Here is a 220,849-nt window from a genome sequence, read left to right as displayed (position 1 = left end):
GGCGCGTTCCATCTCGGCGCCGGTCTGGAAGGCCTCGCTGAGTTCCTTGGCGCGCGTGTTGTCGAACTCCGCCTGCATCTTGGCGCGCTCAGCCCTGAGAGTGGCGGCGAGGCGGGCTCGCTCAACGGCCATCTCCCGCCGGTTGCGGCCCAGCTCGTTGGTGTGAGCAGCCTGCGCCGCGATGTAGCGAGTCCGCTCGGACTGCGCCTCTCGCTGCGCCGCGGCGAGGATGCGCCGTTCCTCGTTGGTGTTGCAGATCCAGATGCGCACGAGGATCAGAATGACGAGGGACAGGCCCACCATGACCAGGCAGGCCCCACCAATGGAGCCTGCCACGTTGTTGTGCGAGGCGTGTTGAATGATCACGGCGAATCCTGCGATGAGGATTCCTACGGCTGTTGCGACCGCGGCTTTGGTGCGAGCCGTGAGATCCATGCACACTCCCGGGGTTACGCCTGTGCTGTCGCATCTCCGGGGGTGGCATCGTCGGCATCGTCGCGGTTCGTGAGCTTGTCGACCACGGCGTAGAAGGTGAACTTGCCTACGTCGTCATGGATGCCCAGTTGCTCCGCCGCCTCCTCCGGAGTGATAGATCCCGACCCTACCTGTGACCGATCCGTTTCGGACAGTGTCTGTTGAGACTCCAGGTACTCGGGAGGCACGATCTCGGCTGCGACGAGTAGCTCGACGGGGTCCAGCCCGAGGGCTCTGGCCAGGGCGGGGAAAGACTTGACGTGCGGGATCGTCTCGCCACGGAGGAGACGAGAGACCGTCGTCTTGTTCATGCCGGTATCGGCCACGAGCTTGGCCTGCGCGCCGTAGGCGGTGTATCCGGCCCTCTCGAGGGCGGGGAGGACGAGCGCGAAGAACCGCTCTTCGCGACCGGTGGGGGCATCCGTCATGTCCCCAGACTCTACTTCCCTGGAGAGGGAATAGTCGACGCTTCCCTATCGCGGGAAAGCGGCGATTCGGCCACTGACCTGCATAGACGCAGGTCGCCAATCAATCGAACGCACGTACGGTTTCAGATTCACCCTTCCCGCCCTCGCGCATTCCCTTGCCAGAGAGGGAATGTGTGTGGTCTAGTTTCCCTCGACAGGGAAACCATCCCACTGCCTGCGAAGGGAGGGACATCCACGTGTACCGACTCAACGTCGCCCGCATCCTCGAAGCCGCACAGAAGCGCGGCGACCGCACCGCCTACGCCATCGCGAAGCGTGCCGGCGTGAGCATCTCGTCTGCTTATCGATACGTCGATGGGTCCGCACAACCTGACCTGAACTCGGCGCTTCGCCTCGCCGAGGCATATGACCTGGACATTCGCACCTTCATGCAGCGCGTCGAGGACGAGGACGAAGAGCCCGCCGGAGTCGCCGCATGACCCGCGAAGAGCGCCACGCGCTCCTCGGCGAAGAGGTCCTGGCAGAAATCCGCGAGCGCGTCGCGCAGGCCCCGGAGCCGACCGACGAGCTGGTGGAGAAGCTCCGCCGGATCATGACGCGCCCAGCCGGCCTCGTGCCGCAAGCCGCGCCCGCGGGGGAAACCCCGCCGGCTGCTCAGGCCGCCTGACCCCATCAACGCCGAAGGCCCGCCCGCTGCTTACCCGGCCACGGACGGACCCCGACTCGGCGACCTCACACCAGAACGAAAGAGAGGCCCCCGTGGCCACATCATTCCAGACCCCGCGAGTGGAGCACCTGTCGCTGCTCGACAGGCAGGCCGCCCGCGAGCGGAACGAGAGCAACTACGACACCACCGTCGCCTACCACGGCCTCCCCGCCTCCCAGCACATCGCGGTGCAGGCGACGACGGACGCGGTGCTGGTGACCGCCACGGACATCGACGTGATCGGCGAGTGGCTGTTCGTGCAGGGCGGCACCGTGTCGAAGGTGGACCTGCCGTCGGGCCAGACGGTGTGGACGCTGCACACCAAGACGTGGACGGACTCCCCGGTGAGGTTCCCGGAGATCCCGGTGCACGTGACCGTGGTGCTGCCGTCGACCGAGTCCGTGATCCACGAGATCGCTGCGGCGGTGGCGGCATGAGCGCCCCTTCGACGGTCGCGGCCGCTCTCGCGTCCCTGCTCGACACGGCGCCGTCCTGGCTGCCGCAGGTGGACCACTGGGAGATCGCCGAGGACACGGACACGTGGATCCTCAGCGGCCAGCTCGCCGGCGACCCGCGCGAGGCCGAGGCGTTCCGACTCCTCGCGCCGGTGATGGAGCGTGCGACGACCCCGCACTCGGATGACGGCCGCTTGGTGAAGGTGCCGTTCGAGTGGGACGGCGTGACGGGGCAGGTCTGGTACCTGCGGCCGGTGGAGCGGTACGTCGTGCCGGAGCGGTGCGCGTCGTGCCCGACGCTGCTGGCCGACGCGGGGAACCAGTTCGTGCGGCTGGGCGGTCGCGGGGCTCCGGTGATCTGTGTGCCGTGCCGGGACCGGATGCATGAGGCGTGGGTGCGTGAGGCTGCGGTTCGTGAGCTGGGCGCCCTGCCGATGCCGGTGGGCCCGGAGCCGCAGGAGTTCCGCGAGGACGGCGTCTACCCGCAGGGCACGGCGCAGCGCGTACAGCAGCGCGCCCTCGCCTTCGAGTACCTGGCCAGCGCGAAGCCTGCGAGCACGGAGCTGGTGGCTGGCCTCGCCAAGACCGTCCGTGACGTTCGGGACCACCAGCACCCGGCGTGGGAGGACCTGTACTGCCTCAACCTTCTCTCGTACATGGGTGAGCGGATGGGGCCGGTGCTGCGCCGTCTGCTGGACGCCGAGGCCCGCGTCGCCGAGCTGGAGGCCGCGCCGCGCACGGTCTACCGCGCGTCGCACGACTCGATCCCGATGGGCCTGTACCGCACGGCCGCCGAGGCGCGGAAGCACTGCGAGACCGAGCTGCTCCGCAAGTACCCGGAAACCGCCAAGGTCGAGCACTGGTGGAGCGAGGACGAGGACACGGTCGACCAGCCGGAAGACGGTGAGGCCGAGCTGTTCGCGCACGTCACGCCCCGCGGCATGGAGCCCGGCCGTACCTGGCTCACTGGCTACGTGGTGACGCCGCTGGAGGTCGCCTCCGAGTACGACGCGGAGGCCGACGAGTGAACGTCCTCGAGTGGCTGATCTGGGCCACCGTCGTCGGGCTCGTCTGGGTCGCGTTCTGCGCGAGCGACGTCCCCGCCTACCTCTCCCACCTGCTCAACCGCCACTCCGGAGGCACCCGATGACCGGTCCCGAGCACTACCGCGAAGCCGAGCGCCTCCTCCAGGGGCTCATGACCGAGCGCGGCAACGTCTACGTCGAAGAGGGCAACGAGCAGGTCATCGGGATCGCTCAGGCGCACGCCACCCTCGCGCTGGCCGCTGCGACCGCCCTCGGTACTCCCGACCGCTCCGTCCCGGTCCGCGAGGCCGTCCACGGGTGGGCCGAGTGGCAGCGAGCCGCCGGCGTCTCGATCCCGGAGGAGGACGACGAGTGATGAACCGCCTTCGTCTCATCCTCCACCGCCTCCTTCGGCGGCCTGCCGTCACCGGCCCTGCCCGGATCTACGTCCGCCGGATTCCGACCGGCGTGATGCTCGACCTGGAGCACCCCATCAGCCGCGCCATCACGGCGATCGCGGACGACGAGGAGCTGCTCGGCCTGTTCCTCGAGTACGCGGCCGACCGTGCCGCGGCCTCGGGGCACGACGGGCACGCTCCGGAGGCCCTGCGTCTGGAGCAGATCCTTCGGGGGGTTGGCTTCGAGGCTCCGGTGTATGGGGAGCAGGTGGCCGCGCTGGCCGAGCGTCTGCGGGCGTTGGCCCCGGCTCCGGCCGTGGTGATCCCGGCGCAGCGCCGCGAGGGTGGTGCTGCCGCATGAGCGCCGCCATGGAACTGCATGTGGCCCTGTCCCTGCGGCTCGATGCGATCGAGGCGTACCGGCTGGCTCACGCCTACCGCGCCGAAGTCATCACGGCCGTGGCCGAGGAAGCCGAACGACGCCTCCAGGTCGGGGCCTCCCGCACTGTCCGTAAGGACGCCGTCCTCCGCTTCCTGCGCCTGGAGGCGTCCGTGGCCCGCGCCGCCGCCACTGAGGAGAAGAGCAGCCGTACCACGGCCGACGCCACTCCCGAGGCCTACGACGGCGAACTGGCCATGCTCCGCGGCCTCGTCCGCACCCTGCGAGTGGTCGTCCGTCCCGACGACGCCGACGTGAACGAGGTGCGGCGGCTGCTGCACCAGCACGTCGCCGACGAGACGGCGGCCCGCCAGGAGGTGCGCCGTGGCTGACCTCACCACCCGCCGCCAGTACCTCTACGCCGCCGTCCGCGAGCACGGCCGGCCGGTCACCACGGGCCTGGCCGAGCAGCTCATGACCGACAGCCCCTGGCCGACCGCGAAGCGCAACACGACCCGCAAGGACTTGCGGGCCCTCGCCGGGCGCGGGCTCCTCATCGTCGGCCAGGACCCCGACGGCCGCCACGTCTACCACCTGATCAGCACCACCGGAGAGGACAGCAAGTGAGCACGACCGCGCAGGCTGGGGCCATCACGGCCCCGGCCGCCGGCCGCCGGGTCACCCCCACCGGCCGCCTCATCCTCCCCGCCGACGCCGACCGCGCCGACTGGCTCACCGCCCGCCGCTCCGGCATCGGCTCCTCCGACATCGCCGCCATCCTCGGCATCAGCCGCTACGGCAACGCCCTGTCCGTCTGGCACGACAAGACGGGCGGGTTGCCGCTGGAGTCCGACGACTCCGAACCCGCCCTGTGGGGTCGCGCGTTCGAGGAGACCGTCGCCCGCGAATGGGCCCGCCGCAACCGCTCAATGGTCCGCCGCGTCGGCCTCGTCCAGAACATCGACCGGCCCTGGCAGATGTGCACCCTCGACCGCCGCGTCCTCAAGTGCCCCCTCGCCGACGGCGAAGAGAAGTGCGCCGTCGAGATCAAGTGCCGCGACAAGATGAAGGCCAGCCAGTTCCGCGCCGGAGTCGCCGACGACGTGCTGGTGCAGACCCTGCACCAGGCCGACACCTGCGGCTACGACCACATGCACGCCGCAGTCCTGATCGGCGGCAACGACTACCGGCAGTACGTCATCCGCGTCCGTGACCACGCCCAGCTGGTCGCCGACCTCCGCGCGGCCGGTGAGCGTGCGTGGCAGCAGATCACCGAACGCCGCCAGCCGGTCCTCGCCCACGACGCCGACCCCGACGTCCTCCTCGACCTGTACGGCCGACTCCACCCGGAGCGGGAGGGGACGGTCGACATCACCCGGGACGTGGACACGCAGACCGCCATCGAGGAGTACCTCGACGCGCACGCCGACTACGCGGCCGCCGAGAAGCGGAAGAAGGCTGCGAAGGCCCGGATCCTCGCCGGGCTCGGCGGCGCCGAGGCGGCCACGGTCCTGGACCGGCCGTACGTGTCGCTCGACGAGCGCTCCAAGGAGTGGACCGACACCAAGCGCCTCGCCGAGCGCTGGCCCGAGGCCTACGCGGACTGCGTCGAGGACCGCGCCTACCGCCAGATCAACATCCCCCGCTCTGTCCGTGAGGAGCACGCCGTATGACCACGATCGCTGAGCGGGCCGCCGCAGCCGCCGGCCGCACCGACACGGCCGCAGGCCCGGCCGCGGACGCGCCGCCCGCCGACGACTACACCCCGATGCCGGACCCGATGGCCGACTACGAGCCCGGCGAAGACGACCCCGAGATGGTGCCCATCCATATCGCGTGGCTCCGCGTCCGCCGCGAGATTCGCTCCATCGCCAAGGGCCAGAAGTACGAGGAGGGCCGCACCAAGTACAACTTCCGCGGTGCCGACGTCGTCGTCCAGCACTTCGGCCCGGTCACCCTCAAGCACGGCGTGCACGTCCTGCCGGTCAACGTGGCGACGTCATACGGCGGCAAGCAGACCAAGAGCGGCAGCATGATGCGCGAGTGCACCGTCACGGTCACCTGGCAGATCATGGGGCCCCTCGGCGACACCCTCACCCTGCAGACGGCGGGCGAGGCGCTGGACACCTCCGACAAGTCCACCACCAAGGCACAGACGGTGGCTCTGCGGACGCTGCTCCTGACCGCCGGGCTCGTCCCCACCGGGGACCGCGATCCGGACGCCGACCGCATCGAGCGTGGTATCGACGCCCCCGCCCGGTCCGCCGAGTCGTACCGCGACGAGCTCCTCGACCCGAAGACGTCCCCGGGCCGTATCCAGCAGATCGGCTACGAGGTGTCCAACGCCCGGATGCTCGGCTCCCGCGTGCAGAACGAGACGGGTGAGTGGGAGACGCTCGGCGACCTCGGCCGACGGATCCACGGCGAGCGCACCGGCGGTGGCCAGTGAGTACCTTCGCCGACGCCTGGAAAGCGGCCTGGGACACGGAGACAACCGGCATCGACCCGGCCAACGACCGCATCGTCACCGCCGCCTTCATCGTCCGCGCCCCCGGCATGGACGACCGGTCCTTCACCTACCTCATCAACCCCGGAGTGCCGATCCCGCCCGCCACCACCGAAGTCCACGGCATCACGGACGCCAAGGCCCAGGCTGAGGGCAGCGACCCGAAGGCCACGCTGGAGGAGATCGCGGGACACCTGGCTGCAGCCATCAGTCGTGGGATGCCGGTCGTCGCGTTCAACCAGTCCTTCGACTGGTCGATCCTCCACTACGAACTCCAGCGGCACGGTCTCCCGACCATGGCGGAGCTCGTCGGGCCCGGCCCACTGCCCCTCGTCGACCCCCACGTGATCGACAAGGAGTTCTACCGCGGCGTACGGGGCAGCGGCCAGCGGAAGCTCAAGCCCACCGCCGACCGGTACGGCGTCGCGCTCAACGACTGGCACGAGGCAAAGGCAGACGCACTGGCCGCACTGCTGATCGCCGAGGCGCAGTTCGCCCGATACCCGCAGCTCGACCGGTATGAACCGCAGGAGCTGTTCGCTGCTCAGCAGAAGTGGCGCGCGGACCAACAGGCCGGCCTCCAGAAGTGGTTCCGCACGAAGGCCACGCCGGAGCAGGGCGGCGACCCGAACAAGACGATCGACGGCTCCTGGCCGCTGATCCCGGCCCAGCGATCGGAGACCTCGTGATGTTCGGACTCATCACCCGCCGCCGCCACGAGCGGGAGACCACCGCGCTGCGGGCCCGACTCACCCAGGCCATCGAGCAGCGCGACGACGCCCGCACCGAGCGGAACGCGTTCCGTACCGCAGCGCAGACCAGCGCCAGCCAGTTCGCCGAGGCCGACGCCACCAACCGACGTCTGTCCGGTCGAGTCGAGGAACTGAGCAAGCGGAACGCTGCCCTGGCGGAGTCGGACCCGGACTACCTGGCCGAGCTGGAGAAGCAGCTCGCCGCCGTCCGCGAGCAGATGGCCGCGGAGAAGAAGCGCGCTGACCACCTCCAGGCCCGCCTCGACGACGCGCTCTGCATGCCTCACGGCGGGCACATCGAGGACAGCGGGCCGTGGCAGCCCGGCTTCCAGAAGCCGAAGCCGGAGGCCCTGTCGTGAGCCAGTTCGCCGCCGCCCTCGGCGCAGCCATCACCACCGCCGGAGTCGGCGCCGTCATCATCGCCCGCTCCTGGCCCGTCCCGACCGGCCGGCACCGCTCCACCCGCGAGACCGCCGACGCCGCACTGCTCCGCCCCGTCGAGGCCCTCGACCAGGTCGAGGCGCGGTGCGTGGTGCAGGACCGGGACACGCTCCAGCTTCGGCTGGCCACGGGCGGCACGTGCTGCACCGAATGCCGCCACACCACACCGACCACCACGGGGGACTGAACATGAGCACCCTCTTCGATGTCACCACCGAGGCACCGGCCGCCCCCGCGGCGGCCGGGCCGAGGCCCCTCACCATCCCCACCGTCTACGGCCTCGACCTCTCCCTCACCAGCACCGGCATCAGCGACGGCACCACCGCCGACGCCCTCATCCCCGGCACCCGCACCGGACACGACCGGCTGGAGTTCCACCGCCGCACCATCCGCGACCGCGTACCCGACACCACAGACCTCGTCGTCATCGAAGGCGTCGCCATGTCCGTCGGCTACCGGCCCGGCGTCGAGGAGATGACCTACCTCCGCGGCCTCATCCGCCACGACCTGTGGCGCCGCCGGATCCCCTTCGCGATCTGCCCGCCGCAGCACCGCATCATCTACGCCTGCGGCGTCGCCAACCCCGCCAAGGACCACCCGGCGAACAAGCGGAAGACGATCGCCAAGGCCATGGTCCGCGACGCTGTGGTCGACCGATACGGCGTGCCGTGCGAGGGCCGCGGACGCTACGACCAGGCAGACGCGACGATCCTCGCCGCGATGGGCCTGCACTGGCTCGGCTACCCCCTCGTCGTCCTCCCGGACACCCACCGCCGGGCGCTGGACGGCGTGACGTGGCCGCTGAACATGCCGGCGGTGGCCCGGTGACGCAGAAGGCCCGCACCGCCACCCACCGGCCGGCCACCCGGCGCCGCCGCTTCCGCCACGACGAGTACACCGCAGTCGATCTGTTCTCCGGCTTCGGTGGCCTCACCGAGGGCATCCGGCGCGCCGGATTCACCACGATCATGGCGGCGAACCACAACCCGTACAAGGTGCAGGTCCACGAGGCCAACCATCCGGACGCTGAACACTGGATCGCCGACCTGGTCGACCCCGAGGCCGCGGACTACCACTCCGCCCGCGACCTCCCCCGGGCCGACCTCCTCGCCGCCGGCGTGAGCTGCGTCAACCACTCGCAGGCCAACACGATCAAGGCGTACTTGCAGGGCGGGACGCTCTTCGAGCTGGAGGACCCCGACTACGAAGCCCGCGTCACCCGCTCCGAGCGCGACCGGGCCACGGCCAACTGCGTCCTGCACTACGCGGCCAAGCACCACCCGTGGCTGATCCTCATCGAGTGCACGACCGGCCTCCAGTCGTGGGGGCCGGCCATCCCCGGCCGCCCGAAGATCGGCGATGGCAGCACCTACAGGTGGTGGCTCAAGCAGTTCGACCTGCTCGGCTACGACGGCGCGGTGTGCTTCTTCAACTCCCAGTTCTTCGGCGTCCCGCAGTCGAGGAACCGCGGCTACTGGGTGTTCTGGAAGAAGTCCCTGCCCGCCCCGGACCTGGAGCACCGCCCGGTCTCCCGCTGCCACCGCTGCGACAAGGACGTCGAAGCCGTGTGGACCTGGCGCACCGGCGTCCCAGCGTCCGGGTTGGTGGAGTACGGCAAGCAGTACGACTACCGCTGCCCGATCTGCCGCCGCGAGGTCGTGCCGCCGATGACGCCGTCCCTGGCAGCGCTGGACCTGACCGACCTCGGCGTCCGCATCGGCGACAAGCCGGTCAAGACGTTCAAGGACGGGTTCGTCGGTCCGCTTGCCCGGTCGACGATGGCTCGCGCCGAGCGGTGCCGCCAGCGGTTCGCGGACTTCCCCGCCGTGTTCATGCCCGCGAAGGGCGTGCACGGGATCGAGAAGCACCCGTTGCAGCCGCTGGCGACGCAGACCAGCCAGCAGGAGACGTCGATCCTGTCGACCGGGCCCCTCGCGGAGCCGCTGTGGGCTGAGACCGCATCGGGCCTGGCGCTGGCCGTGGACAACTACCAGGGTGCCCCGCGCAGCGGCCACGAGCCGCTGCCCACCCAGGTCGGATCGGAGACCCTCGCCGTCGTGTCGTCCGGCGTCGTGCCGTACCGGAAGCACACCGTGCCCACGATGCACGCCGAGGCGATGCCCGCCTTCACCTCGGACCAGATCCCCGGCCTGCTCACGGCCGCCGGCTGGTACAAGCAGAACGGCACCAGCCCCGGCCACGGGACCGCGCCGCATCCGCTGACCGACCCGCTCGGCACCATCACTGCCGCCGACACCACGGCGCTGCTCACCGCGCAGTGGCGGGCCGCGCTCGCCGATCTCCCGCTGGAGGACTGCCACTTCCGCATGATGCGGGAGTACGAGATCGGCCGCGGCTGCGGCTTCGACGTGAACTTCGGCGACTACCGCGGCAGCTTCAAGGTCTGGGGCACCGCCCGCAACCAGGTCGACGGGTTCGGCAACGCCGTCTCCCCGCAGGTCGGGGAGTGGATCGGCGAGCGGCTCCGCGCGAGCCTCCACCGGGCGGAGGTGGCGGCATGAGCAGCCTCGACTGGATGGCCCGCGCCGCCTGCATCGGGGTCGACCCCCGCGCCTTCTACGCCAACGGTCTGCACGCCCGCGAGCAGGTCAACGCCGCCAAGAAGGTCTGCAACACCTGCCCCGTCGCCGCCCAGTGCGCCGCCTGGGCCATCCAGACCGGCGAGAAGTGGGGCGTCTGGGGCGGCATGAGCCAACAGCAGCTCCGCCAGCGCCGCCGCCGCTCGCGCCCCGGCACCCGCGGAAAGGCGGCGGCATGAGCGCCCGCACCCCGGAACCCTGCGACATCCCCGCGACCAACCACGACGGCGAGACCCACTTCTACGTCAACGGCTGGAAGTGCGACCGCCACTCGCCATGGGCCGCCAAGGGACGCCCCAAGCCGCAACCCGGCCCCGGACTCCCCGCCGGCGCCTGGACCACTCCCTCGCCGCTGAGTGACTCCCGCGTCCACGACGACCGCGCCATCGCCTCCGGCAAGCGCCGCTCCAGCCCCCAGACCTACCGCGCCGCGCAGGCCGCGGTCGACCACACGACCACCTGACCCACCGCACCACCAACCCAGAAAGGCACCCCATGCCCGACGTAAAGATCGACAGCAAGGTCCTGGAAGACGTCAAGGACGCCCTCGCCGACCACGCCCTCGACATGTTCCGCCAGCGCAAGGGTCGTTGGATGGCCGTCGTCGAGCTGGCCCACGCCGAGCGCGTCGAGCCCGGCCCAGACGAGGACAAGTTCCCCTCCGTGAAGGTCCGCATCGTCGGCATCGAGGTCGCCCCCGACGACTTCTCCGACGAGCGGCTCCGCGAACTCCAGCGGGGCCTGTACCGGCTGCGCACCAAGGGCGGCACCCTCGACGCCGAACTCGACCCCGACGTCAACCGTGCGCAGGACGTTCTGAAGCACGGCTCGGGGCTCCTCGTCGGCGCAACGAGCGAGGCGTGATGGCCGCCCGGCCGCGGGGCGGAGGCGTCGACTCCCGCCGCTGCCCCGCGTGCCGGGCACCCCTCCTCGTCCAGTGGGTCGGCACCACCGCAGCCCTCAAGGCCACCGTCGACCTCCCACCGGCCGACGAAGCCAGGCCCTGGCCCGCCGCGAAGGCCCGCTCCACCGACATGGACCTCGTCTGGTGCCTGCCCCGCCAGCAGTACGGGCCCCTCCGCCTCCGCTGGGCCCACACCCGCCACCCACCCGACTGCCCCCACCAGCACCTCACATCGCACCGCTGCTCCACCGAACCAACCACGCTCTTCTGAGGAGACCGCCACCGTGGAGGACAACGTCCGCCCCTTCCCGCGCGCCACGGCGGACGAGGACGTCCCGAACCGGACACCCCCGCGGGACCAAGCGGCAGAGCACGCCGTACTCGGCAGCATGGTGCTCTCCGCGAACGTGATCCCCGACGTCGTCGAGATCCTCGAAGGCCGCGAGTTCTACTGGCCGATCCACGAGACGATCTACAAGGCCATCGTCGGCCTTGCCACCAGCGGCCAACCTGTCGACCCCATCACCCTCGCCGACGACCTGCGCCGCACTGGCGACCTCACCCGCATCGGTGGCCCCGCCTACCTGCACGACCTCCTGAACGCCGTCCCCAGCGCGGCCAACGGCCCCTACTACGCCGAGAAGATCCGCGACGCCTACATCCGCCGCGAAGTCCTCCGCGCCACCGCCGACGCCGAGACCAAGCTCCGCTCCGGCGAAGGCGAACTCGCCGACGTCCTCGACTTCGTCCAAGAGAAGATCAACCGGGCCGTCGAAGGCACCGGCCCCCGCACCAGCAGCGACACCGCCACCGGCTGGACGTTCTCCGACCTCACACCCGTCCTCGACGGCACCCACAAGCCCCAGCAGCCCACCATCGGCGCCCGCGACGACGGCATCGGCCTCTTCTACCCGGGCCGCGTCAACGGCATCCAGGGCGAGTCCGAGGCCGGGAAGTCATGGGTCGCCCTCGTCTCCTGCCTCGTCGAGATGAACCGCGGCAACCACGTCGCCTACCTCGACTTCGAGGACTCCGAGGCCGGCGTCGTCTCCCGGCTCCTCCTCATCGGCGCCAACCCCGACGACATCGCCCGCCTGTTCCACTACGTCCGCCCCGGCAGCACCCCCACCCCCGTGCAGCTGCGCCAGTTCATCGCCCGCATCGGCGACCTCGGCCCGTCCCTGATCATCGTCGACGGCGTCACCGAGGCCATGGTGATGATGGGCCTGGAGCTGAAAGAGAACACGGAAATCGCCAAGTTCGGCCGGATGCTCCTCCGCCCCCTGGCCGACACCGGCGCCGCAGTCGTCCCCCTCGACCACGTCGTCAAGTCCACCGAGTCACGCGGCCGCTACGCCCTCGGCGGCGTCCACAAGCTCAACGCCGTCGACGGCGTCCAGTACATGCTCGAAGCCGTCCGCCCCTTCGGCATCAACACCGAAGGCCGCAGCCGCCTGCGGGTCGCCAAGGACCGACCCGCACAGATCCGCCGCCACGCCCTCCCCGGCGGCCGCAACCCCATGCACTGGTTCGCCGACCTCGTCATCCGCTCCGAGGGCGAGGAGTTCGCTGCCGCCCACCTGTACCCGCCCGTCCAGCACAACGACGACCCGCAGGAGACCGCGGCCGTCAAGGACAAGGCCGCCCAGGAGGAGGCCGACATCAAGGACCGGGAGGCCGCCGTCCTCGACGTCCTCGCCAAGGCGACCGAGCCGATGAGCAAGAACGCCCTCGAGGAACTCATCCCGGGCCGCGCCTCCGTCACCCGCCGCGCGCTGACCCGACTCGTCCACGCCGGCCGTGTCGTCACCGAGCAGGGCCCCCGCAAGGCGACCCTCCATCGGCTCCCCCCGACAGGCGGTGAGAAGGCGTGAGCGACCTCGTCCCCACCTCGTCCCGCACCGTCGGACGACTTCGTCCCGACCTCGTCCCGATCATGAACCGGCCCGGACGGCGAAACACGAAACCCGCAGGTCACAGCCCTAACGACCTCGTCCCGATCTTGAAAGCCACCTCGTCCCGACCTGACGAACCGTCACGGGACGAAGTCACACCCCACCTGACCAGCACGCCCCTTGATCGCTTGACCTCGTCCCACCTCGTCCCGGACGAAGTCGGGACGACGTGCCAGCGACCTCGTCCCTCGTCCCACTCCTTTAGGTGGGACGAGGACGAGCGTCGCGCCACCACCCACCACACCCACATCAGCAGCACCCACCGAGAGGCCCGCCACATGACCCCCGTCGAAAAGGAACGCGAAGCCCGCACCACCGCCATCGCCCAACTCCTCGGCTCCGCAGAAACCGCGACCGAGGTGAACGCCCTCACACGCGTCGGAATCCGCGCCGGATTCCTCTGGCGCTGCTCGACCTGCAAAGACCCGAAGTACGCCAACCAGGAAACCTGCTGCGGCAAGCCCCGGCCCGCCTGAGCGCAGCCATCCGGTTACAGCCAGCCACGCGCAATCCAGCCAACGATCACTACCGCACGAGACCAAGGAGCACACCGTGACCGACCAGCCCACGACCACCTACCACCTCACCCCGCGCACCCTCGACCTGTTCGTCCGCGCCCTCGTCAACGAGGTCGACTACGACATCCACAAGGGCTACGAGTGCGGCGAGGAAGACGGCCTCGACCACTACCCCGAGTTGGTCGCTGAGGCCGCCAAGATGCTCGACGCGATCACCGCCGGGCAGCCCGCCGCCGAGATCCCCATGGAGACCGCCGCGCACGTCCTGTGGCAGGACCGCCTCGGCGGATGGCCGCCGAGCACCTTCGCCACCAAGCTCCTCAGCCTCTGGACGTCGGCCGACACCGACAACGCCGCCCGGCTCGCCGTCGCCTTCCCCGACTACGCCGCGGCGATCGCCCTCGTGAACAGCGGCCAGGACGGCATCCAGCAGCTCCGCGCCATCGCTGGCGACTCCTGACCCGCACGCCCTACACCACCGAACCCGGAAGGACCGTCATGACCGACCACAGCACCAGCTACTTCATCCAGTCCCGCCCCGTCCCCGGCCAGCCCTGGGCGCAGCATGGCGTCCGCTGGTCGTGGCAGTCGAAGCCGAAGGCCCTGGAGAAGCTCGCCGCGCGTCGGGAGATGAAGCCGGGCTGGGAGCACCGGCTGATGGAGCGGATCACGACCGTTGTCGAGCGGCCCGCCACGGAGGACGCCACGCCGGAGGAGACCGCCGAGGCGTGCGGGAAGTGCCAGCGCCCGTTCAATCCGGACGACCCCCGATGGGACGGCAGCGCCCGGTACGCCAGCACGCCGTACTGCCGCGGCTGCATCGACCGCTGCCACGACAGCACGGACGCTTTCCACGTCTGCGTCATCTGCCGCTGAACGACAGGCCGGCCGCCCGCGCAGGCGAAGTGCGCGGGCGGCCGGTGACCGAACCCTACCCACCCAAGGAGAGCCCCCGATGCGCAGCAACCGCACCACCACCAGCCAGACCACCTGCGACGACGAGAACTGCACTAACTACGCCATCACCGCCGCCTACCAGACCACCACCCCCGCCGATCAGGCCGCACGACACAACGCCGCCCTGGCCGTCGACGGGTGGGCGGACATCGAGGGCCGGGACTACTGCCCCGAGCACAACCCGGCCCAGGGCGCCTGATCGCAGACCGGCCGCCCCTGAAGCAAGCAGGGGCGGCCGGTACCCCCGAGTCCACCACACCCACCAGGAGAAGACCATGACCGGACCCGCCACCGTGCCCGCCCGCATCAGCCTCAGCCGCGACCAGCTCGCCGCTCTCCTCGCCCACCACGCCGACGTCCTCGCCTCCAACCTTCAGACCGACGCGACCACCGGACTCCCCGAGCGTGCTGCCGGGCTCGGGCGCGCCGCCGAGCTGCTGGGCCTGCACGCCGAGCACCTGACCGCCGAGAAGGAGTGTCCGCCGGTGGCTGAGCTGCTCGACTCGATGCTGTCCTTCCGCGCTCCGTCCGGGCCCGCCGTGCTGCCCGCGCCCGTCGACCAGACAGCCGAGATCACCCGCCTTCGTATCGAGCTGGGCAAGACCCTGGCGAAGGCCGCCGCCGACCGCTGCGCCGACTACGCCGCCGGACTCCGCGACGCCGCCGACATCGCCGAGCAACAGCGCCAGTTCGAGCCCGCCTTCGGAGCCCGGAAGTCCGCGCAGGTCTCCGAGAACGTCGGCATCCTCCGCGTCGCCGAGGAGCTGCGCCGCAGGGCCGACGAGGTCCAACCCACCGAGCGGCCCGCCGTCGACCTCCCGACCTTGGCTGCCGCTCTCGACGGCTTCGCTACGCTCCTCGCCACCAGCAGCCGCGACTGGGGCGTCTACCGCGTGGATGCCTGGCTGTACGCCGTCATCTGCGGCTGGGACTGCGAGCAGACCGAGCACGACAAGACGTGCGTCCACGGCGCGCTGGAGGAGATGCAAGAGCAGCACGGCTGGGACGACGACACCGTGGCCAAGGCCCGCCGCTACCGGGCCGCTGTCCGGACGCTCATCGAAGCGCACCAGGACGGGGCACAGCAGTGATCACCGAAGCCTGGAACACCCTCTACACCCTCGGCTGGGCCTTCCTCGCCTGGCTAACCATCGTGGCCGCCGTCGTCACCCTCGCCCTCTACGCGGTAATCGCCATCGTCTGGGGCACGGCCCGACTCGCCTGGCACGCCATCCGCCGCACCGCCGGCGCCCAACGCGAGCCCGACTACGAGGAAGCCGCCTGATGGCCCGCCTCCTCGGCGTCACCGTCGCCGCCCTCCCGCTCATCAGCCTCGCCCTGCTCGGCCTCGGCCGGGCCGGGCGGGCCCTCACCCGCCACACCCGGAAGGACACCTGACATGGGCTGGAACAGCGCCAACCGCATCTTCGCCCCCGTCGCCCGCGCCCTCGTGGACACCGGCGCCGACGACACCACCAAGCGCAAGGTCCTCGGCGACCTCATCGGCGAACTCCAGGAAGGCGACTGGGACACCGAGGACGAATCCCTGGAGGACTTCCTCGACGACCCCGCCATCGTCAAGGCGTTCGCAGACAAGGGCGTCCACCTCTCCGACCGGCGCTGCTGCCGCGCCGAGCACGCCAAGGACCCCGCCGCGTACCTGCTGGCGTTGCGGCACGAGGACGTCAGCGAGGACGAGATGGCGCAGGCCATCGACGCGTACGCCCACCACCTCGCCACTCGGATCCGGAGCACCCGAGACGAGACGCGCGGCGCCACGCAGGCGTCGAAGGTCACGGACTACGCGGCCGACCTCATCGATCCGAAGGTCCAATCGTGAGCCGCCGGTGCACCCGCGGGCACTTCATCCCCGCCACAGCACCCACCCCCGCCTGCCACTGCCGCCTCACCCGCCGGCCGAAGCGCAGCCACGACGCCCGCCGCCCCCTCGAATCCGACCTGTGGGGCCAAGGCCTCACCGCCTTACAGCGCCACTCCATCCGCACCGTGCCCATCGTCGGGAGCTACCTGTGACCCACGCCCAGCGCACCGCCGCCGCCTGCAAGCTCACGGCGTTCCTCGCCGCGGTCGTGGCCGGCATCTCTGCGACCTACCACCCGTACTACGTCGTCCCCGGCCTGCTCGCCGCCGCGTTCTTCCTCGGGGTCGCCGCGTCCTTCCGCCGAGACGAGGCGCGGCAGCGGGCCCGGCACGCCGCGCTGGACGCTGCGGCCGCCGCCGACGAGCATCTGCTCGGCACCAACCACGACCAGGCGAGCGCAGCGTGAGCGGCCCGTCGTCGGCACCCCGGGGCGAGCACACGCCCGCCCCGGGCGTCACCTGGCAGACCGAGCTGGTGCGTACGGAGCAGCTGGTCGACGACGACGCACCCGACCCCCGACCGAACCGGAAGACCCGGCGCGCGATGAAGCGCGCAGCACGGAGGACCAAGTGACCGCCGAGACCCGCCTTCGCCTCGCCCACCAAGCCCGCCGCGCGAAGGAGCACCAGCTCGACGACATCCGCCGCGCCCTGTGCGACATCGGGTTCATGGACGACGACGACCCGTACTCGCACGCCGACCTCGCCGAGGTGATCCGGCAGAACGGGCGCGCGCTGGAGGTCAACGAAGCGAACGAAGCCGACACCGATGACCTCACGGCGCCCGCCCCGGCAGCGACCGAAGCGACCAAGCCCGCCACCACCACGGCCGTCGCCGCACTCGCCAACCTGTACGGGCCCATGGCCGACCTCAACCACCCGCAGCACCCGGTCAACGCGACACCGTCCACCACGTCACCGCTGCTCAAGCAGATCGCCGACGCCATCGGCCGCACCAACCTGCCCGCATGGCACAAGGCCGCCCGCTACGAAGCCGCCGAAGCCGCCCTGTCCGTCGTCCTCCCGCACGGCAAGTTCCTCGGCGACCAACTCCGCGATGCCGAGCAGCGCCTCACGGCCATCGCCTCCCTGCACGAGCCCCAGCCCGACGACACCGGCTTCCCCGACAGCAAGCAGTGCCGGACGTGCAGCCGCGACGGAGGCGACGGCTACCAGTACCTCGTGCCGTGGCCGTGCCCGACAGCCCAAGCCATCGTCACGCCAGCCGACCACACCACGGAGAAGTGACCACGTGAAGCTCAAGCACAAGATCAACCATGGATGGCAGCGCCCGCCCGAGCCCATCAGCGAGGCGTACCAACGCCAGGTCGACCGCAGCACCGAGAAGGCCGAGACCCGCCACCGGCAAGCACAGAAGGCCGTCGAGCGTGCGCAGAGGGCAGCCCAGCGCGCCGACAAGCAGGCCGCACGGAAGCCGACCGCCCGGACGCTCGCTGCCCGAGACGAAGCGCAACGGCTGGTGGCTCAGCGGCTGGAAGAGCTGCGGAAGATCGAGGCGCTCATGCACGCGCCGCAGCGGGCGCAGCCGGAAGCCGTCCACCGGACCGGCCGCCAGGAGCGGCTAGAGGTCGGCGAGTACCAAAAGCCGCGCCGCAGGAAGACCCCCAAGTCACCCGTGACCACCAGGAGGAACCCGTGAGGGGAAAGCACGCCAACGCCGCCAGGAACCGCCGCGAGCGGGAGGAACTGGAGCAGCGCGCCGCGACGGCCGAGCAGAAGGTTGAGCGGTTGGAGAGGGAACTGACAGACACCCGCGAGGAGCTGGCCCGTCGTGTCGCCTCGCTCCAGCAGGAGATCAGGGGCCTGGCGCGCGACCGCGAGCGCGCAGTCTCCCCTCAAGCCACCAAGGACCACAAGATGACGCACGACCTTCGTAGGACTGTTGAGTCGATGCGGGCGACGGTCAGGAAACACAACGAGTTGTGTGCGAAGTTGACGACGACTCTTGTCGCTCGGTTGAAGAACGAAGGCCTCTCGGAGCAACAGATCCGCCGTGCGTTTGCCGGGATCGTCATGGAGATGAAGCGAGACAGGTATGTAGCGCAGACCCGTCCGTGAGTACACGGCAGGGGCGTGCCGCTTGTCTCCCCAGACCCGGCACGCCCCCTGGTGCTGATCACCGTACCCGCCCCACCAGCACCACGGAGCCCGCGATGACCACCACCTCCACCCACCTCCGTACGATCGCCCTCCACTGGACCGACCTCCGCGAAGCCGCCGGCGCCCCCGCCCAGTACGGTGCCTTCGGTCTCGGCCTCCGCGGCTACCTCGCCCGCCTCGACCAGGCCGACGCCGAGCAGCTGGAGTACGAACGCCACCAGGCCGCCCACCTCCGCAGCCTGGAGCGGGACCCGATCCAGATCGGCGAACGCCCCGTCCCCGTCCGCCTCCACATCCTCGACACCATGCGCGCCGTCGAAGCCGCCCTCATCGCCTGCGCCGACGACATCGCCCACGCTGCCCAGCGCACCCCCATCGCCGGACCGACCGCACGCCGGACCGCGACGCACCCGTACCTCACCCAGCGCGAAGCCGACATCGCCGCCGCCGACCGGGCCCGCCGCGCGCAGCTGGCCCGCGCCGACCTGGTGGACCCGCGGCGCTGGCGGTGGACCGGCCGACGCACCGCACCCCACGCCGCGCTGTGGCTCCTCGCCCGCATCAAGCGCGCCCCGGGCCCGTGCCGACGGATCACCGACGAGGAGGAGCAGCGGATCGGGACCGTCGCGGCCGGCGCCGCGGCCCGGGTCGAGCGGGCGCTGGACATTGCGGCTCAGCAGCGGACCCTGGAGGCCCCGTGCGCGTGCGGCGGGCAGATCGACGTCCACGGCGGCGAAGGCAAGGTGCCCGTCGCGCACTGCACCGGGTGCGGACGGATCTGGACCGAGGGCGGAGTGATCGCGGCATGAGCCGGGAGCAGCGGCGCCTGTTGGGTCGGTGCCTGATCGTGGCGGCACTCGCTGTCGTCCTGTGGGTGGCCGTGGCATCCTGAGCCTGGCGGTCCGGAAGCTGATGCAGTGTCCGGACAGCGCGGGACTACGCACCCCGCACCGGACCGCCGCCGAACATGACGCGGCCCTCCGACCCCAGGGGTGCAGGGGCCGGAGGGCCGCAACCGCGAGCGGGCGCCCCCCTCTCGGTGGTGCCAAGACCGTACGCCCGGCCCGGTCAGTGCGTCCAGACTTCCGGGCCGCCTCCACGCCACTCGATCAGGCCGGACCGCACGACGTCCATGTCGTCGAACTCCTGGAGCCCGGCCTCCTGCAAGAACGCGGTGACATCCCGGATGCCGTACGCCAGGCCGAGGATCGTTCCGTCGACCCGCACACGCCGGCCGCCCTGCTCGTCGGGCGGGTACACGATCACAGGCGGCGGGCTCATGCTCTCCACCCTGCGCGCGGGCCCGGGCGGGCGCACGCTGGGATAGCCCGGACACGGCGAAGCCCCGCCTCGGATGAGACGGGGCTGTCGTACGGCGGCCTCTACCGTCGGCGCCGCCACGCCCGCCACAGCCGGTACGCCCGGTAGGCCAGCAGGGGCAGGACGACGGCGGCGACCAGGATCCCCACCCACGGCGGGAGACTCCCCGACTCCGGCAGGTAGATCGCCGTCACGGCCGCCACTCCTTGCGGTAGCCGGGCCGGTCGGCGTAGGGCAGGGCGAGTAGGCGCAACAGGTCGCCGTGGATCTCGTCCCGCCCCATCAGGTTCGCGTGGTTCACGACACGGGCGAGCATCTGCCGCTTGGCGTCGATCTCGCGCAGCACCCGCGCCGGATCATGCTCCGCGATGTGTGGAGCGATGCGCGTCCCGCCCGGCGAGATGGTCTGGCCGCGCCAGTGGTCCGAAACGACGGGCAGCCCCTTCTCGCGCTCCTTCTCCGCGATGTGAGGCTCGGGCGGCCACCACAAGACCGTCTCGCCGTCCTCATCCAGCCGCCACTCGGCCTCGGCGTACTCGCACGCAGTCCGGGCGGTCCGCTCGTCCTCGTCGAGCTGCGAGCGCAGCCACTGCACCAGGTCATCCATCCTGCGCCTCCGGCTTCTCGTCGGCCATGCGGCGCAGCTCCTCGGCCGCGAGGAGGTGATCGTCCTCCGCCAGCTCGTCAGCAGCGGTCCGCAGGACGGCCGCCCGGTAGGCGTCGAGCAGCTTCTCCGCCTCGCCCCACGGGACGCAGCGCTTCTCCGCCGTCTCGTTGTACGGCGGGTCGTTCAGGCTGGACAGGATCGCGATCCGGGGATCGGTCGTCGTGGTCACTGGCGCTCCTTGCTGCTCGGGTTGGGGCCTGCGCTTCTTACGCGGCTGCTTGGGGTTCGCCTCGAAGAACGCGTCGACTTGGTCCTCACGGAACCGGGGCCGCGTACTGCCCTCGCCCTCGACCGGAGCGGGGAAGATGCCGGTCCGCCGATACGTGTGGATCGTCTGACGGCTGACCCCGTGCTCCTTCGCGATCTCGGTGGTGGTCATCAAGCGCGCGCTCCCCTCTGGTTCAGGGCTCTTGGGCACGGCAACATCCTCCCTGTTCTGCTTGACGTTGTAAAGCAGAACGTGCACTCTGGAACGGCAGCAACGAGAACGGCCCGGGCGGGAGTTCGCACCTCCCGTCCGGGCCAGCCATCCACCTGCATCACCAGGAGGAATGACCGTGGACCACGGTACCGACCAGGAACCCCAGCAGCCCAGCCCGGCGCAGCACCTCACCCAGGCCGCCCTCATGCACCAGCGGGCCGCCAGCTTGTACGTCGAGGCCGCGGCCGACGCCCGCAAGGCCGGCGACCACGACCGCGCCGCCGGCTACGAGCAGCGCGCCGCGCAAAACCGCACCCAGGCCGCCCAGTGCCTCGCGCCAGCGGTGACCGGCTACGTCTGCTGCAACCAGCCCATGCGGCGCGACGGCAACCAGCTCGTCTGCGGCAAGTGCGGTGCCTGGACCGACCCCGGCACCGCGCCCCAGCCCCGCCTGGCAGTGACCGCATGACCTACCAGGGCCCCACCTGCCAGAACTGCGGCGGCAAGGGCGGATTCCCCGAGACCACGCCCAAGCCCAGCGGCGGCCAGACCACCGTGTGGCGCACCTGCACCGGCTGCAACGGACGAGGGACCACCTGATGGGCCTCTTCCGCAGCTCGAAGTCCAGCCGGGACTATCCCGCCGCCGGCGTCACGGTCACCGGCGACGCCAGCCGCTTCCGCCGCCACAAGACCAGCGTCGCCCGCCGCGCCGCCCGCGAAGGCCAGGCGTGGGAAGACCGCGACCGCGCCCGCGACCGCAAGGGCGGCTGGTACCGCTCCAGCCGCTGACCCCACCCGAGACCGGCCGCCTCCGCTACGTCCCCCGTCGTGGAGGCGGCCACCCAGGAGGACCCCGATGGACCGCATCCGCTCCGCCGCTGCCCGCCTCGACTTGTTCGCCGTCGTCGAGAAGCTCCTCACCCTCGCCGCACTCGCCCTCGTCGCCATCACCGTCGGCGGCCAGCTCGGCCCCATGCTCGGCCTCGACGGCCTCCTCGGCCTGATCGCCGGATGGTCCATCGCCCTCGTCTACGACGCCCTCTGGATCGGCGCCCTCCGCATGAGCGAGATTGCGATCCGGCAGCGCTCCCGCCTCGGCATCGCCGTCATGCTCGGCCTGTCCCTGGCCGCGCTCGGCGTCTCCACCGGCACCCTGCTGATCCTGGGCCACGCCAAGGTGTTCGCCTTCGTGCCCCTGGCCGCCGCCGCGTTCATGGCCCTGCGGCTGTTCGCCGGGAACGTCCTCGCCGACCACACCACCGCCGCCCAGATCGCCGACCAGTCCGCCGCCGACCGCAACGCCCGCGCCCTCGCCGCCGCCGACGCCCGGCACCTGCGGTCGGCCGCCGTCACCGACGTCGTCACCGAGACCGCCAGCCACCTCGGGGAGATGGAGCGGCAGATCGCCCGCGCGCAGACGCTGACGGTCGCGGAGGCCCGCATCGCGAAGGCCCGCGCGAAGGCAGAGGAGCGCCTCCGGAAGACCGACAAGAAGCACGGGCAAAAGGCCGCGGCGTTCGCGGCGCGCACCCTGACGCTGGCCGTGTCGACCCCCGACACAGCCGCATCGGTCGCCGTCACGGCACCCGACACAGACCGTCCCGGCCTCGCCCCGGCCACGACTCCCGAGACCACTCCCGACACGGCCGCCCCGCACCCCGTGACGCCCACCGACACGCAGGTCAACACCGCAGCGGACGCGACCACCGACACGGCCGACACACCCCCGGCGCAGCCCGTCACGCTCGCTGAGCTGGGTGCCGTCGCGGGCGTGTCAACCCCCGTGTCGGGCGAGCCCCTCAGCGACGCGCAGCTGTGCGTGGTCCTGCGGCACCTGCGCTACACCGACGACCCGCCCCGCTCCTACCGACACGCTCAGAAGGAGTTCCGCGACCGCGGGTTCGTCGGCAGCGATGAACGCCTGCGCCGCGCGTGGGGCGCCCTGCTCACGCATGAGGAGACCGCCCCTGCCAGCGAGTAGCCCGGCGTCCGGCACCACCAGTGACGGCCAGCACCGCCCGGTTCTGGCCCTCGCTGCGACTGCCGGAAGCAGTCGGCCCTGGGACGGCGAGTGACCCGGCGAGCAGACCCCGTGCAGACCCGGCGAGCAGACCCCGACCTGCCTCCCCGACCCGTGAGGACCGTCGCATGACCGACCAGGGCGCCGATGAGCAGCGCGTCCGCGTGTTCCTCCGCGCCCTGAGCGCTCGCCCCTTCGGCCACCAGGAGCCCCCCATGCCCGAGCCCCGCCCCGTCACACCCACCCGGATCATCCCCGCCGGCGCCCCGCTTCCCGCCCGCGCCCCCGAGCCCCACGAACTCCCGCCGTGGTGGGAGAAACCCGCACCACCACCCCCCGCGCCCCCGCCCACGCCAGTCCGGAACGATCCGGACCCGGGCCCAGTCGAGATCCGCCACACCCACGACGTGATCCTGACCTGGGCGGACCCGGATCCGGACCCGGATCCGCCACTGTGGGCGCGCGCCTGGGACTGGCTGTGGGAGCACCTCGTCACCTGGCGGATGCTCCTCGCGATCCTCGCCGCCCTCACCCCCTGGCTCGGCGGGCACAGCCCCGTCAGCCTCTGGTCCGACACCGTCCACCAGGCCCGCACCGAGGCCGGCATCCTCGCCGCCTACGTCATCACCGCCGTCGCCCTGACCACCGCGTGGGCCCTCGACCGGCACACCGGCCGCGCCGTCCCCCGCTTCCTCCTCGTCACCGCCAGCCTGGGCGCGTTCGGCGTCTTCGACTGGTGGGACCCGATCCTCGCCCTCACCGGAGTGCACAAGTGACCGCCACCTCCACCCTCACCCTCGGCGGGCTCCTCGCCGCCCTGATCATCCTGACCTGCAACCTCTACCCGTGGTGGACCGGCGGCCGAGAATTCAAGATGCTCGCCTCCTTCGGCAAGGGCTTCGGGGGTGCAGCCTGCGCCGCGGCCTGCCCCGGCGGCATCCTCGGCTGGGCCCACTCCCGCACCGGAGGCGTCGGCAACAGCGCAGGCGAGGCCGCGGGCCAGGGGCTCACCGGCGCCCGCGTCGGCCAAGGCCTCACCACCGGACAGCTCACCGGCCTCACCGCCACCGGCGCTGTGGTCGTCGTCATCGCCGTGACCCTCGTCGTCCTCGCCTACAAGGCCGCGGGCAAGAAGGAGAAGCGGCGCATCATCGGCGGCGCGTTCGTCGGCGCCGTCCTGCTGCTCACCGCCGGCGTGGCCGGGGCCCTGTCCTTTCTGCCCGCCGCTCTGAACGGCGTGGGCGACGGCATCGTGTCCGTGGTGCAAGGGGCGGGCCTGCTGTGAGCCGCCTCTCCCGCCCCGCCGGCCGTATCGCGTCCGGGTCCGCCGTGCTCGCCCGCCGCCTGGGCGCGCGGGCCGCCGCGTGGGTACGCCGTGGCCGCCGTGACGATCTCACCGGAGTGAAGGCCGCGCTCGGCTGCTGGGCGCGCCTGGTCCTCCTCGCCCTCGGCGGCTACCTGCTGTGGCGCCTGGTGCGGGCCTTCCCCAACCTCCTGTGGCTGCTGTCCGCCGGGTGGCTGGTCGCCTCCTGGCGAGCGGGCCGTGAGGCCTGCGCTCCGGCCGTCGAGGAGGTCCCCGCCTGCCCCGACGTGGACGCTGTCCGGGCGCTCCTTCTGGAGGCGATGGGAGAGGCCGACGCGGTGCACCTCCGTACGGTCCTCGCCCACCTCCAGGAGAGGGGCCACGGGGAGGGCTGGACGGTGGGTGATCTGCGGGCCCGTCTGGAGGCCCTGCATATCCCCGTCCAGCTCAAGGTGAAGGTGCCCGGCAGTAAGAGCCCCACGAGGGGTGTCCGGCGCGTCGATCTGGCCCCTTCCCCGGCTGTCGCCGAGGAGGCGTCTACCGCCCCGTCTACCGCTGCCTGACCTGCACGTCTACCGGCGTATCTACCGCGATCTACCGCCCGTCTACGGGCCCATCTACCCCGGAGCGTGGCCGCTCCCAACTGCCAGGAAGAGCGCGGCCACGCCCCGGTCCCCATCCCGATCACACGAGACAGGACCGCCATCATGGCACTCGGATTCAGCAAGCCCATTCGGCAGGACGACCCCCGGCTGAAGGACCACGAGACGACGTACCAGGCGAGCCGTGGCGGCTCGTTCCCGCCCGAGAAGAAGCCCGTGCCCGGCACGCCGAAGAAGCGGAAGAAGTAGCCGCCCTCCTGTCACACTGGAGGCTGCGCGCCGGGTAACGCCCGGCAACTGAGGCCCCGCCAGGCCCCCCGTCCTGGCGGGGCTTCTCTCTGCCCGCCATTCATCACGTGTTGAATTCCGCGAGCTGATCATGCACACTGAGCCGCAGATCTGGCATGCCCGGAACCAGAAGCCCCAGACGCGGCATCATGACCCCCGTATCTCACATCCGTTCCTGGGGGGAACATGAACCAGCCGCCGCAGCCGCCGAGATGGCAGCCGCCACAACAGCCGATCACCTGGGGAACGTCCCAGCCCGGCCCGCAACAGCCACAGCAGCCGCCCCAGTGGGGCCCGACGCCGCCCCCGCCTCGCAGGCAGAAGCCGAAGAACAAGGCCGGGAAAATCCTCGGCATCATCGCCGCCTGCATCGTCGGGTTCTTCGTCGTCGCACTCGCCATCGGCGCCGCCGTCGAGGAAGACAAACCCGCCGACAACAAGCCGGCCGCGAAGCAGCCCGCCTACACCGTGGTCGAGCAGGACGACGAGGGGAACAAGCGCCTCGTCGTCGTCGAGGTCGACACCACGAAGGATCTCCGCACCGTATTCAACGCTGTCACCGACAGCCTCGACGACGAGGCCGGCTACTTCGTGCAGATCAACTGCTCAACCGGCGGCACCGACAAGGTCGACAACCGGCTCGCCAATGGCAGGTACGCCGCCGGCCACATGGGCTCCGTCGTGACCGGCCTGGACGAGGGCGCCACCGACTTCGAGACGAACGAGGGCCGGAGCTGCCCAGCGAAGTAGTCCCACATCCACTGACTGGCCCGGCCGCACCGTCCCGCGGTCGGGCCTTCGCACGCCTGGAGGAGGTGACCGTGGCCACGTCCAAGGGCTCAGCCCCGATCCCGTTCAACGACGAGGAGATCGAAGAACTCAAGCGGCTCCACACCGAGGGCCTCGGCCGGAACGCCATCGCCCGCGAGATGGGCCGCAGCCTTCGCGGCGTCAGCGTCCACGCCGAACGCCTCGGCCTCACCTTCGACCGCACCATGACCGCCGTCGCCACCCAAGCCAAGGTCACCGACGCCAAGGCCCGCCGCGCTGCCATCGTGCAGCGCCTGTACGCGCGCACCGAACGCCTCCTCGACCAACTCGAAGGCGCCGACGACGGCCGCTTCAAATTCACCACCAGCACCGTCAACGGCATCGAGACCGAAAGCCTCGACCACGTACCGGGCCAAGAGGAGAAAGCCCTCTCTGGGGCGATCACGCAATACATGAACCAGGCCGTCAAGCTCGAACAGCTTGACGGCGACCCCGGAGTGGAAGCCGCCCGCTCGATGCTCGGCTCCCTCGCCGAGGGCCTCAACAAGCTGGCCGGCCTCGACGGCGGAGGGGACGACAGCGAGGAGGGCTGATGCTCGACTCGCTGCCCCTGTCCCGAAAGCAGATCCGCTCGATCGCCGAGGCCACGGCCCGTATCTGCGTCTGGCACGGGGCCATCCGGTCAGGGAAGACGATCGCCTCGCTGGTCGCGTTTCTCATCGCCGTGGCCGCGGCACCGACGTCCGGGCTGATCGTCATCGTGGGCCGGTCCTTGCAGACGATCGAACGGAACGTCTTGGAGCCGCTTCAGGACGAAGCGCTATTCGGGTCCGTTGCAAAGCTCGTCGTCCACACCCGCGGAGCCACCACGGCAACGGTCCTCGGTCGCACGATCCACTTGATCGGTGCGGCGGACTCCCGCGCGGAGGGCCGCCTTCGAGGACTGACCGCGTGCCTGGCGCTGGTAGATGAGGCCACGCTGATCCCGCGCGGCTTCTGGAACCAGCTCCTCGGCCGCCTCTCAGTGCCGGGCGCGCGGCTGCTGGCCACGACCAACCCCGACAACCCCGGACACTGGCTGAAGAAGGACTTCCTCGACCGCGCTGGGCAGCTCGATCTCCGCGAGTGGCACTTCACCCTCGACGACAACCCGGCCCTCGACCCCGCGTACGTCGCCTCGCTGAAAGCCGAGTACGTGGGCCTCTGGTACCGGCGCTTCATCTCCGGTCACTGGGTCCAGAGCGAGGGCGCAATCTACGAGATGTTCGACACCGAGCGGCACGTCGTCCGGACGCTGCCCCGGATCGACCGCTGGCTGTGCGACGCAATCGACTACGGCACGACCAACCCGTACGCCGACCTCGTGATCGGTGTCGGCACGGACCGGAAGCTGTACGTCGTCAACGAGTACCGGCACGACTCACGTACGTCCCGCCGGCAGATGACCGACAGCGAGTACTCGAAGGCGCGCCGGGCGTGGCTGGCCCGGGTGCCGCAGCCGGAGACCAACGTCGTGGGCGTCGCCCCGGAGTGGACCATCGTGGACCCGTCGGCGGCCTCGTACATCGAGCAGCTGCACCGCGATGGGGTGTCTGGTGTGACGGCTGCGGACAACACCGTGCTGGACGGGATCCGCACGGTGTCGTCGCTGTTCTCGACCGGCGACCTGCTGGTGCACGAGTCCGCGCAGGGGCTGATCGACGAACTCCCGGGTTACTCCTGGGACGACAAGGCGGCTGAGAAGGGCGAGGACAAGCCCATCAAGGAGAACGACCACAGCTGTGACGCCTTGCGCTACGGCGTCCGTACGACCGAGGCCCTGTGGCGGCCTTACCTACCTACGCGACTGGAGGTGGCTGCCTGATGGCCGCAGAGGTCAAGATGCCTGTCCGTCTCCAGATGGGTGACCTGCCGCCGTACGAGGTCGGGACGCTGACCTTCGATCTCTCCGACGGGCCGGACAGCTTCACCACGAACCTCGCCGCTGCCCTCCGTGTAGCGGCCAACGAGATCGAACGCCCGACGGGCAACGACGAGGGGGAGGTGCCGGATGCCGCTGCCCACGGGTGACACCGCCTGGCCGCCCCCGTACCTCGGCCCCGCCCTCGACGCCATGCACACCTGGGACACATGGTGGTCCGGCGACCCCGACCGGCTGGAGTCCCTCTACGGCGGCAGCACCGGCGGCGGCCCCGACCCCAAGCGACTCCAGTACGCCGGCGGAGTCGTCGGCCGGATGGCCCGCTGGTGGTGGGGTACACCGACCGCCCCGGGCGAGCGGCGCACGAAGATGCACGTGCCGATCGCCGGCGACCTCTGCGGCGGCAGCGCCGACCTCCTGTTCTCCGAGCCGCCGCGGTTCACCGTCGACGACGACACGACCCAAACCCGCCTCGACGTCCTCGCCGACGACGGCCTCCTCGCTACCCTGCAGACCGCGGCAGAGGTCGGGGCCGCGCTCGGCGGGATCTACCTGCGGCCGGTGTACGACAAGGACGTCGCCGACCGGGCCTGGGTCACTGCGGAGCACGCCGACAGGGCGCTGCCGGAATTCACGTGGGGCCGCCTCTCCGCGGTCACCTTCTGGAAAGTGGTCAGGGAAGAAGACGGCCAGGTCTGGCGATCCCTTCAGCGGCACGAGCCGGGCGTCATCCTGCACGGCCTCTATCAGGGGACGAAGGACAAGCTCGGCCGGCCTGTCCCGCTGGAGGACTCGGACGCAACCGCCGGGTTCGCCACGGTGGTGAACGACGAGGGCGCGGTCGAGACCGGGTACGCCGGCCTCGACGTGGTGTACATCCCCAACCAGAACAGCCGCCGGTGGCGCTGCCACCAGAAGCTGAAGGACTGGGGCCGCTCGGACCTGGACGGCGTCGAGCCGCTCATGGACGCCCTGGACGAGACCTACTCGTCGTGGATGCGGGACATCCGCCTCGGCAAGGGCCGCATCGTCGTCCCCGAGACGTACCTCCAGTCCACCGGACCGGGGCGCGGCGCGAGCTGGAACCCGGATCAGGAGGCGTTCGCCGGGGTCGGAATGCTCGACCGTGGAGCCAGTGGCGGTATGCAACTCACGGTCGCCCAGTTCGCGATCCGCGTGCAGGAGCATCACGACACGGCGGAAGACCTCGTCAACCAGATCCTCCGTTCCGCCGGGTACAGCGGGCAGACGTTCGGGATCGGTGGTGACGTCGCTGTCACCGCGACGGAGGTCACCGCGCGGGAGCGGCGGTCGATGACGACCCGCGGGAAGAAGGTGCTGCGCTGGCGGCCTGCGCTGGCGCATCTGGTGGAGGCGCTTCTGGCCGTCGACCAGTACGCGTTCGGCGGGGGCATCACGCCGCAGCGGCCGACGGTCGAGTTCGAGGACTCGGTGCAGGAGGATCCGCTGTCGCTGGCGAACACGGCGGACGTTCTGCGGCGGGCGCAGGCGGCGAGCACGGACACGTTGGTGCGGATGGCCCACCCGGAGTGGGACGACGACCAGGTGACCGGAGAAGTGCGGCGGATTCAGGTCGAGGCGGGCACGGCGGTCCCGGACCCGATGCAGGCCGGGGACATCCCGTAGAAGGTGGTGATCGGTCATGCCCGTATCCCCAGCCATGGCCGAAGACCTCGCGGCTGCCGTCGCTGACCTGTACGAGGCCGCCGAGGGCGTACTCATCGAGAAGATCCGGCGGGCCCTCGCCGAGGGCATCAACTCCCCAGTGTGGGCGCAGATGAAGCTCGCGGCCGTCGGCAACCTCCAGTCGGCGATCGACGAGGTGATCGCCGCCCTGCAGCTCGACGCGAACGGGGCGATCCACCAGGCGCTCGCCGAGGCGTACGACCGCGGGCAGCAGGCGGCCGTCGCCGAGCTGGGGGCACTCGGCGTCGGTCAGGCTGCGGCTGCTGCGGCAGCCGTACCAACTGCCCCGGTGGTGGATCGCCTCGCGCGCGCGGTCATCGACGAGACCGGGCCCGTCTACCTCCGTATCCTGCGGGTGTCGATGGACGCCTACCGCGACGTCATCTCAGCCGCAGCCGCAGCCCCCGCTCTTGGCGCGCAGACCCGTAGGCAGGCCGCACAGGCCGCCCTCGATCGGTTCGCCGATCGTGGCGTTACCGGATTCGTGGACGCGCGTGGCCGCTCGTGGGACATGCGGTCGTACGCCGAGATGGCAATGCGGTCCGCACTCGGCCGGGCCGCCGTGGAGGCGCACACGGATCGGCTCGGCGCGGCCGGTGTGGAGCTGGTGATCGTGTCGCAGGCGCCGGAGAAGTGCGAGCTGTGCAGGCCGTGGGAGCGGAAGATCCTCACCCGCACCGGCCAGCCCGGTGCACGCGAGATCCAGGTGCAGCACGCGACCGAGGACGGCGAGATGGTCACCGTCAGGGTGGCTGGTTCGCTGCCGGAAGCGCGGGCTGCTCGGCTGATGCATCCGAACTGCCGACACACGGTCTCCGCCTTCCTCCCGGGCGTCTCCCGGGTACCGAAGCCGCAGCCGTCACGGGGCACCTACGAGGATAGCCAGCACCAACGGTATCTGGAGCGGCAGGTCCGGCGGTGGAAGCGGCGCGCCGAGGCAGCGATGGACGAGCAGGCACGCCGCAAGGCGAACGCGAGCGTCCGTGCGTATCAGGCCCGCATCCGTGAACTGATCGCTGAGACCGGGCTGCCCCGCAAGTCGCACCGCGAGCAGCTCACCACGGCCCGCTGACCGGGCCCACAGTCTTCCGCCCGCCAGGCGTGGGCCGGATCGCACAACCCCCGCCAGGCGCGGGGCCGAACTATCCCGACGCGCACCAGGAGTGCACGCATGCAGAAGCGAACCCTTCCCAGGCTGGCCGGTGCTGGCTGGGCACACCCCTACGGCCACGGCCCTTTCGCGCCGTACCTGTACGCCGACGGCGGGGACGGAGACGACTCCGGATCCGACAGCGGCGACAACGGTGACGACACGAGCACGGACGACGACCAGGACGACGACGCTGGCGGGACCGGCGACGACGACCAGGACGACGACGCGGCCAAGGGCGACAAGCCCAAGCCGAAGGCACCCGCCAAGAAGACCGAGGACCCGGCGGCCGAGCTGGAGCGGCTCCGCAAGGAGCTGCGGCAGGCCAACTCTGAGGCGGCCAAGGCCCGCACCGGGGCCAAGAAGCAGGCGGCCGAGGAGGCCAAGGCGCAGCTCGTCCAGGAGATGGGCAAGGCGCTCGGCCTGGTCAAGGACGACAAGGACGAGGCCCCGGACCCGGCGAAGCTCACCGCCGAGATCGAGCGGACGCAGAAGGCGCACCGCGAGACCGCGATCGAGCTGGCCGTGTTCCGCGGGGCCGGGAAGCACGGCGCGGACGCGTCGGCGCTCACCGACAGCAGGTCCTTCCTGAAGTCGATCGCCGACCTCGACCCGTCCAGTGAAGGGTTCGACAAGGCCGTGTCTGCCGCCATCAAGGCCGCGGTCGCGGACAACCCCAAGCTCAAGGCCGCGAGCCAGGCGCCCGCGCGCACATCCGGCGACTTCTCCGGAAGTTCGGAGAAGCCCAAGAACGGCAACAGCATCGAGGCCCAGCGCGAAGCCCGCCGCAAGGCACGCCAGGGCTGAGCCTCCCCACGGATAGGAGGCCCTTGTGGCCAACACGTTCCTGACCCCTGACCTGATCGCCACGAGGGCACTCGCCACGCTGTACGAGTCCACGCACATGGCGCAGCTCGTCTACCGCGACTACGAGTCGGACTTCGCCGGACGGCAGGGCGACACCATCACGGTGCGCAAGCCCGCAACGTTCGTCGCCAACGAGTTCAGTCGGGCGACCGGCATCGTGCCGCAGAACGCCACCGAGTCCGGCTTCCCGGTGGTCCTCAACCACCTGCCTGACGTCAGCTTCACCGTGACGACCGAGCAGCTCAACCTGGAGATCAACGACTTCGGCGAGCAGCTCCTCGACCCGGCCATGGAAGCCATCGCCCAGAAGATCGACCGCGACCTCCTGGCCCTGCGCGACGACGTCACGCAGACCGTCGGCGCGGTCGCCGAGGACCCGCTCGGCGAAGACCACAACTACGCGAACGGCAAGTACCCGTGGTCCGACTCGCGTGTCCTCATCGAGGCCGGCGCGGTCCTGGACACGAAGAACGTTCCGGCGTCGGACCGTAACGTCGTCGTCGGCCCGCGCACGAAGGCCCGGTGGGTCGCGGAGAAGATCTGGCGCGCGGCCAACGAGCGCGGTTCCACGGTCGGTCTGACCGAGGCCCAGTTCGGCGCGCGCGCGTCCGGGTTCAACCCGTACATGACGCAGAACATCGCGGGCCCGGCCGAGACCCCGACAACGGGCCAGCCGACCACCGAGGTCGACGTCGCGTTCCACAAGACGGCGTTCGCGCTGGTGACCCGCACGCTGGAGGTTCCTCCGGGCGCGCAGGACGCCACGATCATGAACTACAAGGGGTTCGCGCTGCGCGTGGTCTACGACTACGACATCAAGTACAAGCAGACCGTCGTCTCGGTGGACTGCCTGTACGGGACGAAGACCCTCGACGCCAACCGTGCCGTGCTCATCCAGGGGGCTGCTGCCGTATGATCCGCTACCACAACACCAACACGGGTGACGTCGTCGAGCGCGAGCACGCGGACACCCGCCTCGACATGCTCCCCAACTGGGAGCGCCTGGACGCCGACGAGACCCCGGAGGCGCCCACCCCGGACAGCGTCCTCCAGCGGCCGCAGACCTCCCCGGGCGTCGCGCTCACCTCCACCGAGGGACCGCGCGCGGCAGCCGAGGAGGAGCACCGCGAGCAGCAGGAGGACGCCGGGGACCCGCCGGACCGCTCCGCGTCCAAGGAGACGTGGGTGGAGTACGCGCAGAAGCGTGCCGTCTCGGACGAGGAGCGGGCCGAGATCCCGTCCCTGACCAAGGCCGTGCTCATCGCGAAGTACGGGGAGAACCCGGTCACCTGATCGGTTCGTCGCGAGCGAGGGAGGTCCACTGTGGCCTCCCTCTCGCCTCACGATTTGCGGCGGGCGCAGGAGAGCGAGCAGAAGCGGCCACGCCCAGGCTTCTGAGCGCCCCAGGTGACGAACGACTGGCCGCATCGCTCGCAGCTCCGTCGCTCGCCGCGCAACTTGGTGCCGTTCTTCCGGAGCCGGAACGTCTCACCCACCGCGACTGGGCGGTCCGAGTTCAGGTTGTTGCAACGCTGGCAGGACGGCACCAGATTTTCAGGAGACTGGTTCTCGGGGTCCCGGTCGCGGTGTTCAGCGATGAGGGAGCCGGGCCGCGTCCGGTTGCCTGGCGTCCAGGTGACGCTCTCTCCGCAGTGGAAACACGGATGTGAGCCGGGGCCGATCCTCTCGTACAGGATGACGCGCTGCTCATGAACAAGGCCCGACTTCAAGGCGAGCGGGTGCCCGGGCACACGCAGATTTCGACGGTGCGCGCGGTCCGTCTTCCTTGACGCCGCAGCTCGGCACTCCGGCGAACAGTACTTGCCGCGTTGAGTCGGAGGACGTCGGTACTCGCTGTCGCACTGCTGGCAGTTGGCGGGTTCTGACCGCCGCATGCTGTCGGCTGAACAAGTAGGTGAGCAGAACTTGGGGCTGAGCGCCGGGCGGTGGGTGAAGGTCCGATTGCACTGCTTGCAAACGGACTCCACGATGCGGACTTTGCTCCGCTGGTAGCAGGCCCGGGAGCAGTACCTGCCCGCATCGCTGGGCTTCCGGGAGAACTCGCTGCCACATTGATCGCACATCCGCGTCACTGACGACATGCCCCTAATTCTAATCAAGACTGGAGTCACCCAATGGGCAATTACGTGACCAACATCGCGAAGGGTGAACATCTCTGGTTCGCCCGTACCGCCCAGGCGGGCACCGGTGGCGCAGCGCTCGTAGCCGTCGTCCTGGAAGCCACGGGTCTGGAATCCGATGACGCGCTCCAGGACTACGACACTCTGGCCGCCCTCCTCGCCGGGGCCTCCAACGAACAGACGACCATGGGGCGCAAGACACTCACGGGCGTCACGAAGACGGTCGACGACACCACCAATGAGGCCAGCTTCACGGCCGATGCGCTGGTGTGGGCGGATGCGACAGGAAACCCGACTGGAAAGATCGTCATCTGCTTCGACCCCGACGGTACGAACACCGACGCCGCGATGATCCCGCTGACCGTGCATGACTTCGCGGTCACCCCAGACGGCACGTCGATCACCGCGAGCGTGGGTGCGGGCGGCATCGCCGTCTCGGAGAACGCCGCATAGCGCGGGAGAGGGGGCGGTGCCGTGAGGCTGTGGAGTGAAACCTTCGACACGCAGTCGGCGGCCGGGTGGGACGTCACCAACGGCACCGTCACCTTCGACACGACCACGCCCCGTCAGGGCGCGGCATCACTGTCCTGCACCACGGCCACCGCAGTGCAGGCCAGCATCACCAAGCAGATCTACCCGACGGACACCCCTACGGCGCGCGTGCACCTGCGCGCATGGGTGCGGGTGAACACGGCACCCGACCAGACCACCGCGATCATGGCGTGGTCGTTCAATCCCACCACCGTCTCCGGGTTCTACTGCCTCAAGCTCCAGCCCAACCTGACGCTCATCCCGACCCTGTCCGGTGGCACCACCGGCACCGCCTCCGCGCCGCTCACCCTCGGCCAGTGGCACTACGTCGAGATGTACTACGACGACACGGCAGGCATCATCAAGGCCCGCCTCGACGGCGTCCTGTGGGCCACCCGCACCAGCTCGGTCCTCGGCGGTGGTCGGTACGCCCGCTTCGGCATCATCAACCCGGCCATCGCGGACATCGACTTCGATGACGTCGTGGTCGACGACCGCACCCTCGGCCCCGCCCGCGCGCGGGACACGGCCGGCCCCCTGGCCGGACGTATCGCCACGCCTACGAGCGAGCTGGTCGACGACTTCGACGACGGCATCGTCGACCCGGTCCTGTGGCCCGACTCGTACGGCGGCGTCACCGAGGCCGGCGGCCGCGCTCAGGTCCCGTGCGGCCTGGACTACGCGGCGTACGCCTCCGCGAAGATCTACACCCTGCGGAACTCGCAGGTGTCCTGCCGCATGTATCCGGCGCCCCTCGGTGACTCGCTGGTGGCGTGCTGGTCGCAGGTCCTCATCCAGACCACGACCCCGGGCACGGACGTCGTCATCGAGCACAACGCCGTCGCTGACACCCTCGGCATGGCCCTCCGCGCCGGATACGCCGACCCCGAATACACGGCGATCCCGTACGACCCCGTCGCCCACGCCTACCTCCGCATCCGGCAGACCGGAGCGGATCTGCTGTGGGAGACCAGCCCAGACGGTGCTGCGTGGACGACCCGCCGCACGGTGGCCGCGCCCGCGTGGGTGTCCGACCCGAACCTTCAGGTTCAGCTCATCGCCCACCGAGACGACGGCACGCTCAACGTCGCGGAGTTCGACGACGTCAACGTGGCTCCGGCCGCCGTGGTGGTGCCGCTCGGCACAGCCTCCGAGCAGACCGGAGCCACCCCGTACGGCGCTTCGAAGGCCAGGGCGCTGACGGACGCCACCGACACCCAGGCGGCCGTGCCGCTGACCGGAACCAAGGCCCGCACACTGGCCGACGCCCGAACGACGGACACGGCCCACGGGCTCACGGTCACCAGGCGTTCCGAGCTCGGCGCAGCCACCGAGCAGTCGTCGGCCGGGCCCGTGGGGCACGCTCGTACGGCCGTGGTCGGCCAGGCCTTGGAGGTCACGGCGGCCGGAACCGTCGGGTACGCGAGCGCTCTGGTGCTCGGCGCCGCGTGGGAGCATGCGACGGCCGCATCGGCCACTGTGGCCAAGTCCGGGCCGGCCGGTGTGGCCAGCACCAGCGACACGGCCCTGGCCCTGACCGCGACGAAGCGGGCCGTACTCGGCACGGCGGGCGCCGCCGAGGAGGCCCGCCCGTTCACGACCGCCGGGGAGACCCGGCTCGAAGACGCCCGCGCCACGGAGCGCGGGCTCCCGGTGACCGGCAGCAAGACGGCTCCCTGGCTCCTGGCGGCGGCCGGGGACACCGCGCTGCCGGTCACCGCGGCCAAGGACCAGCCCACCGGTGCGGCCGCCACGGCGGACTCCGCTGCCCCGCTGGCCGCCGGCCGCCGGGTCCCGCTCGCCGAGGCTCACGGCCAAGAGCACGCCGGCCGGATGACGGCGGGCAAGCATCTGACGCTGGGCACGGCCACGGACGACAGCCGGGCCCGAATGCTGCACCTGCGGTCGTCCGGTGACCTCGGCGCCGCCTGGGGGATGGAGAACGCGGGCAGGCTGCGGGCCGCGAAGCAGCTACTCCTCGGCACCGCTGGCACGGCGGAGACCGGGGGTGGGCTTGCTGCGGACCGTGTGGTGCCGCTCGGCGCCGCGTCGGCCACGGATCGGGCCGTCGAGGTGCCGCGAGGCAAGGAGCACCGGCTCGGCGTGGCCCGCTGCACCGACCGGGCAACCGCCGCCACCAGCAGCAAGCACCACACCTTGGGCGCAGCGTCGGCCGCCGAGCGCGCCGGCACCATCCGGCAGCCGTTCCAGACCCGGCGCCTGCGCCCCGCCCGCGCGCACGACATCGCGGCCCCGATCGAGGGCCGCAAGCAGCAGCCCGCGGAAACGCTCACCCCGTCGGTGACCGGGCCGACGCTGACCCCGTCGACGGCCGACCCACATCTGGCCGCGTCCGTATCCGGGCCGTCCCTGACGCCCTCGACCTCTGGAGGTGGCTGATGCCCGACGTGGGAGACGTGGTCACCGCGCAGCTGCTGGTGGCCCCGTACGACGCGACGACCACGGCCACGCTGGCCGTCACGGCACCGGACGGCACAGTGTCCACACCGGTCACGTCGACTGTGGATAGCGGGCAGACGTGGACGGCGCCGCTCACGTACACGGCGGCCGGGGTGTGGCTGCTGCGGTGGACGGTGACGGGCACGGGCGCCTCGGTGGAGATCGAGCAGGTCTCCGTGGCCCCTACCCCAGGTGCTGGGCTGACCGGCCGGTCCTACGCGACCACGACGCAGCTCGCCAACCAGCTGCAGGCAGCGCCGCCCCTGGACGCGGTCCGTCAACTCGCCGATGCTTCCAAGTCCCTCGACGACGCCCTGCTGACTGCCGTGTATGACACCGACAGCGCGGGCATGCCCACCGACCCGGACGTGCAGGCAGCGTTCGCTGAGGCGGTGTGTGCCATCGTCGACTGGTGGGACGAGACGGGCGACGAACTGGGCGCTGACGGGGACTGGCAGTCCGTCAGCGCCGGGCCGGTGTCCATGTCGCGGGGCTCGAACTCGATCTCGGCGCAGCCGGTGGCCAACGGGTACCTGCCACCGCGTGCAGCGTCTGCACTCCGACGTCTGCCGTCGGAGAAGCTGCGGCTCGGGGTGGTGGCGACGCCGTGGTGAGGCGAGTCCCCAGGAAGGTGCTGCGGCACCGCCTGACGGTGGAGCCGTACCAGGGGTCATCCAGTGTCGGTGACGTATACCGCCCCGCAGAGATTGTGCGCTGCCTGCTGGACGAGTCGACACAGCAGGTGACGACACCAGGCGGGGAGAACGTGACGTCGTCCTCCTCGTACATCGCCTGGCCTGACCATCAGCCGCCGCTCAACTCGCGGGTGACGCTGCCGGACGGCCGCAAAACAAAGGTCATCAAGGTCGGTCGGGTCAACGCGGTCGGGCTGCCTGTACCCAACAACACGCAGGTGTTCTTGCAGTAGGGAGGCCGCTGTGGCCCAGCGATTCCGACTCGACTTCAACGGCGCGGCGGTCGAGCGGGAACTCCGCGCCGCCGCCGCCCGCGGCCTGCTCCTCGCCGCCGAGTACGTACTCGCCGAGGCACAGGACGTCGTCCCGCTCGACGAGGGCTACCTCCAGTCCACCGGCACCGCCTCCGTCGACGACGGCGACCTCACCGCCGCCGTGTCCTTCGACGGCCCGTACGCCGTCCGCCAGCACGAAGAGCTGGACTGGCGGCACGCACCCGGCAGGCAGGCCAAGTACCTGGAGCAGCCCCTCAACGCCAACCGCGGCCCCGTGCAGCGGATCATCGCGGCCGAGGTGAGGCGGGCATTGCGGTGAGCCACGACGCCGACCTGTTCACGGGCGTCGCCGAGCTCCTCGACGCCGAGGGCGTCGGCGCCTACGATCCGGGCGCGGTTCTGCCGGCCGATGTCACCGGCATCCGCCTCGGCAAGGTCCCCGACGAGCCTGACCGCGTGCTTGGCCTCACGCCGTATCCGGTGGCCGACGACGACTCCACCGACTCCGTCACCGGCATCCAGGCCCGCATGCGCTGGGGCACGGACGCGGCCGGGCTGGTGCAGCTCGCTGACGACGTCTTCAACGTCCTCCACAACCGCCGCTCCTACCGGCTGCGCGGGGTGTGGGTGGAGATCTCCTGGCGGAACTCTCAGGCGTGGATCGGCCAGGACACGCGCGGCCGCATGGAGCTGGTCGGCAACTACTACTTCCGGACGGTCAGGTCCGGGCCCCATCTGATCGACTGAGGAGAGGCATCCCCATGACGACACCCGTCGAGACCACCGAAACCGAGCTGGCCCGCGAGTGGCGCCTCGAAGTGAACATCGGCACGGCCGAACTGCCGGACTGGCAGCTCTGCCCCGGCGTCAGGGAATTCCAGCCGTCCGCCGAACCCAACATCGAGGACTCCTCGGACTACGACTCGGACGGCTGGGCCGGGAACACGAAGACGGCACAGGCCTGGGAGCTGGCGGTCACGATCCGCCGCAAGGCGAACAAGACCTCGAAGGTGTACAACGACGTCCACGAGGCCATCCGCCTCGCCTCCGACGCCTACGGTGAAGCCAACCTGGTGCACCTGCGGTGGATGAACCGCAACGGCCTCCCGGAGGCGTACGAGGGCAAGGCCATCCCCACGTGGGCACCGGCCGGCGGCGAGTACTCCGCACTGGGCGAGGTCGAGATCACCTTCACTGGCGACGGCCCGCGCACGGCCATCGAGAACCCGCTCGTGGTGACCCCCTGATATGGCCGCACAGTTCGAAGCGCTCGAGGACTTCCTCGACGACTACCTGAAGCTGCCCGTCCTCTGCAAGGACGGGCAGACCCGCGTCTTCAGCATCCCGTCACCGCCCGCGGAGGACGGCCTACGCGTCGACACGATCACCAAGGCCGCCGCGAAGCTCTTCCTGGACGGCACCGAACCGGATCAGGAAGTCCTCGACGACGCGGAAGAACGGGACCTCTTCCGCCTGGTCCTCGGCGACGTTCACGACGACATGCTCGCCCAGGTGAAGTGGTCCCGTTTCCGGCACGCCGCGATGACCGCGATGGTGTGGGTCCTCAACGACCGCGACACCGCCGCCAAGTTCTGGGGCTCCGGTGGCGACCCTTCTCTCCTCGCCCCGAACCGGGCGGGCCGTCGGCAGCAGAGGTCAGCGCCCTCGGCGTCGGCCGCGGCGAATACGACCCGGTCACGGGGCTCTACGAGTGGTACGAGGGCGGGCTCCCGCCAGCGTCGCAGGCGCGGCAACGGGGCAAGCGGGTAACCCGCGCCGACCTGCTCGAGCAATGGCCGCTTGTCGAGGCGGACTTCCAGGACACCTACGGCCTCGACCTCGACACTCCCGGCCTGCTCCGGGAGAGGTCATGGCGCTGGCTCTGCACCCGCCTCTACGGGCTCCTCTCCGCCGACTCCCGCATCAGCAGGCACTTCGCACCTCCACCCCCCAAGCAACCCCGTAGGAGGTAGCAGTGGCGCTCACCGTCGGCGAACTCACCGGCCTCATCACCCTCGACGCCGACGGCGTACCCACAGCCCTACGCCAAGCCGAGACCGCCCTCCGGCAGTCCGGCCAGCGCATGGAAGGCGACGCCGAACGCGCCGGACGGCAAGCCGGAGAGAACCTCGGCGACGGCATCGTCCGCGGCGCCGACGGCCGCCTCCGCGACATGCGCGGCCGCTTCGTCACGGCGGGCCGGGAAGCGGGCGAGGGACTCGGCGACGGGCTCAGCGACACGGGCAACGCAGGCGCGGACGAGGCCGTCAGCGGCATGGGCGAGAAACTCGGCGCGCTGAAGATGGCCGCCGCTGGCGTGGGCGCGGCGGCCGGCGCTCTCCTCATGCAGGCCTTCGGCGAGGCCATGGACCAGTCCCGGATCGTCGGACGGCTCGGTGCGCAGCTCGGTGCGACGCCGGCGGAGGCGAAGAAGTACGGCGAGCTTGCCGGGCGCCTGTACTCGAACGCGGTCACCGAGGATTTCCAGACCGCTGCGGACGCGATCAGCGCCATCATGCGGGCGGGTATCGCTCCGCCCGGGGCGACTGAGGCCCAGTTGGAGTCGATCGCGACGAAGGTCTCCGACCTGGCGTCCACGTTCGAGCTGGACTTGGGTCAGACCGCGAACGCCGTCGGCCAGATGATCAAAACGGGGCTGGCCAAGGACGGCACCGAGGCCCTCGACGCCCTCACCGCAGGCCTGCAGAAGATGGGGCCACGCGCCGACGACATCGCGGACACCTTCAACGAGTACTCCACGATCTTCCGTCAGATGGGCCTGGACGCCAGCACGGCGACGGGCCTCCTCTCGCAGGGCATGAAGGCTGGCGCCCGCGACACGGATGTGGTCGCCGACGCGCTCAAAGAATTCGTGCTGATCACGCAGGGCGGCGGCAAGGAGGTGGAAGCTGCTTTCGCCGCGATCGGCATGTCGGGCAAGGACATGCAGGAGGTCATTTCTGAGGGTGGCCCTCCAGCCGAGGCCGCGTTGGACATGATGTTCGACCGGCTCCGCAAGATCGAGGACCCGGCGAAGCGCGCAGAGGTGGCGCTGGCTCTGTTCGGGACGAAGGCCGAGGACACGCAGAAAGCCCTCTTCGCCCTGGATCCGTCGGAGGCCACGGCTGCGCTCGGGGACGTCGGCGGTGCTGCGGAGGAGATGGGCGACACTCTCCGCGACAACGCAGGCACCCGCCTGGAGCAGTTCAAACGGAAGATGCAACAGAACCTCGTCGACTTCCTCGGCGGCACCGTGGTCCCCGCGTTCACCAACGTCCGGGACGTGGCGGGTAAGGCGCTGGGCGGCATGTGGGCACAGGCCGGGAAGGAAGCCGACAGTGCCGCGTTCGCCGACCGAATCGTGGCGTTCTTCCCGATCCTGGGGCAGCGGCTCGCAGCCAAGGCCCGCGAACTCGCACCGAAGATGATCGAGGGGATCGCGGGGGCGGGGCAGTCGGTAGCCGAGTGGATCATGCAGAATCCGACGAAGGTCCTGAAAGTCGCCGCGATCGCCGGGGCCATCACCCTGGCCTTGGTAGCCCTGCCTGCACTCGCCGCCGCCGCGATCAGCGTCGCCGCGATCAGCCTGATGGTGGGCTTCGTCGGCCGCCTCATCACGGCCCTCATCGAGAACGTACCGCGCTGGTGGGCCAGCTTCACGGGCTGGATCACCGCGAAGGCGGGCCAGGCCGGTGCCGTGATGTCTGTCCTCGGCGCGGCGATCGGGCGCTGGTTCTCGGGCCTGTGGTCGCGGTACGTGTCCGGGCCCGTCGGCTCGGCCTGGGCGTCGTTCATCGCGTCGGTGCAGGCCCTGCCCGGGCGGGCGAGCGGCGCCCTGTCTGGGCTGGGCTCGGCGATCAGGGCCCGGGCGGTCGGCGCCTGGCAATCCTTCCGTGACTCGACAGTGAATCGGGCTCTCGGAGTCGTTTCGTGGGTACGCGGGCTGCCCCGCAGGATCGCAGGCGCCTTCGGCAACGTGGCAGGCCTGCTGTACGGCAAGGGCCAGGACGTCGTACGCGGCCTGCTCAACGGCGTCCGGTCCATGGGCGGCTACCTGCGGAGCCAGCTCATGAGCTTCGCCCGGTCCATGATCCCCGGCCCGATCGCCAAGGCCCTCGGCATCGCCAGCCCGTCCAAGGTCATGGCCAAGAGCGTCGGCCGGTGGATCCCGCGCGGCATCGTCGCCGGTATCGAGTCCTCGTCCGGGGAGCTCGACCGGACGATGGCGGGCCTGGTGAACACGCCGACGCCGTCCGCGTCGTACGCCGGCGCCGTCGGATCCGCGATGAACGCAAGCGGCAGCGGTGGCGGATCTGTACGGACGGCGACGCTCAGGGCTGGCGACGCTCTCACTGACCAGCTCCTCACCATCATCCGCAACCAGGTCGGCATCGCCGGTGGCGACGTCCAGGTCGTTCTGGGCAACAACAGGAGGTAGCAGTGGCGTTCCCGGAGACTCCGCTCGGGCTGCGGATCGAGTTGCTGATCGACGGAGTCTGGACCGACATCACTGCGGACGTCTACACCAGGTCTCCGATCACCCATCAGCGGGGCATCCGCAACGAGGGGGCGGTCGCGGACCCGGCATCCGTGCCGATCACCCTGAACAACAAGTCCGGCAAGTACAGCAACCGCAACCCGATGAGCCCGTACTACGGGAAGATCGGCCGCAACACACGCGTACGCCTGTCCCTGCCCGGCGACGAGTCCTACCTCCAGCTCGACGGCGCCACGGAGAGCTTCGCCTCCACCCCCCACCACGCCACTCTGGACATCACCAACGCGATCGATCTGCGCTGGGAGGGAGAGGCCGCCTGGTACGCACCCACCGCACAAATCCTCATCGGCCGGTGGTCGCAAGAGACCGGCAACCGGTCCTGGCATCTGCGGATCCAGGACGGCTCCCTTCACATCATCACCACCACCAACGGCAGCACCGGCCCGACCGGCCACTGGACGCTGCCCAGCCTGCCGCGCCGCGCGGCCCTGCGCGGAACCGTCGACAGCAGCGACGGCACGAACTGGATGATCCGCCTGTACTGGGCGGAGTCCATCGCCGGGCCGTGGACGCAGATCGGGGACGACATCCCCGTGACGGTGGCCAGCCCCTCCAGCATCTACGCCGGACCAGCCCCCCTGCTAATCGCCCCGGCGCAGGACAACGCGACCCCGCCGAGGATCGCCGTAGCCGGTCGCGTCTACCATGCGGAGGTCCGCAACGGCATCGACGGACCCGTCGTCGCTAACCCAGACTTCACCGCCCAGACCGCAGGCACCACCGCATTCACGGACGGCGCCGGCCGACCCTGGACGCTCTCCGACGCGGCAGAGATCCGGGACCGCGTGGACCGGTTCATCGGCGAGATCAGCGAGTGGCCGCAAAAATGGGTCCCCAGCGAGGCAGACGCGTGGGTACCCGTGCAGGCGGCCGGGATCCTGCGCCGCCTCGGACGCGGCACCAAGGCCGTGGACTCCTCCCTGCGACACCGCATCCCGAGCTTCAAGCCGATGGCGTACTGGCCGATGGAAGAAGGCCAGCACGCCGACCGCGCCTACTCGCCGGTGGCAGGCATCGACCCCCTCCGCTTCACCCAGGCCCAGTGGGCCGCCGACAACAGCCTCCCCTCGTCCAGACCACTGCCCACCGTCAACTCCCAGCCCGGGAACCTCTCCCACCTCAACGGCATGGTCCGCAACTACTCGTGGGCAAGCCTGCCGGGCTGGTCCGTGAACTTCATGTACCGCATGCCGCAGGTACCGCCAACCCGGCGCACATTCATGCTGATCCACTCCACCGGCACCATCCGGGACTGGTACATCCAGATGGGCCCCGACACCTCCCGCCTCCTCGGCCTCGGCTACGAAGGCGAACCGATTGTCGACCGCATCATCGACACCGGCGTCGACATCTTCGGCCAATGGGTCAAGTGCCGATTCGCCGTAGAACAGCAGGGCAGCAACATCCACTACGCCCTCGTCTGGTCCGACATCACCGGCGACGCCGGCTTCTACCAGAACACCGTGGCAGGTATCACCGGCCGCCCGACCGGTGTCCACTCACCGCCCGGCGGCTACTCCGCCGACATCAACGGACTGGCCATCGGCCACATCTCCGTGTGGGACGTCTTCTTCACCACCGCCTACGACAACGCGATGAACGCCTGGTCCGGGGAGACCGCGGGCGCTCGAATGCTGCGGCTGTCCGACGAGGAGGGCCTCCCGGTCACGCTGACCGCACCGCCAGCCTCGACGGAGCCGGTGGGCTATCAGGACATCGCACCCGTCCTCAGCCTGGTCCGTACGGCGGCGGACGCGGACGCCGGTCTACTCACCGAGGACCAGACCGCACTGCGGCTGCTGTACCGGCCTCGGTCGACGCTGTACTCGCAGGACCCGGCACTCATCTTGGACTACGCGCAGGGGCAGATCGCCGGGCCACTGGAGCCGGTCGACGACGACACGGCCATCCGCAATGACGTCACCGTGACGCGCGAGGCTGGCTCGTCCACACGCGTGGTGCTGGCCTCCGGCCCCCTGTCGGTGCAGGACCCGCCGGACGGCGTCGGCGTCTACGACACCTCCATCCCGCTGTCTCTGGCGACCGACGCCCAGACCGAACCGAGAGCATTCTGGGAGCTGCATCTGGGCACGTGGGACGCCCCCCGCTACCCGGCCGTCACCATCAACCTCCACCGGCACCCGGAGCTGATCCCCGCGGTGCTCGCCCTTCGCGAGGGCGACGTGATCCGGCTGACGAACATGCCGCGCTGGGTGGCGCCGGACGACGTCGACCTGATGGTCATGGGCCTGAAAGAGACGCTGCTGCCCCGCACGTGGACCATCACCTACGACTGCGTGCCAGCCGGGCCCTGGAAGGTGGGCGTACTGGGCGACGAGCAGCTCGGCATCGTCGACACGGACGGCAGTGAACTCGCCGCGGCCGTGGACGCTGACGACACGACGTTGTCGGTGGCGGTCACCGCTGGCCCGCTGTGGCGGTACGAGACCGACTTCGACGTCCGTGTGGGCGGCGAGGTCATGACCGTGACGGGTATCTCCGGCGCGTCGAGCCCGCAGGCGTTCACCATGGTCCGCTCTGTCAACGGCATCGAGAAGAGCCATGCGGTGGGCGCGGATCTGCGGCTCGCCAACCCGATGAGACTCGCCCTGTAGGAGACCCCGTGGCTTTTGAACCCTGGCAGCCGGGCATGATCGTGAGCGCCAACCGGTTGGCGTCGATCTCGCCGACGTGGCAGGACTGGACGCCGGTATGGACGACGTCCGGCGCCTCCACCCCCACCTTCGGGGACGCCGCCGTCTCCGCACGGTGGGCGCAGTCCGCGACCACCGTCTTCTTCCGGCTGGACATCGTGTTCGGGTCGACGACGAACTTCGGGTCGGGTACGGACAACTGGCGGATCTCGGCTCCGGTCTCGGCGGCCATGACGGCCGGCGGGTGTGGTGCTGGTGAGATCCAGCGGAACGGGGCGCCGTCCGGCTACTCGAGCGGCGCGGGGACGCGGCAGCCGATCCGCGTGCGGTTGACGACTACGGGGACGTTCGAGTTCGAGATGTCCGGCGGCAACATCAACGCGATCTCCACCGCGTCTGGTGCGGGTCTGATCGACGCGTCGACGCCGTGGACGTGGGATGCGGGCTCGTCGCTGCGGGCGTGGGGCACGTACGAGGCCGCCCCCTGATCCTGCTGACCATCCATCCCGCCCCGCGCCGTCTGGCCGGGGCCTCTTTCACGTTTTGGAGGCCTGATGGCCGCACCGATGGCAGCGCGGAGCTTCCTGCAAGCCCTGCGCGACGAGGGCCTGACCGTCGTCGAGGTCGGCGACTGGGAAGACCACAACCGCAACCACAAAGGCCGCTGGGGGCCCGTGCACGGCGTGATGGTCCACCACACCGTGACGAAGGGCAGCAAGCGCACCGTCGACATCTGCCGCCACGGATACGCCAGCCTGCCCGGTCCGCTGTGCCACGGCGTCATCACCAAGGACGGCAAGGTGCACCTGGTCGGCTACGGCCGCGCCAACCACGCGGGCCTGGGCGACGACAACGTCCTGGGCGCTGTCATCAACGAGCAGCCGTTGCCCGCCGACAACGAGGCGAACACCGACGGCAACCGGCACTTCTACGGATTCGAGTGCGAAAACCTCGGCGACGGCAAGGACCCCTGGCCCGCCGCCCAGCTCGAGGCCATCGAACGGGCCGCCGCCGCCGTCTGCCGCCACCACGGCTGGAACGAACGCTCCGTGATCGGCCACCTCGAGTGGCAGCCCGGAAAGGTCGACCCGCGCGGCTTCACCATGGCGTCGATGCGCGCCCGGATCGCCGACCGCCTCGACGGCCCCTCCAGCGGCGGCTGGAAGCCCAGCACCCCCGAAACCAGCACTCCCAAGGAGGATCTCGACATGGACAAGGGCGACGTCTTCGACGCGACCTGGGACACCGACAAGCTTCCGGCACCGTCGTTCGCGCCGGACGTGAAGAAGAACCCGCGCTGGACGGCGTCCAGCTACATCCGCTCCATCTACAACGCCGTGGCGGGCCTGCCCAGCGCGCTCGCCGCGCTCCGCAAGGACGTCGCCGCGCTGCGCGCCGACGTCGCCGCCCTCAAGAAGGAGTCCTGAACATGCCCGACCTGCACTTCGACGGCCAGACCGTCGTGAAGACCGCCAGTACCTACGGCCGCGACCTCCTGGAGCGCGTCCTGTCGACGTTCCTGCAGAGCTTCATCGGCGGCATCGTCGTCACCACCCCGCTGGACGGCAGCATGTGGTACGCCGCCGGAGCGGGCGGCGTCGGAGCCGTCCTTGCTCTGGCCAAGGGGCTGTTCGCGCGGATTCGCGACGTCACCAACAGCGCATCCCTCGCCAAGGGGGTCTGATGACGACGCCCGAGACGGGCGTGTACATCAGTAACGCCCAGATGTACCAGGAGGTGAGGGACCTGGCTCAGACGGTCGGCCGCATCGAGTCCAAGGTGGACAACTTCCTCGACGAGGCCAAGGACATCCGCTCCGACGTCCAAGACCACGAGATCAGGATTCGCACCCTCGAGCGCGCCCGCTGGCCGATGCCCACCATCGGTGTCCTCGCCGGCGTCGCCGGTGCTGCCACCGGCGCGCTCGCCCTCTTCGCCCGATAACCGCGGCCCCGCTCTCCTCCGGGAGGGCGGGGCCGCTTCGTCATGTCTGGGTCTACGCCGTCACCGGCCGGGCTTCGCCCCACAGCGCATCAACATGCTCAGCGAACCGATCGAACAGCCCGCCGGAACCCCGACGTCGTAGATGCAGCAGGGGCGAATCGTGGCCGAGGAGGTTCGCCAGGTGCGGCGTCACCAGCATCTCGTCGTCGAACCGGAACACCGACAGGGCGATGTGCCCGTCGGATAGCCGAGCCTCCACGCCGTCCCCGTTGATCCGGCTGAGCGCGTCCAGCGTGATCCGAATCCGCGTCGACACGGTGAGCGGTACGGCCTCGATCTCCTCGCGCCGACGCGTCACCTCAGACTCGGGATCGCCGACCAGGAAACGCACCGCGCAGCCCGACGCCGCCTTGGCCGCGAGCCGCTCGGGCATCCTCGGCTGCTCCTGCCAGATGAAGTAGTTGGTGTACCCGGCGTAGGTGATCTCCCGCTTCGCGCCGTCGAAAAGGCGGGACCACACAGCGGTTGGGCAGGCGTTGCGGTATGGGTAGGTCGCCACGATCTCCCGGTCTGGCCCGGGTGCCGCCCCCCGGATCTTGGGCCACAGCATGTCTGCGTCCACTCCTAACGCGCTTGCCACCTCGTCCCGCGTCCGTTGGTGGGGGACGCGACGTGGGTCAGATACCCAGCGATCCACCGTCTTGACGCTCACGCCGACTTTACGGGCCAGCCGGGAGCGGGATAATCCGGCGCTCTCGATAGCGCGTTGCAGCTCCTGATGCAAGGCAACTCCCCAGGACGTTTGGGCCACTTCGGACGCTAGCGCGTGGCGTCCCAAATGGCCCCCGTTCGTCAGTACAACCGTCCCAACTGGCGATCCACGATGACGGGCACCAGCAACCCCGACACGGAGGTAGCAGTGGCCATCACCCTGACCCGTCCCGCACCGGAGAACGTCAGCAAACGGGCCCGCGAGATCCACACCGCATGGATGGCGGACCCGGAAATGCCCGCGGTCCTCGACGGCTGCAAGAAGTACTCCTCGGACTGGACCGACGATTACGGCCAGGTCCTCATCCCCGAGTACAGCGTCGAGCGTGACGCACCGCCGCTCATCGACGACGCACTGCGCGTCATGGCGCTGAAGAGCGCGGTGTACGAGATGACCAACGGCGACGAGCTGGCGGCCGAGCTGCCCGTGCCCGTGCCGGTCGACACCGCGGTGCACGCGCTCTGCGCCCAGTTCACCGCCCTGTCTCGGGTGCAGGCACGCACCGGCCACCTGTTCGTGCACAGCACCGTCCGCGAGCACGAGGCCGGCCGCGCCTGGAACTGGGGCGACTACACCCACCAGGCCTACAAGGCCACCTTCGGTGACGTCGACTCGCGCTACTGGATCGACGAGCCGGAGGCCGAGCGGCGCCGCCAGGTCCTCGACGGCCTGTACGCCGGGATCGGCATCACCGAGCGCGGGATGGCCTCCACCATCGACTTCGCCGCGGCGTAGCCGACTGGGCGGCGGGCTCCGTCTCCAGCGGTTTGGGAGGCGGGGCCTGCCTGTCTGGCGGGAGCCCGATCTTGTGGGGGTGCACGCATGCGGGGACCCTGCCGTCGAGGGTGTAGCGCCGGCCGTCGTCCGGGTCGAACGGGGCCTCCCAGGTGGGCCGGTCGTAGATGACGAAGGCCTCGCGCGGGAAGCGCAGAGACGGGCAGATCCCGCACACCGGCCGGTCATCGTGGTCGGAGTCGGGATCGATGTACGGCTGCTGCGCGGCGGCGTCGTCCATGCCGGGAGGCTACCGGCCGCGCCACTCACAGGGAGTCATGCTCGGGGCGGCTCGTCAACGACGTAGGAGCCCTTACCTCGGACGGTGTGGACGAGCCCGCGGTCGACAAGAAGCTGCACGGCGGCCCGCGCGGTCGGCCGGGACACCCCGAACTCCTCCACGACTGCGGCCTCCGACGGGATGCGCCGACGCGGCGGGTACGTGCCGTCGGCGATCCGGGCCGTGAGCACAGCCGCGATCTGCTCGTACAAGGGGTCCGGTCCGTCCAGGTCCACGGTCATATATCGACCGTAGGAGCGATACGACGATGCTTCCCGTCGGGTGACGTCACCTGACAACACCTGACACGCCAGGTAGCGTCGACACGGAAGACCCCCGCGACCGTGCTACCGGTCCGGGGGCATGGCCGACTGCGAAGGAGTCGACGCATGCACCGTACCGGCCCCCCTGCCGCCACGGCAGAGGCCCCCGCCCCCCTCGACGTACCGCCCGCCATCGTGCGCGTCCTCGGACTGCCGCCGCTCCTGCTGGCGAAGGTCACCGTCGACCAGGCCCGCGGCGCCGTCTGTGTCTGGGGCACCGAACGACTCACCGGCGAGACGGCCGTCGACCTCGGCGAGCCGCTCGACACCGCCGGCCGTTGGTTCCCGCGCGCGTGCCGACGCCACGTCGCCGACCGCGCGCACCGCGCGCTCCTCGTCCACGCCCCCGGCTGCGGGGACTGCCGGAAGCGGCCGGCGCCCAGCGAGACCGCCGCCTGCGAGACCGCCCGCGCCCTGTACCGGCTCGTGAGGGACGGCCGACGCTGATGCCGCAGGACCCGGACCGCCCGTACCGCCCGGGCCACGAGATGGGCTACTGCTGGGAGAAGTTCGGCCCGCGCAAGCTGCACTGCTGCCGCGAGCCGTACCACTCGGATGACGACGGCAAGGGCGGGCACTGGACGCCCTACGGCGGCGGCCCCGAGACGTTCCGCTCCCGGCTCGCAGACCGCCGACCGAGCCAGTAGCGGAACCGCGGCCCCGGATGGCGAACTGCCGACCGGGGCCGCCTGGCGTCCGTACCCTGAGCCTGGAGGTGACCGTGACCGAGTGGATCGACCCGCGCTACGCGAAGCTGGTGGCGGCGTGGAAGCGAACGCAGCAGCCCACATCGCGTGACCCGAAGGAGCAGCGGCCTGTGCGGGGGTTCATCTTCCCGCCCAAGCCCTGAAACCTTCCTGACTGCGGCCCGTCTCCGTCCTCCGTCGGGGGCGGGCCGCTCATCTCACGAGGTCGGCGAGGGGCACGTCGAGAACGCGGGCGATCCGCAGCAGCGTGAAGAGCGTCGGGTTGTGGCGGCCGGATTCGATGAGCTGGAGGACGTTGCGGCTGATGCCGGCGCCGAGGTGGAGGCGCTCTTGCGTGATCTTCTTACGCTCGCGTTCAGCGCGGATGCGCTCGCCGAGGACGTGGCTGTGCTCGTAGAGCCAGTCATCGTCGTCGGGTGCGTGCACTCGACAAACGCTCCGACGAAGATCATCCTAAGTCAGCACGATAAATGAGGCATCTTCGCCTGCGGCATACAAGCACGATTCAATTAAGACACTCGTTCGAGTGACGTGACGTTCGACTTATTGCAACATGCAAGCTTTTGCCTAACGATTACCCAGGCCCCCCCCACGCGTCCCCACATCCCCAGCACGACAGATCAGCAGGTGGCACCACATGACCGATGAGCAGTCCCACCCCACCGGGACCCTCACCGACCTCCAGTACGCACGCATCGACTACGCGCGCCGCGACCTCGACTCCGCCCGCGCCGAAGACCTCGCCCAGCTGGACGCCGCCGGCCTCATCCTCATGGTCGAACGCCTCCGGGGACGCCTTGGCGACGTGCTCGACCTCGTAGACGAACTTACAGACCTACATCAGTAAAGCCATTTGTGGAGCCACACCCGGCTGATCGTCGACGTCGTCGCGGGCCGGGGCAGCGGGTTCTCGCTGGAGGCGCCCGAGGGGGTGCGTTTCCTCATCCGTTCCCGCGTCGTCGGCGCATAGCCGTCCCCCGGGACGCCGCGGTCTGGTGCACTGCCCCTGAGCCTACGTCAGGTGACGAGACATCAGGAGGCACTGTGACGCACCGTCGCACACGTTTCCCGACGGGCGGGGAGGACGGGAGACCGGCGGAACCGCCGGGCAAAGCGGACGGCAGACCGGCGGCACCCTCGCGCAGACCATTACTGGCGCTCCTCGCGGCCCTCGGCACGCTGGCCTGCGCGAGCCTGACGGGCGCGGCACCGGCGGGCGCGGCACCGGCGGGCGCGGCACCGGCGGGCGCGGCACCGGCGGGCGCCGCGCAGTACGCGGCGCAGATCGCGCCGGGAGTGACGTACGAGGAGTTCGACATCCCCGCCGCCAAGGGGGTGACGCACGCCCACGTGCTGAGTGTCGACCTTCGCGACCCGCGCGTACGGCTCGGCCTGCTGTATCCGGGGGCGGTCGCCGCACGCGCCCCGGTCTCCCGGCTGGCCGGCACCCAGGGCGCCGTCGCCGGCGTCAACGGCGACTTCTTCAACATCACCGAGACCCAGCACCCGGGCGTAGAGGCCACCGGCGCGAGCGTCGGCCCGGCGATCGCGCACGGCCGGGCACTCAAGGGGGCGGTGCCGGACGGCCAGCGCTTCGGGCCCGCGCTGCCGCCCGGCACGACGACCCGCGACGTACTCGGCGTGGGGGTCGACCGTCGGGCCCGACTGGACCGGCTGTCCCTGGACGGATCCGTCCGCACCCGGGACGGGCGGCTCCCACTCGGCGGCTTCAACCAGTACGCGCTGCCGACCGGCTCGATCGGCGCGTTCACCAGCGCGTGGGGCGGCGCCTCCCGGATGCGCGCGACCTGCGGCACCGACACCGACCGCGCCGCCCCGTGCAGCACGGACACCTACGAGGTGACGGTGCGCGGCGGCCGGGTCGTCGCCGCCTCCGGGACACCCGGCAGCGGCCCGGTCACTTCCGGAACGACGGTGCTGGTCGGCCGGGAGGAGGGCGCGCGGCGGCTGCGGCGGCTCTCCCCCGGTGAGCCGGTCCGGGTGCGGCACCGGCTGGTGGCGTCGGCCTCCCGGGTCCCGTACCGCTTCGCGCTCGGCGGCTACCCCGTGCTGGCGGACGGGCGACCACTGCCCGCCCTCGACGACACCGTGTCGGCCGTGCGCACCGCGGCGGGCGTGGCGGACGGTGGCAGGCGGGTGTTCCTGCTCGCGCTGGACGGCTCGCCCGCCTACCGCACCGGCCTCACGATCGCCGAAGTCGCTTCCGTAATGCGGGGTTTGGGCGCGGTCGACGCCTTCAGTCTGGACGGTGGCGGCTCGACGACCCTGGTCGCCCGGGAGCCGGGCGCGGCCGGCGTCTCCGTGCGCAACAGTCCCAGCGGCGGCGCCGAGCGCCCCGTGCCGAACGGCATCGGGGTCTTCTCCTCACCATGACACCGCCGCGCCGCCCCTGTCCTTCTCTCACGGTCTGAGGCTGCCGACGATCTCCGCCGTCGCGGCCAGACCGCTGCTGATGGTCGGGGCGATGCTCGTACTGGCCAGGTAGAAGCCGAGCAACAGGCACACCAGTGCGTGCGAGACCTTCAGCCCGCCGTTGCGCAGGAAGATCACCGCCAGGACGGACAGCAACAGCACCACTGAGATGGAAACGGCCATCGTCAACCTCCTCCGCCACGTCCACTTCGCGGCGTTCGGCCGTAAGTGTGGCGTAGCGGAGGGTTCGTCCGGGCGGCTGACCTGTCCTCCGAACGAGTGGTGTTACGTCGGTGTCCTACGCGTCCCGGTGGGCGTCGAGGAACGTCTCCAGCCCGGCGAGGTCGTCGGTGTTGAGGTGATCGACCCCGGCGGCGAGCAGTTCGGTCCACACGGCGTCCCGTGCGGGGCCCGCGATGTCGGGCGTGGCCCAGAACCGTACCCGCTGCCCGCGGGAGTGCGCGGCGCCGACGATGCCCCGCAGCTTGCGCCGCTCGGCCGCCGGGAAGGCGCCCACTCCCCGCCAGGTGAAGTTGAGCGTCCAGTTGTCGCTGATCAGCGGGATGAAGGAGGCCGGCGCGGAGCTGCCGAGGTCGGTGAGACGGCCGTCGTAGAAGGCGCGGCGGGTGCGCTGGGCCGCCATGGGGGCGCGGGCGGCCCGGTCACCGGAGATCACCGCGGTGACGGCGCCGGGGAACACCCGGCCGTGGGCGTAGGTGGTGAACAGGTGCTTGTAGCGGCGCAGGTGGCGGTCGAGTTCGAGGTACGTCGACGATCCCTCGGTCTTGAGGTCGATCAGGAGATGCAGGGCGCGACGGTCCCGCCGGTACACCCGGCCGTGGTGGGCGCGGACCCGGGCGGCGAGGGGGTCGAGGTAGAGGGATTCCAGGGTGCGGGAGGGGTCGAGGTCCTCGGGGTCGTGGGCGACCAGAAGTTGGCCGTCGACCAGGTAGATGTCGGCCTCGACGCTGCCGAAGCGGTGGTCGAGGGCGTCGAGGAGGGGGCGGGGGTGCTCGTAGTCGTTGTGGGCGTGGGCGCGCCACAACGGGCGCGGTCCGTGCCTGCCTTCGCTCGCCAGTGCGGTGCCGGCGGGCAGGGCGACCGCGCCCGCGAGGGCGGCGCCGAGGGTGGTGAGGGCTCTGCGTCGGGTGGTGAGGGCCATGCTCTGCCTCCCTGGAGGTGCCTTACGGGACGCCTGTGAGTATGGAGTCCCGATGCCTTCAGGGAGCAGAGTCGTGCGGGGAGTTGGCCGGACCGCCGCCGCTCGTTCACTTCCGCGCGGCGGCGGGCGGGCGCCCTACGTGAAGCGCCCGCCCCAGACGGGACGGGCACTTCGCGTACGGGGGCGGACGGTCAGGGTGCCCGCAGGTCGACCAGTTCGGCCAGCGCCGCCCGGTGGGTGCCGGCCGCGCCGTAGGCGATCGAGTCGGCCTTGGCCCGCTTCAGGTACAGATGGACCGGGTGCTCCCACGTCATACCGATGCCGCCGTGCAGTTGCAGCGCCTCCTCGGCGGCGTGGACGGCGACCTGGCCCGCGTACGCCTGGGCCACCGCGACGGCCACGTCGGTGTCCTCGCCGGTCGCCAGCGCGTCGGCCGCGTTGCGGGCGGCGGCGCGCAGGCCCGCGACCTCCAGCCACAGCCGGGCAAGCCGGTGCTTGAGCGCCTGGAACCCGCCGACCTGGCGGTTGAACTGCTTGCGCTCCTTGAGGTAGCGGACCGTCTCGGTCAGCAGCCAGTCGGAGACGCCCAGTTGCTCGGAGGCGAGCAGACCCGCGCCGGCCCGCAGGGCGCGCCGTACGGCGGGTCCGGCGTCGCCGAGCCGGCGCCCGGACGCGCCGTCGAGAGTCACCCGGGCCACCGGCCGGGTCAGGTCCAGGGACACCTGCGGGGTGACGGTCACGTCGGCGGCGCGGACCGCGTACAGTCCCCCGTCGTCCGCGGGCACCAGCAGCACGTCGGCGACGGCCGCGTCGGCGACGCCGGTCAACTCCCCGTGCAGGAGCCCGTCTTCGATCCGTACGTGCGGTACGGCGGCGCCCGGTGCGACGTGCAGCCCGACGGCGAGTGCGGCGACGGTCGTCGCGGACGCCAGTTCGGTGAGCAGGTCGTCGGGCCCGCAGGCCAGCAGGGCCTCGGTGGCGACCACGGCGCTCGTCAGATAGGGCACCGGAGCGACCGCGCGCCCCAGTTCCTCGAGGACCACGGCGGTTTCCCGGTGGGTGGCGCCCTGGCCGCCCAGTTCCTCGGGGATCAGCAGGCCGGCGAGGCCCATCGAGTCGGAGAGGGCCTTCCACAGCGACACGTCGTGCGGGGCTGCCGACTCGGTGCGGGCGATGACGCCCGCCGGGTCGCAGTGGTCGGTGAGCAGGTCCCGGACGGCGGCGCGCAGCGCCTCTTCCTCCTCCGAGTAGAGCAGGCCGGGTTCCGACTGTGCGCTCATCGGGCGAGGTCCTTCCATGCGACGTCCTTGTCGGTGCGCGGCTCGGCGGGCAGCCCCAGGACGCGCTCGGCGACGATGTTCAGCAGGACCTCGCTGGTCCCGCCCTCGATGCTGTTGCCCTTGGACCGCAGGTAGCGGTACCCGGCGTCGCGGCCGGTGAAGTCCACCAGCTCGGGGCGGCGCATGGTCCAGTCGTCGTACAGGAGGCCCTCCTCGCCGAGGAGTTCGACCTCCAGGCCGCTGATCTCCTGGTTGAGGCGGGCGAAGTTCAGCTTCATGCCGGCGCCCTCGGGGCCCGGCTGGCCGGCCACCAGTTGCTGGCGCAGGCGGACGCCGGTGAGGCGGGCGACCTCGGCCTCGACCCACAGGCCGAGCAGGCGCTGGTGCAGGTCGTGGGTGCGCAGGTCGGGGCGTTCCCGCCAGGTCGCGGCGATCTTGCCGATCATGCCGCCCTCGCGGGGGACGGGGGTACCGCCGATGGCGACGCGCTCGTTGTTCAGCGTGGTCTGCGCGACCCGCCAGCCGTCGCCGGTCTCGCCCAGGCGGCGGGAGTCGGGGATGCGGACGTCGCTGAGGAAGACCTCGTTGAACTCCGCCTCACCGGTGATCTGGCGCAGCGGCCGGACCTCGACGCCGGGGTCGGTCATGTCGCACACGAAGTACGTGATGCCCCGGTGCTTGGGGAGGTCCGGATCGGTGCGGGCGATGAGGATGGCCCAGCGGGCGAGGTGCGCGCTGGACGTCCACACCTTCTGTCCGTTGACCACCCAGTCCCCGCCGTCCCGGACGGCCCGTGTGCCGAGGGCGGCCAGGTCGGATCCGGCACCGGGCTCGCTGAAGAGCTGGCACCAGACCTCCTCGCCGGTCCACAGCGGACGCAGGAGGCGGCGCTTCTGCTCCTCGGTGCCGTACTGGAGGATGGTCGGCGCGGCCATGCCGAGGCCGATGCCGATGCGCCGGGGGTCGTTGTCGGGGGCGCCCGCGGCCACCAGTTCGGCGTCCACGACGGCCTGGAGGGAGCGTGGGGCGCCGAGCCCTCCTAGCCCCTCCGGGTAGTGCACCCAGGCGAGTCCGGCGTCGAAGCGGGCCCGGAGGAAGTCCAGGCGGTCGGTGCCGGCCGGTGGATGCGCGGCCAGCAGCTCCTTCGTACGGCGGCGCAGTTCCGCTGCGTCGGTCATGCGGCGGCTCCCTTCTCCAGCTTCTCCGGTACGACGGCCACCCGGCCGGTCGTCCTGCCGTCGGCGACGCGCTGCACGGCGTCCGCGGCGCCGCCGAGCGGCACCCGCTCGCTCACCAGCGGCTTGACTGCGCCCCGTGCGGCCAGCTCGGTGAGCTGTTCGTGGCAGTGCTGGACCAGCTCGGGGTTCTTGGTGTTGTACAGGCCCCAGTGCAGGCCGAGGACCGCGTAGTTCTTCACCAGGGCGTGGTTCAGCGCGGGGCTGGGGATCGTGCCGCTCGCGAAGCCGACGACGACGATCCGGCCCTCGAAGGCGACGACCTTGGCGGACTGGGCGTAGGCCTGGCCGCCCACCGGGTCGTAGATCACGTCGGCGCCCCGGCCGCCGGTGGCCTCCTTCACGACGGCGACGACGTCCTCGTCGCGTCGGTCGACGACCACGTCGCAGCCCAGCTCGCGGGCGACGGCCGCCTTGTCGGGGCCGCCGACGACGCCGATGACGGTGGCGCCGGCAGCCTTGCCGAGCTGCACGGCCGCGCTGCCGACCCCTCCGGCGGCGGCGTGGACGAGCAGCGTCTCGCCCGCCTGAAGCCGGGCCCGGCGGTGCAGGCCGAACCAGCCGGTCTGGTAGCCGATGTGCAGGGCGGCGGCCTCGGCGTCGTCGAGGGCGTCCGGGGCGGACAGCAGAGCCCGGGCGTCCGCGAGGGCGTACTCGGCGAAGCCGCCGTGCGGCAGCGCGGGGTTGGCGATGACGCGGCGCCCGTCCTCGGTCTCGCCGCAGATCTCCACGCCCGGCGTGAACGGCAGCGGCGGCCTGACCTGGTACTGACCCCGGCACAGCAGGGCGTCCGGGAAGTTGATGTTCGCGGCGCGGACCTTGAGCAGGACCTGCCCGTCGCCGGGCGTCGGCGGCGCGACGTCCGCGAGGCGCATCACCTCGCCCGGCTCGCCGTTCTCGTGCACCTGCCATGCCTGCATGCGGGGCCTCCACCGACTGCGTCGTCCGACCGGGTCCCCCGCATACTAAGCGGTCGCTTGCCGATGAGGGAACAGGTCGCGGGCAGTCGCCGGGTCACAACGGGTGAGCCGTCCCGGCCGGGAGGAGCGGACGACGTTACCGGGCGGGCGCACACCGCGACCGGGCGGGCGGCGCGACCGGCGGAGAACCACCGGGACCGGGCCACGGCAATACCCGGAGGGACGGACCGCCACGACCGGGCCGACGGGCCGTCACGGCTGCGCCGAGGGCCGCGCCCGTACGTGCATACGCTCACCCTGCGGCCCGAAGAGGCTGAGGAACTCGACCGGCCCCTCCCCCGTCGACCCGAACCAGTGCGGCACCCGCGTGTCGAACTCGGCCGCCTCCCCCGCCGACAGCACCACGTCGTGATCGCCGAGCACGAGCCGCAGCCGGCCGGAGAGGACGTACAGTCACTCGTACCCCTCATGGGTCCGCGGGTCCGGCTCGTCCTGGCGCCGGGGCTCCAGCACCTTGAACGCCTGGAGTCCACCCGGCTGACGAGTGAGGGGCCAGTGGGTGCGGCCGTGGCGCACGATCGGCTTGGCACGCACCCGGGGATCGCCGACCGGCGGGGCGCCGACCAGTTCGTCCAGCGGCACCTGGTGGGCCTGCGCGATCGGGAGCAGCAGTTCGAGGCTCGGCTTGCGCAGGCCCGACTCCAGCCGCGACAGGGTGCTCACCGAGATCCCGGTCGTCTCGGACAGCGCCGCCAGGGTCACCTCACGCTCCTTGCGCACCTGGCGGAGCCTCGGTCCGACACCGGCGAGAACGTCGTCTGCAGTCATGTCTTTATTGCAGAACCGGCAAATGTATTTGTCAATCCCGCGCCGTCCGAGCGACCTTCTACGTGGAGGTGGTCACCGTGACCCAGAACAAGAACCTGACCGGCGAGTACGACGTGGTGGTGGTCGGCGGCGGTGCGGCCGGGCTGTCCGCCGCGCTCGTCCTGGGCCGGGCGCGGCTGCGCACCCTGGTCGTCGACGCCGGTGAGCCGCGCAACGCGCCCTCGGACCACATGCAGGGCTACCTGACCCGGGACGGCATGTCGCCGGCCGAGTTCCTGGCGCTCGGCCGGGAGGAGATCGCCCGGTACGGCGTGGAACTCGTCCGCGACCGGGCGGTGGACGTGGCGCGGGGCGAGGACTTCGCCGTGGAGCTGGCCGGCGGACGGACCGTGCACGCCCGCCGGCTGATCGTCACGACCGGGCTCAGGGACGAGCTGCCGGCGGTGCCCGGTGTCGCCGAGAGGTTCGGCCGGGATGTGCTGCACTGCCCGTTCTGCCACGGCTGGGAGGTGCGCGACCAGAGCTTCGGCGTCCTCGCCACCAGCCCGCTCGGCGTGCACCAGGCGCTGATGGTGTCCAACTGGTCGGACGACGTGACCCTGTTCCTGCACACGGTTCCCGAGGAGGAACTGTCCGACGACGACCTGCGCCGGCTCGCCGCGGCCGGGGTCAAGGTGGTGCCCGGTGAGGTCGCCGCCCTGCGGGTCGAGGACGACCGGCTCACCGGGGTCCGGCTGGCGGACGGCACGGCGCACGACCGCTCGGTGGTGTTCGTCGGCCCCGAGGCCGTACCGCAGACCGGCCTGATGGAGCGGCTGGGCGCCGAGCTGCGGGACACCCCGTTCGGCGCGTACCCCGTGGTGGACCCGACGGGCCGGACCAGCGTGCCCGGCGTGTGGACCGCCGGCAACGCGATGGGGTTCGCGGAGCAGGTCGTGCACGCGGCGAGCGGCGGCTACCGCGCGGCGTCGGCGATCGTCGGCGACCTGGTCATGTCGGACCTGGACGCGGCCATCGCCGGCTAGGGGCGCCACGGGAGGGCCGCGGAAACGCCGCGGTGCCGCCGGATCGACGGGGCGGGGAGGCGGGTGCGTTGCCTCGCCCCCGCCCTTCCGGCAGGGGAGCCTGCCGCGCCCGGTACCGCGCCCCTGGCACGGACCGCCGGGCGGATCCCGGAGGCGGCCCGACGCTCGACCGCCACCCGGCGACACGAGCACCCGACGACCGACCGCCCGGAGCCGCGGACCGGCCCAAGGCCCAAGCACCCGGCGGGCACTCCGACGGGCATGGCGTCGGTCGCCGCGCGGGCCGACGCGGCGGACCATCCGCGGGGTGTGTCCTGGCGCTCCCCGGTGCACCATGGCTGCATGCTGCTTGCCCGGTTGGCCCAGGTGTCCCGGGAGGTCGCCGCCATCTCGGCGCGGTCCCGGAAGACCGCCCTGCTCGCGGAGCTGTTCCGGGAGGCGGAGGCGGCGGACGTGCCGGTCGTCATCCCGTATCTGGCGGGACGGCTCCCCCAGGGCCGGATCGGCGTCGGCTGGAAGGTGCTGGCCCGCCCGGTCGAACCGGCCACCGAGCCCACCCTGACCGTCCGGGAGGTGGACGTCCGGCTCACCCGGCTCGCGGCGGTGTCCGGCGCGGGCTCGCAGGCCGAGCGGACCCGGCTGGTCGGCGAGCTGATGGGCGCGGCCACCGCGGACGAGCAGCGCTTCCTGGTCGGGCTGCTCACCGGCGAGGTCCGGCAGGGCGCCCTGGACGCGGCCGCCGTCGAGGGCCTCGCCGCGGCGACCGGCGCGCCCCCGGCGGACGTACGGCGGGCGGTGATGCTCGCCGGCTCGCTGCAGACGGTGGCCGAGGCCCTGCTCGCCGACGGGCCGGACGCCCTGGAACGGTTCCGGCTCACCGTCGGCCGGCCGGTCCTGCCGATGCTCGCCCACAGCGCCTCCTCGGTCGCCGAGGCGGTCGGCAGGCTGGGCGCCGCGGCGGCCGTGGAGGAGAAGCTGGACGGCATCCGGGTCCAGGTGCACCGGAACGGCGACGCCGTACGGCTCTACACCCGCACCCTGGACGACATCACCGACCGGCTCCCCGAGGTCACCGCCGCCGCCCTCGCGCTGCCCGGCGAGCGGTTCATCCTGGACGGCGAGGTGATCTCCTTCGACGAGGGCGGACGCCCCCGCTCCTTCCAGGAGACCGCCGGGCGGGTCGGCTCCCGCACGGACGTCGCCACGGCCGCGCGGGCCGTGCCCGTCTCCGTCGTGTTCTTCGACGCGCTCTGCGTCGACGGCCGCGACCTGCTGGACCTGCCGCTGACCGAGCGGCACGCGGAGCTGGCCCGGCTGGTCCCCGAGCCGGCCCGGGTGCGGCGCACGCTGGTCCGCGGGCCCGCGGAGACCGGCGCCGCCGAGGAGTTCCTCGCCGAGACGTTGAAGCGCGGTCACGAGGGTGTCGTGGTCAAGGGGCTCGACGCCGTCTACAGCGCCGGCCGGCGCGGCGCGTCCTGGCTGAAGGTCAAGCCCGTCCACACGCTCGACCTGGTCGTGCTGGCCGCCGAGTGGGGCCACGGCCGCCGCACCGGCAAGCTCTCCAACCTCCACCTCGGCGCCCGCACCGCCGACGGTTCCTTCGCCATGCTCGGCAAGACCTTCAAGGGCATGACCGACGCGCTGCTGACCTGGCAGACCGGGCGTCTGAGGGAGCTGGCCGTGGAGGAGCACGGCTGGGGCGTGACCGTACGCCCCGAACTCGTCGTGGAGATCGCCTACGACGGCCTCCAGCGCTCCACCCGGTACCCGGCCGGTGTCACCCTCCGCTTCGCCCGCGTGCTCCGCTACCGCGAGGACAAGCGCCCCGAGGAGGCGGACACGGTGGACGCCCTGCTCGCCACGCACCCCGAGGCGGCCCCGTGAGGCGCAGCGCGGGCCTCCTGCTGTACCGGCGCGGCCCCGACCGGCAACCTCAGGTGCTCCTCGGCCACATGGGCGGCCCCTTCCACGCCCGCCGGGAGGCCGGCGCGTGGACCGTCCCGAAGGGCGAGTACGGCCCCGACGAGCCCGCCTGGGAGGCGGCCCGGCGCGAGTTCGAGGAGGAGCTGGGGCTGCCGCCGCCCGACGGCGAGGCCGTCCCGCTCGGCGAGGTCCGGCAGGCGGGCGGGAAGGTCGTCACGGTCTGGGCCGTCGAGGCGGACCTCGATCCGGCGGCGGTCGTCCCCGGCACGTTCGGCATGGAGTGGCCGCCGAGGTCGGGGCGGACCGTGGAGTTCCCCGAACTGGACCGGGTGGCGTGGTTCACCGTGGACCGGGCGCGCGAGGTGATCGTGAAGGCGCAGGCCGCGTTTCTCGACCGGCTGGCTGAGCACTCGCACCGACGAGAAGGCGACGGATGACGAGTGACGAGCAGCGAGCGGAACCCGGACCAGACCCGTCCGCGTTGCGGCACTGCGCGCCGCACGCCAAGGTCGAAGCACGAGTCCGCACCCAGGGAGGTCGGCCATGCCCATCGCGACGGTGAACCCGGCGAACGGTGAGACGCTCAGGACGTACGAGGCCATGGGCGAGGAGGAGATCGAGCGCCGGCTCCAGCTCGCGGAGGCCACCTTCCGCACGTACCGGACCACGGGGTTCTACGAGCGGGCCGGCCTCATGCGCCGGGCCGCCGATCTCCTGGAGGCGGACCGCAAGGAGATCGGGCAGGTCATCACCACGGAGATGGGCAAGCCGATCAAGCAGGCCCGCGCGGAGGCCGCCAAGTGTGCCAAGGCCATGCGCTGGTACGCCGATCACGCGGCGGAGCTGCTGGCCGACGAGGAGCCCGCCGAGGCGGACGTGAAGGACTCCGGCGCCTCCCGCGCCCTGGTCCGCTACCGGCCGCTCGGACCGGTGCTCGCGGTGATGCCGTGGAACTTCCCGCTCTGGCAGGTGATCCGGTTCGCGGCGCCCGCGCTGATGGCGGGCAACGTCGGGCTGCTCAAGCACGCCTCGAACGTGCCGCAGACCGCCCTGTACCTGGAGGACCTGTTCCACCGGGCGGGCTTCCCCGAGGGCTGCTTCCAGACGCTGCTGATCGGTTCCGCCGCCGTGGACGACATCCTGCGCGACGAGCGGGTGCGGGCCGCCACCCTCACCGGCAGCGAGCCGGCCGGCCGCGCGGTCGCCTCCACCGCCGGGGAGATGATCAAGAAGACGGTGCTGGAGCTGGGCGGCAGCGACCCGTTCGTGGTGATGCCGTCCGCCGACGTCGACCGGGCCGCCGAGGTCGCGGTGACCGCGCGCACGCAGAACGCCGGGCAGTCCTGCATCGCCGCCAAGCGGTTCATCGTGCACACGGACGTGTACGACGCCTTCGCCGCCCGCTTCACCGAGGCTATGCGGGCGCTGCGGGTAGGCGACCCGATGGACGAGGACACCGAGGTCGGCCCGCTCTCCAGCGAGCAGGGCGTGAACGACCTCGTGGAGCTGGTCGACGACGCGGTACGCGGCGGGGCGGCCGTGCTGTGCGGAGGCGAACGCCCCGACGGCCCGGGCTGGTACTACCCGCCGACCGTACTGGCCGGCGTGACGCGTGAGATGCGCATCCACCGCGAGGAGGCCTTCGGCCCGGTCGCCACGCTGTACCGCGCGGCCGACCTGGACGAGGCGGTGCTGATCGCCAACGACTCGGACTTCGGGCTCAGTTCCAACGTCTGGACGCGCGACGACACCGACGTGGACCGCTTCGTACGGGACCTGGAGGCGGGCGGCGTGTACGTCAACGGGATGACGGCGTCCCATCCGGCGTTCCCGTTCGGCGGGGTCAAGCGGTCGGGCTACGGTCGTGAGCTGTCCGGGCACGGAATCCGGGAGTTCTGCAACATCACCACCGTATGGCACGGAGCGTGAGCCTTCCGCGACTACGATCCCCTTTGTGAACCGCGAAGTGACCCTGCCTCTGATCGTCGACGACCGCGGCACCTTGCAGGTCGCCGCGTCCGACGTGAGCAAGCTTCTGCGCACCGTGGGCGGGCGATGGCTGCGGCTGGTGGAGGCCGGCGAGGAGACGCTGGACGAGGACACGGTCGCGGCCCTCACCATCGAGCTCGCCAAACTGGCCGACCGGATCGACGTGGCGTGCATCGCCCACAGCAGCGGCCAGTCCTCCTGACGCCCGTCGCGCCCTGCGCCCGCCCGGTCCCCGGGAGGAGTAGCCCGGCGAGAGATCGCCGCCCCCGTGAGTGATGGCGGGTGAGGCCCCCGGAAAGCAGGCCGGGCCCGGTCATCGTCGTACCCCCGGACTGCCCCACGCCTTCGCGAACCCGAAGGGCGAGCCCGCCAGGATGTTCTTCCGGGCGAGCCCGCCCCCGGGCCACGAACACTGCTTCGAGGCTTCTGGAGATGCTCGTCGAGGGCGGCCCTGTGGACCACCAGGCCATCGAGGCGCTGAGGGCCAGGTACGGCGTCGAGCAGTCGACGCCGCTCAGGCGCCGGCAGGGCCGGCCCTGGCCCGCCCTGGCCCGTCCTGGCCCGTCCTAGCGGATCGGCATCCCCGCCAGGGTCCGCGCGATCACCAGCCGCTGGATCTCGCTGGTGCCCTCGAAGATGGTGTAGATCGCGGAGTCGCGGTGCATCCGCTCGACCGGGTACTCCCGGGTGTAGCCGTTGCCGCCCAGGATCTGGATCGCCTGGGCGGTCACCTTCTTCGCCGTCTCACTCGCGAACAGCTTGGACATCGATCCCTCGGCCGCCGTGAACGGCTTGCCGTTGACCGCCATCCACGAGGCCCGCCACACCAGCAGCCGCGCCGCGTCGATGGACGTCCGCATGTCCGCGAGCTGGAAGGCGACGCCCTGGTTGTCGATGATCGGCCGCCCGAACTGCTCCCGGGTCTGGGCGTACTCGAGGGCCACCTCGTACGCGGCGCGTGCGGTGCCGACCGCCATCGCGCCGACCGCCGGACGTGACGCCTCGAACGTGGCCATCGCCGCGTTCTTCACACGCCCCCCGCCCTTCTGGGCCTTCTCCCGGGCGCGGGCCAGGCGGGCGTCCAGCTTCTCCTTGCCGCCGAGCAGGCAGGAGCCGGGGACGCGCACGTTGTCCAGGATCACCTCGGCGGTGTGCGAGGCGCGGATGCCGTGCTTCTTGAACTTCTGGCCCTGGGACAGCCCCGGCGTGTTCGGCGGGACGATGAAGGAGGCGTGGCCCTTGGAGCCCAGCTCCGCGTCGACGACCGCGACTACGACGTGGACGTTGGCGATGCCGCCGTTGGTCGCCCAGGTCTTGGTGCCGTTGAGGACCCACTCGTCCTTGGCCTCGTCGTACACGGCCCGCGTGCGCATGGACGCCACGTCGGAGCCGGCGTCCGGCTCGGAGGAGCAGAACGCGGCGACCTTGACGTCGTTCGCGTCGCCGTACATCTGGGGGATCCAGGTGCCGATCTGCTCCTCGGTGCCGTTGGCGAGGACGCCGACGGCGGCCAGGCCGGTGCCGACGATGGACAGGGCGATGCCGGCGTCGCCCCAGAACAGCTCCTCCATCGCCATGGGAATGCCGAGGCCGGTGGGGTCGAAGTACTGCTGGGCGTAGAAGTCGAGGGAGTAGATGCCGACCTTGGCGGCCTCCTGGATGACCGGCCAGGGAGTCTCCTCACGCTCGTCCCATTCGGCGGCCGCGGGGCGGATGACGTCGGCCGCGAAGCCGTGCAGCCAGTCCCGGACCTCCTTCTGTTCGTCGTTGAGCTCCATGGTGAACTCGGCCATGTCCCCTCCAGTGACGCACGTGCATGTTACTTGCGGTAACCCGAGTCTGTTACCGGTTAGTAGGAAAAGTCAACTCCCGAGGCCCCGTCGCCCTCCCGTTCGATGTCCGACGCCCGTCGGGTGTTAGTTTGCGCAGGCGTCACCGAACCAGCACGGGTGGGGAGAGCACATGGACACCACGCAGCGGACCGATCAGCAGCGGTCCGCCGACCGCAGACGGCGCGAGTTGCTGGAGGCCGCCGACCGGGTGGTGCTGCGCGACGGCCCACAGGCCTCGATGAACGCCATCGCCGCCGAGGCCGGCATCACCAAGCCGATCCTCTACCGCCACTTCGGCGACAAGAGCGGACTGTACGCCGCCCTGGCCAGGCGGCACACGGACGCCCTCCTCGCATCGCTGCGGGCCGCCCTGGACGCACCGGCGGAGCGGCGGGAACGCGTCGAGGCCACCCTGGACACCTATCTGGCGGCGATCGAGGCACGCCCGCAGGTGTACCGCTTCCTGATGCATCCGGCGGAGGGCACCACCACACCCGGCGACCAGGCCGACCAGGGCTTCGACGTCGGCAAGCACTCGGCTCCGCTATTGCGCCGCATGGGCGAGGAACTGGCCCAGGTCATCGAGGAGCGCCTCGACGTCGGGCCGGGCACCCAGCAGCTCGCCCGGGTGTGGGGGCACGGGATCGTCGGTATGATGCACGCCGCCGGAGACTGGTGGCTGGGCGAACGCCCGTGCTCCCGGGCGGAGTTGGTGCGCAGCCTCGCCGACCTGCTGTGGGGCCGCCTCGCCGCGGCCGGCGACAAGGCGGGCGGCCCGGGCTTCTGACGGCCGCGGGCGGTGTCCGCGGACCGTACGTGCCCGTGCGGCGGCGCCACCCGCCGGCACAGCCCCGCCGGCCACAACCCCTCCGGCACAGCCCCTCCGGTGCGACCGCCCCGACGAGACCGCCGGCGAAGCCCCTCCCCGGCCGGCGCGCTCAGCGGCGCCAGGACGTCCGCGCCACCTGCCGCGTCAGCTTCCGGTGGCGCCGGCCGGCCAGGCGGTCGGCGTACACCAGGCCCTCCAGGTGATCGCACTCGTGCTGGAGGCACCGGGCGAAGAACCCCGTCCCGCGCACGGTGACCGGCTCCCCGGTCACCGTGAAGCCCGTCACGACCGCCTCGTCGTGACGCTCGGTCCCGGCCTCCAGCCCCGGCAGCGACAGACAGCCCTCCGGCCCGCGCACCACCACCCCGCCCGTCTCCACGAGCCGCGGGTTCACCACGTGGCCGAGATGGCGCTCGTCCTCGTCGTCCGGGCAGTCGTACACGAAGACGCGCAGTGGCGCGCCGATCTGGTTCGCGGCCAGGCCCACCCCGTGGGCGGCGTACATGGTCGCGAACAAGTCCTCCACGAGCGCCGCGAGTTCTGGACCGAAGCCCGTCACCTCGGCGCAGGGCGCGTGCAGGACGGGGTCGCCCAGGAGGCTGAGGGGTCGGACGCGCCCGTGGGCGCCCGGGATGGAGCCGTGTCGCATGGCGGCAAGAGTAAGGTCCCTGTGTCCCCGGGCGGTCCGCGCCCACCGCCAAAACCCCATGGCCGGTGCCGCGATTCGGGAGTGCGAACGGATCTCGATAGGCTGAGGTCCACACCACGTGGCCGTCAGGCTTCAGGCGCGGCGCGTACGCAAGGAGGATCGAGAACTGATGGCAGGCAACTCGGACCCGCTCACGCCCCGGGCCAAGATCGCCGTGACCGCGGGCAAGGCGGTCGCGGCGGCATCTCGTGCCGCGGGGCGCGGCAGCGGTTCGGTGATCGGCGGCAAGGTCGCGCTGCGACTCGATCCCGACCTCCTCGCCAGGCTCGCCCAGCATCTGGACGTGACCCTCGTCTCGGCGACCAACGGCAAGACCACCACCACCCGGCTCATCGCCGAGGCGCTCAAGGCGGCCGGGCCGGTCGTGTCCAACGCCCTCGGCGCCAACATGCCGGCCGGCATCACCTCGGCGCTCGCCGCCGGCGCGGAGTCCCGGTACGGCGTCCTCGAGGTCGACGAGAAGTACCTCGTCGGCGTCGCCCAGGCCACCGAGCCGAAGTGCATCGCGCTGCTCAACCTCTCCCGTGACCAGTTGGACCGCGCCGCCGAGACCCGGATGCTCGCCGAGAACTGGCGCGAGGGCCTGACCGGTTCGAAGGCCGTGATCGTCGCCAACGCCGACGACCCGCTGGTGGTGTGGGCCGCGTCCTCCTCCCCCAACGTGATCTGGGTCGCCGCCGGGCAGATGTGGAAGGACGACGCCTGGTCCTGCCCGTCCTGCGGCGGTGTGATGCAGCGCCCCGGTGACGACTGGTTCTGCGGTGAGTGCGGTTTCCGCCGTCCCACGCCGAGCTGGGCCCTGTCCGGCGACCACGTCCTCGACCCGCACGGCTCCGCCTGGCCCATCCACCTCCAGTTGCCGGGGCGCGCCAACAAGGCCAACGCCGCCTCCTCGGCCGCCGTCGCCGCCGTCTTCGGGGTGCCGCCGCAGGTCGCCCTGGAGCGCATGTACCAGGTGCAGGCGGTCGCCGGGCGCTACGACGTCGTACAGTTCCAGGGGCGTGACCTGCGTCTGCTGCTCGCCAAGAACCCGGCGGGCTGGCTGGAGACCTTCTCCCTGATCGACCCGCCGCCGGCCCCGGTGATCCTCTCGGTGAACGCGCGCGGCGCCGACGGCACCGACACGTCCTGGCTGTGGGACGTGGACTACACCCGGCTGACCGGCCACCCGATCTGCGTGGTGGGCGACCGGAAGCTGGACCTCGCGGTGCGCCTGGAGGTCGCGAACCAGCAGTTCCAGGTGTGCGAGGACCTCGACCAGGCGGTGCAGCTCTGCCCGCCGGGACGTGTCGAGGTCATCGCGAACTACACCGCCTTCCAGGACCTGCGCCGCCGCGTCGGCAACTGACCGCGAGACTTCAGGGGACTTTCGTGAGCGACAACCAACTGCGGATCGTCTGGATCTACCCGGACCTCCTCAGCACCTACGGCGACCAGGGCAACGCGTTGGTCGTGGAGCGCCGGGCCCGGCAGCGCGGCCTCGACGTGGCCCGGCTCGACGTGCGCAGCGACCAGCCGATCCCGACCTCCGGCGACATCTACCTGATCGGCGGCGGCGAGGACCGCCCGCAGCGGCTCGCCGCCGAGCGGCTGCGCCGTGACGGGGGCCTGTACCGGGCGGTGGAGAACGGCGCGATCGTCTTCTCCGTCTGCGCCGGTTACCAGATCCTGGGCCAGGAGTTCATCAACGACCTGGGCCAGCGCGAGCCGGGCCTCGGCCTGCTGGACGTGGTCTCCACCCGCGGCGAGGGCGCCCGGTGCGTCGGCGACGTCCTCGGCGACATCGACCCGCGCCTGGGCCTGCCGCCGCTGACCGGCTTCGAGAACCACCAGGGCGTCACCCACATCGGCCCCGGCGCCCGCCCGCTCGCCCAGGTCCGCTTCGGCAACGGCAACGGCACGGGCGACGGCACCGAGGGCGCGTACAACGACACGGTCTTCGGCACGTACATGCACGGTCCGGTGCTGGCCCGCAACCCGCAGATCGCGGACCTGCTGCTGAAGCTGGCCCTCGACGTCAACGCGCTGCCGCCGACCGACGACCGCTGGTACGAGGCGCTGCGCACCGAGCGCATCGCCGCCGCCCAGCAGCCCGCCTAGACACAGCCGCGCGGCGGCCTGCCCGGCCTCCGCGGACGGGCCCGTCTGATGACTCGTCCGCACAGGTGAGCGGGCACGTCCAGTAGGCGGACGCACGGTTCGGTCCCGCCCCCCGATGCCGCTAGGGTGGCGGGGATCGAGCCGGACAGCGCGGTCCGGACCCGTGCCACGTTGAGAAGGTATTTCGGGCTATGCGCATTGGTGTCCTCACGTCCGGCGGCGACTGCCCCGGCCTGAACGCCGTCATCCGGTCCGTCGTGCACCGCGCCGTCGTCGACCACGGCGACGAGGTCATCGGCTTCCGGGACGGCTGGAAGGGCCTCCTGGAGTGCGACTACCTCAAGCTCGACCTGGACGCCGTCGGTGGCATCCTGGCGCGCGGCGGCACCATCCTCGGCTCCTCCCGGGTCCGTCCCGAGCATCTGCGGGACGGCGTCGAGCGCGCCCGGGGACACGTCGAGGAGCTCGGCCTGGACGCGATCATCCCGATCGGCGGCGAGGGCACCCTGAAGGCGGCCCGGCTGCTCTCCGACAACGGCCTGCCGATCGTGGGCGTGCCCAAGACCATCGACAACGACATAGCGGTCACCGACGTCACCTTCGGCTTCGACACGGCCGTGACCGTCGCCACCGAGGCCCTGGACCGGCTGAAGACCACCGCCGAGTCCCACCAGCGGGTGCTGATCGTCGAGGTCATGGGGCGTCACACCGGCTGGATCGCGCTGCACTCGGGCATGGCGGCCGGCGCCCACGCCGTGGTCGTGCCGGAGCGGCCCTTCGACATCGACGAGTTGACCGCGAAGGTCGGCGAGCGGTTCTCGGCGGGCAAGCGGTTCGCCATCGTGGTGGCCGCGGAGGGCGCCAAGCCGAAGGCCGGCACGATGGACTTCGACGAGGGCGGCAAGGACGTCTACGGCCACGAGCGCTTCGCCGGGATCGCCCGCCAGCTCTCGATCGAGCTGGAGGAGCGGCTCGGCAAGGAGGCCCGGCCGGTGATCCTCGGGCACGTCCAGCGCGGTGGGACGCCCACGGCCTACGACCGGGTGCTGGCCACGCGGTTCGGATGGCACGCGGTGGAGGCCGTGCACCGCGGCGAGTTCGGGAGGATGACGGCGCTGCGGGGGACGGACATCGTGACGGTGCCGCTCGCCGACGCGGTCGAGTCCTTGAAGACGGTGCCGGACGCGCGGTACGCGGAGGCGGAGTGCGTTCTCTGAACCCGGCCGGCCGCTGACAGCTCGGCCCAGGGGTTCGCGGCGGGCCCGCGCCGCAGTGCCGCCCCCGGTGACGAATGTCGCCGGGGGCGGTTCTAGTCTTGCTCCGGACAGACGGCGCTCAACCGCGCTCAACCCCCACGAAACAGGAGCCGGCGGATGGATCACAGCGGGCACGGCATGACGATGGATCTGCCGCCGTTCACGCTGGGGCGTGGTCTCGCGTGGTCGGCGGACCCCTTCTTCCTGATCGCCTGTCTTCTCGGCCTGGCGCTGTACGGCTGGGGCGTCGTCCGGCTGACCCGGCGCGGCGACAAGTGGCCGGTGGGCCGGACCGTGTCCTTCGTCGTCGGTGTGCTGAGCATCGGGCTGATGATGTGCACCAGGCTCAACGACTACGGCATGGTCATGTTCAGCGTGCACATGGTGCAGCACATGGTGATCAGCATGGTGTCGCCGATCCTGCTGCTGCTCGGCGCCCCGATCACCCTGGCCCTGCGCGCGCTGCCCACGGCCGGCCGGGGCCGCAAGGGCCCCCGCGAACTGCTGCTGATGCTGCTGCACAGCCGCTACATGCGGATCGTCACGCACCCCGCCTTCACCATCCCGCTCTTCATCGCGAGCCTGTACGCGTTGTACTTCACCCCGCTCTTCGACTTCCTCATGGGCTCCCAGGCCGGGCACATCGCGATGATGGTGCACTTCCTCGCCGTCGGCGTGGTGTTCTTCTGGCCGATCATGGGCGTCGACCCGGGCCCGCACCGGCCGGGTTACCTGATGCGGATGCTGGAACTGTTCGCCGGCATGCCGTTCCACGCGTTCTTCGGCATCGCGCTGATGATGGCGTCCTCCCCCATGGTCGAGACGTTCAGGAACCCGCCCGCCTCGCTCGGCATCGACGCGCTCTCCGACCAGAACGCGGCCGGCGGCATCGCCTGGGCCTTCAGCGAGGTCCCGTCCGTGCTCGTGCTGCTGGCGCTGCTGTTCCAGTGGTACGCCTCCGAGGAGCGGCAGGCCCGGCGCACCGACCGGGCCGCCGACCGCGACGGCGACAAGGAACTGGCGGCATACAACGCCTATCTGGCCTCACTGAACACACGCGGCGGCTGACCGGCGGTTTCGTTCAGTAGCATGTGGCGCGTCGGGGCAACCGCCCGGGGGGAGCGGTATGACACGTCACGTGGGCCGGGTCGTCGCCGGCCGTTATCTGCTGCTGCGCCCGCTCGGCGACGGCGGGTCGGACCGGGTGTGGCTCGCGCACGATCAGCGGCTGGGCGGCGAGGTCGCGCTCAAGGCCGCCGGCACCGGTGCCCGGGACGTGCCACCGCCGCCCGGTCATCCGCACGTGGTGGCCGTTCACGACGTGGTGGAGCACGAAGGCGTGCCGTGGACCGTCATGGAGTACGTGGCGGGCGCCGTCGACCTGAGGGCGCTGGTGGCCCGGCGCGGTCCGCTGGCCCCGGCCGACTGCGCCCGGATCGGGCTCGCCGTGCTCTCCGTGCTCCACGCGCCGGCCGCCGGGCACGAGCCGGGTGTGCCGCACCGGCGTGTCGGGCCGGCCGACATCCTGCTGGCGCCGGACCGCGGCGGCGCGCCGTACGGCAGGATCCTGCTCCTGGACCACGTCGCCGCCGGGCCCGGGGACGGTGACGGTCTCCTCGCGCTGGGCCGCACGCTCCACTACGCCGTCGAGGGCCGCGAGCCCTCCGACCGGGAGGTGCCCGTACGCGCCGGTGCGCTGGGGCCCCTGCTGGCGAGACTGCTCGGCGGAGCCCCGGGGCCGCGTGTCACGGTGGCCGAGGCGGAGGCGGAACTGGCGTGGATCGTCACGCCGCAGACCGATACGTACGCCCGGCCGCGGACCGACCCGGGATCGCGGCCGCCCTGGTCAGCGGCGCCCACACCCGGGTCCCGCCCGGCCGCCCCCGCCGATCGGCAGGCTGCCGCCACCACCGGGCACCGGCGCCGGCGTCCGAGGGCCCTGCGGGCCGCCCTGGCCGGCGGGCTCGGTCTGGTCCTCGCCCTGGGCGGCGTCTGGTACGCCCTCGCCGGCCGGGCGGCCGACGGGACCGGGACGCCGTACGGCGACACCGTGGGACTCGCGGCACCGCTCGAGGACGGGGACTGCGTGCGCGCCCACTGGCCGGGCGGTACGCGGTTCGCGGGGACGCCGCGCCTCACCGCGGACCCGGCCTGCCGGGGCCCGGCGCCCGACGGCCAGGTGATGGCGTTCGTGCCCGCCTCCTCCGCCGAACAGGCCCGCGAGCTGGGACCGGCGCGGTGCGAGGAGCGGACCAGGGAGGCCCGGGCCCGGCTGGCCGGAGTGCGCAGCGTGGCGGTCGTCCCGGCCGACGACGGCTTCGAGACCGCCCGGGGGCGTACGGCGTGCCTGGTGCTGGGGGTGCACGGGCCGGTGTACGGGCCGCTCGGGCGGCACCGCGAACCGGGTTCGGTCTTCGCGGACACCGCGACCATGCAGCGCCGGGACTGCCTGGACGTGCGCTCCGCGCGCGAGGCCCGGCTGGTGCCCTGCGCGGGCCGGTACGACGCCCAGGTGCTCGGGTTCACCCGGCTGCCCTCCGACGTCACGCTCGCCGGGGCGCCCGCGGCGGCGGACCGGGCGTGTGCGCGCGAGGTGCCGCCGCGGGACTACGGATTCGACCCCTCCCTGTACGAGGCCGGTTCCCGGACGGCCGCGGGGGCCTGGAAATCCGGCTCACATCTTGCCGTCTGCACCGTACGGAGGCAGAACGGGGGCACCATGGAGGGGAACGGACCATGAGGAGGGTGTTGCGATGCCCGGTTCCACGGACAGTTCCACGAAGACGATGGGGGCGCTCACCATCGGCGGCCTGGTCGCGGTGACGGCCTACACGGTGGCGCTCGGAAGCAACGGCTGGCTGTGGTTCGGCTGGGTCGTTCTGGGTCTGATCACGCTGGGGCTGGTGACCACGCGCAGCGCCTGAGCCCCACGCCGGGGCGCCCGACGCATCACTCGCGGCCGAGCCGGCCCGCCGAGTGCACGCCCGGCTGGTACTTCGGCAGCCGGACCGTGATCTTCATGCCCGCGCCGACGGCCGTCTCGATGACGAGGCCGTGGTCGTCTCCGTAGACCTGGCGGAGCCGGTCGTCGACGTTGGACAGTCCTATGCCGCCCGACGGGCTGACCTCGCGCGCGAGGATCCGGCGCAGCAGGCCGGGGTCCATGCCGGCGCCGTCGTCCTCGATGACGACCAGGGCCTCGGCGCCCGCGTCCTGCGCGGTGATCTGGATGCGGCACCGGTCCGTCTTGCCCTCCAGGCCGTGCTTGACGGCGTTCTCCACGAGCGGCTGGAGGCAGAGGAAGGGCAGCGCGACCGGCAGCACCTCGGGGGCGACCTGGAGGGTGACGGCGAGGCGGTCGCCGAAGCGGGCCCGCACCAGCGCCAGGTAGTGGTCGATGGCGTGCAGCTCGTCGGCGAGGGTCGTGAAGTCTCCGTGCCGGCGGAACGAGTAGCGGGTGAAGTCGGCGAACTCCAGGAGCAGCTCGCGGGCGCGCTCGGGGTCGGTGCGCACGAAGGACGCGATCACCGCGAGCGAGTTGAAGATGAAGTGCGGGGAGATCTGGGCGCGCAGGGCCTTGATCTCGGCCTCGATGAGCCGGGTGCGGGACTGGTCGAGGTCGGCCAGCTCCAGTTGGACGGAGACCCAGCGGGCGACCTCGCCGGCGGCGCGGACCAGGACGGCGGATTCGCGGGGCGCGCAGGCGACGAGGGCGCCGTGCACCCGGTCGTCGACGGTGAGCGGGGCGACGACCGCCCAGCGCACCGCGCAGTCGGGGGTGTCGCAGGTGAGCGGGAAGGCCTCGCCGCGGCCGGTCTCCAGGGGGCCGGCGAGGCGTTCCATGATCTCCGCGCGGTGGTGGGCGCCCACGCCGTCCCAGACCAGGACCTCCTCGAGGTCGGTCAGGCACAGCGCGTCCGTGCCGAGCAGCGAGCGCAGCTTGCGGGCCGACTTGCCGGCGGTCTCCTCGGTCAGGCCCGCCCGCAGCGGGGGTGTGGCCAGGGAGGCGGTGTGCAGGGTCTGGAAGGTGGCGTGCTCGACGGGCGTGCCGAGCCCGCCGAGGTTCTGCGGGCGGGCCGTGCGCCGCCCCAGCCAGAAGCCCGCGGCCAGCAGCGGGAGCACGGCGACGACCAGGCCCGCCAGGAAACCGCCCATGGAGCCGCTCACCCGGTCGCCTCCTCGCGCAGGTCCCGCGCGGCACGCAGTTCGTCCCTGCGCAGGTCCTCCGTGCGCAGTTCGTCCGCGCGGAGCTCTTCCGGCAGGTGGAAGCGGGCCAGGATCGCCGCCGTCCCGGCCGGTACCCGTCCCGGGGTGGCCAGGGAGACCAGCACCATGGTGAGGAAGGCCAGCGGCACCGACCAGAGCGCGGGCCAGGCCAGCAGCGCGTGCAGCGCACCGCCGCCGCCCGGGAAGCCGCCCATGGTGGCGGCGACGGCGAGCAGGGCGGAGCCGCCGCCCACCAGCATCCCGGCCGCCGCGCCGGGCGGGGTCAGCCGCCGCCACCAGATGCCGAGGACGAGCAGCGGGCAGAAGGAGGAGGCGGACACGGCGAAGGCGAGCCCGACGGCGTCGGCGACCGGCAGCCCGCCGACCAGCGCGCTCGCCGCCAGCGGCACGGCCATGGCGAGGACGGTGCCGAGCCGGAAGTGCGGTACGCCCCGGGACGGCAGCACGTCCTGGGTGAGGACGCCCGCGACGGCCATGGTCAGCCCCGACGCGGTGGACAGGAACGCGGCGAAGGCACCGCCCGCGACCAGCGCCCCGAGCAGGTCGCCGCCCACTCCCCCGATCACCCGGTCGGGCAGCAGCAGGACCGCGGCGTCGGCGTCGCCGGTGAGGGTCAGCTCGGGGGCGTAGAGGCGGCCGAGGGCACCGTAGACGGGCGGCAGCAGGTAGAAGGCGCCGATCAGGCCGAGCACGGCGACGGTGGTGCGGCGGGCGGCGACGCCGTGCGGGCTGGTGTAGAAGCGGACCACGACGTGCGGCAGGCCCATGGTGCCCAGGAAGGTGGCGAGTATCAGTCCGTACGTGGCGTACAGCGGGCGTTCGGTGCGGCTCTCGGCCCGGGAGGGCGACAGGGCGTCGTCGGCGCCGCGTCCGGCGGCCGGGACCGGGGTGTCCTCGGCGAAGGTGAGACGGGTGCCGTCCTCGATGCGGTGGGTCCCGGCGGGCAGGCTGAGCCGGGTGCCGTCGTGGGCTCGGCCGTCCACGGTGCCGTCGACCGTGACGGTCAGCGGCCGGTCGAGCTTGAGGGTGAGGCCGTCGTCGACCCGGACGGAGCGCTGCTCGCGGAAGGTGGCGGGTTCCTCGAAGGGGCGGCCGGGGGCGCCGTCGCCCTGCCAGGCGAGGACCAGGAAGAGGGCGGGGACGAGCAGGGCGGTGAGCTTCAGCCAGTACTGGAAGGCCTGGACGAAGGTGATGCTGCGCATGCCGCCGGCGGCGACGATGGCGGTGACGACGACGGCGACGATCACCCCGCCCAGCCAGTCGGGGGCCCCGCTCAGCACGGTCAGGGTCAGTCCGGCGCCCTGGAGCTGGGGCAGCAGGTACAGCCAGCCGACGCCCACGACGAAGGCCCCCGCGAGCCGCCGTACCGCCTGTGAGGCGAGCCGGGCCTCGGCGAAGTCGGGCAGCGTGTAGGCGCCGGAGCGGCGCAGCGGGGCGGCGACGAAGAGCAGCAGGACCAGGTAGCCGGCGGTGTAGCCGACCGGGTACCAGAGCATGTCGGGGCCCTGGACCAGGACCAGGCCCGCGATGCCGAGGAAGGACGCGGCGGAGAGGTACTCGCCGCTGATGGCGGCGGCGTTGAGGCGGGGGCCGACGGTGCGGGAGGCGACGTAGAAGTCGGAGGTGGTGCGGGAGATGCGCAGGCCGAAGGCGCCGACGAGGACGGTGGCGACGACGACGAGGGCGACGGCGGGTATGGCGTAGCTGGAGTTCATGGTGTCTTCACGGCCTCGTCCGGCAAGGTCATCGGTCCTCGACGAGGCGCACGAAGTCGCGTTCGTTGCGCTCGGCCCGGCGCACGTACCAGCGGGCGAGGAGGACCAGCGGGGCGTACAGGCCGAAGCCCAGGACGGCCCACTCCAGGCGGCGGGCGCCGGGCATCGCCGCGAAGAGCAGCGGGAGCGGCCCCACGAGGAGTCCGAGGACGGCGAAGACGGTGAGGCCGGCGCGGAGCTGGCTGCGCATGAGGGAGCGGACGTAGGTGTGGCCGAGGGTGGTCTGCTCGTCGATCTCGGTGCGCGGGCGGTAGTAGCCGGAGGCCCGGCCGGTGCGCCTGGGCGGACCGGTGACGGTGACGCGGCGTTCGGTGGGGTCCTGGGGCATGACTCACGGCCTCCGCATGAGCAGGTCCCGCAGTTCGCGGGCGTGTCGCCGGCTGACCTGGAGTTCCTCGCCGCCGACCAGGACGCTGACGGTGCCCGCGTCCAGGCGCAGTTCGCCGATGTGGCGCAGGGCGACGAGGTGGCGGCGGTGGATACGGACGAAGCCGCGGGCGCGCCAGCGCTCCTCCAGGGTGGACAGGGGGATGCGGACGAGGTGGCTGCCCCGGTCGGTGTGCAGGCGGGCGTAGTCGCCCTGGGCCTCGACGTGGGTGATGTCCTCGACGGGGACGAAGCGGGTGACGCCGCCGAGCTCCACGGCGATGTGGTCGGGGTCGGGTTCGTGCACGGGTATGCGCGGGGCGGCGGTCGTGGTGCCCCGGCGCTCGACGGCGCGGCGCACCGCCTCGGCGAGCCGTTCCCTGCGGACGGGTTTGAGGACGTAGTCGACGGCCTTGAGGTCGAAGGCCTGGACGGCGAAGTCCTCGTGCGCGGTGACGAAGACGACCAGCGGCGGCCGGGCGAACCCGGTCAGCAGCCGGGCGAGGTCGAGTCCGTCGAGGCCGGGCATCTGGATGTCGAGGAAGACGACGTCGATGGCGTCCGGCCCGTCGGGGCCCGACTCCAGGGCGCGGTTGATGCGGCGCAGCGCCTCGGTCGCGTCGCCCGCGCCCTCCGCCGTGCCGATGCGGGGATCGGCGTTCAGCAGGTACACGAGTTCCTCGAGCGTGGGGCGTTCGTCGTCGACAGCCAGGGCGCGCAGCATGAAGGTGGAGTGTAGGAGTAATCCGTGCGCCTGCACACGTGCCCGGCGTGGACGTACCCGCTGGATACAGTGCCCGCATGAACAGCAGGCCCACGCCGTTCGACGAACTCGACCGGAAGATCGTCACCGCCCTGATGGCGAACGCCAGGACGTCCTTCGCCGAGATCGGCGCGGAGGTCGGGCTGTCCTCGACGGCGGTCAAGCGCCGGGTGGACCGGCTGCGCGAGACCGGTGTGATCACCGGGTTCACGGCGACGGTGCGGCCCTCCGCGCTGGGCTGGCGCACCGAGGCGTACGTGGAGGTGTACTGCGAGGGGGCGGCCCCGCCGAGGCGGCTGGCGGAGGTCGCGCGCGGCTATCCGGAGATCACGGCGGCGATGACGGTGACCGGTGGGGCGGACGCGCTGCTGCACGTGCGGGCGCGGGACGTGGAGCACTTCGAGGAGGTGCTGGAGCGGATCCGGGCCGAGCCGTTCATCCGGAAGACGATCAGCGTGATGGTGCTGTCCCACCTGATCCGGGACGCTCCGGAGGCCGGCGCGAGCCATCCGGCGCCCGAAGGCACGCCACCGGGAGCGGCCGAGGGCGCAGCAGACGTGCGCTGACCTGGCCGAGAACGCAGCGATCCTGCGCGAACACGCAGCCCTTGTCGCTTGTCGTCTGTCTCCTTCGCTTTCTACCGTGGTGTCATCCCTCAGTCACAGTCCGTCAGGAAGCGGAGGAACCCCTCTGTGCCCGAATCCCGTGTGCCGCGCCGGCGGCGCTTCCTGGTCTGCGAACCCAGACACTTCGCCGTGCAGTACGCGATCAACCCCTGGATGAGCCGCGACCGGCCGGTCGACGTCATCCGCGCCCTGGACCAGTGGCAGGCACTGGTCGGCACCTACCGGGCCCACGGCCACACCGTCGACACCATCGGAGCCGTTGCGGGTCTGCCCGACATGGTCTTCGCCGCGAACTGCGCGGTCGTCGTCGAGGGCCGGGTGTTCGGCTCCCACTTCCACGCGCCCGAGCGCCGTCCCGAGTCCGTGCCCTACGAGGCGTGGTTCAAGACGGAGGGCTTCGAGGTCCACCACCCCGGGGCGGTCTGCGAGGGCGAGGGCGACCTGGTCCCGGCCGGCCGCTGGATCCTGGCCGGCACGGGGTTCCGTACGACCCGTGAGGCGCACCGCGAGGTGCAGGAGTTCTTCGGCGTGCCGGTGATCTCGCTGACCCTCGTGGACCCGTACTTCTACCATCTGGACACGGCCCTGTTCGTGCTCGACGACGGGGACGACGGGTCCGCCGGGAACATCGCCTACTACCCCGGGGCCTTCTCGCCCGGCAGCCGTGAGGTGCTGGAGCGGCTCTACCCGGACGCGGTGACCGCCACCCGCGAGGACGCCATGGCGTTCGGGCTGAACTCCGTCTCCGACGGCCGGCACGTGTTCATCTCGCCCGGGGCCGGGGGACTCGCCGACCGGCTCGCCGGCCTCGGCTACGTCCCCGTCCCCGTCGACCTGTCCGAGTTCCACAAGGCCGGTGGCGGCATCAAGTGCTGCACCCAGGAGATCCGGGAGATCCGCTCATGACCGCACCCGCCCGCACCCGAGGCTCCGAGGAGCTCATCCGCGCGGAGGAGCCCGTCCTCGCGCACAACTACCACCCGCTGCCCGTGGTCGTGGCCCGTGCGCAGGGCGCGTGGGTCGAGGACGTGGAGGGCCGCCGCTACCTGGACATGCTGGCCGGGTACTCCGCGCTCAACTTCGGCCACCGTCACCCGGCGCTGATCGAGGCCGCCCACCGGCAGCTCGACCGGCTCACGCTGACCTCGCGGGCCTTCCACAACGACCGGCTCGCGTCCTTCGCGGAGCGGCTGGCCGCCCTGACGGACACCGACATGGTGCTGCCGATGAACACCGGCGCCGAGGCGGTGGAGAGCGGCATCAAGGTGGCCCGCAAGTGGGCGTACGACGTGAAGGGCGTCCCGGCCGACCGGGCGACGATCGTGGTCGCGGCGGACAACTTCCACGGCCGTACGACGACGATCGTGAGCTTCTCCACGGACGAGACGGCACGCTCCGGCTTCGGCCCCTTCACCCCCGGCTTCCGGGTCGTCCCGTACAACGACCTGGCGGCCATGGAGGCGGCGGTCGACGAGACGACGGCGGCCGTGCTGATCGAGCCGATCCAGGGCGAGGCGGGGGTCAACATCCCGGACGACGGCTATCTGGCGGGTGTGCGGGAGCTGACCCGCCGGGCCGGATGCCTGTTCATCGCGGACGAGATCCAGTCGGGCCTCGGCCGCACGGGACGCACCCTCGCCGTCGAGCACGAGTCGGTGGTGCCGGACGTGGTGCTGCTCGGCAAGGCGCTGGGCGGCGGCATCGTCCCGGTGTCGGCGGTGGTCGGCAGCCGGGAGGTGCTCGGTGTACTGCACCCGGGCGAGCACGGGTCGACGTTCGGCGGCAACCCGCTGGCGGCGGCGGTCGGCACGGCGGTGGTGGAGCTGCTGGAGACGGGTGAGTTCCAGCGCCGGGCGGACGAGCTGGGCACGGTGCTGCGCGAGGGCCTCACCGCCCTGGTCGGCAGGGGCGTCGTCGGTTTCCGCGCGCGCGGGCTGTGGGCGGGTGTCGACGTCGACCCGGCGCTCGGCACCGGACGCGAGATCAGCGAACGGCTGATGCGCGAGGGCGTCCTCGTCAAGGACACGCACGGCTCCACGATCCGCCTGGCGCCGCCGCTGACCGTCAGCGGTGCCGAGCTGGAAGGGGCGCTCGGGACGCTGGAGAAGGTCCTGACGTCCTGACCCCGTCCCGAGGTGCCGTCACGGAGCGGCTCGGCCCCGGTCGAGCCGCTCCACGTGTGTCACGTTGTCCCGGTCCTCGGCGTCCTGGCCGGGCCGGCCCGCGAACCAGGCGTCGAGAATCTCCCGCAGCAGCGGCTCCGACGTCAGCCGCAGACTGAGCGCGAGCACGTTGGCGTCATTCCAGCGGCGGGCCCCGTCCGCGGTGTACGCGTCGGCGCACAGGGCCGCCCGTACGCCCGGCACCTTGTTCGCGGCGATCGACGCCCCCGTGCCGGTCCAGCAGCACACCACCGCCTGGTCGGCCGTGCCGTCGGCGACCTCACGCGCCGCCCGCTCCGAGCACACCGCCCACCGGGGGTCCGCCCCGGGCCGCAGCGCGCCGTGCGTCAGTACCTCGTGGCCGCGTCCGCGCAGCTCCTCGACGAGGAGGCGGGCGACGGGTTCGTCCATGTCGGAGGAGACGGAGATCCGCATGTACGAAGCGTACTCACCGCGCCCGAGGCCGTGTGTTCACCTCGTCGGCTCAACCACATGACCGAAGTCACGACCATACCCAGGATGATCGGGGGAACGGTACGACCTGAGAAACGTACGACCGAGCAGCACTCCGCCAGGAGCGTCTGCCCGTGGAAAGGGAGGCCGCCACGTCCCCCAACGAGAACGGCCAGGAACCCGACGCCGCGGCGATCCGCCGCCACCCGGCCCTGTTCCGGGCCATCCGGCGCCGGCAGAACCCCCGGCTGCGCCGGTCGGACATCACCGTCACGGACGAGGCCGCGGTCAAGAGAGCCGTGAAGGCGGCGTCGCTCGGCAATGCCATGGAGTGGTTCGACTTCGGCATCTACGCCTACCTGGCCGGCACCATCGGCCGGGTGTTCTTCCCGTCCGGGAGCGACACCGCGCAGTTGCTCTCCTCGTTCGCCACGTTCGCCGTGGCGTTCCTGGTGCGCCCGCTCGGCGGCATGGTCTTCGGCCCGATGGGTGACAAGGTCGGCCGCAAGAAGGTCCTCGCCCTGACGATGATCCTCATGGCGATCGGCACCGCCGCCATCGGGCTCATCCCCAGCTACGACTCCATCGGCTTCTGGGCCCCGGTCCTGCTGATCATGTTCCGTCTGCTCCAGGGCTTCTCGACCGGCGGCGAGTACGGCGGTGCGTCCACCTTCATCGCCGAGTACGCGCCCGACAAGCGGCGCGGCTTCTTCGGCAGCTTCCTGGAGCTGGGAACGCTGGCCGGGTACACCGGCGCCGCCGGTCTGGTCACCGCCCTCACGGCCTGGCTCGGCAGCGACACCATGGACGCCTGGGGCTGGCGCATCCCGTTCCTCGTCGCGGCGCCGCTCGGCATCGTCGGTATCTACCTGCGGCTGAAGCTGGACGACACCCCCGCGTTCCTGAAGCTGGAGGAGTCCAACGTCCACATCTCGGAGGCGGCGACGGCGGTGGAGACCACCGCCCGGGGCGACCTGGCCAAGATCTTCCGCACGCACTGGCGCTCGCTGGTGCTGTGCATCGCGCTCGTCGGCGCGTACAACATCACCGACTACATGCTGCTGTCGTACATGCCCACGTATCTGTCGGACGAACTGGACTACAGCGAGAGTCACGGCCTGATGATCCTGGTGGCCACCATGGTGCTGCTGATGCTGATCATCAACCAGGTCGGCCGCCTCTCCGACCGCTTCGGCCGCAAGCCCCTCCTCATGACCGGCATGGTCGGCTTCTTCGTCCTGTCCGCCCCGGCGTTCGTGCTGGTGCAGGACGGCAGTCTGCTCGCCGTCTCGGCCGGCATGCTGATGCTCGGGCTCTCCCTGGTGTGTCTGCTCGGCACGATGTCGGCGGCGCTCCCGGCGATGTTCCCCACCAACGTCCGGTACGGCTCCCTCTCGGTCGGCTACAACCTGTCGGCCTCGCTGTTCGGCGGTACCACGCCGCTGGTCATCACCGCTCTGATCAGCGTGACCGGCTCCGACATGATGCCGGCGTACTACGCGATGGCCGCGGCCCTGGTCGGTGTCGTGGCGGTGGCCTGCATGAAGGAGACGGCCCAGCAGCCGCTCGAAGGCTCCCCGCCCTCGGTGCAGACCGACGAGGAGGCGGCGGAGATGGTCGAGGCACAGGCTCCGGCTCCGAAGTTCTGAGCGCGCGCCGACGAGGCGGTGGGGTGGGCCCGCACCCCACCGCCTCGTCGGCGTCCCGGACATGTGCCGGATCCACCGCCGCGGGGCGGGCACGTTCGCACGGGCGGTGCGGTCCGAAGAGTGGCCGAACCGGTCCCGGCCGGACCGGCAGGGGCCGGGCTACGATCGATCACCGGACGCGGACGTCCCACACGGAGCCGTGCCTTGCCTACCGGGAGAGCGGGAGACACACCGTGTTCTACTACGTGCTCAAGTACGTGCTGCTGGGCCCGCTGCTGCGAGTCGTCTTCCGCCCCCGCATCGAGGGCCTGGACCACGTGCCGGCCTCGGGCGCGGCCATCGTCGCGGGCAACCACCTCTCCTTCGCGGACCACTTCCTGATGCCGGCGGTGCTCAGGCGCCGGATCACCTTCCTCGCCAAGGCCGAGTACTTCACCGGCCCGGGCCTCAAGGGCCGGCTGACCGCGTTCTTCTTCCGCAGCGCCGGGCAGATCCCCGTCGACCGCTCCGGCAAGGAGGCGGGACAGGCCGCGATCCGCGAGGGGCTCGGTGTACTGGGCAAGGACGAGCTGCTCGGCATCTATCCGGAGGGCACGCGGTCGCACGACGGCAGGCTGTACAAGGGCAAGGTCGGCGTCGCCGTGATGGCGCTCAGGGCCGGGGTGCCGGTGGTGCCCTGCGCGATGATCGGCACCTTCGAGGCGCAGCCGCCGGGCCGTAAGATCCCGAAGCTGCACCCGGTGGTGATCCGTTTCGGCGAGCCCCTGGACTTCTCCCGGTACGCCGGCCTGGAACGGGAGAAGGCCGTGCTGCGCGCCGTCACCGACGAGATCATGTACGCCGTCCTGACGCTGTCCGGCCAGGAGTACGTGGACCGGTACGCCGCCGACGTGAAGGCGGAGGAGGCCGCGAAGGCGGCGAAGGGACCGAGGTTCCCCCGGCTGCCGCACCGCTAGGAGCCCGCCGCCCGCCGACGGCAGCCCGCCGCGGACAGCCCGCCGCCCGCCGCCGCAGCCCGTTGTCTGCCGCCGCAGCCCGTTGTCTGCCGTCGGCAGAAGAGCGTGGCCGGGGGCCGGGCGGGCGCCTACGGTCGCCGTATGACACGTGCTGTGGTGGTCGGAGCGACGGGACAGATCGGGCGGGTGGCCGTGGGGGCGCTGGCCCGGGACGGCTGGGAGGTGACGGCCGTCTCGCGGGGCGGCGAGCGGGACGGGGACTGGCCCGGGGACGTCCGGGTGGCGCGGGCCGACCGGGAGGACGAAGCGGCCCTGTCGGCCGCGGTCGGTGACGGCTGCGACGTCCTGGTGGACATGGTGGCCTTCGGGGAGGACCACGCGCGGCAGTTGGTCTCGCTCGCCGGGCGGGTCGGCTCGGCCGTGGTGATCTCCAGCGTGTCGGTCTACGAGGACGGCAGGGGCCGCAACTTCGACACCCAGGCCGAGCCCGACGGCTTCCCCGAGTACCCGGTGCCGGTCACCGAGGAGCAGCGCACGGTCCGCCCGGGCGACACCTCGTACAGCACCCGCAAGGCCGCGCTGGAGCGGGAACTCCTCGCGGCGGGCGACCGGTTGCCCGTCACGCTGCTGCGCGCGGGCGCGGTCCACGGTCCGTACTGCCGGACCCCGCGCGAGCTGTACTTCGTCAAGCGCAACCTCGACGGCAGGCGTCGGCGCGTCCTCGCCTACGGCGGTGCGAGCCGCTTCCATCCCGCGAGCGTGCACAACATCGCCGAACTGATCCGGCTGGCCGCGCCCCGGCCGGGGACGCGCGTGCTGAACGCGGTCGATCCGGACGCGCCGACGGTGGCGGAGATCGGAGCGGCGATCGACGCGGTGATGGGCGTGGACGCCGAGGACGTGCTGGTGGACGGTCCGCCGCCCGCGGATGCCGTGGGCGACACACCGTGGTCCGTGCCCGCGCCGGTGGTGTGCGACATGACGGCGGCCGAGCGGCAGTTGGGCTACCGCCCGGTGGCCCGGTACGCCGAGACCCTGCCGGACACGGTCGCCTTCCTCAAGGAGCGGCTGGCCGGCCGGGACTGGCGGGAGGCGTACCCGAAGATGTTCAAGGCGTACGGGGACCTCTTCGACTACGCGGCGGAGGACACCTGGCTGGCGGGGCGCCGGGGTTGAGGACGCCGAAGGGGGCGGCCGGTCGGACCGGCCGCCCCCTCCTCGTACGCGGTGCCGTTACGGCTTGGGAGTGGCGTGCGGGGCGCAGGTCACGTCCCTGGGGTCCACCTCGCCGGTGAGCAGGTAGGCGTCCACCCGGTCGTTGACGCACGGGTTGACGAGACCGGTGACGCCGTGCGAACCGGCGTCCCGCTCGGTGATCAGACGCGACCCCTTGAACCGCTGGTGCAGTTCGAGCGCGCCCTCGTACGGGGTGGCCGCGTCCCGTTCGGACTGGACGATCAGCACCGGCGGAAGACCCTTGCCGCTCTGCACGTCCACCGGGGTCCGCTGCTTGACCGGCCAGGTGGCGCACGGCAGGTTCATCCAGGCGTTGGCCCAGGTCATGAACGGGTGGTCGCGGTGCAGCCGGGTGTTGTCCCGGTCCCAGGTGTTCCAGTCTGCGGGCCACTTGGCGTCGGCACACTCGACGGCGGTGTAGACGGCGTTGCCGTTCTCCGCCGAGGCGTTGCCCGCGGTGTCGGACGGGTCGGGGGCGGCGGCGTCGACGAGGGCCTGGGTGTCACCGGCGACGTACTTGCTGAAGATCGTCGCGACCGGCACCCACGCGGAGTCGTAGTAAGGGGCGCTCTGGAAGAAGGAGATCAGCTCGGCCGGGCCGACCACCCCGCCGAGCGGCTCCTTCTTCGCGGTGGCGCGCAGTTCGAGCCACCGCTCCTGGACCTCGGCGCGGGTGTCGCCGAGGTGGAAGGTGGCGTCGTTCTCGGCGACCCAGTCCTGCCAGTCCTTCCAGCGCTTCTCGAAGGCGACGTCCTGGTCCAGGTTGGCCTGGTACCAGATCTTGTCGCGGGACGGGTTGACGACGCTGTCGACGACCATCCGGCGCACGTGGTCGGGGAAGAGGGTGCCGTAGACGGCGCCGAGGTAGGTGCCGTAGGAGACGCCGAGGTAGTTGAGCTTCTTCTCGCCGAGCGCGGCGCGGATGACGTCGAGGTCGCGTGCGGTGTTCGGCGTGGTCATGTGCGGGAGCATCTCGCCGCTGCGCTCGTAGCAGCCCTCGGCGTACTCGCGGGCGAGCTTGCGCTGGGCGAGCTTGTCGGCCTCGGAGTCGGGTACCGGGTCCATCTTGGGCGCCTTGACGAACTCCTGCGGGTCGACGCAGGAGATGGGCGCGGACTTGCCGACGCCGCGGGGGTCGAAGCCGACGAAGTCGTAGGCCTCGGCAGCGTCGGCCCAGACCGCGCTCTTGCCGGTGACGCGGGCCGGGAAGCGCAGTCCGGAGCCACCCGGGCCGCCGGGGTTGTAGATGAGCGCGCCCTGGCGTTCGGCCTTCGTGCCGGTGTTGCCGATGCGGTCGACGGCTATCTCGATCTGCTTCCCGAAGGGCTTGGCGTAGTCGAGCGGCACCGTGACGTAGCCGCACTGGATCGGCTTCGGCAGGTTCCAGTCGGCGGGGCAGTCCTGCCAGTCGACGCCGGCCCGTGCGGCGCGGGCCGCGGCGATGGTGGTGCCGCGGGCCTCGCGGTCCCAGCCCTTCGCGTGTCCCTGTCCCTGTGCCTGGCCGGCGGACGGAGCGGCGCTCGCGGCGGGCGCCGTGACGGCACCGGCCATCAGCGTGGCGGTGACCAGCGCTCCGGCCGAGCCGAACGCCGCCGTCCGCCGCCCCAGTCTGATCTTCCTCAAGTGGCCCTCCCCGTACATGATTGCGACACGTACGGGGATCCTCGCGGCTGTGCGTTCCCTGCGAACAGAGGCGGTACTACTTCTTTGCCAATCCGATAAACGGAGACGTACGTTCGGTCGCCGGGAACTCGGCCCAGCGCGCCGGCCGCCTCGTCCAGCAGCCGCCTGAGCCGCAGGGCGTCCGGCGCGACGGCCGTCACCAGCGCGGCGGGCCCGGCGAGCGGCATGTCCGCCACGCCCTCGGCGATGGTCCGGTCCGTCGGCGGGTCCGTCGCGGACTCCGGGCGTACGACGACGAGTTGGCCGACGGCACGGTGCCCGGCCAGGCCGGCGGGGGCCGTCCCAGCCGCCCGGGGCGCCGGGCCCGCGGGCCAGTTCCCGGTCGAGTACGCACCGGCCCGCGATCCGTACCGTCAGACGGCTGGTGAGCCGCCCCGGTTCCTCGCCGGACCGGCCGAGTATTTGCTCCTCCCACAGCAGGAACCGGGCCCCGGCGGTGAGTTCGACGCGTGTGGTGGCGCACAGGTCGCTTCCGTGCGCGGAGACCAACCGCTCGGGCGGCCAGCACAGTTCGGCGTCGTCTTCGACGGTCAGCTCGACGTCGTAGCGTGCCCCGGCCTTGTCCTGCCCCGGCAGGGCGAGGGTGGCGGCGGCCGAGCCGACCCGCGGCCGGGCACCCCGGGCCGCCTCGGCGGACACCGTGAAGTGGTCACCGCCGAGCGGCCCGCTCATCGCGCCGACCAGCATGACCGCGCGGCGACGGTCGCGGTCTTGCCCGACCCGACGGGCCCGGCGAGCCCGATGCGCAGGGCACGACGGCACCCGTCGGGCCGGTGGGCGTCGGCGGAGACTGCGGGGGGCGGCGTGATGATCACCAAGATGCGTGCTGCGGCTCCCTTGAATCCGGGGCCGGCCGATCCAGCCCGTCCTGGTTCCTGCCCGGGGGAGTTCAAGGCCGGACAAGCGGAGAGCAGGCGGAGTTCGCCGGCACGGAGAGCGGGTGAACCGGCTACTGATGCTCGCCGGCGCGGCCCCGGAAGCGCAGGGCGGTGGCCGCTGTCATGCGGCTGCCCGCCGGGAAGGCGCTCACTGTCCGCGGTGGTGCGGATGCCTTCCTCGACGCGATCGGCAAACTGGGTCTCGGGCGGCATCAGCGCGTCTGTCGCTTCCGCGTGCGCGGACGTGCCGTTGCGCGCGCTTCATTCAGCTCGTCCAGCGAGGCGCTGGACTTGGTCGACGGATATGTCGGTGGTCCACTCCCAGCCGGGCTTGGCCGTTGGGCCGACTCGCGGGTCGCTGGGGACACGGCCCGCACGCACGGCAAGGACGTACGCCCGATCCTGCTCGATCCGTGCGCGTATCTCATCTGCTCCGCAGACTGATCCGTGGCCGGGGACCATGACAGCGACATCGCCTGCGACATCCTCGAGCAGGCGCAGTCCGGTGAGGTACTCCCCGAGAGGGTCGTTGGTGTCGTTCAACTCGTCGAGGTTCGGGACGAGGACGTCGGAAAGCATGTCGCCGGCGACGAGGACCCCGCGCTCTGCGATCAGCAGCGCCGCATGGCCCGGCGCATGCGCCGGGTGCTCGATGATCTGGACGCGGGGGCCGTTCCAGGGAATCCGCGCCGCTCCGGCCGGCAAAGGGGTGATGAGACCGTACAGGTCCAACGGTGTCTCCTCGGCGATTTCCGGCGGCAACCCCGCGGCCACGTGCGCCTTCCAGTCCGGGGCCGCCCGCACCTCTCGCATACGCGCTGCGCAGCGGGCGGTGCCGTACCGGGGCGCGTCGCCGTACTCGGGGTGCCAGAGCACGTGATCCCAGTCAGGATGCGTCGCGAAGCCCGCCACCACGCTCTGGCCCAGCTCGCGAAGGTCGTCCGCGAGGCAGGTCATTTCGGCTTCGGTGAGCCCGGGGTCGATGAGCAGCACCCCGGTCGGGCCTTGCACCACGACGGCGTTGTTCTCGAGCAACTCGCTCCGGTGGGTCAGCACACCCTCCGCGACCTGTCTCAGCATTGCACTCCTTCTGTGGGTGGTCGGGCTGGTGCGAAAGCACCCGCCACACACATAGACCGAACAGCCGACCGAGATTCATCGCCGTAGCCCGCATTGAGCAGCCCGTACAGGGTGTCCCACAGCCGGGCGGTTCGCCGCATCCCGCACCGAGGCGACCAGCCGGGCCAGGGTCGTCACCCCCGGCAGCGGCACCGCCGCTCGCGCAGCCAACCCACCGACGCGTCGAACAACGCCTTCGGGCCCTCCTGGTCATCCATGCCCGCGCGTCCACTCAGCCGCGCAGCTCGGCCTCCGCCCAGGGCTGGGGCGGGAGTACTTCCGCCACGTCACCCTTTCTCGACCGACTCGTTACCGGTGCCGTCGGCGGCCTCTCGCATGCTCAACAACCCCCGCAAGCCCGCCCGCAGCGCCTCCGGGGAGAAGGTGCCGAACAGCGCGTACTGGACCCCGAAGCCCTGCACCACGGCCATCAGCGTCCGGGCCACGGCGTCCGGGGCGACGTCGTCGCGCATCATGCCGGTTTCCTGATAGCGGCTCACTACCTTCGTCCAGGCCGCCGTCACCTTGGCGAAGCCTTCGTCCAGGAGGGCGGACAGTGCGTCGTTGCGCAGCGTCTCGGTCCAGGCCTGGATCATGAGCCGCGGGAACAGCCACTCACCGCCGTCCGTCACCGCCGGCCGCTCGCGCATCATGTGCGCCAGGGTGCGGGCGATGAGCTCGTCGGGCATGGGCGGCGGGCTCTCCCGAGCGGCACGTTCGTACACGTCGCGGATGGCGCCCAGCACCTCGGTGGCGATGGCCTCGATCAGCTCCTCCTTGCCGCTGAAGTAGCGGTAGACGGCCCCGGCCGAGAGGTCGACCTCCTTCAGCACGTCCTGCATCGACGTGGCGTGGAAGCCGTTACGGGCGAAGCAGAGCGCGGCGCCGTCGAGGATCTGCCGGCGGCGGGCGTCGAGGTGAGCCTGGGATACGCGTGCCATGGACCTAACTTAAAACGAACGTTCCTTCTTGACAAGGACGCCGACACGGTCGCACGGTGGTGACACAGCCAAAACGAACGATCCTTCTTTTTAGAGGAGCCGCCATGGACAGCCGACGCCTGATCGCCGTGATCGTCCTGGTCCCCGTGCTGGTGGCGCTGGCGCTGTGGGCCTTCGCCTGGCCGGCCGCCCGTACGGCGCCCCGCGATCTGCCACTCGGCGTGGCGGGGCCGACCACCGCGGTCGGGCAGGTGGAGCGGCGGCTCACCCAGCGCGAGGGTGCCTTCGAGATCCACCGCTACGCCGACGAGGCCGAGGCCCGGCACGCCATCGAGGACCGGGCCGTGTACGGCGCGGTGGTCGCCGCCGACGGTGGCCCCAAGCTGCTCACGGCGTCCGCGGCGAGCCCCGCCGTCGCCCAACTGCTGCGGCAGGCGGTAGCCGGGCAGGCGTCCGCGACGGGGACCCCGGTCCAGGTCCTCGACGTGGTGCCCGCTCCCCGGGCGGATCCGCGCGGAGCGGCACTGAGCTCGAGCGTGCTGCCCCTGGCGCTGGCCGGGATCGCGACGGGCGCGCTCACTTCCCTGCTGGGGCTGCGCGGCGTCGGCACGGTCGTCGCGCTGGTCGGCGCCGCCGCGCTGACCGGCCTGGTCGCGGCATCGGTCGCGCACAGTTGGCTCGGCGTGGTCACCGGTGACTGGTGGGCCGTGGCCGGCGTGTTCGGGCTGTCGGCCCTGGCCGTGGGCGCGGGCATCGCCGGGCTGGCCGCACTGCTCGGCCGCGCGGGTCTCGCGTTGGGCGGTGCGGTGATGATGTTGCTGGGCAACCCGTTCTCCGCGGCGTCCTCGGCGCCGGAGATGCTGCCGCAGCCTGCCGGGGCGATCGGCCAGTGGCTGCCGCCGGGCGCGGGCGGCTCACTGCTGCGCTCGGTGTCCTTCTTCGACGGCGCCGCGGCCGCCGGCCCCGCGCTCACGCTCACCTGGTGGGCGGTGCTGGGCCTGGGCGCGGTCCTGCTCGGCGGCACGCTGCGACAGCGCACGCGCGGCGGCTCACCGACGTCCGGCCGGGGGGTCCCGTCCACGGCGCCCGGCGCGAGGTGATCCGCCGATGCTGCCACCGGAACTGCCGCCCCTGCCCGCCCTGACCCGCGCCGAAGCCGAGGTGATCGACCGGTACCTGGACGTCGTCGACCTGCTCGGACGCATCAACCCCGCGCGGGACGGCGGCACCTACCGCGGGCTGCGGGCCGCCCAGGCGCTGGTCGGCAAGGCGACCGCCCTGCGCGACGCACTGGCGCTGATGCACGGGCGGGGCGAGACGGACCTGCACGCCGCCACGCTGGCCCGGGCGCCGCGCGTGCTGGACGGTGAACGGCGGACGGCACGCGTCGGTCTTCCGCCGCCTTCCGACGGTTGAGGCACCCGGAGTCGAAACGAACCAAATGGCGTACCCCCTTCCGGCGTAGGAACACCTCCGGTTTCCGACCGGCCGGGCTTGCGCGACCCGCGGGCCCGGACGGCGGAACGAGCCACTGCGCCGCTGGTCCCGGTGTCGGCCACGCGCTCACCGATGGCTCGAACACAGCGGCGTCCACCCGAACGGGTGAGTGGTGAGTAACAACACAAAGGGCACGTTCCGTTGGGATTTTCCCCTGGGTCGGGACAAGATCCGTGACTGACGACAAGCCCCCGCCGCAGCGGCGGGGCGGTCCGGGCGGACGCCGAGTCCTGCCGCCGCCCGGACGACCGGTCGACAGGAGTGGATCGGCAGGAGTGGAGGACCCGAGCACGACGGGTCGCCGGAACGGTCATCTCCGCGGGAGAGGCGCCGGGCCGAGCAGCCCTTGGGGTGAAGCCGCACTCGTGCGGCCGGGCAACTTCGCCAGCCCGAATCCGACAGGTCATCCTTCACAGGCGGCTGACGAAGGGTTGCGCATGTCCGCGCTCAATCGTGTCCCGTCGCTGATGGTCCGTGCCGGTACGGCCTCGGCCCTCACCCTCGCCGCCGTGGGCGGATCGGTCGTGGTCCCCGGTGTCGCCTCCGAGGCGGCCGCCGCGAGCCACGCGACCAAGGCCCTCAAGATCGCGGCCTCCAAGAAGGGTTCACCCTACAAATGGGGCGCCGTCGGACCACGCAGGTTCGACTGCTCCGGCCTGACCCTGTACTCGTTCAAGAAGGCCGGCAAGAAGCTGCCGCGCACCGCGGCCCAGCAGTACAACAAGACCCGTCACATCTCCGCCAAGAACCGCAAGGCCGGGGACCTGGTGTTCTTCCACTCGGGCCGCAGCGTCTACCACGTCGGCATCTACGCCGGGAAGGGCAGGATCTGGCACGCCCCGAAGACCGGGGACGTGGTGCGTCTGCAGAAGATCTGGACCGGCAGCGTCTGGTACGGCCGGGTCAAGTAGCCCGCCCGAGGGCCGTGACGGCGTCCTGACCCGCCGTCACCCCCTCGGGTGCGCGGTATCCGCCGGGGGCACGCCTGCCGTCGGCGGCGCCTCACCGCTGGGTCTCCTGACTTCCCGCGGCCCGTCCGACGGCCGTGGCCGCCGGCTCGGCGGGCACCGGATCGCCCGGCGCCGCCCAGGGCAGTTCGATGGAGATGGTCTTGCCGCCCTCGCGGGTGGGCCGCACTCTCAGCTTGCCGCCGCATTCCGCCGTCAGCCAGCGGATGATCACCATGCCCCGGCCGTTGTCCTGCTGGACGGCGGCGGGCAGGCGTTTGGGAAACCGCGGATGGCTGTCGGTCACGCCGATGCGCAGCCGCTCGTCACGGTCGAGCACGAGGTCCACGGTGAAGGTGGGTGACTGTCCGAACGTGTGCTGGACCGCGTTGGTCGTCAGCTCGGAGACGATGAGCCGGACGGTGTCGGACACCTCGGTGTCCGGCGGCAGGCCCCACTCCGCCAGTGTGCCGACCACATAGGTACGCGCGGCGGCCACCGAGGCGGGATCGCTCGGCAGAGTGACGGATGCTTCCAGATGGTCTGCCATGGCCACGTCGTCCCTTTCCCACGGGACCGCAGCCGGACACGGAGCGGATGGTTCGAGTACGGTCCCGGACTGGTGCTTCGCCGCCAGAGTGCCATCACAAGGCTCGTGAAGGGCGGCGATCCACCAAGATATGCATATATCTGTCGCTCGAAGCGGTGAACTCTGCGACGGCAGAGCGTATTTGGGCGGCCCATAGGGAGTAAGGGAGTGGCCCATGCAGCACGGTCCCGTGGTGCGCCGCCGGAAGCTGGGCGCGGAACTGCGCGCCCTGCGCACGTCGGCGGGGATCACCAGCGGCGAGGCGGCCCGGCTGGTGGGCTGGCACCAGTCGAAGGTCAGCCGGATCGAGACCGGGACGAGCGGGGCGAAACCGGCCGACGTGCGGATACTGCTGGACGCCTACGGCGTGGACGACGACCAGTTGCGCGAGCTGCTGGTGATGCTGGCGGGCTCCGACGACGCGGGGGGCCGCAACCACTGGTGGCACGCCTACCGCGGGGTACTGCCGCCGACCTACCGGGATTTCATCAGCCTGGAGTCCCAGGCGAGCGCGATGCGCACGCTGGAGACCACGGTGGTCCCGGGGCTGCTGCAGACGCCGGAGTACGCCCGCGCGGTGACGCGCGCCGCGGCGGACGGGCTGCCGGAGGAGCGGCTGGACACGCTGGTCGAGGTCCGGCTGGCCCGGCAGGACGTGCTGCGGGCGCAGCCGCCGCTTCGACTGAGCGCGGTCCTGGACGAGGCGGTGCTGCGCCGGGAGGTGGGCGGTCCCGGCGTCATGGCCCGCCAGCTCGCGCGACTGGTCGAGGCCGCCCGTCTCCCCCATGTCCGGCTCCAGGTGTTGCCGTTCGCCGCCGGGGCGCACATCGGTGTCACCGGCCCTTTCGTAATCTTCTCCTTTTCGAGCACTTCTGATCTGGACGTGGTTGTTCTCGACCACTTGACGAGTAGCCTGCATCTCGAACGGAAAGAAGACCTAGAGGCCTACACCGAGGCCTTCAACGCCCTTCTGATCCATGCCCTTTCGCCCGAGGACTCGTTGGACTTCATCGCCGCGACAGCGGCAGGCGCGTAAGGAGGCACCATGCCAGGCTCCATGTCCCCACTTTCCCGGAACATCCCTGCCAGTACCGATCTGCCCGGCGTGCGGTGGCTGCGCAGCAGCTACAGCACCGGAGCGAACAACTGTGTGGAGACGGCCCGGCCGTCGGCCGGCCCCCGCGCCGGACTGCTCGCCGTGCGCGACTCCAAGAACCCGGCGGGACCCGCGCTGCTCTTCTCCCCCGAGAGCTGGGCGTCGTTCACGGCCGGGATCGACCGCCGCTGACCCGGTACATCGCCTGGCGGCACACGGCCGTGTCACGCCGACTCATGGTCGCGTCTCGCCGATCACCCGTACAGCGCGTTCGATCTGCTCCCCGGAGAGGTCCGCACGAGCGGTCAGCCTGAGCCGTGAGATGCCGTCGGGTACGGAAGGAGGACGGAAGCAGCCCACGGACAGGCCGGCCGCACGGCAGTCGGCCGCCCACCGTACGGCCCCCTCCGGGGAGGGGGCGCGCACCGAGACGACCGCGGCGTCCGGACGTACCGCGGAAAGCCCCAGCGCGGTCAGACGCGCGTGCAGTTCGGCCGCCACCGCGCGTGCCCGCGCCGCTCGCTCCGGCTCGCGGCGCAGCAGGGTGAGCGCCGCCAGCGCCGCGCCCGTCGCCGCGGGGGCGAGGCCGGTGTCGAAGATGAACGTCCGGGCCGCGTTGACCAGGTGCTCGATCACCCGGGCGGGGCCGAGCACGGCACCGCCCTGACTGCCGAGCGACTTGGACAGCGTCACCGTCACGACGACGTCGTCGGCGCCGGCGAGCCCCGCCGCGTGCGGGGCGCCCCGGCCGCCGTCGCCGAGCACACCGAGGCCGTGGGCGTCGTCGAGGACCAGCCCGGCGCCGTGCTCCCGGCACGCCTCGGCGAGGGCGGCGAGGGGGGCCGCGTCCCCGTCCACCGAGAAGACCGTGTCGGAGACGGTGACGGCCGGCCCGTCGTGCGTCCCCAGCGCCTTGCGCACGGCGTCCGGGTCGGCGTGCGCCACGATCTGGGTCGTCCCGCGCGCGAGCCGGCAGCCGTCGATCAGCGAGGCGTGGTTGCCCGCGTCCGAGACGACGAGGGAGCCGTGCGGCGCCAGCGCGGTGACCGCGGCGAGGTTGGCCGCGTAGCCGGAGGAGAAGACGAGCGCGGCCTCAAAGCCGCAGTGGGCGGCCAGCTCGCGTTCGAGCTCGGCGTGCAGTTCGGTCGTGCCGGTCACCAGCCGGGAACCGGTCGCGCCGGCGCCCCAGGCCCGCGCGGCCCGCACCGCACCCTCGGTGACCTCCGGGTGCCGGGCCAGTCCGAGGTAGTCGTTGCTCGCGAGGTCCAGCAGCGGCGAGTCGGCCGGGCGGGGGCGCAGAACGCGTACGAGCCCGGCCCCGCGGCGCGCCCGGGCCTGCTCGTCGATCCAGCCGAACGCCATGGGTCGGTCCTCCGGAGTTTTGTAGGCAGTGGACAGACATTAGCGGCACGACGGCCCCCGCGAGGTGTGGCGATACCCACACGGCGATCTGTCAGTGTTGTGCGAACTCTCCTTGGCCCCGGGCGGCCCCTTAAGACAGGATCGGCTCTCATGGACCTGCTGAACACGCTGGTGGACAAGGGGCTTCGGCGCGAGTCGCCGACCCGCGAGGAGGCTCTTGCCGTCCTCGCCACTTCCGACGACGACCTGCTCGATGTGGTGGCCGCGGCCGGCAAGGTACGCCGTCACTGGTTCGGCCGACGGGTGAAGCTCAACTACCTCGTCAACCTCAAGTCCGGCCTGTGCCCCGAGGACTGCTCCTACTGCTCGCAGCGGCTCGGCTCCAAGGCCGAGATCCTCAAGTACACCTGGTTGAGGCCCGACCAGGCCTCCCAGGCCGCCGCGGCGGGCGTGGCCGGGGGCGCCAAGCGGGTGTGCCTGGTGGCCAGCGGACGCGGCCCGACCGACCGGGACGTGGACCGGGTCTCGGACACCATCAAGGCGATCAAGGAGCAGAACGAGGCCGTCGAGGTGTGCGCCTGCCTGGGCCTGCTCTCCGACGGCCAGGCGGAGCGGCTGCGTGAGGCGGGCGCGGACGCCTACAACCACAACCTCAACACGTCCGAGGCGACGTACGGGGACATCACGACCACGCACACGTACGCCGACCGGGTGGACACGGTGACCAAGGCGCACGCCGCCGGGCTGTCCGCCTGCTCGGGGCTGATCGCGGGCATGGGCGAGAGCGACGAGGACCTGGTCGACGTGGTCTTCTCGCTGCGCGAGCTGGACCCGGACTCGGTGCCGGTCAACTTCCTGATCCCGATGGAGGGCACGCCGCTGGCCAAGGAGTGGCACCTCACCCCGCAGCGGTGCCTGCGCATCCTGGCGATGACGCGGTTCGTCTGCCCGGACGTCGAGGTGCGCATCGCGGGCGGGCGCGAGGTCCACCTGCGCACGATGCAGCCGCTCGCCCTGAACCTGGCCAACTCCATCTTCCTCGGCGACTACCTCACCAGTGAGGGGCAGGCGGGCCATGCCGACCTGGAGATGATCGCGGACGCCGGTTTCGAGGTGGAGGGCGCCGGCCAGGTGACCCTGCCGGAACACCGGGCGACGGCAGACGGCGGCGGCTGCGGGTCGCACGGGGGCGACGGGACCTGCGGGTCGCACGAGGGCGGCGGAGCCTGCGGTTCCGCTCCGGCCGAGGAGGGCTGCGGCTCCGCTCCGGCCGCGGGGGGTTGCGGCTCGGCTCCGGCCGCCGAACCGGCGGTGGCCGGCGAGGCCCGTAGGGACCTGGTCGCCGTGCGCCGCCGCGGTGCCGGAACGGACCTCGCGCCCAATGCCTGAGCCCGCCCTGACCGTGGACGAGTTGCTGGCCATCGACCGGCGGCACGTCTGGCATCCGTACGGCCCCATGCCCGGCCGGCAGGACCCGCTCGTCGTGGAGTCGGCGAGCGGGGTGCGGCTGCGGCCCGCCGACGGCGCGGGCGAGCTCGTCGACGGCATGTCGTCCTGGTGGTCGGCGATCCACGGCTACAACCACCCGGTGCTGAACGAGGCCGCGCGCGAGCAGCTCGGGCGGATGAGCCACGTGATGTTCGGCGGGCTCACCCACGAGCCCGCCGTGCGGCTGGCGAAGCTCCTCGTCGACATGTCCCCCGAGGGCCTGGAGCACGTCTTCCTCGCCGACTCCGGGTCGGTGTCGGTCGAGGTCGCGGTCAAGATGTGCCTGCAGTACTGGCGTTCACTGGGCCGCCCCGCGAAGCGGCGCCTGCTGACCTGGCGCGGCGGCTATCACGGCGACACCTGGCAGCCCATGTCGGTGTGCGACCCCGAGGGCGGGATGCACGAGTTGTGGACGGGCGTCCTGCCGCTCCAGGTCTTCGCGGACGCGCCGCCGGCGGAGTACGAGGAGTCGTACGCCGAACGGTTGCGGTCACTGATCGAGCGTCACGCCGACGAACTGGCCGCGGTGATCGTCGAGCCGGTGGTGCAGGGCGCGGGCGGGATGCGGTTCCACTCCCCCGCGTATCTGCGGGTACTGCGGGAGGCGTGCGACGCGCACGGTGTGCTGCTGGTGTTCGACGAGATCGCGACCGGGTTCGGGCGTACGGGCGCGTTGTTCGCGGCGGAGCACGCGGCGGTGACGCCGGACGTGATGTGCGTGGGCAAAGCGCTGACCGGCGGGTACCTGACGATGGCGGCCACGCTGTGCACGTCCCGGGTGGCCGACGGCATCTCGCGGGGCGAGGTACCGGTGCTGGCCCACGGGCCGACGTTCATGGGCAATCCGCTGGCGGCCGCCGTGGCCTGCGCGTCCATCGGGCTGCTCCTCGGCCAGGACTGGCTCGCGGAGGTCAAGCGGATCGAGGCGGGGCTGCGCGACGGACTGGCGCCCGCCCTCGAACTGCCGGGCGTGACCGACGTACGGGTGCTCGGCGCGATCGGCGTGGTGCAGCTCGACCACGCCGTCGACATGCGGGCGGCTACGGAGGCGGCCGTGCGCGAGGGCGTGTGGCTGCGGCCGTTCCGCGACCTGGTCTACACCATGCCTCCGTACGTCACGGGGGACGCGGACGTGGCGCGGATCGCCCGCGCGGTGTGCGCGGCGGCACGGGAGGGATGACATGCCGGTACTGGTGATCACGGGCACGGGCACGGAGGTCGGCAAGACGGTCGTGACCGCCGCCGTCGCCGCGGCCTCGCTGGCGGGTGGCCGGTCGGTGGCCGTGCTGAAGGCCGCGCAGACCGGCGTACGACCGGACGAGCCGGGGGACGCGCAGGAAGTGGCGCGCCTCGCCGGCGCCGTCACGGCCGCCGAAGTCGCCCGGTATCCCGAGCCGTTGGCGCCGGGTACGGCCGCGCGCCGGGCCGGCCGGGCGCCGGTGCACCCCGAGGAGGTGGCGGAGGCCGCGGACAAGCTGGCCACCGAGCACGACCTGGTGCTGGTCGAGGGCGCGGGCGGACTGCTCGTGCGCTTCGACGCGGCCGGCGGGACGCTGGCGGACGTCGCCGCGCTGCTGGGAGCACCGGTGCTGCTGGTGGCGTCGGCCGGGCTGGGCACGCTGAACACCACGGAACTGACGGCGCGTGAACTGCGCTCCCGCGGCCTGGAGCTGCCGGGCGTGGTGATCGGCAACTGGCCCGGCACTCCGGACCTCGCCGCACGCTGCAATCTCGCGGACCTCCCGGAGGTGGCCGGAGCCCCTCTGCTCGGCGCCCTGCCCGCCGGTGCGGCCTCGCTCCCGCCGGCCGCCTTCCGGTCGGCGGCACCGCACTGGCTGGCGCCCCGGCTGGAGGGCACGTGGGACGCCGAGGCGTTCCGGGCCCGGGAGGGGCCCTGACCGGCGCGGTGCGGGTCGAGGCCCCCTGACCGACGCGGTACGGGTCGGGGCGCCCTGACCGACGCGGTACGGGTCGGGGCGGCCATCGGTCCGGCCAGGGGGCGGGCGGAGCCGGGCAGGCGTCCGGTCGCCGCTCCCGGCTCGGGACCGTGCCTCCCGGGGCCCGCACCTCCGGCCGGTCCTCGGGCCCCCGGCGGACGCCGAGGTGGAGCAAGCCCGCGTCCGCCGGGCGTCCCGGTACCCGGAAACGAGGCGCCCGCGCGGTGGGTGTGCGGGGCTCGCGCGGGGGACAATCGCGGTAAGGCACCACCTCGTGAGGGAGGTTCCATGGCACTGCGATCCGCCCGTGCCCGCGGAGTGCCGCGGGACGCCGTGCACCATCCGCTGTTCGCCCGCTACTACGCCCGGGTCAGTGTGGGCATGGAGACCCGGATGGGTATGGGGGGTGTTCGTGAGCGGCTGCTCGCCGGGCTGTCCGGGCGGGTGATCGAGGTCGGTGCGGGCAACGGGCTGAACTTCTCGCACTACCCGGGCACCGTCTCGGAGGTCGTCGCCATCGAACCGGAGCGCGTGCTGCGGCAACTGGCCGTGGAGGCGGCGCTGCGCGCTCAGGTGCCGGTGGACGTGGCACCGGGCGCGGCGGAGGCCCTCCCGGTCAAGAGCGAGGCCTTCGACGCCGCCGTGGTCTCGCTCGTGCTGTGCAGCGTCCGTGACGTGCCACGGGCGCTCGGGGAGCTGCGGCGGGTGCTGCGGCCCGGCGGACAGGTGCGGTTCTTCGAGCACGGCCGGGGCGGTGGGCGGATGATGGCCTTCACCCAGCGCGCGCTGGACCGGACGCTGTGGCCTCCGCTGTCCGGCGGCTGCCACCTGTCCCGCGAGCCGGTCGCCGCGCTGCGGGACGCGGGCTTCGCGCTCGGGCCCTACCGGCGGGTGATGATGCCGGAGAACGGGCCGGCGCTGCCGAGTTCGTACTGCGTGCTCGGCACGGCCTGGCGGCCGCCCGGGACGGAGGCGTAGTCAGGGCGCTCACCCGCTCCACCGGCGCAGTTCCTCCGTGATGCCGTCGACCGAGGCCGCCCCGCTCTTGACCAGCAGGGCGAGGTCCCGCACCCGCTCGGGCGTGGTGGTGACCTCGACCCCGCTGGCGACCAGGTAGGCGTAGGCGACCGCGGAGGCGAACAGGGCGTTGGAGCGCTCCAGCGCCGGGACGTGGATCAGCAACTGGAGCAGGGCGGCGGCGCGGGCGTGCGGACTGTCGTAGACGGGGGTGTCGAATATCTCGGCCCGGTGGCGGGCGACGGCCGCGACGAGCGCTCCCCAGTCGGTGACCTGAGGGTCTCCCGGGGTGCGCTGTTCGGCGAGCATCAGCAGCCAGGCGAGGTCGATGCTGAGGTCTCTCATCCGGGATCTCTCGTGCGGGATTCGTCCGACGGCTCAGCGGCTGCCGTCGCCGACCTCCTCGGTGAACACCTTCTCGTACTGCCGCATGAAGTCGGCGGCGGCCTCCACGAAGGTGTGGCCGGCCTCGCCGGTGTCCTGCCGGACCAGTTCCTCGATGTAGCGGTTGACGCTCATCCCCCGGGCCAGGGCCTTCTCGCGGGCCGCCCGGGCGGTGCCCTCGTCCACCCGCACGTTCAGCTGGGCCTTCCGGGTCTTCGCCATGCCTCGAAGCTAGCGCCGAAACGCTAGCAGCGGCAAGGGCCGCGTCCGGCGTGAGCACGCCGGAATGCCGCGTGGCGGTCCGGCGCGCGTGATGGGATCGCCGCATGACCGAACTGCGCGTACGGGCCGCCGGGCCCGAGGACCTGGACGCCGTGCTGGCCTTCTGGAAGGTGGCCGCCGAGGGGACGAGCATCAGCGACGACCGGGAGGGCGTGGAGCGGCTGGTCGCCCGGGACCCCCAGGCACTGCTCCTGGCCGAGCGGGGCGGGGACCTGCTGGGCACGGTGATCGCGGGCTTCGACGGCTGGCGCTGCCATCTGTACCGGCTGGCGGTGCACCCGGATCACCGGCGTCAGGGCATCGGCTCTGCGTTGCTCACGGCCGCGGAGGAGCGTTTCGTACGGCTGGGCGGGCGCCGCGGGGACGCGATGGTGCTGCGGCGCAACGAGCGGGCCCAGCATGCCTGGCGGGCGGCCGGGTACGCGCCCGAGGAGCAGTGGCGACGCTGGGTGAAGCCCCTCACCGACTGAAAGGTGTGAGCACCGGCGCATGAGCGAGTCCGCATCGGCGACCCTCCCGGCGCCGCCCCCCGGCGGCTCCCGCCGGCGCCTCCCCGGGGCCTCCCCCGAGTCCTCCCCCTGGCGCCTCCCCGGGGCCTGTCCGGCTCCTCCCCCGGCGCACGAGATCGCGCGATCCTCCGTGTCCTGGCCGATCATGGATCCGAGGTGACCCGATGACCGAAGTGCTCCTGCTGCTGGTGGCGATCCTGCTGTCGCTCGCGTGCGGCGCCTTCGTCGCGGCCGAGTTCTCGCTGACCACCGTCGAGCGCGGCGAGCTGGAGCGGGCGGTGGCGCGCGGCGAGCGGGGTGCGGCGAGCGCTCTGAAGGCCGTACGGAACCTGACCTTCCAGCTTTCCGGGGCCCAGCTCGGCATCACGGTCACCAATTTGGTGGTCGGCATGCTCGCCGAGCCCTCGGTCGCGGCGCTGATCGCGGGTCCGCTGGAGAGTGCCGGCGTGTCGCGCTCGGCGGCCTCGTCGCTGGCGCTGGTGCTGGGTACGGCCCTGTCGACGGTCTTCCTGATGATCGTCGGCGAGCTGGTGCCGAAGAACTGGGCGATCTCCGCGCCGCTGGCCGTCGCCAAACGGGTGGGCGGTCCGCAGCGCTGGTTCAGCGCCGCGTTCCGGCCCTTCATCACCCACCTCAACAACACGGCCAACCGCGTCGTGCGCGTCTTCGGTGTGGAGCCCGCCGAGGAACTGGCGTCGGCGCGTGGGCCGCAGGAGCTGGCCGCGCTCGCCCGGCACTCGGCCAAGGAGGGCGCGCTCGAGGCGGACACCGCCGAGCTGTTCGTGCGCACCCTGAACCTGGCCGACCTGACGGCACAGAACGTGATGACCCCGCGCGTGCAGGTCATCGCCCTCGACGCCCGGGCGACCTGCGAGGACGTGGCGAACGCGACACGGGCGACCGGGCTGTCCCGGTTCCCCGTCTACCAGGACACGCTCGACGCCGTAGTGGGCACCGCGCACGTCAAGGACGTCCTGGCGGTGCCCGCCGGGCGGCGGCCCGGGATCCCGGTCGCCGAGCTGATGCGCGAGCCCCTGCTCGTCCCGGAGTCACTGACCGTCGACCGGCTGCTGGACCGCCTCTCCGGGCGGCGCACGATGGCCGTGGTGATCGACGAGTACGGCGGGACGGCGGGTGTGGCCACGCTGGAGGACATCGTCGAGGAGGTCGTCGGCGAGGTGCGGGACGAGCACGATCCGCACGAGACGCCCGAGCTGGACCCGGCCGGCACCGACGAGCGGGGGCACGTTCTGTACCGGGCCGACGGCGCGGCCCGCGTGGACCGGCTCGCGCGCTTGGGACTCAAGGTGCCCGAGGGACCGTACGAGACGGTCGCCGGGCTGGTCGCGGCCGAGCTGGGGCGCATCCCCGCCGTCGGCGACACTCTGGAGGTCGCCGGCTGGCGGCTGGACGTCGTGGACGCCACGGGCCGCCGGGCGGCCCGGGTACTGCTGCACGCGCCGCTCGACGACGCGCGCGCCGCCGACACCACCGACGAAGGGGAGGCCGGCCGGTGACCGCCGTGCAACTGCTGATCGGTCTGGCGACGCTCGTCGTCAACGCCTTCTTCGTGGGTGCCGAGTTCGCGCTGATCTCGGTGCGCCGCAGCCAGGTGGAGCAGTACGTCGATGCCGGGGCGGCGGGGGCGGAGGGCGACCGGCGCGCGAAGAGCGTGCTGTGGGGCCTGGAGCACGTGTCGGCGCTGATGGCGGCGGCCCAGCTCGGCATCACGCTGTGCACGCTGGTCCTCGGTGTGGTCGCGGAACCGGCCATCGCGCACCTGCTGGAGCCGGTGTTCCACGCGGTGGGCGTGCCGTCCGGCGCGGGGCACGCGGTCTCCTTCGTGATCGCCCTCGCGCTGGCGACGTATCTGCACATGCTGCTCGGCGAGATGGTGCCCAAGAACATCGCGCTGGCCGAGCCGGTGCGCAGCGCGCTGCTGCTCGGGCCGCCACTGGTGGCGCTGTCCCGGGCGCTGCGCCCGGTGATCTTCACGGTCAACGCCTTGGCGAACGCGCTGCTCAAGCTGCTCAGGGTCGACACGAAGGACGAGGTCTCGGCGACCTTCACGGACGCGCAACTCGCCGAGATCGTCAAGGACGCCAGCGAGGCCGGGCTGATCGACGACCGGGCCCAGGAACGCCTCCACGACGCCCTGGAGCTGGGCCGGCGGCCGGTGCGGGACGTGGTGCTGCCGCTGGAGCGCGTCGTCCACGCGCGCGTGGGGATCACCCCGGAGCAGTTGGAGCGGCTGTCGGCGGAGTCGGGATTCTCGCGCTTCCCGGTGGTGGACGACGGGCGGCGGATCGTCGGCTACCTGCACGTGAAGGACGCCCTGGACGCCTCGCCGCGGGACCTGCCGTTCGGCCTGCGGGACATGCGGCCCATCGCGCGGGCCCGGGAGCGCACCCCGCTGGACGACGTGCTCACCGCGATGCGCCGCAGCCGTACGCATCTGGCGGCCGTGATCGGCTCCGACGGGCGGCTGGCGGGACTGGTGACCATGGAGGACGTGCTGCGGGAACTGTTCGGGCAGCGGACGTGAGCCGTTTCCGGCCCGGCGGAGGGCGACCGACCAGTGGGTATGTGCAGGCGCTACCATTTCTGTCGCCATGCAGACGAATCCCACCCACACCAGTCTCGTCGCCGTCGGCGACTCCTTCACCGAGGGCATGTCGGACCTGCTGCCCGACGGCTCCTACCGGGGCTGGGCCGACCTCCTCGCCACCCGGATGGCCGCCCGCTCCCCCGGCTTCCGGTACGCGAACCTCGCGGTGCGCGGGAAGCTGATCGGGCAGATCGTCGACGAGCAGGTCGACGTGGCGGCGGCCATGGGAGCCGACGTGATCACCCTGGTCGGCGGGCTCAACGACACGCTGCGCCCCAAGTGCGACATGGCCCGGGTGCGGGACCTGCTGACGCAGGCCGTGGAACGGCTCGCCCCGAACTGCGGGCAACTGGTGCTGATGCGCAGTCCCGGCCGCCAGGGTCCGGTGCTGGAGCGGTTCCGGCCGCGCATGGAGGCCCTGTTCGCGATCATCGACGACCTGTCCAAGGAGCACGGCGCCGTGGTCGTCGACCTGTACGGGGCCCACTCGCTGGCCGACCCGCGCATGTGGGACGTGGACCGGCTGCACCTGACCGCCGACGGGCACCGCCGGGTGGCGGAGGCCGTGTGGCAGGCGCTCGGCTACGAGCCCGAGGATCCCGAGTGGCACGCGCCGGTCCCGGCGACGCCCCCGCCGGGCTGGTTCCTGCGCCGGACCGCTGACGTCCGGTTCGCCCGGCGGCACCTGCTGCCCTGGATAGGGCGCAGGCTGACCGGACGGTCGTCCGGGGACGGCCTGCCGCCCAAGCGCCCGGAGCTGCTGCCCTACGAGGACCTGGCGCCGTGATCCGTGGACCGGCAGAGCCTTCGTAGGTTCCGACGAAGAGCCCCGTGGAGCTGGCCTGCAGGAATCGCCAGTAGAATCCGTCTACGTGACTTCCGCTCCCGCCAAGCCCCGCATCCCGAACGTCCTCGCCGGACGCTACGCCTCCGCCGAGCTCGCCACGCTCTGGTCGCCCGAGCAGAAGGTGAAGCTGGAGCGGCAGCTCTGGCTCGCCGTGCTGCGGGCCCAGAAGGACCTCGGCATCGACGTGCCCGACGCCGCGATCGCCGACTACGAACGCGTCCTCGACCAGGTCGACCTGGCCTCGATCGCCGAGCGCGAGAAGGTCACGCGGCACGACGTGAAGGCGCGGATCGAGGAGTTCAACGACCTCGCCGGGCACGAGCACGTGCACAAGGGCATGACCTCCCGCGACCTGACGGAGAACGTCGAGCAGCTCCAGGTCCGGCTCTCGCTGGAGCTGATCCGGGACCGCTCGGTGGCCGTCCTCGCCCGGCTGGGCAAGCTGTCCGGCGAGTACGCCGAACTGGTCATGGCCGGCCGCTCCCACAACGTCGCCGCGCAGGCCACGACGCTGGGCAAGCGCTTCGCCACGGCCGCCGACGAGCTGCTCGTCGCGTACGGCCGGGTGGAGGAGCTGCTCGGCCGCTACCCGCTGCGCGGCATCAAGGGCCCGGTCGGCACCGCCCAGGACATGCTGGACCTGCTCGGCGGGGACGCGGGCAAGCTCGCGGAGCTGGAGCGGCGGATCGCCGGGCACCTGGGCTTCTCGCAGGCGTTCACCTCGGTCGGCCAGGTCTACCCGCGCTCGCTGGACTACGAGGTCGTGACCGCGCTGGTGCAGCTCGCGGCGGCGCCGTCCTCGCTGGCGAAGACGATCCGGCTGATGGCCGGGCACGAGCTGGTCACCGAGGGCTTCAAGCCCGGCCAGGTCGGCTCCTCCGCGATGCCGCACAAGATGAACACCCGCTCCTGCGAGCGCGTCAACGGCCTGATGGTCATCCTGCGCGGCTACGCCTCGATGACCGGCGAGCTGGCGGGCGACCAGTGGAACGAGGGCGACGTGTCCTGCTCGGTGGTGCGCCGGGTGGCCCTGCCCGACGCGTTCTTCGCCCTCGACGGACTGCTGGAGACGTTCCTGACCGTCCTCGACGAGTTCGGCGCCTTCCCGGCCGTCGTGGCCCGGGAGCTGGACCGCTACCTGCCGTTCCTGGCCACCACCAAGGTCCTCATGGGCGCGGTGCGGGCCGGCGTCGGCCGCGAGGTCGCGCACGAGGCGATCAAGGAGAACGCCGTCGCCTCCGCGCTGGCGATGCGCGAGCAGGGCGCCGAGCGCAACGAGCTGCTCGACCAACTGGCCGCCGACGAGCGCATCCCGCTGGACCGGGCCGGGCTGGACGCGCTGATGGCCGACAAGCTGTCCTTCACGGGCGCCGCGGCCGATCAGGTCGGCGTGCTCGTCGGCCGGATCGAGGAGATCGTCAAGCAGCACCCGGCGGCCGCGGGCTACACCCCCGGAGCGATCCTCTGACGCGCTTCACCCGCGCCGAGTTGGAGGCCGCCCGCGACCGACTCGTACCGGACGTCGTCGCGGACGGTCTCCGCGTGCTGTTCTGCGGCATCAACCCCGGCCTGATGACGGCGGTGACGGGCCACCACTTCGCCCGTCCCGGCAACCGCTTCTGGCCGGTGCTGCATCTGTCCGGGTTCACACCGAGGCTGCTGAAGCCCTCCGAGCAGGGCGAGTTGCCGTCGTACGGTCTCGGCATCACGAACGTCGTCGCGCGGGCCAGCGCGCGGGCGGACGAGCTGACCGCCGAGGAGTACCGGGAGGGCGGCCGGCTGCTGGCGCTCAAGGTGGCGCGGCTGCGGCCCCGTTGGCTCGCCGTGGTCGGGGTCACCGCGTACCGGGCGGCGTTCGACGACCGGAAGGCCCGGGTGGGGCCGCAGGAGCGGACGATCGGGGACACGCGCGTGTGGGTGCTGCCCAACCCCAGCGGGCTCAACGCGCACTGGACGGCGCAGACGATGGCGGAGGAGTTCGCGCGGCTGCGGGCCGCGGCGGAGACGGAGGCGTAGGCGCACGCGGAGACGGAGACGGAGGCGCACGCGGAGACGGAGACGGAGGCGCACGCGGAGACGGCGGTCACGGTGGTGCCTTCTCCGTGATGACGGCGAGCAGTTGCACCTCGTCCGTCTCGTCCCGGTCCGCGACGGCCACCGCGACCCAGCGGCCGGTGCCGCCCGCCTCCCAGAGGTACGCCGTGCGCGCGCGGGCGCCGAGGCCGGCCCACGGCTCGGGTATCTCCTCCCTCTCGGTCCGCAGCAGGACCGTCTGCAGGTTCCAGGGGTCCGTCTCGCCCCAGCGCGGGGCGAGGCGCTCGTACAGGGCGTCGCGGTACTTCTCGTACTGCCCCACCGTCACCGGCCGCTCCCCCTGGTCGCCGCCGCGCAGGCCGTTGCTGCTTGCCAGGACCGCCACGAAATGACCGGGCCCCCCTGTGCCCCCGTCCGACGGGCCGTGCTCCGCCGGGAAGGGCCGGAAGCACAGCTCGTCGATGAGGGCGATGTGCTGCGCGATGTTCATGCCGTCCAGTAAACCGGCCCCCACTGACAATTGGCGGGGCGTCAGCGACGGCCGGCGTCAGGCGTCCCGGCCGCGCGGTCACCGCGAGTCCGGCCCACGGCCCCAGACTTCCGTCGTGCGTCTGGTACAGGAAGACTTGCCCCGCCTTGTCCGGCAGGAAGTCCGTGGCACCGCCCGCCGCGTCCCCGAACACGAAGGAGATGATCAGGAGGAGGGGGACCAGGACCGACAGGGCCCGCCGGCGCATGCCGGGGGAGTACGTCTTCACCCGGCGGCGGGCCACCGACGCGCTACCCGTCTCCTCCATCACCTCGTCCACCCGGCGCCACGGGACGCGGTTGCTCGCCGCCAGGACGCGCAGGTGGTCCCGGGCGGTGCGCGAGCCGTGCGCGGTGTGCGCGTCGAGCAGGGCGCCGACGTGCCGCAACGGCTCGTGCAGGGCGGCGTAGGGCCGTCCGCCGACGGTCGCGGTCCCGGGGGTGGGCCGGTCGAGGCCCAGGACGAGTCGCATGGTGGTGGACCTCCCCGGCGCCGTTGGGGCCGAGGAGACCGGTGACCCGGCAGGGGCGGAGGGTGAAGGTGAGGTCGTCGACGGCTCGTCGGGTGCCCTCGCCGCCCCCCCCCTGGAGTCCGCCCGTGCTCCGGGGCGAAGGTCGACGCCGGGATCACGGATCCTGCGGAGACCTCGCCGGGCCCGGTCTCCCGCTCCCGCGAGGGCTGACGCATCCTCCAGGAGGCGCTGACCAATGTGCTGCGGCACGGGGGGGTGCCCGCGCGGGTCAGCGTCGAGGTGGCGGTCGGCGCGCTCACCATGGAGGTGCGCGATCCGCTGCCGGACACGAGGGTCGCGCCCGGACGCGGCAGCGGGCTGCGCGGCGTACGCGAGCGGGCCGCGCTGCTGGGCGGGCGGGCGCACACGGGGCCCGACGGCTCCGGTGACTGGCAGGTGCGCGTCGAGCTGCCGTCCGGCTGATCTACGCTGGGCGGATGCCGGTCAGAGTACTCCTCGTGGACGACGAACCCTCGTGCGCGCGGGGTTGCGGGCGGTGCCGGAGGCACAGCCCGACATCGAGGTGGTCGGCGAGGCGGCCGACGGGGCCGCGGTCATTCCGCTGGTGCGGCAGTCGTGGCCGGACGTGGTCGCCCCGGACGTGCGGATGCCGCTGCTGGTCGTGGGCACGGAGACGGTGAAGTCGCACGTGAGCGCGGTACTGGCGAAGCTGGGGCCCGGGACCGCACGCAGGCGGTGATCACGGCGTACGAGTCGGATTCGTGGCGCCCGGCTGAGGCACCCCACGGGGGGGCCTGCACGGGCGGACCGGCCCTCGCCGGGGCGGACCGGGCCGAGTACGATCCGGCGAACACGCGCACGAGCTGGGAGGACGGACGTTGGGCGGGCTGACCGGCGGGGACCCGTCACTGCTGCGGAGGATCAACTCCGCTGTGGTGTTGCACGCGTTGCGTGCCACGGACTGCGCGACGCTGACCGAGATCACCCGGGTGACGGGGCTGTCCCGGCCGACCGTCGAGGGCGTCGTCGAGGGGCTGATCGAGGCCGGTCTCGTCATCGAGGCGGCCGCCGACGAGGGCACGGCCCGGCGGCAGGGGCGGCCCGCGCGGCGGTTCCGGTTCCGCGCGGAGGCCGGGCATCTGCTGGGCCTGGAGATCGGGCCGCACCGCGTCGCCGCGCTCCTGTCCGACCTGGACGGCCGGGTGATCGGCGCCCAGGCCAAGGACGTCGACGAGACCGCCCCGGCCGACGAGCGGCTGGAGCGGCTGCGCACGGCGGTCGCCGAGCTGCTGCGCCGGGCCGGTGTCGCGCGTGGCTCGCTGCGGGCCGTGGGGGCCGCCTCTCCCGGGATCGTCGACGCGGACGGCACGGTGCGGCTGAGCACGGCGCTGCCCGAGTGGACGGGGCTGCGCCTGGGCGAGCGGCTGAGCCGGTCCTTCAAGTGTCCGGTGCTGGTCGAGAACGACGCGAACGCGGCGGCGGTCGCCGAGCACTGGAAGGGCGCCGCCACCGAGTCCGACGACATCGTGTTCGTGCTGGCCGGGCTGAGTCCCGGGGCGGGGTCGTTGATCGGCGGGCGGCTGCACCGGGGGTACGGCGGAGCGGCCGGCGAGACCGGCGCGCTGCATCTGCTGGGCCGGGACGTGACGCCGGAGACCCTGCTGTCGACCACGGACCAGCCGCTGCATCCGCTGGACGAACAGGCGGTCGCCCAGGTGTTCGCCGACGCCCGCCGGGGCGACCAGCGGGCCCGCGCGGCCGTCGAGCGTTACATCCAGCGGCTGGTGCACGACGTGGCGGCGATGGTGCTGGCCCTCGATCCCGAGCTGGTCGTCGTCGGCGGCTGGGCGGCCGGGCTGGACGACGTGCTGGAGCCGTTGCGGCGCGAGCTGGCCCGCTACTGCCTGCGTCCGCCGAAGGTGACGCTGTCGCTCCTGGGCGAGGCCGCCGTGGCGACGGGCGCGCTGCGGCTGGCCCTCGACCACGTGGAAGAGCAACTCTTCGCGGTGGAGGGGGCGACGGCCCGGCGCTGACCCGCGCCGGGCCGGAAGGCTCCGGTACGGGTCGGACAGGCCGCCGATCACCGCCACCACGGCCCGCCGGGCCGTCGCTCCGCCCGGGTCGACTCTCCGCCCGGGTCGTCGATCCGCCCAGGCCAACTCTCCGCCCGGCTCGACTCTCGGACCGGGCCGACTCCCCGCCCAGGCCACCGAGCCACCTCCCCCGCCCGGGTCGTCGACCCGCCCGGGTCGGCTCTCGGACCGGTGCGGAGCCCGGCAGGCCGTGCGCCCGCGATGCCGTGCGCCCGGGACCGGTAGCCGCGTTCTGGCGCGGGACCGGCCCGGGACGGCCTCGGCGGTGTCCGGGGCCGCGCGGGACTCAGGACGCCCGGGTCTCGGGGCCGTGGTGGATCTCCACGTCGCCGAAGTCGCCGAACGTCAGCCGGCAGGTGTCCGCGCGGTAGGTGGCGACGGAGAGCGCGGCGGTGCGGCCCCCGGCGAGGTAGCGGGTGGTGACCACGAGGACGGGCGCTCCCGGGAGCCGGTCCAGCTCCTTCGCGTCCTCCGCCCCGGCCGACCCCAGCTCAACGGCGCTCTCCCGCCGCTCCAACTCTCCGCGCTGCAGTTCCCGGAGTACGGCACGCGCGCGTGCCGCGCCGGAGGGCGTGTCGATGGCGGTGAGGCCGGGCACCGAGGACGGCGGGATGTAGAGCAGCTCCGCCGCCACGGGCTGGCCGTGCGTCACGCGGGAGCGGCGGACGATGTGCACGGGCTCGTCCCGGCCGGTGCCCAGGGCGTCGGCGACGGCCGCGGGCGGGGCGGCGGTCAGGCAGTCGGCCGGTTCCCAGGCGTCGTCGGCCGCCCCCGGCCAGTCGTGCCGCTCGGTGCCGACGGCCACACCGACGCGCGGCGGGGCGACGGTCGTGCCGACGCCGCGGCGGCGCTGGAGCCTGCCTTCCAGTTCGAGCTGTTCCAGGGCCTGGCGGAGCGTGGCTCGGGCGACGCCGAAGCGCGCGGCGAGGTCGCGCTCGTTGGGCAGGATCTCACCCACCGAGAACTCCGAGTCCAGGGCCTCGCTGAGTACGGTCCTGAGATGCCAGTACTTCGGTTCCGGCACCGATTCCAACTGCGTGGTCCCCACCCTGTCCTCCGCAATCGCCGTGGTCCGGCGGCGTTTTGACGCCCTTGTTTATTAAAGGTTGTTGCAGTTCTCTGTGACCATAAAACGGCCCACACCCTTGGTCAAGACCAATCCCGCGACAGGACGGCGAAGCCCCCGTCGTGAGACGGGGGCTTGGGGGGCGTGACGGACGGCGCGCCTAGGCGAGGCCGACCAGGGAGCCCAGTTTGTCGGGGTTGCGGACGATGTACACCGTCTGGACGCGGCCGTCGGCCACATCCAGTTGGAGGACGGAGTCGGGCCTGCCGCCGGACAGGACCAGCAGGGCCGGGCCGCCGTTGAGCTCCAGGAAGCGGAAGGAGGAGTCCGGGATCCCCTTCCGCGCGGCGCCGAGCAGGAAGCGGCCCACCTTGTCGGAGCTCTCCAGCACCCGCAACGGCGCCCTGGACTTGCCACCGCTGTCGCCCACCAGCCGGACTTCCGGGGCGAGCAGTGCCAGCAGCCCTTCGAGGTCCCCGTCGGCCGCGGCGGCGAGGAAGCGTTCGGTGAGGTCCCGGCGCTGCACCGGGTCGACGTCGTAGCGGGGCCGCCGCTCGTCGACGTGCTTGCGGGCCCGCCCGGCGAGCTGGCGCACCGCCGCCTCCCCGCGCTCCAGCATCGCGGCGATCTCGGCGTACGGGTAGCCGAACGCCTCCCTGAGGACGAACACCGCCCGCTCCAGCGGTGACAGGGACTCCAGCACGACGAGGACCGCGTAGGACACGGAGTCGGCGAGGACGGCCCGCTCGGCGGTGTCGGGCACGGCGTCCCCGAAGTCGGTGACGTAGGGCTCGGGCAGCCAGGGGCCGACGTAGGTCTCGCCCCGCGACTTGATCTGGCGCAGCCGGTCGATGGCGAGGCGGGTCGTGACGCGCACCAGGTATCCGCGCGGCTCCCGGACGCCGGACCGGTCGGCACCGGACCAGCGCAGCCACGCCTCCTGGACCACGTCCTCCGCGTCGGCGAGGCGGCCCAGCATGCGGTAGGCGACCCCCTGGAGGACGGGGCGGTGCTCTTCGAAGACGTCGGTCGCGGTTTCGGTGGTCACCGCTCCATCCCAGCGGACGCGTCCGGCCGTGTCCAGGCGGAAACGCCTCCGCCCGGAGGCCGTCGGAAAGGACGGCGACCGGGGGCTACCCGTCGGTAGCTCTTACTGACAGGCTGTCTACGCAACGTCGGCATCGCTCATGTGCTCCGGCCGCACGCGTTCCCGGAGACACGTGTTCAGACAAGGAGCCCCATGTCCGCAACGCTCTCCTTCACCGCCCCCACCGGGCACGGTCCGCAGGACATCACCCTCGCCTACACCCGCGTCGGCACCGGCGAGCCCCTGCTCCTGCTGCACGGCATAGGTCATCACCGGCAGGCCTGGGACCCGGTGGTCGACATCCTCGCGACCGAGCGCGAGGTGATCGCCGTGGACCTGCCGGGGTTCGGGCAGTCGTCCGCGCTGCCGCACGGGCTGCCGCACGACCTGACGACGACGAACGCGGTGCTCGGCGCCTTCTGCGCGGCGCTGGGACTCGACCGACCGCACGCGGCCGGCAACTCGCTCGGCGGCCTGCTGGCCCTGGAACTCGGCCGGGCGAACCTGGTGCGCTCGGTGACGGCCCTGTCCCCGGCCGGGTTCTGGACGCGGGCCGAGCGGCGGTACGCGTTCGGCGTGCTGCTGGGGATGCGCCGGACCGCCCGGAGTCTGCCCCTTCCGCTGGTGGAGCGGCTGTCCCGCACCGCGGTCGGCCGCACCGCCCTGACCAGTACGATCTACGCCCGCCCCGGCCGCCGCTCCCCCGAGGCCGTCGTCGCCGAGACGCTCGCGCTCGCACACGCCGAGGGGTTCTCCCAGACGCTCCGGGCCGGGCGGAGCGTGCTGTTCACCGACGACGTGCCCGGCATCCCGGTCACGGTCGCGTGGGGCGACCGGGACCGGCTCCTCCTGCGGAGGCAGGGCATACGCGCCAAGCACGCCATTCCGCGGGCCCGCCTGGTGCGGCTGCCCGGCTGCGGCCACGTCCCGATGAACGACGACCCGGCACTGGTCGCCCGCGTCCTCCTGGACGGCAGCCGGGCTCAGTCGGCCAGGGCCTTGAGCACCTCGTTCAGCACGGTCGCGTTGTAGGGCATGCTCACGTGCGGGGTGTGGTCGCCCGGGTCGATGTCCTGCAGGACGATGTTGTTGACGTAGCGGCCCTCGGTCTCCGCGAGGGAGCACGACGTGTACGGGGTGACCACGTCGTCGTACCGGGTGGCGATGACGGTGTGGCGGACGCCCTCCGTCGTCTCGCCGAGGCCGGCCAGCTCGCGCTGGAAGGGGTGGTCGTGCTGGAGCTGCGGCCAGGCCGGCACGACCTCCCCCACGGCGCCCTGTTCGACCAGCTCCACCGCGCCGGGGATCTGGCGCGCGAGGTTCATCAGCCCCTGCGCCGTGACTCCGTGGTTGCTGGGCGAGATGCCGACGAAGTTGTGCACCTTGGGTCCTCCGCCCAGGGCGTTCAGGTAGTAGCGCGGCATCATGCCGCCCTGTGAGAAGCCGACCAGGTCGACCTGCTGGGCACCGGTCCGCCGCAGCACCTCGTCGACGAAGTCCGCGAGCTGCCGGGCGGAGTGCTTGATGTCGCCGAGGCCGAAGATCACGGGGTTGCCGTGCCGGCCGTAGTCGAGCCGGAAGACGCGGTGACCGTGCTGTCGGAGGAGAGGCGTCGCCGTGTTCCAGGTGTAGCCGCGGTTGCCGAAGGTGCCGTGCACGAGCACCACCGGACGGGGGTGCTCCGCGGTCGGCGGGGTGTTCCAGTCGTCCTCTCCCGCCTGCACGTCCACGGTGGCGATGACCTGCGCCCCGCCGGCCTGGGCGACCGCACCCAGGCGGTGCGGTGATTCGATGATGTCCGTGACGACGTCGTCCGAATTGGCTCCGGGGATACGGGGATTGAGGAAACTCACGGTGTTCTCCATCTGGTCGGGGAATGACGCTGAGTTCGATCCGATTACCCAGTCTCGCGTCTATCGAAATCCGCAACGATCCCTCTACCGGGGGAAAGAATTCACCCCTTGGAGTAAGTAGGGCTCATTCATTCGAGTGGGTTACGCGGTCAGCCGTGGCACCGGGCGAGCGGCGGCGACGCGCAGCAGGCGTACTACCGGCGAACGGCGATCACGGACTTCGGACTGCCCGCCCACCCCCGCGCGGGACCCGTCCGAATGAGCGGCCGGAACGCACGCCCGGAGCGCGTTCCCGAAGTCGCGCGCCGCCGGTTTTGCGTCAACACGCGGACATGGACGGCTTGTTGTGAAACGGGGGGCGAGGCGCGGCCCAAGCGTAAAGACAGGTGAGACGGACACCGCCAAGAGGTGCCAAGGCAAGGGGGTTTGGGTCATGGCCGCAGGGCCTGGAAAGCCTGGGGTTCCCGACTCCGGTGACAACGGCGTCAGTTCGCGCGCGCATCCACCGGAGGCGTTTCCCGGGGCGTGGCGGCCCCTGCTCGGCCACCCGGCCCTCGCGGAGCTGCTCGGGCACCCCCTCGCGGGCGCCGCGCTGACGGAGATGCGCCGGCTTCTGCCACCGCGCCTCGCCGTGCACTCCCTACGGACGTTCCTGTTGGCCGACGCCCGCGCGCGGACCCACGGCACCGCCTACGACCGGGTCGGCCTGCTGGCCGCCGCGGCATTCCACGACACCGGGCTGGCGGGGCGCGCGCCTCTCGGCCGCGGCGGATTCCCCCGCCGCTCCGCCCAGTTGCTCGACCGCTTCCTGGCGGGACAGCAGGTGGGCACGGAGCGGCGCACCACCCTCACGCGCGCGGTGCGCGAGCACATGAGGCCGTTTCCCGCGCGCGACGCCGGGCCCGAGGCGCGACTGCTGCACTTCGGTGCGTGGCTGGACGTCACCGGGCGCGGCGAACGCCACATCCCGGGCGATCGCGGAATGTTGACCGCGCTGGCACCCACCCCCGGGTTCGCCGTGTCCTTCTCCGCCCGGTTGGTGGCCTGCGGGCTGCGCCGGGTACTGCCGGGCTCCCCGGTCGCCCGAGGGTGACCGGAACGTCCGGCGACTCGCCCTTCCCGTCGCGAAAGGAACCGCAGACATGCAAGAAGACCAGCGTGTTTTCGATGTCGCCATCGTCGGAGGCGGCATCGGCGGGACGATGCTGGGGACCGTTCTCGCACGCCACGGCGTGCGGGTGCTGCTGCTGGAAGGCAGCGGCCACCCCAGGTTCGCCATCGGAGAGTCCACCGTCCCCGAGACCACGTTCGGCCTCAGGGTCCTGGCCCGCCGCTACGACGTCCCGGAACTCGAGCACCTGGCGACCAACGGGGCGCTGCGCCGCCACGTGTCGTCGAACTGCGGAGTCAAGCGGAACTTCAGTTTCGTCTACCACCGGGAGGGCGAGCCCACCCGGCCCGACGAATGCACCCAGTACCCCACTTGGGGCCCGCCGCTCGGCCCCGACTCGCACTACTTCCGGCAGGACGTGGACGCCTACATGTTCCACGTCGCCGTGTCCTACGGCGTGACCGCGTACACCCACACCATGGTCGACGACGTGAAGTTCGAGGAGGACGGTGCCACGCTCGTCACCCGGGACCGGGGCACCTTCCGGGCCTCGTACGTGGTGGACGCCGGCGGCATGCGGGCAGTCCTGCCCGAGCGGCTCGGGCTGCGGCAGGAACCGCCCTACCGCACGCGGTCGCGCACGATCTTCACGCACATGGTGGACGTGCGCCCCTTCGACGCCGTGGCGCCCGCGCGCGAGCAGCACGGCATGCCCAGCCCGTTCAGCCAGGGAACGCTCCACCACATGTTCCGGGGCGGCTGGTTCTGGGTCATCCCGTTCGACAACCAGTCGACCAGTACGAGCGGGTTGTGCAGCGTGGGCGTCAACCTGGACCTCGACCAGCACCCCCGTCCGGACGACATCCCGGCGGAGGAGGAGTTCTGGCGGTACGTGCGCCGCTTCCCCAGCGTGGCGCGGCAGTTCGAGGGAGCACGGGCGGTACGGCCGTACGTGTCCACCGACCGCACCCAGTTCGCCTCGCAGAAGGTGGTCGGTGACCGGTGGTGCCTGCTGCCGCACGCCAGTGACTTCATCGACCCGCTCTTCTCCAGCGGGCTCGCCGTCACCGTGATGGCACTCAACGCGCTGAGCCACCGGCTCATCGCCGCGGTGCGCCAGGACGACTTCGACACGTCCCGGTTCGCGTACCTGGACCACTGGACCAAGCGCATGTTCCGGTTCTACGACGACCTGGTGTCCTGCAGCTACATCGCGTTCGACGACTTCGACCTGTGGAACGCCTGGAACCGGGTGTGGACCATCACCACGCTGTACGGCACGAACGCGCAGAACCAGGCCGCCGTGACGTTCGAGAAGACCCACGACCCGGCCTGCTTCGACACGCTGGAGCTGCCGCCCTACCGAGGCCTCCAGGGGATGGACAATCCCTGGGTGGAGCGGATGTTCGACCAGTCGCGCGATGCCGTACTCGCCTATCGCGCGGGCGAGTCGACGAAGGAGCAGGCGATCGCGCGGATCTACGAGATGCTCGGCGAGAGCGGACTGGTCCCGGCCGTGTGGCGGACTCTGGACCCCGGCAACCGCTGCCCGTCCGGGGTGTTCACCCTCTGGCCCCTGATGAAGATCCTGCTGTGGGGCAAGTACCGCTCACCGCGGCACGTCCGGGGCTCCTACTTCACCGGCGGAGCGCGGCTGGTGGGCAAGGAGGCCATCCAGGCGTACGCCACCGAGCTGCGCGCCGGCGGCTCTCAAGTGCACCAGACCGCAAGGGACATGTGGCTCAACTGGAACCGCGACTGGGCACGGCGTCCCGCTCCTCGGAAATGAGCACGAAAAAACATTCCTGCCGACCGGTGGAGAAACTTAATCCGGTTTGCCGCTCCAGGGTCTCGGGTAGGAAAACCACATGGCCGACAAATAGAAAGTCGGCCGCGGTTCTCCCTCCTCAATCCGAGAGACAACGGGCTGCGATCCACGATGGTGCGACATTCCACCTGCCAATCGCCCGCTGAATGCTCCTGGGAAGACATCTTCCAGCATCAGGACCGCCTCATGCGGCTGGTTCGGCGAAGACTGCCGAGTTTTCAGGACGCCGAGGACTGCGTTCAGGAAACCATGGCCCGCGCAGCCGCCCATGCCGCGTTGGACAGGAATCGACTCGGTGCCTTTCTGACGTCCGTGGCGCTTCGCCTCTGCATCGACTTCTATCGTGACCTGGAGCGTCGCAGCAGACTCCTCCAGCGAGCGGCGCTCGCGGACACCCCGGGTACGACCGAGGAGGACGTCTGCGACGAGGACTTCGGCAGATGGCTGCTGGGCCAGGTACAACACCTGCGGGGGCGAGAGCAGGAGGTCATACTCGCCCGCGCCAAGGGAATTTCCACTGCGGAATTCGCCCGCATACACAACATCTCCGTAAAGGCGGCCGAGGCCGCTTTCACCAGGGGCCGCGCACGGTTGAAGAACGCGTGCGTGAAAGCCTTGGAAGGCTGCGCCCGATAGCACCCCGAATCCACTCCTCTCCCATCGCAGAGAAACGGAAAGGGACCCCTTTCATGTCCAACAGCAAGAACATTCAGGACATCTTCAAGGACCTGGTCGGGAATATGGCCGACAGCAGCAAGGAGGCCTTCGACGACATGCTGAACCGGGCGGACAAACCCGGGTCGTCCGGCTCCGGCAACGCCGTCGACACACTGGCCGGGCTGCCCGCGAACGCGCTGGGCGCGCTGGCCGGGGTCGTCAATCCGGCGACCGCGCTCGCGGGTGCCGCCAACCCGCTGGCCGCCCTCGCGGGCGCGGGTGCCGGCAACCCGCTGGCGGCCCTCGCGGGCGCGGGCAACCCCCTGGCCGCGCTCGGCGGAGTCGCGGGTGCGGGTGCGGGCAACCCCCTGGCCGCGCTCACCGGCGCCGCGGGCGCGGGCAACCCGCTCGCGGCCCTCGCCGGTGCCGGCAATCCGCTGGCCGCCCTGAGCGGGGCGGGCAACCCGCTGGCCGCGCTGGGCGGCGCGGCCAACCCGTTCGCCGCGGTCGGCGGCGCGGCCGGCGCCCTCGGTGGGCTCGGGCAGCTCGCCGGCGGCGTCGGACAGGCCGCGGGCGGCGTCGGCGACCTCATGTCGCTGCCGACCCAGCTCACCCAGCTCCTCCAGGTGCTGCCCAAGCTCATCGACGCGCTCCAGGGCCTGCAGAACCTGACCAACCTGCCCGCCCAGGCCGGCCAGCAGGGCCTCGCCGCGTTGCAGGGTCTCACCGGCCAGCAGGGGGGCGGGCAGTCCCAGGGCGGACAGTCCTCGTCCTCGAGCTGACCCGCCGTGCCACCGTCCCGTCCGGCCGGCTCCGTGCGGTACGCCGGCCACCGACCGCCGTCCCGTACCGGGATGCCGTCCCGTACCCGGATCCCGATCTGAGGAGGATCACACACGATGGCGTCTGTCGTCGGCGATCGGCTGCGTCTCGTGGTCAAGGTCCTGGGCAGCCTCGTGGCCGACGAGGTGGGACAGGCGGCCCGGCTGCGGAGACGTGCGAAGCGGGACACGCGGTCCCCGGCGGAGGACGCCGACGCCTCCGCCGGGGCCGCCGGCGACGGCTCCGCAGGGGCGGAGCAGCGCCGCGCCAAAGCGGTGCGGCACGCCCTGGAGAGCCTCGGCCCGTTCTACGTGAAGCTGGGCCAGATCCTGTCCACCCGGCCGGACATGGTCCCCCAGTCCATCCGGGACGAACTGCAGAACCTGCACGACGAGGTCGACGTCCAGCCGTTCTCGGAGTTCGAGCCGGTACTGGCCCGGGACCTCGGGCCGGACTGGAAGCTGCGCTTCGACGACATCGAGACCGTCGCCCCGCTGGGGGCGGCGTCCCTCGCCCAGGTCTACCGCGTGACGCTGCCCGGCGGACGCGCGGCCGTGGTGAAGATCCAGCGGCCCGGCATCCGCGAAGGCGTGCTCGCGGACATGGCCCTGATGCGCCGGGCGTCGAGAATCGTGGCCCGCCTCGCTCCCCGGTTCAACGAGGTCATCGACATCGAGGCGATGCTCGGCTCGGTCTTCGACGCCATGGAGCCGGAGCTGGACTTCACCGGCGAGGCCCGCAACATGGACGAGGCCCGCGAACACGTACGGCCGTTCCGCTCCCTGGAGGTGCCCCGGGTGCTGCACGCCAGTCCCCGGGTCCTCGTCCAGTCGCTGGCCGACGGGAAGTCGGTGCGGCACGTCGACCGCGCCCATTTCACGGACGACGAGCGCGTGGAGATCGGCAGGGACCTGCTGCGCTTCATGTACCACGGGTACTTCGTCCACCGCTTCTTCCACGCCGACCCGCACGCGGGGAACGTGTTCGCGGCCCCCGGCGGGCCCGCGACGCTGATCGACTGGGGCATGGTCGGCAGGCTGGACCGGCGCACCAGTCTGCAACTGCTCCCGCTCTTCATGACGCTGGCACAGAACGACGGTGCCGGACTGGCGCAGCACTGGGCGGAGATGGGCCGGATGACGCCGTGGGCCAACATGCCCGCCTTCGCCGCCGACATGGCGGCCTTCGTGCCCAAGGTGTCCCATCTGTCCCTGGAGGACATGAACTTCGGCGTCTCGCTCACCACCGTGCTGGCCAAGGCGACCAAGCGGGGCATCGGTTCACCGCCCGCGGTGTCGCTGCTGGGCAAGTCGTTCGCGAACCTGGACGGCTCGGTGCGCTGCCTGGCTCCCGAGATCACGCTGCCCGAGGTGTTCCAGGCCGAGGTGCCGAAGATCCTGTTCGCACTGGGCCGCGAGTTCCTCGGCCGCAACCAGTTCGCTCGGAACTCCATGGAGTTGCTGCTGGCCGCCGTCACCAGTCCCGAGCAGGTCCGGGGTGTCCTCTCGGACGTGGCCAACCGCCAGTTCGCGCTGAACATCCACGAGCCGCGCACCCCCGCCGCGATGGGCGGCCAGCGGCCCACCCGCCCCTCCGGGGGCCTGCTCGCGCTGGGTGCCGCGGCCTTCCTGCTGGGCCGGCGCCGCTCCGGCTGATCCGGGCCCGCGCCACCCGTTCCCGTCCCCACCTCGAGGAGGTCCCATGCCTGGAACCGCTCGGCCGCAGTCACCGTCCGCGTCAGCCGCCGGCCCCCCGGACGGCATCTCACGCGCGGCGCTCTGGACAGCCGCCGCGCACGCGGCCGAGTACCTCCGGCCCGCGCCGCACGTCCGCGATCCGTGGGCCGCCGGCTTCCTCCACGCGGCGGGCTTCGAGGGGGGCCCGCCCGGCGACGGGCCGATGCAACGCCTGCTGCCGGACTGGCAGGTGGTGCGCTCCCGCTTCTTCGACGACCACCTGCTCGCCGCGGCGCGTTCGGGCTGCCGTCAGGTGGTGCTCCTCGGCGCCGGACTGGACACCCGCGCCTTCCGGCTCGACTGGCCGACCGGCGTACACACCTTCGAGGTCGAGGATCCCGCCGTGCTCGCCTTCAAGGAACACGTACTGGGCCGAGGCCGGCCCTCCTGCGGACGCCGCACCGTCGTCGGGGCCGACACCACCGACACCGCCGCCTGGGGCGCGGCACTCGTCGCGGCGGGGTTCGATACCGGCAGGCCCACCGCCTGGCTCTGTGAGGCGCCCCTCTACTTCCTCCAGCCCGCGGAGGTGGAGTCCCTCGTCGCCGCGATGACCGGGCTCTCCGCGCCCGGCAGTACGTTCGGCGCCGAGTGTGTGAACTCGGCGACCATGTCCTCGCCGTTCGTGGCGCCCTTCATGGAGGCCCTGTCGACGATCGGGCTGTCCTGGAACTGGCGGCTCGCCGAGCCGGAGCGCTGGTGGGCGGAGCACGGCTGGGACGCCGGAGTCGCCGATCTGTTCACGCTGCCGTACGTGATCGAACGCCTCTCCCCGTATCTGCCGCTGGTGGGCGCGGCCGCCGCGAACTGCGTGTTCCTGACGACCGGAACGCTGCACACCGCCTCCTGAGACGGCGCGCGGGACCCCGGACGGTGTCGTCCGGGGTCCCGCGCGTGGCGCCGTGGCTAGGGCCGTTCCAGCTCCAGCAGGGCACCGAGCCACAGGTCGGGGAGTTCGTCCGCGGTCGCCAGGGCCTCGTCGTGGACGACGGTCAGGCAGGCGGTGTCGTGCTGGCTCGTCAGCGTCGTCACGCACCGGATACCCGACGCGACACTGGTGAAGACGGCCGCGCGCCGGGCCGTGAGCCCCTGGTGCACCAAGGCCGTGCCGAAGTTCACGCTGCTCACCGGTCCGGCGACGAACGCCCCGTGGACCAGACGGGTGCCGACGGACGCGCCGAGCGTCCGCGGGGCCGCGGACAGCAGCAGGCGCATGGCGTCGCGCCGCCGGCTCTCGCGCAGCCGGCCCGTGCGGGCGACGACCCGGGCCAGGGCCCGCCGCGGGGACTCCTCGTCGCAGGGCAGCAGCAGCCGGGCGGTGACCATCCGGTTGCCCGGGGCGTACTCCTCTCCCGGGGCCCGGACCGACATCGGGATCGACACGGGCAGCGGTGGATGGGCCGAGCCGGTGCCCTTCAGGTACCAGGTGCGGACGGCGTGGGCCAGAGCGGCGAGGTAGACGTCCGTCACCGTGCCGCCGTGGTCGCGGGCGATGGCACGCAGCCGGGCGAGCGGGGTGTCCGTGTGGCACACGTCGACGCGCCCCGTCGCCTCCCCGTCGAAGGCCGGTTTGGCGGTGGGCCCGCGGAACGCGGCCGCAACCTCGCCCAGCGCGTCCGCGAGGCCGTGCGCGGTGGGCCGCCCGGGGGGCCGCGGGGCCGGTCCGCCCTCGGGGTGGTCGCCGAGGAGAGCGCGGGCGGTGTAGGCGGCGCCCACGCCGTCCTGGAAGGCGTGGTCGGTGCGGTAGACCAGGGTGTGGCGTCCCGTGGGGCCGTGGACCAGCCACACGTCCCAGGGCGGCCGGTCGTCCGTCCCCATGGGCCGGGACAGCATCAGCCGGCTGGTCGCCGAGCCGTCGGTGTCCTCGGGCAGCCACGCCTCGTGCACATGCCGGTCCGCCGAGATCCGGTCCACTCGGCGGAACCTCCTGCGGTCCCGTGCGATGCGGTAGCGCAACGTCGGGACGCGGTGGGCGCGTTCGGCGACCCGCGCGCGCAGGGCGTCCAGCGTGGGTGTGCGGCCCTCGAACTCGAACGCGAACGCGACGGGCAGCGGCCTGCCGCCCGTGGCCATGTGAAAGGCGACGTCCGCGGTGCCCATGGACAGGGACGGCGGCAGGCGGCCGTCCGTGCCGAGGTGGGGTCGCATCGTGGAACCTCCTGGTCGGTTCTGAGGAGCTGAGGAGCTACGGGCTGAGGAGCTACGGGCTGGGAACTGCGCTCCGGAGGCCGGGTTACGCGGAAGCCGCACTCTGCGGGTCTGACGGCCTGTTGCTTCGCAGGTCTGCCGGGCTGCCGGATCCGCGGTTCTGCGGTTCTGCGGTTCTGCGGTTCTGCGGTTCTGCGGTTCCGCGGACGGTCGGCGGCTCTCAGGTATGGCCAGGCGGACGACCCCCGCCGTCAGCATGTATGCCGCGCGATGCGCCCCAGCGTGTCCACATACGTCCGCACCAGGGGCCGAACGGGTCCGCGTACCGCCAGTCGCGGGGCCCGGGAGCGGTGCCAGGGCAGCCGTTCGCCGGGTTGCGGCTCGCCCAGCAGGGCCGCCGCCACGTGCGCCCCGTGCGCTACGGACAGGGCGAGACCGTGCCCGCAACAGCCGCCGATGAACCAGACGCCGGGGGAGCCCTGGACCGGCCCGACCACCGGCAGGTCGTCGCCGGTCATGCCGATGCGGCCGGACCAGCGGTGGGTGACCCGTACCTGGGCGAGATCCGGGTGCAGGGACCGCAGCCACCTCTCCAGCCGCCCCCAGGCGCGCTCCCGGAGGGCCTGGAGCCGGGGAGCGCCGAGCCCGGCCGGAACCGTGGCGGTGCCGCCGCCCGCCACCAGACCCCGGTCCGGGAGCAGACGGAAGTACGGCGCCATCGGCACGGCGTCGACGACGGAGTGTCCCGCGCGCCCGCCCAGCGCCTCGTACGCCGGGGCGCTCAGCGGTTCGGTGGCGACGGCGTACACCTCCAGCGGCAGGATCGTGCCGACCGGCAGGTCGAGTGCCTGTGCGGCGGAGTTGACGGCCAGCACCGCCTGACCGGCGTAGAGCCGGCCGTGCGGGAGGACCAGTTCGGGGCCGACCAGGTCGCCGGGGCGCAGCGCCAGCAGCGGGCTGCGGCCGTAGAAGCGCACGCCCTTGTCGGCGCACGCGCGCGCGAGGGCGCAGGTCAGCGCGGCCGGGTCCAGCGTGGCGGCGGGGCGGTGCAGGAGGGCGGCCTTGTACGGCACGCCCACCCGGTCGCGGATGCCGGCCGCGGTGAGGACCGGGACGTCCAGGCCGAGTACGCGCCAGGCCCGGGCCTGGCGGGCGAGTGCCACCAGGCCCGCGGACGAGCGCGCGGCCATGAGCTGCTCGCCGGGCCGCAGCCCGCAGGGCACGTCGAGCCGGGCACACAGGTCGAGGACGTCCCGTACCGCCCGCTCGCTGGCCCGGTGCATCCGGCGCGCCGTCTGCCGGCCGAAGCGGCGCACCGCGCGGTCGACGGCGGGGCCGGCCCGGGGGCCCAGCAGGCCGGTGCCCCGGCCACTGGCCCCGGCGGCCGGGTGCTCCGCGTCCACCACGGCGATGTCCAGCCCCGGGGCGCGTTCCGCCAGGTGGTAGGCGCAGGACAGCCCGGCCAGACCGGCCCCGACGACGGCCACGTCCGCGGTGACCACGCCGTGCAACTGGGGCTGCGGCGGCAGCTCCGCGGGGTCCCAGTAAGGCGTTCCGGCCGGCGGCCCGGTCATCCGGCGGCGTCCGGCACCGGCTCGGTCAGCGCACCGAACCGGCGGTCGTGCCACAGCAGCGGGCGGCCGCCGCCCACGTGCACGGCGGCGACCCGGCCGACGACGAGGTGGTGGTCGCCGTAGCGGCGTACGTCCTCGGTCAGGCACACCGACCAGGCGAGCGCGCCGGCCAGCACGGGGACGCCCAGCACCTGCCGGATGCCGGTCCCGGCGAACCGCTCGGCCGCGCTCGTCGTGGGGGACGCGAACCGGCCCGCCAGGTCCCGCTGTTCCTCACGCAGCAGGTGTACGGCGAAGGCCCGGCCGGCCCGGACGGCGGCGAGGGTGCGGGAGCCGTCGCGCAGACAGGCCAGGAGCAGCGGCGGGCGGGCGGAGAGCGAGGTGACGGCGGAGACCGTCATGCCGAGGGGACCGTCCTCGCCGCGGGCGGTCACCACGGTCACCCCGGCGGCCAGCTTGGCGTACAGACCGAGGCAGCGGGCGGCGCCCGGCCCCGGTTCCTCGTGCAGCGCATCGGCGTGCGGCGGATCGGCGTTCGTGGGGTCCGTGGTCGCGGGCCGGGACCCGGTGGTCGCCGCCCGGTCAGCCACGAGCCGCAGTCGCGTGCTCATCGATCACCTCCGCGTCCGCCAGGCCGCGCAGCACGCGGGCGATGTTGGCCCGCACGGTCGACTCGGCCACCGGGTCGAGGATCTCGGCCAGGGAGGGGATGCCGAGGTCGAACGCGGCGGTGAAGACGACGAGCGTGCCGACGTCCCGCGGTTCGCAGCGCCAGCTCCCCTCGAAGGTCTGGAAGTCGCCGCTGAGCTGCTCGAAGGCGAGGGAGTACGTCTCGGGTGAGTAGGTGTCACGCTCCCGCCACCGCATCAGGCCGCCCCGGAACTCGACGGTCCATTCCGAGACCGTGGAACCGTCGGGCAGCGGAGGCTCGACGTACACCTCGCGGAAGGTGTCGCTGTACTCGGGATAGCGGCGGAAGTCGCTGATGCGGCCGTAGACGTCGGCGGGTGCCAGTCCGTGGGCGAGGGCGTGCAGGACCACGTGGCGCATGGGTCGTTCGGTTCCTTCCCGGAGGGTTCCGGACGCTGGTGTCAGGAGCGTGCGGCAGGGGCTGTGGCTGTGGCTGTGGCTGTGACAGGAGCCGGTGTCAGCCGGCCATGCGGTCGGCCGTGCTGCGCAGGGCCTCGCCGAGGGTGGTGAGGAACAGGTCGAGCGCGGTGTCCTCGACCACGGCCGGCGGGGTCAGCCGCAGCACCCGGGTCGAGTTGAGGGAGTGGTTGACGAGCACGCCCCGGGAGATCAGCTCCAGCAGGAGCTCGCCGACCGCCTGTTCCTCGGCGAACTCGATGCCGATCAGCAGCCCCCGGCCGCGTACCTCGCGGACCAGCCCGCCCTCGTACGGCGCGCACACGGCCCGTACGGCGGTGAGGAGGCGCAGGCCGAGCGCGGCGGCCCGGGCCACGGTCTCCTCCTCCTCCATCGCCCGTACGGTCGCGAGGGCGGCGGCGCAGGCGATCGGTGAGGCGCCGAAGGTGGAGGTGTGCAGGTAGGGGTCGCGGCTGAAGGGGGCGTAGGCCTCCGCGGTGGCGACCATCGCGGCGACCGGTACGACACCGCCGCTGAGCCCCTTGCCGGCCAGCAGCACGTCCGGACGTACGCCCTCGGCGTCCACGCCCCACCAGGTGCCCAGCCGCCCCATGCCGGTCTGGATCTCGTCGACGACCATCAGGGCGCCGTACGCCCGGCACAGCGCCCGCACCTGGCTGAGGTAGCCGTGGCGGGGGATGCGTACGCCGCCCTCGCCCTGGACGGGTTCGACGATGACGCAGGCCCGGTCGCGGCGGGCGGCCAGCGCCTGTTCGAGGTCGGCCGGGTCGTCGTAGGCGACCTGCGTGACGTCCGGGAGCAGGGGCTGGAAGGGCGTCTGGTACGTGGCGTTGGCGGTGACGCTCAGCGCGCCGAGGGTCTTGCCGTGGAAGCCGCTGCGGGTGGTGATCACCGAGGTGAGTCCGTGGGCGCGGGCCAGCTTCAGGGCCGCCTCGCTGGCCTCGGCGCCGGAGTTGACGAAGTGGACGTAGTCGAGGCCGGGTGGGGTGTGCGCGGCGAGGGCCCGGGCTGCCAGGGCGGCGACGGGTTCGAGGAAGACGCGGCTGGCCAGCGGGTGGGTGTCGATCTGCCGGTGCACCGCCTCGACGACGGCCGGGTGGCGGTGGCCCATGATGAAGACGCCGTACCCGCCGAAGTCCAGGAAGCGGCGGCCGTCGTCGGCGTGGATCCAGGGCCCCTCGGAGCGGACCTCGGCCATGCCGCCCATGACTCGGCCCATGACGGCGCGGCCGGAGCCGATGTGCTTGAGGTAGAGGTCGACGACGTCGGGCCGGCCGGACGGCGCCACGGTGCCGGAGGACGGCGCTGGGGTGCCGGAGGACAGCGCTGCGTTACCTACGGACGACGTTGCGTTACCGGCGGACGACGCCGCCGTACCGGAGGACGGCACAGCGGATTCCGAGGACGGCACGGCGGACCCGGCGGACGGGGGCGACATGGTCATGACGCCACCTCCGTCGGCGCGGCAGCGGCGGTGCGATGGCGGCTGAGCAGGCCGGACCGGTCCGCGGCCCAGCTCTCCGCGTTGCGTACGAGCGCGCAGCGGATGTCGGAACGGGTCAGGCGGGTGCCGCAGTCGGGTTCGCCGAGGGAGGTGTCGAACGGCAGCTCCCGCTGGAACACCAGCAGCAGTTCCGCGTAGTGCTCCAGTCGCCGGCGGACCGACGCGGGCAGCGAGGTGCCCTCCAGCATGGGCAGGAGCAGCCGGTGCACGGCCTCGACCGGGATCAGCCGGGGCCGCTGGGGCCGGGGCAGGCCGTGGCGGACGGCGACGTCCGCGCAGACGTCGGCGAACTCCCGTAACTCGATCGCCTCCTTCCCCGCCGTCAGCCAGTACTCGCCGCTGCCCACACGGCCCCGGACCAGGTCGCCGACGGCCCGGGAGACGTAGTCCTGGGGCACCATGTCGATCCGGGCCTCGGGAGCCCCGGGAAGCACGGGCACCTCCCCCAGGACCATCGAGCCGATCGTCCTGGTCAGTCCCTGCTGACCGGCGATCCGCCCGCTGACGGAGTCGCCCATGACGACCGAGGGCCGAACGATGGCACCGGGCACGCCCGCGTCGCGGGTCAACCGTTCGGCCCCGGTCTTGGAGTCGAGGTAGGCGGCGGCACCCGGGAAGCGCCGGCGGTCCTCCTCGGTGGGGCTGTTGGCCACGAACGCGGTACTCACCAGGTACAGCGGCGCGTCGGCGCGGGCGGCGAGGTCGAGCATGTTGTCCGCACCGCGCAGGTTCGTGCGCGTGATGTCCTGTGGCGGCGTACGCCAGTTCGTCTCGGCCGCGGAGTGCAGCACCACGTCCACCTCGAGGGCCAGTTCGTGCCAGGCCAGGCGGCTCAGTCCGAGCCGGGGAGCCACGAGGTCGCCCTGGAGCTCGCGCACCCGCGGATCGCGCAGCGGTGTGTTGCGGCGCAGGCACAGCAGGTCGAAGTCGGGTGACAGCTCGTCGATCAGGGCGCGTCCGAGCACTCCGGAGCCGCCGGTGAGCAGCAGAGTGGGGCGGTCGCGCGGTCCCGTACGGGCGGCGGGCAGGACGGCGAGACGCTGGTTGTCTGACGGCATGGGGGGTGTGTTCTCCCAACGGATCTCGGCCACCGGTGAACGGTGGGAGCGGGGTCAGGCGATGGCGAGTGGCCGGTCGGCCAGGTACGCGGAGAACGGGCCGGTCATCCGGGAGCGCGACGGCGGATGCAGCGACAGCCCGTTGGCGCAGGCGGCCAGGTGGCCCACCTCGTCGGAGGTCATGAAGTTGAGCCCGCCGAGCAGTTCGACCGCGCGCGGGACGACGCGGGCCACGGCGTCCTGGACGCCGTAGCGCACGTACAACGCCTGCGCGAGCGCCGACTCGTCCAGTTCGCCGGCGTCGATGCGGCGGGCGACGCCCTCGGCGGTGGCCATGGCGGCCTCGGTCTCGACGAAGAGGCGTACGCGCTCGTGCTCGGGGATGCGGTCGTTCAGCAGCACCCGCTCCACCAGCGCACTGGCGGCGCCGAGATAGCTCCCCGTCATCAGCATCTGGAACCAGATCAGTCCGGCCGTCTGGAGTTCGTCGAGCCGTTCGCCGGAGGTTGTCGCGGTGCGCAGCAGGAGTTCCGGCGGGACGAGGACGTCGGTGAGCGTGACCTGTTCGCTCTCGGCGCCGGCCAGGAACGCGCTGGACCAGAAACCGCTGACGCTCAGCCCCTCGCTCTCCGCGGGCACGAGGGCCACGGCGAGTTCGTCGCCCTGCCCGTCCGCGCGCGGGATCATGACGCTGGCGGTGAGCACGTCCATGGAGTGGGCCAGGCTGCACGGTCTTTTGACGCCGTTGATCCGGATGCCGTCCGCGGTCACCGTGGCGGTCATCGACGGGTCGAGGATGCCCGCGCCGCTGCGGCCCTCGGCGAAGCCGGAGGCGATGACGCGGTTGGTGGAGGCCACGCCTTCGATCAGCATCCACTCCAGGCCGTCGCCGAGGCCGCCGAGTCCGACCAGGGTGGCCATGGAGAAGTGGTGCATGGTGGTGGCCACCGCCAGGGACGGTGAGCGGCTGCCGATGGCCCGCTGCACGCGCAGGGCGTCCAGCGCGGTCGCGCCCCGGCCCTGGTGCGATTCGGGGACGAGCAGCCCCGGGCCGCCGCTGTCCCGGAAGTGCCGGATGCCCGGGCTGCCCGGCCGTTCCAGTTCCATCAGCGGGGCCTCGCGCAGGGCGGGGTCCAGGTCGGGCAGCAGCTTGGCGAGGGTGGCGCGTTCGCGCTCGAGGAATCTCATGGGCGGGCGGTCCTCCAGGGTGGGACGGATGCGGAAGGGGCGCGGCACACGCGCGGCCGTGGACGCGATGGCTCAGAGGGCGTTGGTGGCACGCAGCAGTTGCCAGACGGCGCCGGGGCGGGGCCTGCCGCGGAAGGCGATGTACTCCGGGAGGACCACGTGCGGGGCCCACTTCTGCTTGTACTCGAGCTGGGAGGCCGCGGGGTAGACCGCGTCGCCGTGCTCGGCCAGCAGGCGGGCGAACCGGGTGAACAGGCGGCTGGCACCCGGTGGTTCGTGCTCCGGGTCGAGCCCGGTGAAGGGGGTGAACCCGAAGTGCAGCCAGCCCGCGTCGTCGGCGGTGAGCCGCTCCATGACCGTGGCGTTGAGCGCCTCCATGACGCCGGGTGGAGCGTCGGGACGGCGCCGGCTGAGGTCGTGCAGCCAGCCGGGGCGGCTGCCGTAGACCGGCGAGTAGTTGATGTAGCCGACCGCCTCGCCGTCGATCCGGCCGACGAACAGGCGGCGGTGCTTCTGCAGGCTCCCGTCCCGCTGGCCGACGAGGAACCGCAGCTCCTTCACGTGCCGGCCCTTCTCCCGCAGCCAGCGCTGGTCGATCCGGTCCAGTTCGGCGCAGTCGTCGCCGGCCGGGACTTCGGCGACCTCCAGGCCCGCCCGTCGGGCACGCGAGATCTTGTTCCGCAGCCGGACGAACCGTGAGCCGCGCAGCGTGAAACGGCTGAGGTCGACCGCGTACGACGCCCCGATCTGGTTGACCGTGAAGCCGCGCGCCGCGTACAGCTCGGCGTCCGCCCGCTGCAGTTGCACGGCGACCAGCCGGCGGCCGGCCTGGGCGGCGAAGGCGTCCAGCAGGGGCGCGCGGTGTTCCGGTGCGGTGAACGGGCCACCGAATTGCAGGACGTAGCGGCCCGAGGTGCGATAGGCGCAGGCGCCCTCGAACCGGTCGTCGTGGAAGAAGGCGTTCCCGCTGTTGAGGGCGAGGAAGGAACTGGGGTTGTCGCTGTGCGCGGCGAGTGCGTCAAGCACGGACGGCATCGGTGTCCTCCACGGAAGTCCGCGTCACGGCGCTTTCACCGGAAACCGCCGCCGAGTGGTACCGCTGCTCGAACGTCCGGAACTCCGGTGTGGTCTGCGGCTCGAAGGCGACACCGAAGGGTTTGAGGGAGTTCCCGAAGAGGGCCCGGTCGCCCATGAGGTGGATCGGGAGGGCCAGCAGGGCCCATTCCGGCCGGACGAACAGCGCCCATGCCCCGGCCAGGACACCTGCCGTGACCAGGCTGTGCATCGTGTTGTAGGCCACGTAACAGCCGCGCGGGACCCGTCTGTCCGAACGGCGCCGGAAGGCGATCGCGCCGGGCAGGTATCCGATGACGTCGATCACCGCGAACAGCAGCAGGAAGACGCCCCAGCGGATTTCCGTGAGGTGCTGGAACGCGAGCACGAGCGATACGGCGAGAAAGCCCAGCCATTCGAGTCGGGAGAGAGCGAAGGTGGTTTTCGTCTCGAAACGGTTCTTGGCGTCCACGGGCGCTCCTGGATTGCGCGTACGATTCCGGGGCGGGACATCGGCCTGCCCCCTCGCTGTGGTCTGTCACTCCGGTTTACGCGCCAGTGGGCCCAACCCCTCGTAAAGTGGGGGTGATTGGGAAGACACGATGCTCGGGGGGACCTCTTTCATGACGCCGCCGACCGGCCCGGGCGGCCGTCCGGGCTCCACCGGCCGCGGCCCCGGCAACCGCTCCGACAGCGACACCGGCAGGAACGCCGACAGCAGCCCTGACAGCGGCACCGGCAACAGCGCCGCCTGGGAGTTGCTGCTGCCCGCCGCCTCGGCACCGGCACGCGCGCGTGGCCGCGCCCTTCAGGAGGCGCTGCGGGAAGCGGTCCGCTCGGGCCGGCTCACGCCGGGCACCCGTCTCCCGTCCAGCCGGGACCTCGCGGCCGACCTCGGGGTGTCGCGGGGGCTGGTGACGGAGGCGTACGAGCAGTTGACGGCCGAGGGCTATCTGCGCAGCGGTCGGGGCGCCGGGACCTGGGTGGGGGACGCGGTGCGGGCCGCCCGTCCACGCGCGCGTGATCTCGCCCCGCGCTCCCCCGCCGACCGCGTCGACTTCGTGCCGGGGACACCGGACCTGTCGCTCTTCCCCCGCGCGGCGTGGGCCGCCGCTCAGCGGGGCGTGCTGACGGAACTGCCGCACGAGAGCCTCGGTTACCCCGACCCGCGCGGCCTGCCCCGGCTGCGGACCGCGCTGGCCGAGCTGCTCGCGCGGCGCCGGGGTGTGGTGGCCGACCCGGAGCGGATCGTGGTGGTCTCCGGGGTGGCGCAGGCGACGGCGCTGCTCGCGAGCGTGCTCCACGCGCGCGGGATGCGCACCGCCGGTGTCGAGGACCCCGGCAGCCCCCAGCACGACGCCCTGTACGCGTCGGCGGGTGTCGGCACCGTCCCACTGCCCCTGGACGACCAGGGACTCGCCGTCGGCCCGCTGCACGCCTCGGGGGTAAGGGCCGTCGTGACGACTCCGGCCCACCAGTTCCCGACCGGGATCGCCTATTCGGCGCGGCGGCGCGCCGAACTGCTGGACTGGGCCCGCTCCGTGGACGGTCTCGTCCTGGAGGACGACTACGACGGCGACTTCCGATACGACCGTGCCCCCGTGGGCGCACTCCAGGGGCTCGACCCGGAGCGCGTCGCCTACACGGGTTCGGTCAGCAAGTCCCTCGCCCCGGGGCTGCGGCTGGGCTGGCTGCTGGTCCCGGAGTGGCTGGCGGACGACGTCGTCGAGCGCAAACGCACCTCCGACCTCGGGCATCCGGCCATCGACCAGGCACTCTTCGCCCGCTTCGTGGAACGCGGCGACTACGACCGTCAACTGCGCGTCTGTCAGCGCGCCTACCGCGAGCGGCGCGACGCGCTGGTCGCCGCGCTGGAGGAGCACTTTCCCGGCGCGCGGGTCTCCGGCATCGCCGCCGGACTCCACGCCATCGCCACCCTCCCCGCACGGTACGGCCCCGAGGACCGCTTCCTCACGCGCGTGACGGGGGCCGGGGTCGCCGTGCGTTCGCTGGGGGAGTACGGGCACGGGGCGGGCGGTGACGAGGCTGCGGCGAAGGAGGTGCGGCTGGTACTGGGGTACGCGCACCTGTCGCCGGGGCGGATTCGGGCGGGGGTGGGGATGATGGCGAAGGCCGTGTGAGACGGGGTGGGGGGCGACGGCGAAGGCCGTGTGAGACGGAGCAGGGCGACGGCGAAGGCCGTCTGACGCTCAGGGGCGGTCGGCGAGGACCTCGTGTCGCGGGGCGGGTGGGGTGCGTGCACGCGGGCGCCCGGTTGTTCACCCGGAATTTCCGTGGCCGCCGCGCCGCACCAGTAGGTCTGGCTCTGCACACTGGCCGAAGCACTGGCCGGATCCCGTCCCTGGAGGCGTATCCATGTCACACCGTCCGTTGCCCGCTCGCCGCAGCGTGCTGCGCGCGACCCTCGCCGCGTCGGCGGCCCTGACCCTGCCCACCGCCCTCGGGGCGGCGCCGGCGTTCGCCCGTTCCGGGCGGCCGGGAGCGGGCTGGGGCGTGCAGACGGGAGACGTGACCTCCCACTCCGGCCTGGTGTGGGTGCGCTCCGACCGGCCGGCCCGGATGATCGTCGAGACGTCCGCGACCGAGTCCTTCCGCAACCCGCGCAGATGGCGCGGCCCGCTGCTCGGGGCGGACACGGACTTCACCGGCACCACCAGGCTGCGCGGCCTGCCGCCGGGCGAGCAGATCCACTACCGTGTGCTCCTCGCCGACCCGGACGACCCGCGCCGCACCGGCGAGCCGGTCCCCGGCACCTTCCGCACCGTGCCGGTCCGCCGGCGCGAAGGAGCGCGCTTCGTGTGGTCCGGGGACCTGGCAGGCCAGGGCTGGGGCATCAACCCCGACCTCGGCGGCTACCGCATCTACGACGCCATGGGCGCCCTGGACCCGGACTTCTTCCTGTGCAGCGGCGACAACATCTACGCCGACGGGCCCATCGCGGAGACGGCCGCCCTGCCCGACGGCAGCACCTGGCGGAACATCACGACGGAGGAGAAGTCCAAGGTCGCCGAGACCCTCGCCGAGTTCCGCGGCAACTTCCGCTACAACCTGCTCGACGAGAACCTGCGGCGCTTCAACGCCCAGGTGCCGTCGGTCATCCAGTGGGACGACCACGAGGTGCGCAACAACTGGTACCCCGGCCAGGTGATCGCGGACACGGACAGCCGCTACACCGAGAAGAGCGTGGACGTGCTGGCCGCCCGGGCCCGGCGCGCGTTCGGTGAGTACTTCCCGATCTCCACCCTGCGCCCCGGCGCGCGCGAGGGACGTGTGCACCGGGTACTGCGCCAGGGCCCGCTCCTCGACGTGTTCGTGCTGGACATGCGGACGTACCGCAACGCCAACTCCCCCGGCGGCCAGGCCGTGGACCCGCAGGGCATTCTGGGGCGCGAGCAACTGGAGTGGCTCAAGCGGGAGCTGTCGCGGTCGCGTGCGGTGTGGAAGGTGATCGCCGCCGACATGCCGATCGGTCTGGTCGTGCCCGACGGCACCGAGGGGAAGACGAACATCGAGGGGGTGGCGCAGGGCGACCCCGGCGCGCCGCTCGGACGTGAACTCCAGATCGCCGAACTGCTGCGCTTCGTCAAGCACCGTCGGATCACCGGCACGGTGTGGCTGACGGCCGACGTGCACCACACCTCGGCCCAGCACTACCAGCCCTCGCGGGCCGCGTTCACCGACTTCGAGCCGTTCTGGGAATTCGTGTCCGGGCCGCTCAACGCGGGAGCCTTCCCGGCCAGCGCCCTGGACGGCACCTTCGGCCCGGAGCGGGTGTTCGTGAAGGCGCCGACCGCGTCGAACGTCTCGCCCGCGGACGGCTACCAGTTCTTCGGCTCGGTCGACATCGACGGCGACAGCGCCGAGATGACGGTGCGTCTGCGCGAGCAGGACGGCACGGTGCTGTACACGAAGGTGCTCCAGCCGGGCCGGGTGGGTCAGTAGGTCCCGTAGCCTGTCGGGTGTGCCGCGCACCGGCGTCATCCCCCGGTGCGCGGCTCGCCCCCAGCCCGCGTCCCCTCGCGGCGGGCCGCCGCCAACTTGCTGCCATGTGACACTGGGTCCGCAGGTCAGGCCGATTGTCAGTGGTCGGCTCTACGGTTTTTCGCATGACGCGATCTGTGCAGGCCGTGGCCTATCGACGACCCTCCGTGCTGGAATCCGGGACGGGCGGACAGCGCCTGGGGCTGGAGACCTCCGAGGGGTCGACGCCCTCGGGCGCCGTGGAACATCCTCGGTTCTTCGCCGGCTTCCTGACGTCGCCTCAGCAGGCCTCGGCGGCGCTGCTCGCGGTGGCCGACGTCGCCGCCGCCCGGTACCACCAGCCGCAGTTGCGCGCCTCGCTCGACCCGGTGGTGACGGGCAACGGCGACCGGCTGCGCTTCGAGTCCTTCTCCGGCTGCGGAGGGGTGTACGCGCGTCTGGACGTGCTGGAGGCGGGCCTCGACGGCGGCGAGGTCGGGCACGGCACGACGAACGTCGACGTCAACGACCCGCTGCGCGAGGCCCTGTCCCGGATCGGCGCGGAGGATCCGCTCCACTTGCGGGTCGGCCCCGAGGAGCTGGCCGTGACCACGCTGGACGGCCCGGTCGTGGAGAAGAAGGTCCCACTGCCGGACCGGTGGCTGCGCGGCTTCGCCGAGGCCCAGGTCATAGCGGCCGGCTTCGACCTGCGGGCCGAACTGGACGCCGGCGAGGCGGTGCGCTTCCTGCGCTCGCTGCCCCGCGGCGGCAGGAGCGGAGCGGCCGGCCCCCGATGGGTCGTGCCGTCCGGCCGTACGCTGCGGCCGACGACCCGTGCGGTGCCCGGCGCGGTCTGCCTGCCCGGTCCGGAGCGGCTGGTCGCGCTCCAGCGCGTGCTGCGGCACGCCACCGCACTGCGGGTGTACGGACCCGCGGTCGCCTCCGGAGCCGCTGCCACGGCGTCCGCCTGGGAGGTCCTGCTGCCGGGCATGCGCCTCACTCTCACCCTGTCCCCCGACGCCGCCCGCGGGTTCTCCGGCGAGGGCGGCGTCCTCGACGCGCTCGCCACGGACGAGGCCGCCGCGGACGCCGAGCTGGTCTCGGTGCTTCTCGCCTGGGAGCCGCGCATCGACATCGCCGACCTGGGCGCCGCCTCGGGCCTGACCGCGGAGCGGGTGCGCGCTGCTCTGGTCCGCCTCGGCACGTCGGGGCGCGTCGGGTACGACACGGCGGAGGCGGCGTACTTCCACCGGGAGCTGCCCTACGACGCACAACGCGTGGAGCGGCACAACCCCCGGCTGCGTTCGGCCCGGGCGCTGGTGGGGGCGGGCGCGGTCGCCCTGGAAGGCGCGATCGGGACGGTCACGGCCGAGGACGGGCATGTGCACCGGGTACGCGACGAGGCGGGGGTCCTCTCGTGCAGTTGCCTGTGGTGGGCCAAGTACCGGGGCGGTCGCGGGCCGTGCAAGCACGCACTGGCGGTACGGATGGCACGGCGCGGCGCCGCGGCGGCACAGGGGACGGTCCGGACCGACGGGGGTGCGCGATGACCGCGACGGCTGCGACGGCTACGACGGCTACGACGGCTACGACGGCTACGACGGCTACGACAAGTGCGCTGGTGGAGGCGGTGCGAGCGGGGCGGACGGCCGACGTCGTGTCGCTGCTCGACGGCATGACCGACCCCGAGCGGCGCTCGTGCTTCCCGGAGCTGAAGGCCCTCCGCAGGGAGCTCAGGACCGCTCGCTGGTCCGCGGCCTCCCGCCGCACCCATCCCGCCCTGCACGCGGCCGGGGCTGCGTGCCAGACCGGCGCGGCGGCCGTGGCGAACTGGCTCGCGGCCGTCGACATGCGCTGGTCGCAGGCATCACCGGCCGTACTGCTGCACGTCCTGGGCGACCGCGACCCCGGCTGGCTGGCCGACGTGGTTCACCGATTGGCCCAGCGCCCGGCCCGCGCGAACGTGTCGTACGAGCTGATGGCCGGCCTCGTGCGGCTGTCCGGCTGCCCGGTACCGACGACGGAGGCGTACGTCCTGGGCTGGCTGAGCCACATCAGCGGTACGTGGCAGCACAGAGACACGGTACGCGATCGCCTCCGCCGGGACCCGCACCTGGCGGAGCTGGTCGCCGCCCTCTTCCGCACGGACGGCATCGGAACGCGGTTGAGCTGGCCGGCCGGTGACGGACCGGACGGCTGGACCGAGGCCCTGGCGCGGCTGACGGCCGAGGGTGCCCTCGACCGGAGGGCGATGGTCGACGGGTGCGTGGCGCGGCTCCTGCGCGGCGGCACGCCCGCCGAACTCCGGGTGTTCCTGCGCATACTCCAGAATCTCGAGCTCACCCGCGAGGAGGAACGACGGCGAACCCCCGACTGGACGGCGCTGGCCTCGGACGCGGTGTCCGCGGTGGCCTCCTACGCCCAGTCGGTGCTGGGCGCCCTGGCCCTGGACGGGAAGCTGCCGCCGCGGCGGCTTGCGGAGCTGACCGACGCGGTGCTGTTCCGCCCGGAGAAGAAGCTCGTGCGGGCGCAGCTCGTCCTGCTGGGCAAGGTGCTCGCGCGGGACGCCACCGCCGCCGGGGAACTGCTGCCGGCCGCCGCGCAGGCGTTCGGACACGAGGACTCCGACGTGCAGGAGCGGGCCCTGAAGCTGGTCGAGCGGCACGTCGGCAAGGTCACCGCCACCGACGCGCGGCGGCAACTGACGCACGCGGTGGAGCGGTTGATCCCCACGCTGCGTACCCGCGCCGTACGCACCCTGGGCGTGGCACCGCTGACGCCGGAGCCCGTGGTCCACGAAGAGGTGCTGCCTTGCCCGCCGGTGCCGGTGCGTCTGGCGCCGGCCCCCGGTACCGCGGTCGAACTCGCCGAGGAAGTCAGCGCGTTGCTGGCGTCCGGCGGTGACGTGTCCGCGTTCGAGCGCGCTCTGGACGGGCTGGTCAGACACACCCACCGGGACCGGGACACTCTGCTCCAGGCACTCGAACCGGTGATCGCCCGCCGCTGGTGGGCCGACGGCGAGGGGCTCCGCGGACGCCACTCGGACTACTACTTCGACGGGCACCACGAAGTACGCGACACCGCGGGTGCCTTCGACCTCCTTCTCGCGACGCTGGGCGGGCAGGTGCGCACCACCACGCTGCACCGGGCCGCCCGGCACGAGGACACGGACCACGACTGCATGCACAGTCCCCTGGCCCGGTGCTTCGAGGCCCGCCTGTGGGAAGTGGCCCAACGGCTGCGCACCGACCCGCAGCCGTTCCTGCTGGCCACGCCCACCTGGGACACGGGCCTGCTGGAGCCCGGCGAACTGGTGGACCGTCTGGACACCTACCGGCGCCTGGGTGCGCGGGTGTCGGCGGTCGACTTCGGGCAGGCACTGCTGCGGGTACGGCGCGGTGACCGGGCGGCGGCGGTGGCGGCCGCCGAGCAGGCGTCGGCGCTGGACACCGAGGAGGGGAGGCGGCTCGCACGGTGGCTGACCACCGAAACGGCAGGCCCGCCCGTCTCCCGGCGGACGGCGCACACCCGCATCCTGGTGGAGCTCGGCGAGGTGCCGGGACTGCGGGACGATCTCCCGGCCGCTCTGCGGCCGTTGGGGCGGCCGGTGAGTGTGCACCGGGAGCGGTGGTACTGCGGCCACTGGAACGGCGAGATACGGCAGCACTGGCTCGCCCTGCTGCCCGGGAGGCCGGAGCTGGTGGCCGCCCGCCTGCTGCGGGAGGTGTCCACGGTGGCCGTGGACGACGGCCGGGGCGCCGCCGCCGTACTGCCGCGCCTCGCCGAGGCGGACGGCGAGGCGGGAGAGGCGGTGCACCTGTGCGTGGCGTACGGGCTGGGGGCCCGGCACGCGGAGGACCGGCTGGCCGCCGTGGACGCCCTGCTGGTGCTGGCGGCGCGCGGTGCGCTCGACACCGACCGGCTGGGCGCGGATCTGGGCCAGTTGGTGCGGCGCGGAGCGGTGAAGCCGGTGCGGCTCGCCGACGCGGTGCGGACGGCGGCGGCGACGGGGGCGAACGCCACCATCTGGGGCGTGCTCCGCCAAGCGCTGCCCCTCCTGCTCGCCGATCTCTCGACCGGCACGGCCGGTCCGACGGGCACGACCGACACGACCGGCCCGGCAGGCCCTTCCGCCCGCGGGATCGGGGAGCTGCTCGCCGTGGCCGCCGAGTGTGCCGAGCGGACGGGGATCAGGGGCGATTTGCCGCATCTGTCGGTGGCGGCGGACCGGCGCGGTTCGTCCCGGCTGGTGACGCAGGCCCGGCGACTGCGCAGCGCGCTGGCGCAGGAGGGGGCCGCGGCCTGAGACCACACTGACGGAATCCTGAGACCACACTGATGAAAAGGGGAACAAACAGCCCAGAAGCCTTCTTTACCCATCGGTCACAGAGCGTTCGTGATCACGCAACACCGTTCCTTCACAGTGGCGGCATGAGTCGAGACATGTCTGATGTGACGGGCGCCGTGACACACCTCGTGGAGCAAGGCTCCGCAGTACCCTCCATGCTGCTGGCCTCGGTGGCAGCCCTGGTCGGCACGGCGGGCTTCCACACCTGGTGGTCACGCCGCCACGGACACGCCCCGCCGGCGGAGGATACCGGCGCCCGGCCCCCGGCCCCCGGCCGGCCGGCCGGGCCGTCCGACCGCGCCGACGGGGCGACGCCGGAAGCCGGGGCGAGGGCCGGGGACAGCGGGCTGTGGCGGATGCGGACGACCGTGCGGGACACACCGGGGTCGCTGGCCGTGCTGTGCGCGGCCCTCGCCGACCGGCGGGTCGACATCCTGAGCCTGCAGACGCACCCGCTGGCCGACGGCACGGTGGACGAGTTCCTGCTCCGCACTCCGGGTGAGCTGACGGGCTCCGAGCTGGCCGATGTGGTGTCGGCGGCGGGCGGTGCGTACACCTGGACCGAGCGGGCGGACGCCCACGACCTGGTGGACGCGCCGACTCGGGTGCTGGGGCTGGCCGCCCGTACGGCACTGGACGCGGCGGAACTCCCGCTGGCCCTGCGGCAACTGCTGGGCCGGTGCACCATCCGGTCGCTGCCCGCGGCCGCCGGGGGGCGCGCGGCGGAGGACGTGCCGCCGGAAGGCGCGCTGGAGGGCACCGTGCTGCGGCTGCCCGCGCCCGAGGGCGGGGTGATCAGCGTGGAGCGGCCGTATCTGCCGTTCACCCCGGCCGAGTTCGCCCGGGCGCGGGCGCTGGTCGGGCTGGACGCCCGGCTCGGCCCGCGCGTCCCCCGCGGCCGGGACGCGCTGACGCTGCCCGAGGGGCGCGACATCACGGTCCGTCGGGCCGACACGCGTGACGTGCCGGCGGCGAAGGCGATGCACGAGCGGTGCTCGGCGCGGACGCTCGGGATGCGGTACCACGGCCCGGTCGGCGACGCCGACCGGTATCTCAACCACCTCCTGAGCCCGCGCTACGGACGCACCCTCGCCGTGCAGACCGCCTCGGGGCGGATCGTCGGGCTTGGACACCTGCTGTGGGACGGGGACGAGACGGAGGTCGCGCTGCTCGTCGAGGACGCGTGGCAGCGGCGGGGTGTCGGCGGCGAACTCCTCGGCCGGCTGGTGGCGATGGCGGCGGAGACGGGCTGCGAGAGCGTGTACGCGGTGACGCAGGCGTCCAACACCGGCATGGTCGCCGCGATGCGCGGCCTGGGCCTCCCCCTCGACTACCAGATCGAGGAGGGGACCCTGGTCGTCACCGCCCGCCTGGACCCGGCGGCACGTGCGGCGGTGCGGCTCCCGCACGGGGAGCCGATCGGCAAGGAGTGAACCGACGGAGGCGGTGCGGCGCGGGGGCCGGCCCGCGTGGGTCAGCCGACGTGTGACGGACGGTCGGCCCGCGACAGCGCCTCCCGCGGCGGTACCGCCTCGGTCACCCGCTCCCCCATCGCCTGGTCCAGGTCGGCCCACAGGTCCTCGACGTCCTCCAGGCCGACGGACAGCCGCAGGAGCCGGTCGCCGACCCCGGCGTCCCGGCGGTCGTCGGCGTCGACGATGCGGTGGCTGATGGACGCCGGGTGCTGGATGAGCGTGTCGACGCTGCCGAGGCTCACCGCCGGGGTGATCAGGCGGACGCGGCCGATGACCTCGTGCGGATCGCCGTGGACCTCGAAGGAGACCATCGCGCCGCCGATGCGCGGATAGTGGACGCGGGCCACGCGCGGGTCGCCGGCGAGGCGCTGGACGAGAGCGGCGGCGTTCGCGGAGGCGGCCCGCACCCGCACGGGCAGGGTCGACAGCCCGCGCAGCAGGAGGTAACCGGCCAGCGGGTGCAGTACGCCACCGGTGGCGAAGCGGACCTGCCGCAGCCGTCCCGCGAGCTCCTCGTCGCAGGCCACCACGCCGGCCAGCACGTCGCCGTGCCCGCCGAGGTACTTGGTGGCGCTGTGCAGCACCAGGCGCGCGCCGTGTTCGGCCGGGCGCTGGAGCACGGGTGTGGCGAAGGTGTTGTCCACCAGCAGCGGCACCGATCCGCAGGCGTGGGCGACGGCCCGCAGGTCCACCTCGGCCAGCGTGGGATTGGCCGGCGACTCCACGAGGACCAGGCCGGTGTCCGGGCGCAGCGCGTCCGCGATGCCCGCCGGGTCGGTCCAGGTGACCTCCGACCCGAGCAGGCCGGCGGTCAGCAGGTGGTCGCTGCAGCCGTACAGGGGCCGTACGGCGACGACGTGCCGCAGGCCCATCGACCCGCGGACCAGCAGGACGGCGCTCAGCGCGGCCATGCCGCTGGCGAAGGCGACCGCGGCCTCGGTGCCCTCCAGCCTGGCCAGCGCCGTCTCGAAGCGGGCGACGGTGGGGTTGCCGAGCCGGCCGTAGACCGGCGGCCCCTCCGGGTCGGCGCCGGTGGTGGCGAACGCGTCGATGCGGGCGGCCTCGCCGCGACTGTCGTACGACGGGTAGGTCGTCGACAGGTCGATGGGCGGTGCGTGCAGCCCCTGGGCGGCGAGATCGTCGCGGCCGGCGTGCACGGCCTCGGTGGCCAGTGCCCTGCCCGTGGGGGCGCCCGAGAACGCGGTGATGCGTACGTCGTCGAATGGTGACGTGTGCGTGCGCGCAGAGTCCATGACCCGAGAGTGAACACTGACCGGCCTCCCAGGGTCGCAGGCCGTGCTACGTTCGACCAATGGCCGAAAATGTCGTACTGGATCCGGTGGATCTTCATCTGCTGCGACTGCTGCAGAACGACGCCCGGACCACCTACCGCGATCTCGCAGCCCAGGTCGGGGTCGCCCCGTCGACCTGCCTGGACCGGGTGACCCGGCTCCGGCGTGCCGGGGTGATCCTCGGCCATCGGCTCGAACTGGACCCGGCCAAGCTGGGGCGCGGGCTCCAGGCGCTGCTGTCCGTGCAGGTGCGCCCGCACCGGCGGGAACTGGTCGGTCCGTTCGTGGAGCGGATCCGGGCGCTTCCGGAGTCGCGCACCGTCTTCCATCTCACCGGCCCGGACGACTACCTCGTCCATGTCGCGGTCGCGGACATGACGGATCTGCAGCGGCTGGTCCTGGACGGGTTCACCTCCCGGCCGGAAGTGGCCCGCGTCGAGACGCGGCTGATCTTCCAGCAGTGGGAGTGCGGGCCCCTGCTGCCGCCCGCCGCGCCTGCTGCCACGCCCTGAGCGAAATCCGGCCGCCCGCGGCGGCGGGCCCGGCGAACCGGGCTGACGCGGCACCGGTATCCGTATGAGTATGTCCGCATGTCAGAGACCAAGAGCCCGCTGCCCCGCGAGGTCGCCGACGCCTACGTCGACGAGCTCATCGCCCTCGACCCGGTCACCGGTACGTTCCTCGGCGTGCCGGCGAGTTCCAGCCGCCTGCCCGACTTCTCGCCCGCGGGGCAGGAGGCCCTCGCGGAGCTGGCGCGGACCACGCTCGGCCAACTGGACGAGGCGGAGCGCCGGCCCGGTGGGGACAGTGACGTGGAGCGGCGCTGCGCCCGGCTGCTGCGCGAGCGCCTCACCGCCGGACTCGCGGTGCACGAGGCGGAGGAGGGCCTGCGCTCGGTCGGCAACATGGGCACCGTCGCCCATTCGGTGCGCGAGGTCTTCACCGTGACGCCGACCCTGACGGACGACGACTGGGCGCGGATCGCCGAGCGGCTCCGCGCGGTGCCGGCGGCGTTCGGGGGCTACCGCGAATCCCTGTCCCTGGGTCTGGAACGCAAGCTGTACGCGTCCCCGCGCCCGACCGCCACCTTCGTCGAGCAGCTCGGCGAGTGGGCGGACACGGGCGAGGGCCGCGGCTGGTTCGAGGACTTCGCGTCGGCCGGCCCCGAGGCGCTGCGTGCGGAGCTGGACGAGGCGGCCCGGGTCGCGACCACGGCCGTCGTGGAGCTGCGGGACTGGATGCGCGACGTGTACGCCCCGGCGATCGAGGGCGCCCCGGACACGGTGGGCCGCGAACGCTACGCCCGCTGGTCGCGCTACTACAACGGCACGGACCTGGACCTGGACGAGGCGTACGCGTACGGCTGGGCCGAGTACCACCGGCTGCTGGCCGAGATGAAGCAGGAGGCGGAGAAGATCCTGCCAGGGGCGGAAACGCCGTGGGTGGCGCTGGCGCACCTGGACGAGCACGGCAAGCACATCGAGGGCGTCGACGAGGTCCGCGACTGGTTGCAGGGCCTGATGAACCAGGCGATCGAGGCGCTGGACGGCACCCACTTCGAACTCGCCGAGCGGGTGCGGAGGGTGGAGTCGCGGATCGCCCCGCCCGGCAGCGCGGCGGCGCCGTACTACACGCCCCCCTCGGAGGACTTCTCGCGGCCGGGCCGCACCTGGCTGCCGACGATGGGTCTCACCCGTTTCCCGGTCTACGACCTGGTCTCCACCTGGTACCACGAGGGTGTGCCGGGCCATCACCTCCAGCTCGCCCAGTGGGCGCACGTGGCGGCGGACCTGTCCCGCTATCAGGCCTCGGTCGGCATGGTCAGCGCCAACGCCGAGGGCTGGGCGCTGTACGCGGAGCGGCTGATGGACGAGCTGGGCTTCCTCACGGACGCGGAGCAGCGGCTCGGCTACCTGGACGCGCAGATGATGCGGGCCGCCCGGGTCATCGTGGACATCGGCATGCACCTGGAGCTGGAGATCCCGGCCGGCTCCCCGTTCCGCCCCGGTGAGCGCTGGACGCCGGAGCTGGCCCAGGAGTTCTTCGGTGCGCACAGCAGCCGTCCGGCGGACTTCGTGGAGAGCGAGCTGACCCGGTACCTGACGATCCCCGGCCAGGCGATCGGCTACAAGCTCGGTGAGCGGGCGTGGCTGCTGGGCCGGGAGAACGCCCGTAAGCGGCACGGTGACGCCTTCGACCCGAAGGCCTGGCACATGGCGGCCCTCTCCCAGGGCTCGCTGGGCCTGGACGACCTGGTGGACGAGCTGTCCCGGCTCTGAGCCGGGCCGCTCACCGCCTGAACCCGCCCTCCGAGTCGACGACCTGGCCGGTGACCCTTCCCCAGCTCTCAACTACGTTCGAGCCGGGGAGACCCCTATCGCCTCGTCCGTGGCGAGCCACCCGACGAGGCGGGCCGGGTCGTCGGGCATGCCCCACCGCCCGGCGGGGAAGAGCGCGGCGATGGCCTCGTAGTCCTCGCCGGTCATGTAGTCGGTGTCCACGGGCCCGGGGTTGACCGCGTTCACGGTGACCGCGTGCTCGGCGAGGGTCGTCGCCAAGGAGCGCGTGATGGAGGCGAGCGCGCCCTTCTGCAGGGCGTAGGCGATCTCGCCGGGCATGCCGCCGGCGATGTCCTGGCCGGAGGTCATCATCGCGACGCGTCCACCGGGTGTGCGGGGCGGCAGGGCGGCGCGCAGCCGGGCGTAGGCCTGGACGAGCAGCAGTACGGAGCGGGTGTCGACCTGCCAGTGAGCGTCGAGCATGGCGGCGTCGATCGTGTCGAGGGTGCCGTCGGAGCCGCTCAGGGCGTGGTTGGCGACCAGGATGTCCAGTCGCCCGCCGAGCGCTTCGGCGGCGGTGGCGACCAGTTCGCCGGGTGCGGCCGGGTCGGTGAGGTCGCCGGGACCGGCCGCCACGGTGGCGTCCGGGTCGCCGAGTGCCGCGCGCACGGAGGCGACCACGTCCTCGGGCCGGTCGGCGCCCCAGGGCATGGCGGCGTCGTGCGGGACGTGGTGGTGCAGGTAGACGCTCGCCCCGTACGCGGCGAGCCGCCGGGCCACGGCGTGGCCGATGCCGCCGCGCCGACTGGCTCCGGTGACGAGGGCGGTCCGGCCGCGCAGCGGCAGGGGGTCGCGGCGGAGGTCTTCGGGGGCGGGGTGCGGAAGTCGTGGCATGGGCACCCATCATGGCTGGCCCGCCGCAACGACGCAGCCCGATAACCGCGGTGGCTGACGGCCCACCGGCCCCCGTGGGCAACGGGACACCGGCACCCGTAGCCAACGGCCCACCGACCGCGGCGGTTAACGGCACCCTGACCGCGGTGGCCAACAGCCCGCCGACCACCGTGGCTATCGGTCCGCGAGCCGCCGCAGTTGTACGACGTTCAGCCAGGTCTCCGGCCCGGGGCGCACCTCGGCCGCGCGCACCGCGTACCGGCCGGGATCCAGGGCGACCCGCACGTGGTCGGCGCGGTCGCAGGCGGTGCCGGGCCAGGCCGCGTCGAAGAGGAGCACGGGGCCGGGCACCTGCCAGGACACCTCGGGCTCCCACTCGGCCGCGTCGAGGGCCGCGGGGACACCGGCCAGCACCTCGTCCTCGGTGTCCGCGGCGCACCAGCGGACGAAGGCGGCGTGGTCGGGCAGATAGGCGGTGGAGGCGGGTTCGTCTCCGAGCACCAGCGCCGCGCAGTCGCCGACCGGGAGGAGGCCGACCTGACCGTCGACCTCGCAGGCCCGGTCGTAGTCGGAGGCCGTCTCCTCGCCGTCGGCACCGGTCCAGAACGGCAGGACCGTCTCCGGGACCGCTATGAGCGGACCTCCGCCCGACTCGACCCATTCCACCGCGCCCGGCTCCGCGTATCGCACCATGCGGCAGAACCTACACGCCCGTCGGCAACCGCGGTCGGCCGCGTCCACCGGCGCGGTGAACCGGTCGGCGGGGTGGCGCTCGGTGCCCTGCCGGGTCTCGTACGCGAAGCCCTCGCGCGCCCGGTACCCGAAGCCGCCGAGCGTCTCCTCGACGGGGTGACCGAGTTCGGCGAGGGCGAGGGCGGTCCGGGTCGCGCCGTCACAGCCCGGGCCCCAGCAGTACGTCACCACCGGCACGGCCGGGTCGAGGAGTCGGCCGGTCCCTGCCATCCATCCCGGATGACGACGTTTTCCCGGGACGCCACCGACCGCACGTCCTCGACGTCCTCCAGCGGGACGGGGCGGGCCGGTTTCGCCGAGTCGGCCCGTGCCGTGTCGATGTCCGCGAGCGCGCCGACCGAGCGGGTGCGCCGGCTGGAGAAGGCGGGGGTGATCCAGGGGTACGCGGCGGTCGTCGGCCCCGACCGACCGGGGCTGCCGATCCCCTGGCCTTCGTGCGGCTGCGTCATCCGACGGGCGACTACAAGCGTTCCACGACCTGGTCGCGGTCACGCCCCAGGTCCTGAAGGCGCACCACGTCACGGGGGACCACTGCTTCGTCATCAAGGTCGCCGCGCGTTCGATGCGGCACCTGGAGAAGGTGTCGGACCGGATCGACGCGCTGGGGTCGGTCACGACGAGCATCGTCTGCTCCTCGCCGCTCCCCCGGCGCCCGCCGGGCCGCTGAGGGGCGGGCTCAGCCGTCGCCCCGCTGCCGCAGCACCGAGCCCGACCGGCCCTTCACGACCTCCAGTTGGGCGTGGATCCGCCGTCGCAGGTCGGCGACGTGGCTGACGATGCCGACGCTGCGGTCCCGTTCGCGCAGTGCGTCGAGGACGTCGAGGACCTCGTCGAGGGTCTGGTCGTCGAGGCTGCCGAAGCCCTCGTCGATGAACAGGGTGTCCAGGCGGACGCCGCCGGCCTCGTCCGTGACGACGTCGGCGAGGCCCAGCGCGAGGGCGAGCGAGGCGAAGAACGTCTCGCCGCCGGACAGTGTGGCCGTGTCTCGCTCGCGGCCGGTCCAGGCGTCGACGACGTGCAGGCCGAGGCCGCTGCGGCCGCGCCCGGTGCGGTCGTCGGAATGGACGAGGGTGTAGCGGCCGGAGGACATGCGCTGCAGCCGGGCGGTCGCGGCGGCGGCGACCTGTTCGAGGCGGGCCGCCAGCACGTACGACTCCAGGCGCATCCGGCGTTCGTTGTCCGCGGAGGTGCCCGCCGCGAGGGAGGCCAGGCGGGCGACGCGGCCGTGCTCCTCGCGCAGCGGGGCGAGCCGGCGCACGGAGGTGGTGGCGTGCGCGGAGAGCCGGTCCAGCTCGGCGCAGCGCCGGGCGGCGGCGTCGCGCGCGGAGGAGGCCTCGCGCAGGCGCCGGCCCGCGTCGGCGGCGGTGTGTTCCGCCGCGGTGAGGCCGGCGGGCGGCCGCCGGGCCGCGGCGGCGGTGTCGGCCTCGGTGAGGACCGCGCGGACGGCGGCCTCCTCGGCGTCAAAGGCGTCGAGCCGGCGTTGCAGCTCGCGGTGGGCGGTGTCGTCGAGCAGCGCGGCGGCGGCGTCCCGGGGAGTGTCGAAGCCCGCGCGGAAGGCGGCGTCGGCGAGGCGGGCGTCGGCGTCCTTGAGCCGCTGGGCGGTGTCCTCGGCGACGCGGGCGGCGTCGGCGGCCTCCGTCAGCCGCGCGGCCCGTAGCCCCAGTTCCGCGGCCCGTGCCGCCACGCTGTCGGCGGTGCCGCGGGCCCGCGTCAGCTCCTCCTCCAGCGCGGACCGTTCGCTCTCCAGCCGCTCCCGGTTGCCGACCCGGGAGGCGGCCCGGACGGCGGCCTGCTGCTGGGCGGCGATCCGCTGCTCCCGCTCGTGCTCCGCGCGGCGCAGCTCCTCCTGCGCGGCGTGCAGCCCGGAGGCGCTCGCCCGCGCCCGCGCGTACCGCCGCTCCAGTTCCTCGGCCTCTTCGGTCAGCCGGGCGGTGGGTGCGTCCCCGGCCTCCGCCGTGGCGGCGGCGAGCGCCTCCCGTACGGTGCCCAGGCGCCGTTCGGCTACGGCGCGCCGCTCGTCGGCGGCCTGGTAGGCGGCGAGGGCGTGCTCCTCCGCCTCGCGGTCGACGTGCCCCGCGATCCTGCGTGCGGGGTCGGGGTGTTCGGTGGCGCCGCACACGGCGCACGGTGCGCCTTCGGTGAGGCCTTCGGCGAGTTCGGCGGCGATGCCGTTCAGCCGCTGTTCCTTGAGGTCGAGCCAGTGGGCACGGGCCTCGACGGCCTGTTCGGCCGACGCGAGGGCCTGCCGCTGGGCGTCCTCCGTGTCGGCGGCGTACTGGTCCCGTTGCCGGGCCGCGTTCAGCCGCCGCTGTGCCGGGTCGCGCTGCACGGCGAGCTGTTCGGCGCGGGTCGCCGCTTCCTGCGCGGAGTCGACGTGGGCCTGCAGTGCGGTGCGGGTGGTCTCCCAGTCGGCGAGCCAGCTCTCCGCCTCGTGCAGGACGTCCTCGTCGACGCGTTCCTGCCGGTCGAGCCGGGTCCGCTCACCGACCAGCTCGGCGAGGCGCCGTTCGGCCCGGCGGGCCGAGTCGAGCCCGCCCAGTTCCTCGGCGGCCCGGCGGGCGGCGGCGGCGAGCCCCGCCGCACCGGCGTCCGCGAGGTCCTGGGACAGCGGGGCACGCGCGCGTTCCTCCGCGGCCGCGGCCCGCCGGTGTTCGGCGTCGGCGGCGTCCCGCAACTCCAGTGCGGGGGCCACGCCTTCGGCCTTGCGGGCGCGCTCCATGCGGGCCTGCGCGGTGCGGTGGGCGTCGGCCCGCTCCGCCAGCCGCGCCGCCCGCTCCCGTGCCTCGCCGAACCTGCGTTGCAGCCGGTCCAGTTCCCGTGCGGCGGCCAAGTCGCGTTCGGCGGCGGCCTGGGCGGACTCGGCGGCGGTGAGCCGGCAGTCGGCGACGGCCAGCAGCTCGCGGGCGGTGCTGCGGGCGACGGCGGCGGCGGTGAGGACGGCTTCGGCGAGTCCCGGCTCGCCCGGCGCCAGCTCCGGCGGTTCCATGGCGTCGCCGGCGGCCTGCTGCATCCGGTGGGCGTCGGCCAGCAGCGTGGCGTCCCCCTCGCGCACCCGCGCCTCCGTGGTGCGGCGCCGCTCGGCGAGGCGTTTCTCGACCTCGGCGAAGCGCCGGGTGTCGAAGAGCCGGCCGAGGAGCTTACCGCGCGCCTCCGCGTCGGCGCGCAGGAAGCGCGCGAAGTCGCCCTGGGGCAACAGCACGACCTGGCAGAACTGCTCGCGGCTCATGCCGAGCAGGTGCGTGATCTCCTCGCCGACCTCCTGGTGGGAGCGGCTGAGGTCCTTCCAGGTCCCGGCACCCGCGTCGTACTCGCGCAGCCAGGTCTGGGCCTTGTCGACGGTCGTGCCCTTGCCGCGCAGCTTCGGGCGCTCCCAGGGCGGCTGCCGGGTGACCTCCAGCCGCCGTCCGGCGACGGTGAGTTCGAGGCGCACCTCGGTGCGCGTGCCGACGGCGGCGTGGTCGCTGCGCAGGGCCATGCCCTGGCCGCTCTGGCGGGCGCCGGGCACCGAGCCGTACAGGGCGTAGCAGACGGCGTCGAGGACGGAGGTCTTGCCGGCGCCGGTGGGGCCGTGCAGCAGGAAGAGTCCGGCGGCCGACAGGTCGTCGAAGTCGACGCCCTGCGATCCGCCGAAGGGCCCGAAGGCGGTGACGTCCAGTTGGTGCAGCCTCACCGGGCCACCTCCCGCACGGTCTCGTCCGCGCGCACCGCGTCGAAGGCGTCCCGCAGCACGAGCTGTTCGTGGCCGTCGGGTCCGGCGCCGCGCACGTGCGTCACGAAGTCCTCCGCGATCTGCTGGTCGCTGCGCCCGGCGAGACGCCGCGCGTAGGACACGGCCGGGTCGTCCGGGGCCCGCTCGGGGTCGAAGAGGAGGCTCAGCGTGTGCGGGAAGCGGCCGGTGAGCCGGGCCATGGGGTCGGCCGGGCGGACCGGGTCGGTGAGGGTCGCCTCGACCCATGCCTCCTCGTGCGGGGTCAGCCCGGGGTCGGCGAGTAGTTCCTCCAGGGTGCCGCGCAGCCGGGCCAGGCCGCGAGGCACCGGGCAGTCGACCCGCTCGGCGGTGACCGAGCCTTCGGCGTCCAGGTCGACGAGCCACATGCTCTTGCGGTGGCGGTGCTCCGAGAAGGAGTACGGCAGCGGGGAGCCGGAGTAGCGGACGCGCTCGGTGAGGGTCTGGCAGCCGTGCAGGTGCCCGAGCGCCACGTAGTCGACGCCGTCGAAGACACCGGAGGGCACGGCGGCCACCCCGCCGACGGTGATGTCCCGTTCGCTGTCGCTCTGCTCGCCGCCGGTGACGAAGGCGTGCGCGAGGACCACGGACCGCGTTCCCCGCGCGCGCCTGGCGAGGTCGGTGCGGACCCGGTCCATGGCGGCGGCGAGCACGGTCTCGTGTCCTGCCTTCTCGACCCCGAACTCGCTCTTCACCAGGGCGGGTTCGAGGTACGGCAGCCCGTAGAAGGCCACCTCCCCGTGCGCGTCCTCCAGCACGACCGGGGACCCGCATCCCGCCGGGTCGGTGCGCAGATGGATACCGGCCCGGTCGATGAGTCCGGCGCCCACACCGAGGCGGCGGGCCGAGTCGTGGTTCCCGGAGATCATCACCGTCGGCACACCGAGGTCGGCGAGCCGGTGCAGGGCGTCGTCGAACAGCTCGACGGCGGCGAGCGGCGGCACCGCCCGGTCGTACACGTCCCCCGACACGACCACGGCGTCGACGCCGTGCTCGCGCACGGTCTCGACGAGGTGGCCGATGAATCCGGCCTGGGCGCCGAGCATGTTCACCCGGTGGAACGCCCGGCCGAGATGCCAGTCGGAAGTGTGCAGCAGTCGCATGATCCCCGAGACTAACGGCAGGGTCCGACAGCCCGGGTGGTTACTCCCGTTTCGCCCTTCGAGCCCGCCCCCTAAGGGGCGTTACGCCCCTTTTGCCGCACTGTTATGCGTCCCCGTACGCCTCACCGCCCAGTTCGAAACCGGCCGACCCGGCGGTGGCGTCCGCGAGCCAGGCACGGAAGGTGTCCACCTCGGCCTCCGGCAGGCCGATCTCGAGGGTGACGGCCTCGGCGTACCGCACGTCGCGTACCGCGCGTCCCGCCGTGCGCAGGTCGTTCTGGAGCCGGCCCGCCCGGTGGTGGTCGACGGTCACCGTGGCCAGGCGGAACCGGCGGCGGGTGAGCGTGCCGAGGTCGTCCAGGGCCTCGCCGACCGCGCCGCCGTAGGCGCGGATGAGTCCGCCGGCGCCGAGCTTGACGCCGCCGTAGTAGCGGGTGACGACGGCGACGACGTACCGCATGTCGCGACGCAGCAGCATCTGGAGCATCGGGACACCGGCGGTGCCGCCGGGCTCGCCGTCGTCGCTGGCCTTCTGCACGGCGGCGTCGGCCCCGATGACGTACGCCCAGCAGTTGTGGGTGGCGTCCGCGTGCTCCTTGCGTACGGCCGCCACGAACGCCTGAGCCTCCTGCTCGGTGGCGGCCGGCGCGAGGGCGCACAGGAAGCGGGAGCGGTTGATCTCGGTTTCGTGCACACCCGCGCGGGCGACCGTGCGGTACTCGTCCTGCATCCGGCCAGCCTATGCGCTCACCGTCGCCCGCCCCTCGGCACGGTCATCGCGGTCAGCAGGGCCGCTTGCGGGGCCAGGGCCCGCCAGTCGGTGCCGTGCCAGGCGAGTACCGCGACCGCCGACGTCGGGAACTTCACGCGGACCCGGTCCAGCGTGTCGTCCAGCGCGTCCCCGGCCAGCTCGAGGACCAGCTCCTCCAGGCCCGGGTTGTGGCCCACCAGGAGCAGCGTCCCGATCTCGGCGGGCACCTCGCGCACCACCTCCAGCAGGTCCGGTGCGCCGGCCGCGTACAGCCGCGGGTCGTAGTGCACCGGCGGTGGGGTGCCCCACTGCGCCGAGGCCAGCTCCCAGGTCTGCCGGGCACGTACGGCGGTGGAGCACAGGGCGAGGTCCGGCAGCCGGTCGGCCTGCGCGAGGGCCCGTCCGGCGGCGGGGGCGTCGCGGCGACCGCGCCCGGCGAGGGGGCGGTCGTGGTCGGCGACACCGTCGGGGCGGGCCGACTTGGCGTGCCGCAGGACGACCAGGCGGCGCAGCGGGCCCGCCCCCGGGCGCGCGATCACGCCGGGGCTCCGATGTCCCGGGCGAGGTGCAGGCCGAGGAACCGGTCGGCGTAGGCGTAGGTCTCGAACCGGGCTCCGTCCGGAAGGTCCGGATCGGTCTCCACCCGGCGCAGGAGCCGAAGCACCCCGGGGGCGTCCAAGTCGTCCTCCCAGGCGGCGCGCAGTCGGTCGCGCAGCTCGCCCGGGACGGGACGCGACGGCTGCCGCGCCCAGGCGGCGACCGCGCGGCGCCAGCGCGCGAGCGTGTCCCGGGCGTCGTCCAGCACGGCCGCGTCGAGCCGCACGCGCGCGCGGTGGTGCCGCTCCAGCAGGGCGAGACGCAGGGCGTCGGGATCGTCGGGGCCCGGTCCGGCCGTGTCCACGCGGGCGACGGCGACCGTCGTCCCGTCCGAACTGGCCTCGCCCTCGCGCACGACGTGCACGGTCTGGCCCGCGCCGGTGCCGGCGGCGCCGCCGTCCTCGAAGGGCCGCATGCCGAGGGCGGCCGCGGCCGCACGCAGCCCCGCCTTCTCGTCCACGCCGGTCAGCAGGGCCCAGGTGGGCGTGCCGTCGAGCTCCAGGGCGCGGACCAGGAGGTCGGCGACGAGCAGCACGCGCAGGCCGGTCGTGTCATGGCCCGGCGCGTGCGCCTCGACACGGGTCGGTGCCCGCCGGGCGGGGGCGGCGGGGGCGGGCTCTGAGGTCCGGGCGTCGATGATGCGCAGCACGGGGTGAGCGTAGGCGGGGCGGGACGGTGGCGCACAGGGGGCGCGCTCGCCGCCCTCCCCGCCGCGCGGGGAATCTCCGCACACCGCCGTCCGTTGTCCCGACCGGAAGACCCGGCACGCGAGTCGTCCAGGAGTCCAAGGAGGCCGCCGGTGTACGGCGACGAGGCAACCGTCCGCAAGATCCTCACCGAGCTCGGCGACACCTGGGCCGTGGTGGGCCTGTCCTCCAACCGGGAGCGCGCGGCGTACGGCGTCGCCGAGGTGCTGCGGCGCTTCGGCAAGCGCGTCGTGCCGGTGCATCCCAAGGCCGAGACGGTGCACGGCGAGCGGGGGTACGCGTCCCTCGCGGACATCCCCTTCGACGTGGACGTCGTCGACGTCTTCGTCAACAGCGACCTGGCCGGACCGGTCGCCGAGGAGGCGGTCGCGAAGGGCGCCGGGGCCGTCTGGTTCCAGCTCGGTGTGATCGACGAGGCCGCGTACGAGCGGACCCGGGCCGCGGGCCTGGAGATGGTGATGGACCGCTGCCCGGCGATCGAGATCCCGCGGCTCGGCTGAGCCCGCGCCGCCTCACCGGCCACCGGGCGGGGCCGACCCGATCTCCACCACGCGCACCCAGTCGGGCGGTGAGTCCGGCACGTGGTCGGGATCGTCCTCGTCCCAGGAGGCGCGCGCCCGCTGCCGGGGGAACAGGCCCACCACCGTCCGGCAGGGCGGCCGGGTGTCCGGCCAGGGCGTCTGCCCGTCGGTCAGGACCACGACGGCGTCCGGTGCGGGACGCCCGCGCAGCGCCTTGGAGAAGCCCGTGCGCAGGTCCGTTCCGCCCCCGCCCACCAGGGGGATCCCCTCGGCACGGCACAGGGAGTGGGCGACCCGGGCCGCCGCGTCGCACGGCACGACCGTGACCAGGTCGCGGCGGCCGCCGACGGCGCGGGCGATCGCGGCGACCTCCAGGAGCGCGCTGCCCAGTTCGGCGTCGCTGACCGACCCGGAGGTGTCGATGACCACGGCGACCCGGGGCGGTCTGCGCCGCAGGCTCGGCAGCACGACGCCGGGCAGCGAGGCCGAGCGCCGCGCCGGCCGGCCGTACGTGTAGTCCTCGCCCGCGCCGCCTCCACAGGCGGCCGAGCGGACCGCCGCGCCCAGCAGTTCCCGCCAGGGCTGCGGCGGGTGGAAGGCCTGCTCCGCCCACCGCTGCCACCCCTTCGGGGCGTGGCCCGGGCGGGCGTTGATGCCCTGTGCCACCCGGAAACGCACGGCGTCCCGTTCCTGCTCGCTGAGGCCGTCCGCGCCGTCCGGTCCGAGGTCCCACTCCCGTTCGAGGCCGTCGGCGCCGCTGCCGCAGTCCAGCCAGGCCACACTCTCGGTGAGCCGCCCGAGCCGGAACTGGCGCAGGTAGTCCTCCATGAGCTGCCCCTCGGGCAGCCTCAACAGCCCGGGATCGACCGCGCCCTCGGGCCGGACCAGCCCGTCGCCGAACACGTCGTCGTTGATCTCGCAGTCCGCGGCGATGTTCATGCGCAGCCGTTCCGCGGGACCGGTCAGTCCGCGCTCCCGCGCGACCCGGTCACCGCGCCCGTGGTGGTCGCGCAGCAGGTGCGACACCTCGTGCACCCAGACCCCGGCCAGTTCCTCCAGGGGCGTCCGGTCCACGAAGACCGGTGAGGCGTAGCACCGCCAGTACCGGTCGACGGCCATCGTCGGCACCCGCCGCGACGGGACGACGCACAGGGCGAACAGCGCCGTCGCCAGGTAGGGCCGGGCCCTCGCCGCCTGGAGCCGGGCGGCGAAGAGCTTGTCGAGGTCGAGCCTCACCGGTGCCTGGGGGTCCGTCCGGGCCCGGGGGTCCGTCCGGGTTTGCGGGTCCGTCCGGGCCTGGGGGTCCGCCGGAGCCGACACGGACACCTGAGGCGGTGCACTCGCCCGAGCCGAGGCGGACACCTGAGGGGGCGCAGGAGACGGCGCGGACACCGGAGTCGGTGCGCTCGCCGCCGTACTCGACGCGGGCGTGTTCATCGTGCCGCCTTCGCGGTGCCCGCGTTCCGCGCCGCCGCCCGGTCCGCCGCCCGGTCCGCGCGCCGGGACAGGGACATGGCTCCGGCGAGGCGGTCGATCGACGCCGGGACGTCCCAGTCCTGCCGCCTCAGGCCGGCCAGCGTGGTCGCGGGGACGACCACCACGTCCGGCGCGCCGGTCTCCATGGCCCGGGCCAGCAGTGCCCACGCCGCGTCCCAGCGGGACTTCTCCGGGCGTTTGCGTACCGCGGCCACCACGCCGTCGAGCACGGCCTGGCGCAGATCGCCCCGCTCGGGCAGGACGGCACCGGACGGATCGGCGAGCAGCGTCTCGGGGTCCGGCAGGTCCATCCGGTCCAGTCCGGCCATCAGTTCCAGCCCGGGTCCGTCGCCCACGGTGCCGCGCACCAGCAGGGAGAGCACCTCCCTGGAGGAGCCGGCCGCGGTCGCGAAGGCGATCAGGCACAGGGTCATCTCCCAGCTCCGCGGCGACGGCCAGGCGCCGCCCCGGCGCGTTTCGCCGCTGGGCAGCCGGTGCACGAGCCCGGGGCGGGCGGTGAGGAACGCGCACACCGCGCGGCGGGCGTAGCCCACGGCCTCCGCCAGACCGTCCGGGTCGAGCCGCGGCAGGGTCGCCCGGGGCCAGGTCCCGCCGAGGCCCCGTACGACGACGTCCTGGTCGTGGGTCCACTGGAGGTGGACGAACCGGTTGGCGAGCGGCGGGCTCAGCTCCCAGCCGTCGGCCGCCGAGGACCGCGGGTTGGCGGCGGCCACGATCCGGACGCCGGGCGGCAACCGAAGCGCGCCGATGCGCCGCTCGAGGACGAGGCGGAGCAGGGCGGCCTGCACGGCGGGCGGCGCGGTGGACAGCTCGTCCAGGAACAGCAGCCCCCGGCCGGCCCGCACCAGCCGCACCGCCCAGTCCGGCGGTGCCATCGGGACGCCCTGCTCCGCGGGGTCGTCACCGACGACGGGCAGCCCGGAGAAGTCGGACGGCTCGTGCACGCTGGCGATCACGGTGGTCAGCGGGAGGTCCAGGGCGGCGGCGAGCTGGGTCAGGGCCGCGGTCTTGCCGATCCCGGGCTCACCCCAGAGCAGCACGGGGAGGTCGGCGGCCACGGCCAGGGTGAGTGCCTCGAGCTGGATGTCGGGCCTCGGCTCGGTGGTCGAGTCGCGCAGCATGGTCAGCAGCTCACCGGCGACGTCGAGCTGGGAGGCGGCAGAGTCAGGGACGGCGGGGTCCGCGGAAGCGCAAGCGGAAGCGGAGAGGGCCGCGGAAGCGGAGGGGGCGGCGGGCGAGCCGACGGCGGGTACGGAGGGCAGGGGAGCACAAGTCGTCATATGTCATCACCTGTGGGTTCGTGGTGGTGGGAGTCGGTGCGGGGAGGGACGTGCGGAGAGGGAGTTCCCCGGGTCAGTCGTGGGTGGCGTGGCGCGGGCGGGAGCGCCCTGGGCGGGGCCGCTGACGGTCCGGACGGACGCGCCCCGGGCCGGGTCCGTCGAGGCCCGCGCGGAACATCCCGTAGGCGATCCGCCGCAGTGCGGCGGCCTCGAGTTCGTCCCGCAGCGCCCCGTCGCGCAGACGGGCGGCCGGACCCAGCAGGGCTTCGACGACGGCGAGGGCGCCGACGGTGTCGCCGTGGTTGAGGCGTTCGCGGATGTCCGGGAGGCACTCCGGGCGCCGGTGGGCCTCGTCGATGGCCTGGAGGCAGGGCAGCGGCGTGCCGGTCAGCGCGGCCAGCAACTCCTCCCGGCGGATCTCCGCCGGGTCGTGGTCGAGCGCCGCCAGTGCGCCGTCGACGAGGCCGATACGGTGCCGGGCTCCCCGGCAGTCCACCGGCCGCGTCTTCTCCGGCCGGTCCGGAGGCCGGGGCGAGGCCGCGGGCGCGTGGCCCGGGGTCAGCGCGGAAGCCACCAACGGATGCAGCCGGGCGGCGTCGATCGCACCGGCGCGCACCAGTTCCAGGTCCGGTGGCACCCAGGTCGCCGCGTCGGGCAGCACCGGCAGCGCGGACGCGGCTCCGCGGGCGGGCGCCGGCCCTATCCGCAGCGCGGGCCCACCTGTACCGTCCCCGCCCTCGGCGTCCTGGACGTCCTCGACGTCCCCGACCAGTTCCAGGGCCAGCCGTCGCCCGGCCCCGAGCCGCACGGTGACGGTCGGGATGCCGAGCTTCGGCCGGCCCTCGGCGCGGAGCAGGAGCCGCGCCTCAGCCGCCCACCGGTCGACGGCACACCGACGCCCTGGTGGCAGGGTTCCGAGCAGGCCGGGAAATTCGGGCGGGTCGTCGGCGGGCGGCAGGTCGGCACCCGAGCGGACACGCAGTTCACCGGTTCTGCGGGCGTCCCACAGGTGGCGGTGCAGATCGAGGCGGAACCGCCGGCCGGGCCGGGGATGCGGGTGCCGCGGGGCGCCGGTTTCCGGGCCGGAGCCGTCCCACAGGGCCAGGCTGAACCGCTGGCCGCCGTCCGCCCGGGCGGGCGGGGTCCGCACCACGAGGTGCACCGGAGGTGCCCCCTCGCGTCCCGCGATGTCGTACCGCGCCAGGGTGAGCGTGAGGCCCGGACGCAGCAACCCGTCCGGAGCGATTCTCGGCATGTGCCAGCGCAGCAGGTCGGGAGCGAGGTGACGCAGATCGGACCGGACGCGGGCGGCGAGGTCGTGGCCGTGCGTGCGTGCCACGGAACGCAGGTCGAGGTCGACGTCGATGCCCGCGGCGGCGCACGCCCCGGCCCAGTCCCCCGCCCGGCGGCGGGCGGTCGCGGCATCGATCATGGACGGCGGCACGGCGAACTCGCGCACGCGCCGCCAGAAGGAAAGGCGGGTGTCCCCGTTCGCGAGGTGAGTGGCCATCAGCACTCACCTTGCGCGGATGGGTCCCCCAATCTGAAACCGGAAGGAGTAGTCATCGCGGGGAGCATAGCCGCGCCGACCTCTCACTGCCATGTGTTTTCCGCACCGAGAGCCGCCCGGGACGTTCCCGTGGGCCACCCGCCGCCGACATAATGCGGCGAGTGAACGCAGCCTTTCCGGACACCAACTTCCGGGCACCGCAACACTTTTCGGTCGTCGTCGTGGGCGCCGGACCCGCCGGGCTCACCGTCGGCAACATCCTGCGCGCGGCAGGTGTCGACTGTCTGGTCCTGGAGGCCGGGACCCGGGACTTCATCGAGCGACGGCCCCGCGCCGGGGTCATCGAGGAGCGGGCCGTACGCGGGCTGGAACGACGCGGACTGGCACGGAACCTGCTCGAGCGGGCGCAGGCGCACACCGAGTGCGAGTTCCGGTTCGACGGGGAGCGGTACCGCTTCGAGTACACCCGCCTGACCGGCAGTCACCACTTCGTCTACCCGCAGCAGTTCCTGGTGACGGACCTGGTCCGGGAGTACGCGGACGTGCGGGGCGGGGAGATCAGGTTCGGCGTCCGGGACGTCCGCCTGCACGGGCTGGAATCCGGCCGGCCGTCGGTGTCGTACGTGTGCCCCGATTCCGGTGAACGGCGTGTGGTGGAAGCCGGGTTCGTCGCCGGCTGCGACGGTGCGCGCGGGGTGTCGCGGGCCGCGCTGCCACCCGGCCGGGTCCGTGTCGCACGCCACGACTACGGCGTCGGCTGGCTGGCGCTGCTGGCCGAGGCGCCGCCGTCCGCGGACTGTGTCGTCTTCGGCATGCACCCGCGCGGTTTCGCCGGCCACATGGCGCGCAGTTCCGAGGTGACCCGTTACTACCTCCAGTGCCCGCCGGGCGACGACCCGGGGAACTGGCCGCACGAGCGGGTCTGGGCGGAGCTGCGGGAACGGCTCGGCGCGGTCGGCGCGCCGCCGCTCGAGGAGGGGCGACTGCTCGAGAGACGCGTCCTGGAGATGCACAGTCACGTCGTCGAGCCGATGGCCTTCGGGCGTCTCTTCCTGGCCGGGGACGCGGCCCACCTCACCGCCCCCATCGCCGCCAAGGGCATGAACCTCGCCCTGTACGACGCCTTCCTGCTCGGCGACGGGCTGGTCGCGCAGCTCACGCAGGGGGACGGCACCGGCCTGTCCGGCTACTCGGCCACGTGTCTCGCCCAGGTGTGGGACTACCAGGAGTTCTCCGAGTGGCTCGGGGAGATGTACCACGGCACGGCGTCGGGCGACCCGTACCGTGCGGGCGCCGCGCTGGCCAGGCTGCGGCGCCTGTTCGGCTCACCCCTCGCGGCGGCGGCGTTCGCCGAGCAGTACCTCGGCACCCGTACCACCGGCTGAGGTCCCCTCAGTCGTGGAGCGGCCGGTCGCCGAGCCGGTGGTCGGCCACGTTCAGCGCCTCGTCGACCAGGCGGCGCAGGTGCCCGTCGCGCAGCGCGTACACGACCCGCCGCCCCTCCTTGCGGGTGCTCACCAGCCCCGCGAGCCGCAGCCGGGCCAGATGCTGGCTGACCGCGGGCCGGGCGGCCCCGCACGCCTCGGTGAGGGTGGTGACGTCGGCCTCACCGCCGGTCAGGGCGTGCAGCAGGGTGAGACGGGTGCGGTCACCGAGCAGGGCGAGGACCTCGGCAGCGAGCGCGAACTGCTCCTCGCCGGGTGTGCGCGGGTGCGCATCGTCCGCAGGTGACAGGTGCATGCGTGCGCTCATACGCACATAATGGCGGGAAGGATGCCGGGCGTCCACCACCGCACCCCGACCACCGCACCGGACCACCGCAACCTGAAGTCCGCACCGGACCACCGCAACCTGAACACCACGCCGGACCACCGCAACCTGAACACCGCACCCGGAAACCGCACCGGACCACCACCGGAAGGGGCACCCCCGTGAGCGACCCGCACCGGCAGCACCGCGGCCATCGGCATCACCACCCCCACCACCCCGACGACGGGGCCCACACCCCCGGCCACCGCTCCCCCGCCCGCCCCTGGCACCGCCTCGCCCCGCACTCCCACGACAGTGCCGACCACCTGGACTCGGCCCTGGAGTCCTCGGCCCGCGGGCTGCGCGCCCTGTGGGTGTCACTGGCGGTGCTCGGCGCGACGGCGCTGGCGCAGGCGGCCGTGGTGGTGGTCTCCGGGTCGGTGGCGCTGCTCGGCGACACGGTGCACAACATCGCGGACGCGCTGACCGCCGTACCGCTGGGCATCGCCTTCGTCCTGGGCCGGCGCGCGGCCACCCGGCGCTTCACTTACGGTTACGGGCGGGCGGAGGACCTGGCCGGCATCGTCATCGTCCTGACGATCGCCGCGTCCGCGGTCCTGGCGGCGTGGACGGCGGTGGACCGGCTGCTCGACCCGCGTCCGGTCGCGCACGTACCGGCGGTCGCGGTGGCCGCCCTGGTCGGCTTCGCCGGCAACGAGTGGGTGGCCCGCTACCGCATCCGCGTGGGCCGGGCGATCGGCTCCGCCGCACTGGTCGCCGACGGACTGCACGCCAGGACGGACGGCTACACCTCGCTGGCCGTACTGCTGAGTGCGGGGGGCGCGGCGCTGGGCTGGCGACTCACCGACCCCGTCGTGGGGCTGGCGATCACGGCCGTGATCGTGCTGGTCCTGCGGAATGCGGCGCGCGAGGTGTTCCGGCGTCTGATGGACGCCGTCGATCCGGTGCTGGTGGACCGGGCCGAGCGCGTACTGGCCGAGGTGCCCGGCGTGCGCGGGGTGGGTGAGCTGCGGCTGCGCTGGATCGGGCACCGGCTGCGGGCCGAGGTGGCCCTGGTGGTGGACGGCGAGGCGACGGTCCGGCAGGCGCACCGCATCGCCGTCGAGGCGGAGCACGCCCTGCTGCACGCCGTGCCGCGGCTCACCGCCGCCCTCGTCCACGCCGACCCGGCACCGGCCCCGGGTGAGGCGGACCCGCATCTGGCGCTGGCCCACCACACCACCGCCTGAACGGTCAGGCGACGCCCAGCCCCTCCAGTACGACGGCTCCCGGCAGTTCCGCGAAGGCCTTGCCCGGCACCAGCAGCTTGCCGCGCCGGCGTCCGCTGCCGACGAGGACGTACGGCAGGTCGACGACGGCCGAGTCCACCAGCACGGGCCAGTCGCCGGGCAGACCGACCGGGGTGATGCCGCCGTACTCCATGCCGGTCTCGCCGGTCGCCATGTCCATCGAGGCGAAGGAGGCCTTGCGCGCGCCGAGGTGACGGCGGACGACACCGTTGACGTCGACCCGGGTGGTGGAGAGCACCACGCAGGCGGCCGGCGTGGTGCCGCCGCCCCGCTTGCCGGTGACCACGACGCAGTTGGCGGACTGTGCGAGCAGCTCACGGCCGTAGTGCTCGACGAAGGTGGCGGTGTCGGCCCACTCCGGGTCGGTGTCGACGTAGACGATCTGGTCGGCGGGAACACCGCCACGCCAGTGGCGCACGGCGTCGGCGACCGGCCGGGTCAGCTCGTCGAGGGCGTCCGGGGCGGGCTTGGCGCTGTCGAAGTTCCCGATGGGTGCGTGCATGGCCGCACGCTAACAACAGCGGCCGGCCCGGCGGACCGTCGTCTCAGCGGACGGGCGGCACCGGGGACCGCCCCGGTCAGCTTTCGGCGGCCGGTTCAGCGAGCCTGCCCGTCCCGGCGGCCCGGTCGTCCAGCTCGGCGAGCCGGGCCACCGCCTCGTCGTCCAGCTTCGACAGCGCCCGAAGCTGTCCCGGCGTGACGTCGTCGGGAATCGGCACCGGTGCCGGGGTCCGCAGCGGTGGCTGCCAGCCCTCGCCGGGTGTCCAGCGCCGTACGACGCGGGCCGGGGCGCCCGCCACCACGGCGTGGTCGGGGACCGCGCCCCGGACCACGGCCCCGGCGGCCACCACCACGTTGCGCCCGATCCGCGCGCCCGGCAGGATCACCGCTCCGGTGCCGATCCAGCAGCCGGGACCGATCTCCACCGGGTCCATCCGCGGCCACTGCTTGCCGATGGGCTGGTGCGGGTCGTCGTAGGAGTGGTTGGTGGAGGTGACGTAGACGTACGGGCCGAAGTAGCAGTCGCTGCCGATGGTGACCGTGGTGTCCGCGATGACGTGGCTGCCGCGGCCCAGGACGACCCCGTCGCCGATGCGCAGGATGGGCTCCGGACCCAGGTCGAGGTCGGGCATGAGTCCGGCGGTCAGGGTGACCTGTTCGCCGATGATGCAGTGGGCGCCGACGTGGATCCAGGGCTCGCCGAAGACCGTGCCGAGCGGGAAGGCGAGCCGGGTGCCCGTGCCCAGCGCGCCGAAGCGGAAGCGTCCGGGGTGTGCGGCGGTGACGGAACCGGAGCGCTGCACCCAGGCCCAGCCCGCGTGGACGGCCCGCTGCGCCAGCCGGCTCCGCCAGGACGAGAACGTGTTCTTGCGCTTCGGCACCCGCTCACGGTAGTCGGCGTGCGGTGCGGCCATGACCGCGGCGGCCTGTGATCTTCACCCCACCGGGTGGCGTACGGTGCCGTACACCACCCGAGCAGGAGGCGATGATGACGCAGAAGGCGCTGATCACGGGCATCGGCGGCAAGGACCCGAAGGTGGACGCGGAGGCCTTCGTGGCGCCGACGTCCTCGGTCATCGGGGACGTGACGCTGCACGCGGGGACGAGCGTCTGGTACGGCGCGGTGCTGCGCGGCGACGTCGAGCGGATCTCCGTCGGCGCGAGCAGCAACGTCCAGGACAACTGCACGCTCCACGCCGACCCGGGCTTCCCCGTCACCGTCGGCGAGCGCGTCTCCATCGGGCACAACGCCGTGGTGCACGGCGCGACCGTGGAGGACGACTGCCTCATCGGCATGGGCGCCACGGTCCTCAACGGCGCGGTGATCGGCGCCGGCTCCCTGGTCGCGGCGCAGGCCCTGGTCCCGCAGGGCATGCGGGTGCCGCCGGGCTCGCTGGTCGCGGGCGTACCCGCGAAGGTGAAGCGGGAGCTGACGGAGGAGGAGCGTCAGGGGGTCACGCTGAACGGGACGATGTACGCGGCGCTGGCCACCGAGCACCGGGAGGCGTTGGGGGGCGTCCGGTAGGAGGCCGTCCACGGGTCTGTCCGCGGGTGTCCGCGGGTTGTCCGCCGGTGGTCGCGGGTTGTCCGCCGGTGTTGTCCGCGGGTGTCCGCGGCTGGTCGCGCCCGCCCCGGGGAGTCGCGGGTCAACACGGCCCCGCTCCCCCTCGGGCACCTCTACTCGGCGGCGGCGGGGAGGGGCTGGGCCTTCTTCGCCTTGCGCTTCAGGACCAGCATCGAGGTGACGCCGATGGCCACGGCCGCGACCAGCCCCAGCCAGGAGAAGCGCTTGAGCCAGGACTCGGCGACGACACCGACGTAGTAGATGACGGCGGTGGTGCCGCCGGCCCAGACGATGCCGCCGAGGACGTTGGCGATCAGGAACTTCCAGTACGGCATCCGCAGGACGCCGGCCAGCGGACCGGCGAAGATCCGGAGCAGGGCGACGAAGCGGCCGAAGAACACGGCCCACATGCCCCACTTCTGGAAGGACCGTTCGGCGGTGGCGATGTGCCCCTCGCCGAAATGCCTGGGGAACTTCCCGCCCAGCCAGGCCAGCAGTGGCCGGCCGCCCCTGCGGCCGATGGCGTATCCGATGGAGTCGCCGATCACCGCGCCGGCGCTGGCGAAGGCGCCCAGGAGCAGCGGGTCGACGCCGCCGTGCTGGGAGGAGAGCAGGGCCGCCGAGACCAGGATGATCTCGCCCGGCAGCGGGATACCCAGGCTCTCCAGACCGATGACCAGTCCGACGACGGCGTAGACGGCCGCCGCGGGCACCGTGTCGAGCCATTCCTGGACGTGCAAGGCCAGGCCCTCCGATTCGCGTCCCTGAGGCGTTCCGGGTGGGTCTCGCGCCGCTTCCCGGGTCGCCTCGGACGAGGCGACCCGGGAAGCCTACCGGTTCGACGGTCGTCAGCTATTGGGACGCAGGGTCCATATGACGGTCATCTCACCGGTCACGGCACCGTCCTCGCGCTGGATGGCGACGCTCACCGGGAACTCGGGGCGGGCCCCCTGGTCCAGTTCGGCGACCACCTCGGCGGCGGGGCGGCCGAGGGTCGCGGTGGCCGTGACCGGACCGAGCGCGATCTTCTTGAAGGCGATCTCGGCGGTGACCGGCAGCGGCACCGCCCGGGAGAGCTGGTCGCCGAAGGCGGCCAGCACGATCGCGCCGCTGGCCGACTCGCCCAGCGTGAACATGGCTCCGGCGTGCGGTCCGCCGACGTGGTTGCGGTATTCGCTCTGGTCCGGAAGGGCCAGCACGGCCTTCTCCGGAGTGGTCTCCAGGTACTCGAGGTTCAGGGTCCGGACCATCGGCACCGTGGCGGCGAGCAACTCGCCGATCGACATCTGATCTGCGCTCATGACGGCAGGTTACCCGTGAGTAGCATCTTGGGGCCAGACATCCGGGATGATCGCCGTATGCTTGCCGCCCATGTGGCCAGGAGAGCAGTCACCCACCGGCGCAGCGGACCCGCGGCGGCCCAACCCGTACGAGCGGCCCAACCCGTACGAGCAGGCCGGCCACCAGCAGCAACAGCAGCAGCCGTACGCCGGGCAGGGGCCCGCCCCCTGGAACGCCCCCACGGTCACGGCCGCCCCGCCGACCGGCCGGGGATCCGGCGGTCGTACGAAACTGACGGCGGTCGTCGCCGCCACGGTCGTCGTGGTGGCCGCCGCCGTGACCGGGGCCGTCCTCCTGGGCGGCGGCGAGGACGACCGGGCCGATCCCGGACCCGCCGTCTCCTCGGCACCGGCGTCCGCCGCCGACAACCCGCGCAACGGGGACGACGGCCCGAAGCCGACCGTCGCCGGCTGGCGCATGGTGGCCAACCGCGGTCAGGGCATCGCCTTCGACGTACCGGCCTCCTGGGCGCTCCAGTCGCGCGACTGGGTCACCTACGTCACCGAGGACGACGACCCCGAGGAGAAGCCGCTGGTCGCCATGAAGGCACCGGCCGTGCTCGAGGAGAAGTGGTGCGGGGCCGACGGCGACCGGGACGGCTCGGTCGACTACACGCCCCTGGCGAGCGCGGGCACACGCGGCAACAACGGCGCACGGAGCACCGAGGAGATCGCCCGGACCGATTCGGCGGCCTGGGTCTACGGAGCCTTCGCCCAGCCGGCCCGGGACAAGGTCACGACGGGGCCGGTGACCTCCTTCACCACCGCCTCCGGCATCAAGGGCAGTGTCGCCACCTCCCGTTCGTCGGGGGTGGAGAGGAAGGGCAAGTGCGACGTGGACGGCAAGGCGACGACGTTCGCCTTCGAGGCCGCCGACGGCGACCTCGTCTCCTGGTCGTTCTTCGGCGCGGCGGACGTCGGCGACGAGGTCCCGGACACCACCGTCAGAAAGATCCTCGCCACCGTCCGGGAGTACCCGCCCGCGGACTAGGGAGTACACGCCCACGGGCTCCCGAGTGGCCGATCTGCGGACTCCCGGGAAGCCGGTCCACGGACTCCCGGGAAGCCGGTCCGCCGATCGCGGGAAGCCGGTCCGAAAATCACGGGGAGCCGGTCGGAGGATCGCGCGGGAGGCGAAGGCCCGGTGCCGGCAGGCGCGTTGTCGACTTCGGTACGTCCCTGACAAGGGCCGGTGACCGAATCGTGTCCTGGGCGGCATTAGGGTGACTCCTCATGTGGCCAGGACAGCAGCCGCCCGGGGGCGAGCAGAACCCGCAGAACAATCCGTACCAGCAGCCGGGGTACCAGCAGCCGAATCCGTATCAGCAGCCCGGCTACCAGCAGCAGCCCGGCCCGTACGGGCAGCAGCAGTGGGGTGCTCCGCAGCCCGCCGGGGCTCCGCAGCCGTCTCCGGGTGGTGGCGGTGGCGGCAACCGGACGAAGGTGGTCGCGATCGTCGCGGCGCTCGCCGTGGTGGTGGCAGCCGGTGTCACCGGGTTCCTGGTACTGGGCGGTGACAAGGACGACCAGGCGGACGACGGCAAGGACAAGAAGCCTTCCGCCAGCGCGTCCGCCGACAAGTCCGAGTCCCCGTCCGCCGACCCGAGCGCGTCCGGCGACGAGGACAACCCGCGCGGCGGCGACGGGCTGAAGGCGACCGTCGACGGCTGGAAGGTCGTCGCCAACCCGCGCTTCGGCACCATGTTCGACGTGCCCGCCGAGTGGGAGATCGACAGCACCGACACCAGCGTCGGGTTCGAGTGGGAAGAGAAGGGCAAGACCGACCGCACCACCGTCACCGCCCCGGCCTATCTGAAGTCCGAGTGGTGCACGACCGACGAGAACAAGGACGGCCGCAAGGAGAGCACCGCCCTCGCCACCACCGGTACGCGTGGTGAGAGCGGAGCCAAGAACGCGGACATGGCGGCCGAGACGCGGGTGCCGTGGTGGATCTTCGGCGGTTACACCCAGCCGGACAAGAAGAGCGTGAAGTACGGCAAGCCGAAGGCGTACACCACCACGTCCGGGATCAAGGGCAGCGTCATCACGGCGCACTCGGAGGGCACGCCCCAGAAGGGCAAGTGCGACACCGAGGGCAAGGCGATCACCTTCGCGTTCAAGAACGGCGCGGGCGACTTCGTCACCTGGAACCTGTACGGCGCCAAGGGCGTCGACGACGAGGTCCCGGAGGCGACGATCCAGAAGATCCTGAGCACCGTCCGTCTCACCGAGGAACCGCCGACCGAGTCGTAGGCGACCGGCGGCCCGCACCCGGCGGGCGGCGCCGCGCGCCCGCTCAGCCGATGCCGAACGCCCCGGCGGGCGGCACGGGCGACGGTACGGCGTCCTCGTCCCGCACCGGCCGGGCGTCGCCGGTGAACTTCCGCAGGGCCGGCCCGTACTCGACCCTGGCCGGGAAGGCGTCGGCGGCGGTGCGCCGGGCCAGCGCGGCCGTGTCCAGCGGCCGGTGCGCGGCGACGAGGACGGCGTTGCCGAAGCGGCGGCCGCGCAGCACACCCGGTTCGGCGATCAGCGCCAGCTCCTCGAAGAGCGTGGCGAATCCGGCCAGTTGCGGGCGCAGGAAGGGAAACGGCGCGGAGTCGGCCAGATTGGCCACGTACACGCCGTCGGCACGCAGGACCCGTGCCGCCTCACGGGCGTAGTCGACGGAGGTCAGGTGGGCGGGTACCCGTGAGCCGCCGAAGACGTCGGCGACCAGGACGTCGGCCGAGTCCGCGGGGGCGGCCTCCAGCCAGGCGCGGGCATCGGCGGCGTGCGCGGTGATGTCCGCGCCGTCCGGAAGCGGCAGGTGCTCGGCGACCAGGTCCAGCAGCCCCCGGTCGGCTTCCACGACGTCCTGCCGCGAGCCGGGCCGGGTCGCGGCCAGGTACCTGGGCAGGGTGAACGCGCCGCCGCCGAGGTGCAGCACGTCCAGCGCACGCCCCGGTTCGGCGACCGTGTCCAGGACGTGGCCGAGCCGGCGCGTGTACTCGAACTCCAGGTGCGCCGGCTCGTCCAGGTCGACGTACGACTGGGGTGCCCCGTCGACGGTGAGCAGCCAGGCCCGCCGCCGGTCGACGTCGGGCATGAGCTTGGCGGTGCCGTGGTCGGTGACGCGGCTGACGGGGAGGGGCTCGTTCACCCCGCCATTGTGCCGGGTGAAGGACCGCGGACGGCCCGGCGGCCGCCCCGCGGTCCTTCACCGCAGTCCGGAACCGCCGTCCGGAACCGCCGTCCGGAACCGAGCACTCGACGGTGGCCCCGGAACCGGTCACTCCACGGTGGTCACGGTCCCCGCCCCCACGGTCCGCCCGCCCTCACGGATCGCGAAGCCGAGGCCCGTCTCCAGGGGCACGTCCCGTCCCAGCTCCACCGTCATCGTGACCGTGTCCCCGGGCCGCGCCACCGCCGCCTCCCCGAGGTCGACGTCCCCGACCACGTCCGCGGTCCGGATGTAGAACTGCGGCCGATAGCCGGTGGCGACCGGCGTCGAACGCCCGCCCTCGCGTGCCGACAGCACGTACACCCGCGCCGAGAACCGCCGCGCGGGCACGATGCTGCCGGGTGCGGCGACCACGTGCCCCCGGCGCACCGTGTCGCGGGCGACACCGCGCAGCAGCAGCGCCACGTTGTCCCCGGCCTGGGCCTCGTCCATCGGCTTGCCGAAGGTCTCCAGCCCGGTGACGACCGTCTCCACGGACGCCCCGAGCACCTCGACCCGGTCGCCGACGCGGACGGTGCCGCGCTCCACCGCGCCGGTGACGACCGTGCCGCGGCCGGTAATGGTGAGGACGTTCTCCACCGAGAGCAGGAACGGCGCGTCCAGGTACCGCTCGGGCATGGGCACGTACGTGTCCACCGCGTCGAGCAGCGCCTCGACGGACGCCGTCCACCGCGGGTCGCCCTCCAGGGCCTTCAGCCCCGAGACCCGGACGACGGGCACGGTGTCACCGCCGTAGCCGTGTGCGGTGAGCAGTTCCCGCACCTCCAGCTCGACGAGGTCGGTCAGCTCCTCGTCACCCGCGTCGGCCTTGTTGAGCGCGACCACGATGTGGTCGACGCCCACCTGCCGGGCGAGCAGGACGTGTTCGGCGGTCTGCGGCATGATCCCGTCCAGCGCCGAGACGACGAGGATCGCCCCGTCGAGCTGGGCGGCACCGGTGACCATGTTCTTGACGTAGTCGGCGTGGCCGGGCATGTCCACGTGCGCGTAGTGCCGGGTGTCGGTCTCGTACTCGACGTGCGCGATGTTGATGGTGATGCCGCGCGCCGCCTCCTCGGGGGCGCGGTCGATGCGGTCGAACGGCACGAACGTGCCGGCGCCGCGCTCGGCGAGCACCTTGGTGATGGCGGCGGTCAGGGTGGTCTTGCCGTGGTCGACATGGCCCATCGTGCCGATGTTCAGGTGTGGTTTGGTGCGGACGTACGCCGTCTTGGACATGGCGGTACCTCGAAGCCTCGTGGCGGTGGGTGGGGACCCCGGGGACTGGCCGACCCTCCCCTCGCGGGGTCCGCCGGACGATCCGGGGAGGGTCAGCTTCGGGCGCCGTCGACGGCGGTCAGGAAGTAGGGGACGGCAGCCTTCGGGGCATCCGCGACCGCGGATGCTGCGAGGTGGAAGGCGTACCGGAACATGACGCCGATCCTCGCCGACGCCCCGTCCCACGTCGAATGGTTTTTATGGGCACGGGAGTTCGAGAATCGCCCCGTTCCGCTACGGGCCGGTGTTCCGCAGCGCCTCCCGCACGGAGAGCGGGGCGAGGCGCTGCCCGTGCTCGGCCACGAAGGCGCGTACGGCGTCCGGGTCGGTCTTGGCGTACTCGCGCAGGCACCAGCCGATTGCCTTGCGGACGAAGAAGTCGGTGTGGCCGGACTGGCGCAGGCAGTAGCCGAAGAGACGGTCGGTGTCCGTGCGTTCCCGGTGCCGCAGTTGGTGGAGCAAGGCCGTGCGGACCAGCCACCGGTCCTCGTCCGCGATCCAGGCGTCCATGTCGGCCGTGAGGCCGCGGTCGGCCGCGACCAGCCCGCCGACGACATGCGCGGCGAGCAGGTCCACGGTGTCCCACCACGGCACCGTGGTGAGCAGATGACGGACCACGGGCAGGAAACCGGAGGAGCAGTGCGTCACATACCGGCGCAGGAAGTCGACGGCGAAGTAGTGGTATTCGCGCTCGGGCAGCCGCCAGCAGCGCAGCGCGAGCGCGGTGCAGTCCGACTCGCCCGGCCGGGGCAGCCCCTCCAGGACGGTGCGGGACAGGGAGCGGCGAACAGGGGAGGTCAGACCCAGGAACGGCGCCACGTCCTTCATGTACGCCCGCATGGCCACGGCCCGCTCGGGATCGGCCGCGGCGGCGTACACGTCGGTGAGCCGCTCCAGTACGGTGTCGGCGAGAGCGCTGCGCGGCACGTTCGGAATTCCCCTGGCTGTGACGCTCATGAGACGCACCATACGGCGATCACACACATTTGTCGGTTAGTGTCACCGGATGTTCGATGCCACCACCCGCTCTGGGGGCACCGCCACGGTCTCTCCCCGGACCGCAGCAACGGAGCTCGCCGTCGCCACCGCCGCCGGGCCGGTCGCACCGACCGGCTTCGCCGCCCGCGTGACGAGAGTCCTGCTCTCTCCGTGGTCCCGGTTCTCCCTGCTCGTCGCCCTGCTCGGGTCGGCCGCGACCGCGGTCGTGCTGTTCCGGCCGCAGCAGTTGCTGACCGACGGCTGGCCGCCGCAGCTCGGGGGTGCCGCGGCGGCGGTCGCGTACGCGGTGGCGTACGGACTGTGCACCGTCGCCTTCGTGCCCCGTCCGCTGCTGAACCTGGCCGCGGGCGCCCTGTTCGGTTCCCAGTTGGGCCTCGCCTCCGCGTTGGCGGGGACGGTACTCGGCGCCGGGATCGCCTTCTGCCTCGGCCGGGTGCTGGGTCAGGAGGCGCTGCGCCCGCTGCTGCGGGGCAAGTGGCTGAAGGCCGCGGACGGGCAGCTCAGCCGGCACGGTTTCCGCTCGATGCTGGCGGCGCGGCTGTTCCCGGGGGTGCCGTTCGCCGCCGCCAACTACTGCGCGGCCGTGTCCCGCATGGGCCTGCTGCCGTTCCTGCTGGCGACCGCGCTGGGCTCGATCCCCAACACCGCCGCCTACGCCGTCGCCGGCGCCCGCGCCTCGGCACCGACCTCCCCCGCCTTCCTGATCGCGCTGGCCGGCATCGCCCTGCCGGGGCTGGCGGGTGCGGTGGTGGCCTGGCGCAAGCGGAACCAACTGCGCGGGCGCTGACCGGGCGTTACACCGCCTCCAGAACCATCGCGTTGGCGAGACCGCCCGCCTCGCACATCGTCTGCAGGCCGTAGCGGGCGCCGCGCTCGTGCATGGCGTGGACGAGCGTCGTGGTGAGCCGGGTGCCGCTCGCGCCGAGGGGATGACCGAGGGCGATCGCCCCACCGTGCACGTTCACCCGGTCGGGGTCGGCGCCGGTCTCCTGCTGCCACGCCAGCACCACGCTCGCGAAGGCCTCGTTGACCTCGAACAGGTCGATGTCGCCGAGGGAGAGCGACGCCCTGCGCAGTACCTTCTCGGTGGCGGGGATCACGCCCGTCAGCATCAGCAGCGGGTCGGAGCCGGTGACGGCGAAGCTGTGCAGGCGGGCGAGCGGACGCAGGCCGAGGCGGGCTGCGGTCTCGCCCGAGGTGATCAGCACGGCCGAGGCTCCGTCGTTGACCGGGCTGGCGTTGCCCGCGGTGACGTTCCACTCGATCTGCGGGAAGCGCTCGGCGAAGGCCGGGTCGTGGTAGGCGGGCCTGAGACCGGCGAGAACCTCGACGCTGCTGGCGGGCCGCACGCACTCGTCGCGCGCGACACCGTCCAGGGGCGCGGTCTCGGCGTCGAAGCGGCCGGCGTCCCAGGCCGCCGCGGCCTTGTGGTGGGAGGCGGCGGCGAAGGCGTCCATCCGCTCCCGCGTGAGCGACCACTTGGCCGCGATCAGCTCGGCGCTGATGCCCTGCGGGACGAGTCCGTCCGGGTAGCGGGCGGCGACGCCGGGGCCGAACGGGTCCTTGCCGGGCGGCACGTTCGACCACATCGGCACCCGGCTCATCGACTCGACCCCGCAGGCGACGACGAGGTCGTAGGCCCCGGCCATGACCCCCTGCGCGGCGAAGTGGACGGCCTGCTGGGAGGAGCCGCACTGGCGGTCCACCGTGGTCGCGGGGACGGACTCGGGGAAACCGGCCGACAGGAGGGCGTAGCGGGTGGTGTTCATGGCCTGCTCGCCGACCTGGTCGACGGTGCCGCCGATGACGTCGTCGATCAGCGCCGGATCGACGCCGGACCGCTCGACGAGGGTGCGCAGGGTGTGCGCGAGGAGTTCCACGGGATGGACGTGCGCGAGGGCACCGTTCGGTTTGCCCTTGCCCATGGGGGTGCGTACGGCTTCGACGACGACTGCGTCACGCATGGTGCGGACCTCCGATGGCCGGTGACTACCAGTGAGTAGGAAATCTGGACTCACCATAGCCTCGCGAGTTGGAAAAACAAACCCTCAATTAGACTGGCGCCATGGCCGCCGCCCCCAAGAACCCCCGCCCCTGCTCGATCGCCGACGCCCTGGCGCTCGTCGGCGAGAAGTACTCCCTGCTCGTCCTGCGCGAGGTGTGTCTCGGCAACGGCCGCTTCGACCAACTGGTGCGCAACATCGGCGCCCCGCGCGACATCCTCGCCACCCGGCTGCGACGACTCGTCGACGCGGGGATCCTGACCAGGCAGCCGTACAGCGAGCGTCCGCAGCGCTTCGAGTACCGGCCCACCAGGGCGGGACTGGAGCTGGAGCCGGTCCTGATGACCCTCATGGAATGGGGCGACCGGCACCTGCGCGCGGACGACGACCGCCCCATGGTGATCGAGCACGCCTGCGGCAACGAACTCGTCCCGCAGGTCACCTGCCGGGCCTGCGGCGACGCCGTCCGGCACGAGGACCTGACCGCCCATCCGCAGACCCCGGGCTGGACGGTGACGGGCCCGACGGCTGCGTAGGAGCCCTTCCACCCCTGTGGGCTGATCTTCACTTTGGGGCGCTACGCTGCCCCTCGCACGCCTGATCCCGATCACCGCACACGGCGCTTCGGCGTGCCCGTTGCCCGTTTCTCGATCGGCGCTTGGACCCCGTAACCTCATGTCTTGGTTCGAATCACTCATCCTCGGACTCGTCCAGGGGCTGACCGAGTTCCTCCCCGTGTCCTCCAGCGCGCACCTGCGCCTGACCGCGGCGTTCTCCGGCTGGCACGACCCCGGCGCGGCCTTCACGGCGATCACGCAGATCGGCACCGAGGCCGCCGTACTCATCTACTTCCGCAAGGACATCGGGCGGATCATCTCGGCGTGGACCCGGTCCCTCACCGACAAGTCGATGCGCCACGATCCCGACGCGCGCATGGGCTGGCTCGTGATCGTCGGCTCGATCCCGATCGGCGTGCTCGGCCTGACGCTGAAGGACCAGATCGAGGGCCCGTTCCGCGACCTGCGGATCACCGCGACGATGCTGATCGTCGTCGGCGTGATCATCGGCATCGCGGACCGCAGGGCCGCGCGGGACGAGAAGGGCGGCCGGCACCGCGCGCCCCAGCAGCGCAAGGAGCTGGAGAACCTGACCGTCCGGGACGGTCTCATCTACGGCGTCTGCCAGGCCGCGGCCCTCGTCCCCGGCGTCTCCCGCTCGGGCGCGACCATCAGCGGGGGCCTTTTCATGGGCTACCGCCGCGAGGCCGCGGCACGGTACTCGTTCCTGCTCGCGATCCCGGCGGTGCTCGCCTCCGGCCTGTTCGAGCTCACGGACGCACTGGAGAGCGACCACATCTCCTGGGGGCCGACGCTGTTCGCGACGGTCATCGCCTTCGCCACCGGATACGTGGTCATCGCATGGTTCATGAAGTTCATCTCGACCAAGAGCTTCATGCCGTTCGTCTGGTACCGCATCGCGCTCGGCATCGTCATCATCGCCCTGGTCGCGACGGGTGTGCTCAGCCCGCACGCCGCGGAGTCGTCCGGCTGAGCGCAGCCGCTTCTGTAGCCGTCCGGTAGCGCACCGTCAGTGCTTGCCCCTAGGCTTGTCGGCATGTCCCCCGATACCGTGACTCCTGGTTCCGTGCGGTCCGCCGCGGAGCTGAACGATCAGATCCGTGCGCTGTGGCGGCGGGCCGGCGGGACCCTGTCGGCTCAGGAGCGCGTGGAGTACGAGTTGCTGGTGGTCGAGTGGGCGACCGCGATCCGCGGCGAGGTCATCGAGGCGGCCTGACCGGCCGGGGCCGTCAGCGCCCGCCGGCCACCCGGAGCACCGCCCCGGTCGCGTACGACGCGTCCGGCGACATCAGCCAGGCGATCGCCGCGGCGATCTCCTCAGCCCGCCCCGCACGCCCCAGTGGCACGGCCGACCCCATCTTCCGGGCCCGGCCGGGGGCGCCCATCGCCGCGTGCATCTCCGTGTCGATGACCCCGGGCGCGACGGCGTTGACGCGGACGCCGTCCGGGCCGAGTTCCTTGGCCAGGCCGAGGGTCAGGGCGTCGACGCCCGCCTTGGTCGCCGCGTAGTGCACGTACTCCCCCGGGCTGCCGATGGTCGCGGCGCCCGACGACACGTTCACGATCACACCGCTCCCCCGCGCGGTCATCAACTGCGCGGCACGCCGGGCGCACAGCAGCACGCCCAGCAGATTGACGTCGAGGAGCCGGCGCAGGTTCGCGGTGTCGCTGTCGGCGAGCCGCCCCAGCGGGCCGGTCACCGCCGCGTTGTTCACCAGCCCGGTCACCGGTCCGAGCCGTTCCCCCGCGATGTCGAAGAGCCGCTCGACGTCGGCTTCGACCGACGTGTCCGCCCGGACCGCGACGGCGCGGCCGCCGGCCTCGCGCACCCCCGCGACGACCGCCTCCGCCGCCGCCGAGTCCCGCACGTAGCCCACGGCGACGTCGTGCCCGTCCGCCGCGAGCCGCAGACAGGCCGCCGCGCCGATCCCCCGGCTGCCACCGGTGACCACCGTGATGGGACGCTCCATGAGTACCTCCAGCAGAAGATCGCCGCGGGACCGAGGGGCCCCATTGCCACCGTTTTGATCGATCATCGATCATCTTAGGGGAGGCCCCGCTTCCGCGGACCCGGACATCCGATGTGATCAACTGCGATACGTCCTCGTCGAGCGCGCACACTGTAAAGACCACGGGGTAGGGAGGCGCCTATGAAGACGCTCGACCGCTGGCTCGCCTCCTCGTGGCGGCGCTCGGGTGCCGCCGCGGCCGCCGGCGCGCTGCCCGTGCTCGCCTTTCCGGGCCCGGCCCTGTGGTGGTGGGCCTGGGCCGCCCTGGTGCCCTGGCTCCTGCTGACCCGCACGGCGCCGACCGGCAAGCGCGCGGTGTACGACGGCTGGTGCGGCGGGTTCGGCTTCATGCTGGCCATGCACCACTGGCTGCTGCCCAACCTGCACGTGTTCACGTTCGTCATCGCCGCGCTGCTCGGCGTGCTGTGGGCGCCGTGGGGCTGGCTGGTGCGCCGGCTGCTGGGCGGGGCTCCCTCGGTCCGCCGGGTCGCCGCGTCGCTCGTGGTGCTGCCGTCGGGCTGGCTGGCGGTGGAGCTGGTCCGTTCCTGGGAGGGGCTCGGCGGCCCCTGGGGCATGCTCGGTGCCGGCCAGTGGCAGGTGGCGCCGGCGCTGCGGCTCGCCTCGGTGGGCGGGGTGTGGCTGCTGAGCTTCCTGGTGGTGGCCGTCAACGTCGCCGTCGCCGTACTCGTCGCCGTCCGCCGGGCCCGGGTGCCCGCGCTGGCCGGGCTGGTCGCCACCGCCGCCGCCGCGTCCGCGGTCTGGGTCTGGGCGCCGCGCCCCGGTGCCGGCGGCGAGAGGGTCGCGATCGCCGTGGTCCAGCCCGGCATCGTCGCCGGGGCGGCCAGTGCCGACCGGCGCTTCGACCGCGAGGAGGAGCTGACCCGCCGGCTGGCCGGCCGCGACCCCGACCTGATCGTCTGGGGCGAGAGCAGCGTCGGTTTCGACCTGGACGACCGGCCCGACCTGGCGCGCAGGCTCGCGGCACTGTCGCGGGAGACCGGAGCGGACATCCTGGTCAACGTGGACGCGCGGCGCTCCGACAAGCCCGGCATCTACAAGAGCTCGGTGCTCGTCGGCCCCGAGGGCCCGACCGGTGACCGGTACGACAAGATGCGGCTCGTCCCGTTCGGCGAGTACGTCCCGGCCCGCTCGCTGCTCGGCTGGGCCACCTCCGTCGGCGAGGCGGCGGGCGAGGACCGCAGGCGGGGCACCGAGCAGGTGGTGATGGACGTCGGGGACGGGCTGCGGATCGGGCCGATGGTGTGCTTCGAGAGCGCGTTTCCCGACATGAGCCGCCGACTGGCCGCCGACGGAGCCGAGGTGCTGCTCGCCCAGTCGTCGACGTCGACCTTCCAGCACACCTGGGCGCCCGAGCAGCACGCCTCGCTCGCCGCGCTGCGCGCCGCCGAGACCGGCCGTCCAATGGTGCACGCGACCCTGACGGGCGTCTCCGCCGTCTACGACGCCAACGGTGCGCGGATCGGGTCGTGGCTCGGCACCGACGCGAGCGCGGCACGGATGTACGAGGTCCCGCTCACACACGGCGAAACCCTCTACGTCCGCTACGGCGACTGGGCGGTGTACGCGGCGCTGCTGACCCTCGCCACCTGGGCCGCCGCCGAGGGAGCGCGGGCGGTGCGGCTCAGGCGGAGCGCTCCGCGACCGCCCGCACCACCCGCTCGCACAGCTCATGGGTCTCCAGCGCGTCCCGGGCACTGAGCACCTCGCCGGCGCGCACGGCGTCGAGGAAGGCGAGCACCGCCTGCTCGATGCCGCGCTGACGGGCCACCGGGACCCAGTCCCCGCGCCGTCGCACGGTCGGCTGGCCCTTGTGGTCGATCACCTCGGCGAGGTTGACCACCTGGCGCTTGGTGTCCTGACCGGACACCTCGAGAATCTCCTCCGCCGAGCCGCTGAGCCGGTTCATGACGCCGAGCGCGGTGAAGCCGTCCCCGGCGAGCTGGAGCACCACGTGGTGGAGCAGGCCGTCCTCGACGCGGGCGCGGACGCTCACGTCGTCGACCGGGCCGGGCACCAGGAAGCGCAGCGTGTCGACGACGTGGATGAAGTCGTCGAGGATCATCGTGCGCGGTTCCTCGGGCAGGCCCGTGCGGTTCTTCTGCATGAGGATCAGCTCGCGCGGATGCTCGGCGCACTGCGCGTACCCGGGGGCGTGGCGCCGGTTGAAGCCGACGGCGAGGCCGGTGCCGCGTTCCTCGGCGAGGGCCACCATGCGCTCGGAGTCGGCGAGTTCGTAGGCGAGCGGCTTGTCGACGTAGGTCGGTACGCCGGCTTCCAGCAGCCGGGTCACGATCTCGGGGTGTGCGGCCGTCGGCGCGTGCACGAAGGCGGCGTCGAGGCCCTCGGCGAGGAGTCCGCCGAGGCCGGCGTGGCGCTGCCCGCCCGGGACGCGCAGTCCGTCGGCGACCCGGGTGAGCGTCGCCGGGGTACGGGTGTGCAGATGGAGCTCGACCCCGGGCAGGGTGGCGAGCACCGGCAGGTAGGCCTTCTGCGCGATGTCGCCGAGTCCGATGACGCCGACCTTCACGGGATGTACTCCTCTAACGCTCGCCGACCTGGGTCCGCCGGGAAGCATACGGCGCCTGCGGAGGCCGCCAGTCCGCGATGCCGTCGAATCCGCGCAGGAAGAGCGCGGGTCCGGCCTTGGACAGCACGGTGATCGCGGTGTCCCGTACGGCGGCGCCGGCGCGGCTGGTCATCAGGTTGAGCCGGGCGACCTTGACGGCCTGACGTACGACCGCGGTCGTACGGGGCAGACGGGCCCCGGTGTAGGCGGCGAGGTCGTCATGGTGGTGGGCGAGCACGATCGCGTCCTCGATGGCCTGGTTGCCGCCCTGGCCGAGGTTGGGCGGCATGGCGTGTGCGGCGTCCCCGAGGAGGGCGACCCTGCCCCGGTGGTGGGCGGGCAGCGGCTCTGCGATGTGGTGCACGTCGTGGCGCAGGACGTCCTCGGGGCGGGCGGCGGCGAGGATGGCGGGGATCGGGTCGTGCCAGTCGCCGTACCGGTGCAGCAGTTCGGCCTTCTCGTCGGCCGCGTGCCCACCGGCCGGGGCGACGGCGGCGGCATAGGCGTAGACCCGGCCGTCCTTGAGCGGGTGCGTGCCCCAGATGCGGCCCCTGCCCCAGGTCTCGTGCGAGGCGAACTCGACGCCGGGTACCGGGATCACCAGCCGCCAGGTGGTGAAACCGGAGTAGACGGGGCCCGGGTGGTGCGGGAACAGCGTGCCGCGTACGGCGGAGCGGATGCCGTCGGCTCCGACGACCAGGTCCGCCTCCAGCTCGCCGTCGGGTGTGCGCACCCGGGCCGGGCGGTCGCTGTCGCCGGGGTCGGCGAGCAGCGCGTCGGCGGCGGTGCGAACGGCGCCGGGCGGGAGCCGCGCGGCCAGGTGGCCGATGAGGGTGGACCGGTGCAGCAGCACGAGTGGCCCGCCGAACCGCGCCGCGGCGGCCTCGGCGCTGGAGCGGGAGAGCCAGCGCCCGCCCGGGGCGCGCAGGCCACCGTCGCCCTGCCAGGCGGCCAGGGCGCGGATCTCGTCGCCGAGGCCGATGACGTCCAGGGCGCGCAGGGCGTTGGGCGACAGGGAGATGGCCGCGCCGATGGACTGGAGCGAGGGCCGGCGTTCCAGGACGGTGACCCGCAGACCGGCCCGGTGCAGGGCGGCCGCCGCGGTCAGACCGCCGATTCCGCCGCCGATCACGACGGCCCGCCTCGTGCGTGTCATGGCTCCTCCTCGGACTCGGCGACGCTCACTACAGATGTAGTTCCTCGCTCGCCTCGACTGTACTACATCCGTAGTGAGGCGGGTAGGTTGATCTCCATGTCCGCACGCTCCGCATCCCCTGTACCCCCCGCCGGCACCTCCCGGGCCGACCTCGTCGCCGACGCCGCTCTCGCCCTGCTCGCCGAGCGCGGCATGCGCGGGCTCACCCACCGTGCGGTCGACGAGGCGGCCGGACTCCCGCAGGGATCCACGTCCAACCTCGCGCGGACCCGGCAGGCGCTCCTGGAGCTGGCGGTGCGGCGCCTGGCCGACCGGGAGGCGCGGGTGCTGGCGCTGAACGAGATGCCCGACCCGCGCCAAGGCCTGGACTCACTGGTGGACGCGCTGGCACTGGCTACGCACCGCGCGCTGACCCGCAACCGCGAACTGACGCTGGCCCGGTACGAACTGGCCCTGGAGGCCACGCGCCGCCCCGGACTGCGGGCGCACTTCGACGCGGCCGGCGCCCGCTTCCGGGAGCAGCTCGGCGCCCTCGTCACGGCGATGGGCTCGGCCGACCCGGCACGCCATGTGCTGTCGCTGGTCGCCTGGGCGGACGGGCTGATGTTCAACTGCGTGGCCGGGACCTTCCACGCGGAGGTGTTGAGCCTCCCTCAGGTACGGGCCGGCCTGCGCGAGGTGCTGGACGGCATGCTGGACGGCTGAAACGGCCTGGTGGGCCGGGCCGTCCATCGGCGAGGATGCCGACATGACGACCGAACGCCGTGAACCCGCCGCCGACGCCGACGAACGCACCATGCTGGAAGGCTGGCTGGAGTACCACCGGCAGACCCTCGCGTGGAAGTGCGAGGGCCTCACCGACGCCCAGCTCAGGACCGCCTCCGCCGCCCCGTCCACGTTGTCCCTGATGGGACTGGTGCGGCACATGGCGGAGGTGGAGCGGAGCTGGTACCGCAGGATGCTGGCGGACGAGGACGCCGGCCCCATCTACTACACGGACGAGGACCCGGACGGCGAGTTCCGTCTCACCGAGGCGGACACCTGGCAGGAGGCCCGCGCCACCTGGCAGGCCGAGATCGGGGTGGCCCGGCGCAACGCGGCCGGTTTCGGCCTCGACGAACCGACCCGGGGCAGGCACCGGCGCACCGGCGAGCGCTACACCCTGCGCTGGATCCACACCCACATGATCGAGGAGTACGCCCGCCACAACGGGCACGCCGACCTGGTCCGCGAACGCCTCGACGGCGCCACGGGCGACTGACGTCACCCTCGGCGGCCCCCGGAGCCTCCGTACGGGGCCGGAGATCACCCGTGCGGGGCAACCTCCGCTTGTCCGCCACCACGGACGGGGCCCGACCCAGCAGAGTGGCGCGGGTGCATCGAACGACGACCACCGCAACGCTCCTGGCGACCGTGGCGCTCTCGGCCCTGACCGGCTGTACGACGGTCCAGGGCCCGCCCGCATCCGGCGCCCGCTCCTTGGCGCCACGCCCGGACGGCCCGTCCGAGCCGCGGGTCGTGCAGGCCCCGGCCCGTGAGGCGCTGGAGATGATCGGCCCCTCCCCGTCCCCCGGCCACACGTCCGGCCGGCCGCGCCCCGCGGCATCCCCGGAGGCGGACCCGGCGCAGCGCAAGCCCTCCGCCACCCGGCCTGGCCCCGAACGCCAGCCGCGGCCCGCCCGCCCCGGGACGCCGGAGCGGGAGCAGGGCCGGGAGCGACCCCGCCTCAAGGTCCCCGACGTCCCCCTGCCCACCGGCCGGGACACCGGCCGGGACACCGGCCGGGACACCGGCCGGGACACCGGCGAGAACGCCGGCGTGTGCTCGCTCGGCAAGCAGTACGGCGGCTGGCGACCGGGCAGCCCCGAGGCGGTCATCTGCGAGCAGGCGTACGGCCACTGAGCACCCACGTCCACCGACGTGGGCCGGTGCCGCTCGACGGGCCGGGTCTACGGCCGCTGCCGCGGTGGTCCCCACCGCCCGTCGGGAGGCTCCGGCGGCCCGTCCTCGGCGGGGCCGGCGCCGCCGATCCGCAGCTCCAGCCGGTCGATGGCCGCGCGTACGCCCTCGCCGTAGCGGTCGGGGGCGAGGGACTCGGCCGCGCCGCAGGTGTACGCGGGCGGCTTCGCGCTGGCCGAGGCGGTCGTAGTCGGCGGCCAGGTTCAGGTGCAGTGCGGGGTAGAGGGCGCGCGCGGCCGGTGTGCCCTCGTGCCGGTCGGCGGCCCGGCCCCCGAACCGGTTCGCCGTGAGTTCCTCGGCGGCGGACAACGCCCGCAGGTCCCAGGCCAGTTCGTCCCCGGGGTCGTCCTGGGTGTCGGCCAGGTAGTGGGCCAGGGTGCAGCGGTGCAGCGGGTCGCCGTGCTCGCCGATCTCCGCCCACAGGCCGAGGAAACGGTGCCGGGCCTCCTCACGGTCGCCCGCGTGGTGCAGCATGACGACCTGCCCGATCCGCGTCAGCACGGCGTCCGGCGCCGTCTGTCCCTGTCCCTTGGCCACCGCGTCCTCCGTGCCCGTCGTCACCTGTCCCCGACGACGCTAACCGCCCGTACCGGCATTCCCGGTCAGGCGCACGTGACGCGGGCGGGCCGGTCGGCGACCGGCCCGCCCGCCCTCCGGGTCAGCCCAGGTCGGGGATGGTCCAGTCGATCGGCTCGTGGCCCTGCTTCGCGACCGCCTCGTTGATCTGGGTGAACGGACGGGAGCCGAAGAACCTCTTCGCCGACAGCGGCGAGGGGTGCGCGCCCTTGACCACGACGTGCCGCGTCTCGTCGATCAGCGGCAGCTTCTTCTGCGCGTAGTTGCCCCACAGCACGAACACCGCCGGGTCGGTCCGGCCGGCCACCGCGCGGATCACCGCGTCGGTGAACAGCTCCCAGCCGCGGGCCTTGTGCGAGTTCGCCTCGCCGGCCCGGACCGTGAGCACCGCGTTCAGCAGCAGGACGCCCTGCTCCGCCCACGGCATCAGACAGCCGTTGTCCGGGATCGGGGTGTCCAGCTCCGCGTGCATCTCCTTGTAGATGTTCCGCAGGGACGGCGGGACCTTCACGCCGGGCCGGACCGAGAAGCACAGCCCGTGGCCCTGCCCCTCGCCGTGGTACGGGTCCTGCCCGAGGACCAGCACCTTCACCCGGTCGTACGGCGTGGCCTCCAGCGCGGCGAAGACCTCCTCGCGCGGCGGATAGACGGGGCCGTTCGCCCGCTCCTCCTCGACGAACTCCATCAGCTCCTTGAAGTAGGGCTGCTGCAGCTCGCCGCCCAGCACCTCGCGCCAGGACTCGGGCAGCATGGCGATGTCGGTCACGTCAACTTCCTTACGCTGTGCGGTCGCTTCCAGTCCTGAAGAACCTACCGGCGACCACTGACAGCGGGAGCGCCCGCCCGCGCGTACCCGCGCCTACCAGCTCGTCTTCCGGTAGAGCTGCCACATCATCATGATCGTCGAGGGGTCCATGGCCCGCTCCGCGCCCGAGATGTCCGCGCTGGCGGCCACATACTGCTTGCCCTGCCACAGCGGCAGCAGGCGCGCGTCGTTCACGAGGATCTGCTGCGCCCGCTCGAACTCCTCCTCCACGTTGGCGCGGTCGCTCTCCCGGCGCGAGCGCGGCAGCAGCTCGCCGGTGATCTCCGGTGCGAGATAGGGCGTACCGAGCGCGTTCTGCTTGCCGACGAAGGGCGCGATGAAGTTCTCCGCGTCCGGGAAGTCCGGGGACCAGCCGCGCCCGAACACCGGGTACTCGCCCTTCTGGTAGCCCGCGACGTACGTCTTCCAGGGGCGGCTCTTGAGCGTGACCGTGAACAGGTCGGAGGCCTCGAGCTGGCGCTTGACCTCCTTGAACTCCTGCGCCGTCTCGGAGCCGTAGCGGTCGGTGGTGTACCAGAGCGTGAGCGGCACGGGCTCGGTGATGCCGGCGTCGGTGAGGATCTCGCGGGCCTTGTCGACGCTGGGGTCGCCGTAGTCGTCGAAGAAGCCCGTGGTGTGGCCGGTCAGGCCCTTGGGGACCATCGAGTACAGCGGGTCGACGGTGTCCTGGTAGACCTTGTGGGCGATCGCGGCCCGGTCGATCACCTGGGCGACGGCCTGGCGCACCTCCTTCCGGCCCGCCCACGGGTCCTCGGGGTTGAAGACGAGGTAGCGGATCTCCGTGCCGCTGCCCTCGACGAGCTGGAGGTCCTCGTCCTTGCTGGTCCGGCCCTGCAGCGTGATGATGTCGTCGGCCGCGAGACCGCGGTAGGTGACGTGGATGTCCCCGTCGCGCAGCGCCTTCACCATGCCGGTCGAGTCCTTGAAGTAGCGGACGGTGACCGCGTCGTTGTGGCGCTCGGCGAAGCCCTCGTAGCGGTCGTTGCGCACGAGTTCGGCCCGCTCGCCGTCCTCGTACGACTCGAGCGTGTACGGGCCGGAACCGACGACCTCGCCGTCCTCGCGCAGGGCGTCGGCCGGGTAGCCGCCGGGCTCGACGATCGACATGGCGGGGGTGGCGAGCACGAACGGGAAGGTGGCGTCGGGCTTGTTGAGGTGGAAGACCACCTCGCGCTCGCTCGGCGCCTGGACCCGTTCGAGGCTGCCCAGCAGACCGGCGGGACCGCCGTTGACGTTGATGTCCTTGATCCGGTCGATCGAGTGCTTGACGGCCTGGGCGTCCAGCCGGTCCCCGTTGGAGAAGGTCAGGCCCGCACGCAGCTCGCACCGGTACACCTGGTACGTGGAGTCGGTGAACGCGCACTGCTCGGCGGCGTCGGGCTCGGGCGCGCTCGCGCCGTTGGGGTAGCTGAGCAGCGTCTGGTAGATGTTGCGGAACAGCTCCCACGAACCGTCCCAGGAAGCGGCCGGGTCCAGCGTGCTGGGGGCGCTGGTCGTCCCCACCACGATCGGCCCCTCGTCCTTCGAACTGTCGGACGACAGGATGCCGCATCCGGTGACCAGAGACGATATGGACACGATGGCCGCCACCCGCCGCAGGCCTCGGTTCCGGTTGAACACGCGCACGCTCCTCGATCCGCCGTACCAAGGGTCGGCAGACCATACCGCAGCGCCACGCCACCTGAACCCCCTTCTGAGCAGGGGTTTTGATCATTTGGCGATGACTACGTTGTCATCTCCCCCGTGGTCTCGAAACGCGGACACGGGTGCCGTTCTCGTCGAACGGCACCCGTGTCCGGGATCGATCTTGAGGGTCGGCTGTGGGCGGGATCAGGCCACGCCGGCGTTCAGGAAGATGCCGCCGTCGACGACGAGCGTCTGACCGGTGACCCAGTCGGACTGCTCCGACGTGAGGAACGCGGCGGCGCCGCCGATGTCGGAGGGCACGCCGAGCCGGCCCAGCGGGTAGCCCGCGGCGGCCTCCTCCTCGCGGCCCTCGTACAGGGCGGCGGCGAACTTGGTCTTCACGACGGCCGGGGCGATCGCGTTGACCCGCACCCTGGGCGCGAACTCGTGCGCGAGCTGCGCGGTGAGGTTGATCAGCGCGGCCTTGCTGACGCCGTAGGCGGCGATGAAGGGCGAGGGCGACAGGCCCGCGACGGAGGCGATGTTGACGATCGCGCCGCCGTTGTCCTTCTGCCAGGCGTGCCAGGTGCGCTGGGCGAAGCCGAGCGCCGAGATCACGTTGGTCTCGAAGACCTTGCGCGCGACGTTCAGGTCGAGGTCGGCGATCGGCCCGAACACCGGGTTGGTGCCGGCGTTGTTGACCAGGAAGTCGACGCGTCCGAAGGCCTCCATCGCGCGCTCGACGGCGACGGCCTGGTGGGCCTCGTCGTGCGCCTTGCCGGCGACGCCGATGACCCGGTCGGCGCCGAGCTTGTCGACGGCCTCCTTCAGGGCGTCCTCGTTGCGGCCGGTGATGCAGACCCGGTCGCCGCGCGCGACTAGCGCCTCGGCGACGCCGTAGCCGATGCCGCGGCTGGCGCCCGTGACGAGCGCGACCTTGCCGGAGAGTGCGGGCAGTGCAGTCATGTCAGTGTTCCCCAGTCTCCGTGTTCCCTAGTCGAGCGGTCCGCCGGCCACGTACAGCACCTGGCCGGAGACGAAGCCGGCGGCCTCGCCGGTGAAGAAGGCGATGGCGTTGGCGATGTCGTCGGGCTCGCCGACGCGCGCGACCGGGATCTGGGTGGCGGCGGCGGCCTTGAAGTCGTCGAAGCCCATGCCGACGCGGTCGGCGGTGGCCTTGGTCATCTCGGTGGCGATGAAGCCGGGGGCGACGGAGTTGGCGGTGACGCCGAACTTGCCGAGCTCCTTGGCGAGGGTCTTGGTGAAGCCCTGCAGGCCGGCCTTGGCGGCGGAGTAGTTGACCTGGCCGCGGTTGCCGAGCGCCGAGGAGGAGGACAGGTTGACGATGCGGCCGAAGCCCGCGTCCACCATGTGCTTCTGACAGGCCTTCGACATCAGGAAGGCGCCGCGCAGGTGCACGTTCATCACGGTGTCCCAGTCGGAGGCGCTCATCTTGAACAGCAGGTTGTCGCGCAGCACGCCCGCGTTGTTGACGAGGATGGTGGGGGCGCCCAGCTCCTCGGCGATCCGGGCGACGGCCGCCTCGACCCGCGCCTCGTCGGAGACGTCGCAGCCGACCGCGATCGCCTTGCCGCCCGCCGCGGTGATCTTCTCGACGGTGTCCTTGCAGGCCGCCTCGTCGAGGTCGATGACGGCGACGGCGCGGCCTTCGGCGGCCAGTCGTACGGCGGTGGCGGCACCGATGCCGCGTGCGGCTCCGGTGACTACGGCGACCCGCTGCTCAGTGGTGGACATTGCTGCTTCTCCTCGTCCTGGGGATGCGGCCCATGCGGAGCGTCGCGGGGCGCCCGGTGGTGAGCGACCGCTTAGTACCTTCCGCAGACGTGACGCTAGAAGCCCTGGCACCCGGTGTCAACGGGACACCGGGCCGGTGTGATCCATTACCTGGGCAGCTTGGTGCGTCCCCGTGCCCGGCCCACCCGATCGGCCCAGCGTCGCGGGCCCCCGCGCCACCGGCGCCCTAGCGTCGAAGCGCGAGCCACTCGTGGCCGGAGAGGAGGCGTCCATGCGCCGTCGTACCGGTGCCGCAGGCATAGCCGTCGCGATCGCCGCGATCGTGCCGCTGGCCGACCCCGCACACGCGCAGGACCTGGACTGCCGGAACTTCACCCACCAGGAAGAGGCTCAGGCCGTCCTGGACAGCGACCCGAGCGACCCCAACCGGCTCGACGAGGACCAGGGCACGGACGACGGCCGGGCCTGCGAGGCGCTGCCGCGTCGGGCCTCGCTCCCCACGATCTCCGCCACCTCCCTGCCCCGCCCCGCCACGACCGCGCCGGCCCCGGCGACCACCACGCCCGGCCCGGCCACCTCGACGCCGGCACCCGCGACCTCCGCCGCGCCGACACGTGGCACGCAGGGCGGACTGGGCGGCGCCTCGGGGACCGGGCCGAGCGGCCGGGACATCGGCATCGGGCTGGGCTTCGTGACCAGCGCCGCGCTCGCGGCGGGCTACGCGATCAGGCGCCGCCGACGCGCCTGAGACGGGGGCGCGCAACCGCGGCTAGCGCACCAGCAGGTCGAGGAGCCGTTCCGTCTCGGCCGCCGGGTCGGCCGTGAGGCCGGTGTGGACGGGGCCCGGCTGGACGATCGTGGAACGGGGGGCGATCAGCCAGCGGAAACGCCGGCCGGGATCGTCGCCGGCCGCCTGGCCCGCCGCGTCCCCGCCGGCGCACACGCCTTCCACGGCACCGAGCGCCGCACGCACGCCGGCCAAATCCACCTGCGGGTCCAGCGCCAGCAGCCTGCTCTCGTCGAGGTGGGTGCGGGCACCCACGTAGGACTTGCCCCGGCAGTACACGAGCACCCCGGCGTTGACGCACTCCCCCCGCTCGAGGCGGGGTACGACGCGCAGCAGCGCGTACTCGAAGACGTGGCGGTCGCTCACCGGTGCCCCCGGATGCGGTCGTGGATCGTGGCGGCCCGCGCGAGCAGCGGCCGGGCGTAGGCGCGCCGGAGGTCGTCGGGTGCGGCGAAGCCGGGTTCGTCCACCAGCCAGGCGTCCGGGATCTCGGCGGTGACCTCGGCGAGGAGTTCCTCGGTGACCAGGGGCGCGAGTGCGGCGGCGGCCGCGCGGATGTCCGGCGCGAAGCGCGCGAGGGCGTGGTCGGAGGTGTCGTAGGGGCGGGCGGCGGAGGTCTCGGCGCCGGGCCAGTTGTGGTGCCAGATCATGGTCGCGCCGTGGTCGATGAGCCACACCTCGCCCCGCCACCGCAGCAGGTTGGGGTTGCGCCAGGACCGGTCGACGTTGTTCACCAGCGCGTCGAACCACACGATCCGCCCGGCCTCCTCGGGGCTCACCTCGAAGGCGAGCGGGTCGAAGCCGAGCGCGCCGGAGAGGAAGTCCATGCCGAGGTTGGTGCCGCCGCTCGACTTGAGCAGGTCCTGCACCTGCTGGTCGGGCTCACCGAGCCCGAGCACCGGATCGAGGTCGACCGTCACCAGACGCGGCACCCGCAAGCCCAGCCGGCGGGCGAGTTCGCCGCAGACCACCTCGGCGATAAGCGTCTTGCGCCCCTGCCCCGCGCCGGTGAACTTCAGGACGTAGGTCCCGAGGTCGTCGGCCTCGACCAGACCGGGGAGGGAACCGCCCTCACGCAGGGGCAGGATGTAACGAGTCACGGTGACCTCTGTCAGCACTTTCCCCGGCCATCCGTCTCTTCAGCCTTATGATGCAAGATCGACCGTGGAGGAGCGCAAGAGCGGGAACCGTCCCTCGACGGCCGTTCCCCCCTCGGCTCCGGCCTCGGTCGTGAAGAGAGCATAGTAACCGAGGGTGATCATCGGCGAGGGGTGCCCGCCCCCACCCTGCCGCTGGATTCCTACGCCCGGTCGTACACCCGTCTGGCCCAGCCGTGATGGCGGCAAGGACAGGGGGTGGCGAAGGTGGAGTCAGGCTCGTTGATTCCCTCGCCCCATGCCACCCCCTTCCGAGGAGCACAGTCATGTCCGGACGCAACACCCTTATCCGCAGCCTGCACGACGTGGGCCTGGCAGCCTGGTTCGGCGGCTCCCTGATGGGCGCGGTCGGTCTCAACGGGGCGGCGAACTACGAGGGGTCCACGGTCGCCGCCAAGGCCCGGATCGCTTCGGTCGGCTGGGCGAAGTGGGTGCCGGTCAACGCCGCCGCCATCGGTGCGCACCTGTTCGGCGGGGGCGGGCTCCTCGCCGCGAACGCCCACCGGGTCACGACCCAGCAGGGTGTGGCCGCCTCCACCACGGCCAAGACGGTCGTCACCGCGACGGCCCTCGCCGCCACCGCCTACGCCCGCCTTCTCGGCAAGAAGATCGAGCTGGCCTCCTCGTCCGAGCCCCAGGACACCGAGAAGGCGGCCCGGCACCCCATCGACCTGGAAAAGGCGCGGCGTCAGCTCGCCTGCGTGCAGTGGGCCGTGCCGGCCCTCACCGGAGGCCTCGTGGTGCTCAACGCCCTCCACGGTGAACAGCAGCGCCCCATCGAACAACTGCGCGGCATGTGGGAGCACGCCCGCTCCGTCGCTCCCCTGGTCCGTTAGCACGGCCGCGGACACGCTCCTCGTGCCGCCCGGGCAGCCGCCTCGTGCGGTCCTCGAGCCCGCCCGTGACCGTCCGACGCACCGCCCTTCTGGTCCGCTTCCTCGGCCGCTGCCGGCAGCCCGGGCAGGCCGCGCAGGACCGCCTGCCCGGGCTGCCGGCACGGTCCGAGTTCGGCGCGTGGCCGCCAGGGCCTGCCTTCAGGGCCGGGGCACAGGGTCCTGCCGTCCGAGGGCGGGCCACCGCCGGCGTCGGTGATCAGTCCGCCGCGCAGGTCGGCACCGCGCGTCCTGCGTGCCGAGGAGGCCGGCGCCGCGGACTGTATGTGCGCTGGTTCCGCGGCCCGGAACGGGACCTGCCGGACGGGACCGGCAAAGACGACCTGACCGGTGTGAGACCGCCGGGGTCGTCGGCACGTCCTGTGGATGTCGAGGCCCGGTGGGGAGGGCGACCGGTGCGTGTCCGGGTCGCCCGGCTGTACGACTACTGCCGCCTCCCGCGGCTCGAGGATCCCCGCACGCGGCCATGGCTATGGGAGCCCGCGGACCGCGACGGGGACGTCCAGGGGATGTCGTTCGGATGTCGCCGGGGTCGCGCGGTCGGTCCTGTCGCAAGGCGCCGTTCCCCATAGCCGGCCCGATGCGAAAGACACCTCTTGACGCCTTGAGCATGCCCCAGGTCAACGGCGGGGGTGAGGAAGGCCGGACCGTGGCGGGGAGCCCGGCCGACAGCGAAACGACAGCCGTGTTTTACGCCCGCCCGACCGTCGGCACGACAGCATCGGGGCACGGTCTGAACAGCACGTGCATCGGGGCCGTACCTCTCGGTAGATCATCACGCATCCACCCCGGAAGGGAACCCCAGCATGACCAGCGCATCGTTTCACCCCGCGGCGGGCCCGGCCCGTCGTACCGTCGTGGCGGCGGCCGGAGCGGCGGGGCTCGCCGCCGCGCTGACCGCGTGCGGAGGCTCGGACGACGACGCGTCGAGCGACACCGGCGCCGCTCCCTCGGCTCCCACGTCCGAATCGGCGGGCGACGGCGGTTCGGGCGGCGGCGAGAACGCCGGTGCCGGAGTCGCGCTGGCGGCGACCGCAGACATCCCCGAGGGCGGCGGTAAGGTCTTCGCCGACCAGAAGGTGGTGGTCACCCAGCCCGCGGCGGGCGAGTTCAAGGCGTTCTCCGCCACCTGCACCCACCAGGGATGCGCCGTGAAGGGCGTGTCCGACGGCGTCATCAACTGCCCCTGCCACAACAGCAACTTCTCGATCACCGACGGCAGTGTGCGGAGCGGCCCGGCGCCCAAGCCGCTGCCCGCCGTGCCGATCACGGTCGACGGGGACTCGATCCGGTTGGCCGGATGACGGTGCCCCAGCGCCGGGGCCGGAAGATCATGATGACGCCCGGCGAACTGGACGCATTCCTCACCACCCAGCGCACCTGCCGGGTCGCCACGGTCTCGGCCGACGGCGCACCGCACGTGAGCACGCTCTGGTTCGCCTGGGACGGCTCCTCGGTGTGGCTGTACTCGGTCGTGCGCAGCCGGCGCTGGACGGACCTGCGGCGCGAACCCCGGGTGGCGATCGTGGTGGACACCGGCGAGGAGTACGACGAGCTGCGGGGCGCGGAGCTGTCCGGCCGGGTGGAGTTCGTGGGCGAGGCGCCGCGCACCGGCGAGTTGTACGCCGAACTCGACCTCCCGGAGACGCTGTTCGCCCGGAAGAACTTCGGCCTGGAGGAGATGCCGCACGACGGCCGGCACGCCTGGCTGCGGCTCACGCCCGAGAAGGTCGTCTCCTGGGACTTCCGCAAGCTCGCGTCACTGTGATCGGCTCAGCCCGGCCTACCCCACCTCCCCCGCTGCCGCCCGCAGCGCCTCCACCGCCGCCCGGATCGACGGGCGGCGGTCGGCGTCCGCGCGCCAGACGACGTACACGTGCCGGCGCGCCCGCTGTCTGAGCGGCGCGGTGACGACCCCGTCGGGCATCGGATGGCGCCCGAGCAGCGGCGCGATGCACACGCCGAGCCCCGCGGCCACCAGGCCGAGCTGGGTGTGGGTCTCGGCGGCGCGGTGGCCGATGATCGGCTCGATCCCCTTCGAGCGCAGCGTGAACATCAGCCACTCGTGGCAGAACTCGCCCTCGCCCCACGTGATCCACTCGTCCTCGGCGAACTCGGCGAGGTCCACCTCGTCCCGGCCCGCGAGCCGGTGTCCGACCGGCAGGGCCACGTCGGCGGGGTCGTCCAGGAGCGGCGCCTTGACCAGGCCGTCGGGCAGCGGCATCGGCTTGTTGTACCAGTCGAGCACGACGGCCAGGTCGAGGTCGCCGCGCACCACGCCGTTGACGCCGCGTTCCGGCTCCAGCTCGCAGGAGCGGATGCGCAGTGCGCAGTGCTCGGCGCGCAGGGCGGCCAGCGCGGCGGGGAAGAGTCCGCGGGCGGCCGTCGGAAACGCCGACAGCCTCAGCTCGCCCGCCACCTGCCCGCGCTGCGCCTCCAGGTCGGCCTGGGCGAGTTCGACCTGGGAGAGGATGCGGGCCGCGTGCTCGGCGAGCAGTCGGCCGGCGTCCGTGAGCCGCACGCCCCGCCCGTTCTTGGCCAGTAGTCGCTGGCCTGCCTCCCGCTCCAGCTTGGCCATCTGCTGGGAGACGGCCGACGTGGTGATGTGCAGGCCGGCGGCGGCGCCGCTCACCGATCCGTGCCGGGCCAGGGCGTCGAGGGTGCGCAGGCGCTCAAGGTTCAACATATAAGAGATGCTACGAGATACTCCGTGCAAAATCTCGATTGTGCTACGAGGATGGCTGCCTCATCGTTGCCTGCATGAGCAGCAGCGTCACGTCCTCCCCCGCAGTCCGCCGCGCCTTCGACTGGCGGCTGCGCTTCGGCCTCCTCTCCCTCGTCTGGGGTTTCAGCTTCCTCTTCATGAAGGTGGGGACGGAGAGTTTCGCCCCGTTCCAGGTCACGCTGGGGCGGCTGGTGTTCGGGACCGCGGTGGTCGCCGTGGCGATGGCGGTGAAGCGGGAGCGACTGCCGCGCGGGGCGTGGACCTGGGTGCATCTGGCCGTCGCCGGGTTCCTGCTCAACGCACTCCCGTTCTCCCTGTTCGCCTTCTCGGAGCTGACGATCCCGTCGTCGCTCGCGGGCATCTGCAACGCGACCTCACCCCTGTGGGGCATGGCCCTGTCACTGGTCGCCCTCTCCGAGGACCGGCCCACGCGGCGGCGGGTGGCCGGCCTCGGCATCGGCTTCCTCGGTGTCCTGACGGTGCTGGGTGTCTGGCAGGGCTTCCACGGCCTGGACGTCACGGGCACGGCGCTGGCCCTGCTGGCCTCGCTCAGCTATCCGGCCGGCTGGATCTACGTCCGCCGCACACTGGCCGGCTCCAGCCACTCGCACCTCTCGCTGACCGGCGCCCAGTTGGGGCTCGCCACGCTGCAACTGGCCGTCGTGACGCCGCTCTTCACCTCGATGCCGACCGGTTTCCCGGTCGTGCCCCTGCTGGCGGTCGCGGCGCTGGGCACTCTCGGCACCGGACTCGCCTTCCTGATCCAGTACGACCTGGTGGCCGAGGTCGGCCCCACGACGGCCCAGATGGTCACGTACTTCACCCCGGTCATCGCCACCGCCGCGGGCGTCGCGCTGCTCGGCGAGTCGCTGACCTGGTCGACGCCGGTCGGCGCGGTGATCGTCCTCGCGGGTGCGGCGCTGACCCAGTCCCGGCCCGGGGCGGCCGGGGACACCGCCGCGGAGCCGACCCGTCGGGCAGCGGAGCGCGAGCAGGCCACGGCGTAGGCGGGCCCACGCGTCAGACGTAGTTCCGGTGCGACCCCGCCCCCGTCCCGACCGCAGCCGCGACCGCGTCCGCCAGCGGGCCGGTGTCCTGGTCGGTCAGCGCAGAGACGGTGATCCGGATGCCGGGCGGGGCGCTCACGCGGAATCGGGCACCGGGCGCCACGGCCCACCCGGCGTGCAGCAGCCGAGCGACGGCGCCGGTCTCGTCCGGCACGGGGATCCACACGTTCATGCCGCTGCGCCCGTGGGCGGCGATCCCGCGTTCCGCGAGGGCGCCGAGCAGCACGTCGCGGCGCCGCCCGTACGCGGCCGCCACCGCGTGGGCGTCCACGGAGCCGTCGGCCCACAGCCTGGCCACGGCCCGCTGGGTGACGCGGCTGACCCAGCCGGGGCCCAGCCGCTGCCGCCCGCGAACCCGGTCGAGCGTGAGGACGTCCCCGGTGAGCACGGCGAGCCGGAGGTCGGGTCCGTACGCCTTGGCGGCCGAGCGGACGAAGGCCCAGTGGTGCGTCGTACCGGCGAGGGGGTGCAGGGGCAGGTCGACGATGCGGTGGCCGTGGTCGTCCTCGATCAGCAGCGTCTCCGGGTGGGCGCGCAGCACTGACCGCAGGGCACGCGCGCGCGTGGCGCTCACCGCGGCGCCGGTCGGGTTCTGCGCGCGGTCCGTGACGACCAGGGCGCGGGCGCCTGCCGCGAGGACCCGGCGTACGTCGTCGGGCAGCGGCCCCTCGTCGTCCACGCCGACGGCGACCGTGCGCAGGCCGAGGGCGGGGACGAGATCGAGGAGGCTGCCCCAGCCCGGGTCCTCGACGGCGACGGCGTCGCCCGGCCTGAGGTGGGTCGCGAGCACCCGTTCCATGGCGTCCAGGGAGCCGGACGTGACGGCCACGGGCCCGTCCGGCACGCCGTCGGCGTCGAGTTCGGCCCGTGCGAGGCGCGCCAGCTCCGGCTCCACGGGCGCGTGCCCGTACAGCACGGGCTCCCGGTCGCCCTGTGCGGCCGCCGCGGCGAACACCGGTCCCAGCACGGGCAGCAGCGCCGGGTCCGGATTGCCGGCGGACACGTCGCGCACGCCCTGCGGCACCTCGACCCGGATGAACTCGCGCCCCGTGGTGGCCGGTTTCGAACGCACCCGGCTGCCCCGGCGCCCGGCCGTCTCGATGACCCCGCGCTCACGCAGCGTGCGGTAGGCGGCGGCCACGGTGTTCGGGTTCACCCCGAGCCGCTGCGCCAACTCCCGCATCGGCGGCAGCGCCTGTCCCGGCTCCAGCTCTCCCGAGGCCACCGCACGCTCGACGCTCGCGGAGATCTCCGCTGCGCCCCGCCCTGTGATCCGATACTCTCCTAGCACAAAGCCAATTATGCACTAGTGCAATGGAGAACGCCATGCAGGCGACCACGCAGACGCAGCCGCCGTCGCAGCCCGCCACCACGTACCCGCCCACCGACCGCACCGTCCCCACCCGCTCCCCCGACCGGGCCTCCTACGACAAGGAGTTGGTGCACTCGATACTCGACGAGGGTTACGTCTGCCATCTCGGCTTCGTCCGCGACGGCTCCCCAGTGGTGCTGCCGACGCTCTACGGCCGGATCGGCGAGCGGCTCTACGTGCACGGGTCGACGGGCTCCCGCCCGCTGCGGATGACCGGCGCGGCCGACCCGGGCCTGCCGGTGTGCCTGACGGTGACGCACGTGGACGCGCTGGTGCTGGCCCGCTCCGCCTTCCACCACTCGATCAACTACCGGTCGGTGGTGGTGCACGGCACCGCGTACGACGTGACGGACCCGGAGGAGAAGCGCACGGCCCTGGACGCCCTGGTCGACCATGTCGTCCCCGGCCGCTCCGCCGACTCCCGGCCGGCCGACAAGAAGGAACTGGCCGCCACCGCCGTGATCCGCCTCGACCTGGACGAGGTCTCCGCCAAGCTGCGCACCGGCGGCGTGAACGACGAGCCCGAGGACCTCGCCCTCCCGCACTGGGCCGGCCTCGTCCCGCTTCGCAAGGGGTACGACGCCCCGGTCGCCGACCCGGGCCTGGACGCCGGCACGGAGCTGCCCGACTACCTTTCGGCGCCGTGATGCTGGTCCATCCCTGGGACGCGCCGCAGGACGACGCCGAGTGGCGGCGGTGGCTGTCCGTCCACGACTTCGGCCACCTCGCCGTGAACGGACCGCCCGGCGAGCCGCCCCACGTCCAGCCCTTGCACTTCGCCTACGACGCCGGGCGGGGCGAGTACGGGGAGGTGGTCACGCACCTCGCGCGGCCCAATCCGCTGTGGCCCGCGCTGGAGGCGGACCCCGTCGTCCTGCTGAGCGTGGTCGACGACTACGTGTACGTCCCCGGCCCCTGGCAGGCCGACCCGGACGGCCCGCCCGAGCACGGCGTGCCGACCAGCTTCTACGCGGCCGTCCAGCTCCGCTGCCACGCCCGTGTCGTGGACGACCAGGCCGAGAAGGCCGGCCTGCTCGACCGGCAGGTCGGCCACTTCCAGCCGGAGGGCGGCTCCGCACCGGCCGCGGCGGGCGAGGCACCGTACGGCAGGCTGCTGTCCGGCATCCGCGGGCTGCGGCTGGAGGTGACCGGTGTGCGGGCGAAATTCAAGTACGCCGGCAAGCGGTCCGAGGAGGTCCGGGACCGGATCGCGGCCGGGCTCGCCGGGCGGGGCGGTCCCCGTGACGCCGCGGCCCGCGGGCACCTGGTGCGCCGCAGCGGACGCTGAGCGGAGGACGCCCCTCGACGCGGCCGGGAAGGGCCCCCCTTTCGGGAGGCCCCCGCCGTCACGCCGGCGCCGGTCGCGTCCGTGTTCCCCGTGTCTCCGCCACCGCAAGCCCCGCGACCGAGCCGAGCATCAGCAGCGTCCCCGCCAGGGTCGCCGCGGTGATGTGCTCGCCCAGCAGCAGGACGGCCAGCGCCGCCGCGCTGACGGGCTCGAGCAGCATGATCACGGAGACGGTGGCGGACCGGACGACGGCCGCGCCGGCGAAGTAGAGCCCGTAGGCGAGGGCGGTCGGGACCGCGGCGACGTACGCCAGCAGCCACAGCAGCCGCACGGGCTCGGCGGTGTGCGGGACCAGGCCCTCGGCCAGGGCGAGCGGCAGCAGGCACAGGCTGGTGACGGCGAACGCCCCGACGGACGTACTGGCGGCGTCCGTCCCACCGCCGCGCCCCCACCAGCGGGTCAGCAGGGTCATCAGCGAGTACCCGGCCGCGGACAGCAGCGCCAGCAGCACGCCGGGCACACGCACCGTCGTACTTCCGTCGCCCAGAACGAGCACCACGAGCCCGGCGAGCGCCCCGGCCACGGCGGCGGCCCCGCCCCGGCCCAGGTGCTCCCCGAGGGCGACACGCGCGCCGAGCGCGATCAGCACCGGGCCGGCGCCGAGCGTGACGACGGTGGCCACCGCGAGTCCGGTGGACTGCACCGCGGCGAAGTAGGCGGTCTGGAACACCGCGAGGCCCAGTCCGGTGACGACCGCCCGCAGTGTCTTGCGGGCGATCGGCTCGCGTACGGCCGTGCGCACGCGCGGGCGCAGCGGACGGGCGGCGAGCAGCAGGACGAGCCCGGCCGCGCAGCGCCAGAACGACAGGGCGACGGGCCCCATGTCGCTGGCCCGGTAGACCAGCGAGGCGGCGGCACCAGCGGTGCCCCAGGCGACACCGGCGACGATCAGATAGAGGAGGCCACGCCCGACGGGCAGGCCTGAGACGGCATTCGACACGAGTTCTCTCCGCAGACGCGCACAGGGCGCGGAAGTTCGAGGCGTCCCCGGAAGGACCGGGGCGCGGGGACCGCGTCTGCGGGCAGCACCATCCGGCCCGGCGACAACGCGCCGGGCTGATCAGAGGCCCGCCTCAGGCGGCCGGAGGCGGGAGGACGAGTGCGTCGGAATGCATGATCCGCACCTTAGGTCGCCGTTCCCCGGCTGGACAACTCCCTTTCCGGTCCGCCGCTCGCCACCGGGTCCGGCAAGCCCTTCGCCGGCGTCGACGACTGGGCGATGAAGGCGCCCACCAGGACCACCACGCCGCCGATGATCTGCGGGGCGGACAGATGCTCGCCGAGCAGCACCCAGGCCAGGACGGTCGCGATGACCGCTTCGAGACACGCCACCACGCCGGCGACCTGCGGCGAGAGGCGGCGCACGGCCACGATGCCGGTGACATAGGCGAGGACCGTGGCGATGAGCACGATCCAGGCCAGCAGCAGGGCGGCGGCGACGGGTGTGCCGTCCATGGGGACGCTGTGGGTGAGGACGGACCAGTCCATCGACCAGGGGCGGGCGACGACGGTGAGCACGGCGGCCCCGACGAGCAGGCCGTAGGCGATGACGCCGAGCGGGTCGGGCGCCTCGTCGCCGGCGTCGCTGCCCTGGTCGGACAGGACGAAGTAGCCGACCTGGCAGCAGGCGGCGCCGAGCGCGAGGAGCAGTCCGAGGGCGTCGAAGCCCAGTCCCGACCAGACCTCCACGACGCAGGCCAGTCCGCCGACCGCGAGGACCACGCCGAGCGCCGCGGCCCGCGTCACCGGCCGCCGCTGCACGAACCGCACCCAGCCGAGGACCAGCGCGGGCGCCAGGTACTCGACGAGCAGCGCGACACCGACGGGGATGCGGGAGATCGCGGCGAAGTAGCAGGCCTGGACACCGGCCACGGCCAGCAGTCCGAAGCCGGCGAGCAGCCCGGGCCGGCGGCGCAGCAGCGCGCGGTGGCGCACGGCGAGCGGCAGCATGACGAGGGCGGCGCCGGCCACGCGCAGCCAGACCACGTGGAGCGGGTCGAGTCCCGCCTCGATCAGCGGCTTGGCCGCGACCCCGGACCCTCCGAAGGCGACCGCGGACGCGAGCGCCAGGCCGATCCCGGCGCCCCTGCCCCGCCGGCCGCGAGCACTGTCAGACGTATGCACCGGCACATGATGACAGGGGACGACATGACCGTCACCCTCCATGACACCTGTCTCACCGACTGGACGTCGGCCACGACCCCGGGAAGAGCGGGTGACCGCCCCGAGGACAAGCCGGCGATGAGCCGCTGAAAGCCGTCGAGCCGCTGAGGGGCCACCGCACGGCCACCGTCTCAGCCGCTGTCGCGGCCGCCGCTTCAGCCGGTGATGAGCGGGGCGTGCTCAGGGCGTCGGCTCGAAGTGGTTCTCCACGCGGGCGAGCACCGTGCGCGGTTCGACGGCGGCACGGCCGAGCACCTCCACGGCCCGCGCCTGCGGGTCCGTGACGAGGGCGGCGAGCAGGTCGACGCCTGTGGGCCGGTCCGCCCCGCGCCGGACGGCGCGTGCGCGGGCGCCCTCCATGGCGGTGGCGGCCAGCGGCGAGAAGCCGGCTGCCCCGGTCACCACGGGTACGGCGCCGGAATCCTCCACGGTGCTCTGCCAGCGCAGGCCGTAGCCGATGCTGCGCTGCACGAGGTAGCCGAGCAGCCGGGCGACCTGGGGTCCCTCTCCGAGGACGGCGCGGGCCTCGGGGTCGTACTCGATCAGGGAGTGCAGCAGATGGGCCGTGTCGATCTGCCGGTCCCCGTCCCGTACCGCTCTGCGGCGGGCGCCGGTGACCACCGGTGCCAGTTCTTCGCCGAACCGGGCATCGAGGTCGGTGCCGTCCGGGCGCCGGGCGCCTTGCTCGCCGGCCGACTGCCGGGGGATACAGGGTTGCACATCTCCTAGCTCATCAGCCTCCCGGGAGCGGGTCATCCCCGACGGGAAGCATTCTCGCGTCCCACGCAGAGTGGACGCGGTGGGCCGGAATCTCCTCCTTACGGATGAGATCAAGCCGTTTCGCCCTGCCGGGCGCGCGCCGCCTTGCCGTGCGCTCACCGGGGCAACCGAAGCGTGCCTTCGCTGGTGCGACAGGGGCATGAGAAGCAGGTGCTGGCTGGTGGCCCTGCCGGCGGTCGACGGCAGGCAGTACGTGTACCGGGTGCACGCCCCGGCCGAGGCGCTGCTCGCCGACCTGTTCCGGGAGGCGTGGCACTGCCATGACGAGAGCTCCTTCCCGCGCGTGGGATGGCTTCGACCCGGCGGTGATACGGCGGGTCGACTGAGCGCGCCCACACGCGACGGTGCCCCGCGGATCGCTCCGCGGGGCACCTCGCGAGGGCGGCCGCACACCTGCCGGCGACGGCCGTACCGGGTCAGTCCTCGTCGGCGAGGATCAGGTACAGCTTCTTGCGGGCGTCGCCGATGACGGCGAGCGCCTTCTCCCGCTGCTCCTTGCTGCCGGTCTTCCAGACCTGGCCGAAGGCCTCCATCAGCCCGAAGCCGGCCTGCCTGATGTCGTTCAGGGCCTCCCAGTCGACGCCCCGCGAGGCCTCTTCCCAGGGAGCGTCCGGGCCTTCCTCGGCCGCGGCGCGGCCCGCCTCGGTGAGCGCGAAGAGCTTCTTGCCGCCCTCGCTCTCACTGACGATCAGGCCCTCGTCCTCCAGCAACTGGAGGGTGGGGTACACCGAGCCGGGGCTGGGCTTCCACGCCCCGCCGCTGCGCTCGGCGATCTCCTGGATCATCTCGTAGCCGTGCATCGACCGGTCCTTCAGGAGGGCCAGGATCGACGCCCGTACGTCACCGCGCCGCGCCCTTCCCCTGGGACCGCCGCGTCCGCGGCCACCCCAGGGCCCTCCGTGGCCGAATCCGGGCCCGAAGGGGCCACCGGGACCGCCACCGGGACCGCCCGGCCCGAACGGGCCGAAGGCCGCACGCCGACCGTCGAAGCCGCCGTGGCCGAAGGGGCCGCCCTCGCCGCCGCGTCCACCGTGTCCGCCGTGTCCACGCTCGTATCCGTGGTTACGCATCGCCATCACTCCACTCAGTCGTTGATCAGTCGCGATGCTTCAACGATATATCGGAACGTATCGACTGGCAAGCCTCCTCCGACAGGCCCGAGGGACCGCCCACTCCGCCCGCCCGGAAAGCGGTCCAGTACTCACCGATTGGCCTTGGTCCGCGGCTTCGCGCGGCGTCTAGCGTCGGGACATGCGCATCCGAATCGTCGACGCCTTCACCGACCGGCCCTTCGCCGGCAACCCCGCCGGGGTGCTGCTCCTCGACGCCTTCCCGGACGACGACCGGCTCCAGCGGGTCGCCCTGGAGGTCAACCACGCGGAGACCGCGTTCGCCCACCGCCTGCCCGAGGGCGGCGAGGCCGACTGGGCGCTGCGCTGGTTCACACCGGCCACCGAGGTCGCGATGTGCGGCCACGCGACACTCGCCACGGCCCACGTCCTGCACACCACCGGCAGCCACGAGGGCGCGGTGCGGTTCGCCACCCGCAGTGGCGTCCTCGTCGCGACGCCCCGCGAGGACGGCTCGATCACCCTGGACTTCCCGACTGCGCCACTCACCCCCGTCGAGGCCCCGAAGGGCGTCGCCGAGTCACTGGGGGCGGAGCCCCTCACGGTCCTCGACACGGGGCCGGACATCGGGGACCTGCTCGTCGAGGTCGCCGACGAGAAGACGGTCCGCGGCCTCGCCCCGGACCACAAGGCGCTCGCCGCGCACTCCCGACGCGGCATCATCGCCACCGCACGCGCGGAGGACCCCGCCCGTGGCTACGACTACGTCTCCCGGTGCTTCTTCCCGAACGTCGGCATCGACGAGGACCCGGTCACCGGAAGCGCGCACACGGCCCTCGCGCCGTTCTGGTCCGAGCGCCTCGGCCGCCCCGGCCTCACCGGGCTGCAGGCCTCGCCCCGCTCCGGCCGAGTCCGCACGGAGCTGCGCGGCGAGCGCACGCTGCTGAGCGGACACGCGGTGACGGTGATCGAGGGCGAGCTGCTGGCCTAGCTGTACTGCCCAGGCAGGCTGGCGGGGACGTGACGAGAGGCTGCCGCGCCGTCCGCTCCCCCGTCACGCCGTCGGCAGCCAGTCCACCTTCCCGGCCAGCAGCGCGTAGCCCACGAAGGCCCCGATGTCGAGCAGCGAGTGCGCCACCACCAGCGGGCCCACCCGCCCCCAGCGGCGGTACAGGTACACGAACACGACGCCCATCACCATGTTGCCGATGAAGCCGCCGATGCCCTGGTAGAGGTGGTAGGACCCGCGCAGTACCGAACTGGCCGCCAGGGACGCCCGGGGGCTCCAGCCGAGCTGGTCGAGCCGGCGCAGCAGGTAGCCGACGACGATGACCTCCTCCAGGACGGAGTTCTGCACCGCCGAGAGGATCAGCACGGGGTACTTCCACCACACCTCGGGCAGCGCCTCGGGCACCACGGTGAGGTTGAAGCCGAGGCCCCGGGCGGCCAGGTAGAAGGCGATGCCGGTGCTGCCGATGACGGCGGCGACGACGGCCCCGCGGCCGAGGTCCGGCCACGGACGGGTGCGGTCGAAGCCGAGGGTGCGCAGGCCGCGCCCCTCCCGCAGCAGGAAGTGCGCGACGAGGGCGACGGGAACGAGCGCCGTGGTGATCCCGAAGAGCTGCCAGGCCAGGTCCAGCCAGGGGCGGCCGGGCGCGGCGGAGGCGTTGAGGGTGGCCGCCTGGTCCTTGAGCCCGCCGGGCCGGGTGACCGAGCCGATGAAGCTGATGAGGGCGGACACGCCGCTGGCACCGAGCGACAGTGCGAGGACGAGCAGCGTCTCGTCACGCAGGACCCGTCGCGAGAGCCGCTCATGGGGAGCCGGCCCCCCGTCAACCGGCTTCTGAGGGAACGAATCGTCCACCGGGCCCGCCTCCGCCATGCACGCCTGCCTCCACCTGGGACGTCACAGCTTGCCCGATCAGTATGGGGCGACGCACGGCGGGGGCGGCCTCGGTGGCACCGGTGGCCTCCGGCGGCCCCGGTGCCCTGCGGGCCTTGGGGCCCTCCGGGCGCACCCGGCCCTCCCCGGCCCCGCGTGCTCCGGGCGTCTCAGCCCAGCGGCGCCGGCTCCGGCAGGCCCACCGGCCACCGGTGCACGGGGTCGCCCTCGCGCATGAGCTCGACGTAGCGGCGGGTCGTGGCGGCCAGCGCGGCCTCCCGGGACAGGCCGGCCTCCAGCGCCCGGTGGAACGTGGCCGCCTGCCAGGAGGCACCGTTCACCCGGCGCCGGCACCGCTCGTCGATCACGCCGAGGTACAGGTCCCGGTCGGCGGGCTCCACGCCCCACGCGTCCAGCCCGGCCTCGGCGAGCGGCAGCAGTTCGTCGCGTACGAGGACGGCGGCGTCGACCTCGGTGGTGCCGCCCAGCCGGCCGCGCCGGGGCCACTCGAAGCGGGCATCGATGCCGTGGCGGCACGCCGCCTCGAAGTTGGCGGCGGCGGCGGCGAACGGCAGCCGGGTCCACAGCGGCCTCGGCTCCTCGGCAAGCGCGCGGACGACGCCGTAGTAGAAGGCCGCGTTGGCGATGACGTCGGTGACGGTGGGGCCGGCCGGCAGGACGCGGTTCTCCACGCGCAGGTGCGGGACGCCGTCGGCGATGTCGTACACCGGGCGGTTCCAGCGATAGACGGTGCCGTTGTGCAGGACGAGTTCGGAGAGCGAGGGCACGCCGCCCGCGTCCAGCACGTCCAGCGGGTCCTCCGCGTCGCAGATCGGCAGCAGCGCCGGGAAATAGCGCCGGTTCTCCTCGAACAGGTCGTAGGCCGAGGTCACCCACCGCTCACCGAACCAGGTGCGCGGCCGCACGCCCTGGGCCTGGAGCTCGGGCGGGCGGGTGTCGGTGGACTGCTGGAACAGCGGGGGCCGCGACTCGCGCCACAGCTCCCGGCCGAAGAGGAAGGGCGCGTTGGCGCCTACGGCGATCTGCGCGGCGGTCACCGCCTGGGCCGCGTTCCACACGGCCGCGAAGCGGTCCGGAGTGACCTGGAGGTGCAACTGCACCGAGGTGCAGGCGGCCTCCGGGGCGATGGACTTCGAGGTGCAGGTCAAACGCTCGACGCCCTCGATGTCCAGGGTGAAGTCCTCACCGCGGGCGGCCACGATCTGCTCGTTGAGGAGTGCGTAGCGGTCGACGGCGGAGAGATTCGAGGAGACCAGGTCGTCCCGGTCCAGCGTCGGCAGAATACCGATCATCGCGATTCCGGCGTCGACCTCGCCCGCCTTGCGGTCCGCATATGCCAGGGACGTACGGATCTCCTCGGCGAGACGGTCGAAAACCCGGCCGCCCAGCCGATGTGGAGCGATGTTGACCTCCAGGTTGAACATGGCGAGTTCTGTTTGGAAGTCGCGGCTCGCGATGCGCTCCAGGACTTGCGCATTCAACATTTTCGGCATCCCGTCGGCACCGACGAGATTCAATTCGATCTCCAGCCCCATCAGGTTCTTCGGACGGTCGAACCGCTTCTCCGCCAGAAGTCGCTCCAGCCCCGTCAGGCACCGCTGGAGCTTCTCGCGGTAGCGCTGGCGATCGGACAGGTCGAACTGACCTGCCACGACCTTCTCCCCCATGGAAGAGTCCCTTCTCGGAGCGGTGAGTCGGAGATCCGGCCGCCGGGGGCCGGTCAGGTGGGATGATGCCCAGCCGAAGCGATCGATAACGTCCCCGCACCGGCCCGGCAGCCGCTACGCTGTGCCGATGTGACCGGCGGCACATTCACTGGGCATGACACGTCGAGCAGTTTCCCGGCCGGGAAGTCGTGAAAAACGCCGACGCCAATTGGCCGACCGCTCGGTGCGCATTCCCCGAGGTCACCGTCGCCCACACGGCGAGAAATCCGGAGGATTCCCGCATATCGACGGCCGAATGCAACCTTGTACTGGTTGCCGGAATCCGCTAGTTGAAACACAGTCTGAACACATGTCGTATAAACTCCGCAGACAAGGTAGCTGACCGGCGCCCACGGTCGATGGATCGTGCCGTCGAGCTGACGCGCGGCAGGCCTCACCGCCTTCCCGGTTCCGGACCCCGGCCGCTGCCTCTCCAGCCCCGCGAGCTGACAGCGTCGTCCGCCCCGCTCCGCCCTCGCGCCACCGTGCCTTCGAATGAGAGGCGACCCATCATGCCCCTGCATGTCCCCCCGGCTCCCGCGCCCGCCCTGCGCTCCGTTCTCACCGCACTCTCGTCTCCCACCGCGGTCCGTGAGGCCCGGACCCCCGCCCTGCTCGGCGCCCAGGGGCCCGGCACGCCCGAACTGCCGCTTCCCGTGCACGTCCTGGACCGGATCACGGCGGAGGGAGTGGCGGTGACGCGGCTGACCGGGTGGCGCTTCCTCATCCGCTGCGGCGACCGCGCGGTGGCGGCGGCGGAGACCCGGCTGACCCCCGACGGATGGGCGTTCTCGCACTTCTTCGAGGGCCCTTACGTCGCCTCGACCGAGCGCGCCCTGCGCCAGGCCGAGTCGATGCCGCAGGCCTACCAGCCGCGTCTGCTGTCGGTTCCCGGGCTCTACATGCTCACGCTGTGGCTGCACGGCGACGGCACCGCGGACGCCGCCGCCGGACACCCCGCGGCCACCGACCTGCTGGTGCCGCTGGCGCCGGCCCCTCCCGGCATCGCGGCCCACCGGCCGCACCGGGTCGCCGATCTGCTGCCGGTCCTCACCCTCCGGGTGACTCCGACACGACTGCTGCGCTCCCCGGCCTGACCGCCCCTCCCGCCGGCCGCCCCCCGACCCTGGCGGACTAGCCCCATAGGGCCATGTCGAACCACCCGAAGTGACAGTGCAGTTGAGCTGAACCGTCCGGGCGGGTGATGCGTCACAACCTGTGAGAAGCGGTGCTGCGAAATACCTGCGGATCGAGGCCCGTGGGGCAACACTGGGTTCGGACCGACTTACACAACGGGGGGCGGCCATGAACGACGCTTCACGCCGCGGGACAGACAAGACAGCGACCTCACCCGAATCGACAGACCGAGAGACCCCACTCATGTGCCAGCACCAGCCACCGTGCCCTTCAGCCGACTCCGCCGACCGGGAATCCGCCCGCCTCGTGGCGCACCACCCGGAGCAGGGTTGGAGCCTGCTGTGCAACGGCGTCGTCCTCTTCGAGGACACCGGTGAGCTCCTGCCGGACGGCCAGATCATCGCCCCGCACCGTCCTGTCGGTGCGGGCCTGATGACCGCCGCCTGAGCACAGGCCGGGCGGTGCGACCCCAGTCCGCCCGGTGATCCACGGGGCCGGCCCGCAGGCGACGTCTGCGAACCGGCCCCGACGCGTGTCCGGGGCCGGTCACCCCACGTGGTCCTCCGTGCCTTCGCGGTCACGGTGGCCCCCCCCCTTCCCGGCCCGGAACGCCTTCACCCGAAGGCCCGCTTTCCGGAAGACTCCTGGAAGTCTCACGGTGTGGTGGACGGAGGCGGGGGAAGTGGCAGCAGACGAGGCCGGTGCCCGGGCGGCTCCCGGCAGCCGGAGCAGAGTCACGGTCACGGGCCACCCGGTCGAGCGGTCCGGCATCCCCGCCGACGCGGTGACCTCCTCCGGCTCGGGGCTGCCGAGCGGCCCTCGGGCGTCTCGTCGACCAGTGAGGAGAGCTGGGCCGCGTCCGCCACCTGGTCCTCCGTCCTACCGCGCACCGGCACGAACTCGGCCGCCTGCCGGTTGCCGAGCGTGATGGTGCCGGTCTTGTCCAGCAGCAGCGTGGAGACGTCACCGGCGGCCTCGACGGCACGGCCCGACATGGCGAGCACGTTGCGCCGGACCAGACGGTCCATGCCCGCGATGCCGATCGCGGAGAGCAGGGCGCCGATCGTGGTCGGGATCAGGCAGACCAGCAGCGCCACCAGGACGACCATCGTCAGTTCGGTGCCCACGTAGTCGGCGAACGGCGGCAGCCTGGCGCAGGCCGGCAGCGAGGACGATGGTCAGCGAGGCCAGCAGGACGTTCAGCGCGATCTCGTTCGGCGTTTTCTGCCGTGCCGCGCCCTCGACGCCCTCGACGCCCTCGACGCCCTCGACGCCCTCGACGCCCTCGACCAGGTTGATCATCCGGTCGATGAAGGTCTCGCCCGGCTCGGTGGTGATCCGGACGACGATGCGGTCGGAGAGCACTCTCGTCCCGCCGGTGACGGCGCTGCGGTCACCGCCCGACTCTCGGATGACGGGCGCCGACTCGCCGGTGATGGCCGACTCGTCGACCGACGCGACACCCTCGGCCACGTCGCCGTCGCCGGGGATGACGTCCCCGACCCCGCAGACCACCAGGTCGCCTGACGCTATATCGCGTTATACCCAACGGCCAACCCCGCGTCCACCGTTCACCGGCCGCGCCCTATCGTGACCGGCATGCAGTCCTACACCATCGGCCAAGCGGCGCGGCTGCTCGGCGTCAGCCCGGACACCGCCCGCCGCTGGGCCGACGCGGGCCGGCTCACCACCCACCGCGACGAGGGCGGACGGCGGCTCGTCGACGGACGGGGCCTGGCCGCGTTCTCGGTCGAACTCGCCCGCTCCGGCGGCGCCGACGAGGAGACGCCGTACACCTCGGCCCGCAACGCGTTCCCCGGCATCGTCACCGCGATCAAACTCGGCGACGTCGCCGCCCAGGTCGAGATCCAGGCCGGCCCGCACCGGCTCGTCTCCCTGCTGACCCGTGAGGCGGTTGAGGAGCTCGGCCTGGAGGTCGGCATGGAGGCCACCGCCCGCGTGAAGTCGACGAACGTGCATATCGACACGGCGTGACCGCCGCACCGCGTCCGTGCGGACGCACATGCAAGCCACTGAACCAGTCAAGCTCGCTCATGCGATGAGACAGGAGACTTACTCCTGGCAGATGCGGAAGTATCATCGGCGAACGGAGAGCCCGCCGTGCGCCCGGTCACCGGGCCCGTCGGACTCCTGCCAGCAGGACGCCGAGGGAGTGGCCCGTGATGACCCGTTCCGTGTGCAGGACCCGCCGCATCCGCCGGAGTCTGCGGGTGAGCGGCGCGGGGGCCGCCACGCTGCTGGCCCTGAGCGCCTGCTCGTCGTCCACCGGCTCGCAAGAGGAATCGGGCTCCGCCGGTTCCTCCTCGGAGGTCTCCGGCCAGGTCACCGTCTTCGCCGCCGCCTCGCTCGAGGAGAGTTTCACAGCGCTCGGCGAGGAGTTCGAGAAGCGGCACCCGGGCACCGGGGTCACCTTCAGCTTCGGCGGCAGCGACGCCCTGGCCGCGGGCATCACCAGCGGCGCCCCGGCGGACGTCTTCGCCTCCGCCAGCCCCAAGACGATGGCCACGGTCACCGACGCCGGGGCGACGGCCGGCGAACCGTCCACCTTCGTCCGCAACCAACTGGAGATCGCCACCCTGCCGGGCAATCCCGAGGGGATCTCCTCCCTGGAGGACCTCACCTCATCCAGCCTCAAGGTCGTGCTGTGCGACAAGACCGTGCCGTGCGGCACCGCGGCGCAGAGGGCTCTGAAGGCCGGCGGCCTCGAACTCACCCCGGTCTCCTACGAGCAGGACGTCAAGGCCGCCCTGACGAAGGTGGAGCTGAACGAGGCCGACGCCGCCGTCGTCTACCGGACCGACGTGAAGGCGGCCGGTGACAAGGTGACGGGCGTGGACTTCCCCGAGGCCGCCGAGGCCGTCAACGACTACCCGATCGCCGTCCTCAAGGACGCGCCCAACGCCAGCGCGGCGAAGGCCTTCGTCGCGCTGGTGAAATCGGCCGAGGGGCAGCGCGTGCTGACTGACGACGGGTTCCGCACGCCATGAGGAAGCCCGACGCCATGAGGAAGCCCGACGTCATGAGGAGGCCGCACGCCGCGAGGACCGGCGCCCGCATGGTTCCGGTCCCCCTGCTGGTCCCCGCCCTCGTCGGTCTGGCGTTCCTGCTGCTGCCCCTGATCGCCCTGCTGGTGCGGGCCCCCTGGCGCAGCCTCCCGGACCAACTGACCAGCCCCGAGGTGTGGGAGGCCCTGCGGCTGTCGCTGGTGTGCGCCACGTCGGCGACCGCGCTCAGCCTCGTCGTCGGCGTGCCGCTGGCCTGGCTGCTGGCCCGCACGGAGTTCCCCGGCCGCGGCGTCGTCCGCGCGCTGGTGACACTGCCGCTCGTGCTCCCCCCGGTGGTGGGCGGCGTGGCACTCCTGCTGGCCTTCGGGCGCAACGGCGTCATCGGGCAGTGGCTGGACGCGTGGTTCGGGATCACACTGCCGTTCACGACGACGGGCGTCATCCTCGCGGAGACGTTCGTGGCCATGCCCTTCCTGGTCATCAGCGTGGAGGGCACCCTGCGTGCGGCCGACCCGCGCTTCGAGGAGGCCGCCACGACGCTGGGCGCCTCCCGCTTCACCGCGTTCCGCCGGGTCACCCTGCCGCTGATCGCGCCCGGCATCGCGGCGGGTGCCGTCCTGGCGTGGGCACGGGCGCTGGGCGAGTTCGGCGCGACGATCACGTTCGCGGGCAACTTCCCGGGGCGGACCCAGACCATGCCCTTGGCGGTCTACCTCGCCCTGCAGAACGACCCGGCGGCGGCGATCGCCCTCAGCCTGGTGCTGCTGGCCGTCTCCATCGCCGTACTGGCCGGTCTCCGGGACCGCTGGGTGAGGGCATCGTGACCGGCTGGACGAGGGCATGGCGACCACTGGGACGGAGTCTTCGTGCCGGACCGGGCGAGGGCAACGCGACCAGGCGGACGAGGGCGCTCCATGACGGACCGGACAAGGACACCACGACCAGGGGGACCAGGGCGCCTCACGACGGACCCGACGGGGCGTCCGGACCGCCGGACCAGGCACCCGGCCCGCCGGACGAGGACGGCATGACCGGCACCGACGAACCGGCCTCGGCCATGGACACCACGGACGGCCACGCGCCCGACGGCGGCCTCGACGCGCGGCTCGTCGTGGACCGCGGCACCTTCCGGCTGGACGTCGCGCTGACCGCCGCTCCCGGCGACGTCGTCGCCCTCCTCGGCCCCAACGGCGCCGGCAAGACGACCGCCCTGCGCGCGCTCGCCGGCCTGGAACCGCTGGCGGACGGCCGTCTGCGCCTCGACGGCACCGCGCTGGACCGTACGCCGCCCGAGTCCCGCCCGGTCGGCGTCGTCTTCCAGGACTACCTGCTCTTCCCGCACCTGACCGCGCTCGACAACGTGGCCTTCGGCCCGCGCTGCCGGGGTGCGGGCAAGGCGGAGGCCCGGGCGCGAGCGACCGCGTGGCTGGACCGCATGGGTCTCGCCGCCCACGCGGGCGCCAAGCCGCGCCGCCTCTCCGGCGGCCAGGCCCAGCGTGTCGCCCTCGCCCGCGCCCTGGCCACCAACCCCCGGCTGCTCCTGCTGGACGAGCCCCTCGCCGCGCTGGACGCGCGGACGCGGCTGGAGGTGCGGGCGCAGCTCCGTCGCCACCTGGCCGAGTTCGAGGCCGTGGCCGTACTGGTCACGCACGACCCACTCGACGCCATGGTGCTGGCCGACCGGCTGGTGGTGGTCGAGGACGGCAGGGTCGTCCAGGAGGGCGGCCCAGCCGACATCGCCCGCCGGCCGCGTACGGACTACATCGCGCGGTTGGTCGGCCTGAACCTCTACCGCGGCCGGGCCGACGGCCACACCGTGCGGCTCGACGCCGGTCCCCCCGTCACCACCACCGAGGACCTGTCCGGCCCGGTCTTCGTGGCCTTCCCGCCGGGCGCCGTGACCCTGTACGGGGAACGCCCCACCGGCTCCAGCGCCCGCAACCTGTGGCATTGCGAGGTCGCGGGCCTGGAGACCCACGGCGACCAGATCCGCGTCGACCTCACCGGCGAACTCCCGCTCGCCGCCGACCTCACCACGGTCGCGGCGGCCGAGCTGGGCCTGCACCCGGGCGCACCGGTGTGGGCGACGGTCAAGGCGACGCAGACCCACGCATACCCGGCATGACACCGCACGCGGGCTACGGTGCCCCCATGAGCCTGAGCATCCGCAACCAGCTCCCCGGCACCGTCACCGCCGTCACCCCGGGCGAGGCCATGGCGACGGTCAGGGTCCGCCTCGCCGGCGGCCAGGACCTCACCGCGGCCATCACCCGGGACGCGGCCGAGGACCTGTCCCTCACCGCCGGTAGCGCCGTCCGCGCCCTGGTGAAGTCGACGGAGGTCTCCCTGGCGACCGCGCGCGTCCAGGGCCTGTCCATCCGCAACCAGTTGCCGGGTACGGTCACCGCCCTCACCCCCGGCGACGCCATGGCCTCCGTCAGGATCGCCGTCGAGGGCGCCGAACTGACCGCCGCGATCACCAGGGAGGCCGCCGACGATCTCGGGCTGGCCGTCGGCGTCCCCGTGGTCGCGCTCGTCAAGTCGACCGAGGTGTCGCTCGGGACCGCCTGACCCCGACGCCGGGGAGGGCGCCCGACACGACCCGACACGACCCGGCACGACGGCACGACAAGAGGCTCCGTACGGGCCCTGGGGGCGCGCACGGAGCCTCTTGTCCGTATACGGGGCTCAGTCCTCGTACGCGTCCAGCGGCGGGCAGGAGCAGACCAGGTTCCGGTCGCCGAAGGCCTGGTCGACGCGGCGCACCGGCGGCCAGTACTTGTCGGCGGCGGACACCCCTGCCGGGAAGACGGCCTCCTCACGCGTGTACGCGTGGTCCCAGTCACCGCCCAGCGCACCGGCGGTGTGCGGCGCGCCGCGCAGCGGGTTGTCGTCGGCGGGCCAGGCGCCGGAGCCGACCTTCTCGATCTCCGCGCGGATGGCGATCATCGCCTCGCAGAACCGGTCCAGCTCGGCCAGGTCCTCGGACTCGGTCGGCTCGATCATCAGCGTGCCGGCCACCGGGAACGACATCGTCGGCGCGTGGAAGCCGTAGTCGATCAGCCGCTTGGCGACGTCGTCGACGCTCACGCCGGTCGCCTTGGTCAGCGGGCGCAGGTCGATGATGCACTCGTGCGCGATCAGCCCGCCCGGGCCGTTGTACAGCACCGGGAAGTGCGCCTCCAGGCGCTTGGCGATGTAGTTGGCGGACAGCACGGCCACCTGGGTGGCGCGCTTGAGCCCCTCGCCGCCCATCAGCCGCACGTACGACCACGAGATCGGCAGGATGCCGGCCGAGCCCCACGGCGCCGCCGAGATCGGTCCGACGCCCGTCTGCGGACCGGCCGCGGGCTGCAGCGGGTGGTTGGGCAGGTACGGCGCCAGGTGCGATCGTACGGCCACGGGGCCGACGCCGGGACCGCCGCCGCCGTGCGGGATGCAGAAGGTCTTGTGCAGGTTCAGGTGGGAGACGTCGCCGCCGAAGTGACCCGGCTTGGCGAGGCCGACCAGGGCGTTGAGGTTGGCGCCGTCCACGTAGACCTGGCCGCCGGCGTCGTGCACCTGTGCGCAGATGTCGGCGACGTGCTCCTCGAAGACGCCGTGCGTGGAGGGGTAGGTGATCATCAGCACGGACAGTTCGTCGCGGTGCTTCTCGATCTTGGCGCGCAGGTCCTCGACGTCGATCTCGCCGTCCTCGGCGGTCTTGACGACGACCACCTTCATGCCCGCCATGACGGCACTCGCGGCGTTGGTGCCGTGCGCCGAGGACGGGATGAGGCAGACGGTGCGCTGATCGTCGCCGTTGGCGCGGTGGTAGGCGCGCACGGCGAGCAGGCCGGCGAACTCGCCCTGCGACCCGGCGTTGGGCTGGAGCGAGACCTTGTCGTACCCGGTGACCTCGGCGAGCCGCTCCTCCAGCTCGCGGATGAGGGTGAGGTAGCCCTGCGCCTGCTCGGCGGGCGCGAAGGGGTGCAGCCCGCCGAACTCGGACCAGGTGACCGGCTCCATCTCGGTGGTCGCGTTGAGCTTCATGGTGCAGGAGCCCAGCGGGATCATGCCGCGGTCCAGCGCGTAGTCGCGGTCGGCGAGACGGCGCAGGTAGCGCAGCATCGCCGTCTCCGAGCGGTGCTGGTGGAAGACGGGGTGCGTCAGGAAGTCGTCCGTGCGCAGCAGCGCCTCGGGCAGCGTCTCCCCGGTCGCCGCGTCCAGCGCCTCGATGTCACCCTCGACGCCGAAGGCGTTCCACACGCCGCCGACCTGGGCGCGCGTGGTGGTCTCGTCGCAGGCGAACGACAGGTGGTCGGCGTCGACGAGCCGCAGGTTGACGCCGTTTACTCGGGCGGCGTGGACGACGTCGGCGGCCCGGCCGGGCACGCGGGCGGTGACCGTGTCGAAGTAGGCGCCGTGGACGATCTCGACGCCGCCGGCCGCCAGACCCGCCGCGGTGACCGTGGCGTACCGGTGGGTGCGCCGCGCGATGGCCCGCAGCCCCTCGGGACCGTGGTACACGGCGTACATGCCGGCCATGACGGCGAGGAGCACCTGCGCGGTGCAGATGTTGCTGGTGGCCTTCTCGCGGCGGATGTGCTGCTCGCGGGTCTGCAGCGCGAGGCGGTAGGCCTTGTTGCCGTCGGCGTCCACGGAGACGCCGACCAGGCGGCCGGGCAGGCTGCGCGCGAACTTCTCGTGCACCGCCATGTAGCCGGCGTGCGGCCCGCCGAAGCCCATCGGTACGCCGAAGCGCTGCGTCGTGCCGATGGCGATGTCGGCGCCCAGCTCGCCGGGCGAGGTGAGCAGGGTGAGCGCGAGCAGGTCGGCGGCGACGGTGACGAGGGCGCCGAGCTCGTGCGCCCGGTCGACGACCGGCTTGATGTCGCGTACGGCACCGGAGGCGCCCGGGTACTGGATCAGGACGCCGTTGATCTCCCGCTCGGCCACCTCGGCCGGGATGCCCTCGCTGAGGTCGGCGACGACGACCTCGACGCCGGTCGGCTCCGCGCGGGTCTGTATCACGGCGATGGTCTGCGGCAGGGCGTCCGCGTCGACCAGGAAGAGGCCCTTCTTGTTCTTGCCCATGCGCCGGGAGAGCGCCATGGCCTCGGCGGCCGCGGTGCCCTCGTCGAGCAGCGAGGCGCCGGAGGTCGGCAGGCCGGTGAGCTCGGCGACCATCGTCTGGAAGTTCAGCAGGGCCTCGAGGCGGCCCTGGGAGATCTCCGGCTGGTACGGCGTGTAGGCGGTGTACCAGGCCGGGTTCTCCATGACGTTGCGCAGGATGACCGGCGGCGTGAAGGTGCCGTAGTAGCCGAGGCCGATCATGGAGTCGAGAACCTGGTTGCGGTCGGCCAGGGAGCGCAGCTCGGCCAGCACCTCGGCCTCGGAGCGCGCGCCCGGCAGGTCCAGCGCGTCGGCGTTCTTGATCACATCCGGCACCGCGGCGGCCGTCAGTTCGTCGAGCGAACCGTAACCGACCTGCGCGAGCATCTTGGCCCGTGCCTCAGGGTCGGGGCCGATATGGCGCTGCTCGAAAGGCATTGCCTGTTCGAGTTCGGAGAGCGGGGTGCGATGGGCGGTCATTGCGGAGGCCTCCTGGTCTGACGACCTTCGAGGGGCACCACGGCGCGGGTACCCGTACGGCCTCCCCCTCTGTCATCTCAACCTGAGAGCTTCACCGGTCGGGCCCGAAGGCACTCCCGGCTTTCACCGTCGGTGAGAGCGGAAGCCGTCGACACCCGCCCTGCTTTCCAGAGTGACCTCGTCCGTGCGGTACGTGAGCCTGAGAGATTCCGGGGAGGATTTGCTCCTTCGGCGCCTCCGGTGGTGTCCGGAGGACTCTCCCGCGCGGGGTCAGCAGCCGTTTGCCAGCCTACCAGCGAGGTCACCGCACGGACTTCGAGTGGCCGACCGACCCTAAGTGCTCTTTTGTAGTACTACGGATGATTCCGGCGGCTGGTGGGTCGGCTGGTGCGCGACCCCAGTGCGACCAAGTGGAGGGCCTCGTGCGTACCGACATCGACCCGCGCAATCTGATCGGCCGCAAGGCGTTCGACCTCGACGGCACCCGGATCGGCACCGTCGACGAGGTCTATCTCGACGACGCCACCGGCGTCCCCGAGTGGGCGGCCATACGCACCGGCCTGTTCAGCCGGGACGCCTTCGTTCCCCTGGAGCCCAGCGAGCTGGTCGACGGCGCCCTGCGCGTGCCCTTCGAGCGGGCCCTGATCAAGGAGGCTCCCGACTTCGGCGTCGGCCGCCACCTCTCGCCGGAGCAGGAACTCCAGCTCTACCACCACTACGGTCTCGACGTGGCCGCTCCTCCCCCGGCCCCCGACCGCGACTTCGGCAAGCTGGCGGGCCAGGGCAAGGAGGAGAGCTGACGGCCCAGCCCGCTGCACCGGCCCCCGGCACCGGCCGCCGGGCCGGTGCGGCGGACGACGCCGCGGACGCGGGCCCCTGCCGCTCCGACCCTTCCTGAAGGGCAGAGCGGTCCCCTGCGCGCGGCGCTGTCGCCCGTCGTCCCTTCTCCGCCTCGTCCCCGCCTCACATCCGGACCCACTGGGCCCCGCTCGCCGCACCGGTCAGGTGCCACTGATCTCCGGCGACCCGATCCGCCGGCCAACTTCCTGGCCGGACGCAGGACCCGCCGCCCCCGCCCGGCCGGCCCCCGCGTCGGGCACCGGGCCGGTCCTGGGGCCGGTCTCCAGGCCGGTCTCCAGGCCGGTCTCCAGGCCGGTCTCCAGGCCGGTCTCCAGGCCGGTCTCCAGGCCGGTCTCCAGGCCGGTCTCGGCATCGAGACCCCCGCCGGCCTCGGCACCGGTCTCGACGCCGCCGGTCTCCGCACCGAGCCCCCGGCCGATCCCCACGTCGGACCCCGCGCCAAGACCCCGGTCGGCCTCGGCGGTCGCGGGACCGGTGGCTCCGGGTCTTCGCGGTACGGGCGGGACCAGCGGCAGCGGATCCGCCGGTGTCAGATCCGGGTCGTCCACCGGAAAGGTCCGCACCCGGCCGGTCTCCGAGTACGGCGTCTCGAACCGCACGGTGACCCGGCCCAGCCCGCTGCCCTGCACCCACCCGTGTCCGTACTGCGCGTGCCGCACGTCGTGCCCCGACGGCCACCCGCGCTCGGCGGGGGCCGGCCGGTCCTCCTGGACGGGCTCGACGTCGGGTTCCTCGACGAGGTCGTCGCCCCGGCCCCCCGCCGCCTGGGCGAACAGGTCCTCCTGCGTGTAGTCGGCGAGCCCGCTGACGCCGACCCCGAGCAGCCGCACGCCACCGGTGGTGTCCACGGAGTCCAGCAGCCGGGCAGCGGCCTCCCGCACCACCGCCGGGTCGTCCGTGGGCCCCCGCAGCGTCTCGGAGCGCGTCAGCGTGGAGAAGTCGTACCTGCGCACCTTGAGCACGATGGTCCGCCCGGACAGCCCGGAACCGCGCAGCCGCCGCACACACCGGTCGGCCAGCCGCCCGACTTCCACGCCGACCCGCACCCGGTCGTGGATGTCCACGTCGTAGGTGTCTTCGACGGACACCGACTTGGTCTCCCGCTCGGCCACCACGGGCCGTTCGTCGCGGGCCAGCGCCATGGCGTACAGGGCGTGCCCGTGCGCCTTGCCCAGCAGCCGTACGAGCTCGTCCTCGCCCGCCTCGGCGATTTCTCCGACCGTGGTGATCCCGGCCCGCCGCAGATGGTCGCCCGTGGCCGGCCCCACCCCGGGCAGCGTCCGCACGGTCATCGGCTCGAGCATGGCCCGCTCCGTCCCCGGCGGGATGAGGACCAGCCCGTCGGGTTTGGCCTGCTCCGAGGCGATCTTGGCAAGCATCTTGGAAGCGGCCAGCCCCACGGACCCGGTGAGGCCGGTGACGGTGCGGATGTCCGCGCGGAGCTTCGCCCCGGCCAGCCGCGCCGATCCCGCGTCCCGGGCCGTCCCGCCGGCCTCCAGGTCCACGAAGGCCTCGTCCAGGCTCAGCGGCTCCACCAGCGGTGACAGTTCACGCAGCAGCCGCATCACCTGCTCGCTGATCGACCGGTAGAACTCGAAGCGCGGGACGAGGTACGCGGCGTTGGGTGCGAGCCGCCGGGCCTGGCCCATGGGCATCGCCGAGTGGACGCCGAAGACCCGCGCCTCGTACGAGCAGGTGGCGACCACACCGCGGGGTCCGAGGCCGCCTACGACGACGGCCTTCCCGCGCAGACTCGGCTTGGACGCCTGCTCCACCGAGGCGAAGAAGGCATCCATGTCGAGATGCAGGATCGTGGGCGCGGTTCTCACATCTCCGATGCTGCCCTACGCCACTGACAATGCCCCGCCCGCGTGCGGCGGTGTTTCAGACCGCCCGGTTGCGCCGCCGCGCCAGCTCGTCCGCCGGATTGTGCCCCACGAGGGTCTCCCCGGTGTCGATCCGCTCCCCGTGCAGTTGTGAGAGCGCGCTCTCCACGTCGCGCCAGACCACGCCGACGGCGATCCCGAAGATGCCCTGGCCGCCCTGGAGCAGGGCGTGCACCTCGTCGGGCGAGGTGCACTCGTAGACCGTGGCGCCGTCGCTCATCAGCGTCACGCGCTCCAGGTCACGGAAGTCGCGCTCCCGGAGGTGCTGGACCGCGGTGCGGATGTTCTGCAGCGACACCCCGGTGTCCAGGAAGCGCTTGACGATTTTCAACACGACCACGTCGCGGAAGCCGTACAGACGCTGCGTGCCGGATCCGTGCGCGGGCCTCACGCTGGGCTCGACCAGAGCCGTGCGGGCCCAGTAGTCGAGTTGCCGGTAGGTGATACCGGCGGCGGCGCAGGCCGTCGGCCCGCGGTAGCCGATCTGCTCGGACGCCATGGACGTCGCCCCTCCGCTGCTCGGCACGGCAGCCGCTCGCTGCGGAGCAGGGTCGGCCGCCCCACCGTGCTGGGGATGCCCCCCGCCGGCGCGGAGCCGAGAGCTCGTGGGAGGGTACGGACCGTTTGCCCCGAGGCTCTGCCCGGGGCCACCCCCAGTCGTACCGTCGCCGCTGATTCTCACGCCGACCTCCGTCCTTGACCTGCCTCCTCGACGGTAGGCAGTCACCAAGGGTGCGTCAACGATCGCCACACTCGGCACGCCGGGTGATAATCACCCTACGAGTGGTTTCGCGTGCCCAACCGCGGGGAAAGGCTAGCCGAATGTGCCCGGAGGAGGGCCGCGCGACGTCCGCGAACGCCTCGGCTCCCGTGCCTCACTGGTTACTGGTCCCGAAGTCCTCCGGCGAGATCTGGTCGAGGAACTCGCGGAACTTCTCCACCTCGTCCTCCTGCTCGTCCGGGATGGCGATGCCGGCGTCGTCGAGCACCGTGTCACTGCCGTAGATCGGCGTTCCGGTGCGCAGGGCCAGCGCTATGGCGTCGGACGGCCTGGCACTCACCTCGACGCCGCTGGCGAAGACCAGCTCGGCGTAGAAGACCCCGTCGCGCAGGTCCGTGATGCGTACTTCCGTGAGCTCCTGGCCGACGGCTTCCAGCACGTCCTTGAACAGGTCGTGGGTCAGCGGCCGCGCGGGCGCCATGCCCTGCTGGGCGAAGGCGATCGCCGTCGCCTCCCCCGGCCCGATCCAGATGGGGAGGTAACGGTCGCCTCCGACCTCGCGCAGCAGCACGATCGGTTGGTTGGAGGGCATCTCGACCCGGACACCTACGACATCGAGCTCGTTCACACAGCAACCCTAGGCCGTGCCCGGGACATTTGGGTAGTCGGGCCGGGATCAGGTGGGCGTTCCGGGTCTTCCGGCCGCTCGTTTCAGGGCAGCCGCACGCCGAGGGCGGCCTGCACCAGCGCCGCGTGCAGCTTCACCGCCAGCCCCGCCAGCTCCTTGGTACGGGCTTCGGCGTGTGCCCTGGTCTGCGGGTTGCGGTGACGCTTCAGCGGGGCCACCACCTGGTCCACGAGCCCGGCCTCCCGGTCGGCTGCGGCCTTCATCACCCGCAGGTGCCGCGGTTCGATACCGAATCGCCCCAGCTCCACCACCAGTGACGCCACGGTGACCGCCTCGGCGTCGTACGTTCCGTCGGGCAGCGGAGCCAGGAGCCCGTAGGACTCCCACTCCTTCAGCTCCTGGTCGCCGACTCCGGCCGCGGCGAGCAGCTCGTCCCGCCCGATCCGGGCCGCTGCGGTCCCCTCGGCGGGCTCCGGGACGGCCTCCCCGTCCCGCTGCCTGCCCAGCGTCGGCAACGGCACTGCCTCGCCCCGTTCCATCGCGTCCAGGTGCTCGCGGATCACCTTCAGCGGCAGATAGTGGTCCCGCTGCATGCGCAGCACCTGGCCGAGGCGCTCGACGTCGCGCGCGCTGAACTTGCGGTACCCGGCCGGGGTCCGCCGCGGCTCGACGAGGCCCTCCGACTCCAGAAAGCGGATTTTGGAGATGGTGACGTCGGGGAACTCGTCACGCAGCGCGTTCAGCACGGCGCCGATGCTCATCAGCCCACTGTCCGTGGCGACGGCGCCGTGTCCGGCACCGCCGCTCGGTGTTCGAAGCATGGACCTTCCCTGGAGGTTCCCCGGGCGGAGCCCGGGGGCGGGTCAGTAACCCCGCTGGCTCGCGTAGAAGACCAGCCGGTACTTGCCGATCTGTACCTCGTCACCGTTGGACAGGGCGACCTGGTCGATGCGCTCGCGGTTGACGTACGTGCCGTTCAGGCTGCCGACATCGGCCACCGTGAACGAGCCGTCCGGACTGCGGCGGAACTCCACGTGCCGGCGCGAGACCGTCACGTCGTCCAGGAAGATGTCGCTCTGCGGATGACGCCCGGCGGTGGTCAGCTCGCCGTCCAGCAGGAAGCGGCTGCCGGAGTTGGGACCGCGGCGCACGACCAGGAGCGCGGAGCCGAGCGGCAGCGCGTCGACGGCCGCCTGCGCCTCGGGAGAGAGTGCCGGCATCGCCGTCTGGCCGGTGACCTCGGCGTCGTACGCCTCCAGGCCGGAGATGGAGATCGTGGAGGTCGTCTCGGACGCACGCTCCGGAACCGCCCCGGCACGCAGCGGCGCGCCGCAGTTGGAGCAGAAGCGGCTGTTCTCCGCGTTGCGGTTACCGCACCTCGTACACACCAGGGCCGACATGGACGGATCCTCCTGCCGCGGCTGCCCCGACGGGGCGTTCGACGCGTACGGACCGGGGGCAAAACCTCCACCCGCACCTGAGGTCGACGGTTGCCCGAAACCTATGTCGCCGGACTGCGCAGGGTCAACAGACGCCGCGCCCTGACCACCGGAAATGTCACCGCCCGGACCAGCCACCTGGTCCCGGAACATCGGGCGCCCGCCCTCCGCGTCAGGCTGTGCCCGATGGCGAGCGGTCGCGTTCTCGCGCCCCTCTCGCGCACTCTTGCCGAACAACTTCGCAAACAACTTCACGGGCGCTTCCCCTTGACCGAAACAGACCCGCCCGTGGGGCAGGACGAACCCTGACTGACCGTACTGACCGACCCGGACACCTTCACAACGTCCGTCTCCACCAGACAGTTTCCACCACGCACCACCCAATCGGTGCGCCGACCCCCCGCAACCTCATGCCCTCGCCTGTCGCCCCCCATGCACCGCCGGTTCACTGGGAGGACGACCGAGCGTAGTCAGGCCGCTCCGCCGCTCGCAAGGCGTCCACGACGATCTTGCTCGACCGCTCAACAGTAACGGTGGCCTGTTCCTTTTCCAGAGTCTGCACCACGCCTCCAGGAATGTTGAGAGCCGGTTCGAGGTCCTGCGGCTTGCCGATGACCTGGAAACGATAGGGCGCGTTGATCTTGTTCCCGTCGACGCTCACGGTCTTGTCGGAGTCCGTGAGGTACGTACCGGCGACCACCCGTACGTCGTTCACCTGGATCGCCTCGGCACCCGCCGCGCGCAGCTCCTGTATCGCGTCGAGCAGCATGTCCGCCTGAACCGCCCCCTTCGTGTCCTCGATCGTCACCGTGATGCCGGGCCCCTGCGCGGCCACGGTGCCCGCGAGGATGCCGAGTTGCCGCTCCTTCTCGAGCGTCTGCCTGCGTGCCTCTTCGGCCTGGTCGGAGCTGTTCTCCAGCTCGTCGCGCTGCTTCTCGAGGCCCTGCTTCTCGTCTTCAAGACGCTGAGTACGGTCGTCCAGTTCATCGAGGATGCGGACCAGATCCTCCTGCCGGGCGCCGCGCAGCGCGCTGTCGCCGTCGCTGTTCGACGCCACCTGGACGGCAAGGCCGAACCCGAGGCCGAAGAGGAGAAGGGCGACGATGAGTTGGGCCCGGGTCAGGCGCGGCGGCCACAGCCCCTTGAACAGCCGCTGCCTACCGGTCAGTCCGGGCTCCGGCTCGGGCCGCCGCTCCGCCTGCTCCTCGTTCGGTCCTTCACCGGCCGGTGCGTCCGCCGCCGGGGACACCGCCAAAGGGGTCGGCGGCACCTCGTCGGGCAGTTCCTTGCGCAGGCTGTTCGCGCCCTGCTCGTCGTGGTCGCTCATCGGCCTCACGCCCGGAAGACGTGGCGTCGGATCGCCGCGGCGTTGGAGAAGATGCGGATCCCGAGGACAACCACCACACCGGTGGACAACTGGGCTCCGACGCCCAACTTGTCGCCCAGGAACACGATCAGTGCGGCCACGACCACGTTCGACAGGAACGACACCACGAAGACCTTGTCGTCGAAGATGCCGTCGAGCATGGCCCGCAGACCGCCGAATACGGCGTCGAGCGCCGCGACGACGGCGATCGGCAGATAAGGCTCGACGGCCGCCGGCACCTCGGGCCGGACCAAGAGGCCGGCCACGACTCCCACGACGAGGCCCAGTACGGCGATCACGATGTGCCCTTCTCGGTTATCGGCTGTGCTGTACGTACGATCACACTCGTCGCGGCCGGCAGCTCGAGGTCGTCCGCGACGGAGATGGCGGTCCGAATGCCGTAGTTCTCCTGCAGGGCGTGCAGGTAGAGCCCGTCGGCACTGTCCTGGAACCTGGTGCTGAGCCGCTCCCCGTCCCCCACCGCGAGCACCGTGTACGGCGGCACCAGCGGCCTGTTGTCGACCAGTATCGCGTCACCGGCGGCCCTGATCGCGGACAGCGCCGTCAGCCGCTGTCCGTTGATGGAGACCGCCTCGGCCCCCGACTCCCACAGCCCGTTGACCACGCGCTGCATGTCCCGGTCCCGCACCCGGCCCGTGTCGGCGAACCCGGAGGTACCACGCGGCTGCCCGTCACCGCCCGTGCCCGTGTCCTTGGCGTCGTTCACCACGAGCTTCACACCCGGGCCGTGCACCTCGACCGCGCCCGACAGGATCCCCATCAGGTCGGAGCGGCCACCGTCGCCGTTCTTCTCGAGGGCCTCGCGTTGCCGCGCGCTCACGTCCTCGCGCAGTTGGTCGACGCTCTCCTCGAGCCGGTCGGCCGCTGAGGTCTCCCCCTCGATGCGGTCGATGAGCTCTTCGCGTTCCTTGGCCACGGCGGGAGCCGCGACCCGCGCCTGGGCCGCACCGACCGTCACGACCAGGGCGGCCAGCACCAGGCCGGCGGCCAGTCCCAGCTTGGCGCGGAGGGTCTTGGGCAGCCCGCCGGTGCCGTCGGCCTTCTTCCGCGCGGCGGCCTCGGCGTATCCGTCGTCGAGGCTGTGGTCCATGACGTTGGTGAGCAAAGACATGGACGCGTCCGGGCGCGCGGGCCGCGTGAATGTGCTCCGAACGGGGGGTTGCTGCGGCATGCCGCACATCGTCGCACGCCACGGCCACTACCTCCGAACGGCCCCACCGGCGTGCCGGACAGGCCCCCTTGGGGACACTTGTCCGGCACGCGCGCGTGCGGGATGTTCTTACCGGCCCGCGCTGTCCACCACAGCGGACCACTCGTCGAGCAGCGCCTGCGCGGAGGCATCGTCGGGGCCCTCGGCCCACAGATGGGTGACCGCCTCGGCCGGGTCGGGCAGCACCATCACCCAGCGTCCGTCGGTCTCCACCACCCGCACCCCGTCCGTGGTGTCCACGAAGCGGTCTCCGGCCGCCTCGACGACCCGCCGCATCACCAGGCCCTTGACCGCCCAGGGAGTGGCCAGATCACGCTTCAGGACGTGCGCCCGCGGGATCCGCGCGTCGATCTGGCTCAGCGTGAGCTGTGTCCGCGCCACCAGCCCGATCAGCCGTACGAAGGCCGCCGTTCCGTCGTAGACGCTGCTGAACTCGGGGACGATGAAGCCGCCCTTGCCGTCGCCGCCGAAGATCGCGCCTTCCTCACCGCCGACACGCGTCAGGTCATCGGGAGACGTGGTCGTCCATTCGACCTGGGTTCCGTGGTACGCCGCCACCTGCTCGGCGATCCGGGTGGTCGTCACCGGCAGCGCGACCCGGCCACTGCGCCGCTCGGCGGCGATCAGATCCAGCATCACCAGCAGCGCCCGGTCGTCCTCGATGATGCGGCCCTTCTCGTCGACGAGCGACAACCGCTCACCGACCGGGTCGAACCGCACACCGAACGCAGCCCGCGAGGACGCCACGATCTCCCCGAGCCGCACCAGTCCCGACCGCCGCATGTCGGCCGACTCGGTCGGCCTGGATTCGTCGAGACCGGGGTTGATGGTCAGCGAGTCGACGCCCAGCTTCCCGAGCAGACTGGGCAGGACCAGCCCCGAGCTGCCGTTTGAGGCGTCGACGACCACCTTGAGACCGGATTCGGCGATCCCCGTGATGTCGATGTTCCGCAGCAGCGACCCGGTGTACGAGTCGAAGACGCTGGACGGGAAGTGCAGGTCTCCGATCTCTCCGGGGAACGCCCTCCGGTACTCCTGCCGCGCGAACACCCGGTCCAGCTTGCGCTGGCTGCCCTGCGACAGGTCGGCGCCCTGTCCGTCGAAGAACATGATGTCCACGGAGTCCGGCACACCGGGTGTGGTCCGGATCATGATCCCGCCGGCGCTGCCCCGCGCGGTCTGCTGCCGCGCCACGGGCAGCGGCACGTTCTCCAGGTCCCGTACGTCGATGGCGCTGGCCTGCAGGGCGGAGATCACCGCCCGCTTCAGCGCGCGTGCACCGCGGGAGTGGTCGCGGGCCGTGGTGACGGTGGAGCCCTTCTTCAGCGTGGTCGCGTAGGCGCCTGCCAGCCGCACGGCCAGCTCCGGCGTGATCTCCACGTTCAGGATGCCGGACACCCCGCGGGCGCCGAAGAGATGCGCCTGGCCCCGGGACTCCCAGATGACCGAGGTGTTGACGAAGGCACCGGCCTCGATGGTCTTGAACGGGTAGACCCGGACGTTGCCCTGGATGATCGATTCTTCACCGACCAGGCACTCGTCACCGATGACCGCGCCGTCCTCGATCCGCGCGGCACGCATGATGTCGGTGTTCTTGCCGACGACGCAGCCCCGCAGATTGCTGTGCGGCCCGACGTACACGTTGTCCGCCACGACGGCCTTGTGCAGGAACGCGCCGCTCTTGACGACGACGTTGGAGCCGACGACCGTGTGTTCCCGGATCTCGGCGCCGGCCTCGATCTTGGCGTAGTCGCCGATGTAGAGGGGCCCGCGGAGCACGGCATCGGGATGCACCTCGGCGCCCTCGGCCACCCAGACGCCGGGCGAGATCTCGAAGCCGTCGATGTCGACGTCGACCTTGCGCTCCAGTACGTCCGCCTGGGCCTTCACATAGCTTTCGTGGGTACCGACGTCCTCCCAGTAGCCCTCGGCGATGTAGCCGTAGACGGGCTTGCCTTCCTTCATGAGCTGTGGGAAGACGTCACCGGACCAGTCCACCGGCACGTCGGGATCTACGTAGTCGAATACCTCGGGTTCCATGACGTAGATGCCGGTGTTCACGGTGTCCGAGAAGACCTGGCCCCAGGTCGGCTTCTCCAGGAAGCGCTCGACCTTGCCCTCCTCGTCGACAATGGTGATGCCGAATTCCAGCGGGTTGGGCACGCGTGTCAGACACACGGTGACGAGCGCGCCCTTTTCCTTGTGGAAATTGATCAGGTCGGTGAGGTCGAAGTCGGTCAGGGCATCGCCGGAAATGACGAGGAAGGCATCGTCCTTCAATGCCTCCTCCGCGTTCTTGACGCTTCCGGCGGTACCGAGTGGCTTCTCCTCGTTAGCATAGGTGAGCTCCATTCCGAGCTCCTCGCCGTCACCGAAGTAGTTCTTGACCAGCGAGGCCAGGAACTGGACGGTGACGACGGTCTCGTTGAGCCCATGCCTTTTAAGCAGCCGCAGAACGTGCTCCATGATCGGCCGGTTGGCCACCGGCAGGAGCGGCTTGGGCATGCTCGAGGTCATGGGACGAAGGCGTGTGCCTTCGCCTCCAGCCATCACGACGGCCTTCATGTCGGAAGCGTCCTCCTGTAAGAGACGACGGATTGACCGACTTCACCCGTCCAGAGTCCCTCACTTTTGCAGCGGGGGCCATCTGGCCACCGGTGGGCGGCACAATCGGCGAGTTCAATCGGTCATGGTGTCCGCACGGACCAAGCGGCGGACCTGTACCACGTAGAGAACACCTGCCCACCAATACAGGGTTGTACCCCATCCGGCGAACGCCCATCCGAAAACAGCGGCCAGTGACGCGATCCATCCGCTCCCGTCACTGAGTAGAAGCAGCGGGAAGGCGTACATGAGGTTGAACGTGGCCGCCTTCCCGAGGAAGTTCACCTGCGGCGGCGGATAGCCGTGGCGTCGCAGGACACCCACCATCACGAGCAGGACGGCTTCCCGGGCAAGCAGTACAAGGGTCAACCAGAGCGGAAGAATCTCGCGCCAGGTAAGGCCCACCAGAGTCGACAGAATGTAGAGCCGGTCGGCCGCCGGGTCCAGGAGCCGGCCGAGGCTGCTGATCTGGTTCCAGCGTCGCGCGAGCTTCCCGTCCAGGTAGTCACTGACTCCGCTCAGGGCCAGCACCAACAGCGCCCAGCCGTCACTCTGCGAGCCACCGAACTCGGGGCGGAGGATCAGCCAGAGGAAGAGCGGCACGCCGGCGAGGCGCGCCATGCTGAGGATGTTCGGGATGGTGAGGACCCGGTCGGTCTGCACGCGGGTCTCCTGGACCTCCACGCGGGGGCCTCCTGGGGGACGAGTCAATGATGCTCACTGACCCTACCTCAACGCAAAAAAGCTCTGGCTCCTGGGCTGCATGCCCAAGAGCCAGAGCTCTAAAAGGAGTTCGGCGGCGTCCTACTCTCCCACAGGGTCCCCCCTGCAGTACCATCGGCGCTGTAAGGCTTAGCTTCCGGGTTCGAAATGTAACCGGGCGTTTCCCCTACGCTATGACCACCGAAACACTATGAAACAGACAACCAACCCGGTGACCAACACAGGTCTGATTGTTCGTGGTTTCAGAACCAACACAGTGGACGCGAGCAACTGAGGACAAGCCCTCGGCCTATTAGTACCGGTCACCTCCACACCTTGCGGTGCTTCCAGATCCGGCCTATCAACCCAGTCGTCTACTGGGAGCCTTAACCCCTCAAGGGGGTGGGAGTCCTCATCTCGAAGCAGGCTTCCCGCTTAGATGCTTTCAGCGGTTATCCCTCCCGAACGTAGCCAACCAGCCATGCCCTTGGCAGGACAACTGGCACACCAGAGGTTCGTCCGTCCCGGTCCTCTCGTACTAGGGACAGCCCTTCTCAAGACTCCTACGCGCACAGCGGATAGGGACCGAACTGTCTCACGACGTTCTAAACCCAGCTCGCGTACCGCTTTAATGGGCGAACAGCCCAACCCTTGGGACCGACTCCAGCCCCAGGATGCGACGAGCCGACATCGAGGTGCCAAACCATCCCGTCGATATGGACTCTTGGGGAAGATCAGCCTGTTATCCCCGGGGTACCTTTTATCCGTTGAGCGACGGCGCTTCCACAAGCCACCGCCGGATCACTAGTCCCGACTTTCGTCCCTGCTCGACCCGTCGGTCTCACAGTCAAGCTCCCTTGTGCACTTACACTCAACACCTGATTGCCAACCAGGCTGAGGGAACCTTTGGGCGCCTCCGTTACTCTTTAGGAGGCAACCGCCCCAGTTAAACTACCCATCAGACACTGTCCCTGATCCGGATCACGGACCCAGGTTAGACATCCAGCACGACCAGACTGGTATTTCAACGACGACTCCCCCTGAACTGGCGTCCAGAGTTCACAGTCTCCCAGCTATCCTACACAAGCCGAACCGAACACCAATATCAAACTGTAGTAAAGGTCCCGGGGTCTTTCCGTCCTGCTGCGCGAAACGAGCATCTTTACTCGTAGTGCAATTTCACCGGGCCTATGGTTGAGACAGTCGAGAAGTCGTTACGCCATTCGTGCAGGTCGGAACTTACCCGACAAGGAATTTCGCTACCTTAGGATGGTTATAGTTACCACCGCCGTTTACTGGCGCTTAAGTTCTCAGCTTCGCCCCACCGAAATGGAGCTAACCGGTCCCCTTAACGTTCCAGCACCGGGCAGGCGTCAGTCCGTATACATCGCCTTACGGCTTCGCACGGACCTGTGTTTTTAGTAAACAGTCGCTTCTCGCTGGTCTCTGCGGCCACCCCCAGCTCAGAGAGAAAATCTC

The 220,849-nt window shown here is 72.3% G+C and carries 239 protein-coding genes, 2 rRNA genes, 15 pseudogenes and 2 riboswitches (2 of these 258 running past the window's edge); of the genes and pseudogenes, 156 read left to right on the top strand and 100 right to left on the bottom strand.

Features of this window, described 5'->3' with window-relative positions:
- Positions 1-366, bottom strand: the 5' portion of a protein-coding gene (locus B1H29_RS31920; protein ID WP_159027860.1) for a hypothetical protein. 117 nt of this gene lie to the left of the window's left edge; only the first 366 of its 483 coding nucleotides appear in the window; its start codon is at positions 364-366; its stop codon lies beyond the left edge, outside the window.
- 83 nt (positions 367-449) lie between these two features.
- Positions 450-902: a helix-turn-helix domain-containing protein gene (locus B1H29_RS31915; RefSeq protein WP_055420641.1), complete on the bottom strand. Its 453-nt coding sequence runs from the start codon at positions 900-902 to the stop codon at positions 450-452.
- A gap of 236 nt (positions 903-1,138) precedes the next feature.
- Here B1H29_RS31915 and B1H29_RS31910 point away from each other — a divergent pair, with 236 nt between their 5' ends.
- From B1H29_RS31910 to B1H29_RS31750, 33 genes are all read left to right on the top strand, one after another.
- A complete protein-coding gene (locus B1H29_RS31910; RefSeq protein WP_055420642.1) occupies positions 1,139-1,381 on the top strand; it encodes a helix-turn-helix domain-containing protein in 243 nt (80 codons plus the stop codon).
- On the top strand, positions 1,378-1,569 hold the full coding sequence (locus B1H29_RS31905) for a hypothetical protein (RefSeq protein ID WP_055420643.1): 192 nt from the start codon (positions 1,378-1,380) through the stop codon (positions 1,567-1,569). The genes B1H29_RS31910 and B1H29_RS31905 overlap by 4 nt, the downstream gene beginning before the upstream one ends.
- A gap of 92 nt (positions 1,570-1,661) precedes the next feature.
- The gene (locus B1H29_RS31900; RefSeq protein WP_159027859.1) at positions 1,662-2,045 is read left to right on the top strand and encodes a hypothetical protein; all 384 of its coding nucleotides are present in this window, start codon (positions 1,662-1,664) and stop codon (positions 2,043-2,045) included.
- Entirely contained in the window at positions 2,042-3,091 is a 1,050-nt protein-coding gene (locus B1H29_RS31895; RefSeq protein WP_055420645.1) for a hypothetical protein, read from the top strand. Before B1H29_RS31900 ends, B1H29_RS31895 begins: the two co-directional genes overlap by 4 nt.
- A complete protein-coding gene (locus B1H29_RS39935; RefSeq protein WP_267891977.1) occupies positions 3,088-3,213 on the top strand; it encodes a hypothetical protein in 126 nt (41 codons plus the stop codon). Before B1H29_RS31895 ends, B1H29_RS39935 begins: the two co-directional genes overlap by 4 nt.
- Positions 3,210-3,464 carry a hypothetical protein gene (locus tag B1H29_RS31890; RefSeq protein WP_055420646.1) on the top strand — a complete coding sequence of 85 codons (255 nt, stop codon included), beginning with the start codon at positions 3,210-3,212 and terminating at the stop codon, positions 3,462-3,464. Before B1H29_RS39935 ends, B1H29_RS31890 begins: the two co-directional genes overlap by 4 nt.
- Positions 3,464-3,847: a hypothetical protein gene (locus tag B1H29_RS31885; protein ID WP_055420924.1), complete on the top strand. Its 384-nt coding sequence runs from the start codon at positions 3,464-3,466 to the stop codon at positions 3,845-3,847. Before B1H29_RS31890 ends, B1H29_RS31885 begins: the two co-directional genes overlap by 1 nt.
- Positions 3,844-4,257: a hypothetical protein gene (locus tag B1H29_RS31880; protein WP_159027858.1), complete on the top strand. Its 414-nt coding sequence runs from the start codon at positions 3,844-3,846 to the stop codon at positions 4,255-4,257. The genes B1H29_RS31885 and B1H29_RS31880 overlap by 4 nt, the downstream gene beginning before the upstream one ends.
- Positions 4,250-4,492 carry a hypothetical protein gene (locus tag B1H29_RS31875; RefSeq protein ID WP_055420648.1) on the top strand — a complete coding sequence of 81 codons (243 nt, stop codon included), beginning with the start codon at positions 4,250-4,252 and terminating at the stop codon, positions 4,490-4,492. Before B1H29_RS31880 ends, B1H29_RS31875 begins: the two co-directional genes overlap by 8 nt.
- Positions 4,489-5,538 (top strand): YqaJ viral recombinase family protein, encoded by a 1,050-nt coding sequence (locus tag B1H29_RS31870; protein WP_055420649.1) that lies wholly within the window; start codon positions 4,489-4,491, stop codon positions 5,536-5,538. The genes B1H29_RS31875 and B1H29_RS31870 overlap by 4 nt, the downstream gene beginning before the upstream one ends.
- On the top strand, positions 5,535-6,314 hold the full coding sequence (locus tag B1H29_RS31865) for an ERF family protein (protein WP_063787531.1): 780 nt from the start codon (positions 5,535-5,537) through the stop codon (positions 6,312-6,314). The genes B1H29_RS31870 and B1H29_RS31865 overlap by 4 nt, the downstream gene beginning before the upstream one ends.
- Complete coding sequence (locus B1H29_RS31860; protein WP_063787532.1) at positions 6,311-7,060, top strand: exonuclease domain-containing protein; 750 nt, start codon at positions 6,311-6,313, stop codon at positions 7,058-7,060. The genes B1H29_RS31865 and B1H29_RS31860 overlap by 4 nt, the downstream gene beginning before the upstream one ends.
- Positions 7,060-7,482: a hypothetical protein gene (locus B1H29_RS31855; RefSeq protein ID WP_055420650.1), complete on the top strand. Its 423-nt coding sequence runs from the start codon at positions 7,060-7,062 to the stop codon at positions 7,480-7,482. The genes B1H29_RS31860 and B1H29_RS31855 overlap by 1 nt, the downstream gene beginning before the upstream one ends.
- A complete protein-coding gene (locus B1H29_RS31850) occupies positions 7,479-7,751 on the top strand; it encodes a hypothetical protein (RefSeq protein ID WP_055420651.1) in 273 nt (90 codons plus the stop codon). The genes B1H29_RS31855 and B1H29_RS31850 overlap by 4 nt, the downstream gene beginning before the upstream one ends.
- A gap of 2 nt (positions 7,752-7,753) precedes the next feature.
- Positions 7,754-8,392: a hypothetical protein gene (locus B1H29_RS31845; RefSeq protein WP_055420652.1), complete on the top strand. Its 639-nt coding sequence runs from the start codon at positions 7,754-7,756 to the stop codon at positions 8,390-8,392.
- Complete coding sequence (locus B1H29_RS31840; RefSeq protein ID WP_244209053.1) at positions 8,359-10,086, top strand: DNA cytosine methyltransferase; 1,728 nt, start codon at positions 8,359-8,361, stop codon at positions 10,084-10,086. The genes B1H29_RS31845 and B1H29_RS31840 overlap by 34 nt, the downstream gene beginning before the upstream one ends.
- Positions 10,083-10,343, top strand: coding sequence for a WhiB family transcriptional regulator (locus tag B1H29_RS31835; protein WP_055420653.1), 261 nt, complete (start codon positions 10,083-10,085; stop codon positions 10,341-10,343). Before B1H29_RS31840 ends, B1H29_RS31835 begins: the two co-directional genes overlap by 4 nt.
- Positions 10,340-10,627, top strand: a complete 288-nt coding sequence (locus B1H29_RS31830; protein ID WP_055420654.1) for a hypothetical protein — start codon at positions 10,340-10,342, stop codon at positions 10,625-10,627. The genes B1H29_RS31835 and B1H29_RS31830 overlap by 4 nt, the downstream gene beginning before the upstream one ends.
- A gap of 32 nt (positions 10,628-10,659) precedes the next feature.
- Positions 10,660-11,028, top strand: coding sequence for a hypothetical protein (locus tag B1H29_RS31825; RefSeq protein WP_055420655.1), 369 nt, complete (start codon positions 10,660-10,662; stop codon positions 11,026-11,028).
- Positions 11,028-11,339: a hypothetical protein gene (locus B1H29_RS31820; protein WP_055420656.1), complete on the top strand. Its 312-nt coding sequence runs from the start codon at positions 11,028-11,030 to the stop codon at positions 11,337-11,339. Before B1H29_RS31825 ends, B1H29_RS31820 begins: the two co-directional genes overlap by 1 nt.
- 13 nt (positions 11,340-11,352) lie before the next feature.
- Complete coding sequence (locus B1H29_RS31815) at positions 11,353-12,942, top strand: DnaB-like helicase N-terminal domain-containing protein (protein WP_055420657.1); 1,590 nt, start codon at positions 11,353-11,355, stop codon at positions 12,940-12,942.
- Positions 12,943-13,301: 359 nt separating this feature from the next.
- Positions 13,302-13,499 carry a hypothetical protein gene (locus B1H29_RS31810; RefSeq protein ID WP_055420658.1) on the top strand — a complete coding sequence of 66 codons (198 nt, stop codon included), beginning with the start codon at positions 13,302-13,304 and terminating at the stop codon, positions 13,497-13,499.
- 76 nt (positions 13,500-13,575) lie between these two features.
- Positions 13,576-14,001 (top strand): hypothetical protein, encoded by a 426-nt coding sequence (locus tag B1H29_RS31805; RefSeq protein WP_055420659.1) that lies wholly within the window; start codon positions 13,576-13,578, stop codon positions 13,999-14,001.
- Positions 14,002-14,039: 38 nt separating this feature from the next.
- Positions 14,040-14,417 (top strand): hypothetical protein, encoded by a 378-nt coding sequence (locus B1H29_RS31800; RefSeq protein ID WP_055420660.1) that lies wholly within the window; start codon positions 14,040-14,042, stop codon positions 14,415-14,417.
- Between the two features lie 79 nt (positions 14,418-14,496).
- Positions 14,497-14,697 carry a hypothetical protein gene (locus B1H29_RS31795; protein WP_055420661.1) on the top strand — a complete coding sequence of 67 codons (201 nt, stop codon included), beginning with the start codon at positions 14,497-14,499 and terminating at the stop codon, positions 14,695-14,697.
- A 76-nt stretch (positions 14,698-14,773) separates the two neighbouring features.
- Positions 14,774-15,589 (top strand): hypothetical protein, encoded by an 816-nt coding sequence (locus B1H29_RS31790; protein ID WP_055420662.1) that lies wholly within the window; start codon positions 14,774-14,776, stop codon positions 15,587-15,589.
- Positions 15,586-15,783 (top strand): hypothetical protein, encoded by a 198-nt coding sequence (locus B1H29_RS31785; protein WP_055420663.1) that lies wholly within the window; start codon positions 15,586-15,588, stop codon positions 15,781-15,783. Before B1H29_RS31790 ends, B1H29_RS31785 begins: the two co-directional genes overlap by 4 nt.
- 114 nt (positions 15,784-15,897) lie before the next feature.
- On the top strand, positions 15,898-16,338 hold the full coding sequence (locus tag B1H29_RS31780; protein ID WP_055420664.1) for a hypothetical protein: 441 nt from the start codon (positions 15,898-15,900) through the stop codon (positions 16,336-16,338).
- A gap of 190 nt (positions 16,339-16,528) precedes the next feature.
- Positions 16,529-16,786, top strand: a complete 258-nt coding sequence (locus B1H29_RS31770; RefSeq protein ID WP_055420666.1) for a hypothetical protein — start codon at positions 16,529-16,531, stop codon at positions 16,784-16,786.
- 163 nt (positions 16,787-16,949) lie between these two features.
- Positions 16,950-17,627: a hypothetical protein gene (locus B1H29_RS31765; RefSeq protein ID WP_055420667.1), complete on the top strand. Its 678-nt coding sequence runs from the start codon at positions 16,950-16,952 to the stop codon at positions 17,625-17,627.
- Between the two features lie 4 nt (positions 17,628-17,631).
- Complete coding sequence (locus B1H29_RS31760) at positions 17,632-18,039, top strand: hypothetical protein (protein ID WP_055420668.1); 408 nt, start codon at positions 17,632-17,634, stop codon at positions 18,037-18,039.
- Positions 18,036-18,458 (top strand): hypothetical protein, encoded by a 423-nt coding sequence (locus B1H29_RS31755; RefSeq protein WP_055420669.1) that lies wholly within the window; start codon positions 18,036-18,038, stop codon positions 18,456-18,458. The genes B1H29_RS31760 and B1H29_RS31755 overlap by 4 nt, the downstream gene beginning before the upstream one ends.
- Positions 18,459-18,553: 95 nt before the next feature.
- Entirely contained in the window at positions 18,554-19,309 is a 756-nt protein-coding gene (locus B1H29_RS31750; RefSeq protein WP_055420670.1) for a hypothetical protein, read from the top strand.
- 259 nt (positions 19,310-19,568) lie between these two features.
- Here the strand turns inward: B1H29_RS31750 and B1H29_RS31745 are convergent, their stop codons facing one another.
- The 4 genes from B1H29_RS31745 to B1H29_RS31735 form a co-directional block, all read right to left on the bottom strand.
- Positions 19,569-19,781, bottom strand: a complete 213-nt coding sequence (locus tag B1H29_RS31745; RefSeq protein WP_055420671.1) for a hypothetical protein — start codon at positions 19,779-19,781, stop codon at positions 19,569-19,571.
- Positions 19,782-19,882: 101 nt separating this feature from the next.
- A complete protein-coding gene (locus B1H29_RS39930; RefSeq protein ID WP_267891978.1) occupies positions 19,883-20,014 on the bottom strand; it encodes a hypothetical protein in 132 nt (43 codons plus the stop codon).
- On the bottom strand, positions 20,011-20,427 hold the full coding sequence (locus tag B1H29_RS31740) for a DUF6221 family protein (RefSeq protein WP_055420672.1): 417 nt from the start codon (positions 20,425-20,427) through the stop codon (positions 20,011-20,013). The genes B1H29_RS39930 and B1H29_RS31740 overlap by 4 nt, the downstream gene beginning before the upstream one ends.
- Complete coding sequence (locus tag B1H29_RS31735; RefSeq protein WP_234393131.1) at positions 20,420-20,866, bottom strand: helix-turn-helix transcriptional regulator; 447 nt, start codon at positions 20,864-20,866, stop codon at positions 20,420-20,422. Before B1H29_RS31735 ends, B1H29_RS31740 begins: the two co-directional genes overlap by 8 nt.
- A 178-nt stretch (positions 20,867-21,044) precedes the next feature.
- On the opposite strand from B1H29_RS31735, the gene B1H29_RS31730 reads away from it, so the two are divergent.
- From B1H29_RS31730 to B1H29_RS31585, 31 genes are all read left to right on the top strand, one after another.
- Complete coding sequence (locus B1H29_RS31730) at positions 21,045-21,377, top strand: hypothetical protein (RefSeq protein WP_159027857.1); 333 nt, start codon at positions 21,045-21,047, stop codon at positions 21,375-21,377.
- Positions 21,374-21,508: a hypothetical protein gene (locus B1H29_RS39925; protein WP_267891979.1), complete on the top strand. Its 135-nt coding sequence runs from the start codon at positions 21,374-21,376 to the stop codon at positions 21,506-21,508. Before B1H29_RS31730 ends, B1H29_RS39925 begins: the two co-directional genes overlap by 4 nt.
- Positions 21,508-21,699 carry a hypothetical protein gene (locus tag B1H29_RS31725; RefSeq protein WP_055420675.1) on the top strand — a complete coding sequence of 64 codons (192 nt, stop codon included), beginning with the start codon at positions 21,508-21,510 and terminating at the stop codon, positions 21,697-21,699. The genes B1H29_RS39925 and B1H29_RS31725 overlap by 1 nt, the downstream gene beginning before the upstream one ends.
- A gap of 67 nt (positions 21,700-21,766) precedes the next feature.
- A complete protein-coding gene (locus tag B1H29_RS31720; protein WP_055420676.1) occupies positions 21,767-22,891 on the top strand; it encodes a hypothetical protein in 1,125 nt (374 codons plus the stop codon).
- A gap of 167 nt (positions 22,892-23,058) precedes the next feature.
- On the top strand, positions 23,059-23,706 hold the full coding sequence (locus tag B1H29_RS39920; protein WP_267891980.1) for a hypothetical protein: 648 nt from the start codon (positions 23,059-23,061) through the stop codon (positions 23,704-23,706).
- Complete coding sequence (locus B1H29_RS31710) at positions 23,703-24,215, top strand: hypothetical protein (RefSeq protein ID WP_055420677.1); 513 nt, start codon at positions 23,703-23,705, stop codon at positions 24,213-24,215. The genes B1H29_RS39920 and B1H29_RS31710 overlap by 4 nt, the downstream gene beginning before the upstream one ends.
- Positions 24,212-24,796, top strand: a complete 585-nt coding sequence (locus B1H29_RS31705; protein ID WP_055420678.1) for a hypothetical protein — start codon at positions 24,212-24,214, stop codon at positions 24,794-24,796. The genes B1H29_RS31710 and B1H29_RS31705 overlap by 4 nt, the downstream gene beginning before the upstream one ends.
- Positions 24,797-24,940: 144 nt before the next feature.
- Positions 24,941-25,084 carry a hypothetical protein gene (locus B1H29_RS38255; protein WP_159027856.1) on the top strand — a complete coding sequence of 48 codons (144 nt, stop codon included), beginning with the start codon at positions 24,941-24,943 and terminating at the stop codon, positions 25,082-25,084.
- Positions 25,085-25,309: 225 nt separating this feature from the next.
- Positions 25,310-25,873, top strand: coding sequence for a hypothetical protein (locus B1H29_RS31700; protein WP_055420679.1), 564 nt, complete (start codon positions 25,310-25,312; stop codon positions 25,871-25,873).
- A gap of 71 nt (positions 25,874-25,944) precedes the next feature.
- Positions 25,945-26,487: a helix-turn-helix domain-containing protein gene (locus tag B1H29_RS31695; protein ID WP_234393133.1), complete on the top strand. Its 543-nt coding sequence runs from the start codon at positions 25,945-25,947 to the stop codon at positions 26,485-26,487.
- Positions 26,487-27,758 (top strand): PBSX family phage terminase large subunit, encoded by a 1,272-nt coding sequence (locus B1H29_RS31690; protein WP_055420680.1) that lies wholly within the window; start codon positions 26,487-26,489, stop codon positions 27,756-27,758. Before B1H29_RS31695 ends, B1H29_RS31690 begins: the two co-directional genes overlap by 1 nt.
- A complete protein-coding gene (locus tag B1H29_RS31685) occupies positions 27,758-27,964 on the top strand; it encodes a hypothetical protein (RefSeq protein ID WP_055420681.1) in 207 nt (68 codons plus the stop codon). The genes B1H29_RS31690 and B1H29_RS31685 overlap by 1 nt, the downstream gene beginning before the upstream one ends.
- A complete protein-coding gene (locus B1H29_RS31680) occupies positions 27,945-29,462 on the top strand; it encodes a phage portal protein (RefSeq protein ID WP_055420682.1) in 1,518 nt (505 codons plus the stop codon). The genes B1H29_RS31685 and B1H29_RS31680 overlap by 20 nt, the downstream gene beginning before the upstream one ends.
- 16 nt (positions 29,463-29,478) lie before the next feature.
- Complete coding sequence (locus B1H29_RS31675; protein ID WP_055420683.1) at positions 29,479-30,594, top strand: phage minor capsid protein; 1,116 nt, start codon at positions 29,479-29,481, stop codon at positions 30,592-30,594.
- A 99-nt stretch (positions 30,595-30,693) separates the two neighbouring features.
- Complete coding sequence (locus B1H29_RS31670; RefSeq protein ID WP_055420684.1) at positions 30,694-31,479, top strand: hypothetical protein; 786 nt, start codon at positions 30,694-30,696, stop codon at positions 31,477-31,479.
- 25 nt (positions 31,480-31,504) lie between these two features.
- On the top strand, positions 31,505-32,455 hold the full coding sequence (locus tag B1H29_RS31665; RefSeq protein WP_055420685.1) for a P22 phage major capsid protein family protein: 951 nt from the start codon (positions 31,505-31,507) through the stop codon (positions 32,453-32,455).
- Positions 32,452-32,832, top strand: coding sequence for a hypothetical protein (locus B1H29_RS31660; RefSeq protein ID WP_055420686.1), 381 nt, complete (start codon positions 32,452-32,454; stop codon positions 32,830-32,832). The genes B1H29_RS31665 and B1H29_RS31660 overlap by 4 nt, the downstream gene beginning before the upstream one ends.
- 842 nt (positions 32,833-33,674) lie before the next feature.
- Positions 33,675-34,133 carry a hypothetical protein gene (locus B1H29_RS31655; RefSeq protein ID WP_055420687.1) on the top strand — a complete coding sequence of 153 codons (459 nt, stop codon included), beginning with the start codon at positions 33,675-33,677 and terminating at the stop codon, positions 34,131-34,133.
- A 21-nt stretch (positions 34,134-34,154) separates the two neighbouring features.
- Positions 34,155-36,611: a hypothetical protein gene (locus B1H29_RS31650; protein WP_055420688.1), complete on the top strand. Its 2,457-nt coding sequence runs from the start codon at positions 34,155-34,157 to the stop codon at positions 36,609-36,611.
- Positions 36,611-37,285, top strand: a complete 675-nt coding sequence (locus B1H29_RS39580) for a hypothetical protein (protein WP_055420689.1) — start codon at positions 36,611-36,613, stop codon at positions 37,283-37,285. The genes B1H29_RS31650 and B1H29_RS39580 overlap by 1 nt, the downstream gene beginning before the upstream one ends.
- A 38-nt stretch (positions 37,286-37,323) precedes the next feature.
- Positions 37,324-37,599: a hypothetical protein gene (locus B1H29_RS31640; RefSeq protein WP_234393134.1), complete on the top strand. Its 276-nt coding sequence runs from the start codon at positions 37,324-37,326 to the stop codon at positions 37,597-37,599.
- A gap of 10 nt (positions 37,600-37,609) precedes the next feature.
- Entirely contained in the window at positions 37,610-37,960 is a 351-nt protein-coding gene (locus B1H29_RS31635) for a hypothetical protein (RefSeq protein ID WP_055420691.1), read from the top strand.
- Complete coding sequence (locus B1H29_RS31630; RefSeq protein WP_055420692.1) at positions 37,957-38,388, top strand: minor capsid protein; 432 nt, start codon at positions 37,957-37,959, stop codon at positions 38,386-38,388. Before B1H29_RS31635 ends, B1H29_RS31630 begins: the two co-directional genes overlap by 4 nt.
- A 14-nt stretch (positions 38,389-38,402) precedes the next feature.
- On the top strand, positions 38,403-38,888 hold the full coding sequence (locus B1H29_RS31625; protein WP_055420693.1) for a phage tail tube protein: 486 nt from the start codon (positions 38,403-38,405) through the stop codon (positions 38,886-38,888).
- A gap of 1 nt (position 38,889) precedes the next feature.
- Positions 38,890-39,411: a DUF7426 family protein gene (locus B1H29_RS31620; protein WP_055420694.1), complete on the top strand. Its 522-nt coding sequence runs from the start codon at positions 38,890-38,892 to the stop codon at positions 39,409-39,411.
- Between the two features lie 205 nt (positions 39,412-39,616).
- Complete coding sequence (locus B1H29_RS31610; protein WP_055420695.1) at positions 39,617-42,079, top strand: phage tail tape measure protein; 2,463 nt, start codon at positions 39,617-39,619, stop codon at positions 42,077-42,079.
- Between the two features lie 2 nt (positions 42,080-42,081).
- Entirely contained in the window at positions 42,082-44,814 is a 2,733-nt protein-coding gene (locus B1H29_RS31605) for a hypothetical protein (RefSeq protein WP_055420696.1), read from the top strand.
- Between the two features lie 8 nt (positions 44,815-44,822).
- A complete protein-coding gene (locus B1H29_RS31600) occupies positions 44,823-45,341 on the top strand; it encodes a hypothetical protein (RefSeq protein ID WP_159027855.1) in 519 nt (172 codons plus the stop codon).
- A 66-nt stretch (positions 45,342-45,407) separates the two neighbouring features.
- Positions 45,408-46,280, top strand: a complete 873-nt coding sequence (locus tag B1H29_RS31595; protein WP_234393135.1) for an N-acetylmuramoyl-L-alanine amidase — start codon at positions 45,408-45,410, stop codon at positions 46,278-46,280.
- Positions 46,281-46,282: 2 nt separating this feature from the next.
- Positions 46,283-46,537 (top strand): hypothetical protein, encoded by a 255-nt coding sequence (locus B1H29_RS31590; RefSeq protein WP_055420698.1) that lies wholly within the window; start codon positions 46,283-46,285, stop codon positions 46,535-46,537.
- A complete protein-coding gene (locus tag B1H29_RS31585; protein WP_055420699.1) occupies positions 46,537-46,797 on the top strand; it encodes a hypothetical protein in 261 nt (86 codons plus the stop codon). The genes B1H29_RS31590 and B1H29_RS31585 overlap by 1 nt, the downstream gene beginning before the upstream one ends.
- A gap of 52 nt (positions 46,798-46,849) precedes the next feature.
- Here B1H29_RS31585 and B1H29_RS31580 read toward each other — a convergent pair whose 3' ends face one another.
- Both B1H29_RS31580 and B1H29_RS40255 read right to left on the bottom strand, forming a co-directional pair.
- Positions 46,850-47,407 carry a hypothetical protein gene (locus B1H29_RS31580; protein ID WP_055420700.1) on the bottom strand — a complete coding sequence of 186 codons (558 nt, stop codon included), beginning with the start codon at positions 47,405-47,407 and terminating at the stop codon, positions 46,850-46,852.
- 12 nt (positions 47,408-47,419) lie between these two features.
- Positions 47,420-47,608, bottom strand: a pseudogene (locus tag B1H29_RS40255) (helix-turn-helix domain-containing protein); the annotation flags it as partial.
- A 108-nt stretch (positions 47,609-47,716) separates the two neighbouring features.
- On the opposite strand from B1H29_RS40255, the gene B1H29_RS31575 reads away from it, so the two are divergent.
- The gene (locus tag B1H29_RS31575) at positions 47,717-48,304 is read left to right on the top strand and encodes a hypothetical protein (protein ID WP_063787533.1); all 588 of its coding nucleotides are present in this window, start codon (positions 47,717-47,719) and stop codon (positions 48,302-48,304) included.
- Here the strand turns inward: B1H29_RS31575 and B1H29_RS31570 are convergent.
- Together B1H29_RS31570 and B1H29_RS31565 are read right to left on the bottom strand one after the other, a co-directional pair.
- Positions 48,258-48,584 carry a hypothetical protein gene (locus tag B1H29_RS31570; RefSeq protein WP_079160565.1) on the bottom strand — a complete coding sequence of 109 codons (327 nt, stop codon included), beginning with the start codon at positions 48,582-48,584 and terminating at the stop codon, positions 48,258-48,260. The two genes, B1H29_RS31575 and B1H29_RS31570, sit on opposite strands and share 47 nt — an antisense overlap.
- A gap of 35 nt (positions 48,585-48,619) precedes the next feature.
- On the bottom strand, positions 48,620-48,865 hold the full coding sequence (locus tag B1H29_RS31565; RefSeq protein WP_079160564.1) for a GntR family transcriptional regulator: 246 nt from the start codon (positions 48,863-48,865) through the stop codon (positions 48,620-48,622).
- Positions 48,866-49,012: 147 nt separating this feature from the next.
- On the opposite strand from B1H29_RS31565, the gene B1H29_RS31560 reads away from it, so the two are divergent.
- The 3 genes from B1H29_RS31560 to B1H29_RS39915 all read left to right on the top strand — a co-directional run bounded on the left by B1H29_RS31560 (position 49,013) and on the right by B1H29_RS39915 (position 49,796).
- Entirely contained in the window at positions 49,013-49,393 is a 381-nt protein-coding gene (locus tag B1H29_RS31560) for a hypothetical protein (protein WP_055420701.1), read from the top strand.
- Positions 49,393-49,593 carry a hypothetical protein gene (locus B1H29_RS31555; protein WP_055420702.1) on the top strand — a complete coding sequence of 67 codons (201 nt, stop codon included), beginning with the start codon at positions 49,393-49,395 and terminating at the stop codon, positions 49,591-49,593. Before B1H29_RS31560 ends, B1H29_RS31555 begins: the two co-directional genes overlap by 1 nt.
- A gap of 74 nt (positions 49,594-49,667) precedes the next feature.
- A complete protein-coding gene (locus B1H29_RS39915) occupies positions 49,668-49,796 on the top strand; it encodes a hypothetical protein (protein ID WP_279636568.1) in 129 nt (42 codons plus the stop codon).
- A gap of 49 nt (positions 49,797-49,845) precedes the next feature.
- On the opposite strand, the gene B1H29_RS31545 is transcribed toward B1H29_RS39915, so the two are convergent.
- Entirely contained in the window at positions 49,846-50,079 is a 234-nt protein-coding gene (locus B1H29_RS31545) for a helix-turn-helix domain-containing protein (protein ID WP_055420704.1), read from the bottom strand.
- A 211-nt stretch (positions 50,080-50,290) separates the two neighbouring features.
- Between B1H29_RS31545 and B1H29_RS31540 the strand changes: the two genes are divergently transcribed.
- The 3 genes and pseudogenes from B1H29_RS31540 to B1H29_RS31530 all read left to right on the top strand — a co-directional run bounded on the left by B1H29_RS31540 (position 50,291) and on the right by B1H29_RS31530 (position 52,047).
- Positions 50,291-50,500 carry a hypothetical protein gene (locus B1H29_RS31540; protein ID WP_055420705.1) on the top strand — a complete coding sequence of 70 codons (210 nt, stop codon included), beginning with the start codon at positions 50,291-50,293 and terminating at the stop codon, positions 50,498-50,500.
- 6 nt (positions 50,501-50,506) lie between these two features.
- Positions 50,507-50,623, top strand: a pseudogene (locus tag B1H29_RS31535) (DUF779 domain-containing protein); the annotation flags it as partial.
- A 224-nt stretch (positions 50,624-50,847) separates the two neighbouring features.
- Positions 50,848-52,047, top strand: a complete 1,200-nt coding sequence (locus tag B1H29_RS31530; RefSeq protein ID WP_055420932.1) for a phosphodiester glycosidase family protein — start codon at positions 50,848-50,850, stop codon at positions 52,045-52,047.
- A gap of 27 nt (positions 52,048-52,074) precedes the next feature.
- Here the strand turns inward: B1H29_RS31530 and B1H29_RS31525 are convergent, their stop codons facing one another.
- From B1H29_RS31525 to B1H29_RS31500, 6 genes and pseudogenes are all read right to left on the bottom strand, one after another.
- The gene (locus B1H29_RS31525; protein WP_055420706.1) at positions 52,075-52,269 is read right to left on the bottom strand and encodes a hypothetical protein; all 195 of its coding nucleotides are present in this window, start codon (positions 52,267-52,269) and stop codon (positions 52,075-52,077) included.
- 115 nt (positions 52,270-52,384) lie between these two features.
- Positions 52,385-53,248 carry a phosphatidylinositol-specific phospholipase C/glycerophosphodiester phosphodiesterase family protein gene (locus B1H29_RS31520; RefSeq protein WP_055420707.1) on the bottom strand — a complete coding sequence of 288 codons (864 nt, stop codon included), beginning with the start codon at positions 53,246-53,248 and terminating at the stop codon, positions 52,385-52,387.
- Positions 53,249-53,439: 191 nt separating this feature from the next.
- Entirely contained in the window at positions 53,440-54,528 is a 1,089-nt protein-coding gene (locus tag B1H29_RS31515) for an acyl-CoA dehydrogenase family protein (protein WP_055420708.1), read from the bottom strand.
- Complete coding sequence (locus tag B1H29_RS31510; protein WP_055420709.1) at positions 54,525-55,706, bottom strand: acyl-CoA dehydrogenase; 1,182 nt, start codon at positions 55,704-55,706, stop codon at positions 54,525-54,527. Before B1H29_RS31510 ends, B1H29_RS31515 begins: the two co-directional genes overlap by 4 nt.
- Complete coding sequence (locus B1H29_RS31505) at positions 55,703-56,683, bottom strand: NADPH:quinone oxidoreductase family protein (RefSeq protein WP_055420710.1); 981 nt, start codon at positions 56,681-56,683, stop codon at positions 55,703-55,705. Before B1H29_RS31505 ends, B1H29_RS31510 begins: the two co-directional genes overlap by 4 nt.
- Before the next feature lie 252 nt (positions 56,684-56,935).
- Positions 56,936-57,511 (bottom strand): annotated as a pseudogene (locus tag B1H29_RS31500) (helix-turn-helix domain-containing protein).
- Between the two features lie 77 nt (positions 57,512-57,588).
- On the opposite strand from B1H29_RS31500, the gene B1H29_RS31495 reads away from it, so the two are divergent.
- From B1H29_RS31495 to B1H29_RS31470, 6 genes and pseudogenes are all read left to right on the top strand, one after another.
- Positions 57,589-58,536: an NAD(P)/FAD-dependent oxidoreductase gene (locus tag B1H29_RS31495; protein WP_055420933.1), complete on the top strand. Its 948-nt coding sequence runs from the start codon at positions 57,589-57,591 to the stop codon at positions 58,534-58,536.
- Between the two features lie 342 nt (positions 58,537-58,878).
- Positions 58,879-60,420 carry an ATP-dependent DNA ligase gene (locus tag B1H29_RS31490; RefSeq protein WP_055420934.1) on the top strand — a complete coding sequence of 514 codons (1,542 nt, stop codon included), beginning with the start codon at positions 58,879-58,881 and terminating at the stop codon, positions 60,418-60,420.
- Positions 60,417-60,896 (top strand): NUDIX domain-containing protein, encoded by a 480-nt coding sequence (locus tag B1H29_RS31485; RefSeq protein WP_055420711.1) that lies wholly within the window; start codon positions 60,417-60,419, stop codon positions 60,894-60,896. The genes B1H29_RS31490 and B1H29_RS31485 overlap by 4 nt, the downstream gene beginning before the upstream one ends.
- Positions 60,897-61,002: 106 nt before the next feature.
- Complete coding sequence (locus B1H29_RS31480; protein WP_055420712.1) at positions 61,003-62,388, top strand: NADP-dependent succinic semialdehyde dehydrogenase; 1,386 nt, start codon at positions 61,003-61,005, stop codon at positions 62,386-62,388.
- A 25-nt stretch (positions 62,389-62,413) separates the two neighbouring features.
- Positions 62,414-62,650 carry a DUF6213 family protein gene (locus B1H29_RS31475; protein ID WP_055420713.1) on the top strand — a complete coding sequence of 79 codons (237 nt, stop codon included), beginning with the start codon at positions 62,414-62,416 and terminating at the stop codon, positions 62,648-62,650.
- Positions 62,651-62,751: 101 nt separating this feature from the next.
- A pseudogene (locus tag B1H29_RS31470) lies at positions 62,752-63,018 on the top strand (cupin domain-containing protein); the annotation flags it as partial.
- On the opposite strand, the gene B1H29_RS31465 reads toward B1H29_RS31470, so the two are convergent.
- Positions 63,015-64,241, bottom strand: coding sequence for an acyl-CoA dehydrogenase family protein (locus tag B1H29_RS31465; protein ID WP_055420714.1), 1,227 nt, complete (start codon positions 64,239-64,241; stop codon positions 63,015-63,017). The pseudogene B1H29_RS31470 and the gene B1H29_RS31465 sit on opposite strands and share 4 nt — an antisense overlap.
- Before the next feature lie 169 nt (positions 64,242-64,410).
- On the opposite strand from B1H29_RS31465, the gene B1H29_RS31460 reads away from it, so the two are divergent.
- Positions 64,411-65,067 (top strand): TetR family transcriptional regulator, encoded by a 657-nt coding sequence (locus tag B1H29_RS31460; protein ID WP_055420715.1) that lies wholly within the window; start codon positions 64,411-64,413, stop codon positions 65,065-65,067.
- A 151-nt stretch (positions 65,068-65,218) separates the two neighbouring features.
- On the opposite strand, the gene def is transcribed toward B1H29_RS31460, so the two are convergent.
- Positions 65,219-65,758, bottom strand: a complete 540-nt coding sequence (gene def / locus B1H29_RS31455) for a peptide deformylase (RefSeq protein ID WP_055420716.1) — start codon at positions 65,756-65,758, stop codon at positions 65,219-65,221.
- A gap of 169 nt (positions 65,759-65,927) precedes the next feature.
- Here def and B1H29_RS31450 point away from each other — a divergent pair, with 169 nt between their 5' ends.
- The 6 genes from B1H29_RS31450 to B1H29_RS37725 all read left to right on the top strand — a co-directional run bounded on the left by B1H29_RS31450 (position 65,928) and on the right by B1H29_RS37725 (position 72,098).
- Complete coding sequence (locus B1H29_RS31450; protein WP_055420717.1) at positions 65,928-67,166, top strand: Mur ligase family protein; 1,239 nt, start codon at positions 65,928-65,930, stop codon at positions 67,164-67,166.
- A 23-nt stretch (positions 67,167-67,189) separates the two neighbouring features.
- The gene (locus B1H29_RS31445) at positions 67,190-67,918 is read left to right on the top strand and encodes a type 1 glutamine amidotransferase (RefSeq protein WP_055420718.1); all 729 of its coding nucleotides are present in this window, start codon (positions 67,190-67,192) and stop codon (positions 67,916-67,918) included.
- Between the two features lie 191 nt (positions 67,919-68,109).
- Positions 68,110-69,135, top strand: coding sequence for a 6-phosphofructokinase (locus B1H29_RS31440; RefSeq protein WP_055420719.1), 1,026 nt, complete (start codon positions 68,110-68,112; stop codon positions 69,133-69,135).
- A gap of 156 nt (positions 69,136-69,291) precedes the next feature.
- Complete coding sequence (locus B1H29_RS31435; protein ID WP_055420720.1) at positions 69,292-70,242, top strand: cytochrome c oxidase assembly protein; 951 nt, start codon at positions 69,292-69,294, stop codon at positions 70,240-70,242.
- A gap of 58 nt (positions 70,243-70,300) precedes the next feature.
- Positions 70,301-71,914: a septum formation family protein gene (locus tag B1H29_RS31430; protein WP_234393137.1), complete on the top strand. Its 1,614-nt coding sequence runs from the start codon at positions 70,301-70,303 to the stop codon at positions 71,912-71,914.
- A 13-nt stretch (positions 71,915-71,927) separates the two neighbouring features.
- Positions 71,928-72,098, top strand: coding sequence for a hypothetical protein (locus tag B1H29_RS37725; protein ID WP_107095351.1), 171 nt, complete (start codon positions 71,928-71,930; stop codon positions 72,096-72,098).
- 25 nt (positions 72,099-72,123) lie between these two features.
- Here B1H29_RS37725 and B1H29_RS31425 read toward each other — a convergent pair whose 3' ends face one another.
- The 4 genes from B1H29_RS31425 to B1H29_RS31410 are packed head-to-tail and all read right to left on the bottom strand — an operon-like array spanning position 72,124 to position 76,266.
- Positions 72,124-73,329 carry a sensor histidine kinase gene (locus tag B1H29_RS31425; protein WP_055420937.1) on the bottom strand — a complete coding sequence of 402 codons (1,206 nt, stop codon included), beginning with the start codon at positions 73,327-73,329 and terminating at the stop codon, positions 72,124-72,126.
- Positions 73,330-73,337: 8 nt separating this feature from the next.
- On the bottom strand, positions 73,338-75,116 hold the full coding sequence (locus B1H29_RS31420) for a cation acetate symporter (protein ID WP_055420721.1): 1,779 nt from the start codon (positions 75,114-75,116) through the stop codon (positions 73,338-73,340).
- Between the two features lie 28 nt (positions 75,117-75,144).
- Positions 75,145-75,504 carry a hypothetical protein gene (locus tag B1H29_RS31415; protein ID WP_055420722.1) on the bottom strand — a complete coding sequence of 120 codons (360 nt, stop codon included), beginning with the start codon at positions 75,502-75,504 and terminating at the stop codon, positions 75,145-75,147.
- Between the two features lie 3 nt (positions 75,505-75,507).
- Positions 75,508-76,266: a LytR/AlgR family response regulator transcription factor gene (locus B1H29_RS31410; protein WP_055420723.1), complete on the bottom strand. Its 759-nt coding sequence runs from the start codon at positions 76,264-76,266 to the stop codon at positions 75,508-75,510.
- 77 nt (positions 76,267-76,343) lie between these two features.
- On the opposite strand from B1H29_RS31410, the gene B1H29_RS31405 reads away from it, so the two are divergent.
- From B1H29_RS31405 to rocD, 3 genes are all read left to right on the top strand, one after another.
- Positions 76,344-76,871, top strand: a complete 528-nt coding sequence (locus B1H29_RS31405; RefSeq protein ID WP_055420724.1) for an Lrp/AsnC family transcriptional regulator — start codon at positions 76,344-76,346, stop codon at positions 76,869-76,871.
- A 126-nt stretch (positions 76,872-76,997) separates the two neighbouring features.
- Positions 76,998-77,837 (top strand): dimethylargininase, encoded by an 840-nt coding sequence (gene ddaH / locus B1H29_RS31400; protein ID WP_055420725.1) that lies wholly within the window; start codon positions 76,998-77,000, stop codon positions 77,835-77,837.
- Entirely contained in the window at positions 77,834-79,054 is a 1,221-nt protein-coding gene (rocD, locus tag B1H29_RS31395) for an ornithine--oxo-acid transaminase (RefSeq protein WP_055420726.1), read from the top strand. Before ddaH ends, rocD begins: the two co-directional genes overlap by 4 nt.
- An 18-nt stretch (positions 79,055-79,072) precedes the next feature.
- On the opposite strand, the gene B1H29_RS31390 is transcribed toward rocD, so the two are convergent.
- Entirely contained in the window at positions 79,073-79,528 is a 456-nt protein-coding gene (locus B1H29_RS31390) for an RpiB/LacA/LacB family sugar-phosphate isomerase (RefSeq protein WP_055420727.1), read from the bottom strand.
- Positions 79,529-79,680: 152 nt separating this feature from the next.
- Here B1H29_RS31390 and proP point away from each other — a divergent pair, with 152 nt between their 5' ends.
- From proP to B1H29_RS31375, 3 genes are all read left to right on the top strand, one after another.
- Positions 79,681-81,195, top strand: coding sequence for a glycine betaine/L-proline transporter ProP (gene proP, locus B1H29_RS31385; protein ID WP_055420728.1), 1,515 nt, complete (start codon positions 79,681-79,683; stop codon positions 81,193-81,195).
- A 233-nt stretch (positions 81,196-81,428) separates the two neighbouring features.
- Positions 81,429-82,151, top strand: coding sequence for a lysophospholipid acyltransferase family protein (locus tag B1H29_RS31380; protein WP_055420729.1), 723 nt, complete (start codon positions 81,429-81,431; stop codon positions 82,149-82,151).
- A 141-nt stretch (positions 82,152-82,292) separates the two neighbouring features.
- Positions 82,293-83,327 (top strand): NAD-dependent epimerase/dehydratase family protein, encoded by a 1,035-nt coding sequence (locus B1H29_RS31375; protein ID WP_199832411.1) that lies wholly within the window; start codon positions 82,293-82,295, stop codon positions 83,325-83,327.
- A gap of 57 nt (positions 83,328-83,384) precedes the next feature.
- On the opposite strand, the gene B1H29_RS31370 is transcribed toward B1H29_RS31375, so the two are convergent.
- The 5 genes and pseudogenes from B1H29_RS31370 to B1H29_RS31355 form a co-directional block, all read right to left on the bottom strand.
- Positions 83,385-85,028 (bottom strand): alpha/beta hydrolase, encoded by a 1,644-nt coding sequence (locus B1H29_RS31370; RefSeq protein ID WP_409350928.1) that lies wholly within the window; start codon positions 85,026-85,028, stop codon positions 83,385-83,387.
- Positions 85,029-85,144: 116 nt separating this feature from the next.
- Positions 85,145-85,805, bottom strand: a pseudogene (locus tag B1H29_RS31365) (urease accessory protein UreD); the annotation flags it as partial.
- Positions 85,806-86,209: 404 nt separating this feature from the next.
- The gene (locus B1H29_RS31360) at positions 86,210-87,028 is read right to left on the bottom strand and encodes an MBL fold metallo-hydrolase (RefSeq protein WP_055420731.1); all 819 of its coding nucleotides are present in this window, start codon (positions 87,026-87,028) and stop codon (positions 86,210-86,212) included.
- Between the two features lie 86 nt (positions 87,029-87,114).
- Positions 87,115-87,323 (bottom strand): annotated as a pseudogene (locus B1H29_RS40070) (DUF4158 domain-containing protein); the annotation flags it as partial.
- Between the two features lie 31 nt (positions 87,324-87,354).
- Entirely contained in the window at positions 87,355-88,008 is a 654-nt protein-coding gene (locus tag B1H29_RS31355) for a TetR/AcrR family transcriptional regulator (protein ID WP_055420732.1), read from the bottom strand.
- Between the two features lie 104 nt (positions 88,009-88,112).
- On the opposite strand from B1H29_RS31355, the gene B1H29_RS31350 reads away from it, so the two are divergent.
- The 3 genes from B1H29_RS31350 to B1H29_RS31340 all read left to right on the top strand — a co-directional run bounded on the left by B1H29_RS31350 (position 88,113) and on the right by B1H29_RS31340 (position 90,416).
- Entirely contained in the window at positions 88,113-89,108 is a 996-nt protein-coding gene (locus tag B1H29_RS31350; protein WP_055420733.1) for an ABC transporter permease, read from the top strand.
- 7 nt (positions 89,109-89,115) lie between these two features.
- Entirely contained in the window at positions 89,116-89,424 is a 309-nt protein-coding gene (locus B1H29_RS31345; RefSeq protein WP_055420734.1) for a hypothetical protein, read from the top strand.
- A gap of 370 nt (positions 89,425-89,794) precedes the next feature.
- Positions 89,795-89,939: riboswitch (cyclic di-AMP (ydaO/yuaA leader) on the top strand.
- Between the two features lie 3 nt (positions 89,940-89,942).
- The gene (locus B1H29_RS31340; RefSeq protein ID WP_055420735.1) at positions 89,943-90,416 is read left to right on the top strand and encodes a C40 family peptidase; all 474 of its coding nucleotides are present in this window, start codon (positions 89,943-89,945) and stop codon (positions 90,414-90,416) included.
- A 91-nt stretch (positions 90,417-90,507) separates the two neighbouring features.
- Here B1H29_RS31340 and B1H29_RS31335 read toward each other — a convergent pair whose 3' ends face one another.
- Complete coding sequence (locus B1H29_RS31335; protein WP_055420736.1) at positions 90,508-91,002, bottom strand: ATP-binding protein; 495 nt, start codon at positions 91,000-91,002, stop codon at positions 90,508-90,510.
- 214 nt (positions 91,003-91,216) lie between these two features.
- Here B1H29_RS31335 and B1H29_RS31330 point away from each other — a divergent pair, with 214 nt between their 5' ends.
- Complete coding sequence (locus tag B1H29_RS31330; RefSeq protein WP_055420737.1) at positions 91,217-92,077, top strand: helix-turn-helix domain-containing protein; 861 nt, start codon at positions 91,217-91,219, stop codon at positions 92,075-92,077.
- A 21-nt stretch (positions 92,078-92,098) separates the two neighbouring features.
- Positions 92,099-92,329 (top strand): DUF397 domain-containing protein, encoded by a 231-nt coding sequence (locus B1H29_RS31325; RefSeq protein WP_055420738.1) that lies wholly within the window; start codon positions 92,099-92,101, stop codon positions 92,327-92,329.
- Between the two features lie 42 nt (positions 92,330-92,371).
- On the opposite strand, the gene B1H29_RS31320 is transcribed toward B1H29_RS31325, so the two are convergent.
- On the bottom strand, positions 92,372-93,499 hold the full coding sequence (locus B1H29_RS31320) for an 8-amino-7-oxononanoate synthase (protein WP_055420739.1): 1,128 nt from the start codon (positions 93,497-93,499) through the stop codon (positions 92,372-92,374).
- A gap of 150 nt (positions 93,500-93,649) precedes the next feature.
- Between B1H29_RS31320 and bioB the strand changes: the two genes are divergently transcribed.
- The 4 genes from bioB to B1H29_RS31300 all read left to right on the top strand — a co-directional run bounded on the left by bioB (position 93,650) and on the right by B1H29_RS31300 (position 97,902).
- Positions 93,650-94,888 (top strand): biotin synthase BioB, encoded by a 1,239-nt coding sequence (gene bioB, locus B1H29_RS31315; RefSeq protein WP_055420740.1) that lies wholly within the window; start codon positions 93,650-93,652, stop codon positions 94,886-94,888.
- Positions 94,881-96,167, top strand: a complete 1,287-nt coding sequence (locus tag B1H29_RS31310) for an adenosylmethionine--8-amino-7-oxononanoate transaminase (RefSeq protein WP_055420741.1) — start codon at positions 94,881-94,883, stop codon at positions 96,165-96,167. The genes bioB and B1H29_RS31310 overlap by 8 nt, the downstream gene beginning before the upstream one ends.
- A 1-nt stretch (position 96,168) precedes the next feature.
- Entirely contained in the window at positions 96,169-96,885 is a 717-nt protein-coding gene (bioD, locus tag B1H29_RS31305) for a dethiobiotin synthase (protein WP_055420742.1), read from the top strand.
- A 327-nt stretch (positions 96,886-97,212) separates the two neighbouring features.
- Positions 97,213-97,902 (top strand): class I SAM-dependent methyltransferase, encoded by a 690-nt coding sequence (locus tag B1H29_RS31300; RefSeq protein WP_055420743.1) that lies wholly within the window; start codon positions 97,213-97,215, stop codon positions 97,900-97,902.
- A 9-nt stretch (positions 97,903-97,911) separates the two neighbouring features.
- Here the strand turns inward: B1H29_RS31300 and B1H29_RS31295 are convergent, their stop codons facing one another.
- Together B1H29_RS31295 and B1H29_RS31290 are read right to left on the bottom strand one after the other, a co-directional pair.
- Positions 97,912-98,286, bottom strand: a complete 375-nt coding sequence (locus B1H29_RS31295) for a hypothetical protein (protein WP_055420744.1) — start codon at positions 98,284-98,286, stop codon at positions 97,912-97,914.
- A 33-nt stretch (positions 98,287-98,319) separates the two neighbouring features.
- Positions 98,320-98,547 carry a toxin-antitoxin system antitoxin component gene (locus B1H29_RS31290; protein ID WP_055420745.1) on the bottom strand — a complete coding sequence of 76 codons (228 nt, stop codon included), beginning with the start codon at positions 98,545-98,547 and terminating at the stop codon, positions 98,320-98,322.
- A 104-nt stretch (positions 98,548-98,651) separates the two neighbouring features.
- Between B1H29_RS31290 and B1H29_RS31285 the strand changes: the two genes are divergently transcribed.
- From B1H29_RS31285 to mug, 6 genes are all read left to right on the top strand, one after another.
- Positions 98,652-99,077 carry a GNAT family N-acetyltransferase gene (locus tag B1H29_RS31285; RefSeq protein WP_055420746.1) on the top strand — a complete coding sequence of 142 codons (426 nt, stop codon included), beginning with the start codon at positions 98,652-98,654 and terminating at the stop codon, positions 99,075-99,077.
- A 203-nt stretch (positions 99,078-99,280) separates the two neighbouring features.
- Positions 99,281-100,633: a hemolysin family protein gene (locus B1H29_RS31280; RefSeq protein ID WP_055420747.1), complete on the top strand. Its 1,353-nt coding sequence runs from the start codon at positions 99,281-99,283 to the stop codon at positions 100,631-100,633.
- The gene (locus B1H29_RS31275; RefSeq protein WP_055420748.1) at positions 100,630-101,661 is read left to right on the top strand and encodes a hemolysin family protein; all 1,032 of its coding nucleotides are present in this window, start codon (positions 100,630-100,632) and stop codon (positions 101,659-101,661) included. The genes B1H29_RS31280 and B1H29_RS31275 overlap by 4 nt, the downstream gene beginning before the upstream one ends.
- Before the next feature lie 67 nt (positions 101,662-101,728).
- Positions 101,729-102,511: an SGNH/GDSL hydrolase family protein gene (locus tag B1H29_RS31270; protein ID WP_055420749.1), complete on the top strand. Its 783-nt coding sequence runs from the start codon at positions 101,729-101,731 to the stop codon at positions 102,509-102,511.
- Between the two features lie 85 nt (positions 102,512-102,596).
- Entirely contained in the window at positions 102,597-104,039 is a 1,443-nt protein-coding gene (gene purB, locus B1H29_RS31265) for an adenylosuccinate lyase (protein WP_055420750.1), read from the top strand.
- Positions 104,036-104,587, top strand: a complete 552-nt coding sequence (gene mug / locus B1H29_RS31260) for a G/U mismatch-specific DNA glycosylase (RefSeq protein WP_055420939.1) — start codon at positions 104,036-104,038, stop codon at positions 104,585-104,587. Before purB ends, mug begins: the two co-directional genes overlap by 4 nt.
- Positions 104,588-104,654: 67 nt before the next feature.
- Here the strand turns inward: mug and B1H29_RS31255 are convergent, their stop codons facing one another.
- The gene (locus tag B1H29_RS31255; RefSeq protein ID WP_055420751.1) at positions 104,655-105,095 is read right to left on the bottom strand and encodes a hypothetical protein; all 441 of its coding nucleotides are present in this window, start codon (positions 105,093-105,095) and stop codon (positions 104,655-104,657) included.
- A 208-nt stretch (positions 105,096-105,303) separates the two neighbouring features.
- A pseudogene (locus B1H29_RS39565) lies at positions 105,304-105,703 on the bottom strand (ATP-binding cassette domain-containing protein); the annotation flags it as partial.
- A gap of 32 nt (positions 105,704-105,735) precedes the next feature.
- Here B1H29_RS39565 and B1H29_RS31245 point away from each other — a divergent pair.
- The 3 genes and pseudogenes from B1H29_RS31245 to B1H29_RS31235 all read left to right on the top strand — a co-directional run.
- A pseudogene (locus B1H29_RS31245) lies at positions 105,736-106,068 on the top strand (sensor histidine kinase); the annotation flags it as partial.
- Between the two features lie 14 nt (positions 106,069-106,082).
- Positions 106,083-106,264 (top strand): annotated as a pseudogene (locus B1H29_RS31240) (response regulator transcription factor); the annotation flags it as partial.
- Positions 106,265-106,484: 220 nt separating this feature from the next.
- On the top strand, positions 106,485-107,639 hold the full coding sequence (locus B1H29_RS31235; protein ID WP_055420755.1) for an ROK family transcriptional regulator: 1,155 nt from the start codon (positions 106,485-106,487) through the stop codon (positions 107,637-107,639).
- A 346-nt stretch (positions 107,640-107,985) separates the two neighbouring features.
- Here the strand turns inward: B1H29_RS31235 and B1H29_RS31230 are convergent, their stop codons facing one another.
- Together B1H29_RS31230 and B1H29_RS31225 are read right to left on the bottom strand one after the other, a co-directional pair.
- Entirely contained in the window at positions 107,986-108,747 is a 762-nt protein-coding gene (locus B1H29_RS31230) for a GntR family transcriptional regulator (protein ID WP_055420756.1), read from the bottom strand.
- A gap of 178 nt (positions 108,748-108,925) precedes the next feature.
- Positions 108,926-109,813, bottom strand: a complete 888-nt coding sequence (locus tag B1H29_RS31225; protein ID WP_055420757.1) for an RNA polymerase sigma-70 factor — start codon at positions 109,811-109,813, stop codon at positions 108,926-108,928.
- Between the two features lie 192 nt (positions 109,814-110,005).
- On the opposite strand from B1H29_RS31225, the gene B1H29_RS31220 reads away from it, so the two are divergent.
- Complete coding sequence (locus B1H29_RS31220; RefSeq protein ID WP_055420758.1) at positions 110,006-110,884, top strand: alpha/beta fold hydrolase; 879 nt, start codon at positions 110,006-110,008, stop codon at positions 110,882-110,884.
- Here B1H29_RS31220 and B1H29_RS31215 read toward each other — a convergent pair.
- Complete coding sequence (locus B1H29_RS31215; RefSeq protein WP_055420940.1) at positions 110,836-111,705, bottom strand: alpha/beta fold hydrolase; 870 nt, start codon at positions 111,703-111,705, stop codon at positions 110,836-110,838. The genes B1H29_RS31220 and B1H29_RS31215 overlap by 49 nt on opposite strands.
- Positions 111,706-112,138: 433 nt before the next feature.
- On the opposite strand from B1H29_RS31215, the gene B1H29_RS31210 reads away from it, so the two are divergent.
- The 6 genes from B1H29_RS31210 (at position 112,139) to B1H29_RS31185 (ending at position 118,709) form a co-directional block, all read left to right on the top strand.
- Complete coding sequence (locus B1H29_RS31210) at positions 112,139-112,798, top strand: hypothetical protein (protein WP_055420759.1); 660 nt, start codon at positions 112,139-112,141, stop codon at positions 112,796-112,798.
- 49 nt (positions 112,799-112,847) lie between these two features.
- Entirely contained in the window at positions 112,848-114,605 is a 1,758-nt protein-coding gene (locus B1H29_RS31205) for an NAD(P)/FAD-dependent oxidoreductase (RefSeq protein ID WP_055420760.1), read from the top strand.
- Between the two features lie 150 nt (positions 114,606-114,755).
- Positions 114,756-115,280, top strand: a complete 525-nt coding sequence (locus tag B1H29_RS31200; protein ID WP_167392568.1) for an RNA polymerase sigma factor — start codon at positions 114,756-114,758, stop codon at positions 115,278-115,280.
- Between the two features lie 53 nt (positions 115,281-115,333).
- Positions 115,334-116,083, top strand: a complete 750-nt coding sequence (locus B1H29_RS31195; RefSeq protein ID WP_055420762.1) for a hypothetical protein — start codon at positions 115,334-115,336, stop codon at positions 116,081-116,083.
- A 117-nt stretch (positions 116,084-116,200) separates the two neighbouring features.
- Positions 116,201-117,778 carry an ABC1 kinase family protein gene (locus B1H29_RS31190; protein ID WP_055420763.1) on the top strand — a complete coding sequence of 526 codons (1,578 nt, stop codon included), beginning with the start codon at positions 116,201-116,203 and terminating at the stop codon, positions 117,776-117,778.
- A gap of 46 nt (positions 117,779-117,824) precedes the next feature.
- A complete protein-coding gene (locus B1H29_RS31185) occupies positions 117,825-118,709 on the top strand; it encodes an SAM-dependent methyltransferase (RefSeq protein WP_055420764.1) in 885 nt (294 codons plus the stop codon).
- A gap of 56 nt (positions 118,710-118,765) precedes the next feature.
- On the opposite strand, the gene B1H29_RS31180 is transcribed toward B1H29_RS31185, so the two are convergent.
- The 9 genes from B1H29_RS31180 to B1H29_RS31140 form a co-directional block, all read right to left on the bottom strand.
- Complete coding sequence (locus tag B1H29_RS31180; RefSeq protein WP_055420765.1) at positions 118,766-120,007, bottom strand: wax ester/triacylglycerol synthase domain-containing protein; 1,242 nt, start codon at positions 120,005-120,007, stop codon at positions 118,766-118,768.
- Positions 120,008-120,258: 251 nt separating this feature from the next.
- Entirely contained in the window at positions 120,259-121,581 is a 1,323-nt protein-coding gene (locus B1H29_RS31175) for an NAD(P)/FAD-dependent oxidoreductase (protein ID WP_055420766.1), read from the bottom strand.
- Positions 121,578-122,192, bottom strand: coding sequence for a flavin reductase family protein (locus B1H29_RS31170; RefSeq protein WP_199832412.1), 615 nt, complete (start codon positions 122,190-122,192; stop codon positions 121,578-121,580). Before B1H29_RS31170 ends, B1H29_RS31175 begins: the two co-directional genes overlap by 4 nt.
- A complete protein-coding gene (locus B1H29_RS31165; RefSeq protein ID WP_055420767.1) occupies positions 122,164-122,631 on the bottom strand; it encodes an aromatase/cyclase in 468 nt (155 codons plus the stop codon). Before B1H29_RS31165 ends, B1H29_RS31170 begins: the two co-directional genes overlap by 29 nt.
- Positions 122,632-122,728: 97 nt before the next feature.
- On the bottom strand, positions 122,729-124,132 hold the full coding sequence (locus B1H29_RS31160; protein WP_079160558.1) for an aspartate aminotransferase family protein: 1,404 nt from the start codon (positions 124,130-124,132) through the stop codon (positions 122,729-122,731).
- Positions 124,129-125,250: an SDR family oxidoreductase gene (locus B1H29_RS31155; protein WP_055420768.1), complete on the bottom strand. Its 1,122-nt coding sequence runs from the start codon at positions 125,248-125,250 to the stop codon at positions 124,129-124,131. The genes B1H29_RS31160 and B1H29_RS31155 overlap by 4 nt, the downstream gene beginning before the upstream one ends.
- A gap of 54 nt (positions 125,251-125,304) precedes the next feature.
- A complete protein-coding gene (locus B1H29_RS31150; protein WP_055420769.1) occupies positions 125,305-126,438 on the bottom strand; it encodes an acyl-CoA dehydrogenase family protein in 1,134 nt (377 codons plus the stop codon).
- A gap of 72 nt (positions 126,439-126,510) precedes the next feature.
- A complete protein-coding gene (locus B1H29_RS31145; RefSeq protein WP_055420770.1) occupies positions 126,511-127,473 on the bottom strand; it encodes a bifunctional lysylphosphatidylglycerol flippase/synthetase MprF in 963 nt (320 codons plus the stop codon).
- Complete coding sequence (locus tag B1H29_RS31140) at positions 127,457-127,963, bottom strand: hypothetical protein (protein WP_055420771.1); 507 nt, start codon at positions 127,961-127,963, stop codon at positions 127,457-127,459. Before B1H29_RS31140 ends, B1H29_RS31145 begins: the two co-directional genes overlap by 17 nt.
- A gap of 151 nt (positions 127,964-128,114) precedes the next feature.
- Between B1H29_RS31140 and B1H29_RS31135 the strand changes: the two genes are divergently transcribed.
- The 5 genes from B1H29_RS31135 to B1H29_RS31115 all read left to right on the top strand — a co-directional run bounded on the left by B1H29_RS31135 (position 128,115) and on the right by B1H29_RS31115 (position 137,253).
- Positions 128,115-129,632, top strand: coding sequence for a PLP-dependent aminotransferase family protein (locus tag B1H29_RS31135; protein WP_079160557.1), 1,518 nt, complete (start codon positions 128,115-128,117; stop codon positions 129,630-129,632).
- Positions 129,633-129,867: 235 nt separating this feature from the next.
- Entirely contained in the window at positions 129,868-131,454 is a 1,587-nt protein-coding gene (locus tag B1H29_RS31130; RefSeq protein WP_055420772.1) for an alkaline phosphatase D family protein, read from the top strand.
- 164 nt (positions 131,455-131,618) lie between these two features.
- Positions 131,619-133,022 carry an SWIM zinc finger family protein gene (locus B1H29_RS31125; protein WP_055420773.1) on the top strand — a complete coding sequence of 468 codons (1,404 nt, stop codon included), beginning with the start codon at positions 131,619-131,621 and terminating at the stop codon, positions 133,020-133,022.
- Positions 133,019-135,778 carry a DUF6493 family protein gene (locus B1H29_RS31120; RefSeq protein ID WP_055420774.1) on the top strand — a complete coding sequence of 920 codons (2,760 nt, stop codon included), beginning with the start codon at positions 133,019-133,021 and terminating at the stop codon, positions 135,776-135,778. Before B1H29_RS31125 ends, B1H29_RS31120 begins: the two co-directional genes overlap by 4 nt.
- A gap of 137 nt (positions 135,779-135,915) precedes the next feature.
- Positions 135,916-137,253: a GNAT family N-acetyltransferase gene (locus B1H29_RS31115; RefSeq protein WP_055420775.1), complete on the top strand. Its 1,338-nt coding sequence runs from the start codon at positions 135,916-135,918 to the stop codon at positions 137,251-137,253.
- Between the two features lie 41 nt (positions 137,254-137,294).
- On the opposite strand, the gene B1H29_RS31110 is transcribed toward B1H29_RS31115, so the two are convergent.
- Entirely contained in the window at positions 137,295-138,548 is a 1,254-nt protein-coding gene (locus B1H29_RS31110; protein ID WP_055420776.1) for a trans-sulfuration enzyme family protein, read from the bottom strand.
- Between the two features lie 59 nt (positions 138,549-138,607).
- Here B1H29_RS31110 and B1H29_RS31105 point away from each other — a divergent pair, with 59 nt between their 5' ends.
- Both B1H29_RS31105 and B1H29_RS31100 read left to right on the top strand, forming a co-directional pair.
- Complete coding sequence (locus tag B1H29_RS31105) at positions 138,608-139,099, top strand: Lrp/AsnC family transcriptional regulator (RefSeq protein ID WP_055420777.1); 492 nt, start codon at positions 138,608-138,610, stop codon at positions 139,097-139,099.
- Positions 139,100-139,177: 78 nt separating this feature from the next.
- Entirely contained in the window at positions 139,178-140,866 is a 1,689-nt protein-coding gene (locus B1H29_RS31100) for a DUF885 domain-containing protein (RefSeq protein WP_055420778.1), read from the top strand.
- Between the two features lie 10 nt (positions 140,867-140,876).
- Here the strand turns inward: B1H29_RS31100 and B1H29_RS31095 are convergent.
- From B1H29_RS31095 to B1H29_RS31085, 3 genes and pseudogenes are all read right to left on the bottom strand, one after another.
- Positions 140,877-141,760 (bottom strand): annotated as a pseudogene (locus B1H29_RS31095) (SDR family oxidoreductase).
- A gap of 174 nt (positions 141,761-141,934) precedes the next feature.
- A complete protein-coding gene (locus B1H29_RS31090) occupies positions 141,935-142,453 on the bottom strand; it encodes an immunity 21 family protein (protein WP_055420944.1) in 519 nt (172 codons plus the stop codon).
- A gap of 24 nt (positions 142,454-142,477) precedes the next feature.
- Positions 142,478-142,759: pseudogene (locus tag B1H29_RS31085) on the bottom strand (rhodanese-like domain-containing protein); the annotation flags it as partial.
- On the opposite strand from B1H29_RS31085, the pseudogene B1H29_RS31080 reads away from it, so the two are divergent.
- Positions 142,733-143,180, top strand: a pseudogene (locus B1H29_RS31080) (Lrp/AsnC family transcriptional regulator). The pseudogenes B1H29_RS31085 and B1H29_RS31080 sit on opposite strands and share 27 nt — an antisense overlap.
- 9 nt (positions 143,181-143,189) lie before the next feature.
- On the opposite strand, the gene B1H29_RS31075 reads toward B1H29_RS31080, so the two are convergent.
- From B1H29_RS31075 to B1H29_RS31055, 5 genes are all read right to left on the bottom strand, one after another.
- Positions 143,190-146,183, bottom strand: a complete 2,994-nt coding sequence (locus B1H29_RS31075; protein ID WP_079160556.1) for an AAA family ATPase — start codon at positions 146,181-146,183, stop codon at positions 143,190-143,192.
- Positions 146,180-147,343 (bottom strand): exonuclease SbcCD subunit D, encoded by a 1,164-nt coding sequence (locus B1H29_RS31070; RefSeq protein WP_055420780.1) that lies wholly within the window; start codon positions 147,341-147,343, stop codon positions 146,180-146,182. The genes B1H29_RS31075 and B1H29_RS31070 overlap by 4 nt, the downstream gene beginning before the upstream one ends.
- Before the next feature lie 103 nt (positions 147,344-147,446).
- Positions 147,447-148,073: a YigZ family protein gene (locus tag B1H29_RS31065; protein WP_055420781.1), complete on the bottom strand. Its 627-nt coding sequence runs from the start codon at positions 148,071-148,073 to the stop codon at positions 147,447-147,449.
- Between the two features lie 17 nt (positions 148,074-148,090).
- Complete coding sequence (locus B1H29_RS31060) at positions 148,091-148,633, bottom strand: SixA phosphatase family protein (protein ID WP_055420782.1); 543 nt, start codon at positions 148,631-148,633, stop codon at positions 148,091-148,093.
- Positions 148,630-149,340 (bottom strand): hypothetical protein, encoded by a 711-nt coding sequence (locus tag B1H29_RS31055; RefSeq protein ID WP_055420783.1) that lies wholly within the window; start codon positions 149,338-149,340, stop codon positions 148,630-148,632. The genes B1H29_RS31060 and B1H29_RS31055 overlap by 4 nt, the downstream gene beginning before the upstream one ends.
- 150 nt (positions 149,341-149,490) lie before the next feature.
- On the opposite strand from B1H29_RS31055, the gene B1H29_RS31050 reads away from it, so the two are divergent.
- Positions 149,491-149,898, top strand: a complete 408-nt coding sequence (locus B1H29_RS31050; protein ID WP_055420784.1) for a CoA-binding protein — start codon at positions 149,491-149,493, stop codon at positions 149,896-149,898.
- Positions 149,899-149,910: 12 nt separating this feature from the next.
- Here the strand turns inward: B1H29_RS31050 and B1H29_RS31045 are convergent, their stop codons facing one another.
- The 3 genes from B1H29_RS31045 to B1H29_RS31035 all read right to left on the bottom strand — a co-directional run bounded on the left by B1H29_RS31045 (position 149,911) and on the right by B1H29_RS31035 (position 154,206).
- Positions 149,911-151,356, bottom strand: a complete 1,446-nt coding sequence (locus B1H29_RS31045; RefSeq protein WP_079160554.1) for a vWA domain-containing protein — start codon at positions 151,354-151,356, stop codon at positions 149,911-149,913.
- Positions 151,353-152,537 carry an AAA family ATPase gene (locus B1H29_RS31040; RefSeq protein WP_055420785.1) on the bottom strand — a complete coding sequence of 395 codons (1,185 nt, stop codon included), beginning with the start codon at positions 152,535-152,537 and terminating at the stop codon, positions 151,353-151,355. Before B1H29_RS31040 ends, B1H29_RS31045 begins: the two co-directional genes overlap by 4 nt.
- Before the next feature lie 232 nt (positions 152,538-152,769).
- Positions 152,770-154,206 (bottom strand): hypothetical protein, encoded by a 1,437-nt coding sequence (locus tag B1H29_RS31035; protein WP_055420786.1) that lies wholly within the window; start codon positions 154,204-154,206, stop codon positions 152,770-152,772.
- A gap of 161 nt (positions 154,207-154,367) precedes the next feature.
- Here B1H29_RS31035 and B1H29_RS31030 point away from each other — a divergent pair, with 161 nt between their 5' ends.
- Entirely contained in the window at positions 154,368-155,591 is a 1,224-nt protein-coding gene (locus tag B1H29_RS31030; protein ID WP_234393138.1) for a 4-hydroxybenzoate 3-monooxygenase, read from the top strand.
- 7 nt (positions 155,592-155,598) lie between these two features.
- On the opposite strand, the gene B1H29_RS31025 is transcribed toward B1H29_RS31030, so the two are convergent.
- Positions 155,599-155,958 (bottom strand): ArsR/SmtB family transcription factor, encoded by a 360-nt coding sequence (locus B1H29_RS31025; RefSeq protein WP_055420788.1) that lies wholly within the window; start codon positions 155,956-155,958, stop codon positions 155,599-155,601.
- A 9-nt stretch (positions 155,959-155,967) separates the two neighbouring features.
- On the opposite strand from B1H29_RS31025, the gene B1H29_RS38250 reads away from it, so the two are divergent.
- Both B1H29_RS38250 and B1H29_RS31020 read left to right on the top strand, forming a co-directional pair.
- On the top strand, positions 155,968-156,141 hold the full coding sequence (locus B1H29_RS38250) for a hypothetical protein (RefSeq protein ID WP_159027854.1): 174 nt from the start codon (positions 155,968-155,970) through the stop codon (positions 156,139-156,141).
- Entirely contained in the window at positions 156,138-157,205 is a 1,068-nt protein-coding gene (locus B1H29_RS31020) for a cation diffusion facilitator family transporter (protein WP_055420789.1), read from the top strand. The genes B1H29_RS38250 and B1H29_RS31020 overlap by 4 nt, the downstream gene beginning before the upstream one ends.
- Positions 157,206-157,209: 4 nt before the next feature.
- Here the strand turns inward: B1H29_RS31020 and B1H29_RS31015 are convergent, their stop codons facing one another.
- Positions 157,210-157,767: a YbaK/EbsC family protein gene (locus B1H29_RS31015; protein WP_055420790.1), complete on the bottom strand. Its 558-nt coding sequence runs from the start codon at positions 157,765-157,767 to the stop codon at positions 157,210-157,212.
- A 76-nt stretch (positions 157,768-157,843) separates the two neighbouring features.
- On the bottom strand, positions 157,844-158,647 hold the full coding sequence (locus B1H29_RS31010) for an acyltransferase (RefSeq protein WP_055420946.1): 804 nt from the start codon (positions 158,645-158,647) through the stop codon (positions 157,844-157,846).
- 107 nt (positions 158,648-158,754) lie between these two features.
- On the opposite strand from B1H29_RS31010, the gene B1H29_RS31005 reads away from it, so the two are divergent.
- Positions 158,755-159,291 carry a gamma carbonic anhydrase family protein gene (locus B1H29_RS31005; protein ID WP_055420947.1) on the top strand — a complete coding sequence of 179 codons (537 nt, stop codon included), beginning with the start codon at positions 158,755-158,757 and terminating at the stop codon, positions 159,289-159,291.
- A 152-nt stretch (positions 159,292-159,443) separates the two neighbouring features.
- Here the strand turns inward: B1H29_RS31005 and B1H29_RS31000 are convergent, their stop codons facing one another.
- A complete protein-coding gene (locus B1H29_RS31000) occupies positions 159,444-160,070 on the bottom strand; it encodes a DedA family protein (RefSeq protein WP_055420791.1) in 627 nt (208 codons plus the stop codon).
- A 108-nt stretch (positions 160,071-160,178) separates the two neighbouring features.
- Positions 160,179-160,616, bottom strand: a complete 438-nt coding sequence (locus B1H29_RS30995) for a DUF4442 domain-containing protein (protein ID WP_055420792.1) — start codon at positions 160,614-160,616, stop codon at positions 160,179-160,181.
- Between the two features lie 85 nt (positions 160,617-160,701).
- Between B1H29_RS30995 and B1H29_RS30990 the strand changes: the two genes are divergently transcribed.
- Both B1H29_RS30990 and B1H29_RS30985 read left to right on the top strand, forming a co-directional pair.
- Complete coding sequence (locus B1H29_RS30990) at positions 160,702-161,661, top strand: hypothetical protein (protein ID WP_055420793.1); 960 nt, start codon at positions 160,702-160,704, stop codon at positions 161,659-161,661.
- 242 nt (positions 161,662-161,903) lie between these two features.
- Complete coding sequence (locus tag B1H29_RS30985) at positions 161,904-162,923, top strand: hypothetical protein (protein WP_055420794.1); 1,020 nt, start codon at positions 161,904-161,906, stop codon at positions 162,921-162,923.
- 43 nt (positions 162,924-162,966) lie between these two features.
- Here the strand turns inward: B1H29_RS30985 and B1H29_RS30980 are convergent, their stop codons facing one another.
- From B1H29_RS30980 to B1H29_RS30970, 3 genes are all read right to left on the bottom strand, one after another.
- Positions 162,967-163,812: a spermidine synthase gene (locus B1H29_RS30980; RefSeq protein WP_055420795.1), complete on the bottom strand. Its 846-nt coding sequence runs from the start codon at positions 163,810-163,812 to the stop codon at positions 162,967-162,969.
- Positions 163,813-163,941: 129 nt separating this feature from the next.
- Positions 163,942-165,111: an elongation factor Tu gene (gene tuf / locus B1H29_RS30975; protein WP_055420796.1), complete on the bottom strand. Its 1,170-nt coding sequence runs from the start codon at positions 165,109-165,111 to the stop codon at positions 163,942-163,944.
- A 273-nt stretch (positions 165,112-165,384) separates the two neighbouring features.
- Positions 165,385-166,107, bottom strand: a complete 723-nt coding sequence (locus tag B1H29_RS30970; protein ID WP_055420948.1) for a DNA alkylation repair protein — start codon at positions 166,105-166,107, stop codon at positions 165,385-165,387.
- A 49-nt stretch (positions 166,108-166,156) separates the two neighbouring features.
- Between B1H29_RS30970 and B1H29_RS30965 the strand changes: the two genes are divergently transcribed.
- Positions 166,157-166,936: a TVP38/TMEM64 family protein gene (locus tag B1H29_RS30965; protein WP_055420797.1), complete on the top strand. Its 780-nt coding sequence runs from the start codon at positions 166,157-166,159 to the stop codon at positions 166,934-166,936.
- A gap of 7 nt (positions 166,937-166,943) precedes the next feature.
- Here B1H29_RS30965 and B1H29_RS30960 read toward each other — a convergent pair whose 3' ends face one another.
- A complete protein-coding gene (locus B1H29_RS30960) occupies positions 166,944-168,113 on the bottom strand; it encodes a thiolase family protein (protein WP_055420798.1) in 1,170 nt (389 codons plus the stop codon).
- A 101-nt stretch (positions 168,114-168,214) separates the two neighbouring features.
- Here B1H29_RS30960 and B1H29_RS30955 point away from each other — a divergent pair, with 101 nt between their 5' ends.
- The 3 genes from B1H29_RS30955 (at position 168,215) to B1H29_RS30945 (ending at position 169,946) form a co-directional block, all read left to right on the top strand.
- Positions 168,215-168,688 (top strand): winged helix-turn-helix transcriptional regulator, encoded by a 474-nt coding sequence (locus tag B1H29_RS30955; protein ID WP_055420799.1) that lies wholly within the window; start codon positions 168,215-168,217, stop codon positions 168,686-168,688.
- A 139-nt stretch (positions 168,689-168,827) separates the two neighbouring features.
- Complete coding sequence (locus B1H29_RS30950; protein ID WP_055420800.1) at positions 168,828-169,703, top strand: undecaprenyl-diphosphate phosphatase; 876 nt, start codon at positions 168,828-168,830, stop codon at positions 169,701-169,703.
- Positions 169,704-169,766: 63 nt separating this feature from the next.
- Positions 169,767-169,946 (top strand): hypothetical protein, encoded by a 180-nt coding sequence (locus tag B1H29_RS30945; RefSeq protein WP_079160899.1) that lies wholly within the window; start codon positions 169,767-169,769, stop codon positions 169,944-169,946.
- 13 nt (positions 169,947-169,959) lie between these two features.
- Here the strand turns inward: B1H29_RS30945 and B1H29_RS30940 are convergent, their stop codons facing one another.
- Positions 169,960-170,700 carry an SDR family oxidoreductase gene (locus tag B1H29_RS30940; RefSeq protein WP_055420801.1) on the bottom strand — a complete coding sequence of 247 codons (741 nt, stop codon included), beginning with the start codon at positions 170,698-170,700 and terminating at the stop codon, positions 169,960-169,962.
- A gap of 180 nt (positions 170,701-170,880) precedes the next feature.
- On the opposite strand from B1H29_RS30940, the gene lnt reads away from it, so the two are divergent.
- Positions 170,881-172,458, top strand: a complete 1,578-nt coding sequence (gene lnt, locus B1H29_RS30935) for an apolipoprotein N-acyltransferase (RefSeq protein ID WP_055420802.1) — start codon at positions 170,881-170,883, stop codon at positions 172,456-172,458.
- On the opposite strand, the gene B1H29_RS30930 is transcribed toward lnt, so the two are convergent.
- Entirely contained in the window at positions 172,382-173,287 is a 906-nt protein-coding gene (locus tag B1H29_RS30930) for a Gfo/Idh/MocA family protein (protein ID WP_055420803.1), read from the bottom strand. The two genes, lnt and B1H29_RS30930, sit on opposite strands and share 77 nt — an antisense overlap.
- Before the next feature lie 13 nt (positions 173,288-173,300).
- Complete coding sequence (locus B1H29_RS30925) at positions 173,301-174,518, bottom strand: FAD-dependent monooxygenase (protein WP_324611041.1); 1,218 nt, start codon at positions 174,516-174,518, stop codon at positions 173,301-173,303.
- Between the two features lie 60 nt (positions 174,519-174,578).
- Between B1H29_RS30925 and B1H29_RS30920 the strand changes: the two genes are divergently transcribed.
- The 3 genes from B1H29_RS30920 to B1H29_RS30910 all read left to right on the top strand — a co-directional run bounded on the left by B1H29_RS30920 (position 174,579) and on the right by B1H29_RS30910 (position 176,384).
- Entirely contained in the window at positions 174,579-175,187 is a 609-nt protein-coding gene (locus tag B1H29_RS30920; RefSeq protein ID WP_055420805.1) for a TetR/AcrR family transcriptional regulator, read from the top strand.
- A 43-nt stretch (positions 175,188-175,230) separates the two neighbouring features.
- Positions 175,231-175,743 (top strand): DinB family protein, encoded by a 513-nt coding sequence (locus B1H29_RS30915; RefSeq protein ID WP_055420806.1) that lies wholly within the window; start codon positions 175,231-175,233, stop codon positions 175,741-175,743.
- Between the two features lie 113 nt (positions 175,744-175,856).
- Positions 175,857-176,384 carry a hypothetical protein gene (locus B1H29_RS30910; protein WP_324611039.1) on the top strand — a complete coding sequence of 176 codons (528 nt, stop codon included), beginning with the start codon at positions 175,857-175,859 and terminating at the stop codon, positions 176,382-176,384.
- A gap of 47 nt (positions 176,385-176,431) precedes the next feature.
- Here B1H29_RS30910 and B1H29_RS39560 read toward each other — a convergent pair.
- From B1H29_RS39560 to fabG, 5 genes and pseudogenes are all read right to left on the bottom strand, one after another.
- A pseudogene (locus B1H29_RS39560) lies at positions 176,432-176,978 on the bottom strand (hypothetical protein).
- 121 nt (positions 176,979-177,099) lie between these two features.
- Positions 177,100-177,783 carry a uracil-DNA glycosylase gene (gene ung / locus B1H29_RS30900; protein WP_055420807.1) on the bottom strand — a complete coding sequence of 228 codons (684 nt, stop codon included), beginning with the start codon at positions 177,781-177,783 and terminating at the stop codon, positions 177,100-177,102.
- A 93-nt stretch (positions 177,784-177,876) separates the two neighbouring features.
- A complete protein-coding gene (locus B1H29_RS30895) occupies positions 177,877-179,463 on the bottom strand; it encodes an ABC transporter substrate-binding protein (RefSeq protein ID WP_055420808.1) in 1,587 nt (528 codons plus the stop codon).
- A gap of 210 nt (positions 179,464-179,673) precedes the next feature.
- Positions 179,674-180,435: an SDR family oxidoreductase gene (locus tag B1H29_RS30890; RefSeq protein WP_055420809.1), complete on the bottom strand. Its 762-nt coding sequence runs from the start codon at positions 180,433-180,435 to the stop codon at positions 179,674-179,676.
- A 27-nt stretch (positions 180,436-180,462) separates the two neighbouring features.
- Positions 180,463-181,224 carry a 3-oxoacyl-ACP reductase FabG gene (fabG, locus tag B1H29_RS30885; RefSeq protein WP_055420810.1) on the bottom strand — a complete coding sequence of 254 codons (762 nt, stop codon included), beginning with the start codon at positions 181,222-181,224 and terminating at the stop codon, positions 180,463-180,465.
- Between the two features lie 271 nt (positions 181,225-181,495).
- Between fabG and B1H29_RS38245 the strand changes: the two genes are divergently transcribed.
- A complete protein-coding gene (locus B1H29_RS38245; protein ID WP_055420811.1) occupies positions 181,496-181,972 on the top strand; it encodes a hypothetical protein in 477 nt (158 codons plus the stop codon).
- Between the two features lie 21 nt (positions 181,973-181,993).
- Here B1H29_RS38245 and B1H29_RS30875 read toward each other — a convergent pair whose 3' ends face one another.
- Both B1H29_RS30875 and B1H29_RS30870 read right to left on the bottom strand, forming a co-directional pair.
- Positions 181,994-182,377 (bottom strand): DUF3037 domain-containing protein, encoded by a 384-nt coding sequence (locus B1H29_RS30875; RefSeq protein WP_055420812.1) that lies wholly within the window; start codon positions 182,375-182,377, stop codon positions 181,994-181,996.
- A complete protein-coding gene (locus tag B1H29_RS30870; RefSeq protein ID WP_055420813.1) occupies positions 182,374-183,129 on the bottom strand; it encodes a HipA family kinase in 756 nt (251 codons plus the stop codon). Before B1H29_RS30870 ends, B1H29_RS30875 begins: the two co-directional genes overlap by 4 nt.
- A 305-nt stretch (positions 183,130-183,434) precedes the next feature.
- Here B1H29_RS30870 and B1H29_RS30865 point away from each other — a divergent pair, with 305 nt between their 5' ends.
- The 4 genes from B1H29_RS30865 (at position 183,435) to B1H29_RS30855 (ending at position 185,829) form a co-directional block, all read left to right on the top strand.
- Positions 183,435-184,004 carry a hypothetical protein gene (locus tag B1H29_RS30865; protein ID WP_055420814.1) on the top strand — a complete coding sequence of 190 codons (570 nt, stop codon included), beginning with the start codon at positions 183,435-183,437 and terminating at the stop codon, positions 184,002-184,004.
- A complete protein-coding gene (locus B1H29_RS39910; RefSeq protein WP_348273495.1) occupies positions 183,965-184,633 on the top strand; it encodes a DUF6098 family protein in 669 nt (222 codons plus the stop codon). The genes B1H29_RS30865 and B1H29_RS39910 overlap by 40 nt, the downstream gene beginning before the upstream one ends.
- Before the next feature lie 234 nt (positions 184,634-184,867).
- On the top strand, positions 184,868-185,365 hold the full coding sequence (locus B1H29_RS30860) for a Rieske (2Fe-2S) protein (protein WP_055420815.1): 498 nt from the start codon (positions 184,868-184,870) through the stop codon (positions 185,363-185,365).
- Positions 185,362-185,829, top strand: a complete 468-nt coding sequence (locus B1H29_RS30855) for a pyridoxamine 5'-phosphate oxidase family protein (protein ID WP_055420816.1) — start codon at positions 185,362-185,364, stop codon at positions 185,827-185,829. Before B1H29_RS30860 ends, B1H29_RS30855 begins: the two co-directional genes overlap by 4 nt.
- A 15-nt stretch (positions 185,830-185,844) precedes the next feature.
- On the opposite strand, the gene B1H29_RS30850 is transcribed toward B1H29_RS30855, so the two are convergent.
- A complete protein-coding gene (locus tag B1H29_RS30850; RefSeq protein WP_055420817.1) occupies positions 185,845-186,747 on the bottom strand; it encodes a LysR family transcriptional regulator in 903 nt (300 codons plus the stop codon).
- Between the two features lie 74 nt (positions 186,748-186,821).
- On the opposite strand from B1H29_RS30850, the gene B1H29_RS30845 reads away from it, so the two are divergent.
- The gene (locus B1H29_RS30845) at positions 186,822-187,793 is read left to right on the top strand and encodes a DMT family transporter (RefSeq protein WP_055420818.1); all 972 of its coding nucleotides are present in this window, start codon (positions 186,822-186,824) and stop codon (positions 187,791-187,793) included.
- A 13-nt stretch (positions 187,794-187,806) separates the two neighbouring features.
- On the opposite strand, the gene B1H29_RS30840 is transcribed toward B1H29_RS30845, so the two are convergent.
- Positions 187,807-189,144 carry an aminotransferase class I/II-fold pyridoxal phosphate-dependent enzyme gene (locus tag B1H29_RS30840; RefSeq protein ID WP_055420819.1) on the bottom strand — a complete coding sequence of 446 codons (1,338 nt, stop codon included), beginning with the start codon at positions 189,142-189,144 and terminating at the stop codon, positions 187,807-187,809.
- A 35-nt stretch (positions 189,145-189,179) separates the two neighbouring features.
- Here B1H29_RS30840 and B1H29_RS30835 point away from each other — a divergent pair, with 35 nt between their 5' ends.
- Positions 189,180-189,872 carry a pyridoxamine 5'-phosphate oxidase family protein gene (locus B1H29_RS30835; protein WP_055420820.1) on the top strand — a complete coding sequence of 231 codons (693 nt, stop codon included), beginning with the start codon at positions 189,180-189,182 and terminating at the stop codon, positions 189,870-189,872.
- On the top strand, positions 189,872-190,513 hold the full coding sequence (locus B1H29_RS30830) for an FMN-binding negative transcriptional regulator (protein WP_055420821.1): 642 nt from the start codon (positions 189,872-189,874) through the stop codon (positions 190,511-190,513). The genes B1H29_RS30835 and B1H29_RS30830 overlap by 1 nt, the downstream gene beginning before the upstream one ends.
- A gap of 58 nt (positions 190,514-190,571) precedes the next feature.
- Here B1H29_RS30830 and B1H29_RS30825 read toward each other — a convergent pair whose 3' ends face one another.
- Together B1H29_RS30825 and B1H29_RS30820 are read right to left on the bottom strand one after the other, a co-directional pair.
- Positions 190,572-191,513: a DMT family transporter gene (locus B1H29_RS30825; protein WP_055420822.1), complete on the bottom strand. Its 942-nt coding sequence runs from the start codon at positions 191,511-191,513 to the stop codon at positions 190,572-190,574.
- A 185-nt stretch (positions 191,514-191,698) separates the two neighbouring features.
- On the bottom strand, positions 191,699-192,703 hold the full coding sequence (locus tag B1H29_RS30820) for an EamA family transporter (RefSeq protein WP_055420823.1): 1,005 nt from the start codon (positions 192,701-192,703) through the stop codon (positions 191,699-191,701).
- Between B1H29_RS30820 and B1H29_RS39905 the strand changes: the two genes are divergently transcribed.
- Positions 192,704-192,826, top strand: coding sequence for a hypothetical protein (locus B1H29_RS39905; protein ID WP_267891985.1), 123 nt, complete (start codon positions 192,704-192,706; stop codon positions 192,824-192,826).
- 90 nt (positions 192,827-192,916) lie between these two features.
- Here B1H29_RS39905 and B1H29_RS30815 read toward each other — a convergent pair whose 3' ends face one another.
- Complete coding sequence (locus B1H29_RS30815; RefSeq protein ID WP_055420824.1) at positions 192,917-193,456, bottom strand: Clp protease N-terminal domain-containing protein; 540 nt, start codon at positions 193,454-193,456, stop codon at positions 192,917-192,919.
- 476 nt (positions 193,457-193,932) lie between these two features.
- Positions 193,933-194,586 carry a PadR family transcriptional regulator gene (locus B1H29_RS30805; protein ID WP_055420950.1) on the bottom strand — a complete coding sequence of 218 codons (654 nt, stop codon included), beginning with the start codon at positions 194,584-194,586 and terminating at the stop codon, positions 193,933-193,935.
- A 181-nt stretch (positions 194,587-194,767) separates the two neighbouring features.
- Here B1H29_RS30805 and B1H29_RS30800 point away from each other — a divergent pair, with 181 nt between their 5' ends.
- On the top strand, positions 194,768-195,577 hold the full coding sequence (locus B1H29_RS30800) for a PhzF family phenazine biosynthesis protein (RefSeq protein WP_055420825.1): 810 nt from the start codon (positions 194,768-194,770) through the stop codon (positions 195,575-195,577).
- A gap of 63 nt (positions 195,578-195,640) precedes the next feature.
- Here the strand turns inward: B1H29_RS30800 and B1H29_RS30795 are convergent, their stop codons facing one another.
- Entirely contained in the window at positions 195,641-196,468 is an 828-nt protein-coding gene (locus B1H29_RS30795) for a CPBP family intramembrane glutamic endopeptidase (protein ID WP_055420826.1), read from the bottom strand.
- Between the two features lie 170 nt (positions 196,469-196,638).
- A complete protein-coding gene (locus tag B1H29_RS30790) occupies positions 196,639-198,156 on the bottom strand; it encodes a glutamate-cysteine ligase family protein (protein ID WP_055420827.1) in 1,518 nt (505 codons plus the stop codon).
- 551 nt (positions 198,157-198,707) lie between these two features.
- Between B1H29_RS30790 and B1H29_RS30785 the strand changes: the two genes are divergently transcribed.
- On the top strand, positions 198,708-199,292 hold the full coding sequence (locus B1H29_RS30785; RefSeq protein ID WP_055420828.1) for a hypothetical protein: 585 nt from the start codon (positions 198,708-198,710) through the stop codon (positions 199,290-199,292).
- A 283-nt stretch (positions 199,293-199,575) separates the two neighbouring features.
- Positions 199,576-199,779 carry a DUF5999 family protein gene (locus tag B1H29_RS30780; RefSeq protein WP_055420829.1) on the top strand — a complete coding sequence of 68 codons (204 nt, stop codon included), beginning with the start codon at positions 199,576-199,578 and terminating at the stop codon, positions 199,777-199,779.
- A gap of 362 nt (positions 199,780-200,141) precedes the next feature.
- On the opposite strand, the pseudogene B1H29_RS30775 reads toward B1H29_RS30780, so the two are convergent.
- Positions 200,142-200,868, bottom strand: a pseudogene (locus tag B1H29_RS30775) (potassium-transporting ATPase subunit B); the annotation flags it as partial.
- A 63-nt stretch (positions 200,869-200,931) separates the two neighbouring features.
- Here B1H29_RS30775 and B1H29_RS30770 point away from each other — a divergent pair.
- From B1H29_RS30770 to B1H29_RS30750, 5 genes are all read left to right on the top strand, one after another.
- A complete protein-coding gene (locus B1H29_RS30770) occupies positions 200,932-201,327 on the top strand; it encodes a TOBE domain-containing protein (protein WP_055420830.1) in 396 nt (131 codons plus the stop codon).
- Between the two features lie 188 nt (positions 201,328-201,515).
- Positions 201,516-202,340, top strand: a complete 825-nt coding sequence (modA, locus tag B1H29_RS30765) for a molybdate ABC transporter substrate-binding protein (RefSeq protein WP_055420831.1) — start codon at positions 201,516-201,518, stop codon at positions 202,338-202,340.
- Positions 202,341-202,354: 14 nt separating this feature from the next.
- Entirely contained in the window at positions 202,355-203,182 is an 828-nt protein-coding gene (locus B1H29_RS30760) for an ABC transporter permease (protein WP_234393141.1), read from the top strand.
- Positions 203,183-203,415: 233 nt separating this feature from the next.
- On the top strand, positions 203,416-204,483 hold the full coding sequence (locus B1H29_RS30755) for an ABC transporter ATP-binding protein (RefSeq protein WP_107095369.1): 1,068 nt from the start codon (positions 203,416-203,418) through the stop codon (positions 204,481-204,483).
- Between the two features lie 26 nt (positions 204,484-204,509).
- A complete protein-coding gene (locus B1H29_RS30750) occupies positions 204,510-204,929 on the top strand; it encodes a TOBE domain-containing protein (protein ID WP_055420834.1) in 420 nt (139 codons plus the stop codon).
- A 117-nt stretch (positions 204,930-205,046) separates the two neighbouring features.
- Here the strand turns inward: B1H29_RS30750 and gcvP are convergent, their stop codons facing one another.
- A complete protein-coding gene (gene gcvP / locus B1H29_RS30745) occupies positions 205,047-207,932 on the bottom strand; it encodes an aminomethyl-transferring glycine dehydrogenase (RefSeq protein WP_055420835.1) in 2,886 nt (961 codons plus the stop codon).
- A gap of 177 nt (positions 207,933-208,109) precedes the next feature.
- Positions 208,110-208,205: riboswitch (glycine riboswitch) on the bottom strand.
- Between the two features lie 149 nt (positions 208,206-208,354).
- Here gcvP and B1H29_RS30740 point away from each other — a divergent pair.
- Positions 208,355-208,732, top strand: coding sequence for a PRC-barrel domain-containing protein (locus B1H29_RS30740; RefSeq protein WP_199832414.1), 378 nt, complete (start codon positions 208,355-208,357; stop codon positions 208,730-208,732).
- Positions 208,733-209,169: 437 nt separating this feature from the next.
- Here the strand turns inward: B1H29_RS30740 and B1H29_RS30735 are convergent.
- From B1H29_RS30735 to B1H29_RS30680, 12 genes and pseudogenes are all read right to left on the bottom strand, one after another.
- Positions 209,170-210,622 (bottom strand): annotated as a pseudogene (locus B1H29_RS30735) (DNA polymerase IV); the annotation flags it as partial.
- A gap of 55 nt (positions 210,623-210,677) precedes the next feature.
- Positions 210,678-211,361, bottom strand: coding sequence for a MerR family transcriptional regulator (locus tag B1H29_RS30730; protein WP_079160550.1), 684 nt, complete (start codon positions 211,359-211,361; stop codon positions 210,678-210,680).
- A gap of 193 nt (positions 211,362-211,554) precedes the next feature.
- Positions 211,555-212,028, bottom strand: a complete 474-nt coding sequence (locus tag B1H29_RS30725) for a bifunctional nuclease family protein (protein WP_030189411.1) — start codon at positions 212,026-212,028, stop codon at positions 211,555-211,557.
- An 83-nt stretch (positions 212,029-212,111) separates the two neighbouring features.
- The gene (gene ftsR / locus B1H29_RS30720) at positions 212,112-212,849 is read right to left on the bottom strand and encodes a transcriptional regulator FtsR (RefSeq protein WP_055420838.1); all 738 of its coding nucleotides are present in this window, start codon (positions 212,847-212,849) and stop codon (positions 212,112-212,114) included.
- A 42-nt stretch (positions 212,850-212,891) separates the two neighbouring features.
- Positions 212,892-213,851, bottom strand: a complete 960-nt coding sequence (locus B1H29_RS30715) for an FHA domain-containing protein (RefSeq protein ID WP_167392566.1) — start codon at positions 213,849-213,851, stop codon at positions 212,892-212,894.
- A gap of 61 nt (positions 213,852-213,912) precedes the next feature.
- Positions 213,913-214,794 (bottom strand): DUF881 domain-containing protein, encoded by an 882-nt coding sequence (locus B1H29_RS30710; RefSeq protein ID WP_055420840.1) that lies wholly within the window; start codon positions 214,792-214,794, stop codon positions 213,913-213,915.
- Between the two features lie 5 nt (positions 214,795-214,799).
- Positions 214,800-215,132 carry a small basic family protein gene (locus tag B1H29_RS30705; protein WP_003977440.1) on the bottom strand — a complete coding sequence of 111 codons (333 nt, stop codon included), beginning with the start codon at positions 215,130-215,132 and terminating at the stop codon, positions 214,800-214,802.
- A complete protein-coding gene (locus B1H29_RS30700) occupies positions 215,129-215,965 on the bottom strand; it encodes a DUF881 domain-containing protein (RefSeq protein WP_055420841.1) in 837 nt (278 codons plus the stop codon). The genes B1H29_RS30705 and B1H29_RS30700 overlap by 4 nt, the downstream gene beginning before the upstream one ends.
- 168 nt (positions 215,966-216,133) lie before the next feature.
- Positions 216,134-218,629 (bottom strand): mannose-1-phosphate guanyltransferase, encoded by a 2,496-nt coding sequence (locus B1H29_RS30695; protein ID WP_055420842.1) that lies wholly within the window; start codon positions 218,627-218,629, stop codon positions 216,134-216,136.
- Positions 218,630-218,743: 114 nt separating this feature from the next.
- Positions 218,744-219,352, bottom strand: a complete 609-nt coding sequence (locus tag B1H29_RS30690) for a CDP-alcohol phosphatidyltransferase family protein (RefSeq protein ID WP_055420843.1) — start codon at positions 219,350-219,352, stop codon at positions 218,744-218,746.
- Positions 219,353-219,459: 107 nt separating this feature from the next.
- Positions 219,460-219,576 (bottom strand): 5S ribosomal RNA (rrf, locus tag B1H29_RS30685).
- An 87-nt stretch (positions 219,577-219,663) separates the two neighbouring features.
- Positions 219,664-220,849 (bottom strand): 23S ribosomal RNA (locus B1H29_RS30680) (it continues 1,934 nt past the right edge of the window).

This window comes from Streptomyces pactum, from assembly GCF_002005225.1.
Taxonomy (GTDB): Bacteria; Actinomycetota; Actinomycetes; order Streptomycetales; family Streptomycetaceae; genus Streptomyces; species Streptomyces pactum_A.
Note: the sequence above shows the minus strand (reverse complement) of the source record. Positions and strands in the feature narration are given on the sequence as shown.

Coding starts and splice junctions, on each gene's coding strand:
- B1H29_RS38250 (WP_159027854.1), top strand. CDS start 155,968: ATGGCGGGAAGGATGCCGGGCGTCCACCACCGCACCCCGACCACCGCA.
- gcvP (WP_055420835.1), bottom strand. CDS start 207,932: ATGACCGCCCATCGCACCCCGCTCTCCGAACTCGAACAGGCAATGCCT.
- B1H29_RS31735 (WP_234393131.1), bottom strand. CDS start 20,866: ATGACCACCACCGAGATCGCGAAGGAGCACGGGGTCAGCCGTCAGACG.
- B1H29_RS31285 (WP_055420746.1), top strand. CDS start 98,652: ATGACCGAACTGCGCGTACGGGCCGCCGGGCCCGAGGACCTGGACGCC.
- B1H29_RS31355 (WP_055420732.1), bottom strand. CDS start 88,008: ATGGCACGCGTATCCCAGGCTCACCTCGACGCCCGCCGCCGGCAGATC.
- B1H29_RS31865 (WP_063787531.1), top strand. CDS start 5,535: ATGACCACGATCGCTGAGCGGGCCGCCGCAGCCGCCGGCCGCACCGAC.
- B1H29_RS31480 (WP_055420712.1), top strand. CDS start 61,003: ATGCCCATCGCGACGGTGAACCCGGCGAACGGTGAGACGCTCAGGACG.
- B1H29_RS31415 (WP_055420722.1), bottom strand. CDS start 75,504: ATGCCCCAGGACCCCACCGAACGCCGCGTCACCGTCACCGGTCCGCCC.
- B1H29_RS31335 (WP_055420736.1), bottom strand. CDS start 91,002: ATGGCAGACCATCTGGAAGCATCCGTCACTCTGCCGAGCGATCCCGCC.
- B1H29_RS31440 (WP_055420719.1), top strand. CDS start 68,110: ATGCGCATTGGTGTCCTCACGTCCGGCGGCGACTGCCCCGGCCTGAAC.
- B1H29_RS31425 (WP_055420937.1), bottom strand. CDS start 73,329: ATGGGCGGTTTCCTGGCGGGCCTGGTCGTCGCCGTGCTCCCGCTGCTG.
- B1H29_RS30790 (WP_055420827.1), bottom strand. CDS start 198,156: ATGGGGGAGAAGGTCGTGGCAGGTCAGTTCGACCTGTCCGATCGCCAG.
- def (WP_055420716.1), bottom strand. CDS start 65,758: ATGCGACACGGCTCCATCCCGGGCGCCCACGGGCGCGTCCGACCCCTC.
- B1H29_RS31040 (WP_055420785.1), bottom strand. CDS start 152,537: ATGCTGCGCGACTCGACCACCGAGCCGAGGCCCGACATCCAGCTCGAG.
- lnt (WP_055420802.1), top strand. CDS start 170,881: ATGAAGACGCTCGACCGCTGGCTCGCCTCCTCGTGGCGGCGCTCGGGT.
- B1H29_RS31135 (WP_079160557.1), top strand. CDS start 128,115: ATGACGCCGCCGACCGGCCCGGGCGGCCGTCCGGGCTCCACCGGCCGC.
- B1H29_RS31195 (WP_055420762.1), top strand. CDS start 115,334: ATGTCCAACAGCAAGAACATTCAGGACATCTTCAAGGACCTGGTCGGG.
- B1H29_RS31165 (WP_055420767.1), bottom strand. CDS start 122,631: ATGCGCCACGTGGTCCTGCACGCCCTCGCCCACGGACTGGCACCCGCC.
- B1H29_RS31270 (WP_055420749.1), top strand. CDS start 101,729: ATGCAGACGAATCCCACCCACACCAGTCTCGTCGCCGTCGGCGACTCC.
- B1H29_RS31430 (WP_234393137.1), top strand. CDS start 70,301: ATGACACGTCACGTGGGCCGGGTCGTCGCCGGCCGTTATCTGCTGCTG.
- B1H29_RS31190 (WP_055420763.1), top strand. CDS start 116,201: ATGGCGTCTGTCGTCGGCGATCGGCTGCGTCTCGTGGTCAAGGTCCTG.
- B1H29_RS31255 (WP_055420751.1), bottom strand. CDS start 105,095: ATGAACATCGCGCAGCACATCGCCCTCATCGACGAGCTGTGCTTCCGG.
- B1H29_RS30695 (WP_055420842.1), bottom strand. CDS start 218,629: ATGAAGGCCGTCGTGATGGCTGGAGGCGAAGGCACACGCCTTCGTCCC.
- B1H29_RS31370 (WP_409350928.1), bottom strand. CDS start 85,028: ATGTACGGGGAGGGCCACTTGAGGAAGATCAGACTGGGGCGGCGGACG.
- B1H29_RS31680 (WP_055420682.1), top strand. CDS start 27,945: ATGCCGCTGCCCACGGGTGACACCGCCTGGCCGCCCCCGTACCTCGGC.
- B1H29_RS31625 (WP_055420693.1), top strand. CDS start 38,403: ATGACGACACCCGTCGAGACCACCGAAACCGAGCTGGCCCGCGAGTGG.
- B1H29_RS30770 (WP_055420830.1), top strand. CDS start 200,932: ATGCAGTCCTACACCATCGGCCAAGCGGCGCGGCTGCTCGGCGTCAGC.
- B1H29_RS39925 (WP_267891979.1), top strand. CDS start 21,374: ATGACCTACCAGGGCCCCACCTGCCAGAACTGCGGCGGCAAGGGCGGA.
- B1H29_RS31725 (WP_055420675.1), top strand. CDS start 21,508: ATGGGCCTCTTCCGCAGCTCGAAGTCCAGCCGGGACTATCCCGCCGCC.
- B1H29_RS30950 (WP_055420800.1), top strand. CDS start 168,828: ATGTCTTGGTTCGAATCACTCATCCTCGGACTCGTCCAGGGGCTGACC.
- B1H29_RS31620 (WP_055420694.1), top strand. CDS start 38,890: ATGGCCGCACAGTTCGAAGCGCTCGAGGACTTCCTCGACGACTACCTG.
- B1H29_RS31800 (WP_055420660.1), top strand. CDS start 14,040: ATGACCGACCACAGCACCAGCTACTTCATCCAGTCCCGCCCCGTCCCC.
- B1H29_RS39920 (WP_267891980.1), top strand. CDS start 23,059: ATGACCGACCAGGGCGCCGATGAGCAGCGCGTCCGCGTGTTCCTCCGC.
- B1H29_RS31845 (WP_055420652.1), top strand. CDS start 7,754: ATGAGCACCCTCTTCGATGTCACCACCGAGGCACCGGCCGCCCCCGCG.
- B1H29_RS31405 (WP_055420724.1), top strand. CDS start 76,344: ATGAACAGCAGGCCCACGCCGTTCGACGAACTCGACCGGAAGATCGTC.
- B1H29_RS31150 (WP_055420769.1), bottom strand. CDS start 126,438: ATGAGATTCCTCGAGCGCGAACGCGCCACCCTCGCCAAGCTGCTGCCC.
- B1H29_RS30710 (WP_055420840.1), bottom strand. CDS start 214,794: ATGAGCGACCACGACGAGCAGGGCGCGAACAGCCTGCGCAAGGAACTG.
- B1H29_RS31330 (WP_055420737.1), top strand. CDS start 91,217: ATGCAGCACGGTCCCGTGGTGCGCCGCCGGAAGCTGGGCGCGGAACTG.
- B1H29_RS30850 (WP_055420817.1), bottom strand. CDS start 186,747: ATGTTGAACCTTGAGCGCCTGCGCACCCTCGACGCCCTGGCCCGGCAC.
- B1H29_RS31825 (WP_055420655.1), top strand. CDS start 10,660: ATGCCCGACGTAAAGATCGACAGCAAGGTCCTGGAAGACGTCAAGGAC.
- B1H29_RS30920 (WP_055420805.1), top strand. CDS start 174,579: ATGTCCGCACGCTCCGCATCCCCTGTACCCCCCGCCGGCACCTCCCGG.
- fabG (WP_055420810.1), bottom strand. CDS start 181,224: ATGTCCACCACTGAGCAGCGGGTCGCCGTAGTCACCGGAGCCGCACGC.
- B1H29_RS31465 (WP_055420714.1), bottom strand. CDS start 64,241: ATGGCCGAGTTCACCATGGAGCTCAACGACGAACAGAAGGAGGTCCGG.
- B1H29_RS31220 (WP_055420758.1), top strand. CDS start 110,006: ATGTCCGCAACGCTCTCCTTCACCGCCCCCACCGGGCACGGTCCGCAG.
- B1H29_RS30985 (WP_055420794.1), top strand. CDS start 161,904: ATGTGGCCAGGACAGCAGCCGCCCGGGGGCGAGCAGAACCCGCAGAAC.
- B1H29_RS31205 (WP_055420760.1), top strand. CDS start 112,848: ATGCAAGAAGACCAGCGTGTTTTCGATGTCGCCATCGTCGGAGGCGGC.
- B1H29_RS31100 (WP_055420778.1), top strand. CDS start 139,178: ATGTCAGAGACCAAGAGCCCGCTGCCCCGCGAGGTCGCCGACGCCTAC.
- B1H29_RS37725 (WP_107095351.1), top strand. CDS start 71,928: ATGCCCGGTTCCACGGACAGTTCCACGAAGACGATGGGGGCGCTCACC.
- B1H29_RS31670 (WP_055420684.1), top strand. CDS start 30,694: ATGCAGAAGCGAACCCTTCCCAGGCTGGCCGGTGCTGGCTGGGCACAC.
- B1H29_RS31390 (WP_055420727.1), bottom strand. CDS start 79,528: ATGCGGATCTCCGTCTCCTCCGACATGGACGAACCCGTCGCCCGCCTC.
- B1H29_RS30835 (WP_055420820.1), top strand. CDS start 189,180: ATGCAGGCGACCACGCAGACGCAGCCGCCGTCGCAGCCCGCCACCACG.
- B1H29_RS31820 (WP_055420656.1), top strand. CDS start 11,028: ATGGCCGCCCGGCCGCGGGGCGGAGGCGTCGACTCCCGCCGCTGCCCC.
- B1H29_RS31720 (WP_055420676.1), top strand. CDS start 21,767: ATGGACCGCATCCGCTCCGCCGCTGCCCGCCTCGACTTGTTCGCCGTC.
- B1H29_RS31890 (WP_055420646.1), top strand. CDS start 3,210: ATGACCGGTCCCGAGCACTACCGCGAAGCCGAGCGCCTCCTCCAGGGG.
- B1H29_RS30795 (WP_055420826.1), bottom strand. CDS start 196,468: ATGGCGGAGGCGGGCCCGGTGGACGATTCGTTCCCTCAGAAGCCGGTT.
- B1H29_RS39905 (WP_267891985.1), top strand. CDS start 192,704: ATGATGACAGGGGACGACATGACCGTCACCCTCCATGACACCTGTCTC.
- B1H29_RS30860 (WP_055420815.1), top strand. CDS start 184,868: ATGACCAGCGCATCGTTTCACCCCGCGGCGGGCCCGGCCCGTCGTACC.
- B1H29_RS31130 (WP_055420772.1), top strand. CDS start 129,868: ATGTCACACCGTCCGTTGCCCGCTCGCCGCAGCGTGCTGCGCGCGACC.
- B1H29_RS30995 (WP_055420792.1), bottom strand. CDS start 160,616: ATGTCGATCGGCGAGTTGCTCGCCGCCACGGTGCCGATGGTCCGGACC.
- B1H29_RS31780 (WP_055420664.1), top strand. CDS start 15,898: ATGGGCTGGAACAGCGCCAACCGCATCTTCGCCCCCGTCGCCCGCGCC.
- B1H29_RS31595 (WP_234393135.1), top strand. CDS start 45,408: ATGGCCGCACCGATGGCAGCGCGGAGCTTCCTGCAAGCCCTGCGCGAC.
- B1H29_RS31295 (WP_055420744.1), bottom strand. CDS start 98,286: ATGAGAGACCTCAGCATCGACCTCGCCTGGCTGCTGATGCTCGCCGAA.
- B1H29_RS31280 (WP_055420747.1), top strand. CDS start 99,281: ATGACCGAAGTGCTCCTGCTGCTGGTGGCGATCCTGCTGTCGCTCGCG.
- B1H29_RS39580 (WP_055420689.1), top strand. CDS start 36,611: ATGCCCGACGTGGGAGACGTGGTCACCGCGCAGCTGCTGGTGGCCCCG.
- B1H29_RS31835 (WP_055420653.1), top strand. CDS start 10,083: ATGAGCAGCCTCGACTGGATGGCCCGCGCCGCCTGCATCGGGGTCGAC.
- B1H29_RS30785 (WP_055420828.1), top strand. CDS start 198,708: ATGCCCCTGCATGTCCCCCCGGCTCCCGCGCCCGCCCTGCGCTCCGTT.
- B1H29_RS38245 (WP_055420811.1), top strand. CDS start 181,496: ATGCGCCGTCGTACCGGTGCCGCAGGCATAGCCGTCGCGATCGCCGCG.
- B1H29_RS31810 (WP_055420658.1), top strand. CDS start 13,302: ATGACCCCCGTCGAAAAGGAACGCGAAGCCCGCACCACCGCCATCGCC.
- B1H29_RS31745 (WP_055420671.1), bottom strand. CDS start 19,781: ATGAGCCCGCCGCCTGTGATCGTGTACCCGCCCGACGAGCAGGGCGGC.
- B1H29_RS31185 (WP_055420764.1), top strand. CDS start 117,825: ATGCCTGGAACCGCTCGGCCGCAGTCACCGTCCGCGTCAGCCGCCGGC.
- modA (WP_055420831.1), top strand. CDS start 201,516: ATGACCCGTTCCGTGTGCAGGACCCGCCGCATCCGCCGGAGTCTGCGG.
- B1H29_RS31505 (WP_055420710.1), bottom strand. CDS start 56,683: ATGCAGGCATGGCAGGTGCACGAGAACGGCGAGCCGGGCGAGGTGATG.
- B1H29_RS31700 (WP_055420679.1), top strand. CDS start 25,310: ATGAACCAGCCGCCGCAGCCGCCGAGATGGCAGCCGCCACAACAGCCG.
- B1H29_RS30990 (WP_055420793.1), top strand. CDS start 160,702: ATGTGGCCAGGAGAGCAGTCACCCACCGGCGCAGCGGACCCGCGGCGG.
- B1H29_RS30700 (WP_055420841.1), bottom strand. CDS start 215,965: ATGTCTTTGCTCACCAACGTCATGGACCACAGCCTCGACGACGGATAC.
- B1H29_RS31155 (WP_055420768.1), bottom strand. CDS start 125,250: ATGCCGTCAGACAACCAGCGTCTCGCCGTCCTGCCCGCCGCCCGTACG.
- B1H29_RS31310 (WP_055420741.1), top strand. CDS start 94,881: ATGCCTGAGCCCGCCCTGACCGTGGACGAGTTGCTGGCCATCGACCGG.
- B1H29_RS31105 (WP_055420777.1), top strand. CDS start 138,608: ATGGCCGAAAATGTCGTACTGGATCCGGTGGATCTTCATCTGCTGCGA.
- B1H29_RS31200 (WP_167392568.1), top strand. CDS start 114,756: ATGGTGCGACATTCCACCTGCCAATCGCCCGCTGAATGCTCCTGGGAA.
- B1H29_RS31005 (WP_055420947.1), top strand. CDS start 158,755: ATGACGCAGAAGGCGCTGATCACGGGCATCGGCGGCAAGGACCCGAAG.
- B1H29_RS31290 (WP_055420745.1), bottom strand. CDS start 98,547: ATGGCGAAGACCCGGAAGGCCCAGCTGAACGTGCGGGTGGACGAGGGC.
- B1H29_RS30800 (WP_055420825.1), top strand. CDS start 194,768: ATGCGCATCCGAATCGTCGACGCCTTCACCGACCGGCCCTTCGCCGGC.
- B1H29_RS31580 (WP_055420700.1), bottom strand. CDS start 47,407: ATGCTGTGGCCCAAGATCCGGGGGGCGGCACCCGGGCCAGACCGGGAG.
- B1H29_RS30970 (WP_055420948.1), bottom strand. CDS start 166,107: ATGAGCGTCACAGCCAGGGGAATTCCGAACGTGCCGCGCAGCGCTCTC.
- B1H29_RS31125 (WP_055420773.1), top strand. CDS start 131,619: ATGACGCGATCTGTGCAGGCCGTGGCCTATCGACGACCCTCCGTGCTG.
- B1H29_RS31525 (WP_055420706.1), bottom strand. CDS start 52,269: ATGGCCGTTTCCATCTCAGTGGTGCTGTTGCTGTCCGTCCTGGCGGTG.
- B1H29_RS31375 (WP_199832411.1), top strand. CDS start 82,293: ATGACACGTGCTGTGGTGGTCGGAGCGACGGGACAGATCGGGCGGGTG.
- B1H29_RS30760 (WP_234393141.1), top strand. CDS start 202,355: ATGAGGAAGCCCGACGTCATGAGGAGGCCGCACGCCGCGAGGACCGGC.
- B1H29_RS31490 (WP_055420934.1), top strand. CDS start 58,879: ATGCTGCTTGCCCGGTTGGCCCAGGTGTCCCGGGAGGTCGCCGCCATC.
- B1H29_RS31880 (WP_159027858.1), top strand. CDS start 3,844: ATGAGCGCCGCCATGGAACTGCATGTGGCCCTGTCCCTGCGGCTCGAT.
- B1H29_RS31560 (WP_055420701.1), top strand. CDS start 49,013: ATGCACCGTACCGGCCCCCCTGCCGCCACGGCAGAGGCCCCCGCCCCC.
- B1H29_RS31655 (WP_055420687.1), top strand. CDS start 33,675: ATGGGCAATTACGTGACCAACATCGCGAAGGGTGAACATCTCTGGTTC.
- B1H29_RS31585 (WP_055420699.1), top strand. CDS start 46,537: ATGACGACGCCCGAGACGGGCGTGTACATCAGTAACGCCCAGATGTAC.
- B1H29_RS31435 (WP_055420720.1), top strand. CDS start 69,292: ATGGATCACAGCGGGCACGGCATGACGATGGATCTGCCGCCGTTCACG.
- B1H29_RS31675 (WP_055420683.1), top strand. CDS start 29,479: ATGCCCGTATCCCCAGCCATGGCCGAAGACCTCGCGGCTGCCGTCGCT.
- B1H29_RS31460 (WP_055420715.1), top strand. CDS start 64,411: ATGGACACCACGCAGCGGACCGATCAGCAGCGGTCCGCCGACCGCAGA.
- B1H29_RS31160 (WP_079160558.1), bottom strand. CDS start 124,132: ATGACCATGTCGCCCCCGTCCGCCGGGTCCGCCGTGCCGTCCTCGGAA.
- B1H29_RS31110 (WP_055420776.1), bottom strand. CDS start 138,548: ATGGACTCTGCGCGCACGCACACGTCACCATTCGACGACGTACGCATC.
- B1H29_RS31170 (WP_199832412.1), bottom strand. CDS start 122,192: ATGAGCACGCGACTGCGGCTCGTGGCTGACCGGGCGGCGACCACCGGG.
- B1H29_RS31540 (WP_055420705.1), top strand. CDS start 50,291: ATGACCGATGAGCAGTCCCACCCCACCGGGACCCTCACCGACCTCCAG.
- B1H29_RS31300 (WP_055420743.1), top strand. CDS start 97,213: ATGGCACTGCGATCCGCCCGTGCCCGCGGAGTGCCGCGGGACGCCGTG.
- B1H29_RS31510 (WP_055420709.1), bottom strand. CDS start 55,706: ATGACCGACGCAGCGGAACTGCGCCGCCGTACGAAGGAGCTGCTGGCC.
- B1H29_RS30780 (WP_055420829.1), top strand. CDS start 199,576: ATGTGCCAGCACCAGCCACCGTGCCCTTCAGCCGACTCCGCCGACCGG.
- B1H29_RS30865 (WP_055420814.1), top strand. CDS start 183,435: ATGTCCGGACGCAACACCCTTATCCGCAGCCTGCACGACGTGGGCCTG.
- B1H29_RS31555 (WP_055420702.1), top strand. CDS start 49,393: ATGCCGCAGGACCCGGACCGCCCGTACCGCCCGGGCCACGAGATGGGC.
- B1H29_RS31090 (WP_055420944.1), bottom strand. CDS start 142,453: ATGGTGCGATACGCGGAGCCGGGCGCGGTGGAATGGGTCGAGTCGGGC.
- B1H29_RS31855 (WP_055420650.1), top strand. CDS start 7,060: ATGTTCGGACTCATCACCCGCCGCCGCCACGAGCGGGAGACCACCGCG.
- B1H29_RS31690 (WP_055420680.1), top strand. CDS start 26,487: ATGCTCGACTCGCTGCCCCTGTCCCGAAAGCAGATCCGCTCGATCGCC.
- B1H29_RS31180 (WP_055420765.1), bottom strand. CDS start 120,007: ATGCGACCCCACCTCGGCACGGACGGCCGCCTGCCGCCGTCCCTGTCC.
- B1H29_RS31740 (WP_055420672.1), bottom strand. CDS start 20,427: ATGGATGACCTGGTGCAGTGGCTGCGCTCGCAGCTCGACGAGGACGAG.
- B1H29_RS30960 (WP_055420798.1), bottom strand. CDS start 168,113: ATGCGTGACGCAGTCGTCGTCGAAGCCGTACGCACCCCCATGGGCAAG.
- B1H29_RS30915 (WP_055420806.1), top strand. CDS start 175,231: ATGACGACCGAACGCCGTGAACCCGCCGCCGACGCCGACGAACGCACC.
- B1H29_RS31145 (WP_055420770.1), bottom strand. CDS start 127,473: ATGCCGTCCGTGCTTGACGCACTCGCCGCGCACAGCGACAACCCCAGT.
- bioB (WP_055420740.1), top strand. CDS start 93,650: ATGGACCTGCTGAACACGCTGGTGGACAAGGGGCTTCGGCGCGAGTCG.
- bioD (WP_055420742.1), top strand. CDS start 96,169: ATGCCGGTACTGGTGATCACGGGCACGGGCACGGAGGTCGGCAAGACG.
- B1H29_RS31015 (WP_055420790.1), bottom strand. CDS start 157,767: ATGCACGCACCCATCGGGAACTTCGACAGCGCCAAGCCCGCCCCGGAC.
- B1H29_RS31410 (WP_055420723.1), bottom strand. CDS start 76,266: ATGCTGCGCGCCCTGGCTGTCGACGACGAACGCCCCACGCTCGAGGAA.
- B1H29_RS31340 (WP_055420735.1), top strand. CDS start 89,943: ATGTCCGCGCTCAATCGTGTCCCGTCGCTGATGGTCCGTGCCGGTACG.
- B1H29_RS31065 (WP_055420781.1), bottom strand. CDS start 148,073: ATGCAGGACGAGTACCGCACGGTCGCCCGCGCGGGTGTGCACGAAACC.
- B1H29_RS31905 (WP_055420643.1), top strand. CDS start 1,378: ATGACCCGCGAAGAGCGCCACGCGCTCCTCGGCGAAGAGGTCCTGGCA.
- B1H29_RS31790 (WP_055420662.1), top strand. CDS start 14,774: ATGACCGGACCCGCCACCGTGCCCGCCCGCATCAGCCTCAGCCGCGAC.
- B1H29_RS31350 (WP_055420733.1), top strand. CDS start 88,113: ATGGACAGCCGACGCCTGATCGCCGTGATCGTCCTGGTCCCCGTGCTG.
- B1H29_RS31345 (WP_055420734.1), top strand. CDS start 89,116: ATGCTGCCACCGGAACTGCCGCCCCTGCCCGCCCTGACCCGCGCCGAA.
- tuf (WP_055420796.1), bottom strand. CDS start 165,111: ATGTCCAAGACGGCGTACGTCCGCACCAAACCACACCTGAACATCGGC.
- B1H29_RS31915 (WP_055420641.1), bottom strand. CDS start 902: ATGACGGATGCCCCCACCGGTCGCGAAGAGCGGTTCTTCGCGCTCGTC.
- B1H29_RS31325 (WP_055420738.1), top strand. CDS start 92,099: ATGTCCCCACTTTCCCGGAACATCCCTGCCAGTACCGATCTGCCCGGC.
- B1H29_RS30945 (WP_079160899.1), top strand. CDS start 169,767: ATGTCCCCCGATACCGTGACTCCTGGTTCCGTGCGGTCCGCCGCGGAG.
- B1H29_RS31885 (WP_055420924.1), top strand. CDS start 3,464: ATGAACCGCCTTCGTCTCATCCTCCACCGCCTCCTTCGGCGGCCTGCC.
- B1H29_RS31210 (WP_055420759.1), top strand. CDS start 112,139: ATGGCCGCAGGGCCTGGAAAGCCTGGGGTTCCCGACTCCGGTGACAAC.
- B1H29_RS31115 (WP_055420775.1), top strand. CDS start 135,916: ATGTCTGATGTGACGGGCGCCGTGACACACCTCGTGGAGCAAGGCTCC.
- B1H29_RS31450 (WP_055420717.1), top strand. CDS start 65,928: ATGGCAGGCAACTCGGACCCGCTCACGCCCCGGGCCAAGATCGCCGTG.
- B1H29_RS30965 (WP_055420797.1), top strand. CDS start 166,157: ATGTTCGATGCCACCACCCGCTCTGGGGGCACCGCCACGGTCTCTCCC.
- B1H29_RS31420 (WP_055420721.1), bottom strand. CDS start 75,116: ATGAACTCCAGCTACGCCATACCCGCCGTCGCCCTCGTCGTCGTCGCC.
- B1H29_RS31895 (WP_055420645.1), top strand. CDS start 2,042: ATGAGCGCCCCTTCGACGGTCGCGGCCGCTCTCGCGTCCCTGCTCGAC.
- B1H29_RS30940 (WP_055420801.1), bottom strand. CDS start 170,700: ATGGAGCGTCCCATCACGGTGGTCACCGGTGGCAGCCGGGGGATCGGC.
- ftsR (WP_055420838.1), bottom strand. CDS start 212,849: ATGCTTCGAACACCGAGCGGCGGTGCCGGACACGGCGCCGTCGCCACG.
- B1H29_RS31045 (WP_079160554.1), bottom strand. CDS start 151,356: ATGAACACGCCCGCGTCGAGTACGGCGGCGAGCGCACCGACTCCGGTG.
- B1H29_RS31795 (WP_055420661.1), top strand. CDS start 14,497: ATGCGCAGCAACCGCACCACCACCAGCCAGACCACCTGCGACGACGAG.
- B1H29_RS31360 (WP_055420731.1), bottom strand. CDS start 87,028: ATGCTGAGACAGGTCGCGGAGGGTGTGCTGACCCACCGGAGCGAGTTG.
- B1H29_RS31565 (WP_079160564.1), bottom strand. CDS start 48,865: ATGACCGTGGACCTGGACGGACCGGACCCCTTGTACGAGCAGATCGCG.
- B1H29_RS38255 (WP_159027856.1), top strand. CDS start 24,941: ATGGCACTCGGATTCAGCAAGCCCATTCGGCAGGACGACCCCCGGCTG.
- B1H29_RS31570 (WP_079160565.1), bottom strand. CDS start 48,584: ATGGACGACGCCGCCGCGCAGCAGCCGTACATCGATCCCGACTCCGAC.
- B1H29_RS30755 (WP_107095369.1), top strand. CDS start 203,416: ATGGACACCACGGACGGCCACGCGCCCGACGGCGGCCTCGACGCGCGG.
- B1H29_RS31070 (WP_055420780.1), bottom strand. CDS start 147,343: ATGCGACTGCTGCACACTTCCGACTGGCATCTCGGCCGGGCGTTCCAC.
- B1H29_RS31830 (WP_055420654.1), top strand. CDS start 10,340: ATGAGCGCCCGCACCCCGGAACCCTGCGACATCCCCGCGACCAACCAC.
- rocD (WP_055420726.1), top strand. CDS start 77,834: ATGACCGCACCCGCCCGCACCCGAGGCTCCGAGGAGCTCATCCGCGCG.
- B1H29_RS31660 (WP_055420686.1), top strand. CDS start 32,452: ATGATCCGCTACCACAACACCAACACGGGTGACGTCGTCGAGCGCGAG.
- B1H29_RS30855 (WP_055420816.1), top strand. CDS start 185,362: ATGACGGTGCCCCAGCGCCGGGGCCGGAAGATCATGATGACGCCCGGC.
- B1H29_RS30750 (WP_055420834.1), top strand. CDS start 204,510: ATGAGCCTGAGCATCCGCAACCAGCTCCCCGGCACCGTCACCGCCGTC.
- B1H29_RS30890 (WP_055420809.1), bottom strand. CDS start 180,435: ATGACTGCACTGCCCGCACTCTCCGGCAAGGTCGCGCTCGTCACGGGC.
- B1H29_RS31120 (WP_055420774.1), top strand. CDS start 133,019: ATGACCGCGACGGCTGCGACGGCTACGACGGCTACGACGGCTACGACG.
- B1H29_RS31035 (WP_055420786.1), bottom strand. CDS start 154,206: ATGGCCACTCACCTCGCGAACGGGGACACCCGCCTTTCCTTCTGGCGG.
- B1H29_RS31685 (WP_055420681.1), top strand. CDS start 27,758: ATGGCCGCAGAGGTCAAGATGCCTGTCCGTCTCCAGATGGGTGACCTG.
- B1H29_RS30955 (WP_055420799.1), top strand. CDS start 168,215: ATGGCCGCCGCCCCCAAGAACCCCCGCCCCTGCTCGATCGCCGACGCC.
- B1H29_RS31515 (WP_055420708.1), bottom strand. CDS start 54,528: ATGAGCGCACAGTCGGAACCCGGCCTGCTCTACTCGGAGGAGGAAGAG.
- B1H29_RS30830 (WP_055420821.1), top strand. CDS start 189,872: ATGCTGGTCCATCCCTGGGACGCGCCGCAGGACGACGCCGAGTGGCGG.
- B1H29_RS31320 (WP_055420739.1), bottom strand. CDS start 93,499: ATGGCGTTCGGCTGGATCGACGAGCAGGCCCGGGCGCGCCGCGGGGCC.
- B1H29_RS31175 (WP_055420766.1), bottom strand. CDS start 121,581: ATGACCGGGCCGCCGGCCGGAACGCCTTACTGGGACCCCGCGGAGCTG.
- B1H29_RS31520 (WP_055420707.1), bottom strand. CDS start 53,248: ATGGCCCTCACCACCCGACGCAGAGCCCTCACCACCCTCGGCGCCGCC.
- B1H29_RS31750 (WP_055420670.1), top strand. CDS start 18,554: ATGACCACCACCTCCACCCACCTCCGTACGATCGCCCTCCACTGGACC.
- B1H29_RS31025 (WP_055420788.1), bottom strand. CDS start 155,958: ATGAGCGCACGCATGCACCTGTCACCTGCGGACGATGCGCACCCGCGC.
- B1H29_RS31590 (WP_055420698.1), top strand. CDS start 46,283: ATGCCCGACCTGCACTTCGACGGCCAGACCGTCGTGAAGACCGCCAGT.
- B1H29_RS30805 (WP_055420950.1), bottom strand. CDS start 194,586: ATGCGTAACCACGGATACGAGCGTGGACACGGCGGACACGGTGGACGC.
- B1H29_RS30845 (WP_055420818.1), top strand. CDS start 186,822: ATGAGCAGCAGCGTCACGTCCTCCCCCGCAGTCCGCCGCGCCTTCGAC.